This is a genomic window from Brevibacillus gelatini (genome assembly GCF_050920745.1).
In the GTDB taxonomy this organism is placed as follows: Bacteria; Bacillota; Bacilli; order Brevibacillales; family Brevibacillaceae; genus Brevibacillus; species Brevibacillus gelatini.
The window spans coordinates 3,754,569-3,985,254 of the sequence record NZ_CP154342.1 but is presented as its reverse complement, the minus strand read 5'-3'; the positions used below and the strand labels follow the sequence as shown (position 1 = coordinate 3,985,254).

Genomic DNA, 230,686 nt, shown 5'->3' with positions numbered 1-230,686 from the left:
TAAAATCTGCGTTCATCATGCACGACAAGGCTGCTTACGGTCAAGGTCTTGCAGAAGAAGTGAAAAAGCAGTTTGAAGCTGACGGCGTGCAAATCGTTGGCTTTGAAGGCGTAACCGCTGGCGAGAAGGATTACAGTGCGGTCATCAACCAGATCGTGTCGAAAAATCCGGACATGATCTACTTCGGCGGCTACTACTCCGACGCGGGTATCATCGTGAAGCAAGCGCGTGAAAAAGGCTTCAAAGGCATCTTCATGGGTGGTGACGGCTACGACTCCGCAGACCTGGTGAAAATCGCAGGTGTTGAAAATGCGAACAACGTCGTCTTCACTTCCACTGTTGGTGATGTAGGCGCTACAGAAGAAGGCAAAAAATGGATCGAAGACTTCGAAAAAGCAACTGGCAACAAAGTGGGTATCTTCACTTCCTTCGGATATGATTCCATGGGCGTAATGCTCAACGGTCTGGAAGAAGCGATCAAAGCAAACGGCGGCAAAAAGCCAACTCGTGAGCAAGTGCTGGAAGCTGTACACAAAACCAAAGACTACAAAGGCAAGTTCGTAAACGTAACCTTCAACGAAAAAGGCGACAACGAATTCGCATCCGTTTACGTGTACAAATACGAGGACGGTAAAAAAGTATACCTTGGCGAAGCGAAGTAATCAGTCGGTAGGAATGCGCCGTTTGGGACATACTACGTTTGGCACGAAGACCATCTAGGAGGAGGAATTCGCATGTCAAACCATCGCAATACGAAAAACGGCGGCAATCAGGGACACAGCAGCAAGACACAGGACACCCAGAAGCAAAAGTCCGAACGAGATCGCAACCTGAACAAACAAGATCCGCAATAGGCAAAAGCCCACCCAAGCGACGTGTTGTCTGCTTCGGGTGGGCTTTTGACGGTCTACCAGATCCCTTGCTTGCTCGGCAGTCGTTTTTCCGGGTGGCCGTAGCCTTGGTGCTTGCGGCTTCTGAGATTTTTTGCCTGTGACTCGTGAATTTTTGCGACAAACTCGCTTGTGCTCATCTTGGTAAAGTCCATAAGGCACCTCCATCTTCCACGCTGTTTGGCTTGACGCCTTTTGTAGGATGGCCATTTTGGGGCGTGAGCAATCGGGAACCTATTTATTACATTACAATCGCGCATGATTTGGAAAACGGTTGAAGGTTCAAAAACGCAGAAAAAATAGGCTATAATGTAGGGAGGAAAAACTGGCGGGGGTGTATGCATGAGCGCGGGATTTATTGCGGTACTTGTCATTACTTTTATCCTTATCATCTGGGTGACGATATGGGTTACGAATAAAGCCTATTCCCGAAAACCGGATCCGGTTGATCCGTTGCCTGGAAAAGACTTGGCGAGCAAAGAGCTGGATCAGTAGTACCGAAAAAATCAAGCCTGCGGCGAGCTGGTGCTTGCGCAGGCTTTTTTGGCGCGAAAACAGGTCGGGAAAAAGCAAAAAAGACTGGATGTTCTCCAGTCTTTTTCCAATGGTACGCCTGAAGGGAATCGAACCCCTGCACATGGTTCCGGAGACCATTGCTCTATCCACTGAGCTACAGGCGCATAATAAAAGTGCTGACACTAATTCATTATAAGTCATTCTCCGGAAAAAATGCAATGGAAAAACGCGATTTTGTGTGATTTTTTTTCATGAGTGTGAACAAGGTGCGATCCTCATTTTTTGTGTGCGCTCTTCAAAAATTGGCAGGAAAATTGCAAGGAAGAACGAATATAATGAAGATTAAAGAAACAACAGAAGAAGCGTGGGAAGGGGGGCGAGCTTCATGAACATGGGATTGGGCTTGTATCAAGAGCAGACGCTAAAACTTGTGATGACGCCCGAATTGCGTCAAGCCATTACGATATTGCAATACTCTGCCATTGATCTGATCTCCTTTTTGCAGGAGCAGGCTACCGAAAATCCTGTATTTGACCTGGAAGTGGCGGGAGAGGTGGCAACGGCAAAAGCGGAAAAGCCGGCACCAGAAATCGATTGGAAAGAAATCGTCGGAAATCGCGCGACAGGGGATTATTCTCCGGCAAAAAATGAAAGCACTTACAATCCGCTGGATTTTGTGCAGCAAAGCAACGAAAATTTGTATGAGCATCTGGAGCGGCAGCTTGGCTATGTGAAAGGCTTCACGCCTTTGCAAAAGAAAATCGCCCTGTTTTTGATCGGAAATCTGGATGAAAAAGGCTATCTGGAGATCACGCTGGAGGAAGCGAGCGAACGTCTCGGGGTAGAAGTGCTGGAGATCGAGGACGTGCTGTCGGTGCTGCAACATTTTGATCCGGTAGGCGTGGCCGCGCGCAGCCTGGAGGAATGTTTGCTCCTGCAGTTGGAGCACCTGGCGCTTGATGATGAAAAGATCGTCATGGTCGTGCGCAATCACCTGCAAGACCTCGCAGACAACCGCTACCAGCGGATTGCTGACAAAGTGGGCTGTACGCCGCAGGAAGTGCAGACGATGGCGGATCTGGTCCGCACGCTGAACCCAAGGCCGGGCGCACAGTTTTCCCAGGCGGAGACGAGATACGTCATCCCGGACGTGACGGTGGAAAAGGTCGGCAGCGACTACGTTGTGCTCGTCAACGACGTGGCCGCGCCGCGTTTGAAAATCAACAGCTTTTACGAGAAAATGCTTAGCCAGCAAAAAAGCCAGGACGAGGCGAAGCAGTTTATCCACGACAAGCTCAACGCTGCGATGTGGCTGGCGAAAAGCCTGGAACAGCGCCGTTTGACTCTCATGCGCGTCACCCAGGCGATTGTGGACATGCAGCGCGACTTTTTCGACCGGGGCATTCACTACTTGAAGCCGATGACGCAAAAGGAAATCGCGGAACGGGTCGGCTTGCACGAATCGACGATCAGCCGTGCGACCAGCAACAAATACGTACAGACGCCGCGGGGCATTTTTGAACTGAAATACTTCTTTACTTCCGCGCTGACTACTTCCAGCGGGTCTGCGACCTCCTCGGAGAGCGTCAAGCGCAGAATCAAGGCGTTGATTGAGCAGGAGGATCGCAAGTCGCCGCTGTCCGACCAGAAGCTGGCGGAGATGCTGCTTGCAGAAGGGATTGAAATCTCTCGCCGCACGGTAGCCAAGTACCGCGAAGAGATGCTGATTCCGTCCTCTGCGAAGCGAAAGAGGTTTTAACGACAATGAACAAGAAACAGCTTGAGGTTGTCCTGTACGGACGGCCAAAATGCCATTTGTGCGACGATGTGGAGCTGGCCATCCGCTGTTTGGCGGAGGAGTTTCCGTTGCAGTTGCACATGGTGGACATTGAGAGCGACGCACAGCTCCACGAAGAAATGATGCTGGTGATTCCGGTAGTCGCGATTGACGGAGAAGTGGTGTTTCGCTCGATCACCCATGTGGTAACGATGGAAGAGCTTCGGGAAGAGTTTCAGAAGCGCCAGTTGGGCAGATAAATGGAAGAAAAGCACCCCCTGCCAAGATTGGGCCATGGGGGTGCTTGCATGTTTTTCGCCGATATGCTACATTCAAGGTGTAGCAAGTGATCTTTTTTTTACACTAATCGGGACAAAAAATGTATACACAGGGACAAAAAACGTCCCGATCAATTTTACAGCCAAGGATGTAAGCACATGCGAAGATTACTGGAACTGCAGCAAAAGCTGGTGCCTGATCTGACTCAGGTCTTGCGCGAGAGGTACATGCTGCTCCGGTCGATCTACCACTTGCAGCCGATCGGGCGCAGAGGGCTTGCGCAAGCGATGAACACGACAGAGCGTATTTTGCGGGCCGAGGTCGAGCTGTTGAAGGAGACAGGGCTGTTGACAGTTACCGCTGCGGGGATGCACCTGAGCGGTGAAGGGCAGCAGGTGCTGGACGACATGGAGCCGCTCGTGGGCGAGCTGTTTGGCCTGACAGACTTGGCAGAAGGTCTGCAAAAAAAGCTCGGCATCCCGGAAGTAATCGTGGTGCAGGGCGACGCAGACCAGTCGCCGTGGGTCAAGGAAGAACTGGGCCGCGTGGGAGCGAGAGTGCTAAAGCAAGTCGTTCAGGAGGGAGATATTGTCGCCGTGACAGGCGGTACCTCCATCGCGAGCGTAGCCAAGCACCTGACCCCTTCCGCTTCGTTCAAAAATGTGCAGTTTGTGCCCGCACGCGGCGGCCTGGGCGAGAGAGTGGAGCTGCAAGCCAACTCGCTTGCCGCTGCCATGGCAGAAAAGACCGGAGCTACCTACCGGCTGCTTCACGTGCCGGATCGCTTGCATCCGGAAGCCTTGCAGACACTGCTCAAGGAGCCGCAGGTACAAGATGTGCTCTCGCTTTTGCGGGATACGCGTATCGTGCTGCACGGCATCGGCGACGCTCTTACGATGGCTCGCCGGCGCAATTATTCGGAGGAGGAGCTTGCTGAATTGGTAGAAGCAGGGGCTGTATCCGAGTCCTTTGGCTACTACTTTAATGAAGCGGGCGAAATCGTTCACCGGATGCCGACAATCGGGCTGCAGCTGGAGGAAGTGCACAAGGCTGAAACAGTGCTCTCCATAGCAGGGGGCGAAAGCAAGGCAAAAGCGATTCTTTCCTTTGCCAAACAATCGTGTCAGAATGTACTCATTACGGATGAGGGGGCCGCACGAGCCTTGTTGTCCACACGATTGTAACGGAAGGAAGCTGATCGTATGTCTATGGCGCAGGTCATGCCCATCCTGGCGATGATAGCAGGAATTGTGCTCAGTTTGTCACTTGGTTTTCCGATTGCGCTGGGGATTGTTTTTGCGATCCTGGTCACACTCTTTAGTGTGCGCAAACTGGGTTATTCCTGGAAGCAGCAGTCCGGATTTGGCTGGGAAGGCGTAAAGAAGACGAAGCCGGTTCTCATGATCCTCTTTTTGGTGGGCGTGCTGATTCCGCTTTTGATGATGGGGGGAACCATCCCCGCGATCATTTACTACGGGTTGTCCATCGTCAACGTCGACTATTTGTTTGTTCTCTCCTTTTTGCTGACAGGAGCGGTCAGCTATTTGCTCGGGACTTCTGTCGGCACGTTGAGTACCATCGGCCTATCGCTGATGGGGATTGCCCACGCGGCAGGCATTTCGCCAGCGATTGCGGGCGGAGCGCTGATCTCCGGGGCGATGGTGGGAGAACGATTTTCGCCGATTTCCAGCAGCAGGCTGCTCGTCCTCGCCAATGTCGGGATGACGGAAGCGCAGGACAGGCAAACAAGACGTCCTGCCCTGCTTGCGACAGCCATATGCGCCGCGCTTTTTCTCGGCATGGATCTGTTTCGCGTACAGACAGGTTCCAGCGAGATGATTGAGATGTATCAAGGGCTGTTAACCAGCCACTTTTCGATTAACTGGCTGCTCATGCTGCCGCTGCTCGTCCTGATCGGAGCTTTTGCGCTCAGGGTAAAGGCAGTGACCGCGCTTTTGTACGGCATTGTGGTCAGTGCCGGGATGGTCGCTGTGCACGGGCAGCTTGATGCCAAAACGTTTTTTTCGGCCATGCTGTACGGATACGAGCTGCACTCGGGCACACCGCTGGATCAGCTTGTGCACGGCGGCGGGATGGTTGCCATTTTGAACGTTCTGCTGCTGATTGTCCTGGCAGGCTTTTTGAACGGCATTTTGAATCAGGCCAATATACTTACGCCGATTGTGGACAAATTGATGGGCCATACAAAGAATCCGGTTGTACTGGTAGCAAAAGCGGTAGCGTTGTCCCTTTTGGTCGTCATTATCAGCTGCAACCAGACCATTCCGATTCTGGTGCTGGGCTCGACGCTGCTTGAGCGGTTCTCGCAATGGAGCGGCGGACGCGAGCTTCTGGGCAAAACGATGCTGGACTCCACCGTCGTCATGCCTGTGCTGATCCCGTGGAACGGCTTGGCGATGATGATGGCCTTGACGCTGGGCGTTTCTACGGTACAGACGTTGCCCTTTGTATTTTTCAGCCTGTTATTGCCGATTGTCACGATTTTCTCCACCCATGGCTTTTCGCCGGAAGGTGGGTTTATAGCCACAAAGAATAAAGCTAGCTAACGAGCAGGAGGTTATTTCTTATGGTAAAAGTAGGGATTAACGGTTTTGGACGAATTGGTCGCAACGTATTCCGCGCAGCACTCAACAACCCGAACGTGGAAATCGTAGCCGTAAACGACTTGACTGACGCGCAAACGCTCGCTCATCTGCTCAAGTACGACTCCGTACACGGTGTGCTGGACCTGCCGGTAGAAGCGGGCGAAAACACGCTGATCGTGGGCGGAAAAGAAATCAAGGTTCTCGCTGAGCGCGATCCTGCGCAACTGAAATGGGCCGATTACGGCGTAGAGATCGTCGTTGAGTCTACAGGCCGATTCACCAAGCGCGAAGATGCAGCGAAGCACCTGGAGGGCGGCGCGAAAAAAGTCATCATTTCCGCTCCGGCTACCAATGAAGACATTACCATCGTCATGGGCGTAAACGAGGATAAATACGATCCGGCGAAGCACACCGTCATCTCCAACGCGTCCTGCACAACCAACTGCCTGGCGCCGTTTGCCAAAGTGCTGAACGACAAGTTCGGAATTGTACGCGGTTTGATGACCACCGTGCATTCCTACACCAACGACCAGCAAATTCTCGACCTGCCGCACAAAGACCTGCGCCGTGCCCGCGCTGCTGCGGAAAACATTATTCCTACTTCCACAGGTGCAGCAAAAGCGGTAGCACTCGTACTGCCTGAGCTGAAAGGCAAGCTGAACGGCTTCGCCATGCGCGTACCAACTCCAAACGTGTCCGTTGTCGACCTGGTAGCGGAACTGAAAACCGATGTTACGGTAGAAGAAATCAACAACGCGCTGAAGGAAGCGGCCGAGGGTCCAATGAAAAACATCCTGGGCTACTCCGAAGCTCCGCTCGTATCCTCCGACTACAACGGCAACCCTGCATCCTCGACAATCGATGCGCTGTCTACAATGGTACTGGAAGGAAACATGGTGAAAGTCGTTTCCTGGTACGATAACGAGTGGGGTTACTCCAATCGTGTCGTAGACTTGTGTCATTATGTTGCACAGCGCGGCTTGTAACACGTAAAATAGAACTGTTGTGAAAAAGGGAGAGCAATCTCCCTTTTCCCATATGTTTTTTCCGAATAAAAAGCCAATGATTTGGGAGGATCGTTCATGAACAAGAAATCTATCCGCGATGTTGAGCTGGCAGGCAAGCGCGTATTTTGCCGTGTCGATTTTAACGTGCCGATGCAGGACGGGACAATCACCGATGATACTCGCATTCGCGCTGCTGTGCCAACTATCCGTTTCCTGATGGAAAAAGGGGCCAAAGTAATTCTGGCAAGCCATTTTGGCCGTCCGAAGGGGCAAGTAGTGGAAGAGATGCGTCTTACTCCTGTCGCTTCCCACCTGTCTGCGCTTTTGGACAAGGAAGTACGCAAGCTGGATGATTCCATAGGGGCAGAGGTAGAAGCAGCAGTTGAAAGCATGGAAAACGGAGACGTAATCCTGCTCGAAAACGTGCGCTTCCATGCGGGAGAAGAAAAGAACGATCCGGAACTGGCAAAAAGCTTTGCGGCGCTGGCTGATCTGTTTGTCAATGACGCTTTTGGAGCAGCACACCGGGCACACGCTTCCACAGCGGGAATCGCCCAATACATACCGGCTGTAGCGGGGCTGTTGATGGAAAAGGAAATTCGCTTCCTGGGCGGAGCCTTGTCCAGGCCAGAGCGTCCATTTACAGCAATCGTCGGTGGCGCGAAGGTAAAAGATAAAATTGCGGTAATTGAAAACTTGTTGACCAAGGTTGACCACTTGATTATCGGCGGCGGCATGGCCAATACATTCCTCAAGGCACAAGGCTACGGCATTGGCGCATCGCTGTGCGAGGATGACAAGCTCGATCTGGCCCGCACCTTGATGGAGCAGGCAAAAGAGCGCGGCGTCGAGCTGTTGATGCCAGTTGACGTCGTCGTGGCAGACCGTTTTGCGGCTGACGCAGAGAAAAAAGTCGTTTCCATTGATGCGATTCCGGAAGGCTGGATGGCGCTCGATATTGGGCCAAAAACAGTGGAGCAATACCGTAGCGTGATTGTCGATTCCAAAACAGTCGTCTGGAACGGACCGATGGGCGTGTTTGAAATGGACGCTTTTGCAGAAGGCACAATCGGCGTTGCCAAAGCGATGGCAGCGTGCGCGGGTACGACCATCATCGGTGGCGGAGACTCCGTGGCGGCTGTGGAAAAAGCGGGCGTAGCCGAGCAGATGACCCACATTTCTACAGGCGGCGGGGCGTCCCTGGAATTTATGGAAGGCAAGGAGCTGCCGGGCGTAGCCGTGCTGGCAGATCACGAATAAGAGCAAAGCGGGGGAGTTTGCATGCGGACACCAATTATCGCGGGGAACTGGAAGATGTTCAAGACGATTGCCGAGGCGAAGGCGTTTGCGGAAGAAGCCAAGGCAGGCAACAGCACTTCCGGGGTACAAAAAGTCATTTGCGCACCATTTACAGCGCTGGCTGCCTTGAAAGAGGCGTTTTCCGGCACAGATATTGCCGTTGGCGCGCAAAACATGCATTTTGCCGAGCAGGGGGCATACACCGGGGAAATCAGCGCGGCGATGCTGAAAGAAATCGGCGTGGAGTACGTGATTCTCGGCCATTCCGAGCGTCGCCAATACTTCAATGAAACAGATGAGACTGTGAATCAAAAAGTCGTCGCTGCGCTTGCAGCAGGTCTGGTGCCGATCGTGTGTGTCGGCGAAAGCCTGGAGCAGCGGGAAGCGGGCGAAACCGCTCAGGTTGTGCGCACGCAGACAGAAGGAGCCTTTGCCGGCCTGACAGCCGAGCAGGTGGCGAACTGCATCATCGCCTATGAACCGATTTGGGCGATTGGCACAGGCAAGTCCTCGACTGCCGAAGATGCCAACGAGACGATTGCCGTGATCCGCAGCGTCGTAGCAGAGCGCTTCGGCCAGGCGACGGCAGAAGCTGTGCGCATTCAGTACGGCGGCAGCGTCAAGCCGGAAAACATCGCCAGCTACATGGCGCAGCCGGACATCGACGGTGCGCTGGTCGGCGGAGCGAGCCTGGCAGCAGACAGCTACTTGCAGCTCGTGGCAGGTGCGGTGCAGCGATAGGAGGAGGAAAAACAGATGGCACAAAGACCAAAGCCGGTAGCGCTGCTGATTCTGGATGGCTTTGCCCTGCGCAGCGAAACGTACGGCAACGCGGTAGCACAAGCGAACAAACCGAACTTTGACCGTTTCTGGAACGAATACCCCCATGCGACGCTGGAAGCGAGCGGACTGGCTGTCGGATTGCCGGAAGGGCAAATGGGGAACTCCGAGGTAGGACATCTGAACATCGGGGCTGGCCGTGTCGTTTATCAAGATTTGACACGCATCACCAAGTCGATTCGCGAAGGCGAATTTTTTGAAAACGAAACATTGGTAGCGGCCTTCGAGCATGCGAAGCAAAACGGCAAGCAGCTCCACCTGTTCGGGCTGTTGTCCGACGGCGGCGTGCACAGCCATATCGAGCATTTGTACGCGCTTTTGGAGCTGGCCAAACGCCAAAGCTTTGACCGCGTCTACATTCACGGCTTCCTCGACGGCCGCGACGTATCGCCGGACAGCGCCGTTGGCTACATTGAGCAATTGCAAGCAAAGATTGCGGAAATCGGCGTAGGGAAAATCGCAACCGTGCAGGGTCGTTACTACGCGATGGACCGGGACAAACGTTGGGAGCGCATCGAAAAAGCGTACCGCGCCATGGTGTACGCGGATGCTCCTGCTTACCGCGATCCGGTCCAGGCAGTCAAAGAGTCCTACGAAAAGTCGATCATGGACGAGTTCGTCATGCCGACCGTGATCGTCGGCGAGGACGACAAGCCAGTGGCGAAGATCGAAAGCGGCGACGCGATCATTTTCTACAACTTCCGTCCTGACCGGGCGATCCAGATTTCGCAAGCCTTTACGAATGAGGACTTCCGCGGCTTTGACCGCGGCGAGGGACGGCCGCGCGATCTGCACTTCGTCTGCCTGACCCATTTTTCCGAGACGGTGAACGGGTACGTGGCCTACAAGCCGTCCAACCTGGACAACACGTTGGGAGAAGTGCTTTCGCAGCAAGGGTTGAAGCAGCTGCGCATCGCCGAGACGGAGAAATACCCGCACGTGACGTTCTTCTTTAGCGGCGGTCGCGAGCAGGAGTTCCCAGGCGAGAAGCGCATCCTGATTCCTTCGCCAAAAGTGGCAACCTACGACCTGCAGCCGGAGATGAGTGCTCCTGAGGTGACAGATGCGGTTGTCGCAGAGATTGAAGCGGAAAACTTCGACGCGATCATTCTCAACTTTGCCAACTGCGACATGGTCGGTCACTCCGGGAAAATGGAGCCGACGATCAAGGCTGTCGAAACGGTTGACGCTTGCCTGGGCCGCGTGGTTGACGCGATTCTCGCCAAAGGCGGCATGGCTGTCATCACAGCAGACCACGGCAATGCCGATCTGATGCTGGATGAGGAAGGACGTCCGATCACCTCGCACAGCACGTATCCTGTTCCTGTGATTGTGACCAAGGCAGGAGTGAAGCTGCGGGAAGACGGTATATTGGCCGATCTGGCCCCGACGGTGCTCGACCTTTTGGGAGCCGAGCAGCCAGCGGAAATGACAGGCAAATCGTTACTTGCAAAATAGCCCACTCTGGGACACACTGATAGATGACCAGATGCTATCAAATACTTGCGGGGCACCTCGCATACCAAAAGGAGATGGATCGAGAAATGGCAATCATTACTGACGTTTATGCACGCGAAATCATGGATTCCCGCGGCAATCCGACCGTGGAAGTGGAAGTATATCTCGAAGACGGTTCGATGGGCCGCGCAGCCGTTCCATCCGGGGCGTCTACAGGTGCTTATGAGGCAGTAGAGCTTCGCGACGGCGACAAATCCCGTTACCTGGGCAAAGGCGTTCTGAAAGCCGTAGAAAACGTCAATGAAATCATCGCGCCTGAGCTGATCGGCATGGATGCTCTGGATCAGGTAGGCATCGACATGGCGATGATCCAGCTCGACGGCACGCCTAACAAAGGCAAGCTGGGCGCAAACGCGATCCTTGGCGTCTCCATGGCAGTAGCACGCGCGGCTGCCGACTCTCTCGGAGTGCCTCTCTACAACTACCTGGGCGGTTTCAACGCAAGAACGCTGCCAGTACCGATGATGAACATCCTCAACGGCGGAAAGCACGCAGACAACACCGTAGACATCCAGGAATTCATGGTAATGCCAGTCGGCGCAGAGTCCTTCAAGGAAGCGCTGCGCATGGGTGCGGAAATTTTCCACTCCCTGAAAAAAGTGTTGCATGACAAAGGCCTGAGCACAGCAGTAGGTGACGAGGGCGGCTTTGCGCCAAACCTGAAGTCCAACGAAGAAGCAATTACAACGATTCTGGATGCGATCAAGGCTGCTGGCTATGAGCCAGGCAAAGATGTGTTCCTCGCGCTGGACGTTGCCGCAACCGAAATGTTCAAAGACGGCAAATACCACTTCGAAGGCGAAGGTGTTGTGAAAACAACGGAAGAAATGATCGCCTTCTACGAAGACCTGGTAAGCAAATACCCAATCATCTCCATCGAAGACGGCTTGTCCGAAGACGACTGGGATGGCTGGAAAGCGCTGACTGAAAAGCTGGGCAGCAAAGTACAGCTCGTGGGCGACGACCTGTTCGTGACCAACACCGAGCGTCTGGCGCGCGGTATCGAGTCTTCCACAGGTAACTCCATCCTGGTGAAAGTAAACCAGATCGGTACCCTGACAGAGACTTTTGAAGCGATTGAAATGGCGAAGCGTGCGGGCTACACAGCCGTTATTTCCCACCGCTCCGGCGAAACTGAAGACTCCACCATCTCCGATATTGCTGTAGCGACCAACGCGGGACAAATCAAGACAGGTGCGCCTTCCCGTACCGACCGCGTAGCGAAGTACAACCAATTGCTGCGCATCGAGGACGAACTGGCTGACACTGCCCGTTTTGGCGGACGCGCTGCATTCTACAACCTGAAAAAATAAGGCCACAGGCCAGCAAAAAGAAGCGGTACCTGCGCAGATGATGCGTAGGGCCGCTTTTTTCATGTGCAAAGAACCTATGCTGGCTCCCTTCCTTATGCATGGTGATGCGGGCAATAGGCATTTGCGGAAGTTTTGCTTTTTGCCATAAAAAAGGACGGAACCTGTGCGAGAGGTTCCGTCCTTGTGGAGCGGTTGTCGGTTTACGACATCGCGACTACTTTTTCTTTTGTCTTCACACTGCGTGTACCAATCTGGCACTTGCTGTACGGAATGCACATCGGTGTTCCGTACAGCGGGTCCAGTGTGATCTGGCAATCCATATCAAACACGGTGCGCACGAGGTCGGTAGTCAGGACTTCTTCCGGTGCGCCCTCAGCCACGACAGTCTGGTTGTGCACGGCAACGATATGGTGCGCGTAGCGGCAAGCCAGATTCAGGTCGTGGAGGACCATGATGATCGTGCGCTGTTCCGTTTGATTCAGCTCATACAACAGGTCCAAGATTTCAATCTGGTGCGACATGTCCAGATACGTAGTCGGTTCATCGAGCAGAATCGTTTCGGTCCCCTGGGCCAGTGTCATGGCGATCCAGGCCCGCTGGCGCTGCCCGCCGGAGAGGCTGTCGACAGTGCGGTTAGCCAGCTCGGTAAGCTGGGTGGCGGCCAGTGCTTTTGCGACCATTTGCTCGTCTTCCTCAGACCATTGTTGCAACCAGTTTTGATAAGGATAGCGTCCTTGCTTGACCAGTTGCTGAATCGTCAAGCCTTCCGGGGCGGCCGGGCCTTGCGGAAGGATGGCCAGACGCTTTGCGACTTCCTTCGTAGACCGCTTGGCGATTGGTTCGCCCTCCAGCAATATGGCTCCTTCCTTTGGCTTCAGCAGGCGAGCCAGCGAACGCAGCAGTGTCGATTTGCCGCTGCCGTTGCTGCCGATGAAAACCGTAATTTTTCCACGCGGGATATTCAGGTTGAGTGCTTCGATGATGTTGCGTTCCCCGTAGGACAAGGTGAGGTTGCGGGTTTCCAAAGCTTGCATGAGGGCAGAACTCCTTTCGCTAGCGATTTCGGTTTTTGTACAGCAAATAGATGAAAAACGGAGCGCCAATCGCAGAGGTGAACACCCCGACGGGCACTTCGATGGGAGAAAAGGCCGTTCGCGCGATCAAGTCGGCAGCAAGCACGATGATGGCGCCGAGAAAGGCCGACAGCGGGAGCGCACCGCCAAAGGACGGGCCGATTAGCTGTTTGGCGATATGCGGAGCGAGCAAGGCGACGAAGCTGATGTCTCCCCCGACGGACACGGCCGTTCCGGTCAACGCGGCGCAGATCATGAGCAGCAGGAAACGATCCCATTGCAGCGCGCTTCCCAGGCTCGTCGCCACATCGTCACCGAGCTGCTGGATGTTGACTCTGCGGGCGAGGACGGCAGCGACTGCGATCAGGATGACCACCCACGGCAAGATCATGAACACATCGTTCCAGTCGACGCCGTAAATGCTGCCCGTCAGCCAGAGCAAAGCTTTGTTTTGCAGCAAAAACGGGCTGAACATAATCAGAATGGTGACGAGCGCACCCGCCGCAATCTTGATTCCGACACCGATCATGACGAGCCGCAGCGGCGTGACGCCTTTTTTCCACGACAGGGCATAAAGCAAAAACGTCGTCAGCATTGCTCCCAAAAAGGCAGTAGGAGGCAGCCATTTGATGCTCGCTGTTTCAAAGAGAAGCAAAAAGCCTACGGCGGCAACCGAAGCGCCTCCGGCTACGCCAAGCACGTCAGGCGAAGCGAGCGGGTTGCGAATAATCCCTTGCATGATCGCGCCCGCCGCTGCCAAAGCTGCTCCCACCAGGACGGCAATCAGGATGCGCGGAAGCCGGAATTGCTGGACAACCAACGCATTTTCTTCCGAACCGATTCCGAGCAGGACTTTGACGACATCCAGCGGCGCAATTTTCATCTCGCCCATTCCGAGACTGACGACTGCCACAGCCAGGGCAAGCAGCAGCGCGATGGTTGTATACAGCAGCGTTTTTTTATGTAGCTGAAAAGAAAACCGTTTGCCAAAGCGCAGAGGCAGGTATGGCTTCATTATTTATCCAGCCCCTTTCGTGCGACATAGATGAAGAACGGAACACCGATCAGGGCGGTCATGACGCCAATTGGCACTTCGGCAGGCATGGCGATAAAGCGTGCGCCGATATCGGCCAAAAGCAAAAGGATCGAACCGAGCAGTCCGCTGTACAACAGCACCCAATGCGTTTCGATTCCGACAAGATAACGGGCCAGATGCGGCGTGACCAGTCCGACGAAGCCGATCGGGCCAGCGACAGCTACTGCGCAGCCGGAGAGCAGGACGATCACGACACCGATTGAGAGCTTGACGAGCAAAGTGCGCTGGCCGAGACCTTTTGCCACATCGTCGCCCATGAGCAGCGTTTGAATGGGGCGGGCCAGCAGGAAAGCGGCGATCCAGGCGAAGATCATATATGGAAAGACTGTAGCCAAATACTCCAGCTTTCTTCCGCCGACAGAGCCAGCAAGCCAGAAAAGCACCTCGTCGGCAGCTTTTTCGTTGAGTACCATCATCGCGTGGCGGATGGAAGCAGCCAAGGCAGTAATCGCTGCCCCTGCAAGCACCAGCTTGACGGGAGTAAGGCCATCCCTGCCGAATGAGCCGAGCAGGTAGACGATGAACCCGGCTACGGCAGCTCCGAAAAAGGAGATCCACGTAAACTCCGTAAGCGAGCTGATTCCGACAAACGTAACGGCGAAAACGACAAAGAGAGAAGCGCCTGCGTTCAGTCCAAACAGCTCAACATCTGCCACAGGGTTTCTCGTCAGCGATTGCAGCAGGGTACCTGCAAGGCCGAGACAAAAGCCGACCGTCAGCGCATTCAGCACGCGCGGCACCCGAACTTCTTTAATGACAATATGTTCGTTTGTTCCGTTAAAATGGGTATAGGCGTCAATGGCTGTTTGCCAGCTCGTATCAATCACGCCAAACACAAGACTGGCATAGCTGAGGTAAACCAGCAGCAGAATGGCGATAGCCACTCCTAGAATTTTGCGAAAACGGCTTGCTAGTAAAGCATTCATGAGGGCTACATCCTTATCTATGCATGTTGTTCTGTAGGCATTTCGTACCCTGCCCTATAGTAAGTGTAGAGCCAGCCTGACTATGTGTCAATGATTTTGAGAGTCATTATCAATTTATACTTGACGATCACCCTCGCATGAAGGTAGGATAGTCAGTGTTATTGATTTACATTCTCAATTAGCCAAATAGGTAAGGGGGTCCTTGCACCATGTTTTCTCGTACATACCGTACGGCAGGCGGTAAAGTGTTCTTCGCCGTGCTGATGGCGCTTTTGCTGATTGTCACTGGTTGCGGCAATCAACAGGCGACTGAGCAAAAACCTGCAGAACAACAACAACCTGCTGAACAAGCTACAGGCAATTCCGCAGGTTCCGAGCAATCTTATACAGTCAAACACGCGATGGGCGAAACCATCATTAAAGGTACGCCACAGCGCGTAGTCATGCTGACCAACCAAGGGACAGAAACCTTGATGGCGCTTGGCGTGAAGCCAGTAGGTGCTGTTGGTGCCGCGCATGATCCGAGTCAATTTTACGATTTCACCAAGTCCTTCCTGGAAGGCACCAAGCTGGTTGGGACAGAAGGTCAGCCAAACCTGGAAGCAATCGCTGCTCTTAAGCCAGACCTGATTCTCGGGATGAAATTCCGTCACGAAAAAATTTACCAACAACTGTCTGCTATCGCTCCAACCGTCTTCGTAGAAGAGCCGCGCGGCGACTGGAAAGCAAACTTCAGCCTGTATGCAGAAGCGGTAAACAAAAAGGCGGAAGGCGAAAAAATCATCGCTGACTGGGAAAAACGTGTAGCCGAGTTCAAGGAAAAAGCAGGCGACAAGCTGAAAACGCAAGTATCTGTCGTGCGTTTCATGCCTGGAAAAGTCCGTATCTACTATAAAGACACCTTCACTGGCGCGATCTTCAAAGACCTGGGCCTGGCTCGTCCAGCATCCCAGGACAAAGAAGAGTTCGCGGCAGAAGTAACAAAAGAACGCATTCCAGAAATGGACGGCGACATCATGTTCTACTTCACTTACGAGACAGGAAAAGGCGAAGCGTCCAAGATCGAACAAGAATGGACGAACGATCCGCTGTGGAAAAACCTGAACGTCGTAAAAGCAGGCAAAGCGTTCAAAGTGGATGACACGATCTGGAACACGTCCGGCGGTGTTATCGCGGCAAACAAAGTGCTGGATGAGCTGGAAGGCTACATTATCGGCAAATAAGCAGGAAAAAAAGACAGGGGCGAGTTGCTCCTGTCTTTTTGCATGCCCTGCGGCTGTGCGGTTATCCCGCCATGAAGTTGATGGTGCCGCGCGGATAGTAAATGTTTACGTGGTCGATGTAGGGGCTCTCCGGTTTGCCTGCTGTTCCTGAGAAGATGATTTTCAGCTCGTAATCCGGCGTAACTTTGTACGTGTAGATGGTTTGGCCGGATACGGCAGTGATGCTTGTCGGCTTGCCCAATGCCTGCAAAACCTCTTCTTGCGTGATCGCTTGCAGGCGAGGGTCGTAGGAACGAATATCGACGACCTGCATGCCTTTGTTGAAGGCGAAGACCAGTCCGCGATCCTGGTACGTATTGTACGTGATTCCGTTGATGAAGGAGACCGTATCAGGCTTGCCGATTTGTTTTTCGATGTCGTCAAAGACGTCCTTTTCGACCCGATACATACTGCCGAGCATTTGCCCGTTTTTGGCCAGCTCGCGAAGGCCTTGCAGCAATTCCATGTTGCTTCCGTACTGCATCAAGTTTTTGTTGCCTTGCGGGTAGTAGACGTTGTAACGGACGAGAACGAGATTCGTGTTGTCTGCGCGCTTCAATCCCTGGAAGATGAACTTGACCTGGTATTTGCTTGTCACATCGTAAGTGTAGATTGTCTGATTACCGATTTCGCTCGTGCGGTTCGGTTTTCCCCACATCTTTTCCACATCGGACAGGTGGATTTGGCGCAGGCGGGGATCATTTGTGCGGATGTCGGCAAGCTGCATGCCTTTGTTGTAGCCGAACACAATGCCGTGCTTGGCATAGGTGGAGTAGTTGAGTCCGTTTGCTTGATCGGTATCGTCAGGCTTGCCCCAGTCCTTTTCGACTTGATCGAAGACGGTGTGTTCCACGGTGTAAGGTGCGGTAAACACTTTTCCTTTTTCTGCTTCCGTGCGGATGAGCGACAGCAACTGCTCGGATTGTGGCGCGGCAGGTGCGTGGTTTACGGCATTTCCTTTGCCAGCCTCCGGCGCTGGAGAAGCAGTGGTGGAGCCAGGCGTTTGAGGGGCTGGCAGTGCGCTTTGCTGATTGTTGCTGATGAGTGTTGCCCCCATCCAGATGGTTGCCGCAAGTACGGTGCCAATCGCCAGTCCTTTTCCCAGCCCGGAAAAACGGCGGGGCGAAGAATGCACATTCGCAGAACGGATTGTCGACAAAATTGCTTGTTTTTTTTCTTCGGCCATTTTCATCTCTGGCAGTCCTTTCATTTCATCTAAAAGCTGTTCATCTGTTTTAAATCGCATCGCCTACCATCCCCTTTCTTTCCTGTATAAGCTGCTCTTTTACCGCCTTCATGGCGCGATGCAAGGTGACGTTGACCTTGCTTTCCGACCACTCCAAAATTTCCGCAGTCTCCCTGGAGGATAGTCCCTTGATTCCGCGAAGGATCAGCACCTCGCGATAGGCGGGCTTCATTTGCCGCAGCGCATGGTACAGCGCTTGTTGTTCGGCGTGCAAATGCAAAATCTCTTCCGGTGTCTTTTCATCGGATTGGACCCCGGCGAGCCATTTGTCCGGCAGCCAGTTGCGAAAGCGTTGTTTTCGGGCGAAGTCGATTGCCGTATGTCTGGCAATGGTGAGCAGCCATGTTTTCGGTTGCGACCTGCCTTCAAACGTTTCCAGTGATCGCAGCGCCTTGAGGAAAACATCCTGAACGAGGTCTTCCACGTCTTTGTTTCCGGTATAGTAGACGAGAAATTTGTAGATGTCGTCGCTATAGCGCAGAAACCATTGCTCGATGATGCTGTTTTTGTCCATAGCTGAACCACCTTTTTGCTTTCTACGTGTAATTTGACGGCCAAGCTACGCTTTCATTACAGGAAACGAAAAAAACTGCCGGAACGATCACCGACAGTTTTTGGTAGCAGTTATTTTGTCAGGGGTGGAGCATCGCATCGCGCGTAAACCACAGCCGGTAGCTCAGCGTGCTGATGAGGACAGCAGAGACAGCGGTAGCGGAACTGAAACTAAGCATGATGAGAATTTGATAGCGGACGGCTTCAATCGGGCTTGCGCCAGCGATAATCATGCCGGTCATCGTTCCGGGAAGCTGTACAAGCCCCATTGTTTTCATGGTGTCAAAGGTAGGAATCATGCTTGCTTTGACGGCGCGCTTCCGTACAGCTTGAACGGCCTGGCGGGTGGTTGCTCCCAGGCACAGCAGCGTCTCGATTTCGCCACGGGAGGTTTCCACTTCGCGGTTCATATGGGAGAGAAACAGGCTGCAAACGATCATCGAGCTGCCGATAATCATCCCGCTCATTGGAATCAGGTATTGGGGCGTAGGCGAAACGAGCCCGAGTGCCACCAACAGTCCCATTGTGAGCAGTTCTGTCATCGCAAGCGAAAGCGCAATTCGCCAAAAAATGCCCCGCAGCTTTTTCCCTTTGCTGGCAGCGTTCCAGGAGGCGACCGCAATCATCATGGCGATCATCAGCAAAATAAACAGCAGGCTGTCCGTGTGAAACACAAACTGCAGCACATAACCAATTGCCAAAAGCTGTAAGGTGCAGCGAACCGCGCCGATGGCGATTTCTTTTTCCAGCCCAATCTTTTGCCACAGGGAGAGTAGAAGGGCAATCAATACAAAGGCAAAAGCGATCCAGATGGATGTATACGTCATGAGTGCACCTCTCTCGCTGTTTGTGCATGAGCGCTTTGCAAAAAGTCGCGGGCCTGGATGGTGGGCGGCGACTGGAAAAAGGAGTGGCTGGGCAAGTCAGCCTGAAGCTGGTGATCGGCCATGAACCAGATGCGCTGGCAGTTGCTGCGGGCCTCCTCCAGATCGTGCGTAACCCAGAGGATGGTCGTGCCTGTCCGGGTGTGCAAATCGACGAGCAACTGCTGCGTGGCCTGTTTACTGGCCGTATCCAGCGAGGCGGTCACTTCGTCCAGCAACAGGACGTCCGGCTGCAATAACAAGGTACGGATCAGGGCAAGCCGTTGTTTTTCGCCGCCGGAAAGCTGTTCGGCCGGCTTGGACCAGTCGACCTGCTCCAAATGAAGCTGCTCGCACAGAGCGCGGGCGAGCTTTTGATCGAACGGCCGCTGATGCAAAACGCTGACGGTACGCAAATTGTCTTCCACTGTGCCTGGCAGCATGATCGCCTGCTGGGCGACGTAGCTCACTTTCATTCGCCATGCGCAGCTATCCCACTGGGTCATTTCTTTTTTGTCCAGGCGGATCGTACCGCTGTCTGGTGGCAAAAGCCGCCCGAGAATGCGCAGCAGCGTGCTTTTTCCCTGACCAGATTTTCCGAGTATTCCAATCATGGCCGGCTCCGATATGATCGTGTTCAGGTCGTGGAATAGCCAGGTGCTTGTGGCAGAGAGGACTTTTTTGCCCAATGATTCAATCTCCATGACGGTACGCATGCAAAAATCCTCCCATCAACAGGAAAACACCGAAGAGGACGAGTCTCCGGTGTTTCTCCATACAGGCTATCTATGTACTTATTTGTGCTCCGACAGCCATTGTGCAACCGCTTGAATTTCCGGTTGTTTTTTCAGCATTCCTGGAGGCATGCCGCCTTTACCTTCCTTGATAATTTTGGCGATGTCTTCAGCGCTGAGAGTTGCCCCGATTTTCGTCAGGTTAGGACCTGCAATCCCCTCCAGGTTTTGACCATGACAGGAAGCACAGTTTTGCTTGAAAACAGCTTCAGCATCGATGTTGGCAGTTGGTGCTCCGCCACCTTGTGCTTCTTCCCCATGTGTTGGCGGGAAAATAATCGATCCTACGAGTGCAAGGAGGAAAACTAGAAACAAGATACCAAACGAAGTGAAAAAGGCCTTCGCGGAATCAATTACGTCGTTTTGATTCATGTCTTTTTTGTTGGACCCAGCCATTGACAAAGACCTCCCGATGCAAATAATAAACGTTCACCTGCAATTTTACGGCAAAATCTTGACAGTTGCAAGGCGACGGTTAAACAGACAAAGAAAGTACACAATTTGCCAATATTGTGTAAACAATCTTTTCTAGTATGGTCGCCTATAGTGTGCCTATAACCTGCAAATATTATTTTGCGGGGATTCGGTTTATATATTATGGAAGGGATAGCGGGTTGCTGTTACCTGACAAGTATGATAAAGTGTTTGTATTGGTTTTTTACCGCCTTGGAAATCCGTTTTGAGGTGAATGAAGATGGCATTGGCTGCGAAAATTTTACTTGTGATCGCAAGTATTGGCTTAATTATCGTCGTGTTGCTGCAATCTGGAAAAAGTGCCGGCCTTTCGGGAGCGATTGGTGGCGGTGCAGAGCAACTGATGGGCAAGCAAAAAGCCCGCGGGATTGACGCACTTTTGGGGAAACTGACCGTTGTATTTGCGGTCGCTTTCATGATTTTTGCGATTTTGCTCGGATATTTCCTGAAAACAGGAGCGTAATAGACGTATGGCCGAAAGACAGCGAGTTCGACTTGCTGTCTTTTTCGCTATTCCGATTGCGATCTGGTTGAACGGTGAATACTACATAGTAATGGATAAATGGAGGAGCGCGGTAGAGCCACGCGAAAAAAGGAGGTTTGTGAATGACAGATCACGAAAAGATACTCGCGTTCATGCGGGAGCAAGCTTATCACCCGATGACGGTGAGGGAGCTGGAGGAAGCGTTTGAAATCAAGGATTCGGCTTCCTTCAAGGAGCTGGTGAAAACGCTGAACGCACTGGAAGCAAGCGGCGAGGTAATTCGCACGCGTGCGAACAGATACGGCGTACCGGAAAAAATGAATCTGGTGCGCGGGCGTCTGCAAAGCCATCCAAAAGGCTTCGGGTTTGTTATCCCGGAAACGCCTGACATGGAAGATATATACGTCCACGCCAACGACATGAACGGAGCGCTCCACGGGGATACGGTGCTGGTTCGTGTCGAGAAGGAAGCCGGCGGCAATCGGCTGGAAGGGCGGATTGTGCGCGTCGTCGAACGGGGCATGACCCAGGTAGTGGGCACGTTCAAGGACGAGACGTACTACGCGTTTGTAATCCCGGATGAGAAGCGGATCGGCAAGGATATTTTTATCCCCAAAAATGCGTACAACGGAGCGGTGGACGGCCACAAGGTAGTCGTCAACATCGTCCGCTACCCGGAAGGGCGCGTCAATCCCGAGGGCGAAGTCATTGAGATTCTCGGGCATAAAAACGATCCGGGAGTGGACATTTTGTCCATCATCCGCAAGTACAACCTGCCGGAAGCGTTCCCGGAGGATGTATTGGCTGAAGCAGAAGCGGTGCCGGATGAAATATCGGAAGAGGAAATCAAGGGACGCCGCGATCTGCGCGACCGGATGATGGTAACTATCGACGGAGCAGACGCCAAGGACCTGGACGACGCCGTTTCGCTTGAAGTGCTGGAAAACGGCAACGTCAGGCTTGGTGTGCATATTGCCGATGTCAGCTATTACGTTCGCGAAAAGTCGGCGCTGGATAACGAAGCGTATCGCCGGGGCACGAGCGTTTATTTGGTCGACCGCGTCATCCCGATGCTGCCGCACCGTTTGTCCAACGGGATATGCAGTCTGAATCCGAAGGTAGACCGCCTGACGATCACCTGCGACATGGAGATGGACCAGAACGCACGGGTCGTGACGTACGATATTTACCTCAGCGTCATTCGCACGAACGAACGCATGACCTACGCTGATGTGCGCAGCATTCTGGAAGACAAGGACGAAGCCTTGATCGAGAAGTACAGCGAGCTCGTCCCGATGTTCCAGGAGATGGAGAAACTGGCGCGGAAACTGCGTGCCAAACGGATGCAGCGCGGCGCAATCGACTTCGATTTCCGCGAAGCGAAAATTTATGTCAACGAAGAGGGCACCCCGACAGAAATCGGGTTCCGCACACGCTCCATCGCGGAGCAGATTATTGAAGAATTTATGCTGGCTGCCAACGAAACAGTGGCTGAGCATTTTCACTGGATGAAGCAGCCGTTTATGTACCGGGTTCACGAAGACCCGAACGCCGAAAAGCTGATGGCCTTCATGGAGTTCATCACCAACTTTGGCTACTCTATTCGCGGTAAAGGCAACTCTGTCCATCCGCGCGCCCTGCAGCAGCTTCTGGAAGAGGTAAAAGGCACGCCGGAGGAAATCATCATCAGCACCGTCATGCTGCGTTCCATGAAGCAAGCGCGCTACGACGCGGAAAGTCTCGGGCACTACGGCTTGTCCACCGAATTTTACACGCACTTTACGTCGCCAATCCGCCGCTACCCCGACCTGATCGTCCACCGCCGCATCCGGGAGTGGATCGAGCAGGGCAACAACCTGTCGGAAAAGCGTCTGGCGTACTGGGCCGAGCATATGCCGATGATCGCCGAGCACGCCTCCCAGCGCGAGCGTCTGGCGGTAGATGCAGAGCGTGAGACGGACGATCTGAAAAAAGCGGAGTTCATGAAGGAACGCGTCGGAGAGGAATTCGAGGGCGTCATTTCCAGCGTGACCTCGTTCGGGCTGTTCGTTGAGTTGCCCAACACGATTGAGGGCCTGGTGCACATCAGCTTCCTGACCGACGACTACTATCATTACCACGAAAAAATGTACGCGCTGGTCGGCGAGCGGACGGGCAAGCAGTACCGGATCGGGGATGTTGTGCAGGTCCGCGTGGCGAACGTCAATGTGGACGAGCGCACAATCGACTTCGAAATCGTCGGCATGACCAAGGCCGCCGGATTCCGCGGCAGCAGCCAGCGTACACCGCGCGTCATCGACGGCCGAGGCACAGGCCGCAAGCCGACTCGCGGCAAGCAAGATCGCTCGCGTGGTGGTCGCCCAGAGCGTCCAAATCGCCAAAAGGACAAAAAGCACCCGGCGGAGATCCGCCAACTGTACAAGGACCGCCGCAAAGGGGAAGGGAAGAAAGCTTCTGCCCGTCCGCTCGCGCAAGGCGAGGACGTCCTGCCGCTTGGAACAGGCGGAGAAGAAGCGCAAGGGGAGCGTCAGAAGGGCTTCTGGGAAGATTTTGTCCGCTCCAAGAAAAAGAACCGGAAAAATGTAGTCCGCCAGGCGAAACGGAAGCGGCGTTAAACGGTTGTGTAAAGGGCTTTTTGGTACAAGAGAGGCCCCGGAAAGCAGGAGGGGACGAGCTGGAAGCGGGAGATGCCCTCGTTTTTCCCGGTTTTTTCGGGAAAGCAAGCGCGGCAAACGCGGCAGTTACCCGGCAAATGTCTTGCCACTGCGGGCAAAATTTGCTAGACTAACTGTTACGAAACGCAGTACGTACAAGTGAGGTGATCTCCATGTCAAAAGACAAAGCCGGAACCAAGACAGTCGCCCAAAACCGAAAAGCGCGCCACGATTACCATATCGAGCAAGTATTCGAAGCAGGGATTGCTCTGACCGGTACGGAGATCAAGTCCGTGCGTGCCGCGCGCGTCCAGCTCAAGGACAGCTTCGCCCGCGTGCAAAACGGCGAATTGCTCCTGTACAACGTACACATCAGCCCGTACGAGCAGGGCAACCGTTTCAACCACGAGCCGGAGAGGACCCGCAAGCTGCTGATGAAACGGCTGGAAATCCTCAAGCTGAACGGCCTGATTCGCGAAAGAGGCTACTCGCTGGTCCCGCTGAGCATTTATTTGAAAGGCGGCTGGGCCAAGGTCGAGCTCGCACTCGTCAAAGGGAAAAAGAACTACGACAAGCGCGAAGACCTCAAGAAAAAGGACGCTGCCCGCGAAGTCGAGCGCGCCCTGCGCGAACGCCAAAAGGCCTGATCGCTGGCCAGCTGGTTTGCCTTGGCAGGTCTGGCAGCAATCAACGTTGAGTTTTGCCTGCCGCTTGTGCTATATTAAGTAGGCAGCAAGCAATACACGACTTTGTACACAACAGTCTAGGTGCGGATCGATCAATGGCTCTTCACCTAGACTTTTTCTCACCTTCTACCATGGGGGCGTTCTGGATTCGACGGGGATGGTAGAGCATGAGAAGCGAGCCGGGGGGTTGCGGACCTCGTCATCAACGCAAACGCCATTAACTGGCAACAAACAACTTTCTCTCGCTGCCTAATAACCAGTGAGGCTCTACCGCTGTATCGGCCCGTGTGCCGCGGCTAGGGCTCAACTTTAACGGGCTACGCCGGAGGCTTCCGCCTGGAGCCAAAGGAAGAAGACCAATCAGGCTAGGCTTTCGACTGGCGTGTCGTTTCGCAGGTCGTTTGCCGAAACATTATAAAGCGACTGCGCTCGGAGATGCTCATGTATCGCTGTTTTCGGACGGGGGTTCGAATCCCCCCGCCTCCACCATACATATGCGAGGATACCACCTGATGAGGGTGGTTTTTTTAATTTTATGGTCAAGTTGCGCTCTAAAATATTCGAAAGCATCTTGGAAGATCGGAGGTCCCTTTTTAACTGCGCCCACCTTAGTAACTGCACAAGCAATGGCGGCGATTGCACGAACTTTGTTTTTCAGGTATTGCATGAAGGAAGGTGTTGGGATTCCTGTGGTACTTTTGGGTATAATAGGAATCTGAAGGGTGGTATTATTACGGTCCACATGTTCCGAAAAATACGAATGATAAAAAACGCATACATCATCTCGGACTAGAGCCCATCAATTTCGGGAGCACTGTGCTGTAGTGAATGGCTCCGGAGGGAAATTCAAGCGATTGGCTCGATTATAGTGGTGCGCATGTTATTACGATAGAGATCAGAAAATAGCGGCAAATTGTTGCCGAATGGAGATGATTATATGCGCAGGGTGAACAAGAAGCATGTGCTATTTTTATCTGCTGCAGCCATTCTAGGGTTAGGCATCATGGGAGTTGACGCGTATGCCGATAAACCTTCCAAAGAAGAACGCTTAGCCCAGATGGAGAGGGAATTCAACAAACAAGAAGAAGCCTTGAACAAGAAGTATACCGACGAACAGGAACAAAAAGTAAAAGATTTATCGTGGGAAGTCGGTAAACTGAAAAAAGAGTTGCATCCTGAAGACCCGGAAGAGGTATTAAAAAGGAAACTGAGCGCCTTTAAACAAATGACGCTCATTCATGAAAACGCCTCTAAAGGCGAAAATGCTGAAGACGTGGATTTCGATGATCCAAAAGTGATCGAGGTTTTGGAAGCGATTGCGAAAAGAAAACAGCTCATTGAGCGGATGGAAAATGAGCTTTCTGAGAATGGGAAGTTTGCATCGGGTAAGTCCGCACAAGAATTACTTGAAGAATTCGAGAGAGAAAAAATGGCATTAAGTGACGCAACCAAGGACACAAGAAATTAAAAGGGGTATCTTGATTACTTATCAATATACAATGAATGGGGCTGTCTCAAACTACCATGGCCTGACAGCCACCACATTGAATGAAAATGTACTTGGCCTGTGAACCTGCTGATTTCATAATAAAATTAGCAGGTCACAGGCCGATACTTTTTTGGTGGCAATAACCCCGAGTCTCAAACCGGCCGACTGCACCTACGAGCACCGCCGATTGTTACCATGAGTACGTGTATAAAAATACTTTGCTTCGGGTGCATGGCCTGCATCATTTTCTACAAAGGAAGTGATGGGAATGGATGCAATATTAGAACGATGTGCTGGACTCGATGTACACCAAGAGACGGTGGTAGCATGTGTTATGTATGGTCCTTTGGACAGAAAACCGAAACAAGAAACCAAGACTTTTTCTACCACTACCAAAGGACTCCTTGAACTTCACGATTGGCTCCATCAATACGAATGTACGCACATTGCAATGGAAAGCACAGGAGTATACTGGAAACCGGTATGGAACGTTCTTGAAGGGAGCTTTACATTGGTACTCGCCAACGCTAAGAGAATCAAGAATGTTCCAGGTCGAAAAACGGATGTAAAAGATGCAGCTTGGATTGCTCAATTACTCCGCTGTGGGCTGATCACTCCCAGCTTTGTTCCGCCCGAAAATATTCGAGATTTACGCGATTACACTCGTTATCGGAGAAAGCTGCTCGGTGATGCTACGGCGGAAAAAAACAGAATCCACAAGATTTTGCAGGATGCCAACATCAAGCTGACAACATATGTGAGTGATGTATTCGGTGTATCCGGAAGAGCCTTACTCGAATCGATTGTGAACGGTGAGGTGCTAAGTCCAGACCAAGTAAAAGATCTAGTCAAAACATCACTGAAAAGAAAAGTTCCGCAACTTATAGAGGCTTTGAATGGTCGAGTTCGAGCTCATCATCGAAAAATAATCGGGATGCACCTCGATCACTTGAGGTATCTCGAAGAACAAATTAGGGAAATCGAAAAAGAAATCGACAGGCTCCTCAGTCCTCATTTGGACATTGTTGAACAACTCATCACCGTTCCGGGGATTCAAAAGGATGCGGCGGCGGTCATCCTAGCAGAAATCGGATACGATATGTCTTGTTTTCCATCGGATGCCCATCTCTCATCATGGGGAGGTTTAAGTCCAGGGAACAACGAAAGTGCGGGCAAGAAAAAAAGCTCCCGAACCACGAAGGGAAACAGGAGCTTGAAAGCCGTACTTTGCCAGGCAGCTTGGGCCGCGAGTAAATCGAAAGGCACTCGGCTCGCTTCGTTTTTTTATCGCATCCAGAAACGAAGAGGCCAGAAAAAAGCTACGATGGCCACGGCTCACCTCATATTACGTATTATATATCACATGTTGAAAAATAACATAACGTATCAAGAGTTTGGATGGGATTACTTACAAGATCAGGATCGAGTTGTTGATTATTGGATCAAGAGAATTGAATCACAAGGGTTCAAGGTAATGATTGAACCAACTGAGGTCGTGTAAGTAAATACCATATTTTGGATATATCTAGCAACCAACTGTAGTCCGTCCCTTTTTTTGCTTTTTAGGGGGGGCATTTTCGTATAAAAAGTCGATTTTTCGATTTAGAGACGCCCCTTTTGTCTGTTAGAAAAGTTGATATAGCAATTTTTCCTGATTATGAAACGTTAGCGGAATTGCCCTTTTCGGACACGCTCCCTTCACGTCGGGACGCTGTGTGCCAATCGCGCCCGAACGGCACATACAGTAGTGAGAGAGGACGGGAGTTAGTCACTCCCACCTGCTCGATTGTGCGGATGCTCTTCAACCAACTGAAAATATTGGAAAAAACACTATTACCAGGAACTCACCATTACAACCCATCCTCCCCCACAACATGAAAACTAGAGCTAATCTCTTTCAACTCAGCTTCAAGATCATCAAACTTCCTGGCCTGCGTCACGCACATGATCTGGTAAAAATGCGTGGGTGTTTCTACGACGGTAACGAGATAGGCAACGTTTTCCCCCTCAACGGTTCCTTGCATGGTAAATTGCGCGGAGAGGTGACCGTCGACGGTGAGACGGACGAGGCTGCCGGCGGATGGTTCGGACAGTTTGTCGTAAAGGTTGGTCATTACCGCATCTGTGTATTGCTGCAAAGTGAACGGACTCTCCAGCTCGTTTTTTGCATCGGGGAACACGAACAGATGCTTGTCTGCAATGGGGTTCGAAATGGCGAGGGATGCATCCGGGGGCAGGCTGCTGGCTTTCCAGTCTGAGTAGGCATAGATTTGCAGTGTCTGGTCCGCGCTATAAAAGGTTTCCTTTTTTGGTGGGGTTTTGGCGAAATAAGATATTCCGAAAATGCCGATAAGAATAGAGAAGAGTGCCAGCGCTGCGAAAATAACCGCATACAAAGTGACCGATTTTTTGCTCTCGCCTTCCAAATCTTTTACTTTCACGACGAATGTATTGGCCGCCAAGTCGCCCAGCCGCTGTTTCTTCTTCGTGGCCAGCACACTGATCCCTGCCGGTAGTCCGCCCAACAGTAGCGGGTTGGTCTCCACGATCCGCAGCAAAGAGCGGAGAATGGACTTCCCGATTCCCGGCGGTCGCCCGTGTTCGTTGACGGCTTTGATGCGAAGGGCGAATTTTCCGATCGTATATCCCGTCAGACCTTCCAGCAGGATGTAGTAGCCAAGAATGCCGAATGTGAGGGCGAGAAGGAAAAAGAGAGTAGAGGAAGCTTTATCGGCTCGACCTATGAAGGCAAACATTCCGAACAGAAAGCTGAATAAAAGAATGTAATCAATGACGTGCGCGGCCCAGCGCTGGAAAAAAATCGAGGCCCCGTATGTTTGCGTGATGTCTCCCATCCGTTTTGGCTCTGCCGGAAGCGGACTGTCCGCTTGCGGCAGAGGGGGAGCGAGTGAGGAATCTGTCTGTGGTAATGGATGATTCTCCAAAAAATTCACACCTCCAACAAAAATGTAAACAAATAACATTGAATCACTGGAAAAATCCTTCTGTCAAGCTTTTCTATTTGTTGCGAGCAGAGCGGTAGCGCCGGGAGATTCTTGTTGGTTTTCAGGCAGCGATGTTAGCAAGGAAAAAGCTGGTTGTCCCAAAACAATCTGGTTGGCGGGCTTTTTTGCGTCTATATGCCATCTTTCCTGGTCAAATAGTCCAGTTTACTTGCATTGTTCTACATATTCAACATAATTACAATGTCTATATGTTTTGATTGAGATAATTGTCTGCTCTTTTGCGAGGCCATTTTCTTTTAGGCAGGGAGATGCGCATGAATCAAGCGATGTACAGTCCACTTATTGCAACGAAGCTTCATATACCTACATACAGCTCGGATCTGCTGCATCGGCATCAATTGGTGGAGGAAATTGATGAGGTCGGGATGGCCAAGGTGATCCTCATTTGTGCTCCGGCGGGGTTTGGCAAAACAACGGCTGTGAGTCAGTGGGTTTCGAGTACCGGCAAGCCCGCCGGGTGGCTTTCCCTGGATGAGTCAGACAATGATCCTGCCCGTTTTTGGCGTTATTTGGCAAAGGCGATAAGCACGGGGCAAAAGGGGGCGGGCCGAGAAGCTTCTGCGTTGCTTGATCTGTCGTATACGGCGTCAGCCGAGCATTTTCTCTCTGTCTTGCTGGAAGAAATCGCTGCTATCCATAGCGACTATTATCTGGTTTTGGATGATTACCATCTGATTAAAGAGCCTTCGATTCACGCAGGCATGCAAAACTTGCTCCAGTATGCGTCGCCATTTTTGCACGTCATTCTCATCACGCGTGAAGAGCCGCCGCTGCCACTTCATCGCTTGCGCGTCCGCAAACAGATTGGACAACTGGGGGCCGAGCAGCTTCGCTTCAAAGAAGAGGAGTGTCAGCGCCTGTTCAATGAACTGATGGGGCTGGATTTGTCGTACGAGGTGATTCAACTGCTCAGCGAGCGGACGGAGGGCTGGATTGCCGCTCTGCAGTTGGCCGCTTTGTCGCTGCGGGGCAAGACAGCGTCTGCTGTCGAGATGTACAACTTTTCTGGAAACGACAAATACGTCGAAGATTATTTGACCGAAGAAGTATTGAAGCGACTGCCGGAGTCCGTACAGCAGTTTTTGCTGAAAACGTCGATATTGCCGCGGCTGTCTGGGGAATTGTGCGCAGCGGTAGCCAAAGAGCCGGACGCGCACGTCATTTTGCAAATGCTTGCGAGCACCAACTCTTTTGTCGTGCCGCTCGACGGGGTGAATGAGTGGTATCGGTATCATCATTTGTTTGCGGATTTGCTGAATGCCCATTTGCGAAAAAAATACAGCGAGCAGTTGCCGGCCTTGCATGCTGCTGCCAGTCAATGGTTTGAAGCCCATGGCTGCCCGACAGAAGCTATCGAGCATGCTCTTTTGGGGCACGACCTGGTTGGCGCGACTCGGCTCATCGTCGAGCATGCCCCGTGGATACTGAAACAGCACGAAAACGTAACATTGCGCAGATGGATGAAGCATTTTGACACGGCCTGGCTCAAAGAGCATCCCGAGCTATGCATTGCCTTTGCCTGGATGCACGCGCTGTCGGACGAGCTGGAGCAGGCGGAAGGGCTTGTGCATCTGGCCGAGGACAACATGTACGCCAAAAGCGAGAGCCTCGACGATTGCCGGGTGGAAATTTGCGTGCTGCGCGGATACATACAGTTGATTTTGCGAAATACCGATCTTTCGCTCGCTTACCTGGAGGAGTCGGTCAAAATGAAACCGAAGTTCAGCCGCTATCTTCTCGTTGGGATCGAGCTGAACTGGGATGAGGCTTTCGTGCTGCGCAGCCGCGTGGCGTTGAGCGGCTATTTGTCCAAAGTGAACGAGTTTTACCCCAAGCTCAGAATGATCTGGAAGCACAGCGGACTGGGGATTCTGGCGTACGGCTCGATTGTGATGGCGGAGCTATATTATGAGAAGAACGAGTTCGAGCAATTGACCTACTTCGTCCAGCGAGCGCTGCAGCTTGGGATGAATACGATGAACCTGGGCGTATTGGTCCCGGCCTACCTGGTGCTGACGCGCTGGAGAAAGGCGGAGCGGCGTGAATCGGAGCTGTGGCTGCCAATTGAGGAAATTACAGAGCTGTGCCGCCAACGGAACGCTCCTCCGCATTGGCTTGCTTTTTTGGAAGCGTTTCGTGTTCGTCTCTGGATCGAGGAAAATCGGCGGGACGAAGTAGAACAATGGCTGGGGCAATTTGAAAAAAGGCGGAAGGACTTCGCGCATTCCCGCCATGAGTTTGAGCGGCTGACGCTGGCCCGTGCTTACCTCTATTTGAAAAGAGAGAACGAGGCTTGTGAATTGCTCACCCGCCTGAAGCATGAGACAGAGTCGAAGGATCGGCTGGGGAGCCGGATCGAGACGTTGATTTTGCTCAGCCAGGCGTATTACAACCTGAAAAAGCATCACGAGTCGGCCGAGTGCATCCGCATGGCTGTCATGCTGGCTGCTCCGGAAGGATATGTGCGCATCTTTTTGGACGAAGGGCCTGAGGTCGCCCGGATGCTTTATGCACTTTACAAGAGCAAGACGTGCTCCAAGCAAGAGCTGGCTTATATAGCGCGGCTGCTCAAGATGATGGAAAAAGAATTTCCCACCCTCGATATTCAAATCCGGGTATCGCCCGAGCTGGACAAGCTGACAGAACGGGAGGCCGAAGTGCTCGCGCTGATTGGCGAAGGGCTGTCGAACGCCGAGATTGCGAGCAGGCTGCATCTGACCATCGGGACGGTCAAGGTGTATGTCCACCAGATTTACGCCAAGCTGCAAGTACGCAATCGGGCGCAGGCGGTGGTCAAGCTCAGAGAAAGCGAACTGTAGGGATGGGGAAAAACGACAGGGATGAGAAGCCACCTGGAGAGCAGGCGGCTTTTTTTTTACGCGATGGTTAACAGCCGTTTTGGGGTGGAACGTCAGCTTGATGGTTCAAAAGCCATCCGACGTGTCGAAATTATTTTTGGAATATAGAGAAAATTTTTACAGGGAATCGCCCGCTTTCCTTGAAATGTAAAAGGGAATGAAACGAAAAGAGGTGTAAGGGAATGGGTGAGCTTTTTTCTGTTGCCGACCTGGAAGCGTTTATTGTACAAGCCAAGCGGCACTCGTATGTTGGGGGAGCCAAACGTCTGCTGCCGTATCGGCTCGGCTCCAAGGACATTCAATACGTGAGCGGGGATTGGGCCTATCACGACAGCTATTTCGGAGACAGCGATTTTATCGGGCAAGAGCTCGTTTACTTCCAGAAAAGCCCGGTGTGGGCGATGAATTATTTTGGCTACATTACCAAGCCGGATCAAATCGACGCGCATACTGTGGGACGGATGATTAAGGCAAGCTTGTCGAACATGTACCAAGAGGGCCGTTTTTTGGGGGCGTTCGAGCATGTGCAGGACGATTTGCGCTATGTGGATACGAATGAGGGCGATGTGACCTTTTTTCAGGGGAAGGAATTTATTTACCGCCGCGATGAGGTTGTGTATGAATTGCTGTATCATGGCGGGTTGTTGAAAAAGTAGGAACTGTGTAAGCGGTTGCGCTGCTTTTTTTGCCATGATCGTGAAGACGGAAAACGCCAAAGAGAGCCGGTATTGGGGAGCCATGTTGCCGGCAGTCTACCTGTTGTTTTTCGTGTGCGGCTACGCCAGCGGATTGCGCTAAAAAAAAGCCACGATGGTGTCGATCTGCTCTGTCTCCAGTGTCCGATTGAGCTGTCGATGTCCATTCTTGCCGGAAGGTGGAAAACGACGATCATTTGCCAGCTTTTGAAAGGGAAAAAACGGTACGGCGAGCTGAAGAAAGGCATCATCGGCGTGAATCACAAAATGCTCGCGGAACAGTTGCGGGAGCTGGAGGAGGCGGGATAGTACGGCGCCATGTGTACCCGGTCGTTCCGCCAAAGATGGAGTACGAACTGACAGAGCGGGGAGAAGCCCTGCGCCCTGCTATTGAATACTTGATTGCGTGGGGAGAGTAGTTTGGCACACCTGTGCCTGTGGCGAATGAAGACGATCCGGCAGCCAGCAGCTGCTGAGAGGAAGGAACGTCTGGGGCAGAAACTTGGCCAGAGAATGCCGTGTGAACCTACAGCGCGGCACAGGTGTAAGCGGTCCAGTCTGTGCGGTTTTGCCATGCCTCGCAATTGGTTCGATGGACACGTTAAAAGCAAAGCGCTGGTCATACCCGCGACATGCAGGTATGACCAGCGCTTTGGTAATTCGTAGGCAGTTTGCGGTTTCGTGACGGCTTGGGAAATGCAAAGTGGCGTCCCATATCCTGCAACTTGAAGCAACCGCCTAACGTATGCCGAAATGCTCCGACCGGGAACGAGTCCAAGGAGTACCAAGGTACGGGAGCGCCCAGCGGTCCAGACCGTACCAGCCCGCTACTTTCCAGGCGAGTACGAGCCAGGTGGCAAAAATGAACAGCAGAGGGTTGGTACTGATTGTTCCGGCGAACAGGAAGCTGACGTTCATCAGCCCGCCGAAGAAGGCGGCAATGCCCGTGAGCATACCAAGGATGAGGCCCAGGCCGACGAGCAGTTCTCCGTAGGCGACAAGGAAGCCGAACACCTTTGCGTTTGGCAGTACCATATTTTCCAGGAACCAGGCGTACCAGGAAGTGACGTCTTTTCCTTCCGCCGCTTTCGCGAGGGAGCCTTTGACGAAGCCCTCAATGGCTGTGCCTGCTTTGTCCCCTGTCCAGGTATCGGTATGGATTTTTTTCCAGCCAGCAGTAATCCAGGCGTATCCGACATACAAACGGATGAATAGCCAGATCCAGGCTGAACGGGTGCTGCTGAACAAAAAGTGTGATACGGGATTTTCAGGAATAATGATTTCGTTGTTGCTTGCTGGACGCATGTGGATGTGCCCTCCTTGGGAAAAAATAGACTGGATAACGCTGGTATGGATATTGATTCCAAGTGATTGTAACACAAGGACTGCCTGCCTGGTGCGGTTTTAGGCATAAGTTCATAGGTTGTTCTTTGACACTATTGGCACGGTGCTAACTGTAGTTCCAAAGTTCTACAACTAAATGAATGCAACTTTTCATGACATTCCGCGACTGGTTCACGCGCTGGCTGCACGGCGGTCGACCTCCCGGGCCGTCAGCCAGCGGGCGAGATGGGGCGAATTTTTTGACGGGAGCGGGGTTTTGACGATAAGTATCCTGTTGTGGAAACAGTTTGTGTCTCCATCAAGTTTTGGTAGAATGAAAGAGTTGAGGGGCGGGTTTTCCTCTCATGCGAGCAGGGGCCTTTTCCGATATAGAGATAGAGACGGTTTTGGGAGGATAGATAGAATGGCATACAAGGTGTACACACAAGCAGAGCGTCCTGATTTGAACGATCAAATGGCCGATGTGCTCGCCGCCAGCTGGTCTACATTCATGCTGCATGACGAAGTGGCCGAACAGCATTACGATCGGCTGGAAGAGTGGTTTGGCTCTTTTCAATATTTGCTTACGGATGAAAATGACACGGTAATGGCGGTTGGCAACTCCATTCCTTTTTACTGGGACGGTACCCTGGAAGGCATGCCAAAAGGCTGGGATGACGTCTTCCTGCGCGGAATTGAAGGCTATGCGCAAGGGCAGAAGCCAAATACACTGTCGGCTCTCTCGATTTCGATTGACCCGAAGCATCGCGGACTCGGCCTCAGCCGCCAGATGGTAACGGCGATGAAGGACATCGCGAAGCAAAACGGGCTGGAATACATGGTGGTGCCTGTGCGTCCATCTCTCAAGCACAAATATCCGCTGATCCCGATGGAAAACTACCTCGAATGGAAAACAGCGGACGGTGCTCCTTTTGACCCGTGGGTGCGCACGCACTGGAAGATGGGCGGGAAAATCATGAAAGTGGCTGCGGAATCCATGCTCATCAGAGGCAGCCTGGCCAAATGGGAAGAGTGGACAGGGATGAATTTCCCAGGGTCCGGCATGTACATAATTCCGGGGGCGCTCGTTCCGGTGCGCGTCGAAGCGGAAAAGGACGAGGCCGTATACGTGGAACCGAATGTTTGGATGCAGCATGTATTATAAAAAAATATGCGGGGAGCTTTTGCTTTCCCGGATGAGAAGGGCCGTCATTTGTGCGGCTCTTTTTTTCATTTGCGAAATGTCTGACCGAAGCTACACGCGCTTCGCCGGGAAACCAGCTCGCATAATTGATGCCAAAAGTTTTCATAGTAAAAGGAGGAAAGACTTGCGGGCAGGGGGAGTTTTTGTGGATTTGTTCAATGAGAGCTTGGTTGTAGTCGGGCGCGTATTTACGATTCTGCCGCTGCTATTGATCGTGACGCTGTTCATGGGAAAGCGCTCGATTGGCGAGCTGCCTGTCTTTGATTTTATGATTATCCTTACGTTGGGTTCTGTGACCGGGGCCGATATTGCCGAGCCGAATGTCCACCATCTTCCCATCGCGGTGGCGATTGTGGCCCTCGGCGTGCTGCAGCGCCTCGTGTCGCAGTGGTCGATTGTGTCCAGGCGCTTTGGGAAAATGGTCACGTTTGAACCGACGGTCGTTTTTTACAACGGCAAGTTTCTCGTCCATCAGTTGAAAAAGATACGCTATTCGCTCGATAATGTGCTGCAAATGCTGCGGGAAAAAGACATTTTTGATCTGGCAGAAATTGAAATGGCCATCATCGAGGCCAATGGCCGTTTGACCGTATTGAAAAAATCGGCGCAGCAGCCAGTGACGAGACAGGACTTGCAAGTCCAGACTGCTTCGACGGGCATCTCCCTGCCTGTCATTGTCGAGGGGAAAATATATCCGGATGCGCTGAAGTACCGCGAACGTGACGAAGAGTGGCTGTTGCAGGAGCTGAAAAAGAGAGGCGTCGCGGTCGAGGACGTATTTCTCGCCACGCTGAATCGGCAAAACGAGTTGCTGTTATTTGAAAAGCAGCCGAACAATCTGCAGCAGATTCCGCCCGTTCAGCATTGAAGGGAAGGCAACTGTTTTCGGGTGAAGCAAGACCGGGACCGGCAGTCTGGGAGGCGATGGTCAGGAGCGCTTGTGCTTCATCACCTCCCCGTCCATTTGTCCGTCGCAAGCGAAATGATCCCGCTCTCAGGGGGCGTACCTTTCCACGAGGGCTGAGCATGTTTTCATGGCCAGGCTTTTTCACCTGACCGCTACTGCGACCTGGCCGCTACTGCGGCTGATGATACGGAAACGTAATCGTGAACTTCGTACCGACCTTTGGCTTGCTCGACACGCTCACCGAGCCGCCAAACGCGCGGATGACGTGATAGGAATAAGTCAGGCCGAGTCCGGTGCCGCTTGTTTTGGTCGAAAAATAAATCGTGCCCAGTCGCTTGATCTGTCCCTCGTCCATGCCGATGCCGTTGTCCTTGATGATGAGGAGCGCGTTGTTTTTTTCAATCAACAGCGACAGAACGACTTTCCCGTTGGCCGTCTCCGCGCATGCTTCGATGGCATTTTTTACAAAGTTTACCAGCACCTGCTTGAACTCGTCGGGATTGGCCATGATCGTGACGGGCTTTTCATATGCTTGCAACTCCAGCTCGATGTTGTGCATGTTGGCAAAAGGCAGCATGACCTCGCGGACGACATAGAGCTGCTCGCACACGTTGATAAGCTCGTTGCGCTCCTTGAGCGGCTTGGACAGCGCGAGGTACTCCGTCAAAATCGCTTCCGTGCGCTGGATCTCGTCCAGGCTGATGCGGATGTACTGCTCGGCTTTCGCAATGTTTCCCGCGTCTTCCTGCATCAAGCGCAAAAAGCCTTTGACGGCTGTGAGCGGGTTTCTCACCTCGTGCGCCAGTGAAGCCGCGACGTGGCTCATCGTCTCGATCTTTTCGTTTTGTGCGTGGCGAATGAACAATTCCTTGTCTGATACGCATTTGCTAAATAACGACATCAACAGCCAGATGCCGACGATATTTTGAACGGGGATCACGAACACATGATAGGCAAGCTGATGGGATACATGGGTGGGAAAGTTAAGATAGGTCAATCCCAATTCTATCAGGGAAAAGAGAGCACCCGTCAAAAGAGTATACAGTGTTTTTCGATAACTGGCTTTGTAGCGTTGATAGATCAGGAGGGAGATCGCGAATGCGGTGGCTATCATGAGCATGGCGACCCACGTGTCTTCACCGCCCAGATAGTAGCGGTACAGCACTGATTCGATCAGCACGACCGAGGCGATTCGTACCCCGCCGTAGATCAAGGCGAAGAATACAAAAATAAATCCCTCAACGGCGCTCGACGCGAAGGTCATCGCCAGAAACACGCAGACAGAACTGGTGACGAGAATAAAGGAACGACTGTAGTTACACATTCGGTCGCGGTAATAGATATTAAACAAAACAAACGGCGTCAGGGCAAAAAACATTTGCAAGATTACTTCTTTTAATAGACTCATCGGACATCTCCATCGCAAATTTGCATGGCTTTGGCTTTAATCTACCATATGTCGACAAGACTTTACAAAAATTCCTCCAAAATTTAGACATAAAGTTGGGACTACTTGGAGGACAAAAGTTTGAAAAACCTAGTTGACAGATGGGTAAAACAAGGATTATAGTCTGTATATATTCCGAAAACGTTGTGAAAATAAAAACTACTCTTATCCAGAGAAGGCTGAGGGAATGGCCCTATGATGCCCGGCAACCTAGCTGGCAGGATGATCTGACTTGCGAGCCAAGGTGCTAACTCCAACAGGTAGCGATACCTGACAGATAAGAGGCGCGAATCTTGTCGATCAAGCCTCTTTCATCTGTTGAAAGAGGCTTTTCCTATTGGAAGGTTGGAAGGTCGTCGCCTCCCCAGCTTGAAGCTCAGCAGGAAAGAAAAAGGGGGAATTTTCATGAAAAAGAAACTGGGTCTTGTCACATCAATTGTACTGGCTGCGTCGCTGGCCTTGACCGCTTGCGGCGGAGGAGCGGACACCCAAAATCAGGCGGGAAGCGGCGCTTCCGGCGGCGAGAAACCGAAGCGCATCGCCCTGATTATGCGCCAAAACGTCGGCACATTTTCTGCCCAATACATTAACGGCGTGAAGCAGGAAGTCGAGAAAAACGGCGGCGAGCTGACCGTATTCAACGCGGATACCGATTTGTCGAAAATGGCTTCCAACCTCGACGCTGCGGTGAACCAAAATTTTGACGGCATCCTGATTGACCACGGTACGGCAGAAGCGCTGCAGCAGGGCACGCAAAAAGCAGTCGACAAAAAGATTCCGGTCGTGCTGTTCGACACCGATATTAAGCTGCCAGGCGTACCTGTCGTTGAGCAGGATGACAACAAGCTGGCCGAGCTGAGCCTGGAGAAGCTGGCTGCCGATACGGGCGGCAAAGGCAACATCGTGAAAATTTGGGTAGCAGGCTTCGCACCGATGGAAAAACGCCAGGTAACGTATGAAGCCTTCCTGAAAAAATACCCGGATATTAAGGAAATCGCCGCATTTGGCTCGGCAACGAACAACACCGCGCTCGATACGCAAGCACAGATGGAAGCGATTTTGAAAAAGTATCCGAACAAAGGCGATATTACAGCCGTATGGGCATCGTGGGATGAATTCGCCAAAGGGGCAACCCGTGCGATCCAGCAAGCAGGCCGCACCGAGATCAAGGTATACGGCATCGACCTGAGCGACGAAGACCTGCAGCTGATCCAGGAGCCGAACTCTCCTTGGGCCGCGACGGCAGCGGTAGATCCGTCGAACATCGGTCGCATTCATGCGCAAACCGTTTTCCAAAAAATCAAAGGTGAGCAGGTGCCAGACAGCGTGAAGCTGAACCCGGTGCTGGTCAAACAGGAAGACTTGCCAAAGGATAAAAAAGTAACGATGGGCGACCTGTCCCAATACGTGCCAGAGTGGGGCAAGTAAGCAAATAGAGCTGGTTGATTTGGCTATTCCCGTTGCTTCTGTCAACGGGAATCTTGTTTATTTGGGGGTGCGAAAAGTGTCCAGCTTGCAGATGAAAGGGATTGTGAAGCAGTTTTCCGGCGTACCCGCGCTGCGCTCCGTCGATTTTGAAGTCAAGGCCGGCGAGGTGCACGCACTGCTCGGGGCGAACGGAACGGGAAAAAGCACCCTGATGAAAATTCTCACGGGTGCGTATCAGGCGGATGGCGGAAGCATCGTGATTGACGGCAAGGAAGTCTCCATCCAGTCGCCGCAGGATGCGAAAGCGCTGGGCATCCAGTGTGTCTACCAGGAAGTCGACACGGCGCTGATCCCGTATTTGAGCGTGACGGAAAACATTTTGCTCGACCAGATCGTGTCCAAAAGCAGCAAGGGACTCATGAACTGGCAGAGGCTGCACAAGGAAGCGGAAAGCATTTTGCAAGGCTTCGGCTTTTCCATCCCGGTGCGCATGCTCGTCGAGGAATGTTCGCTGTCGGAAAAGCAGTTGATCCTGATTGCCCGCGCGACCGTGCAAAAAGCGAAATACGTCATTTTTGACGAACCGACAGCTCCTTTGAGCACGAAGGAGAGCGAGCGGCTGTTTCTCATCATCGACCAATTGAAAAAAGCCGGGGTCGGGATCATCTATATTTCCCATCGGCTGCCGGAAATCTTTGAAATCTGCGACCGGATCACCGTCATGCGCGACGGCCAGTTGATTGCAACAAGCGAGACAGCCGCTACCACGATGGATGAAGTCATCGGGAACATGCTGGGCAAAAGCTTCGATGAAGAGTTTCCGAAGGTGGAGGTACCGATTGGCGAGCTGATCCTGGAAGCGGACGGGGTGGCTGGCGGCAAGGTTCGCGGTGTTGATCTGAGCGTTCGCGAGGGCGAAATCGTAGGTGTCGTAGGACTGGTCGGAGCAGGGAAGACGGAACTGGCCCGTTTGTTGTTTGGAGCCGATGCGGCCGAGGCTGGCCGGGTCAGGCTGAAAGGCAAGGAGGTACGTCTGCGCTCGCCAAAGGACGCCGTTGATGCAGGAATCGTCCTCGTCCCGGAGGAGCGGCGAAAAGAGGGCATTTTTGTCGAGGAATCGGTGAAAAACAACCTGTCTGTCTCCACCTTGTGGAAATGGTCGCATCTCGGGTTTATCCGCAGGGGAGCCGAGGCTGGGCAAGCGCGAGAGCTGGTGCAGCGACTGGGCGTGAAGACGGCGGACATCGGGCAGTTGGTCGGCTATCTGAGCGGGGGAAACCAGCAGAAGGTGGCGATTGGAAAATGGCTCGACACGGACGCGCAAGTTTTCATGTTTGACGAACCGACCAAAGGTGTCGATATTGGCGCAAAAAGCGATATTTATCGCCTGATCGGAAAGCTGGCGGAGCAGCGCAAGGGCGTTTTGTACTTTTCCTGCGAATTTGCGGAGGTGCTGGGCATCGCGGACCGGATTCTCGTCATGTTCGAAGGGAAAATCGTCCGCGAGCTGAGCCGGGCGGAAGCAACCCAGGAGCGGATTATGTATTATGCAAGCGGAGGTGAGTAACGTGGAGGGCAAAAAATTCAGCTTGTTTGATTTTATTTACAAATACGGTACTGTGGCAGTCATTGTGATCGTCATGCTGTTATTCAGTCTGACCAACCCGTATTTCTTTACCTATGACAATATCACGGACATTTTGCGTTCGATCTCGATCGTGACGTTTGTCGCCATCGGCGTTACGTTTTCCTTGATTGTCGGGGGCTTTGACCTGTCTGTCGGCTCGACGGTATCGCTGACCACCGTCGTTTCGGCTTCGATGATGGTCTGGTACGAGCAGGGCGTGTTCGCCACACTGGTCGTCCCGATTGTGCTCAGCCTGATCGTCGGGCTGGTCAACGCGTTTCTGGTCGTCAAAATCCGGATTCCCGACCTGTTGGCGACGCTGGCGATGCTCTATATCGTCAACGGGCTGCACATGACGTATTCGAAAGGCTACTCGATCTACGCCAACATGCCGATGGAAGACGGATCGATGGCTCCGGGGAAATTCCAGGAGTGGTTTTTGTGGCTGGGACAAGGCAAAATTTTCTCACTGCCCGTGCCAGTTATCCTGACCTTTTTGCTGGTCGCGATTACCCACGTCTATTTGACCTACACCCGCCAAGGGCGGATGCTGTACATGACGGGCGGCAATCTGGAAGCGGCACGATTGTCCGGGATTCCGGTCAATCGCTACCGGACGCTTGCCTACGTGCTGTCCGCGCTGTTTGCCGGATTGGGCGGGATGCTCTTGGCGGCGCGGATCGGAACAGGCCAGGTGAGCAGCGGCAGCTCGATGCTGATGGATGCAGTGGCGGCGGCGTTTGTCGGTTTTTCCGTATTCGGCGCGGGCAAGCCGAATGTGTTTGGAACGTTCGTCGGCGCAATCCTGATCGGGGTGCTGCTCAACGGTATGACGATGCTCAACCTGCCTTACTTCGCCTACGATATTATCAAAGGGACAGTATTGGCGCTGGCGTTGGCTGTGACGTACTATCAGCTTCGCCGGAAAAGAAAAGCATAAAGAGGCATGCAGCCGGGAGCGTAAAAAGCAGGGCGTCAGGGAGAAGCTGGCGGCCTGCTTTTTTTTGCAAGCGGAATCTGCCTGTCTTGCCGAATGCGCGTGCAGGCTTTGTATTTGCGATTTTTGCGGGAAAATGCTCCAATAAAAGGGGGCATCATTTTCAATGAAGGAGGATACGGCATGTCGATTCAAAATGAACAAGATTTGCTCGCTTTGCAGCGGATTGGGAAAGTTGTCGCCGAAGCCAGGGAAGCGATGCTGAAAGCCGTTCGGCCGGGGATCACGACAAAAGAGCTGGATCGTATCGGCGGCGATATTTTGGCGAAGTACGGGGCGCGATCAGCTCCCCAGGTGACGTACGACTTTCCCGGCCAGACGTGCATCAGTGTGAATCACGTTGTGGCGCACGGGATTCCCGATGGGACCGTGTTGAAGGAAGGAGATATTGTCAACATTGATGTCTCCGCAGAGTTGGACGGTTATTTTGCCGATACTGGCGCTTCGGTTGTCGTGGGACAGGGAGAGCCAGTGAAGCAGGCACTGTGCAAATGCGCAGAGGAATCGCTGTACAAGGCGCTTGATGCGGCAAAGGCTGGCTCCAGGATGAGTCAGATTGGGCGCATCGTCCATAATGAAGCGAAGGCAAAAGGCTTTACGGTCGTCAAAAATTTGACAGGCCACGGCATCGGCAAAAGCTTGCACGAGGAGCCGGCGCACATCCTGAATTACTATGACAAATGGGACAAACGGCTGCTGACAGACGGGCTTGTGCTCGCTGTCGAAACGTTTATTTCCACAGGAGCCGAGTATGTAAAGGATGGCAAGGACGGCTGGGCTTTGGTGACTCCGGACAGAAGCTACGTCGCCCAGTACGAGCATACCGTCGTCATCACGCGCGGCAAGCCGATTATTTTGACAGCCTGATCGTTTTTTCGCACCATGAGCGGGGAGCTTCCCGCGCAGTGATTTTTTCATCGGAAAAAGTAAGGAGGCCCTATCGCACCAGAGCTGATGGGGTTTTTTTGTTGGGAAAAAATCGCTTGGATGGAACAAGAATATCTTGAAAAACTGGCAAAGATTATTTATGATTTGAATAGGAATATATGTTCGTGTTTTCCGGGAGGTCTTTTCCAATGAATCGATGTGGCTGGGTGAATCAGGATCCGTTGTATCAGAATTATCACGACAAGGAGTGGGGCGTGCCTGTCTACGATGACCGGCTGCTCTTTGAATATTTGAATCTGGAGGGCGCGCAGGCGGGATTGAGCTGGTATACGATCCTGAAAAAGCGGGAGAACTACCGTCGGGCGTTTGACAACTTCGAAGCGGAAAAAATCGTGCAGTACGACGAAGAAAAGATTCAGCAGCTTTTGCAGGACAAGGGCATCGTGCGGAACAAGCTGAAAATCAGGGGCGTCGTCAAAAACGCTCACGCCTATCTCAAAGTCGTGGAGGAATTCGGCTCCTTTTCCAGCTACATCTGGTCGTTTGTCGGCGGCAAGCCGATCCATAACCATTTTCAGGAGTTGAAGGACGTACCTGCCTCAACGGAAATCAGCGACAAGATGAGCAAGGATTTGAAAAAGCGCGGCTTCACGTTTGTCGGTTCGACGATCTGCTACGCGTTCATGCAGGCAGTAGGCATGGTGAACGACCACGTGGCGACGTGCGACCTGTATCAAAAAGACTAGGCAGGCGTCAAGCGGCCCAATATTTGGGACTGATGCATCCATGCGGAAATTCACGAAGAGCCAGACCTTTGACCAGATTGGAGAGGGCTGGCTCTTGCTGTTTTATGCCCGTGCATTTTGCTTGGGCGGACGGCAGATAAAAAGTTAGAAAAGTATGAGATTGGTGTACTTGTTGAAACGGCAGGGACAATTTTTCTGAACCTGGCAGGGCTATCGGCAAGCGTGATTCTGTGCAAACAGATCGCGCTTTTTTTGTGTGTTCAGCATAGCGAGACGTCGGGCGAAGCAGTCACAAAGCCTTGTGTCATTTGGCTGGAAAGACTGCGCTGACCGTTTGTCACAGCCTGGTTTTCTGCTGCGAACCTATCTGTTTTGGCGGGATCAATCCGTTGGAAAAACGCTGAAAAAAAGAATGGAAATAACTTGAACTTCCAGGTAAAGTATGAGATACTTGTACTAGAAAGAGAACAAACGTTCCTGTCTAACTTGTTGGGGAAGCGAAGCAATCCTGAGTGAATCACGGAATCAGAGAAGGAGTGAGGATATGCAAAAGCAACCAGCCCGGTTTACAGGCCGCAAAAACAAACCGACTGGCATCGCGCTGCCAAAGGCGCTGCGCGGAAGACGCCAGGATGCACTCACTGTCCTTGGCTTTTGGCTCCCCGCCAAGGAGAGTCTCGCCTTTGTTGGCAGCAGACCTGGAGCGAAAAGCATTCGAGGCAAGAAAGCAGTGCCGAAAAAAACTCAGCATGGGGCGAGCAACCGATGATGTCGATGGACTATGTACAGGTACTCGCTGCCGTTGTCTGTTTTCTCGTTTTGGTCGTCGCCTTCAAGCACGTCGATTTGCAAATTCGCATCAACAACATATTGGATCTGCAACTGAAGGCGAACAAGGAAAAAGAGGCAGAGTCGATTGAGAAAAAAAGCGATCCGCCTGCCGCTGACGAAAAGCCGTGCGAATAAGAGAAAACATGGGGGAAGGGGATTTTTTCGCAAATGATAAACGTAGCATTGATTGGAGCCGCTGCCCTGTTGATCGGGGTTATTATCGGGCAGATCATTTTATCGGATAAACTGCGCAAGTGGTGAGTAGATACAAATCTTTTTGAGGTGTTCGGGGATGGAAAAGAGCGAGAACTTGCTGAATCAATGGCTGCAACAAGTGAGAAGAATTGCCTGGCGATTGCAGTACAAAGAGAAAAAGAAGTGGAAACATGAAGGCTTGCTGCATGAGGAAGTGGTGGGGAAAGACCCCTTTTCCGCGGTCATTTCTGATTTGCATGTGGAACAGCTTCTCCAGCAATTGCCTGCGCGACCGGAGTACATTATTCGCAAGATAGTTATCGAAGGCAGGACAGAACAAGAGGTAGCCAATCAGTTGAACATGTCGCGACAAGGGGTGTCAAAATGCAAGCGAAAGTACCTGCGCATCATTGCAGCCAACATGAATCTTTCGATGTGATTTTTGAGCGGGCGAGGTCCGGTGATAATGGGGCCATGCTGCAGGTTCTGGACTTGCTTCAACCAGAGATGGAGCGAATGGCCTGCTTTATCAAAATGCCGCGTGAGGAATCGATTCAGGAAATCAAAAGTCAGCTGATCGAACTGATTCGCAAAAACTAGGCCGGGTGCGCCAGAACTTGCTGAGGGTGATCGTCTCACTTTATATAAAGAAACCAGGGGGAGAGAAAATGACGGCAACGACGATGATGGATAAATCCATGTTGATGGAAGCGGTTTGCGAGGGGTGCCCGGCGACGTGCTGGGGCAAGCGGACGCACTGCCAGGTTCACGACCTGCACATTGGCAAAGTCGAAGCGTGCCCGGAATGGGACAGATATTTGCTCCAGCAGCAAAACCAACCACGGCTGTCAGTCCAAAAAGAGCCAGGCAAGAAACGGGAAATCCTCTCCGACTGGAATGAGCTGGCGCCAGCCCTCTCAATTGTGCAAAAGACAGAGGAGGAAATTCGCGATTACAGCTACATGCAAATCGAGATCGCGCGCATCCAGCGCTATTTGCGGGAAGCGGGCGAAGGCATGGTCAGCCAGTACGGATTGGACTCCGCGCTGCCAAAAGGCCAAGGTGTCCACAGCGACAAAACACACGCCGAGGCCGTCCGCCGGGAGCGGAAGCAAAAACGCCTAAAAAGCTTGCAGGACAAAATTGAGCGCATCAACCGGGCGGTAGAGACGATCCGCAGCGAGCAGGAGCGGTTGATCGTCGAAGCGCTGCTGGATGGCGAGAAAAACAACGGCATCGCCAAGACGCTCGGGGTATCGCGTCAACGCTATTACGAGATCAAGCGGAGCGCCGTCATGAAAATGGCCTGGGCGATGTACGGGGATGAGATGCAGCAGACGGGATGAGTTCATAAAGACTCGACTTTGGTGAGAAACAGCGCCAGGGTCGAGTCTTTTTTTGCCGTTGTTTGTCGCTGATATTTTGTAAAAGGAGGGAATGTCCCCCATAGAAAAATTTTGAAGTGTCACGTTTTCCAGCTCATGTTTCGTTATTCATAGTGAAAGGGGGGAATTCAATGGAACATGAAACTCCAGAGCATATTGTCCGATCAATTCTGGATGGGGAGATTGAAAAATTTGAACTTCTTGTGAGGAGATTTCAGACTCCCATCTTTCGTTATTGTTATCACATGCTTGGCCACCGGGAAGAAGCCGAAGATACTTCCCAGGAAGTATTTTGGAAAGCCTATTGTCATCTCTCCAAATACAAGCAGGAAGTGCCTTTTACGGCATGGCTTTATAAGATTGCTTACCACAGCTGCCTTGATGTCCTGCGGAAAAGAAAGAGATCCAAACTGCTGCCATTTCTTTTCCAAAATGAGAAGCAAGCATCCAATGTCGAGCAGCATATAGAAGACGTCTACTTCAGTGAGTCTGTATACCTTGCCTTGAGCAGGCTTTCACTGGAAGAACGAACACTGCTCATATTACGTGGGGTGGAAGAGAAGACGTTTGAAGAAATCAGCATCATCGTCAATAAAAAATCAGCGAGCTTACGAAAAAAGTACGAACGTACCGTGGCAAAATTTCGGCTGAATTACGCCAAAGTGGAAGGGAGGGAAGAGAAGGATGCTAAGGAAAAATGCAGACCGAAGTTTGAAAGAACTATTTGAGGACGAGCGAATTCCGGAAGTAGACCTTGTAAAAAGCGTAATGGATAGAATTTATTTGGATAAAAACAGAAAAGAAGGATTTTTTATGAAATATAAAGTCAGTATCGCGATTGGTTTAGGGATTGTTTTGATGGGAACAACTGGGCTTGCCGCAATGAACGCCTACCAATTGTATAACGAGGAAGGCAAGGTCATTTATCAGGAAAAAGATATTGCGGAATCGCAAGCACCCATAAAAAACCCGGATGAAGAAATGCAGGCATTTATGGGCAAGATGGCGGAAATCGAAGATAGTTTACCAGCCGGTACTGCGGCTGCTCTCTATATAAAAGATCACAATCCGAAAAAACGGGTTGTCACTCTTTCAAAGCCCTTTGTTTTTCAGGATCACGCAGCTCTCCAACAAAAATTGGGGACATTAGTCAAGGTACAGCCTGAATTGCCGGGGGGATACAAATTTAGTACAGCCTCCGTTGATTACTTGGTGAACCGGGATTACAAAAAGGATGAGTTGTATGCGCTGGCAAACATGACGGATGAAGAGTACGTGTTAAAGCCGCTATCTTTTACAGATACCATCTCGTCGATAGAGATCACGTACAAGAATGGGAACGATGCGTTGATTCTGAAAGTGACGCCATTTGAGGACGCGGTGGACAATACGGTGTACCAAGCTGACCTGGATCAAACAAAGAAAGAAAAAATTATCTTCAAGCAAACGGAAGCCCTTTTTTCTGAACACCCAAATCAGGATGGGACAGAAAAGGAATTACGTTGGGTGCAAAAGGTAAATCGTACCCCATTCTTGTTCATCGTTCAGACGAGTGCAAAAAATTTGAGCAAGGACAGCATCATCAAAGTGATGGAATCTTTCCTGTGATTGGGCGACAGACCCACGGCTGACACAACTTGACACTCCCTGACACTCCCGTAAAAAATCCACTTCTGCACGCGCTTCGCGTTATAATGGATTCAAGCGAATCAGGCAAGAACCAAACGAGCCATCTGGTGACGAAACCGGGTGGCTTTTTCTGTTCGCTAATTTGTCAGAAGGGAGTTGGCACGTGGCGAAGGACGAGAACAAAGGGAGGTGGGAAAATGGAGGATCGCGAGCTCGCCGTCTTGACCGAGCTGATCGAAGAAGCGTATCCGCAACTGGCAACGGTTGTGAATGTGGATGACTGGATGGCCCAGCGTTTTTCCCTGCCAGCGGCGTTTCTGATGACACGGGGAATCGGTGAAACAGGCCGGAGTCACACTTCCTATCAGGTGGAGGTTGAGGCGGTCATTGTGCTCCATTATCCCAAAGTAGAAGGTGTGTATCAGAGGCTGTCGGCCGAGCCGCTGCGCCAGCTTTTGCGCCAGTCGCAGTACAGCTATCGGGGCAAAGCGTCCGGGCTGTCCATCGAAATCGACAGCTCCACGCTGCGCATCTGGCGGGATCGACGGGACCGCACCGAGATTGCGTTTCGGTTCACGTACATTGTGACGGTTCCGCGAGAGGATGCAGCAAAAATCAACGAATTTGAGATCGAGGAGGGACATTCCTAGTGGCCAAAAAAGAACAGCAGCCTGATGTTGTGAAAACCAAGCAGGAGTGGATTGAGAGCGCCGCTTACCTGGAAGCCGAAAGGTTCGAGGTAGCAGGCGCTCTTTTTCTGGCAAAAGATCACGAACGGTTGCCGGAAAGCCAAGTGAAAAATCGATTGAACAAATACAAAGGCGGGGTGTAATCATGACCATTCAACGTGAACGGCCGGGGGTAACGGTCGAACTGATCGCAAAAGCAAAAGAACGCGTCGTGCCAAAGAGCGGCGTTGTGTTGGTTCCGTACCAGGCAGAGTGGGGAGCGCCGGACGAGCTGGTGAAGCTGGGCAGCTACGAGGAGCGCATGACGGAAACATTCGGCAAGGTCGATACAGTGGAACTGGCGGCGGAGGGGGGCGCGACGATTTTGGCCTACCGCATGACAAACGGCAGCGCCAGCAAAGCTGCTTACGAACAGGCTGACGCAATCCGAATCGAGGCGCTTTATCCGGGCCTTTTGGGCAACGATTTGCGGGTTGTCATCAGCGCGTCCACCTCTGAGCCAGGCAAAAAGGAGTTGCAAGTAAAAGGGCCGCTGCAAACGGAGAAGTTTTCCTTTGCCAATGCGGATGAGCTGGTGGAAAAGACTGGCCAATCCGTTTACGTGCGTGTGCAAAAGTTGGGAGAGGCGGCGATTGCGACAGCAGCCGAGACAAATCTGACAGGCGGGACAAGCGGGACGGTCGCGCTTGCTGCGGCTGATGCGACCAAGCTGTTTATGGCTGTTTCCGGCGCTGATTTTGACGCGATGTATTTGCCATTCGATGATCCGGCTGTACAGGCCGCGGCCAAGCAGTTTATGAGCGATCGCCGGACGCTTGGCAAAAAGCTGAGCACACTGGTCATCGGCGGCAAAGCAGTGGAAGACGAGAACATGGAGAAGCACGTGGAGCGCTCTGTCGCACAAAACGCGCGCTTTGTCGTCAACTGCGCCATTGCAGGCCAGCACAACAACGGAAACACCTACGGAAGCCTGGAGTGGGCTGCGTGGGTAGCGGGCATGATCGCGGCGACGCCTGCCCATGAGTCCTTGACGGCGGTTGTCGTCCCGCTGAAAAAGGCACGGAAGGATTGGGGCCACAGCGATATTTTGCGTGCGCTCGGCTCCGGTACGCTGGTGGCGACGCGCGATGGCGATGTGTACATCATCGAGAGTGCGGTCAACACGCTGTCTGTGCTGGGCAACCATGAACGCGAAGACTACGGCAAAATCCGCGTCAGCATGACGCTCGATCAGATCGTCAACGACATCAATGCCGTGGGCAAAAAGTACAAAGGCAAGCTCGGCAACAACGACCTTGGCGGCGCGGTGTTCGTCTCTGCGGTCAACGCCTATATGACCGTTCGCGAGCAGCAGGGCGCGATTGAACCAGGCTGGACGTTTACCGACAAAAAGAACGGCAGCGGAGATCGCCGCGGCTTCCAACTGTCGGCCAAGCCGCTCGATGCCATCGAATACTTTGACATTGACTGGGAGGTGCTGTAATTGGCTATTGCACGCGATATTAAACTGAAAAATTGCCAGGTTTACGATGAAAATGGAGATCCGATCTACGGGACATTGGAAGGGAAAATGGTCCTCAAGGTCGAGTACGGCGACACGAACCGTCTGCAAAAAGGAAAAATCCAGACGGTCAACGACTGGCATGTCGAGGTGACGCTGAAAATTACCGCCACCAACGCTGCCCTGAAATACTATGTCGTCGAGCAACTGACGCAGGGCAAGACACCCGTTCTGCCGTTTTTGATCGGCGAGACGCTGGACAAGGAAGCGGGCAATTCCGAGCGCGTCCGCATTTCCAACATTGTGCTCAATCCGGAAGAGATCACGCTGTGGGAAGCGAAGGCAGACGGCAACGACCACGCTACCTACGACCTGAAAGGCATGTCCATCGACAAGCCGGACTACCTGGATGAATTGCCAACCTACGTGGAATAGGAGGAAAAAAGAATGAACAAGCTGCAAAAATATTTGGCAAAAGCGAATGAACAGGCCCCGCGCAAAGAAGTGACTGTCGTCATTGACGGCGACGAATGGAAAGTACGCCAACTGAACCTGACTGAGCTGCGCGAATGCGAACGCATGGCGGACAAAGGAGAGCGAACAGACTGGTTCCTGTACAACGATGCCCGGATTGTGAAGGCGACCGAGCACGATTTTCCATGGAACCAGGAAGAACTGAAAAAGGCGTACAAAGTCGGAACGAAGTACGAGCTGGTGGAAAAGATTTTCCGCGACAATCCGGAAGGCTACAGCAAGCTGCTGCAAGCGGTGCGAGAAGTAAACGCGGGCCAGTCGGAGGAAGCGGCCATTGAAGAAGCAAAAAACTGATCCGATCTGACGGCGAGGCCTGGCATATGTGCCGCGCCTTTTTAAAGGGCAGGGGCCGTCCGTCAGATCTCCTGGAGTACGAAGTGGATGCGTACAAGCAAAAGCTGTTTGTGATAGCTTGTCAGATGATCGAGCTGGAGGATGAGGAAAAGGCTGGGTGATGGTACTCGGCCTTTTTCCATTTGGCTCGCGCTTCGTTTCAGATCGAGCGACAGGAGGTGAAAGGATTGGCAACAGATGTTGCGAGACTGAAAGAAATGCGCAAGGAAATGAACAGACTGGTGAAGGAAGCAGGCGGGCTGGCAAAGGAAGTAGACCGGACCAGCCGGGGACTACAGCGCATGACCCGGCAATTTTCTGCGGGAATGGAGCAGATGAAAGAGGACATGCAAAACATCCGAAACAGCCTGAACGAACTGAACCAGGTGAAAGTAAAGCCGAAAGTGGAGTTAGGGGAAGTCACCAGCAAGCTGAACGACTTGAAAACAGAGTTGGCGGCTGCCGGCGGGCTTTTGACCGGACTTGCGATTGGCACGACGCTTGATGGAGCCAAGACCGAAGCGCAGGCGGCGGCACGGGAGCGGGCACTTTATGCGGCCAGAGGGAAAACAGAGGAAGAAATGCGGCGTTTTGACGAGCTGGCCAAAAAGATGACGACGCTCAATCCGCACATGAAAGCTTCCCAGGCGATGGCCCTCATCGCCAAAAGCGAGAACTACCACCCGAACTTCGCGCTGGAAGCAGCCAAGCTTGGCGTCACGACGCGGTTTGCTCCGGAAGACAGCGTGAAAATGATGGCGGCTATTGGCGGCACGACTGACACGGACAGCGCCGTGCGACTGGCAAATGCGCTCCAGTACATGAACAACACGGGAGAAGGCAATCTCAGCGTCAAGCTGGTCGAGTCCATCTCGCAATTCAACACGCAAAATGGCAAGCTGCTGAATACGCCGGAAAAGCTGGCCGCCGTGGTGGGGGAAATCGGCAAGATGTCCAGGGAGGAAAAGTCGTTTGGCAGCCTGCTGAAAAAGACACAGGAGTTTAGCGGAAGCGGAGAGCTGGCTCGTCTCCTGCAGTCCCGGTACGAAGCACAAGGCCAAAGCGCCGCAGAGGCCAGGAAGCGGGCGGAGGATGAGGCGAAGAAGATCAGCCAGGGACTGGCCTCAGCCGATAAAGACGAGCAGCAAATCGCGCTCGGAAAAACATTGATGTCGATTGCGGCCATGACGGACAAGGCCGCCCAGCAACAGGCGATGGCGAGCCTGGGAGGAAGTGCCGGGTCGGCTGTCGAGAAAACGGTCAAAATCGCCGGGGGCGAGATAAGCCCGCAAGTCGGCAACGAAGCCGACAAGTCTTACGCCGCAGCGACCAAGGCAGATCCGTTTTTTGCCTCCATGCAGGCGCAGACTGCGGCGAAGAACGAGGCCATGGAGGCCATCGGCAAAATTGCCAAGGACCTGTCAGGTGTTTCTTCGCTGATTTCCAATACAGCGGCATCATTGACCGGGTGGTTCAACAGTTGGTCAGACTCGGTCAGACAGTCTGCCGTGTATATCATCGGGACCTTGGCTGTAGGAACCACAATGGCTATCCAGCTGGCAAGCATGTGGGGAAAAGCAAAAGCCTTCGCTGCCTCGGCGCGCGAATGGTGGGGCAGCAGAGGAAAAAAAGGAGCAGCGGAAATGACGGCAGGCGGAAAAGGCGATTGCTGTTGCTGCTGCGCAGGCTCTGGTGCAGGGCCCGACATGGGCAAGAAACCGAACGGTGCTTCCGGGCCGAAGAAAGAACAGTCGAAACATGCAGCGCCGTCTGCCGGAAACAAGCCTGCTGCAGATACTGCCGGAAAGAACGCAGCTCCATCCGCCGGAAATAAGGCTCCCCATGACGCTGCCGGAAAAAACGCAGCCCCACCTGCTGCCCCTGCCCAAAACAGGCTTGAGCCAGACAGCGGCGGCCCGGCTGGAGCGGAAAAAGCAGGTACAAAAGGCTCCTGGAAAAATATTGCCAAAGCGGGTCTGAGGAAGTTGCCGCTCGTTGGAGGGCTGCTCAGTCTGACGACGATTGCCGGATCGGAAAACAAGGTGGAGACAGCAGCAAAAGTAGGTACAGAAGCGCTTGGCGGCTGGGGTGGCGCTGCCGCCGGAGCCGCGCTGGGCGCTACAGTCGGTTCTGTTATCCCAGGAATTGGAACCGCAATTGGGGGAGCGATTGGCGGCATTGTTGGCGGTTTCGGCGGCTCTATGCTAGGCAGCATGGTCTTCGACAAGGCCAAGGAGTGGTGGCAGGGCAGCGAACGGCCATCCCCATCCCCGCCATCGGCTGCATTGCCGAAACAGCCTGCCCCTCATTATTCTCCAGCGGCAAACGCCCAGTCCGGGCCGCAGAGCGTCTCCCTGACGCTGCCGCAAGTGACGGTTTCCTTGCATGCAGCAGGCGTGCTGCAAGACATCCCGACGATGCTGAAAATGCTCAACGATCCATCTGTCGGCCAGCGAATCCGCGCCATTATCGAGAAAGCGCTGCTGGATGCATTGGAGACGAGAGGAGGAGTGACCACATGATCCGGATGCAAGGCAAATATACGTTGACATTCCCGGTCACGCCTGCTGAAATCCAGTTTCGCGGATACGGCAACGATGTAGAAGCGACCACGTCCATCACGCTGCTGGCCGGAAACCGCATCTCGGCCAGACGGCCAAAAGCGATCAGCTTCGATTTCTTTTTGCCCGGTGACATTTCAGCTCCGTACATCGAGGTAAAAGGTTATCAGGGGCCAAGGGCGTGGCTTGCCGGACTGGACCGTCTGACGGGCTCAGAGGTGCTTTTGACCATCGACGAGCTGGATCTTGCGTGGAATGTGCTCATCGGGCCGTGCGACGGCAAGTTTCAGGGAAAAAACGTCGACTTTCACGGCTCAATTGAGCTGCCGCTGTTTGTCAAGGACGAGTTCATCACCTGGAGCAACCAGACGCAATTGCTCTCGCCGGGTGCCGTCATCTCGCGGCAGCAGCCCGCCCGCCCGAATACAAGCGGCAAGGTAGCGAAAAAAACGCAGAAGCAAAGAGCGCTGGCGCAAACAACCGACAGCAAAAAATCGGAGGACATGCGCATGCGCATCCAAAAAAAGCTGGAAGACGCACGCGGCTTTTAACGGAGATGATGAGATGAAAGTCATATACGGCAAGGAGCAGACCCGCTACGACCTTTCTTTGGCTGTCACGGAGCTGTCCTGGTCTTCGTCCCGCGGCCAGATTGCCCAACAGGCAGAGTTGAAAATCAAGGAGGCCCCGCCGCTGCAAACGGCGGGCTTTCTCATGCTCTTTTCAGGCGAGCAGCTAAAGGAAGCGCAGCAATTTTTCCACGGCCCGCTTGTCCGCCTGGAGCGCGACGACCGGACAGGAGACTTGTCCGCAACCGCATACGAGCTGGGCTGGTACCTGCAAAAAAACGAAATCTCGCGGATCAAGCTGAACGGCGATGCCGGAACCGAACTTTCGCGCATCATCAAGGCGGCGGGAGTCAACTTCAGTTGCCCGCCCTTTGGTTTTACGGTCAAAGAGCGCGTTTTCCCGCAATCGTATACGTCGTTGTTCACCTCGCTGACAGAACAAGCCTACGAGAAGACGGGCATCCGCTATTTCGTGCAGTACCAGCGCGACAAGCTGACCGTTTTGCCGGAGGGAAAAAACAGCATCGTGCCCATGTTCAAGGCAAGCATGCTTGCAAGCAGCTCGACGGGAGAGAGCATCGAGGATGTCTACACGGTTGTCACCGTAGAACGCTATCGGGGCGATCAGGTGGCGAGCAGCGCGACGAAGGCAAACGAGAGCCTCGTCAAGCAGATTGGCCGCATGCAAAAGGTCATCGACGCGGGCGAGGACAAAAATGTAGCCGCTCTGGCCGCAAAACAGCTTGCCGAGCTGTCCAAAATCCCCCGGACGCGCTCGATTACCGTTCGGCATGAGGACGAGCAAGCGGCGCGGCTTCGCGCGGGCTGGCTGGTCAAGATCATGGAAAAGAACAACCAAACGATTACCGACTGGATCGTCACCAGCTGCCAGGCGCACTGGAAAGGCGGCCAATACACGATGGATCTCCAGTTGGAAAGGAGGACGTAACGATGCAATCAGTTATTGCAAAGCTGAAAGGATACACCCGCGACGGCCTGAATAACACGCAGGGCGAGCTGGGACGGCTTTTGTCGCTGTCCCCGCTGTCTGTCAAGCTCGATGAAGACCCGACGCCATTGGAGCCAGACGAGATTGTCGTCCTGCGCTCTGCCCAATTGCGCCAGGAGGATGTAGGCAAAAAGGTCGCCGTGCTTCATTGCACAAACGATCAGTACCTTCTGCTCGGGGTGGTGGAGTGATGTTTCCACAGTTGCAAGGCACGGAAGAGAGCCTGCTCCCGTCCAAGGCGGATGTGCCGATTCCCTGGACGTATCGGTTCGATTGGGAAACCAAGCAGTTGATGCAAGGCCCGGATGGCAGGTATGTGCGCACGAAGACATACGAGGAATACTTGCAGGAAGCGGTGCAAAAAATTCTCCGCACCCGCCGTTTCCGCTACGCGATCTACTCGGAGCGGTACGGCGTCGATTTTTTGGCCGAAAAAGGCAGAATGCGCTCGGGCTTGTCGCTGTCTGTCATCAAAGCGCAAGCCGAGGAAGCGCTGGAAGCCCACAGCGAAATTGAGCGGGCGCAGGTGCAGGACATTCGCTTTCAGGGAGACAGGGTCGTCATGCATTTGGAGATTGAAGGAGTTCGCGGCACAACCCGAATGGAGGTGGATGCATGGAAACGTTAATAAAGCCGGAGATGCCGATTCTCCGCGAAACGCCGGAGCAAATCTACCAGCGGATGGCAAACCGGATGGCGGCGCTCGCCCAGAAGCGCGGGGAGACGCCGCCGGCTACAGATGAGGGGGAAATCCATTACGATTTGGCTTACCCGATTGCAGAAGAGCTGAGCGAGCAGCAGCAGCTTTTGGAATACGGCTTTTTGCAAGGCTTTCTTCCCTGGGCGGACGGCGAGTTTTTGGATGCGGCAGGCGTCTTTTTCGGTCTGACTCGCAATGAGGAAGAGACAGACGACGCCTATCGCCAGCGACTCATCGACCGGGCGCGCAGCGATGAAGGCGACGGACGCCGCCAGGACTACGAGCGTTGGGCGCGGAACGTGGACGGCGTAGGCGGAGCCGTTGCGATTGAAAAGGCGCGGCACGATCTTTCCATCGACGTGTTTATCACGGACCTGGAAGGACAGCCCGCCACTTCTGAATTGGCCGCGCAGGTTCGCAGCAAGCTGGAAGACAAGCGGCGTGCGCTGCACGACCTGCAGGTGCTTCCGGCGAATATTTTCCCGGTAACAGTCGCCGTGAAGGTCATTTTGCGACCGGAAGCCGAACTGGCCCAAGTCGAAGAACAAATCGCCTCGCAAGTGAAAACGTACCTGAAAGGGCGCTCCCAGATCGTGTATCAGCAGATCGGGGCGCTTTTTTTCGTGGACGGCGTAGAGGATTTTACCGATTACACGCTGAACGGCGGCGAAGCCAACCTGACCGTGCCTGCTGATTGTGTCGCCACTCTGCAACTGGTGGTGACGGCATGATCCCTGAACGGTACAGGCAGATGCTGCCGCCTTACTGGTATGAGAATGAGGTTGCGGAGTATCATTTTGAGGGCGCGGCGTCGGCGGTAGATGCGTTTAACACGCAGCGGGAAGACCTGCTGCGGCAGTTCAGTCCGTTGTCGGCTACGTGGGGATTGGATATTTGGGACTGGATTTACTTCGGGAAAAAGCAGCTTTTGAGTGTAGAGGAGCGGCGCAAGAACATCCAGCAGAAGCATTGGGCGTACCTTGGGTTTACGCCGAGCGTGCTGCGGGCGATCGGTTACAGTTCGTCGGACACTAAACGAGTACGGATGATCGAGGATTTTGATAATAAAGTAATCCGGTATGTTTACCTGGTGGAGGATCTTTTCGATACCAAAAACGCTGTACAGGCTGTCGAGAAAATCCGGCCTGTTCATTGCAATGGGGTTGCTTTTGAGCCTGTGTCAGCGGAGCGCATCGAGCTGCGGGACGTGCTGGTCGTTGGAGTGAAGGAGTATCACAAGGTAAGGGAATTTCGCGTGGGGATGACCCCGATTAAACGATACGAGGAGGTCGTCAGATGATTGCACAGAGCTACTTGCAGACTGTACGGGACGATCTGCTGGCGCGGGTGACAGGCGGGGATATTTTGCTGAACGATACCGTTTCTGTTCCTGTTCGGGCTGTAGCGATCTCGTCGCATCCGGTTGCTGGTATGCAGGATGTGATTGCGCTGCAGGTTTCCGCGCAGTACGTTGCCAGTGTTCCGGTGATTACGAGCGCTAAGTTGCGGACCAGCACGGGTGCGGTCGTTGCGGAAAAGGCGGTCGGCATCGAAATGGACGGGGCGCAGTTTGTGGATCTGACGTTTGTTTTTGAAGTGAAAGGAGGGGCATAGGGTGACGTACATTGCAAAGACGGACTGGAAGCAGGATGATCCGGTAACGGAAGTGGATATTAATCGGTGGGAGCAAGGGATTGCAGACGCACATGGACAGATTGCTGTTCTCGCAGCCGACGTCTCGAACCTGAAAACGCGCGTGAACGTGATGGAGAGTACGTTGCCGGAGAATTTTTTGTATAACCATTTCAAGGATGACTTGTCTACGATTGAGGGAATTAAGGTGATTCGAGGCTACTATAACGAAGCGCAGAGTCGGTTGGAGGTGTAGGAAAAATGAGTAATCCTGCCGATAACGGTTTCCATTTTGAGACGGGAGGGGGAGGAACATGGCGAGAATCACAACACCGGTAACGGTTGTCAACCAGCCGTATGACACGTCCGGCAACGGCGGGCGAAAATTAGTTCGATTGAGCAATGGGTGGTTTGTTGCGGCGATAAGAAATACATCCGACTTGAAAGTTTACTTTTTCAAGTCTTTAGATAATGGGCAGACATGGCAGCGGATTGGGTGGACTTATGCAGGAGTAACGGATGTAGGTAACTTTGCAATTGCATGTAAAGATACTATAGTGTATCTAGTTCAATTTAGCGGAACTGCGGGTGACTTTTACAAATTTGATGCTGCGACACAAACGGACTCCGAGATTTCCAGGGTCGCTTTTATCGAATCAGGTCAAAACGATATTGGCCCCGGGGTCTCCCTCGCCATCAACGAAGCAGGAACTGAACTCCACGCAGCATGGGCATCAAAAAACAGCAATTACCCTAACTCGTTCAACATCCGTTACGCAAAGGGAATTGTTGATGAGAATGGAAATGTGACGTGGGGTAGTGTGACGCAGGTTACAGCCAATGGCGGAACTAATATACACGCCCAGAATCCATGCATTGTTGTTCGAAATGATAAGCCTTTCATTTTCTGTGAAAATTCTGCTAGTAGTAGGCGAATTATGGTTTTCACAACTACTTTTACGACACAAGAGCTTACTGGTAGTGCTTTCCCTGTAAATGGATTTGGCAACAAAACAGTTTACGTAGTTACTACTTACCCTCAATCCAGCCCCTGTGCTGTCGTAGATAATGATGGTGTGATCCATGTGGTGTGGCATGGGAAGGATTCTACTCAAAATATAGAAAACATCCGTTACAGTAAATCAATAGATGGTGGCGTAACATGGGCGACTATGGAAAAACTAACTAGCGAAAGCACGTTTGCCCAATATGGAGCTACTATTACAGTAGATTCAAAAAATAGACTCTATGTCTTTTTTGCAGGTGGAACAACATCTGGACTTCCTGAAAATATCAGAAGGATTATTTACGATGGTTCATGGGGTTCAATTGAAAAAATTACGAATAATACTACGGCTGGCGCACATGCGCATTATCCATCTGTAATGGAAAAAGAACATAATAGTCTTATAGGTTGGATTTATCGAGATACACAAGCATCTGCCGTTAAATTCGACTCAATTATACTGAATCAATCTCCAACCATTACACTTACAAACCCTTCGGATAATCAAACATTAGCGGAAGTCCACCCCCTCCAGCTCGAAGGCTCCGCAACCGATTCAGACAACGGCAATGTAGTGACCATCAAGTACAAGATCAACAACAGCACGCCAAGGGCGTTGCAATCCGGAGTATCCAACGGAAGCACGCCTATTTCTTTTGCCAAGAGCCTTACCTACAGCAACAAGCGTCTGTGGGACGGCTCCACGGACGTTACGGGCGTCGACCTGGCGGAGAACACCGACCACACGCTAACAGTATGGGCCGAGGACGACAAGGGTGGCAAAAGTGTCGAGGTCGCCCGAAAATTCCGAGTGATCTGGAACCGCCCGCCTACGATCAGCGGCGAAAATGGCAATCTTGGAACGATCACGGAGCGACCGACAATCACCTACTCAGCCACCGATCCAGAAGGCAACACCTTCACCTTTACAGAGTACCTCAACGGCCAGCAAGTCAGGTCTTTCACAGGCGAAGCAGGCCAGGAATACACCTTCCAGTTGACACACGATGCATGGATCAGGCTTGATCTGGACGTGCCGCACCAGGCGAAAATCGTCGCTACGGATAGCGCGGGCATGTCGTCAGAGCGCGTGTACACTTTTACGCGTACCGAAACACACATCGAGTTCATGCTGGACTATGACAATCCAGATGTACAAGCCTTTTTCACCGTCGACGGCATGCCCAATCGAATCCTTGTCACGCTGGAGCGATACTTGCCGCCTGGCTCCTCGATTGAGAGCGTACGGGTCACAAACAACTATCTCGATGCACAGCCAACGTGGGAGGATGCTACCGGGGCTGTCATCGGCGGACGTGGTTATTTGTTCACCAACACGACCAAGACGGCTGACGACTGGGCTGTTTGCGTATGGGTGACGATTGCCAAAGGCTCTGCCGATCAGCGGGTACATGTCTACGGATACGGAGGTGCGTTCGATTGATGAAGTTCAGCAATCAAGAGTCCATTACAGAAATCCGGAAAAAGCAGCAGGAAACGCCGGAACAGAAGATCGTCAGGCTGGAAGCGGAGCTGGCAGCCGAAAAAGAAGACAAGCTTACGATCATGGAGGCCACTGCTCAACTGTATGAGGAGTTGCTTCATCTGAAAGAACAGCTGATGGGAGAAACATCGTAGTAGCCGCAAGCTACGATCGTGCGGTCAAGACAGAAAGGCGGGAATTAAGTCAGGCCCAACCCGTCTGCGAGAGGAAGTACAGTTGATGCTGGATGCTGAAATCAGCGCTGGTTAACCTTGGCATCTGGCACGTTCCACTGAAGGGAGGTGAGAAACCCGTGGTAGCAATCTACGTAGCCCTGATCGTCGCCGGCCGCCGCACATACGACAGCGTGCCAACACCCCTGAAACCAGCAGTAAAAGAAGAACTGGAAGCTCTAGGTCTGAGTACCGACGGAGCACCGTTGGCATAGCGCCTTTTCCAAAGCGGAGAGGGCGTTTTTTCATGACACCAATACAGAAAGCAAGCCTCGCGCCAAGCGGGGCTACTTTTTTACCCCAAGGGGGTGAGGAGGCGATCGGACTGTGGACGAAATCAAAGACTTGCAAAAAGGAATTACCGAAATACTAGTCGCCATCGGCAAAATCGAAACCGAGATCAAACAACTGTCCAGCATGTCCGGCAAGCTGGAGCAGACGGAGAAGCTGGCAATTGAAGCGCTGCAGAGCACGAAGGCGGCGCATAAGCGGCTGGACGAGCTGAGCGAACAGTTGGCTGAGCTGGCGAAAAAATGGGACGAAGACAAACGACAAACCAAAGACGACAAGAAGTGGATCGTCGGCACGCTGTTTGGTGCCGTTGCCCTCATCTGGAATCTGATTAAAGGGGGGATAGAAAAATGAACCAGTCAGAGCTTCTTGCGTTAGCGCAGCAATACATGGCAGACAAGGCGTTGATCGTGGTCGTCGTGCTTCTGGTGCTGGGGTACTTCTTGAAGCGGACGCCGCGTGTGCAGGACTGGATCATTCCGTGGCTGCTCATGCTGGCGGGTATCGCGCTGGCATGCGGTATTTTGCAGGCGGTCACGGTCGAGAGCGTTGTGCAAGGCATTTTGGCTGCGGGTGTGGCCAGCCTTACCCATCAGCTATGGAAACAGACGACCGAGAAAAGGGAGAGTGAGCAGTAGTGCAGATCACCGAAATGCTTATCACCAACAAAACAGCCAGGCCAGGCATCCCGATCACTCCGAAAGGGCTGGTCATCCACTGGACCGCCAACGAGAAAAAAGGCGCCGACGCTGTCGCCAACCGGAACTACTTCAACAAGCCGACGACGGAGGCCAGCGCCCATTACATTGTCGACGACCGGCAGATTATCCGTTGTTTGCCGGAAAACGAAATGGGCTACCACGTCGGGGCGAAATCGTACAAGCCGGAAGCTGTCGCCATGCTGAGCAAATACCCGAACGACTGCACAATCGGCATCGAGATGTGCGTCAATGCGGACGGCAGCTTCGCCAAAACGTATCAGCTAACGGTCCAATTGGCAGCAGATATTTTAAAACGTTACGGGTGGACTGTGGATAAACTCTGGCGTCATTACGACATCACAGGGAAAAACTGTCCCGCCTTTTTCGTTGATGACCGCACGGCCCAAGCTTATTTGGGCAAAACGGCGCTGGCGGCATGGAATCTTTTTAAACAGGATGTCCACAGGTTGCTAACAGGTTTTCCACAAAAACCACAGGTGGCTGTTGATAACTCTGCCATCGCAGTCGAGCTGACGCTGGCGACGACAGGCAAGCTGATCTCTGGCGTTTCCTACGTCCCGGTGCGGGCGCTCGCTGAGGCGGCCGGGGGAAAGGTCGATTGGGAGCCGCACACCAGGACTGTTACGGTGAATGGGCAAAAGCTGGCCTGCCTGTTCGACAACGGCACAGCTTTTGCCCCCGCAAGAGAGCTGGCTGCCTTGCTGGGACTGAAAGTAGAGTGGGATGGAACGCGAAAAACGGTTGGGCTTCGGCGAGAGATTTGAGCGCTCTCGCCGCTCACTCTTTCCACGGCACCAGGTTTGGCTTTTCATCGAGAATCGACTCGTACTGTTCTTTCCATCCGTACAAGGCGGACGGGTCCAAACGTTTGTAGCGTGCGTACTTTTCCATGCGGATTTTTTCCGAGGACCAGCCCAGATGCTTGACGCGGTAATGGCTGAGAAACGACGGCAGCTCGAAAATATTGCTGGGAAAGCGCCCGCAGTGCAGTGGCTGCTCTTTCCACTGATAACGGTGATTCGGGCGGTAGCGGATGATGAACGGACGGTACACATGATGGGCCCGCCAGTACGGGTCCTCGCGGTAGTGCGAGTCTGACCACATGTCATACAAACGGAAGCAGCAAACATCGCCGTGCTTTCTGGAGAGCAGCGCATGGACGCCGAGTGCGAAGCGGTCCTCAAAAACTTCGTCGGCATCCATGTTGACGATCCATTCGGGATTGCGCGAGACGGTTTCCATCCACTGCTGCTTGCGCAAGGCGACCTCATTGGTGAAGCGCGGAGTCGGGTTGGAGACGAGATGAAGCGGAATCCCTTTTAGCAGCTCATGGCAAATCTCGACGCTGTCATCTGTGCTGCCATCGTCGATGATGACGGCTTCGTCAATGTATTCCCGGTGCTTTTTGAGCACATGGGCGAGGTGTTTGTCTGCTTCGTTGTGGATGACCATGGACAACGTAATTTTGGGGCGGGAGATGGGTGCGCTGATCGCGTGAGTTGTTTTGACGCGGACAGGCGCAGAGCCGTAGATTTGCTTCATCCAGACCATCGCTTCCGGAAAGTCGCTTTCCCGGTACAGATGAAACGCGGGATAGTGCGTATCGACGAACAAGGAAAAGCCGAGCGCGACCGCCCGGATGCAAAAATGGCGGTCCTCTCCCCAAAACGTGACATTGTGGATGCGTGAATAATGGACGCCGGCCAAAAGCGCTTTGCGGCGGATCAAGGTGCAGGCACCGAGGCCGCCTACCTCATACAGGCCGGGAACGCGCAGCTTTTCGTAAAAAGCGTATGTGCGCAGGTACTGTTCCTTGGCGGTGAGTGTTTCCCGCGGCTTCAGCTCGTATTGCGTGTACTGGTCCGTGAGCCACACCTGCGGCTCAGGGAGGCTGCCTGGCGTCCAACTCGTCCAGAAAATTTCGGAGACGATGTCTTTGTCTGCGGCGAGCAACGTCTCCAGGGTGGCGGGTTGAAGCAGCAAATCCGAATCCAGCAGAAACAGCCCGTCGTAGCCGCCCTCTTTGGCGCGGGCGATTAGCTGGTTTTTGAATCCGGCCACCCGCCAGACCAGCTCATCTGTCCAGACATGGGTTGATTCGTTGCAGGTGTAAGTAGACGGAGGCTCCTGGCTGCGGATGATCTCTACCTGGCCAGGATGCTTTTCGGCAAAGCAGCGGAGCAGCTTGCTGGAAGCCGGGTCGGTATTGTCGTCGATAAACAAATACTGAATGGCAAGCGCCGAGGTAGAGAGCTTTTCCAGCGAAAACAAAAACATGCGCAGCACATCCGGTTTTTGGCAAACCGGGCTGCCAATGAGAATGCGCGGTTTTGTCGTCATTTCAATCACCCCCTGGTCGTTGGCGTGTTGGCGTATGCGTATGTACGCAGCAGATTGGCAGAGGTCTGGTCGTATACGTGCGCCTCCTGCTTTTTGCCAAGGCGCTCCATGCAGCGTCCGAGATAGTGCAGGGCGTGAAAGCTGCCCATGCCAAACTGGCTGAGATGCTCCCACTGCTCTTCCCCGATCTCCAGGCAGCGCTCGAACGACTTGATTGCTTCGGCGTACAGCCCGTGCTCCATCAGGAAAACGCCTTTGTAAAAGTGCAGGTCCGTATAGTCCGAATAGAGCCGGATGGCGCATTCAATGCCTGGCCATGCGCCCCGCATGCTGCCGTGCCTGAACAAGATTTCGTACTTCAATTTGTAAAAAAGTGAGGGCGGGAGCTGCTGTTTGGCGAGAAAGCCTTCCAAAGCCTGATTGACGAGCGTGAAGGCGTGCTCCCATTTTTGCAGGCGGTAAAATTCACTGGCCAGATGGTAGTCGCACCACGGGTCGCGCTCTGGATTTTCCCTTTCCCGCAGCAGCAGCTTCAGGTTGCGCAGCGCCTTGTTTTTTCGCGTGACGGCTTCCTCGATGTAGCCAAAATGGTAAATGCGCACGGGCAACAGCGGGATCGGGCGGTTTTGCGGGAGCGAAGCGGGCCACTGCAGCACTTCGTGAATATCCCGGACAAACCGGAAGCCCTTTTTGTTGCGAAAAAGGCGGATTTGCCTGCAGCGGCTGGCCAGATGCAGGGAGGCGGTTGCTTTTTGTCGGCCCTGATAATGAATGAGCTTGAGAAACAGCGCGTCGGCCTCGCTTGAGATCGCTGCCCGGCGCAGAGCTTCCCGATCCTCTTTTTCCAGCTGTTCATCCGCGTCCAGCCATAAAATCCACTTGCCCTGGGCATTGTTCAGGCCGATGTTGCGCGCTTTGGAAAAGCTGTCTTCCCACGGCACTTCTATGACTGTTGCCCCGTATTTGCGACAAAGCTCTTGGGTGCCGTCCGTTGAGCCTGTGTCGACGACGATCATCTCATCTACGACAGATTGCACGCTTTCCAGACACGCTTCGATCTGGTCGGCCTCGTCCTTGACAATCATGCAAAGTGACAGGAGCGGAGTTGTCATCGGCGCTATCACCTTCCTTGCGTTGTGCTCGGAACCTTTTGATACACCATATTCTCGCGCTCTTGCGGTTATGTGAGGCGCCATACATATTCAGCTTGGCCTGGAAATACGATGGTAGAAAGATTTTGCCAAAGGAGGGCCATCTGCATGTTCACGGTCAGCTTGTGCATGATCGTTCGCAATGAAGAGCAGACGCTCGGTCGATGCTTGTCGACCGTGCACGACCTGGTGGATGAGATCATCGTCGTCGACACCGGCTCAGACGATCGGACAAAAGAAATCGCCCGGTCATTCGGGGCCAAGCTGTTTGATTTTCCCTGGATCGACGACTTTGCGGCAGCGCGCAATTTTTCTTTCAGCAAAGCGAGCAAGGACTACATTTTTTGGCTCGACGCCGACGATGTGCTCGAAGAGGCGGACCGGGAGCGTTTTCAGACCTTGCGCAGCATGGAGCCGTTCGACTACGACTACGTTTCCATGCCGTATCACCTGGCGTTTGACGATAGAGGAATGCCTGTCAAATATTTGCGGAGAAACCGTCTGGTCAAAAGACAGCGGCAGTTCGTCTGGCAAGGCGTCGTCCACGAATATATGGAGGTCGCGGGAAAAGCTTTGCACAGCGACATTGCAGTGACGCACCGCAAAGAAAAGCCGTACACGGATCGCAACCTGCAAATTTACCTGAAGCGCAAGGAGAGACAGGAGCCGTTTTCGCCGAGGGATCAGTATTATTTTGCCAACGAGCTGTACGACCACGGTCGGTTGGAGGAGGCAGCAAAGCAGTATCAGCTCTTTCTGGATGGCGGGCTGGGCTGGGTGGAGGACCAGATCATGGCGTGCTACAAGCAGGCAGATTGTTACGCCCGGCTAAAGCAGCCCGAGAAGCAAATTCAGGCGTTGGTGAGAACATTGGCCTTTGACGCGCCGCGGGCTGAGTTTTGCTGCAAGCTGGGGGCCTTTTTCCTGGAGAAAAAAGATTTTCCCAAGGCCATTTACTGGTTTCGGCAGGCGACATTGCTGGAGCGCCCGCAGAACATGATGGGGTTGGTAGATGAAGCGGCCTGGTCGTGGCTGCCGCATCTGCAGCTGTGCTACTGCTACGACCAGATTGGGGAGTACAGGCGGGCCAAAATTCACCATGAGATGTCAAAGCTGTATCATCCGACACATCCGAGCGTGCTGCACAACGAAAGGTACTTTGCCAGCCGGGAAGAAGCGCAGTCCCTGGAGGGATAAAAGTGGCTTTACATACCTGGAAACGGAGGTTGTGAGACATGTCAATGCCGAATGTGCCTGACATCACCCCGCGCATTACGTTGACGCGCGAGGAAGTGTTTCATCTGCTGCTTACCTCTGTCGCCATGGAAGAAATCAGCCTGTCTCATATTATGAATGCGGAAGGGGAAAAAATTCAGCGTCTGCTGCAAAAAGAAAACGTTTGTCTGGAGGATATGCTTCGCATTAACAGGAGCGTGGAAAGAATGCTGCGCAGTATCATCAGCAAGCAAATCTTACTGCAATTCAAGCTCGACAACATATTGGAAATGGAGAGAAAGACGTGCGATCCGAGCGAGAATAGCGGGGATTGTCATGAAGAATAGATTGCTTGACCGGGTAGTGGAAGGTGTGGTGGATTGGAAAAATCGTCAGGGAGACATCGCGAGAGCAGATGGGCCAATGCGTTTGTTGGCTGCTGCTGTTGCCATGGAAAAAGAAATAGCTACCCTTGTCGCAGGCCAGTCTTGCCACACCAAAGCCTTTTTGCTTGCCGCCAAAATGCGTCCAAAAGAAGAAGCGATCCCCCTTTTATTCCATGCGCTGCAATCTTCGAATCTTTGGCTGGAAGCGATGATGATGTTACACTGGATAACTTTTAGCCGGATAAAGGGGATGGCTTCTTTTTTTGAATGGGAGAATTGCCTGAGAGAAAAGTCGGAGCAGGCTGTTCTGGCCGTCGAGGCATGTCGGCTTTCCTGGACGGCGACATACTCGGTGGCACTCGCTTTCCTTGGCTTGGCGGAGCAGATCATGCCAGAACTGGCAAATCCCCGCCACCCACCGCACGAACAGCGTCTGGCCGAACAACGAATCGTCCAAATGCTCGAACAGTTGGAAGACTTTTTCCGCATTCTTTTGCGAAAATCGGATTTTTTGCAGACGCTTTTTGCCGAACAGGAATTTGAGGTGGAGACATCTGTGCAGGAGTTACGCAGCGCGCTTCATGCGTCTTTGAAAAATCTGGAAGTATACTATTCTCCTTCCGTGACGTTTTCTGCTTCGTTTCAACAAAGACTGAAAGACTCGGTACTCCCCTTGAAAAAGTACGGCAAACCCAAGGAGTCTGTTCGTCACGTTGTTCAGACCCCCGCCAGTTATCCAGCTCCTTGGCTGAATCGAGGGGTTTTTCCAGGGAAGACAAAGAGCCACAAGGCCGTGGAGCCAGCGAAAAAGCGGAAGAAGGAACGGTAAAGTGTGGGGCGGGCGGTCTGGCGCTGGCTGGACTACGGATGAAGGGAAGGTTACGTTTTTCACGGGAAGGAGGGGAGTTATGTCGTTTCCGAAAATCCCAAATATCAGTCCGACTATGACGATCACGCGCGAGGACGCGATCAACCTGCTTTTGACTTCCATCGCGATGGAGGAGTTGGGACTAAGCCATATATTGAACGCGGAAGGTGAAAAAATTCAGTACGTGCTCGGCACGCTGCCTGGTGTGAGCGGAGTGTCGGGAGCCACCATTCATGATTTGCTGGTGATCGACCAAAGTGTAAGGGAAATGGTCGATGTAACGATCAAGCAGGAGATGCTGCTGCAGGCCAAGCTGCAAGCTGTGTTAAACGCTTCTACCGTGCAAGGGCCTACAGGTCCGACTGGGGCTACGGGGGCGGGGAGGGGAGCAACTGGAGCCACGGGAGCAACTGGAGCCACGGGGGTAACGGGAGAGACGGGAGCCACCGGAGCGACGGGAGTAACCGGAGCCACGGGAGTAACCGGAACCACGGGAGTAACCGGAACCACGGGAGTAACCGGAGAGACGGGAGCCACTGGAGCGACAGGAGCCACTGGAGCCACTGGAGCAACAGGAGTTACGGGAGCAACAGGAGCCACGGGAGTAACTGGAGAGACGGGAGTCACCGGAGAGACGGGGGTAACCGGAGCCACCGGAGCGACAGGAGCGACAGGAGCGACAGGAGCAACAGGATCGACAGGAGCAACAGGATCGACGGGAGCAACTGGAGCCACGGGAGCAACTGGAGCCACGGGAGTAACCGGAGCCACGGGAGTAACCGGAGCCACGGGAGTAACCGGAGCGACGGGAGTAACTGGAGAGACGGGAGAAACTGGAGAGACGGGAGCCACAGGAGCCACGGGAGTAACCGGAGCGACGGGAGTAACCGGAGCCACGGGAGTAACCGGAGCGACGGGAGTAACTGGAGCGACGGGAGAAACTGGAGAGACGGGAGCAACCGGAGCCACGGGAGAAACTGGAGCGACGGGAGAAACTGGAGTCACGGGAGTAACCGGAGCCACGGGGGAAACAGGGGCGACAGGAGTAACTGGAGCGACGGGAGTAACTGGAGAGACGGGAGCAACTGGATCGACGGGAGCAACTGGAGCCACGGGAGTAACCGGAGCCACGGGAGTAACCGGATCGACGGGAGTAACCGGATCGACGGGAGCAACTGGAGCCACGGGAGTAACCGGAGCCACGGGAGTAACTGGAGCGACGGGAGTAACTGGATCGACGGGAGAAACTGGAGAGACGGGAGCCACAGGAGCCACCGGAGCGACAGGAGCCACAGGAGAGACGGGAGCAACTGGAGCCACGGGCGAAACTGGAGCCACGGGGGAAACAGGGGCGACGGGAGTAACTGGATCGACGGGAGTAACTGGAGAGACGGGAGCAACTGGAGCCACGGGAGCAACTGGAGCCACTGGAGCAACAGGAGTTACGGGAGCAACAGGAGCCACGGGAGTAACTGGATCGACGGGAGTAACCGGAGAGACGGGGGCAACCGGAGCCACCGGAGCGACAGGAGCAACAGGATCGACAGGAGCCACCGGATCGACGGGAGCAACTGGAGCCACGGGAGCAACTGGAGCCACGGGAGTAACCGGAGCCACGGGGGCAACCGGATCGACGGGAGCCACTGGAGTCACGGGAGCCACTGGAGCCACGGGAGCAACTGGAGCGACGGGAGAAACTGGAGTCACGGGAGTAACCGGAGCCACGGGGGAAACAGGGGCGACGGGAGTAACTGGAGCCACGGGAGTAACAGGAGCCACGGGGGCAACCGGATCGACGGGAGCAACAGGAGCCACGGGAGCAACCGGAGAGACGGGAGTAACTGGAGCGACGGGAGCAACTGGAGAGACGGGAGCAACTGGAGTCACGGGAGTAACCGGAGCCACGGGGGAAACAGGGGCGACGGGAGTAATTGGAGCGACGGGAGTAACTGGAGCGACGGGAGCAACAGGAGAGACGGGAGCCACTGGAGCCACGGGAGCAACTGGAGCCACGGGAGCAACAGGAGTTACGGGAGCAACAGGAGCCACGGGAGTAACTGGATCGACGGGAGTAACCGGAGAGACGGGGGTAACCGGAGCCACCGGAGCCACGGGAGCAACTGGAGCCACGGGAGCAACAGGAGTTACGGGAGCAACAGGAGCCACGGGAGTAACTGGATCGACGGGAGTCACCGGAGAGACGGGGGTAACCGGAGCCACCGGAGCCACCGGGGCCACAGGAGCAACCGGAGAGACGGGAGCAACAGGAGCCACGGGAGTAACCGGAGCCACGGGAGTAACCGGAGCCACGGGAGTAACCGGATCGACGGGAGCAACAGGAGCCACGGGAGTAACCGGAGCCACGGGAGTAACCGGAGAGACGGGAGCCACCGGAGCCACCGGAGCGACAGGAGCAACCGGAGAGACGGGAGCAACTGGAGCCACGGGAGCAACTGGAGCCACGGGAGTAACCGGAGCCACGGGAGTAACCGGAGCCACGGGAGTAACCGGATCGACGGGAGCCACAGGAGCCACGGGAGCCACTGGATCGACGGGAGCAACTGGAGTCACGGGAGTAACCGGAGCCACGGGGGAAACAGGGGCGACGGGAGTAACTGGATCGACGGGAGTAACTGGATCGACGGGAGTAACTGGAGAGACGGGAGCAACAGGAGAGACGGGAGTAACTGGATCGACGGGAGCAACTGGAGCTACGGGAATAACCGGAGCCACGGGAGTAACCGGAGCCACGGGAGTAACCGGAGCCACGGGAGTAACCGGAGCCACGGGAGTAACTGGAGCGACGGGAGAAACTGGAGAGACGGGAGCAACTGGAGCCACGGGAGCAACTGGATCGACGGGCGAAACTGGAGTCACGGGAGCAACTGGAGCGACGGGGGAAACAGGAACTACGGGAGCAACTGGAGCGACGGGGGAAACAGGAACTACGGGAGCCACGGGTTCGACGGGGGTAACCGGATCGACGGGAGCCACTGGAGCCACGGGGGCAACCGGATCGACGGGAGCCACCGGATCGACGGGAGCCACCGGATCGACGGGAGCCACCGGATCGACGGGAGCCACCGGATCGACGGGAGTAACCGGATCGACGGGAGCCACTGGAGCCACGGGAGAAACTGGAGCGACGGGAGAAACTGGAGTCACGGGAGTAACCGGAGCCACGGGGGAAACAGGGGCGACAGGAGTAACTGGAGCGACGGGAGTAACTGGAGAGACGGGAGCAACTGGAGAGACGGGAGCCACTGGAGCCACGGGAGCAACTGGAGCCACTGGAGCAACAGGAGTTACGGGAGCAACAGGAGCGACGGGAGTAACCGGAGCCACGGGAGCCACTGGAGCCACGGGAGTAACCGGAGCTACGGGAGTAACCGGAGCCACGGGAGTAACCGGAGCCACGGGAGTAACTGGAGCGACGGGAGTAACCGGAGCCACGGGAGCCACTGGAGCCACGGGAGTAACCGGAGCCACGGGAGTAACCGGAGCCACGGGAGTAACCGGAGCCACGGGAGTAACCGGAGCGACGGGAGTAACTGGATCGACGGGAGAAACTGGAGAGACGGGAGCCACTGGAGCCACGGGAGCAACTGGAGCCACTGGAGCAACAGGAGTTACGGGAGCAACAGGAGCCACAGGAGTAACTGGATCGACGGGGGTAACCGGATCGACGGGAGAAACTGGAGCCACGGGAGTAACCGGAGCCACGGGAGTAACTGGATCGACGGGAGTAACTGGATCGACGGGAGAAACTGGAGAGACGGGAGCAACTGGAGCCACGGGAGCAACTGGAGCCACTGGAGCAACAGGAGTTACGGGAGCCACAGGAGCCACGGGAGTAACTGGATCGACGGGAGTCACCGGAGAGACGGGGGTAACCGGAGCCACCGGAGCAACCGGGGCCACAGGAGCAACCGGAGAGACGGGAGCAACTGGAGCCACGGGAGTAACAGGAGCCACGGGAGTAACCGGATCGACGGGAGTCACCGGATCGACGGGAGAAACTGGAGCCACGGGAGTAACCGGAGCCACGGGAGTAACTGGAGCGACGGGAGTAACTGGAGCGACGGGAGTAACTGGAGAGACGGGAGCCACAGGAGCCACCGGAGCGACAGGAGAGACGGGAGCAACTGGAGCCACGGGCGAAACTGGAGCCACGGGAGTAACAGGAGCCACGGGAGTAACCGGAGCCACGGGAGTAACTGGAGAGACGGGAGTAACTGGAGAGACGGGAGTAACTGGAGAGACGGGAGCCACAGGAGCCACCGGAGCGACAGGAGCCACCGGAGAGACGGGAGCAACTGGAGCCACGGGCGAAACTGGAGCCACGGGGGAAACAGGGGCGACGGGAGTAACTGGATCGACGGGAGAAACTGGAGCCACGGGAGTAACCGGAGCCACGGGAGTAACTGGAGCGACGGGAGTAACTGGATCGACGGGAGTAACTGGATCGACGGGAGTAACTGGAGAGACAGGAGCCACAGGAGAGACGGGAGCAACTGGAGCCACGGGCGAAACTGGAGCCACGGGAGTAACAGGAGCCACGGGAGTAACCGGAGCCACGGGAGCCACCGGATCTACGGGAGTAACCGGATCGACGGGAGCCACCGGAGCCACGGGAGCCACTGGATCGACGGGAGAAACTGGAGTCACGGGAGTAACCGGAGCCACGGGGGAAACAGGGGCGACGGGAGTAACTGGATCGACGGGAGTAACTGGAGAGACGGGAGCCACAGGAGCCACGGGAGTAACTGGAGAGACGGGAGCCACCGGAGCCACCGGAGCCACCGGATCGACGGGAGTAACCGGAGCCACGGGAGTAACCGGATCGACGGGAGAAACTGGAGCGACGGGAGTAACTGGATCGACGGGAGCCACCGGAGCCACGGGGGCAACCGGATCGACGGGAGCCACCGGATCGACGGGGGAAACAGGATCGACGGGAGAAACTGGAGCCACGGGAGCAACTGGAGCCACGGGAGAAACAGGATCGACGGGAGCAACTGGAGTCACGGGAGTAACCGGAGCCACGGGGGAAACAGGGGCGACGGGAGAAACAGGATCGACGGGAGTAACTGGAGAGACGGGAGCAACAGGAGCAACAGGAGCAACAGGAGCAACAGGAGCAACAGGAGCCACCGGAGCCACGGGAGAAACTGGATCGACGGGAGAAACTGGAGTCACGGGAGTAACCGGAGCCACGGGGGAAACAGGGGCGACGGGAGAAACTGGAGAGACGGGAGCAACTGGAGCCACGGGAGCCACGGGAGCCACTGGAGAGACGGGAGCCACTGGAGCCACGGGAGAAACTGGAGCCACGGGAGTAACCGGAGCCACGGGGGAAACAGGGGCGACGGGAGTAACTGGATCGACGGGAGTAACTGGAGAGACGGGAGCCACCGGATCGACGGGAGCCACCGGAGCGACAGGAGCCACTGGATCGACGGGAGCCACCGGATCGACGGGAGCCACCGGATCGACGGGAGTAACTGGATCGACGGGAGCCACCGGATCGACGGGAGCCACTGGATCGACGGGAGTAACTGGAGCGACAGGAGCCACCGGATCGACGGGAGCCACCGGATCGACGGGAGCCACCGGAGCGACAGGAGCCACTGGAGCAACAGGAGCCACCGGAGCAACAGGAGCCACAGGCCCCACCGGAACTGTCTTCACAAACATCAACGCCTTCGCCGCCAACACGGGAGGTGCCTTGATTGCAGTTGTTTTGGGAGGAACCAACGTCCCTCTGCCCAACAACCAGGTGCTCAACGGCATTACCGTCGGAGGGGGCAACACAACCTTTACCGTCCCATCCGCAGGCAACTACCTGATCTCGTACTCCGTCAACACGACGGCTGCTCTGGCTATCAGCACGCGGCTGATGATTAACGGCACCGCGTTTGCTCCATCTGTCGTTTCACCAGTGCTATCTCTGTCCTCCTTCCACAACACCGTAATCGCTCCGCTAAGCGCCGGGTCGACCATCACCCTGCAACTTTTCGGCCTGCTAGGAGCAGCTACCTTGCTGACAGGCGCCGGGGCGACGCTGACAATTGTAAAGCTGAACTAAAACAGGATGCACAGGCAAAGGGCAGCGAACGTGCTGTCCCTTTGCCCATTTTACAAAGGACATGTAAATGTCATTCACGCACCAACGGGTGTGATAGTATAATATTAGTTGGAATATTATTATCGGAAAAATTATGCTAATCATTCGGAGTGGGGACAGGTGGCATTGGACGAATTGGCACTTTTTTTGGACGAGCACGAGGAAGCGGTGGTAGAAGAGTTCAGGAAACGGAGCATGGTGTCTGAGCACGACCAGTTCAACGGGATGATTCATCTGAACGGACAAGCCATGTACCGCATGGTGGCCGACTATCTCCGTTCGAAGATTACGCATGAGGATATTAAACTGTTCGCTTCTAAAGTAGCGAATGAGCGGAATCAAGCGCAGAGCAACATCGGTGATTTCATATTTAATGTGTGCCTGGGCCGCGAGTTGGTGCTCCAAGTGCTGCAAAAAGGTTCATTTCCGGCAGAACTTTTCTTGGAAGCCATGATAAAAATCAACGAGTGCTTCGACGTTTTTCTCGTGCATACCGTTTCCAGGTACACGGAGCTAAAAGACAGCGACCTGGAGGAAAAAAAGCTGTATATAGAGCGGTCGCACAAGGACAGGCTGACGATCCTGGGGCAAATGGCTTCGAGCTTTGTACACGAATTCCGCAATCCGCTGACCGCCGTCTTGGGATTTTCCCGTTTGCTAAAAGAAGACTATCCGGACTTGCCGTACGTGGATATTATCGAGAATGAGCTGAATCAGCTCAATTACCGTGTGTCCCAGTTTTTGCTGGTTTCCAAAAAAGGAGCCGTACATAAGAACAAAGAAGTATTTAGCATAGCTTTACTATTTGAAGAAATACTTTCCTTTCTCTATCCGAACATCGTGGACGTAAATGCGCAGATTACATGCACAATTGACCCGCGACTCCTTCTGGATGGCTACCGGGACGAGATGCGGCAAGTGTTCATCAACATTATTTCCAATGCGCTCGACGTCCTGCAACGCAAAAACGGCGACAAGGAAATTACGATCAACGGACATCGCATCGACGATATGACAGCGATCACGATCTCCAACAATGGCCCGCAGATTCCGCCAGATTTGCTGTCAGTCATTTTCGAACCGTTTTTTACTACAAAAGAACTGGGAACGGGAATCGGGCTGTACGTCTGCAAGGAAATTATCGAGAGGCACGGCGGAGTGATTACGTGCGAGTCATCTGACCGGAAAACCGTATTTTCCATGTACTTCAAAGATTCCTAGCAGAGGGAAGCAGAATCATTCCGGAAACCTGCCGGAAAACGCAAGAACGACCAGTGCTTTCGCAACGAAAGTCAACGGGTCGTTCTCTGTGTTGGCGTCTCGCCGTTTTATTGCAGCCGTTCCCGCCGTCCTTTCCTGCCCATTTCCCCCAACTGCTCCAACCCTTTCACCAGAAAGACCAATAGCAGCGCCAAAAGGTAACTACATCCGACGATCAAGCCCAGGTACAGAAGCGAGTACCAGGTGTTTTGAAAGACCCAGGCGACGTCCCCGTATTGCTCAAACAAAAAATCTTTGAACATGATCAAAAAGGCGGAGTGAAACAGGAAAATGAAATAGGTCAAGCCTTTGCGGAACTTGAGGCGAAGATGATCCACCAGTTCCAGAAAAAAGACCATGAGCACGAGAAAGGACAGCAGTGTTGCAAAAACGAAGCTCAGATGCACCGCCACATACAGCTTGCTCGAGACGACAAAAAACATGGCGGCAGCAGTCGCAATGCCCGTCGAGAGCATCAGGACGGAGCGGTTGTTGCGCAAAAAAGACAGAATGGCTTCCCGGTACCAGTACAACAGATGGCCCATATACAGCGTGAAAATCCAGCTAGGCAGCATGTGGCGGGTGGACAGGCCAAGCCATCCTTTGTGCAGGTAGTTGATGTAGACGTACTGAACGCCAAGCAAAAGCCAGATGACGTACAGGATGTTCTGCTTCGTAATCCACTTGCGAAAAATATAGGCAAACACGTAATATTGGCAAATCATGAACACAAAATAGAGGTGATCGCCCGTTTTCCCCAAGAAAATGTTGGCGAAATCCTCAAACGTATGGGGCATGGCCTTTTTTAGCAAATAGTGATACAGAATGCCCGACACCAGGTAAGGCAGAACAATGTACATGACCTTGCCCGCAAAAAAATCGCGGGGCAGCGGCTTTTTGACTTCAAAGGAATAGGCGGTCAAATAGCCGGTTGCGATTGTCAGCAGCACAGTGCCGTAACGACTGATCTGATTGAGGGCGACAACCCAGAAAGGATCGTTGAAATAAAGCACCGATGCCGTAAAATGCCCGACCACAACCAATAAGCTTGAGAACAGCTGGATGTAAAACAGCGACTTCAATATCTTTGAATCGGTATACATAGGCATTCCCCTTTACTTGTTCATCGGCTTGCGAGGCGGTCAAAGAGCGGATAAGCCAAGACAATATAAAAGCGAATTGCCCCTATCGTAAAAAATGAATTTTTGAATTAGATTTGATAAGAAAAAAAGCCACACAACAATGTGCAGCTTTTGGCATTATTTTTTTGCCTTGTTCCTCTCCGCAATCGCCTGGCTGACCACGAAGGCCAAATCGTCGTTGCCAAACAGCGACAGCACGCCAAGGATGGTGGCGTCAGGAATTTCCTCTGCTTCCTCTTTGGGAACCGTATTTTCCAGCATTTGAGCCAGCAGATGGTTTTCTCCCTGGGCGGGATAGGCTCGGCGGTACAGCTCGCGCGCATCCAGACCGTTGTTGACGCACCACTGGGCAAAGACGAGAATCATCATGCCTTCATCGCGCTGATAAGCCTGGATGACTTGTTCTTCCATCTCTTTTCGGTTCATGGGCATCTCCTCTACCAATCGTTCGTGTCATGTGCTTAATTGTAGAGAAGAGGACAAATCCCCGCAAGAAAAAAGAAAGAGCGAATCATGAATGGCGCTTGCTGTGATTGGCCAGAACGGGAAGCACCCGCGTCTCCTTAACCATTTTCGAATGGCAAAAAGGGCAGCTCGGCCTCTCGTCAAAGGAAAAGTTATCTCTCATCCAGCACGAACATCCATCATTGCTGCACGTCCACACATCTGTTTCCTCTTCTTCGACCGGAACAACTGCTTTCTTCGAGAAATACACATGAACTCCTCCTTTGCGGGGCATCGTGCTTTTCAGCCACCTCTATTAATGTGTGAAAGACGGCCCGTGAATATGCCAAGATTTTCTGCCAAAGCAAAAAAACCTCCTGACATGGCATCAGGAGGGGGCACCCGTGAAAGGATCGTATTTGGAGGAAGGAAAATCCAGCTACTTGCGCAAGGAAAAGCCTTCTTCTTTCAGGTAATTTTCCGCTTCTACATATGACTCAAAAGAAGCTTCCAGATTCATGCCGTGGTAGACGTTCCACAGCGAGTCCTCCTGTTGCAGCAGCAGCGTGGAATTTTCCTTGTCGACCCAGGTTTGCACGACTGGCTCGTTGGCTTCCGTCTTTGGCTGCGGCTCGCGCTTGACAGAGAGAGACTGGATGGAAGCTTCGATGATCGCGCGCAATTCCTCTGCGGAGAAGTCGCGAATGTTGACGTAGCCTTTTTCGTCTTTGGGATAGCCTTTCAAAAAGCCTGCAAATACGAAGCCGTTGCCATTCGGATGCAGATGGTAAACGACTGTCTTTTTGTCGTGCAGACTTGCCTCGTAGTGAAAATTGACCCGCTTGAGCGAGACATTGTGCCGAGTCAGTTGCGGAAATGATTCAATAATCGCCAGTTTTTCTTCAAAAGTAAGCATGAATTCCTCCGATGAGAAAGGTTTTGTTTGTCGATTATATCATAGGTGGGACAAAGAAACGGGATGCACCTGTATGGGCGCTCCCGTTTTTTGTTGCAGCGAGTCAAGGAATGCTTTCTAATTGCTCTCTTTTTTGGGGACAAACTGAAAAATATCGTGGGATTCAAAGGTGTCAATCAGACGCGACAGCCACGAGTAATACTCCAGCCCGTTTTCAATCCGGCTGATGCTCAGCTCGACGCGCGCTCTCAGCTCATCGGACAGATCCTCAGACTGCTGGAGGGTGCGCAGCTCTTGCAGCGACTTTTTCAGGCTGTGCACGTTTTGCTCGCTGGCATGGCGCCACTTCACGGAGAACAGATCAATGAAGTTTTGGTACCAGTCGAGATTGACCTCGTAATGGTCTTTGCGCGTCCCTTTTTTCCATATCTTTTCTACCATATTTAAGTCCATCAAGGTGCGAACGCCGGTGCTCATGCTGGTCTTGCTCATTCCCAGCGCTTCTCCCATCTCATCCAGCGTCATCGACTTGTCCTGAAACAGCAGCGTGCCGTACAAAAGCCCGGTAGACATCGTGATGCCGTACAAATCCATGTTGCGGGCCAACGTTTCGATCACTCGTTCCTGAGCTTTTTCGAGGATTTTTTCCTGATTCGTTTCCATTTTGAAAAAAGCAGCTCCTCTAGTCATTTTACCTGACTAGAATTGTACGTTTCCGCAAGCAAAAAGTAAATGGATACATCAAACAGTATGTACGTGATATACTGCGAATACGGAAAGAAAAGTATGTAAAGTTTTTTCTGAACGCTGAAAATGCCCGATTATCGCGGCTCACCCAGTTTGAGGCAAAAAACAGGGGTCGTTACAATTGTAAGGGTAAAGAACAGTCCGGATACGGGCGTAACAGTTGGAGGTGACCACATGCCCAAGATCAAAGTGGAAAATTTGACCAAAATCTTCGGACGACAGCCCCAACGCGCACTGCCCTACGTGAAACAAGGGAAGACCAAGCAGGAAATATTGAAGGAAACGGGTCTTACTCTTGGGGTGAATCAAGCGAGTTTTGAGGTGCATGCCGGCGAAATTTTCGTCATCATGGGGCTTTCGGGTAGCGGGAAGTCGACGCTCGTTCGACTCTTGAATCGGCTGATTGAGCCGACAGAAGGCAGAATCCTGATTGACGGTACGGATATTGTCAGCATGAACACAGAGCAGTTGCAGCAGGTCAGAAGAAAGAAGCTCGGGATGGTGTTTCAAAAGTTTGCCCTGTTTCCGCACAGGACCGTCCTGGAAAATGCGGCGTATGGCCTGGAAATCCAGGGCATTCCCAAAGCCGAGCGCGAAGCCAAGGCGAAAGCGTCGCTTGCGCTGGTCGGTCTGGCAGGCTGGGAAGCAAGCTATCCCGAGCAACTCAGCGGAGGAATGCAGCAGCGCGTCGGTCTGGCGCGTGCACTTGCCAATGAGCCGGATGTGCTGTTGATGGACGAGGCATTCAGCGCACTGGACCCGCTTATTCGCAAGGACATGCAGGATGAGCTGCTGGAATTGCAGAGCACGATGCAAAAAACGATTATTTTCATTACGCACGACCTCGATGAAGCGCTGAAGATCGGGGACCGGATCGCCTTGATGAAGGACGGTGCCATCGTGCAGATCGGCACCCCGGAAGAAATCATGACCAATCCGGCCAACGAATACGTGGAGCGCTTCGTGGAAGACGTCGACCGCTCCAAGGTGCTGTCAGCGGAGAACGTCATGAAGCGGGCAGAGACGATTACCCTGGACAAAGGGCCGCGTGTCGCCCTGCAGATGATGCGGGACCGCGGCGTATCGAGCCTGTACGTGGTCGACAAAAAGAAAACACTGTTGGGCGTGCTGACCGCAGACGCCGTCAGCGAAGCGAAGGAACAAGGAAAATCGCTGGAAAGTGTCCTGCGCACAGAAGTGCCAAAAGTCGGCCCGCAGACGCTGCTCAATGAACTGTTTGACCTGGTTGCCTTTTCCGATATTCCGGTAGCGGTGACAGGGGAGCAGGATCGTCTGTTGGGCGTGATTGTAAAAGGTGCCGTACTGGGTGGTTTGGCCGGAAAAGTGAACCAGGAATCGTCGCTTGCAGCAAGTGAAGAAAGGCAGGTGGATGCATGATGGACCAACTTTTTCCGAAGCTGCCCCTCGATAGCTGGGTAGAAACCATCGTAGACGGACTGGATGAGCATTTGGGTTTTTTGTTCGATTTTATTTCGACGTGCATTGGCGGAATGGTCGATTTCTTTCAGCTGATTTTGACCGGACTGCCGTTCTGGGTGATTATCATTTTGCTGACGCTGCTGGCGTACCGCGCCGGAAAGCTGTCTATCGCTCTTTTTACTTTCATTGGACTTCTTCTGATTCAGAATCTGGGTTATTGGGAGCATTCAATGGAAACACTTGCGCTGGTACTGACCGCCGGACTCATCTCGATCATCATCGGGATTCCCGTGGGAATCTGGTGCGCGAAGAGTGATTCCGTCCAAAAGGTCGTGACGCCTCTGCTTGATTTCATGCAGACGATGCCTGCGTTTGTGTACTTGATTCCCGCGATCTTTTTCTTCGGACTGGGAAAAGTGCCGGGTGTCATCGCTTCCGTCATTTTCGCGATGCCGCCGACCATCCGCCTGACCAACCTGGGGATTCGCCAGGTGCCAGCGGACTTGATCGAGGCGACAGAGGCGTTTGGTTCGACCTATTGGCAAAAGCTGACCAAGGTACAGCTGCCAATCGCGAAAACGACGATCATGGCCGGAATCAACCAAAGCATCATGCTGGCGCTGTCCATGGTCGTGATCGCTTCGATGATTGGGGCAAAAGGCCTTGGCGCGGACGTTTATCGCGCTGTGACGCAGATCAAGATCGGAGAAGGCTTCGAGGCGGGACTGGCCATCGTCATTATGGCGATTTTGCTGGACCGCATCACGCAAGGAGTAGGAAAGAGAAAAAAAGCGTAGGAGGGGTTTTCATGAAAAAAGCAACCTGGAAAGGATTGGCCGTCGCACTGGGACTCGGCATGGTGATGGCAGGCTGCTCAAGCGCTGGAACTCCGCAAGGCAATGAACCGTCTGGCGGCAACACCGGCTCGGCAGCATCCGGCAGCGTAGGTGCGGCTGTCGACCATAAAATTATCGGAATTGATCCGGGTGCCGGACTGATGAAGGCGACGGAAAAAGTTCTCAGCGAATACGGGCTGAAAGACTGGGAGCTGGTGGAAGGCTCCAGTGCCGCGATGACAGCCGCCCTGACGCAGGCGTACAAGGACAAAAAGCCGATTATCGTCACAGGCTGGACCCCGCACTGGATGTTCTCCAAGTTCGAGATGAAGTACCTGGAAGACCCGAAAGGCATCTACGGAAAAGAAGAGCAAATTCACACCGTCGTGCGCAAAGGCTTGAAGGAAGAGCAGCCGAGCGCCTACGCTTTCCTCGACAAGTTCGCCTGGACGCCTGCTGACATGGAAAAAGTCATGCTGGACATCGAAAGCGGCAAAAAGCCGGAGGAAGCGGCAGCCGAGTGGGTGAAAAACAATGAAGAAACGGTAAACAAATGGATCGAGGGCATCCAGCCTGCCACCGGCCAAAAGCTGACGCTTGCCTACGTGGCCTGGGATTCCGAGATCGCCAGCACGAACGTGGTAAAGACCGTCCTGGAGGAAAAGCTGAACTATCAAGTGGAGCTGAGCCAGGTCGAAGCAGGCCCGATGTGGATCGGGGTAGCAAACGGCGACGTGGACGGCATGGTTGCCGCATGGCTGCCGACGACACATGCGGACTACATGGAGAAGCTTGGCAAGGACGTAGAGGACCTTGGACCAAATCTGGAAGGAACCAAGCTGGGCCTGGCCGTTCCGACCTACATGGACATTACGTCGATTGAAGATTTGCAGAAGTAAACAAACGGTAAAATGATGGACGCAACAACGAAGAAAGCCAGCAGCGCAGGGGTCAATCCTGCAAACGCTGGCTTTTTTTGTGGTATATTTATCTAAAAAAAGGAAATTTTAAGAAAAAAGTTATTGAAGGAAATGAAGTTTTCAGGAAAGGAATCGGAAAACCATGTTTAGAAAATCATACGAATTTTTCATCGTATTCCTCAAGTCGATCATGGATGAAAAAGTTTCATTAGCCTGGTCGATCCTGCTGCCTGTACTGTTGTTTTTTTCGATCAATTACAGTTGGTTCGACGCCAAACCGGATGTTTCAAAAGCCGTTTACTACTATGCCAGTTTCTGGGCTTTCTCGACAGTGCTGGTAGTGTTTAATGGGATTGGGCTAAGATTAACCGATTTTCGAGAGTGGGGCATCTTGAAAAGCTTTGTCTTCATCTGCGGCTCAAAAGTTCCGATTATCGGGGGACTTTTACTCACTCAAATTGTTTTTGGGCTCGTCACGCTTGCTTTGTTTACGTTTGTGATTTCAGTCGTCTTTGCTTACCCTGTTTTTCTTCTGTTTCTTACTGCTGCGTGTACCTATTTGCTCGTCTTGCTCCCGCTTTTTATGCTGTCTCTCGCGATTGCCAGCTTGTCGGTAAGGGCTTCATCTGCCTATACGATTGTCAACATGATGATTTTCCCGGCGACGTATCTGGCTATTTATCGAGGCGAGTCTACGGATTTTTTTAGCACTATGCTTTACTATTTAAACCCGGTTGAATACGTATTCCGTTTCTCCGTGTTTACCTATGAGGTATTGACCAATAACCTTCAACCGAACAGTAATCACCTGTTTCTTTTCATCATTTCGCTGGTCTACATCATGATTGGAAGCATTGCCTGGCCGAAAATAAAAATCGCTTCAACAGTAAGAAGAACCTAATCGCCAAAAGGAAGGAAAGAGTGGAGAACCGATGATTGAATTAAAAAATATATCGTTTTCCTACCCCAAGAGTGAAAAGAAAGCGCTCCATCAACTGAATATGAAACTGGAAGCGAATAAGGTCAACGTAGTCATTGGTCTGAATGGAGCAGGGAAAACAACGCTTTTTGATTTACTGACGGGAGTGTTGGCGATTCAGGAAGGGGCGATTGACGGAATCCCACCAGCGAACGAAATCGTCTATCAAACGCAAAGCTTGTACTTTTCGCCCATTTTGAAGGGCAGGGATATTGCCCGACTTATTTTACATATAACGGATCGAGCCTTCGATAAAAATCCGGAGCTATGCTTGTCTCTATTGGATGACCGGGAAAGGGAACTGGTCAGGGAGCTTTGGAATCGGAAGTTTGGGCAAATGTCTGTCGGGGAAAGAAAATGGCTGCTTGTCACCTTGTTTGCCGAGATTGACAAACGCTTCTATTTGTTCGACGAGCCTACGAGTGGGGTTGACCCTACAGCGAGATTAAAAATATTGAGCAAGATCGCAGAGATAGCCAAAAAACCCGGGCACACCGTTTTGATGTCAACTCATCAATTGCAGGAGCTGGAATTTATCGATTGCCAAATTTTCATTCTCCATGCCGGGAATGTGAAGTATGCAGGCTCTTACCAAGACTTGCTGACGAAGTACGATACTCCTAATCCGGATCGGGCGTTTCAGCGTTGTGTGGAAAGCGAAGACCACTCACTGGGAATGGCCCAATCGTAAATTCATTCAGCCAGAAGGGGCTGTCTCAGAAAGTCGCTGTTTTGACTTCGAGACGCCCCTTTTTCACGTGTTGCCTTTTGCCGAGTCCTGTCTGTGCGCAATCCGTCCTACAAAAGCAGGTCTTAAGTAATGGAAAAACAAATAAACATCCAATTATACCCAGTAAAAACGATTCATTTTTCCCTTTATTTTCTATAAACCCTTTGAAATGGGTAAAAAATCCCGGTAAGATAAGGAAGTTCGTGAAATAAATAGATAAGAGGGGTTAGCATGAGAAGAAGTGTTTGGCAATCATTTTTATTTACTTGCATGTTCGCTTTTGCGGCCGTTCTACCGGCAAACGCAGCCGGGAACTACAATTTTGTGGAAAGCGGAACGAAGGTAGAGATGGAAGGAAAGTTTTCCTTCACCGTTCCGGAAAACATGGTCTTTCTCAACAAAGACGATACGATCAAAATGGAGAAAGAGTATGGGGACATTCCGAGCATGTACGAAATCGGAAGCGTCCATCCGACTGAAGACGGGCAAAACTGGACCTTGTTTATCGAATATGAGGACACAGGACATATCAGCGACGACGAGCAAAACGAAATCGATGCCGACGCGTTGCTGCAAAGCTACAAGGACGGCACAGAAGAGGCGAACAAGCAGCGAAAGCCGGAAGAGCAGATTCATGTAATCGGCTGGAACGTAAAGCCGTCCTACAATGCCGCCACCCACGAGCTGGAATACGCCATGCTGGTAGAGAACTCGAAAAAAGAGCAGTTTCTGAACTACAAGCTGCAGGTGTTGACGAGAACAGGCCATGTTTCCTTCATTCTGGTCACGGATGTGCCGTCGCTTATGAAGGACAAGCAGACCTTGCGGGAAAAGATCATGAAAAACTTCGTGGTTAAGGAAGGGCATCGTTACACCGATTTCAACGCTGAAACAGACAAGGTCGCAGAGTACGGCCTGACAGGCTTGATCCTCGGAGGACTGGGCTTGGCCGCCGCAAAGAAACTGGGACTGTTGGCCATGATTTTGGCGTTTGCGAAAAAAGGCTGGATTTTGATTGTAGTCGCATTGGGAGCGTTGGGCGGCCTCATGAAAAAGCTGTTTGGCAAAAAGAAAGACGAACAGCCGCCTGCCGATGCGGACGAGGAAAAGCCATCCGCTTGATGGGCCGGGTATAGTAGCATTGGCTCTATAATATAGAAAGAACAGACAGCCGAATCTCTCGCGGGTGAGCGAGCGGAAACAGGCTGTCTTTTTCTATGGGAAAAGCTGATAATCCGACTCGTGCCGCGCCAGGATGGGGTCGAGGCAAAAGCTGTTCGTCAGTGAGATGGGTATCCCCTCGATTCGCTGGCGAAGCACAGACAGGGACTGAAAAAAGCCTTTACAAACCGACGGTCGGTTTGTAGTATAAGATCATCAGCAAGCTATCATGATGTTATTCGTTCTACATTTATAAGTAGAAAAGGAGAGCTGTCCCGTGTTCATGACCTTGTTCTGGATTTTTGTTGACCTGATTCCTTTCTTCGTTGCCTTTCAGGTGCAGCCGCCTGCGCTTGGATTTGCCATCGGGTTTGCGCTCGCGCTGTTGATCTGTTTGTTTCAGAAAAAGAAGTTTGGCGAAGTAACGACGATCATTGCGATCAAGGTGTTTTACTTCTTTTGCGGCTTTTGGGTCGCTCTCTTGTTCCCAGCGTTTCACCTGCTGGATTTTACCCAACTGTTCATGTACGCCATCCTCGCTGTGGCAGCGACCTGGTCGTTGTGCATCAAAAAGCCGTTTACGCTGCAATATGCGAAAAAGGTAGTGCCCGCTGAGCTTGTCTCGCATCCGCTGTTTCTGGCCTCCAACTTTTGGCTGACATTGATTTGGGCAGTTGCGTTCGGGCTGTCGCTCATTTGCTCCGTGCTGTTTGCACTCGCAGTCATTTCCGGAGATACGGGCATCATGCTGGTCAACATCTGGAACATCCTTGGGCTTGCCGCGACGATTTTTGTCCGTCCTGTCATGAAGCATTTCTTTTTGAAAAAGCAAGGTTAACAAAAAAGGCAGCGCCATTGTGTGCGTGCCTTTTATTTTACCCAAATACAAACTGATGGTCGGTTTTGATAAGGGGCGCTGGCGGCTTTCTTTTACTGCTTTCGGAGAGCCAGACTGCTCTCGACGAGCTGGACAAAATCGCGCTGTTCCTCACCGGAGGCGTTTGCTTTTGCCAGTTCCAGTACGTCGTGCAGAGAACTGCGCTCCGACCACGGGCTTTCGCGGAGTATTTCGGCAAACTGCGCGACAGAAGCGAGAAACTTCAGTCCGGAAGACAATGTCTTTTGCACCTGAACGGGCTGACTGATTTCTTCTGTGCGATTGGTCGCAATGTCATGATAGCGGATGCGCACGGTGCCAAGTTTGTCGGTATCCGCTGCCTTTTTCAGCTTGATCTCGTAAAGCGCGGTGACGGTATGCCCGGCTCCCACTTCGCCCGCGTCTGTTTTGTCGTTGCGAAAATCTTCATCGCGGACGTCGCGGTTTTCATAGCCGAGCAGGCGGTACGAGTCGACTATGGCCGGATCGAACTCCACCTGGATTTTGACATCGCGGGCAATCGTTTGCAGCTTGCCGGTCAGCGCTTCCGTAAACACCCGTTTTGCTTCGGAAAAGGAATCGATGTAAGCGTAGTTGCCTTCCCCTTTGTCAGCGAGCTGCTCCATCAGCACATCGTTGTAATTGCCCATCCCGAAGCCAAAGGTGCTCAAATAAATCTCCTTGCGGGAAAAATCCTCGATGGAACGCAAGATTCCTTCCGGGCCCGTCTCGCCTACGTTGGCTACCCCGTCCGAGCAGAGGATGACGCGATTGATCGCATCTGGTTCAAAGGAGCGGGAGGCCATCTCGTAGCCCAGCATCAGCCCTTCCTCGGCGTTGGTGGAGCCTTCCGGTTCAAGCTCGGCAATCGCGGACAAGATCGTTGGCCGCTGCTTGACGGAAGTAGGCGGAAGCACGACTCGTCCGGTGGAGCCGTAGACGACGATGCCGACCGTATCGCTGGGCTGGAGCTGGTCGACCAGGACGTTCAAGCTTTTTTTCACCAGCTCCAGGCGGTTTTCACGCGCCATCGAGCCGGATACGTCGATGACGAAAACGAGCTGGGCTGGTTTGCGGTCGTCGCTTGCGATTTCCTTGCCTTTGATCCCAATGCGGACGAGCTGCTGACCGGGATGGAAAGGCGAGGGGCCGCCGTCAGCGACGATGGAAAACGTGCGGTCTTTGGGAGCAGGATAAGCGGCGGGGAAGTAGTTGATAAACTCCTCCACGCGAACCGCGTCCGGCGGCGGCAAAGTCCCTTCGTGGATGTAGCGGCGCATGACGGTGTAGGAGCCTGTGTCTACGTCTGCCGCAAACGTAGAGAGCCGGTCTTCTGCGGTGGAGACGAACTGGTTTGTCCCGTAATTTTGAAAATACATACCATCTGTGCGCGAATGAACTGGTGCTGAGAGTGCAGTGTCTTGCATACTATAGCTGCCCCCGTATGCCGCTCGTTGCGGGCTTCCCGCTGGCTGCTGATGGGACGCGCTTTTTTCTGCGGCCAGCTGCTCAGACGAACTGCAGCCGATCAGGGCCGCAACCAAAACGGTTATGCCACATGCCTTTCCGATGTTTTTCATCTGTCTAATCCCCCTTTTGCCTATGTGACGTGAAAAAAAAAAGGAACGTTACACCGCTGCAACCTTATTGCGCGAATCTTTTTGCGATTTTCTGGCTTACAGCTCTTTCAGCTAGTATGATGGGGAAAAGGGAGGCGATACGATGAACGCATACAGCTATTATTGCTCTACACGTATTGAAATGGGAAAAGGCAAAGCGGGGGAGCTGCCGAAGCTGCTGCATGATCTGCGAAAAGGCACGTCTGTCTTGCTGGTCAGCGATCCGGGGGTCATCAAGGCAGGGCTGGTCACGCCGATCCAGGAGGCGCTGACGGTAGCAGGTTTTCAGGTAACGCTGTTTGATCGGCTCAGCCAAAATCCGCGTGATACGGAATGCCTGGAAGGGGCAGCCCTGTTTCGCGACACAGCCGCCGACATGGTCGTAGCGATTGGCGGCGGCAGTGCGATGGATACGGGCAAAACGATTGCGCTGTGCGGGCCAAACGGCGGAACGCCTGCCGACTACGCAGACGGGCGACTGGCCTATGAAAACATCGCGCCGATCATCTGCGTCCCGACGACAGCGGGAACTGGCTCGGAAGTGACGCGCTCTGCCGTCATTACAGAGGCGGCCACGCACCGGAAAATGACGCTCAAGCACGCGGCGCTGCGGCCAGTTCTGGCTGTGCTCGACCCGGCTTTGACGTACAGCGTGCCTGCTGCTGTCACCGCTGCTACCGGAGTCGACGCGCTCGTTCACGCCATCGAAGGCTACACGTGCAAGGTGACGAATCCGATCTCGCAAGCGCTCGGGGCCAAAGCGATGCAGACGATTGTGTCCGCTCTGCCCGCAGCTTACGCAGACGGGCAAAACGAAGCGGCTCGGCACGCGATGCTCGAAGGCAGCCTGCTTGCGGGACTGTGCTTTGGCTCTGCGGATGTGGCGGCTGTTCACTGCCTGGCCGAAGCGTTGGGCGGGCTGTACGATACGCCGCATGGAGTGGCGAACGCCGTCTTCTTGCCGCACGTGCTGCGCTTCAATGCGGCGGAAAACAAGCCCATGCACGCTGATCTCGCCCGCTACATGGGCTTTGCCACAGATGCCGACAGCGAAGAAGTTGCCGTAGACAAGCTGATCGCAGGCATTGCCGAGTGGACAAGCAGCTTGCACATTCCCAAGTTGAAAGACCTGCCCGGCGTGCGCGAAGCAGACTTCCCGCGCATCGTGGAGCTGGCGATGCAAAACGGCTCGACGCCAAGCAACGTCCGCACGATTACGTCGGAGGATTACATGAGGATATTGGTCGAGGCTTATCGGGCGTAGTTTTTTCTTGCCTGTTGTTTGATTATCTTGCAAAATCGGGAAACCTTTTGTGGCGCGAGTGCAATTGTCAAGTTGATGTCCGGATTTTGCCGTCCCGCTCCATGTGTATGTATGGCCGAAAGCCTGGCTTTTAGGCAAAAAAAGAACAGCGCACCTGTGCCAGCGCGCATCAGGTTCGCTGTTTTTTTGCATCATCGTATCTGTACCACCTGGGCATTCACGGTATACCCGTCAAGAACTGACGCTTTTGCTCCGCTTGGGCCAGACAAAAAAACTGACAGTAATCAAGAAGTCAATCCCGACAATAACCGCCCATTGGGAAATGGTCCGCTCCAAAGCCCCGGTCCGCGAGGCATCCCCGACAAAAAAGATCATCGCAAACAGCAACCCCGCCCCGATGAGATAAGCGAAAACGTGCTTGAACCAGCCCTTGGCGTAGTAGCGGGCGTAAGCCATCCCGTACAGCTTGGGCTTTTTTGCCAGCGGCTGTTTTTTCACATAGTACAAAAACTTCTCGTCCGCCCAGTGAATCATGCCTTTGCCAAAAGCGATCGACACGCCGATGTAGACGGCAGCCAGCGCATGCGCCCTGGTTGCGGTTGCGCCCTGGTACAAGTCGACACTGGTCACGGCGAGCAAAACAAGGTCGACCAGGGGAGTCAGCGCCAGGATAAAAAGTCCAAGCCGCTCCTTTCCGAAGCCATACCGCACGGCCAACCCCAGGGCAATCACGACCCAAAAACCAATTTCACAGGCAACGATCATCCACGCGATCCAGTTCACGTTCACGCTCTCCTTTTTTAATACAAATGTATTGTAAAAAGATTTTATCACCTGCCTTTATTTAATACAAGTGTATTATTTAATTGCTCGTCCTGTCCGGGCTTGGTAAAATACAGGTATGCCAAAACAAATCGATCACGAAAAACGAAGAGAACAAATCGCCCAGGCCACCTGGCGGGTCATTAGCGAGCGGGGAATGGAGGGAGCGACGGTTCGCAATATCGCCGCAGAGGCAGGGCTGTCGCTGGGGGCGCTGCGGCACTATTTCAGCACACAGGACGAACTGCTGGCGTATTCGATGAAGCTCGTGAAAGAAAGAGTGACAGCCCGCATCCGCGAGATTCTTTCACTTGACCTGCCGCCGCGCGAGAAGTTTATCCGAACGATCCTGGAGCTTGTGCCGATGAATCGGGAAAACATGGTGGAAATGGAGGTCTGGTTTGCCTTTACGGCTTACTTCCGCCATAAGCCGGGCGGATTTGACATGCAGGATGACGGCGTCTACCTTGGCCTGCAAAAGCTCATGGATTACGCCGAGCAAAATGGCCTTTTGCCTGCAAGTATTGACAAAGAGCTGGAGACGGAGAAACTTTATGCACTGGTCGACGGGCTTGCGCTGCATGCCTATATGCAACCGCAGCGACTGGACGGGCCAAGGCTGGAGCGCGTGTTGATTCACCACCTGTCGGGGTTGATGGCAGCGGAAAAATAAAGCGACCCCCCCGGGAGAACAAGAGTGAAAAAAGCAGCTGATCGCCGAAGCTGAACCGATCCGGCGGGAAAGCGATTGCCAGGTAAATACCGTTTGCCAAAAAATCGGCTGCCAAGCTCGTTTGGCAGCTTTTTCTATTTGATTGCCGGAAAAAAAGGTGAAAAGCTCCTGTCCGCTCTGGCCTGCTTACCGCAAAAAAACCGCTCCCGGACAAAACGTCCGCAGGGGTTTACAACCCGAACGCCCATTCGTAGAATAAGGGCAAAGAAGGTGAGCCTGGTGAAGATGAAAAAAGACATGGCAACGATTTTGGAGCATTTGAAAACAGACGAGCGTTTTCGTGACAATATAACCCATTGGCGGGTCATTCCTGCCCGTGAGGCCAAAACGGTTCCGTTTCCACAGGAAATGGATGCGCGCATCCGGGAAGCGCTGACGCGAAGAGGAATTGCCGCTTTGTACACGCACCAGGAGACGGCTTTTCGCCATGTGCGCGAGGGCAGGCATATCGTCGCGGTCACGCCGACTGCGTCCGGGAAAAGCATGTGCTACCATCTGCCGATTCTCCAGACGCTGGCCAAGGACACGCAGGCGCGCGCGCTTTACCTGTTTCCGACCAAGGCGTTGGCGCAGGACCAGAAGGCAGAGCTGCACGAGCTGATTACCGAAATGGGGCTGTCGATCAAATCGGAAACGTACGATGGCGACACGCCGGCCAACATCCGGCAAATGGTGCGCAAGGCGGGCAATATCGTCATCACCAACCCGGACATGCTGCACTCCGCCATTTTGCCGCACCACACCAAATGGGTTTCGTTTTTCGAGCATTTGAAATACATCGTCATCGACGAGCTGCATACATACCGCGGCGTCTTTGGCAGCCACGTCGCCAATGTGATTCGCCGCCTCAAGCGGATTTGTGCCTTTTACGGCAGCGCGCCGCAGTTCATCTGCACGTCGGCGACGATCGCCAACCCGCGAGAGCTGGCGGAAGCGCTGACAGAGGAACAGGTCGAGCTGGTCGACAATAACGGAGCGCCGTCCGGCGTCAAGCATTTCATCTTTTACAACCCGCCTGTGGTCAACCGCCAGCTCAACATCCGGCGCAGCGCCACGCTGGAGGCGCGGGACATTACCGAGCAGTTTTTGACCAACGGCATCCAGACGATCCTGTTTGCGCGAAGCCGCGTCCGCGTGGAGATTTTGCTGACGTACTTGCAGGAGCTGATTAAGCGCAAGCTCGGCCCGAAAACGATTCAGGGGTATCGCGGCGGCTATTTGCCGAGCCAGCGCAGGGAGATTGAGCGCGGCTTGCGCAACGGCGACATCATGGGCGTAGTCAGCACGAACGCGCTGGAGCTTGGCGTAGACATCGGACAATTGCAGGCGTGCGTCATTACCGGGTACCCCGGCTCTGTTGCCAGCACATGGCAGCAGGCGGGTCGGGCAGGCCGTCGTCAGGGCGAGTCGGTCGTCGTCATGGTCGGCAGCTCGACGCCGCTGGATCAGTACGTGATCGCCCATCCCGAATACTTTTTTGACCGCAGTCCGGAGACGGCGCGGATCAATCCCGACAACCTCATCATTTTGGTCGACCATCTGAAATGCGCGGCGTACGAGCTGCCGTTTCGTGAAGGCGATACGTTTGGCCGGGCGGAAATTACGGAAGTCCTGGAATTTTTGACCGAGGAGCAAGTGCTGCACTATTCGCGCGGCAAATGGTTCTGGATGAACGATTCGTTCCCGGCGCACAACATCAGCTTGCGGTCGGCCTCGCAGGAAAACGTGGTCATCATCGACATCAGCGAGCGGGGCAACGAGCGGGTCATCGGGGAAATGGACCGCTTCAGCTCGCTGACGCTGCTGCACGAGGAAGCGATTTACTTGCACCAAGGGACGCAGTACCAGGTCGAGAAGCTCGACTACGAGGAAAAGAAAGCGTACGTCCGGGAAGTGCAGGTCGACTATTACACCGATGCGAATCTGGCGGTTCAACTCAAGGTGCTGGAGCAGGACCAGACGCGTCGCTACGGGCAGAGCGCTTTCGCTTACGGGGAAGTTTCCGTGCACGCGATGGCGACGATTTTCAAAAAGATCAAGTTCGAGACGCATGAAAATATCGGCTCCGGCCCGATTCATCTGCCGGAGGAGGAATTGCACACGAACGCGGCATGGATTGGCTTTTCCGATTCGCTTCTGGAGGAGATTGGCACAGAGGACGTGGAGCGGGGGCTGGTCGGTCTTGCGCATGTACTCCAGCACGTCGCTCCGCTGTTTGTCATGTGCGACCCGATGGATTTGCACGTCATTCCCCAGCGCAAGGCCGTCCACTCGCAGGAGCCGACGATTTTCCTGTACGACCGCTATCCGGGCGGCATCGGCCTGTCGGAGCAGGTGTACAAGGAAATGGAAACGATTCTCACCCAGGCAGAGCGGCTCATCAGCTCTTGCCCGTGCGCGTCAGGCTGTCCGTCGTGCGTCGGCGCGACCGACGACGGCAGCAAGGAGCTGGCCATGACCTTGCTGCGCGTCGCCCAAGGGGGAAGCGTTCATGTCTCTTAAATCCAGGCTGCAACGGATGAAGGGGCACATGTCACTGGACGCAGGCAAGGCGGCGAACGAGCCTGCCGCGGCAGGAGAGCAGGCCGAGCAGCCGGCAGGACATTCGGCAGGACAGCCGTCGGAACAGCCCGCGCCTATGCCGTCCGAACCCGAAAAACCGTCCATTCCCTTTACGGACAGATGGCAGTCCTTGCAGGCGGCCCCCTACTTTTGGGACGACGAGCACGTCATGATCCGCGAGGTGCGCTATCCCGTCAGCCAGCGGCACGGCGCCTACAGCTTTGCCCAGCTGCACGAGGCCATTGCCATCTGGGAGGCGTCCGGCAGGGAGCATCCCCTGTCGGCGGCGGGCAGGAAGGCAGAAGAGTTGCTGTTTTTTGACACGGAGACGACCGGGCTGTCCGGCGGAGCGGGCAACGCCGTTTTCCTGCTGGGCTACAGCCGCCTGGAGGGAGAAGAGGTTGTCGTGCGCCAGCATTTTTTGCCTGCCCCCCATGCGGAAGCGACCTTGTACCAGTCGTTTCTCGCGCAGGCGGAAAAATCGTCGCATCTGGTAACGTTCAACGGAAAGTCGTTCGACTGGCCGCAGGTGCGGACAAGGCATACGCTGGTGCGCGACCAGGTTCCGGCCTTGCCTGTCTTTGGTCACCTGGACCTGTTGCACGGTGCGCGCCGACTGTGGAAGACCGAACTGGAATCGTGCCGCCTTGGAATCATCGAGCAGGAAAAGCTGGACGTTTTCCGCGAGGACGATTTGCCCGGCTACCTCGCGCCTGTGCGCTACTTCGATTTTTTGCACTCGCAGGACCCTGACGTGATCGCAGGGGTGCTGCGGCATAACGAGACAGACGTCCTCTCACTCATTACGCTCTACATCCATATGACCCGGCTGCTGACGGATCAGCCCGACGTGGCCGCCTCCCCGGAGGAACGCTTTGAAATTGCCAGATGGTACGACGCGCTGGGCGACCAGGAAGCGGCGCTGGCAGGCTACCGCTTCGTCGCGGACAGCGGCCATGCCTGGAGCAATCGGGCTAGGCTTGCCATCGGCCACCTGTACAAAAAGCAGAAGGACTGGCGGCAGGCTTTGCATGTCTGGGAGTCGTGCATGGCATCGTCCGGCTATGTCCCCGAAGAGGTTTACATCGAGGCCGCCAAGCTGTGCGAGCACCAGCTCGGCGACGCGGAAAAGGCGCTCCGCTATACGCGGCAAGCCTACGAGCAGTGGAAAAAGCGGGGCACGCTCTTGCGCAACCGTTCCAAGGCCGAGGCGCAGGCGTATCAAAAGCGGATAGATCGGCTGGAAGCGAAGGTTATGGGAAATGCCGGGCAGGCGAGTTTGTTGTCCGGGTTTTTCGATTGGGCGGATGAGTAGGGCAAAAAAAGAAGGAGGCTGTCCAGCAGTCTGTTTACATTGACTTTGGACAGCCCCTTATGAAAGTTTATAAAGTGTTTGGTTTGTTAGTTCTATTGTACGATCTTGTTTGTTTACACAAAATATTTTACAAACACCTGTAAACATTTTGCGAGGAAACAATCCTAGTTCATCTGCATTTGATCGTAGTACTCTTTCAGCTTCGTTTTTGTATTCTTGAATTTCTGCTGTACCTCAGAACAAATCCTAGGGTAGCTCTGCTTCGTAGTTCATTTTTGTAGTAGAATTTTTTCAATTTAATTAGCAAACACAAGATAATGAAGTTAATAACAAACAGGTTAATGATGGCGTTCTGACCATAATCGACCTGTCAATGTAACGATAAAAAACAAATTACAGGAACCCTATTTCATATGGGAGTAAATATTGATCCCAATAACTGCCCTCTTCTATTGCTTTTGGTTCTATTTTAACGAATTTCTCTTTCATTCTTTCAACAGCTGCACTCATTTCATCTTCTTCATAAGCCTTCACTTTATAAAACTCAGAACGGCAAATTTGCTCAAAAATTATATAGTTGCGAATCGATGAATTAATATATACAAAATTTGATTTTTTAGTTGTGAAAACCTCTTCACTACCACACTTTATATAAATATAAATATCCACATCGGCAAATTTCCCGATAACAATATATTTCTCATTTTTAATTATTACTTCTTCAAAGTCACTTCCCTCATAAAAAGTATGGTAAACACCATTTCGTTTTAATATTTCTGCATCTGGTAAGCCTACCTCTAATAAAAAAGAAATGGTGCTTTCTGATAGATTAAATTTTTGTAGCTCCTTCTCATTGTATTTAATAAATTGATTTTCCCAAAAGTTCATTATATCCTCATTAGATATTAACAAATTTACCACCTCTTTTATTAATTATTACTGTATTTTTTAAATTGTTCCTTGATGTCCTTAAGTAGCTGTTTCTTACTTTCAATAGCCTGTTCTTTAGTAGAGAACGGATAAGAGTAGGATTTTTCAGCATTTGGATAATACTTGTTTACTAATTCAGAACAGTTATGACCAGCCAGATCACAAAAATCTCTTTCTGAATAAATTCTTTTAACTCGTGAAGGGTCAATTCCTTCGCTTTGAAGATAGTCGTGTATAACTTTTTCTGAATGGCGGCCTTCAATAAATTTTCCATCTACTACTTTTCCTTCACTACTTGCCGCCTTATAAGCTTTGTTGCCATTGTTGTCAATATATTCAAATATAGCATAATTCTTAGCACTCTTATCGCCTCTAGCTATTCTTTCCTCAATAATTTTCTTAGATAGGTCACTTTCTCCATATTTTACTTTTGTAACAACATTACCCGGTCCCTCAACCTTCGAACTCGCCCCCCGCTTCAGCGCCTCCTTAACCCTCTCAGCACCTTTCGCCAACCAGGACGTCCCTACGGAAAAAGCTCCTCCCAGCGCGGCCCCAACCGCAAACGATTCCAGCGCCTGGCCTCCATCCGGTGTCCGACCGTCCCACAGTTCCCGCAGCGAATAATCAATATATCCGGAGGTTCCGCCCATAAACATCGCCGAGCCAAGCCCTACAGTCGTTTGTCCGCCCGTCAGCGGAACGACCGCACCTCCGCCGATCCCTGCAACGGGGCCGAAAATCGCTCCGCATACCGCGCCGATCACGGCCCCTTGGGCAGCGCTTTTGATATACTCCGACGGACTGCTCGCCTCCCCGTTGATGAGATCGGACGAGGCGGTCATGACCACGCCGCCTATCGCTCCGAGAGCGGCCCCCACTGCTGCCGCTCCAATCACCGCACCAGCACCAAATGTCGCTACCGTCAATGCTACGGCCCCAACAATCGCCACAGCCCCGAGCACGCAAAAGGCCAGCTTTCCCCAATCAAACGGCGGTTCTGGCAGTGGGGGCGTTCCTTGCTTCGGCTCGTCGTCAAACGCGGGAAACGTCGTCCGGTCCCGTCCTTCCACGTGAACGGCAGTCCCCAGGAAGTGATACTCACTCTCCAGCGAAAATCCGCTTGGCGCATTCGTTTTCTTGGCGAGAATCTGGCTTTGCGCCTGAATGACAACTCGTTTTGGCGTATAGAGCGAGATTTCTTCCTTCGCGTTCAGGGTCAGCTTTTTATGGCTGGTCAGCGTAATCCCGACGTGATCGTCCAGCGTTATCTTCAACGGCTCCTTGCATCCGCTCACAATCGAAAGGGCGGTAGGGGAAAGCTCCAGCTCGCTTCCGTGCTCTGTCCCGAAATACCGGATGTTCGGGTTAGCTGTCTTCGCACAACTGTCGCCGTTTTTGCGGACGCAGCCAAGCACCACCGCCCGTTTTCCCGTCGCATCGGGGAAATACAGGCTGGCGTTTGTACCCACCTGCGGCATACAGTACATCACATTGCCTGTAGGCGGAGCAAATGGAAACCAATGCGCGGTCTCCTTGGGCTGCTGCTTGTCTATCTCCAGATGAAGCTTGACCTGCTCGCCCTGGACCGCAAGCACCTTGCCTTCCAGCGAGACACCGGAGAGCTTCGGGTTGTGGATCGGCTCCTGCCGTATGCCGTCTATCCGGGCCAAGCGGTATGTATAGACAAACAGCCCCCGCTCCATCCGTGCCCTCACTTCGCTGACGACCATCCGCTTGTTGCGAAACCAGATTTCATCTCCGAGTGTATACCGTTCACCGGACTCGATTTCGTAGGTGAAAAAATCGGTATCGTGCAAGCCTGCCGCATCGCCACCCGCTTTTTGGTACGCCAGCAAGTCCTTGCTCGCCGTATACGCGACATCGTCCGGCAGCGTATAGCTTTTCCCTTGCGGCAATCCAAACCAAAACCGCGGTGTTGCCTCCATAATATCACTGACGAGAACACCGTGAAAATGACTGGCCAGCCGCCTGAGCAGCTCCCAATCCGTCTCGTCGTACTGGATGATCGGCTCGCCGATCTGGACGCCTTCCCCGATGCTGACATTCACGTTGTAGCCGGGATACGTCTTGATGATTTCCTGTACCAGCTTAGGATAGGTCATGTCTGCCTGCTGAAAGGAGCGGCGTTTTTTCGTTACATCGAGCTGGAAGCTTCCGGACTGCCCCTCCAGTTCGATCTCGTAAACGCCTTGCCGATGGGCGATTTGAACAGAAGTCACGACTCCCTTGAAAATCGTGGTTTCGCTTTCGCCATCCGTGTCATACAGGCGGATTTCATCGTCGTAGACAGCTTGCAGCACGGCATTTACCGTTTCGCTGTCGTCCACGATGCCCCGCAGGTAGAGTCGGGCGTGCTCGTTCGGTTTCCACTCCATTCGTACGTCTTCGATTCGTTTGATCCGGTACGGCGCTGTTACCCGGATCCGTTCATACCCTGTCATCCCTCATTTGCCTCCGTTTGGATCTAGTGGCTTCCCCTAACTGGTCCGGCGTAAAAGTTTAGGGGAAAGCGCTCACTTTTTCCGATTCATTCCATAATGTCTGTCTTCTCACCCATGTGCTCATGGTTGATAACGGATTCATTACCTGACATTAATCCCTCATTAAAGGAATTTTGGAATAACATTCTAAACCTCTATTTGTATGTATCGGAACTTTCTCCCATCAATTCCACTTATATTTTTGGAAACGACATGAAAAGAGTCTAAAAAGAGCAATTCCGCTAACGTTTACTGCCAGACAAAAAGGGTTGTCTCGAAGTCAAAGAATCGACTTTGAGACAACCCCCATGCCTTGCCAATAATCATTTCCCATACTTCTCCCGATACTCACCAGCCAGCATCGACATCAGAATCGAATCATGATAACGATGATCGTAATAAAGCGCCTGCCGCTGCACTCCCTCCCGCTGGAAGCCGAGCTTTTCATAAGCGAGTATCGCACGTTCATTGTAAGCGAACACGTTCAGCTCGATGCGGTGCAGGTTGAGAATGCCGAAGCCGTAGTCGAGCATCAACAGCAGCGCTTCACTGCCGTACCCTTTGCTCTGATACGCAGGCTGATGGATGGCGATGCGGATGAAAGCGTTGCGATTGTACGTGTCGATGCCGCCGATCTGCACGTCGCCGATCAGCTGATCGTTTTCGCACAAGGCGATTGCCAACAGCACGCTGGACGAATCCTGTGCTTTGCTTGCCAGATATTGCGCGATTTGCTCGCGGGTGTAGTGCTTTTGCGTTCCTGTCAGTTTGCGCGTTTCCGGGTGGTAGAGCGATTGGTAGTAAAAGTCGACATCGTCCTGTCCGAGCGGGCGCAGATAGACGCGTTCTCCCTGCAAAAAACGGACGGGAGCATGGTGCTCTTGATGAGTAGACATCGTTTGTGTCCTCCCTGTCAGATTTCATTTTTCACCAGCATAGCGAACAAGTGTATACTTGAAAATGCACAGTTTTGCAAAAATCAAAAGGACAGATGACCGATGCTCTTGACGCCCAAATGGGACGAAAACGGAAACGAACCGCAATACGTGCAACTGTACACGTTCCTCAAAAACGAAATCATTGCAGGCAGGCTGGCAGAAAAAACGCGGCTGCCGTCCGTGCGCAAGCTGGCAGATGCTCTCGGTTTGAGCACGACGCCTGTGGAAATGGCGTACCAGCAGCTTTTGGCCGAAGGGTTCATCCGAAGCAGGCCGCGCAGCGGCTACTTCGTGGAGAAGCTGCCTGACCCCGAGCTTACGCCAAAAGGGCAAGGGGTGTCCGAACAGCCCGAATGGAGCAGACCGCTCCTGCGTGACAACCGCAAGTACCGATACGATTTTCACATGTCGCAAAACGATTTTTCGCTGTTTCCGCACACGCTCTGGCGGCGGCTGTACAATCAGGTGCTTGGCGGCGAGCGGCAGGAGGAGCTTTTTTACGGCGATCCGCAGGGCGAGCCGGGACTGCGCCAGCAAATTGCCGATTATGTGCGCAGGTACCGCGGCGTCGTCTGCACGCCGGACCAGATCGTCATTGGCGCGGACCAGTTTGGACTGCTCTCGCTGATTTGCCTGATGCTTAGGCAGCAGCTTAAGCGGATCGCGGTGGAAAATCCGGGCTATTTGCTGTATGCCAATACGTTTCGCCAGCATGGATATGAGGCAGTGCCGATCTCGCTTGACGAAGACGGAATCTGTGTAGACGAACTGTACGAATCAGGAGTGCGCCTTGCCGTCGTGTCCCCCTCGCACCAATATCCGCGCGGGATGATTATGCCCGTATCCAGGCGGCTTGCGCTTTTGGAATGGGCGCAAAGCGTCGACGGCTTTATCATCGAGGACGACTACGATGGCGAGTTTCGCTACCACGGCAGGCCAATTCCGGCGCTGCAAGGGCTTTTGCCGCAAACCAATGTCATCTACATGGGCGGCTTCGCACAGGTGATGGCTCCGGCGCTCGGCATCTGGTACATGGTGCTGCCGCAGTCGTTGCTGGATGCGTATTTTACCCTGCTGCACGACACGTTGCTGGAGCAATCCGCGTCGCGGCTGCACCAGCGGACGATGGAGATTTTTATGCAAAAAGGCCACCTGGAAAAACACGTCCGCAAAATGCGCAGCCTGTACCGGAAAAAGCACGATGCCTTGCTGGCAGCAATCCACAAGCATTTCGGCGAACGGGCGTCGGTGATCGGGGCGGATGCGGGCTTTCACGTCTTGCTGCGCGTGTACAGTGAGCGTTCGGAAGAAGAGTTGAGACGGCTGGCGATTCAGGCGGGGATTCGCGCATCGTCTGCGGCTTTTACGTGGCTTACGCCGCCAGCGGAAATGCCCAAGGAGTTTTTTCTCGGCTTTTCCGGCATTGCGCTCGACCAGATTGAGCCGGGAATTGCGGCGTTGCACGAAGCCTGGTTTGCGGGTAGTTGACATCCAGAACGCAGGTGGGTATGCTATTTGTAACGATAGGAAAATGTGGAAAACAAAATATTTTCCTTGTTTTACGAGTGGGAGGTTCATGCAAAAATGCAGGAGCGAATTTTGCAATGTGCCCAACAGGAGATCGAAACGCGAGGCATCCGTTTTACAATGGCGGATTTGGCTCGGCGGGCGGGGATCAGTACGAAAACGTTGTACGCCAGCTTCCCTTCCAAAGAGGAGCTCATCACGAGACTGATTGCCGACAGCATCGAGGAATTGAAGGCGAGCGAAGACCGGATTTTGCATGATCCGCACCTCGATTTGCCGGAAAAGATGCGCGAGTTGCTGGCATTGGTGCCGAGCGGCTTTGCCCGGACGGATTTGCGCGTCTGGTACGAGTTGAAGCGCTACTATCCCGCACAGTGGAAAATGGTGGAGGAAGTGTACCAGGAAGAGTGGGAGCATGTCCGCGTGCTGCTTGAGCAGGGCGTCGAAGCTGGCGTGTTTCGCCCGGTTCAGCTTCCGATTTTGATTTTGATGTACACGGGAGCGCTCGAGCAACTGATTGACCAGCAATTGTCCGGTCGGCATCAGATGACGATCGGGGAGGCGTTGGACGCGATGATTGATATTTTGCTCGGCGGTGTTTTGGCTGCGCCAGCAACGAGAGGGGAAACGGGAAAATGAGTTGGGTGTATTTGCTGCTGGCGATTTTGCTGGAGGTGGCGGGAACAACTTCGATGAAGCTGTCGGAAGGGCTGAGCAGGCCAATTCCGAGTGTGCTGATGTTTGTGTTTTACGTGCTGTGCTTTTCCTCGTTGAGCCTGGCGCTGAAAGAAATGGAAGTCGGCACCGCGTATGCGATCTGGTCCGGGCTGGGTACGGCGATGATCGCTGTGATCGGCGTCCTTTTTTTCAAGGATGTGCTTACCGTGAAAAAGGTGGTGGCGGTCGCGCTGATTATCGTGGGCTGTGTCCTGCTGAATCTCGGTGACGGCGCCCATGCCTAGCAATCTGCAAAGGAGCAGCAGAATGCTGGAGTGACGTCCAAATGAGCAGAACGGTACCAAGGCTGTTCGCGTTTTTCTGCCGGAGCTGGTTAGGACGGCAAGCAGCGGGAAAAAGGCTTCAAGCTGCAGGTGAAGCGGAAAGGCAGCCATGAGCAAAAGCGGTTTCCCGGCAAAAAAGAAAACGGATTCTTGACAGATTTTGCGTGGCCGCTATATAGTAGGACATAAGTTAATAGTGCTGTGGAGATTGGGAGATCAGCTAATATTTGCAAAAAGAGGGCGACGCCCTGCGTTTTTGCGAGTATTGGCTTTTTTGTTTTCTCCACAAAAAAACAAAAAGGAGTTGGGTGAAATGTAAGCGCTTTAGAAAACGGTTTCATTGCGATTTTTCGGCTGGTTTACATGGTCGTTTTTCAAAAAAAGGGGGTAAGGACATGTCTGCTTACGTAGGAGAATTGGTCGGGACAATGATCCTGATTATTTTGGGGGCAGGGGTATGCGCAGGCCAAAACCTGAAAAAAGCATACTCGCAAAATGGCGGCTGGATCGTCATTACACTCGGCTGGGGGCTTGCCGTAGCGTGCGGTGCATACGCAGTTGGCAGCATCAGCGGCGCGCATCTGAATCCTGCGCTCACGATTGCGCTGGCGAGCATCGGGCAGTTTGCGTGGGAGCAGGTGCCGGGCTACGTGTTGGCACAATTTGTCGGTGCATTTATGGGTGCGACGTTTGTCTGGATTTTTTACTATCCGCACTGGCGCGAGACAGACGACCCGGCAGCAAAATTGGGGGTATTCGCAACCGGACCAGCGATTCCACATACAGTTGCCAACTTGTTCAGTGAAATTTTAGGTACGTTTTTCCTGGTGCTTGGTATTCTGGCCATCGGTGCGAATAAATTTGCAGAAGGATTGAATCCGTTTGTCGTCGGCTTCCTGATTGTCGCCATCGGTTTGTCCCTCGGCGGAACGACGGGCTATGCGATCAACCCGGCGCGCGATCTCGGGCCGCGAATCGCCCACGCCCTCCTGCCGATTCACGGAAAAGGCCACTCCAACTGGGGCTACGCCTGGATTCCCGTCGTGGGGCCGATCATCGGTGCGGTGTGCGGTGCCTTTTTCTACAAGTGGACGTTTACCGACCACAGCCTGACCGGAGTGGTGGCCCTGGCCGTATTCATGGTCATCGCGATGGCAGTCGGGATGGCGAGCAAAAAGACAAATGCTGCCCAGGCGAGCGGCAAAAATCTGGCAGCAGATCGGGCGCATTCCCAATCGCATTCGTAAGCGGCGGCGAAAGCCCGATTCCGTCTCAAAAAAAAGAAGCAGGGAAAAGTCCCTGTCGCAAGTAAAAAGATCAGATCCAATGTTTCTATTATAAGGAGGAACAGCCGCTATGGACAACAAATACATGCTCTCGCTCGACCAGGGAACGACAAGCTCCCGTGCGATTTTATTCGATAAATCCGGCGCGATCATCGGGGTGGCCCAAAAAGAATTTACGCAAATTTACCCCAAGCCAGGCTGGGTAGAGCACAACGCCGAGGAAATTTGGGAGTCCCAACTGGAAGTGCTGAAAGCGGTTTTGCTGGAAAACCACGTGAAGCCGGAGCAAATCGCGGGTATTGGCATCACCAACCAGCGCGAGACGACCGTTGTCTGGGATCGCCACACCGGAAAGCCGATCTACAATGCAATCGTTTGGCAGAGCAGACAGACCATTGACATTTGCAACCAGTTGAAAGAGCAAGGCTATGAACAGACCGTCCGCGAGAAAACAGGTCTTTTGATCGACGCCTATTTTTCTGGGACGAAGGTCAAATGGATGCTCGACCACGTAGAAGGCGCACGGGAAAAAGCGGAGCGAGGCGACCTGCTGTTCGGAACGATTGACACGTGGCTGATCTGGAAGCTGACAAATGGCCGCGTCCATGTGACAGACTATTCCAATGCTTCGCGCACGTTGCTGTTCAACATCCACACGTTGGAGTGGGACGAGGAATTGTTGTCCATGCTGCAAGTTCCGAAAAGCATGCTGCCGCGCGTCTGCCCATCCAGCGAGCTGTACGGATATACGGACGAAAAATTGTTCCAGGTGCAAATTCCGATTGCCGGTATCGCCGGAGACCAGCAGGCGGCTTTGTTCGGTCAGGCGTGCTTCACAGAGGGTACGGCGAAGAACACGTACGGAACCGGATGCTTCATGCTGATGAACACAGGGGAAAAAGCAGTGGCCTCGAAAAACGGATTGCTGACCACGATTGCCTGGGGCGTAGACGGCAAGGTGGAGTACGCGCTGGAAGGCAGCATTTTCGTGGCAGGAGCGGCGATTCAATGGCTGCGCGACGGCTTGAAGCTGATTGAGAAGTCGTCCGATTCGGAAAAGCATGCGCTGGCTGTTGACAGCACAGACGGCGTTTACATGGTTCCGGCGTTTGTCGGGCTGGGCGCACCGTATTGGGACATGGAGGCGCGCGGCGCGATTTTCGGCCTGACTCGCGGCACGACAGAGGACCATCTGATTCGGGCGGCGCTGGAATCGCTCGCGTACCAGACGCGCGACGTGCTGGAGGCGATGGAGGCCGATTCCGGCATTAAGCTGCAAAAGCTGGCTGTAGACGGCGGAGCGGTAGCCAACAACTTCCTGATGCAGTTCCAGTCCGACATCCTGGCGACAGAGGTGGAGCGTCCGCGCGTCAATGAAACGACCGCGCTCGGAGCTGCCTACCTCGCAGGGCTTGCGGTCGGCTACTGGAACAGCAAGGAAGACATCGTCCACAACAAAGTGGTGGAGCGCTCGTTTGTGCCGAATATGCCGGAACAAAAACGCGAGGAGCTGTACGAAGGCTGGAAGCAGGCCGTACAGGCGACGATGGGTTACAAGATTAGGCATTGATTTTTGCGGCAAATAGGAATAGAGTAAAGATAAGTTAATAAATTGCTGTGGAGACCGTGGAGACAGCCAGTATCAAAAGGGCAATGGACAATTTTTCGTTGCTTCTTTTGGATATTGGCTGTTTTTTGTTTTTTCTTTAAAGAAAAGAAAGGATGAACACAACGATGAACGATCAACCAACATTGTCAGCAAGAAAACGTCAGGCATGTTTGGAAGAAATGGCGGGCAAGCGCTTCGATCTTTTGATTATCGGCGGCGGTGTGACAGGAGCGGGCATCGCGCTGGACGCTGCTTCGCGCGGTTTGAGCGTAGGGCTGGTGGAAAAGCAGGACTTCGCCGCAGGCACGAGCAGCCGCTCGACGAAGCTCGTCCACGGTGGCCTGCGCTATTTGAAGCAGGGCGACGTGCAGCTCGTGCGGGAAGTCGGCAGGGAGCGGGCGATTTTGTACCGCAACGCTCCGCATATTGTCATTCCGGAAAAAATGATTTTGCCGATTGTGGAAAAAGGCACGTACGGCAAGCTCGCTACCTCCATCGGGTTGTACATTTACGACGTGCTGGCCGGAGTCGAGCGCAAGGAACGCCGCATCATGCTGAACAAAAAGCAGACGATGGAGGCAGAGCCGCTATTGCGCACGGATATTTTGAAGGGGGGCGGCCTCTACTTCGAATACCGGACGGACGATGCACGCCTGACCATCGAAGTGATGAAGACAGCCCGCGCGCACGGCGCCTTGTGCGTGAACTACACCGAGGCGACGGAGTTTTTGTATGAAAACGGCAAAGTGACAGGGATTCGCGCGAAAGACTTGCTCACAGGCACCGAGTACGCCATGCACGCCAAAAAAATCGTCAACGCCGCAGGTCCTTGGGTCGATCAGCTCAGGGAAAAAGACAAGTCGCTGTACGGCAAAAGACTCCATTTGACAAAAGGCGTCCACCTGGTCGTTCCGTACAACCGCCTGCCGCTCAAGCAGTCTGTGTACTTCGACGTATCCGACGGGCGCATGCTGTTTGCGATTCCGCGAAATAACAGCACGTATATCGGCACGACCGACACGAACTACCACGGTGTGCTGGAGCGTCCGACCGTGACGCGCGAAGATATGGAATACGTGCTGCGGGCCGCCAACGAAATGTTCCCGACAGCAAAGCTGACCGAACAGGATGTCAGCTCAAGCTGGGCAGGACTCAGGCCGCTCATTCACGAGGACGGCAAATCCCCGTCCGAACTGTCGCGCAAGGATGAGATTTTTTACTCGAAAAGCGGACTGATTACGATTGCGGGCGGCAAACTGACAGGCTTCCGCAAGATGGCAGAGCGCATCGTCGACGTCGTGGTCAAACAACTGACAGAAGAAGAAGGCAGATCGTTTTCGCCTTGCCAGACAGACAAGATCGTGCTTGCCGGCGGCAACTTCGCCTCTGCGAGCATGATCCCTGCCTATGTGAAAAAGCAGGCGGAGCGGCTGAGCGCAGCGGGCATTTCCGAGGAACAAATTCGCGTGCTTGTAGGAAAGTTTGGCAGCAATAGCGAAAAGATAGTAACGATGTGTCTGGAATATATGGAGCAAGACCGGACGAAGACGGCGGCAGAGGCGCTGCTTTTGGCGGAGCTGCATTACACATTGGATGAAGAAATGGTCATGACCGCGAGCGACTTTTTGATTCGCCGCACCGGCAGACTGTTTTTTGAACGAGACTCGCTGGAAGCCGTGTATCCGCAGGTGATTAATGAGCTTGCCAAAGAGCTGCATTGGGATAATGAGCGCAAAGACCGTGAATGGAAAGCTTTTGCCGAGGAATACCATCTTGCCAAAACATTTCTATAGGGGTGAGTCCTGATTGGCCAACCAGATTAATCAGCCTATTCTTCCGGCTGCGCGAACACTGAAGGAATTTGATGAACTGATGGAGTCGTGCTACGAGCGCATTATTTTGCTGAATGCCCATATCGCCCAAGTGAAACCGCTGGGAAAACGAGCGCGGGCGTTTGGGAAAAAACTGCTGATTCACGCTGATCTCATCGACGGCTTGAAGTCGGATGAGTACGCGATGGAATTTCTCGCACAGGAAGTAAAGCCTGACGGAATCATCACGACGAGAAACAGTGTGATCTTGGCCGCGAAGAAAAAAGGGCTGATTTCCATCCAACGTCTTTTTCTCATCGATACGATGGCGCTGGACAGCAGCCTGACGCAACTGGAACGGACTAAACCGGACTACGTCGAGGTGCTGCCGGGTATTATTCCGCATCTGATCGAGGAGATTACCGAGCGGACGAAGATTCCGGTCATTGCGGGCGGCTTCATCCGTACGAAGGAAGACGTGGAGCGGGCTCTGCAGGCAGGTGCGACTTCTGTCACTACCTCGCGCAGGGAACTGTGGGCAAAATCATAGGGAAACCGGGACGAACAACAGCAAAAGCCGGACATTCCATGAAGGGATGCTCCGGCTTTCCGCTTTTTAACAGGCAGGAAACGATGGGTAGACACCTGATTTTCAGGCGGGCAAGATCATCGTCCATGCGGGGAAATACGCCCCTGCATATATACATAGAGTCATCAAAAATCAAGAGGAAAGAAGGCGACAGCATGTACTATCCAAGCTCAAACTGGACGTCATCGTACTCTTCTTCTGCCTATGGACACTCTTCCTATTATCCTTGGCAGCGGGACGGTCAACGCCCGCCAGGCAGGGATCGCGGCAGAGGGCAGGACTGGCGGCAAAGACGGAGATGCCCCGATCACTGTCGGCATTGTCCGCCGCAATGCTGTGGACGCCGTCATTGGTAATCTCTTGATCGTTTGATACAAAAAAAGAGGGCGTTTGCCGATGCCACCTCGCATAACGTGAGGTGGTTTCTTCATTTTGCTGTCTGTTGATCTGCACCGCGCCAATCCTTTTTTTCGAACAAACTGTAGCTTTTTGATTGTCAAAAACGTCTATAAGTGTATGAAAAAGTCGAATGAACTGCAAACGAATTGACTATGGAGGTATTGAGCGAATGAAAACGACGAAGTGCAAGCGATGGCTGCTATCCGCGTGTGCGTTCCTCCTGCTGCTGGTGTGGGGACAAGCGCACCCGGCAATCTCCCTGGCAGAAGGTGCGATCCAGCTGGCCGTAAGCGCAGGAATCGACGGAGTGTACCGGGAAGAGGGGCTGGTGCCAGTCGCGGTGACTGTCACAAACGGGGGCGCCGATGTGGAAGGCAACCTGATGGTGGCGACAGGAGTACGGGGGGCGAATCAGTTTTCTGTCGCCTATTACCAGCCTGTGTCGATAGCCAGGGGAACGACCAAGCAGGTGACGATTATGGTCCCAGGCTCGGAGATTACCGGCAGTACATACGTGGCACTCATGGAAAAAGACAATATCGTGGCGCAAGCCCCCTTGGGCGGCAAACCGTACAGCAACCACACGCTGATGATCGGGGTGCTCGCGCAAAACGCAGACACGGCCAATTTTTTGGGGACGCTGCCCAAGGATTCTTTTCCCGACGACGTCAAAACAGTGGCGATGAAGCCGGAGCATATCCCGACATCCGGTGTGCAACTGCAAATGCTCAACATGCTGGTGCTGAACAATTTCGCCCTGGATTCCCTGAATGAACAGCAGATTCAGGCGATACGCGACTGGACAAAAGCGGGCGGCAAACTCGTTCTGGCAGGCGGTGCCCATTACCGGAAAACAGCCGGGGCGCTGGCCGACCTGTCTCCAGTCGAAGTGAATCAGGTGACGAGCGTGAAGACGCTGGCCAGCATGAAGGCGGAGAAAACGAATCCGATCAGCTTGACGGCTCCGTTTACTGTCAGCAGCGGTACGGTAAAGGCAGGCAAAGTGCTGTACAGCGAAGGGGCGATTCCACTGTTTGCCGTCCACAGCGTCGGGGAAGGCAAGGTGCTGTACGTCGCCTACGACCTGGCAGAAGAGCCTGTCGCAAGCTGGGCGGGGAATGGCCGATTCTGGTCAGACCTTTTGCACAAAGCGTTCGGTTCCTCGCTTTTCGACTCCAAACGTTCAACGATTGATCGCATCTGGCCGCTGCAGGAAGCAGCTGCCATGAATCCTGCCCTGAAAATTCCCGATGTAAGCTGGTTTGTGCTGTTTTTTGTCGTGTACGCCCTGATCGCCGGACCGATCCTGTTTTTCATTTTGCGGGCATGGCGCAAGCAAAGCTACATGTGGGTCATCGTACCGTCACTGTCGATCATTACGGGAATCGGGATTTTTTCCTTTGGTGCCATGCAGCGCGGCGCAGGCGTGCTGGTTCATCAGACGAGCTTCGTCCAACTGCAAAATGACGGACAAGCAAAGGTAAACGGCGTGACCTCGTTTTTTGTCCCCAACAATGGCGATTACCGTCTGATCGTAAAAGGGCAAGGCCAAGCCCGGCCGCTGCGGGAGCAAGAGCGGGGGGACCAGATCCCGAAAATATGGGCCTCCATGCAAGCCGACCAAACCGAAGTGGAGTTTCGCGACGTAGAGTTCTGGTCGACGCGCAAGGTGGCGACAGAGCATACGATTTTTGACGCGGGCAGCTTCGAATCGAACCTGTCCTATACGGAAGGCGCGTTGAAAGGAACCGTTACGAACAAGACCAGGTTCGCCCTGCGCGATGTGACGATTTTCTCCGGAAGGCAGATGCAGGAAATTCCGGAGCTGGCTCCGGGTGCAACTGTAGAGGTCAATTTGCCCTTCCAGCCGTCCGCACAGGCAAGATACGGGAGTCGACAGTCGTATGCCATGCAGGCGCTGCCTGCGCATCTGCGCTCTCTCCAAGACGAGCAGGTGCGAGAGCAGATTATGATCGAAATGCTGGAAGTGACTGGACGCACAAGCAATCAGTCGGAAATCGTGCGGATCGTAGGCTGGACCGATCAGCCGGTTGTCGATGCCGCCGTGCAAAGTGAAGACGTCAAGACAAACAGTATCGCCCTGGTCACTTCGGGATTGAAGGTTCAGCCGTCCAAGGACGGGCATGTGTACTATCCGACCGGGACGTTTGATGTCACGATGGTGGGCAGCTCTGTTCCTGTAGATGAGGGGGGCGACGGCTACTTCTTGACGGCAGGAGACATCACGTTTGACATCAATCTGAGCCAGGAAGGCAAAAAACTGGAAATTGCCAATGTGTACCTGTACACCTGGTCCGATGACGGTACGTCGTTTGCCAAGGAAGTGTACAACTGGCAGACAAAGACGTATGAGCCGTATGAAAAAGCGTTCAACAACAATGTGATGACAGGCGACAAGGCCGCCCACTATGTATCGGCCGACGGCATGCTGCGGATCAAGTTTTCCCATCAACTGCCTGAGATGCGCCATATCGGGATTCCGAACGTCAGCGTGGAAGGGAAGGTGAGCCAACTGTGATTCAAATTCGCAATTTGTGCAAGAGCTACGGGAAAATGCAGGCGTTGAAGGGCCTGACGATGGATATTGAAAAAGGCACGGTGTTCGGCTTCGTCGGTCCGAACGGGGCGGGAAAATCGACAACGATGTCCATTTTGGCTACCTTGCTTGCCCCGACGAGCGGCAAAGCGTACGTAGGCGGCTACGAGGTGACGAGCCACCCGAAGGAAGTGCGCAAGCTGATCGGCTACATGCCGGACTTTTTTGGCGTCTACGACAATTTGACGGCAGAGGAGTACCTTGATTTTTACGGGGCGAACTACGATATTCCGTCCGCACAGCGAAAGCAGATCATTCCCCAGCTGCTCGATCTGGTCAATCTCAGCCACAAGCGGGATGCTTACGTCGATTCTTTGTCGCGGGGGATGAAGCAGCGGCTCGGACTCGCCCGGTCGCTTGTGCACAACCCGGAGGTGCTGATTTTGGATGAGCCTGCCTCCGGATTGGACCCGCGGGCGCGGATTGAGCTGCGGGAGATTTTGAAAGAACTGCGCGACATGGGCAAGACGATCATCATCAGCTCGCATATTTTGCCGGAGCTGGCCGAGATGTGCGACGTCATCGGAGTGATTGAGGAAGGCAACCTGGTGGCGTATGGCCGGGTGGATGAGATTTATGCCAAAATGCAGGAGCAGCGAGTGCTGCGCATCCGTCTGACCGGACGGATCGAGGAAGCGATGACCCGACTGCGCGAAATGCCTGTGATTACGAGTGTGACGCGGGAGGGCAGCTGGGTTGTCGCCAACTTTTCGGGACACGACGAGCAGCAGGTGGAGCTGTTGCGGGAGCTTGCGGTTGCAGGCTTTCCGGTAGCTGCCTTCAATGAGACGGTTGGCGATCTGGAAGACATCTTTTTGGAAATTACGAAAGGGGTAGGCTCATGAACGTTTTGCGACGATTGCGCAACCCTGTCCTGTTCAACGAGTGGAAAATGCGGATGCGGTCAAACCGCTCGCCGTGGCTCATTCTCTTTTACCTGCTGGTGATGGGAAGCATGACGCTGCTCGCGGTCTTTTTCATGACCAACGGCGGCAGCTACTACAACCCTGGCGAGACGCGGGAGCTGTTCATGCTGCTGTCGATGATGCAGCTTGGCATGATCGGCTTCGTCGTTCCGGGGCTGACGGCGGGTGTGATCTCGGGAGAGCGTGAGCGGCAGACGCTGAGCATCCTGTTGACGACAAATGTGAGCGCCACGCGGTTGATTTTGGGAAAATGGCTGGCCTCGCTCAGCTTCATGACCTTTCTTGTCTTTGCCACGATTCCGCTGTACGCCATCGTGTTTTTGTACGGGGGGGTTTCGCCGATTCAACTCATCAAGGTATTCGGCTTTTATGTGGTGACGATGTTTGCTGCGGGCAGCATCGGCGTGCTCATGTCGACGCTCATCAAGCGCACGGGAATTGCCACGGTCGTTACCTATGCGCTGGCGTTCGGAATTGCCATCGGGAGCAGTGTGCTGGCGGAAATCATTCGCGAGTTTATTCGCTATCAGAATCGGCTGAACCAGGTCGCTTCTTCGCCCATGCCGATCTGGCCTGATCTTTTGCACAGCCTCAATCCGGTGCTTGCCATGCTGAACATTTTTGGCGAGGGGCCATACGGGAGCTTGCGAGGCCTCGTCAACAGACAAAGCCTCTGGGCAAACATTGATCCGTTCTGGTTTTACTGCATCATCTACGGGGCGCTGACGGTCGTGTGCCTGCTGCTGGCGATTTACTTCATCCAGCCTGTGCGGGGCAGGCTGCGCAAAACGGCAGCAGAGGAGCAGTAAACCATGTTTACGCCAAAAGCAGACAACGAACTGAGGTCACTGCTTGAGCCTGTGCGCAGACAACTGCAAAAACAGGTGCTGCTTCAACAGCTAACACAGTACGGCTTGTGGGGAGCGGGGGGGAGCGCACTGCTTCTCCTCGCTGCCCGTTTGTGGCCGATCCCTTACTACTCCTGGCTTGCGGCCGCGCTGATTCCGTTGGCCCTACTTCTTGGCGGACTGGTTGCGCTCCGCAAAAAAGCGACGCTTTTGCAAAGTGCGCAGGTGGCGGATGGAAACGGCCTGGCCCAGCGGGTCGAGACGGCGTGGGAGCATCGTGACAGCACGTCGTCCGTCGCTGTCATGCAACGGGAAGACGCCCTGCGGCATTTGCGCCAAAACTTGCCGCGCATTATCGAGAGCATTCACATCTGGAGTGGTTTGCCAAAAAAGCTGTACGCTGCGGGTGGCTTGCTGTTGGTGAGCCTGCTCTTGATGATTTGGCCGAATCCGCAGGACGGGCGACTCGCCCAGATGGCGCTGGAAAAACAGGCGATTGCCCAGGCGGAAAAAGAAATCGAGGAAATCAAGCAGGAGACAAAAGCGACCAAAGGCTTGAGCGAAGCACAGAAGAAGCAGCTTGAGGAAATGCTGGAGCAGGCGAAAAAGGCTATGGCAAAAGCAACGGATCCCGCCGAGCGGCTCAATGCGCTGCGGGCAGCGGAAAAACAGCTGGAAAAGCTGCGGGCAGCCGCACAGAACAAAGCGGCGTCTTTGCACAGCTTGCAGCGCGCTCTGGGCAGCCAGCAATCGACCAAATCGCTTGCGGATGCACTGGCAAAAAGCGACCGCGAAGCGTTGACGGCGGCGCTTGCGCAGATGGCAAAAGCGATGGAGAAGATGCCGGAAAAGGAGCGGACTGAGCTTGCCCGTGAACTGGAAAAAGCGGCAGAGCAGTTAAAAAAAGATGCGGCAGCAGCAAACGCAGAGGAACTGAAAAAGGCCGCCGACCAATTGGCACAGGCTGCCCGGGAGATTGCCGCCGGACAAGATCCGCAAGCGCTGGCTGCACTGCAAGCGAGCATGCTGCAAGCATTGGCAGAAGCGCAGCAGTCACAGCAGGCGATGCTCGCGCTTGCCCAGGCGGCAGCCTCGCTCCATCAGTCGCAGATGACGCTGGCGAGTGCCGGAGCTTTCGGCAATAACGGAGCGGGGAGCACTACGCCTGGGGCAGGACAGGCCGTGCCTGCTGCCACGACACCTAGCGGCAGCCCGGCAGCGTCAGGTACGGGCACAACAGCAAACGCGAATCCGAATCCGGCGGGGAACCAGCAGACCCCGCCTGCAAACGGCAGCACAGGTGCCGGGCAAGGAAACGGCTCGACGAATGGCACAGGCAAAGGGACGAGCGGCACGGGAGGCGCCAACGGAGGCAATCAGGGCTCGGGCGCAGGACTCGCCGAAGGAAAACACGAGCTTGTCACTGTCCCGTCCGGTCGCATCGGCACAGACAACGGACCAGCCGAAACAGTAGGAGGCCCGCTCGGCGCGGGACCATCCCAGTCGCAGCAAAGCGGCAACACGCAAGTAACCGCGGGAGGAACGCTGCCGTACGAGGAAGTGTACGGCCAGTACGAGCAATTCGCCCGCGAAAGCATGGAAAAGGGAAGTATTCCGGGCGATTATCAGGATATCGTCAAAGACTATTTCAGCAAAATCGAGCCATAGGAAGGGGAGGACGCGGCTGTGGCACAGCAAACAATCGAGGATTGTCTGGAGCGGGTAGAGCTGGTCAGGCAGGAAATCGGAAAAGTATTGGTGGGACAAAAGGACGTCGTCGAGCAGCTATTGTGGGCGGTGTTCGCAGGCGGGCATGCGCTGTTGGAGGGCGTGCCCGGACTGGGGAAAACGCTGCTGGTGAAAACATTGTCCCAAGCCTTCGAGCTTTCGTTTCAGCGCATCCAGTTTACACCTGACCTGATGCCGACCGATATTACCGGGACGAACATTCTTTTGGTAGACGAGACAGGACAGCAGTCGTTCCAGTTCCAGCACGGGCCGATTTTCGCCCATGTCGTGCTCGCCGACGAGATCAACCGGGCCACGCCCAAGACGCAGAGCGCGCTGCTTGAGGCGATGCAGGAGCGCACTGTTTCGGCAGGGGGCGTCACCCGTCCGCTGCCTTCGCCGTTTTTTGTTTTGGCGACGCAAAACCCGCTGGAGCAGGAAGGTACCTATCCGCTGCCGGAAGCACAGATGGACCGCTTTTTGTTGAAAATCGACGTGCCGTACCCGACCGCAGATGAGCTGAAGGCCATCGTGACCCGGACGACGACCGGGCAGTCTGTGCAGGTGGAAAAAGTCGCTTCGGGCGAGCAGATCGCCTACATTCAGCAGGCCGCCCGCGAAGTTCTGGTGGCAGATGCGGTGCTCGATTACGCCGTCAAGCTGCTGCTGGCCACCCATCCGGGGGAGCAGGCCATCGCCTCGGTCAACCAGTACGTGAGAAACGGGGCAGGTCCGCGCGGCGTGCAGGCGATTGTCTCCTTGGCAAAAGTGCGCGCGCTTTTGGCGGGACGCTACAATCTCGCCTACGAAGACGTGGAGGCGGTAGCGCTGCCGGCTTTGCGCCATCGGATTTTTCTCAACTTTGAAGGCGAGGCGAGCGGCGTGCGGGCTGACCAGATCGTCCGCGACATTTTGAACGCGCTGGCGAGGGAAAAAGCATGAGTCAGCACTTGCTTGACCCGTCGTGGCTGGCCAGACTGGAGCGGCTGCAGCTCGCGACGCGAAAAGCTGTCAGCGGCCGCTACGCGGGGAAAAGACGGGCGAGACAACTTGGCAGCTCGATGGAATTTGCCGATTTTCGGGCGTACGTGCCGGGCGACGATTTGCGGCAACTGGATTGGAATGCGTATGCGCGTTCCGGGAAGCTGTTTTTGAAAAAGTACCTGGACGAAACCGAACTGCACGTGAGCCTGTATATCGATTGCAGCCGCTCGATGGGCTACGGACAGCCGAGCAAGCTGTCGCGCTCGCTCCAGATTGCCGCAGCCCTTGGCTACCTGTCGCTGTGCCAGCTCGATCACGTCTCTGTCTACGCATTCGACAGCCGCATTGTCGCGTCTTTGCGAGACTTGCAGGGAAAAGGCCAGGCGCACAGGCTGCTGCACTTTTTATCAACCGTCCCGGAAGGCGGGGCGGGTGATCTGCATGCCGCGCTTCGCCAACCCGGTGCCGTGCGGGGCAAAGCGGGCATTTCCATCGTGCTGTCGGACTTTTTGTTTCCCGCAGGCTATGCGGATGGGCTGGCCTATTTGCAGGCTGCGCGGCAGGAAGTGACGCTGGTGCAGGTGCTGTCCCAAGAAGAGCTGCAGCCGGATTACACGGGAGAGCTGCGTCTGATTGACGCGGAGACGAGCCAGGCAAAAGAAGTGTCGATGACGGGACTTATGCTCGCCGAGTACCAGAAAAGCTTGCAGCAGTATCGGCAGGAACTGGCCGCTTTTGCCTACGGAAGAGGAATCGCTTTTACCGGGATTGAGGCGGAGCAATCATTGGAATCCATCGTCTTTCACGTATTTCGACAGGCGGGCATGATTCGCTAGAGAGGAGGGAGAGGGACAACTATGCAATGGATGGGTTTGGGCAACTTGTGGTTTGCGCTGATAATCCCGGCCATCATCGTCCTCTACCTGCTCAAACGAAAAGTAGAGGATCGTGTCGTGCCGAGTACGCTGCTCTGGCAGCGCACCTTGCAAAACTGGGAAGCCGTGCGCCCTTGGGAAAAGCTGCGGCGCAACCTGCTTCTCATCTTGCAGCTTCTGGCGGCCTGCTTGCTGGTGCTGGCGCTGACCAGACCCGCGCTGCCGACAGAAGGGATTGCGGCCGATCATACGGTGCTCGTCATGGATACGTCCGCAAGCATGCTGGCAAAAGAGGGCGAAGCGACCAGGCTGGCGCGGGCTGTATCTGAGGCCAAGGCGCTGGTAGAAAAGCTCGGCAGCGGGCAGACCATGACCTTGATCGCTGCGGGCAGCGAGCCGAATGTGCTGGTGTCCAGAAGCGCTGACCATAAGGAGCTTTTGGCGGCGCTGGAGAAGCTGACAGCCCATCTGGGGGCGTCCGATCCGTTGTCTGCGCTTTCGCTGGCGGGAGCAATCGCCGCGAACGAGCCGGGAAGCGGGGTCATCTGGATCGGGGACGGACATGCGGAGCACAAGCTTGCTTTGCAGGCACTTCCCGCTTCGTCGGCGAACTTCCGCTTCATGCAGATGGGACGCTCACGGGAAAATGCGGGCATTGCAGCCTTCGTGACACAGCCCGGACAAGAGGGAGTAGAGGCGCTTTTGCGCGTTGACAACTACGGCAGCGCACCGTCGCGGGGAACCGTGACCGTTTTTGACGACCAAGGCAAGCTTTTGGACACCGATTCTTTTGCAATCGAAGCGTCCGGCTCCCAGACTTTTTCGTTCAGGAAGCTGCCGAAGTCGCCAGCCTATCGCGCCGTGATCGAGCCAGAGCAGGATAGTCTGCTGGAAGACAATACGATCTGGAGCGTGCCTTTTTCGACAAGCAAAGGAAAAGCCGTTCTCTATTCCCCGGCGGGCAACCGCTTTTTGCATCAAGTCATGCAGACGGTTGGCAGCATGGAGGTGGAAACCATCCAGAAAGCTCCGGAACCGGACGCGGAAGCACGCGATCTGTGGGTGTTTGATGGCGAAGTGCCAGACAAGCTGCCGCCGGGAAACATTCTCGTCATTGCACCTGACCGGAAAACCGACTGGCTGCCGCTTTTGGGAGAAAAAGAGCTGGAACAGGGACCGCAGGCGGTGTCGGCAGATGATCCGCTGCTCAAGTACGTGGACTGGCACGAGGTGCATATTGCCAAAGCACAGGTGCTGGGCGAGATGCCGGGGATGCGCACAGTGGTTCGCGCAGGCGACGTGGAACTGGTCCGGACAGGCGTGGTTGACGGCAGACGGGTGGCGATCATTGCCTTCGATTTGCACGATTCTGATTTTCCGCTGCGGCCCGCTTTTCCCATTTTCATGCAAAATGTCGTGAACTGGCTCTCGCCTGCCCAGGCGACGCCAATCGCCGCAAGCCATCCCGGAGATGTATTGTCCATTCCGCTTACACCGGGCGCTTCCGAGCGGCGAGTGACCTACCCGGACGGACAGCAGCAGCCGATTACGGCAGAAGGTACGGTCTGGACGATGCAAGTGCCGGAGCAGCTTGGGCTGTACCGGATTGACGAGACGCTCGATACGGGGCAAGTGAGCCGGTATTTTTCCGTGCGAATCAGCGACGCCGAGTCGGATATTACGCCAAAAGCGCTCAGTGTCTCCGGCGTTTCGACCGGACAGAGCGAAGGAGACAAGCAAGCGGCAAGCGCGACAGGTACGCAGGAGCTGACGTACTGGCTGGCGGCGCTCGTCCTGCTTGTTTTGCTGGTGGAATGGAGGGTGTACCAGCGTGGGTATTAACTTTACACAGCCGTTGTTTCTGCTGCTTTTGCTGCCCGCGGCATACCTCGTGGCAAGCTGGTGGCGGAAGCAAAAGCAGATGCCTGCAAGCCGCAAAGCCGTCATTTCCACGATCCGCCTTGTCCTGTTTGCGCTGCTCGTTCTCGCTTTGGCAGGAACACAGCTGCTCACGCCTGTTCAGGCGAAAACGGTTGTATTTGTCGTGGACCGTTCCGCCTCGATGAAGGACGATCCGCGCGTCCTCTCCTTTTTGCGTGAGGCCATCGCGCAAAAGCGCCCGGAGGACAAGTACGCCATCGTGGCCGTCGGAGCGGAAGCGGCGGTCGATCAGCCGCTGACGACGCGCGCGGAGCTTGCCTCGCTCGGCGTCGAAGTAAACCGCCAGGCGACCAATCTGGCGGAAGGGATTCGGCTCGCTGCGGCCATGATTGAAAGCAACGCCCGCGGCAAAGTCGTGCTGCTCACAGATGGCATCGCGACGAGCGGAGACGCTGCCAGACAAACGAAACTGGCTGCAGAGCGGGGAATCGGCGTGGAGGCTGTTTCTTTGCAACAGCCGCAAGGAGACGAGGTCGTGCTGTCCTCCGTGCAGGTTCCGCAGCGGCTGTACGCTGGCGAGGAATACGCGATCACGGTCGATGTGGACAGCACACTCGCCACCGAAGCTACGCTCAGGTTGTACGAAGGCAATCGCCAGGCAGGCGAGCAAACCGTTCAGATTGATAAAGGGCACAATCGCTTCGTCTTTTCGCAAAAGGCGATGGAGCAAGGCTTTCACCGCTACCGCGTCGAAATCGAGCCGCGTCACGATACCGTCCAGGCGAACAACCAGGCGACTGCTTACACGCAGGTGGCAGGCGCTCCGGTCGTCCTCGTCGTGGAGGGACATCCGGGGGCAGCGACCAATCTCGTCCAGGCGCTGCAGGCCGGAAACATGCGGGTGGAGCTGCGAGAGCTAGCCATGCTGCCGAAGGAGCTGGAAGGCTACAAGCAGTACGCGACGATTGTTTTGGCTGATTTGCCTGCCACAGAGGTAAGCGATGCCGACATGGAGCGAATCCGGACGGCTGTGCGCGATCTGGGCATTGGCCTTATCATGACAGGGGGCAGCGACAGCTTCGGGATGGGCGGCTGGTTCCAGACGCCGATTGAGGAGGCGCTGCCCGTGCACATGGATTTGCGCGGCAAAGAACAGCTGCCTTCGCTTGGGCTGGAGCTTTTGATCGACAAATCGGGCAGCATGAGCGTCGACGCGAAGGGTGCCGACAAAATGGAGCTGGCGAAGGAAGCGGCGATCCGCGCCACGACGATGATGAATCCGCAAGACTACATCGGGGTGATCGCCTTTGACGGCAGCCCGTGGGAAGTGGTTGCGCCCCAGGCCGTCACGAAGCAGGAGACGATCCATCAGCAGATCGGCAGCATCAGTGCCGATGGCGGAACAGATATTTACCCGGCGCTGCAGTTGGCGTACGAACGGGTAAAAACGATGAACACGCAGCGAAAGCACGTCATTTTGCTGACAGATGGACAGTCTGGCATGCAGGATGACTACCAGGGGCTTTTGCAGCAAATGACAGCCGAGAATATTACGGTTTCCACGGTCGCGGTCGGCGATGATGCCGACACACAGCTGCTGGAAATGATTGCGCAAGCCGGAAATGGCCGCTACTACTTCGCCAATGACGCGGAGTCGATTCCGAAAATTTTCAGCAAGGAAACCGCGCTGGCCAGCCGCACGTTTATTGTGGAAAAGCCGCAAATACCCGAGAAGACGGGATCCGGGATGTGGCCAAGCCTGCAAACCGCGCTGCCGCCGCTGCGGGCGTACGTCGCGACAACCGCCAAACAGACGGCGGAGACATCGCTTGTGAGCGCGGATGACGATCCGATTTTGACCCGCTGGCAATACGGGCTGGGCCGTTCCGTCGCCTGGACGAGCGATCTCGAAGGCAAATGGGCGCCGGACTGGATCGGCAACGGAAGGCTCTGGAACGAAGTGGTCGCCTGGACGTTTCCGCAGGTTGCCGAAGGAAAGTGGAAGACGCAAACAAGCATGGACGGAGCGGTGGGCACTGTCAAAGTGACGATGCCTGCCGGGGAAAGCCTGCCGCAAGAGTTGGAGGCGGTTGTGCTCAATCAAAACATGCAGCGCGAAGTCGTCAAGCTGAAGCCGGTTGCGCCCGGTGTCCTGGAAGGCCAGTTTGAGACGGCAGAGCCGGGCACGTACATGATCCAGATTTCGGAAAAGGCCCAAGGACGGGTACTGGCGAGCCAAACGACGGGGCTGACCGTCTCGTACTCGCCTGAATACGGCATGACGCCGGACGGGGAAAAAGAGCTGCGCACATGGCTGCTCGCGGGTGGCGGCAAGCAGATTGCCGAGCCGGAGGAAGTGTTTGGCGGCGAGCTTCCCGCGAAGTGGGATACGCAGCCGATCAGCGAATGGCTGATGATGCTTGCGGCCTTGCTGTTGCCGGTAGACGTGGCGGTGCGCCGTTTGCAGCTGCCGGATCAATGGTGGGCCAGGCTTTCGAGTCTGTGGCGCAGGCAGTCTGCCCCAGCATCGGCGAATGGACAGCAAGCCGTACTTGACAGGCTTTCCGACAGACGCGCTGGGCTGACGCGCTCTCGGCCGGATGCCGCTTTGCAGGAGCAGGAGGGCAAGGCCAAGCCTGCCTCCCATGTACGGACAGCTATGCAGGAGCCGGCAAACAAGCCGGAAGCGTCGGCGCGAAAACAGCAGCAAGCTCGTGCAGAGAGTAAGGACGCAGACGACACGCTGAACAGGCTCCTTGCTGCCAAGAAGCGGCGAAGCAAGCCGTAAGCACATTGTATCCTGCAAAATATGGAAAAGGGGCTGTCCAGAAAGTCAGTGTAACCTGACTGCTGGACGCCCCGTTTTTATTAATGTGAAAATTAGGCACAAAAAAATCGCCACATCCTGTAGAATGGAAGTTACCACACTACCAACTCAGAAAGGGCGATTTTTTTGCGTAATCGAACGACTACTACTGAACAGTATATCACGGAACTTTCACTTCCTCTAGGGGATATAGAAAAGAATAGGATTGCCAAACGAAAACTTGCTCCTACATTCAAATCTTACGACAACAAGCAAATCCAAATGATTCTGGATTTGGAATTGTATATCCCGCCCCATCATGTGGCACGTGTCATTGATGAGATGATCGAGGCCATTCCAGACAAGCAGTTGTTCGCGCATTATACAGGGGGCGGTCGCAGCTCCTATCATCCGAAAATGCTGCTGAAAGTCATTCTTTACGGATACTCGCAGAAAGTCTATTCCTGCCGTGGAATCGAAAAGCTGTTGCAAGAGAACATCCCTGCCATGTGGCTGGCTGCGATGCAACAGCCCGACTTTCGGACCATAAACGAGTTCCGTGGTGTACGCATGAAAGCTCTCATAGACGAGTTGTTTGAAACCATGATTCAAAAGCTGATTGCGGACAATTACATCACGATGGAAAACTACTTTCTCGATGGCACGAAGATCGAAGCCAATGCAAACAAGTATTCCTTTGTATGGAAAAAGTCCGTACTTCGCTTTGAAGAGAAGCTGAAGGAAAAGATCCAGGAGACCCTTGCCCATATTCATAGCCTTACCCGACAAGAGGCTGGAGAGTATGTCGCTGTCCATTCAGAGGAACTCCCTGCCAAGCTCGAAGAAGCCGCCGCCGCATTGGAGGAAAAAGTCGAAGAATTGACGGAACAAATCGCTAACACAAGTGAGAGTGCCGAACGGAAAATCTTGCGCCAAGAGCGTAGTGCCCTGAAGCAACCCCTAAAACAAATCCGTGAGGATTTTCTTCCCCGCCTGACGAAGTATGAACAGCAAAAGGTCATCTTCGGTGAGCGCAACAGTTATTCCAAAACAGACCCGGATGCCACGTTTATGCGAATGAAGGAAGACCACATGAAAAATGGGCAGTTAAAGCCGGGATACAACGTGCAAATAGCCACGGAAAACCAGTTTATTTTGTCTTACAGCCTTCATCAACGTCCAACGGATACGCGATGCTTCATTCCACATATGGAACGACTGGCTGCGTCTTCTTTACCGATGCCAAAAACGGTCATTGCCGATGCGGGCTATGGCAGTGAGGAAAACTATTTGTATGCAGTTGGAGAAGAAAAAGAGCCGCGTTTTGATTTTCTCATTCCCTATAGCAACTACATGAAAGAGAAAACGAGAAGTTACCAAAAAGATATACGACATGCATCGAATTGGACGTACGAAGAGTTGGATGATCGATTCATTTGCCCTAACGGCCGAAATGTTCCATTTAAGAAATATCAAACGAAAAAAACACATTCTGGTCTGGAACAGAGCTTCAAGATTTATGAATGTGAGGATTGCAGGGATTGCCCACTCAAGTCAGCCTGTACGAAAGCAAAAGGAAACCGCCAGGTACACTGGAATACGATCTGGGAAGAGTTGAAAGCAAAAGCCAAAGGAGCCCTTGAGGATGACGAGAAGTCCGCTATCTATTTTCGGCGTAAAGTCGAAGTCGAAAGCGTGTTCGGTCACATCAAGGGCAATCGGTCGTTCCGCCGATTTTCCTTGCGAGGGTTGGATAAGGTTCATACAGAGTTTGGGATTGTGGCTTTAGCCCACAATCTACTGAAGGTGGCGAGCATCCGCCTGACTGCCTTCATCAATAAAGAAACGAAGGAACTAAAAAAATGGACGGGAACCTTTCGGTTTTCCGCCCATTTTTTATTTTGGGGACTTATTGGACAGCCCCTTTTCCTACGCTTATTCCAGATGATTGCGGGTTGCATGACCGAATTCGTAAGGAGAGGTTACTCCTTCATACAGAAGGTGCATGCTCATGCCTAGCGAGGCGTGATCCTGGTTGTGGCAATGATCCATCCACAGACCAGGATTGTCTGCGCGAAACGCCACTTCATACGTTTCGCCCGGCGCTACATTGAGGGTGTCCGTCCACCATGGACTGCCTGTTACGGGCTTGCCGTTGCGCGTGAGCACCAGCATATGATGGCCGTGCAGGTGCATGGGATGATCCATAAAGCTGCGGTTGACGAAGGTTACTTTCACCAGATCGCCTTCTGCGACCATCATCATCGGCGTATCGGGAAACACCTTGCCGTTGATGGTCCACAGGCCCTCAAAGCGGCCATCGAACATCCCGAAGGCGACGTCAAACAGCATCTCGTATTCGCGATCAAAAGGCGTGCGCAAATCAAAGGGCAGCGTCATCGGTGCGCCGTAACGGGCGGGATCGAAAAGCGGCACCCCTTCCTGCAGGGCGGGTACCTCTCCGCTGCCGTCCGGGCTGAGCAGCAGCCCTTTTTCCGCCGTTTTCCCCTTCCCGGCCGAAGCGAACAACACAGGACGGTCCGGCATGGTAAAGTACAGGTCGTATCTGCCGCCAGCCCCCAACTGCAACGCCTGATTGGCGATCAGATTCGGCTCGTTGACATCGTTCCCGTCAATGGCGACAACCTGAAACGGGGTCCCGCAAAGCTGGTAGGTGATCGGCATATTTTCGGCGTTGATAAAGCGAAGTCTTACAGGTGTGCCAGGCGAAACGGTTTGCATCAAAAGCGTGTCAGCTCCGTTGATCGTCGCTCCTTCGCCTTTTGGCTTATGGTGAATGACGGTGAGATCGCGAATGCTGGACTCCGCGCCTTCTGTGCTTGCCGCAGGCTCGACGACCAGCGTGCCAAACAGTCCTTTTCGCACCTGGACGGACGCTTGCTGGTGCGAATGATACCAAAACGTTCCGGCTTGGTTGGCATAAAACCGATAGACGTGCGTTTCGCCGGGGAGCACGGCGTCCTGTGTCGCTCCTGCCACGCCGTCTTCGGCATTGGGGACGTTCAGCCCGTGCCAGTGGATGGTGACGCCATCGGCAATATCTTTGTTTTCCAGCACGACTTCAACCAGTTCGCCTTGCTTGATGCGCAGCTCCGGACCCGGATATTGCCCGTTAAAGGTCCACGCCTCCATCGTTTTGCCGGAGGACAGCCGCACGGTGGCTTTTTGGGCTGTCAGCGTAAATTGCCGATCCGCCTCACCTTCGCGCGGTCCGGTCAACTCTGCTACACTCACCGCCTGGATGGCGGAAGCAGCGCGGTCGTGCCCGGCTTGGGCCGATTGCGCGCGGGCAAACAGCCCCGTGCCGTGTCCGGTGTCGATGTTCGTATGATCGGTCATTTTGAACTGCGCAGGCAATTTGCTGGCGAGAAGCGCCTGATTGCCCCAGAAAAAGCTTCCTGTTGCCAGGAGCAACAGAACAGCCGTCCCGCGCAAAAACCGAAAAAGAGGCGCAGGCGGCTTCCATTCTGAAGAGCGGGAGCAGCGCTGTTGCTGCCAGGATTGCATGATCCAAAGCGCAGAGGTGCCTGCTACAAGTACGCCCCAGGCGAACAGGAGAATGGATGGCTCCAGAGTAACGGCGGGAAAGAAAAGTTGCAGGAAGCAGGCCGTCACGCTCCCCAGGACCGTCGCTTGCAGCGGGACGATCAGCTCAGGAGCCGACGCGCTCTTTCGCAAATCCACATCGACCAGCTCAGACTCAGTCGGCTGTGCGTTGTCTTGTTCCAGCAGCCCTGCGATTTCCAAGGTAGCGGCGTTCTCCGAAAGCAGGGACAGATCGGGATTATCCACGATGTACGACGGCTTCTCCTGGGACTTGCCCGGCTTTGCTCCCAGCTGCCACAAGCGGGGCAGCGAAATGCAGACAACCGTGAGCAATGGGACGACGATCAGGGGCAGAAAGCCGATCGCTTTATCCTTTAGGAAAAGCCAACCGAACGATTGAAAATACCCCCAGGTGACAAACAGGTGCCCGGCGAAGGCCAGTATGAACAGCCAGACAAAAAACTGCGTCCAGCGTGCCTTGTTTGCCAGCGCCCGTCTGGTTGGCTGATAGATGAGCGCCTTGGCTTTCAGCCCAGGAATGAGTGCAGTGAACACCAAAATGAGAAAAAAACCTTGATGAATTCCGGCAAGTATTGCAAAATCTGCCATAGAATAATTCCTCCCCTAATCCTTTCCATCATTCATGATAGAGAGGTTCGCAAGCCAGCCAAACGTACCAGGGCAGTATTTTCCCTCCGACTCAGGGCGGATAACCAAAAGGAAAGGGGAACAGACAGCATGTCTTTTGATTTTGTGGAAACATAACAACGCTCTTTTCGCTGCCGTTCTCCGATTTCAGTGGGGAGCAATACGCAGAAGCGCTACTCGACCTGCAAAAGCGAATGGAGCCGCTCGGTTATGTCGACATTCCCAACTATCGCTTCCTGATCGTGGCCGCGCCCGAAGGAAAATCTGTTTACAAATAGGCTGCCATTTGTCGATAAAGATACAGGGAGTTTTGGCAAAAGCGCCCTTTGGGAGAGCACTGCAAAAGTGCTCTCTCGGTTTTTAATAATGGGTTCATGTCAATAATTGATGCCGACGGCATCAAAAAGAATGCAGCCTTACTTCTTACGAAGCTGGCTGCATTTGCTTTATTAGCTTTACCATTCGCTTTACGTTTACAACGAATGCCGTTAAGTATGCTTGTATCCGCATACCAAATAAACCACGGTATTTTGCCCTGGTCAATCCATGAAATCTTTTTAATTCAGCATTTTTGTGCTCAATGATCCGGCGACGCTTCGATCGCTCTTTGAAGGTGGTGCTTGCCTCAAACCTCATGTGCTCTTGATAGTGCTCCGCCACCATACGAATGGAATAAGTCTTTGCTTTGGCACCAGGCTTGTAGCATCCTTCGCGAAGTGGACATGTCTTGCACTTCTCCACATCAAAGTAAAAGACAAGAGAACGGCTGCGCCCGGATTTTTTCTTCCCTTGTACCGCTTTTCGTATACTGTGCTCTCCGGTTGGGCAAATGACAAAGTCGGCGTCTTTGTTGTATGTAAAGCCTTCCTGTTTCATTCCTCCGGAATGGACAATTGGGTTTAAGGGGACTATCGGTTGAATGTCTTTTGAGGCAAGGAGATTTAAATTGTCTTTTCCAGAGTAAGCAGTGTCTCCGATGACTTCCTCAATCTTCATACCTGTCTTTTCTGTTTGCTCTAATAGCTTTGGCAGTTGTTTGCCATCATCTTCACTTCCACCCGTAACTTCAATCGCAGTGATGATCTCTTCTTCTGTCATCGCTACATGCTCTTTGTAGCCAAAAAAGGAGAGGGTATTGCTTTTCCAGCCAAAACGCGCGTCTGGGTCAATCGCAGACATGATGCCTTTGTTTGCTAGTAACCGTTCATCTTCCACGATTTGCTTTGCGTGCTTGAGTTTTTCGGAGATGGCCCCTTCATGATCAGGAAGGAGATTTTCTACCGTTTCTCCCAGTTCAGCGAGGTAATGTAGCATCACTTTTGCCGCATCGACATCGCCTTGCATACACTTCGGAGGACGAGGAAGTTTCTTCTCCAGCTTTGGATGCTTTTTAAGTACGGCTCGTACGAGCCGTTTGGCGGCTTCCTGCAACACGTCCAAAGGCCGTTTCTTTTGAGTGGAAGCAACAGTATGTGTTGCATCGACAATGAGTGTTTTTGACTTAATCAAGCCTTCTTCTACGCACTGTTTTACAAGCACTTGTAAGATTTCGTTAATCTGGCTTGCACCTAAGCGATGATTCCGAAATCGGGATAATTGTGACGGATCGGGCAAAGTATCCTCAGGATTCAACCCCAAGAACCATTTATACGCGAGGTTTACTTGTGCTTCTTGAATCATTCGCTCATCGGATAAGCCATAAAGATACTGCAGAAATAAAAGACGAAACAGAAGTTCCGGTTCATTCGCTGGTCTTCCGTAATATTCACAATAAGATGGACGAACTAACTCGTAAATGAACGAAAAGTCCACAGCTTCGTTGATTTTTCGAAGAAGATGGTCTTCGGGAATTAAATTGTAAAGTTCTGAATGAAATGAGGCTTTCAATTGTCTGTCAGCAGATAGCATGGCAACATGTCCTTTGAACATTTTCTTAATATTGATTATAGCGAAAAACCAGCACCGCGAGGTGCTGGCAATCATTCAAAGCCAAAAAGCTGATGGAGTTTGGAATAGGAGGCGTTTTATTTGCGGAGCGCCTTTGCCAGCCTTCCAGCGTAGAGACGTGGACACGGGGATGAAGGGGGCGTTAGTCTCACTTCATTGTGAAACCCAGATGTTGAGCCCCCGCCCCGTGAAACGTCTCGGAACGGACAGATAAGCCCCATAGTGGGCTGGCAACGAAGCGAAGCAAAGAAACGCCTTCACTTTCCATATAAAGGAAGTGTTTTGCAGTGCTCTCCTTTGGGGGTGCTTTTTGTTTGAAAAAGTGTCTTACAGGGAATTATCTATCAAATTTCAGGTAAGGTGAAGGAGAGATGAGCAAGGATGAGCAAGAGCCTAGCCAGTCGTGTAGTTGTGCTCGTGGCCGTAATTGTCGTAGTAATGATGGCGGCCAATCTTTTCATGCTGAAATCAAACAGCGCAACTACCGTTGAACGTACGCTTTCACACTCAAGCATTGACCTGGCGATGCATATTGCTGCGGGCGTAGATGCTGAAACGCTGGCGAGATTTTTGGCCCAGCCAAAGCCGGAAAAAAACGATGATTACCAGTCCCTTCTGGCTACGTTGAAAGACTATTTGGAGAAGACGGGGGCGCTCTATGTATACATCGTCCTGGCCGATGGCGAAAAGGTCAAGATAATGGTGGACGGATCGGATGGATCGGGGGTTGACTTCGAGATTGGCCAGCCTACGAGCGCGACCACATTCGCTGACATTTCGCCTGCGCTGCAGGGAGGAACCAACAGTACGCCAATCGTGCAGGACCCGGTGTACGGAGCGTACCTCAGCGCGTTTGCACCGATTCAGGACAAATCCGGAAAAGTCATCGCGGTGCTCGGTGTCGACACAGCCGCGGAAAAGGTTGAGCAAATAAACGGGCAGGTCCTGGCTGAGACGATGCCGGGCATGATTGCCTCCATGGTTGTCGTCACAGTGATTGCGCTTGTGTGCGTATACATTGTGGTGAAACGGATGCTGCGTCCTTTGGGGGTCGTACAGGAGGCGTCCACGCGCATTGCTGGCGGAGACCTGACGGATACGCAAATCGCGGTTACGAACAGAAATGATGAGATTGGCCGCATTGTTGTCGCTTTTCGCGAGATGACGACCCAGTTGCGGCAAATCATCGGCGGTGTCAAGGAGACGACGGTAAGCATTGACAATATGGCGGCTTCCATCTGCGAAGGCGCAGCGTCTGTCCGCGAGCAGAACCAGAACATTGCCATCACGAGCCAGGAAATTGCTTCCGGCAACGAGCAAACCGCAACCGCGATGGAAACCGCCGTGCAAACCGTACAGGAGTTTTTAAGCGAGCTGGCCGAGTTGAACCGCGCGATCGAAGCGATGGACGCCGTGTCCAACCAGGTAGCTGACATTGGACAGAGCAGCTATAAGGTACTGCAAGAGTTTCTCGCGGATGGAACGGAAACGAACAAGCAGTTCCATGACGTGCAACATACGATGACGATTCTGGAAGAAAAATCGGCCCGGATCAACGATGTGATTGAAACGATCCAGCAAATCGCCGCACAGACCAACCTGCTTGCCTTGAACGCCGCCATCGAGAGCGCACGCGCTGGAGAGGCGGGGCGCGGTTTTGCCGTAGTCGCAGACGAGGTGCGCAAACTGGCCGAGCAGACGGGAACGGCGACACTGGTCATTCAGGAGAGCATCAGGGACATCCAGGATCAGGTGAAGCAGGCGACAGAAAAAACAAATGTGACATTGAACCGTTACAATGCCGGGACGAAGCGTCTCGATTCAGTGGCCAAAGAAATCACAGAGCTGTCCAACATGACGAACACGCTCAACGTCATGTCCACCGTGGAAACGATGAAGCACGAACAAAACAAGGTGAACGAATCGATAATGACGGTTACGGCCATTTCCGAGCAGACAGCAGCCGCCACGGAAGAAGTATCGGCAACCATCCAGGAAGTCAGCAGCAACGTGGACCGGTTTGTCGTCGAGATTCAGGATGTCACAGAAAGCATCCAGGAGCTGCGCAGAAAAGTGGATACGTTCCACCTGTAAGCCCTGCTCGCCACCCTAACTGGCATGCATGAAAAAACAGCCCTTCGAACAGGCTCCAAGTCCTGGTTCGAAGGGCTGTTTTCGCTACCATATGCCTGCGGCGATGTGCACAGCTGCTTGCAGCAGCAGCAAAACCGAGCGCATCCAGACAAATGCACGCCTTTGCGCAGGTGCAGGAACCGGGAAGAGCAGCTCGTTATTTCGCTTGCTCTGCTGCCGCCACATGCCGTTCAGTTGGCTTGCTGTCATCAGCAGCAAGAGCCCGGCTGCAATCGCCTTCGCCAGCAGGCTTGGCAACAGCAGCACGAGAACGGCACCGATTACGACCAGCCGCCCGTAGATCCCGGCCAGCTCGCCGGAGCGGAGGAACGTTTTGACGTACAAATGCCTTGCTGTATTTGCCTGACCGTACGGCAAAAGCTGTGTCAGGCCAGTCAGCCAAAAGCGCGGCTTTACCTGGCGTTGCAAAGCAGGAACATCCTGCACGTTGTTCATGAATTGATAAAAGCGGTGCCGCAAGCGATTTTCCATCGCAAGCAGGCGGTACCATTGCAGCGGCAGTCCGGCGCGTACCTTGCGCATCTGTACGTGAAGCCAGACGATGAGAACCGCGCCGATCACGCCGCCAAAAGGCACGTGCCCGAAGCTGAGAAACTGCCCCGCGCTGAGCACCCATGCCAGTACGAGATACGACAGGCCGAACCGGGCGAGCGTGTACAGCCGCTCCGTTTTTTTCGCGGACAGCCGCAAAAATATCCAGCTGCTGTGTACATTCCAGCCCTTCAGCAGAAAAGGTACCAGCCAGTACAGCCACAGTTGCAGTCCGGTTGCCCCGATTACGCCCGTGTACAGGGGCGAGAGCAAAAGCAGCAGCACGAACAGGCCGACGCTCTGTACGGCAAAGTTGTAGACTTGCGCTTTGCGAAAATAGCCGTCAAGCCGCGTCTCGTGCGGAGTGAGAAAGAGCAGGTCCGCTTCCAGCAAAAAGGTGCGATGAGGGCTGCGCGTGACGAAAAGGGCAAGGACCAGCGCCAGGCCATGCGTCAACGGAAACCAGGCCGGAATCATCGCGATGATGTTGCGGTAATAAAAGGAAAGCAATCCGGTCAGAAATACAGCAATAAAAAGTACGCCGCCATTGGCCATATACTGTGCATACCTGATGAATTCCATGGAAAAGGCATGCAGTCTTTTTCGAAACAATTGATCCGCATCAAACTTCACTGTTATTCATCCTCTACGATCCGCAAATAGATGTCATCCAGGGAGTGGCCGGACAGCCCTGTGAACTGCCGAAGCTCGTCCAGCGTGCCTTGCGCTTTGATTTCCCCTTTGTGCAAAATGATGAAACGGTCGCAATACTTTTCGGCAGTGGCCAAAATATGCGTCGACATCAGGATGCCTGCGCCCTGTTCCTTGCAGCGCTGCAGCCAGGTCAGCAAAGAGCGAATCCCGAGCGGGTCCAGGCCGAGAATCGGCTCGTCCACGATATAGAGCGGCGGCTGTACGAGCAGCGCCATCATAATCATCAGCTTTTGCCGCATTCCTTTGGAAAACTGCTGAGGAAAACGGTTTTTCATCTCTTCCATGCGAAATTCCCTGAGCAGAAGCTCGGCCCGTTTGGACAGTTCTTCTTTCGTCAAGCCGTGACTCATCGCCATCAGCTCGATGTGCTCCCACAGCGTCAGCTCCTCGTAGTAAATGGGAGACTCGGGAATGTAGCCGTAAGAGAGTCGATAGCTGTCCGGAGCGGATTGAAACGATTGACCCGCAATCTTGATCGCGCCGTCCAGCGGCTGCAAAAGGCCGAGAATATGCTTGATCGTCGTACTTTTCCCCGCGCCGTTCAGTCCGATCAATGCGACGATTTCGCGGGGGTGAACGGCAAACGAAATATTTTTGATGACAGCGTGGCTCGGGGAGTAACCCCCTGTCACGTTGTTTACTTCCAGCAAGGCTGCCATGGTTTCCTCCTTCACACCATAACGAATGGCAATCGGTCATCCTCCTATTGTAGCGCATTAGCAAAGATTTGGAAAAACGCAGCGTGCAGCCTTTTTTGCGCGTCGGGGCAAAGGAAGGGATAACCGTACAAGCAATGGCTCTGTGCCTGACATAAACAAGGTATTACAAGGGACGGAGGAGGTGTGACCTATGTCGCCGGGAAAACAGGACAATCAAAGAGACACCGACATACAGATGCAGCGGCTCTATCAGAAACCGGGCAAATTCGAAGAAAGAATCGACCAGCTTGAGGGACAAGTGACAGTCGTAACAAAGTGGTTGGAACGAATCGAACACAGATTGGAACGTATGGAAGACGTACGCATTGATGTGTTGCAAGCGATTGCGAAGCTAGAGACGGAACTGAAATTGAGAGAAGAAAAAGCGAGCAAAGAGAAAGATATCATCATGCAGCTATTGGACAACGACAATCGGGACAAGGAAAATCTGACACAGATCATCGAAGGGGACAAAAGCAGGAGACAGGAGCGATTTTTGCAAATATGGGCGGTTTTGGGTCCCGTCCTTGCCTCCGTCCTCACTTCTTTTTTTGCCCGATTTTTTATGTAGCCGCAAAGACTGGCACATAATGATATACGAATGTGGAAAAGTTGTGTAATCCTCATTCCATTTTTCTACCGTATCTCCTGACTATACTGGGTGGGCAGATAACAGAAAGTGAGGATATCCAAGTGAAGAAGTTCGACGTTTCTATTCTTTCGGTTGCCGTTTTGCTGACCGGACTGGCTGTGCTCGGTGTCTACCAGGCAAATGAGGCAGACAGGGACCCGGTTCTGGTCAAGGCTGGTGATACCTCAATTACACAATATCAACTGTACGATGAAATGAAATCGATGTACGGCAAGCAGATGATCCATGAACTGGTCGCACAGTCGCTGATTTCACAGGAAGCCAAGGTGCAAAACGTCACAGTAACCAAGGAAGAAATGGATAAGGAGATCGCCTCGATGAAAGAGCAGGCCGGCTCGGAGGAAGCGTTCCAAAACTACCTCAAGAGCATGGGCATGACCGAACAAAAGCTGCGTGAGAAGCTGACTGTTCTGATGACGCGGGACAAGCTGCTCGACAAGGCTTTTCCGGTGACAGATGAACAGATCAAAAAGTATTACGAGGAAAACAAGCAGCACATGGGATCGCCGGCACCGGAATTGGAAAAGGTGCGGGAGCAGATTAAAACGTTTTTGACCGATCAAAACCGCAGCGAAAACTACAACGATTGGCTCAATCAGATTCAGCAAACGCACAAGGTGGAATGGTACGACCCTTCCTTAGACGATCCGGCCCAGCCCGTTGCGGGGTAAGCCGCAGCATCCTCTCTGCATCAGTAAAGACTTTCCTGCTCGGAAGCGACGAGTGGGGAAGTCTTTTTTTGACTGCGCTTTTGCCAGCTCCTGCTGGCTGCGCGGACAAGTGGGACATGGCGGGGATTGTCGGCCAAAAGAGGGGCATACTGAGAAGAACCCGGTCAAAGGAGTGGGAACACACGTGGACGGTCTTTGGATGAAGCTGCTTGTAACTCCGGTTTTGGTTGTTTTGGCCGACGCTCTCTTTCCCGAGGTGAATTTTGCCAACCTGTACCAGTCTGTCGGAGTGGGATTTGTGCTCGCTCTCGCAGGTTTTTTCCTGGACAGGGCAATACTTGCGCCCGGCAGTCTCTGGCTTTCGACCGCAATGGATTTGACTGTTGGCTTTCTCATCGTCTACGGAAGTGTCGTCTTTTTGCCAGACGCCCAAATTTCCCCGATGGGAGCAGGATTCGTCGCGATTTTCTACGGGGTGGCCGAATACTTGCAGCATACGTGGCTGCTTCGCGCCATCCGGTCGGGAAAGGCATAGAGCCTCGCATGATGCAGGACAGGTTCAACGTCTTTTGGAAGACGGGAAGCTGTCCTTTTTGCTTGCTGTTGGCATGATTGCGATTTTGTCAAGGGGGTCTCTTTTTCCCGACCGCGCCTGAAAGCGATTGCGTAAAATCCGGCCTTGACGAATGCCAGGAAAGCGGACGCTTCAAATCCGCCAGAATCATCCAGAAAACAGAAAAACTGGACTTGCTTTCAAGCAAACCCACTCATTTTTACCTAAATTGGATAAAATTTTCAGGAAAGTTCACAAATTTGTTCATAAATTTGTTAACAAAATGATAACAAATAGCCTGTAGATCAAGGAAAATTTATGTATACTTGAATAGTTACCACGCATTGGTAGAAGACTGCTTTCTTGCCTGTGCTCCTTTGTTTGTATGAGGAATGATTGCTAATACTTTTCCAGATTGGGTATGATAGTTGGGGAAGTATAACTAGCTATTCTTGCGCAAATGAAAGAGTATGGGAGCTTCTAGTTGTAAGCGTGGCTAGAACGTTACCAACACGAAGAAAGAGGGGTTCATAGGTATGAAGGGTTGGCAACAGTTTTGGCGTCAGCTTTCTCTTTTTGGTCTGCTGGCGCTGGTGTTAACCGGGTGTGGCAAAGATGAGCTCTCAGCGCTCAAACCTTCCGGCCCGGTGGCTGCGATGCAGTATGACCTGATGAAGCTGTCCTCCGCTATCATGATCGGCGTCTTTATTGTCGTAATGCTGATCTTTACGTACGTCCTTATTCGATATCGTAAGCGTCCAGGACAGCAAGGCATTCCAAAGCAGGTCGAAGGCAACCATGCACTGGAGATTCTTTGGACGGTTATTCCTTTCCTGCTCCTGATTGTCATGGCGGTTCCAACCGTTACGACCGGTTTCGCTCTGCATGAGGAATATCCGAAAGAGGAAGCGCTTCAAGTGAAGGTGACTGCTCACCAGTTCTGGTGGGAATTCGAGTATCCGGATCTGGGAGTAGCAACAGCACAAGACCTGGTTTTGCCAGTTGGCAAAAAGGTTCAGTTCCACCTGACCTCTGCTGACGTTATGCACGCATTCTGGATTCCGGCGTTGGGCGGCAAGATCGACACCAACCCAGGCCAGGAAAACAAAATGTGGCTGCAAGCAGACAAAACAGGCATTTTCTACGGCAAGTGCGCGGAGCTCTGTGGAGCGTCCCATGCCTTGATGGACTTCAAGGTTGAAGTAATGGACCAAGCGGCATTTGACAAATGGATAGACGGCATGAAGGGCGTTCAGTCCAAAGATCCGGCCGTTGCTACATCTCCAGGTGCTGCACAAGGTCAAGAAATCTTCAACAAAAGCTGTCTCGGCTGTCATGCCGTTGCCGGCAAAGGCGGCAAACTGGGTCCAAACCTGACCAACTTCGCGGATCGCGAGCGCGTAGCAGGTATTCTCGAACATACGCCTGAAAATGTAGCGAAGTGGCTGAAAGATCCGCAAAAGGAAAAACCAGGCAACAACATGCCTAACCTCAACCTTGACGATGCACAAGTGAAAGCGCTTGTAGAGTACATGTCTACACTCAGCGTGAAGTAATTACCGTAATGAAATGACAGGATGTCATAGGAAGTTACGCTTAAAAAGGAGGTAAACCTGTGTCTGCACATGCTTCTCACGCACCCGCACCAAAACGTTCAGGGCTGTGGGATTGGCTCACGACGGTGGATCACAAGAAGATTGCGATCCTGTACCTGATTGCCGGCGGTATTTTCTTCCTGGCTGGCGGTTTTGAAGCCCTGCTGATCCGTTTGCAGTTGATGTATCCAGAATCTCAAGTAGTTGGTGCCGGGCTATTTAACGAACTGATTACCATGCACGGCACGACGATGATCTTCCTGGCAGTCATGCCGGTCATCTTCGCGCTGATGAACGCAGTCGTTCCGCTGCAAATCGGCGCACGCGACGTAGCGTTCCCGTTTGTTAACGCTCTCGGTTTCTGGCTCTTCTTCTTCGGAGGACTGCTCCTGAACACCAGCTGGTTCCTTGGCGGAGCGCCAGATGCCGGATGGACATCTTATACAACTTTGGCTTTGAACCAATACAGCGGCCGCGGGGTAGACTTCTACGTTCTCGGTCTGCAAATTGCCGGTCTTGGTACGCTGATCGGTGGTATCAACTTCCTGGTTACCATCATCAACATGCGTGCTCCAGGTATGACATTCATGCGTATGCCAATGTTCACCTGGGCGTCTTTTGTAACATCCGGTCTGATTCTGTTCGCGTTCCCTGCGATTACAGTCGGCCTGGTTCTCTTGATGTTTGACCGTCTGTTTGGCGGTAACTTTTTCAACCCGGATGCCGGCGGTAACGTCATCATTTGGGAGCACTTGTTCTGGATCTTCGGTCACCCCGAAGTATACATCCTGATTCTCCCAGCATTCGGTATCATTTCCGAAGTCGTATCCACATTCTCGAAAAAGCGTCTGTTCGGTTACAGCTCCATGGTATTCGCAACAGCGCTTATCGGCTTCCTTGGCTTCATGGTGTGGGCTCACCACATGTTTACAACCGGTTTGGGCGCGATTGCCAATACGCTGTTCGGTCTGGCCACGATGCTGATTGCGGTGCCAACTGGTATCAAAATCTTCAACTGGCTGCTGACCATGTGGGGCGGACAAATCACCTTCCCTACAGCAAATCTGTGGGCAGTAGGTTTCATCCCGACCTTTACAATCGGTGGTATGACAGGGGTTATGCTTGCGGTTCCGCCAGCTGACTACCAATACCATGACAGCTACTTCGTAGTAGCGCACTTCCACTACGTTATCGTAGGGGGTCTCGTGTCTGGTCTGTTCGCAGGTCTGTACTACTGGTGGCCGAAAATGTTCGGCAAAATGCTCAATGAAAAGCTCGGTAAATGGAACTTCTGGACGTTCTTCATCGGGTTCCACCTTACCTTCTTCCCGCAGCACTTCCTTGGTCTGATGGGGATGCCACGCCGCGTCTACACGTTCCTGAAAGGCCAGGATCTCGACGTAGGGAACTTTATCAGTACCATCGGTGTATTCGGTATGACAATCGGTACGATCCTGTTCCTGGTTAACGTCGTTGTTTCTGCAAAAGGCAAACGCGCTGTAGCAGATCCGTGGGACGGTCGTACACTGGAGTGGACGATTCCGTCGCCGCCACCTGAGTACAACTTTGCGCAAACACCGCTGGTTCGCGGTCTGGATGCATTCTGGATCGAGAAAATGGCTGGCAACAAAGGCATGACACCGGCTGAACCGCTTGGTGACATCCACATGCCGTCGCCATCGTTCCTGCCATTCCTGATGTCTGTAGGCCTGTTCATTGCGGGCTATGGCTTCATGTACCACAACTACGTGGTCGTGGTGATCGGCTTGCTCGTGACATTCGGATGCATGTTCGCTCGTTCTGTCAAGGACGATCCTGGTTATCATATTCATGAGGACGAAATCGAAGAGAAAGGGGTTAAGGCTTAATGGCTACACATCATGCAAATGCAGTATTACCTGATGAACCGGAAAAAGCCACCCTTGAAGGCAAGAACAAGATTCTTGGCTTCTGGCTCTTCCTTGGTGGGGAGACCGTTCTTTTCGGTTCCTTGTTCGCAACATTCATCGCGCTGCGCGATCAGGTAAACGGCGGTCCTACATCCCAGCAGCTGTTCGACATGCCGCTGGTTGCAGCAGCAACGCTCATCCTGCTTACCAGCTCGATGACAAGTGTTATGGCTACACTCGCTTTGCACAAGAAAAACCTGAAAATGATTCAGGTGTGGCTGACCATCACTGTATTGCTCGGTATCGGCTTCCTTGCGCTGGAGATTTACGAGTTTGTGCATTACGTGCATGAAGGACACAAAATTTCCACGAGTGCCTTCGGTTCTGCGTTCTATACGCTGGTTGGCTTCCACGGAGGTCACGTAGCGTTCGGGATTTTGTGGATCATCCTGCTGCAGTTGTCCGCAGTGAAAAAAGGTCTGACCGTAGTAACTGCTCCGAAGTTTTACCTGGCCAGCTTGTACTGGCACTTTATCGACGTAGTGTGGGTGTTCATCTTTACCGTGGTATATCTCATGGGTATGATCGGTGGAAAGGTGGGGTAATCTATGGGAGCACATGCTCACAATGAAGAGGTACGCAAGCCGAAAGTAAAACACGACAGTCCTAAACGACACGTAGTGGCTTTCATCGGATCTCTCGTGTTGACCGCTCTGGCATTTATTGCCGTAGCGTATGAAGTGATTCCGGCAGGGTTCACCGTACCGTTCATCGTCATACTGGCCTTCGTTCAGGCGTTCTTCCAACTGTTTGTTTGGATGCACATGGACCAAAAAGGCCATGAATATGCACGCATCAGCATTTTCGCCGGGCTGTTCTTCATCCTGGCGGCGATTATCGTCTTCATTTTCTGGGTGTGGGTCTAGGACACCGGAATGTGAAAAAAGAGGGCAGACGCAATGTCTGTCCTCTTTTTTTAGGCTGTCAGAAGTCATTTCTGACAGCCATTTTTTGTACTAATGTAGAAAATCAAAGATAAGCATGAGAGGGGAGGAATGGTTTTTCCAGCGGATTACTTCGACAGAGTTTTCTTGCTTTTTGAAAAATACTTGCACCTGTCCGGAAGGCTTTATATAATAAAAATACAAATATGCGTTAAAATAACGTCATATTATTATCTCGTCACATGTTTTGTGAAATAAACGGATGAAAGCAGGGATCGTAATGGTGAAATTGGTGGCAATTTATCGCAAGCCTGAAAATATCGAGGCTTTTGACAAGCACTATTTCGAGGTACACGCTGCACTTGCAGAAAAAATGCCTGGCCTGGTCAAAATGGAAGTGAGCAAAGTGTACGGCACGCCAATGGGCGAATCCGACCTGCACCTGATCGCAGAGATGTATTTTGAAACCAAAGAGGCTCTTTTGGAAGCGTTGTCATCCCCAGAGGGCCGTGCTGCAGGAAAAGACTTGCGCGGATTTGCCGGTCAAGTGGTATCCATGCATTTTGCAGAAGTGGTCTGATCGATGAGCGGAAAAAAGTATATCGACGAGCGAGAATTGCATCGCAAACACTACGACGAAATTTGCGAAAAGCTGAAGCAAGATCAGTTTGCCCAATTTTTGGGCGTCAAGCTGATTGAGCTTGGGGAGGGGACGGCAACAGCGGAAGTGACCGTGGCTGAACACATGCTGAACGCGCACGGGACAGCGCATGGCGCGATCATTTTCTCCCTGGCTGACTTTGTTTTCGCAGCAGCCTGTAATTCCTACGGCAAAACATCCGTGGCTTTGTCCATGAACATCGGATTTTTGGCCGCAGCCATGAAGGGAAGCCGCCTGGTCGCAACTGCAACCGAGGAGAAGAAAAACAACCGCACCGCCTGGTACCGCATCCGTGTAGAAACCGAGCATGGTCTGGTCGCAACACTGGACGCACTGGCGTATCGGAAAAATGAATACTTCATTGCAATCGACGAACCAACATAACCAAATGCGAAAATCCGACAGGGAAAGGAAGCCGAATGCCATACACGCACAAGGCTCCTTTCACTGTTTCATGAGGATACCATACACGGGGGCGAGAAAATGACAGTGGAAATTCGCAATCGATTTAACCACTACCTGGGCATTGAAGTCGTACATCGAGATGAACAGGGCTGCAAGGTAGCGCTGAAAGTTCGCCCTGAACTGTTCAATAGCATCGATGGCGTCGTGCATGGGGGGGTAACGGCGACACTGGCCGACGTGGCAATGGGACATGGAGCCGCTCCTCATGTAGACGGTGTGCAGCAATGTGTCACGGTAGAGAGCAAAATTCAATACTTGTATCCTGCCCGCGGAGAGCTGCTGGAAGCCGAGTCACGCGTTTTGAAGCAGGGGAAAAGCCTGATTATTATGGAAGCGCGCGTGACCTGTGACGGAAAGCTGGTTGCTTTTGCGACAGGAACGTATGCACGAGTCAATCCGAATCGCTAGCGGCAAATGAGGAAATGGCTGCACAAGGAGGACAAAAGAGCATGGAAGAAACCGTTCGCTTTGAACGTGACGGTCACGTGGCCATCATCACGCTGAACCGTCCGGATGAGCTGAATGCCTTGAACTACGATACGCTGCAGCGCCTGGGTGATCTGATCGAGCAGGTACGGCTGGAGTCAAAAGACATTCGCGTCCTGTTGATAAAAGGCGAAGGCCGGGCGTTTTGCGCAGGGGCGGATTTGAAAGAACGCCGCACGTTGAATGAGCAGCAAGTACGCCGCAACGTCCGCAAAATTCGCGATGTTTTCACCGCGCTGGAACGGCTGCCGCAGCCGACAATCGCCATGATTAACGGCTTTGCTTTTGGCGGAGGGTTTGAACTCGCGCTAGCCTGTGATTTCCGCTATGCGGTAGAGGAAGCGAAGATGGGGCTGACTGAGGTGAGTCTCGGGATCATTCCGGGGGCAGGAGGCACACAGCGCTTGTCCCGACTGATCGGCCCTTCCAAGGCGAAAGAGCTGATCTTGACGGCTCGCCGCATTCAGGCGACAGAAGCCAGCCGCTTAGGCATCGTGAATGGAATCGCCGGCAATGGGGAAGAATTGCATGAGTTGGCAATGGGACTGGCCAACGAAATTCTCGCCAATGCGCCGCTCGCCGTCTATCAGGCAAAAGCGGCGATCGACCGCGGCAGCAGCGTCGATTTGCAAACAGGGCTCGATGTGGAAACTATGTGCTACGAGGTTATTATTCCAACAAAAGACCGTCTGGAGGCGCTGGAAGCGTTCCGCGAGAAGCGCAAACCCGTATTCAAGGGAGAGTAGGCAGCAAGCATCTGAAGACATAACGATACGGAATGGGGGAAGCGGCATGATCTTTAATACGGAAATCGAAACGATGTCGAGAGAAAAAATGACTCAGCTCCAGCTGGAGCGCTTGAAGGAAACAGTCGCGCGCGTGTATGAACGAGTGCCGTTTCACAAAAAAGCGTTTGACGAAGCAGGGGTAAAACCGGAGGACATTCAGTCCATCGAGGACATCCGGAAGCTGCCGTTCATGAAAAAAACAGACTTGCGGGAAAATTACCCGTTCAAGCTGTTTGCAGTAGATATGAAGGAAGTCGCCCGTATTCACGGCTCGTCGGGGACAAAAGGCAAACCGACGATTGTCGGCTACACGAAAAAGGACCTGGAAAACTGGGCGGAAATCGTGGCCCGCGCGATCTGCTGTGCTGGCGGCCAGCCGGGAGACATTTTCCACAATGCTTACGGCTACGGCCTGTTCACGGGAGGACTGGGCCTGCATAACGGAATCGAGTATCTCGGCGCAGTAGCGGTTCCTGTGTCCGGCGGCAATACTCCCCGCCAGATCACGCTGATCCAGGACTTCCAGCCGCGCGGGATCGCAGCGACTCCTTCCTACGTGCTCAACATCGTCGAGGAAATGAAAAAGCAAGGGATCAATCCGCGGGAAACGAGCGTCAAATACGGAATTTTCGGGGCAGAACCGTGGTCCGAGGAAATGCGCGTCCAGCTTGAAGAAGCGCTCGATATTAAAGCAGTGGACATTTACGGCTTGAGCGAAGTCATGGGTCCAGGCGTGTCCATCGAATGCCATGAAGCGCAGGATGGCCTGCATATCGCAGAAGACCATTTCTACGCCGAAATTATCGATCCGAAAACAGGCGAAGTGCTGCCGTACGGACAGGAAGGCGAGCTTGTCTTCACCTCTTTGACCAAAGAAGCGTTTCCTGTAATCCGCTATCGCACAGGAGACATTGCTTCGCTCAATCCGGAGCCTTGCAAGTGTGGCCGTACGACCATGCGCATGTCCCGGATCAAAGGTCGCGTAGACGATATGCTGATTATTCGCGGCGTCAATGTGTTCCCGACAGAGATCGAGTCTGTTTTGCTCACCTTCCATCAACTGGCACCGCACTATCAGGTTGTGATTGAACGCGACGGTGCGCTTGATCGGTTCGAGGTGCACTGCGAGCTGACACCAGAGTACGCGAGCGAGATCAGCGGAAACGAAAGCACTGCTTTGTCCCATCTCGTCAAAGAGATTGGCCATATGATTAAAAATACGTTGGGCGTATCCGTTGTGCTGCGCATCCAACCGCCAAATTCCCTGACGCGCAGCGAAGGAAAAGCAATCCGCATCGTAGACAATCGGGGCAAGGCGCAAGCGGCAATTTAACTTGCGAATAGCGGATCGACTACCTGCGAAAAAGGGTGTGAAAACGCATGGCTTATGAATACATCCTGACAGCCAGCGAGGATGGCATCGGAATTATTACGCTAAATCGACCGAAGATTCTTAATGCGCTGAATTTACAATTAGTGGATGAGCTGGTGGCCGAACTGGAGCGGATGGATCGGGACCCGGACATTCGCGTGATCATTTTGACAGGCAATGACAAGGCATTTGCCGCCGGAGCCGACATCAACGAGATGGCCGAGGCGTCCGCAATCGAGATCATGAAGCGGGACCAATTCGCCGTCTGGGACCGGATGTCGCTCATTTCCAAGCCGATTATCGGCGCAGTCAGCGGCTTCGTGCTTGGCGGCGGCTGCGAGCTGATGATGAACTGCGACATCGTCATCGCTTCGGAGACAGCCGTAATCGGCCAGCCGGAGATCAAGCTGGGCGTCATGCCGGGAGCAGGCGGCACACAGCGGCTGACCCGTGCAGTCGGCTTGCGCAAGGCGATGGAAATGCTACTTACAGGAGAGCCAATCTCGGCGAAAGAAGCGCTGCGATACGGGCTGGTCAATCGGGTCGTGCCTGTAGAGGCGTACTTTCAGGAGGCGCGCAAGCTGGCGAAGCAGATTGCCGCGCAGCCGCCGCTCGCCGTGCAGGTGATTAAAAAGGCGGTGCACAAGGCAGACGATTTGCCGCTCGGAGAAGGCATGGATTACGAGCGCAACGGCTTTTATCTGTTGCTTGCAAGCGAGGATCGCAAGGAAGGCATGCAAGCTTTCCTAGAAAAGCGCAAACCCCGGTTTACGGGTAATTAGGAGGCGGCCATGTACGAGACCATTCTTTACGAAGTATCGGAAGGCGTAGCAGTCGTGACCTTGAACCGGCCGGACAAGTTCAACGCCTTTACCGAGCTGATGCACAAGGAAATCATTGCGGCGCTCAAAGACGCGCAAAAGGATGACGCTGTGCGCTGCATTCTCCTGACGGGAGCGGGTCGGGCATTCAATGCCGGACAAGACCTTGGCGAAGTGTCTGGCGGCGAGGTGGACTTTGGCGGATTTTTGCGCAAGCGCTACAATCCGATGATCCTCCAGTTGCAAAAGACGGAGAAGCCGATTGTCGCCGCGGTAAACGGCGTGGCGGCAGGAGCAGGCATGAGCCTGGCGCTCGCCTGCGACATTCGCCTGGCGTCGGAAAAGGCGTCTTTTGTCAACGCATTTGTCAGCATCGGGCTTGTCCCCGACTCGGGCGGCTGCTACTTCCTGCCGCGTATCGTCGGCATCGGCAAGGCGCTGGAGCTGGCGATGACGGGAGAAAAAGTATCGGCAGAGGAAGCGCTGCGCATCGGACTCGTGAACAAGGTGTATCCGGCGGAGAGCTTCATGGAAGAAGCACTGGCCTATGCGCGCAAGCTCGCTGCCCTGCCGACGCGCGGGATTGGCCTCATCAAGCGCACGATGTACAAAGGGCTGGAAATGGGACTGGAAGAGACATTGGAGTACGAGGCCTATGCACAGGAGGTCGCAGGCAGCACAGCGGACCACAAGGAAGGGGTTGCGGCCTTCATGGAAAAGCGCGTTCCCCGATTTATCGGCCGTTAGGAGCGAAGGGAGGCACAAGCCTAGTGAATACGAAAACAGTGGGCGTCATCGGTGCGGGAACGATGGGAGCGGGCATCGCTCTCGTCTGTATCCGCAAAGGACATCAGGTAGTGCTGTTGGACGCCAATCAGGCGGTTTTGGACAAAGCGCTCGCCTATTTGCAATCCATTTTGGGCAAAGACGTGGAAAAAGGCAAAATCAGCGAGCAGGAACGGGCAGAGACACTGGAACGAGCAAAGCTGGTATCGGATATGGAGCAGTTGGCGCAGTGTGATATTGTCATCGAAGCCGTGCCGGAGCGCCTCGACCTGAAAAAAACCATTTTCAGCGAGCTTAGCCGGATTTGCCGGGCGGATGCGCTATTACTCACCAATACTTCCTCCATTTCGATTACGCAAATTGCTGGAGGGCTTCCTCATCCCGAGCGCATTCTCGGGTTTCATTTTTTCAACCCTGCGCCTGTCATGCCGCTGGTAGAAGTCATTCGCGGCAAAAAATCGAGCGAGGAAAATGTGCAGGCAGCCTATCGCTTCGCAACGGAGCTGGGCAAGGTGCCTGTGCTGGTGACAGACACGCCCGGCTTTATCGTCAATCGCATCGCGCGTCCTTACTATAATGAAGCGTTGCGCATTCTGGGCGACCACGTCGCAGAGGTAGAGCAGATCGACCGGATCATGAAGCGCGCGGGCGGGTTCAAAATGGGACCGTTTGAGCTGCAGGACATGATCGGCATCGACATCAATTTTGCCACAACCGAATCGGTGTATATCGACTTCTTCCATGAAGGACGATTCAAGCCCAGCCGGATTCAGCAGCGGATGGTTCAAGCCGGCAGTCTGGGCAGAAAGACGGGGGAAGGCTTCTATGAATATGACAAATAAGGCGGTCGTGCTCGCGGGCACAAGCCCGCTTTTTGCAGAGCTTCACCAGCTTTTTACAGAAAAAGGATACCAGGTGCTCTCTGTAGCGGACGCTGTGGCAGACCCTGCGGCGGTTTCGCTTGCGGTTGAGGTCAATAGCCTCGATTTGCAGCAAAAGGGAGAGCAGGTTCGCGCGCTGGACAGCCTGCTTGCCCCGTCAGTGCCGATCATTACGACCACGCTTGCCATTACAGCAACAGAGGTGGCTTCCTGGACGCAGCATCCCGAGCGGGTGTGCGGGTTCGGGACACTCGTGCCGCTGGTGGAGCGGGAGCTGATCGAGATCGCGCCTGCCCTGCAAACAGCGCCAGAGACGCTTCAATCGACAGAAGTCTTTTTCCAGTCGCTCGGCAAAGAGACGGAAACTGTTACGGACGAAGTAGGGTTGGTTTTCCCGCGCATTCTCTCCCTGATTATTAACGAGGCGGCGTTCACGCTGATGGAAAAAGCGGCGACAGCCAGCGATATCGACATCGCGATGAAAAAAGGCACCAACTACCCGTATGGACCGCTGGAATGGGCGGACCGCATCGGGCTGGACGAAATTTTTGCCATTATTCGAGGCTTGCAGCGCGACCTGGGAGAGGAGCGTTACCGCCCGGCGCCGCTGCTCCGAAAGCTGGTGCTGGCAGGACGTCTCGGCGTGCGTAGCGGGCAAGGCTTTTACACCTATGAGGAAAAGGCAGGTGTGAAGGCATGACGATGAAAAAAAACGACGTATACGTGACGGCTGCCGTGCGTACGCCAATCGGCAAGCTGGGAGGCAGTCTGAAAAATACCCCCATTGATGACCTGACAGCGATTGTGCTGAACGGCGCATTGGCGCAGGCAGGACAAAGCGGCGATGCCGTTGACGGCGTCATTATGGGCAATGTCATCTCGGCGGGACCGTTTATCAATATTGCCCGTGTAGGTCTGCTCAAGGCAGGGCTGCCCGAGACAGTGCCAGGGCTGACGGTGAACCGGGTGTGCGCGTCCGGGCTGGAAGCGGTCAATCTCGCTGCCCAGTCCATCCAGGCAGGACACAGCCAGGTTATGCTCGCAGGCGGGGTAGAAAATTTGACCCGTTCCCCGTACATCATGGAAAAATTCGAGCAGCCGTACCAGCGCGGCAACCAGACGCTGATGGAATCGTTTGGCGGGCCGCGCTCTGCGCCTGTGTCGCTTTACGGCGATCTGACCATGGGCGATACCGCAGAAAATGTGGCGGAGCAGTTTGGCATCAGCCGCGAGGAACAGGACCTGTTTGCAGCCGAAAGCCAGCGCCGCGCGATAGCGGCCATAGACGCCGGACTGTTCAAGGACGAGATCATTCCCGTACTTTTGCGCGGGAAAAAAGGGGAAGAAACGCTGTTTGACACGGATGAGTTTCCGCGCCGCGACTCCACGATTGAGTCGCTGGCCAAGCTGCGTCCTGCCTTCCGCAAAAACGGCAGCGTGACCGCAGGCAACTCCTCGGGGATCAACGATGGCGCGGCGGCTCTTTTGCTCATGAACGAAGAAATGGTAAAGCGGACAGGAGTCACTCCGCTCGGGCGAATCGTGCATTTTGCCTGTGCCGGAGTCGATCCGCGCATCATGGGCATAGGACCAGTCGCCGCCATCCGCAAGCTGCTTTCCGAAGTCAGCATGACGGTAGACGACATCGACCTGTTCGAGCTGAACGAAGCGTTTGCCTCCCAGTCGATCGCCTGCATGCGCGAGCTGGGGCTTGATCCAAAAAAGACGAATGTAAACGGCGGAGCAATCGCTTTGGGCCATCCGCTCGGCATGAGCGGCGCACGGCTGGCAGGCACGATTCTGTACGAGCTGCGCCGCCGTCAGAAAAAATACGGTATCGTCTCGCTGTGCATCGGCGGCGGCCAAGGGCTGGCCACGCTCGTAGAGGCGTTGTAGCGTAAAGACAAGTCCTACTGCATTGGAGGAGTGGAAGATGAAAAACGCTGTCATTATCGATGCTGTGCGGACGCCAATCGGACGGATTGGCGGTGCGTTGAAAGAGGTGCGCCCGGATGATCTGGGGGCATTGGTCATTCAAAAGCTGCTGGAACGAAACGACATAGACCCCAAGACGATAGATGACGTCATCATGGGCTGCGCCAACCAGGCAGGCGAAGACAACCGCAATGTGGCGCGCATGTCTTTGCTGCTGGCGGGCGTGCCTGTCGAAGTGCCGGGCGTGACGGTCAACCGCTTGTGCGGCTCCGGTCTGGAAGCTGTCAATCAGAGTGCCAATGCGATCAAGGCCGGCGCAGGTCAGGTGTACATCGCAGGCGGGCTGGAGAGCATGACGCGCGCTCCGCTTGTGATGATGAAGCCAGGGAACGCTTTTCAGCGCGGCAACCAGCAACTGGTCGACACAACGCTCGGCTGGCGGCTGGTCAACGATAAAATGAAAGAGCTGTACCCGCCGATCAGCCTTGGGGAGACGGCGGAGAAGGTCGCGGAGCAGTACGGCATCAGCCGCGAAGCACAGGATGAGTTCGCGCTGCGCAGCCAGCAAAACTACGCCCGCGCCCTCGCAGAAGGAAAATGGGCGCAGGAGATCGTTCCGGTCGAACTGAAAGGACGCAAAGGGGATGTGACGTTGTTTGACCGCGACGAACATCCGCGTCCGGAGACGACGATGGAACAACTGCAAAAGCTGAAGCCCGCTTTTCAGGCAAATGGCACGGTTACTGCCGGCAATTCCAGCGGCTTGAATGACGGGGCAAGCGCTCTGCTCGTCATGGAGCAGGAGGCAGCTTTGGCAGCCGGGTTGAAGCCGCGTGCGCGCATCGTCGCGTCCGCAGTGGCAGGGGTCGATCCGTCCGTCATGGGCATTGGCCCTGTTCCCGCAACTCGCAAGGCGCTGAAACAGGCGGGCCTGACACTAGAACAAATCGAACTGTTCGAATTCAACGAAGCGTTTGCCGCCCAGGCAGTAGCCTGCGTGCGCGAGCTGGGCGTCAACCCGGACCTGGTCAACGTCAACGGCGGAGCGATTGCGCTGGGCCATCCGCTCGGGGCAAGCGGCGCGCGTATCCTCACGACGCTGCTGTACGAGATGGAGCGCCGTGAAGCCCGTTACGGCCTGGCTGCGATGTGCATCGGGGTGGGCCAGGGAATTGCCACCATTATTGAGCGCGTATAGGCTTTTGCGGGAGACGGGAGGCGAACGTGCGTGAAGGAAGGATTGCAACCGGGGACGACTGCCGAGTTTACGGTGGTCGTCACCGAAGACATGCTGCCCAGGTTTGAAGGCGAGGTCGTGCATCCGGTCATGTCGACTGTCAGCATGATCTACTACATGGAGTGGGCAGGACGCCAGGTGATTTTGCCTTATTTGGAAGAGGACGAGGAAGGCTCCGGCTTCGCTGTGGACATCCGTCATGTCGGACCCGCAGTAGTCGGCCAGACAGTGACGTTCAGGGCTGTTTGCCAGGAAGTGACAAAAAAACGGGTGGTGTGCGAGGTGACAGCGGACACCGCTCGCAATCGCGTCGGGGTCGGAACGTTTACCCAGGCGATCTTCAACAAGCACGAAATCAGACGGCGGTTTGAGGCGTTGCAAGCGGAGATTGGCGCGGAAAATAAATAGTACAGAATAAATTGACTATTTCAAAATGTTCTAATATAATTACGTTACCAAAACGTAATATAATTTTACCGTCATACTCTCGATCGGTTCACGCACTTGCTAGAGAATATGGTACAATTTCACAGCGAATAGGTATGAATCGATCTGGGGGTTGAAGAAAACGTGAAGCCACAATCCATGCTTTTTACGATCTACGGAGAATATGTCCGACATTACGGAAGCGAAATCTGGATCGGTAGTCTGACACGGCTCATGGGAGAGTTCGGACTGTCCGAGCCTGCTGTTCGCGCAGCGATCTCCCGGATGCTTCGCCAGGGCTGGCTGGAGTCGAGAAAAGTAGGCAACAAGAGCTATTACTCGGTATCGGAGCGTGGGAAAAAACGGCTGGAGGAAGCAGCGGCCCGCATTTATAAAGTCGAGACAGATGTTTGGGACGGCAAGTGGTGCATTGCCAGCTACAACATACCGGAGGAGCGCCGCGCTCTGCGGGACCAACTGCGCAAGGAACTGGGCTGGATGGGCTTCGGGATGCTGACGACGAGCACGTGGATCAGCCCCAACAACCTGGCAGACCGGGTGAAAGAGCTGACCGAGGCGCACGGGATCACGGAGCACGTGGAAATTTTCAGCGCAGAGCATCTGGGCTGGAGCGATCCCAAGCAACTGGTGCAAAAATGCTGGAACATTGATGAGATCAACGCGAAGTACAAGGAATTCATCGACACGTACCGCGAGCAGTTCGAGCAGCTGTCGGCGAAGATTCATAGCGGCGAGGGAGTTGCGGACAGCCATTGCTTTGTGGAAAAGACCAAGCTTGTCCACGAGTACCGCAAATTTTTGTTTATCGACCCGGACCTGCCGCAAGAACTGCTGCCAGCGCTGTGGCTAGGCAAAGAAGCCGATCAATTGTTCCAAAACTACTATAAACTTTTGAATCCAGGGGCAGTTCGATTCTTCGAGACGGTGTATGAAGCTGCACCCGTCCTTTAAGCGATTGCTACGAAGAAAGCGCCCTAGTGACCTGCTAGGGCATTTCTTCTGCAATATGTTTTCCAATTAGTAAAATGTAAGCGTTTTAGATGGTAGGTAGGGTTGGACGCGAAACAAAGGGGGTACAGCACGAATATGACGGAACTGTTACAGTATGTCGCAAACGGCCTGGTCAGTGGCGGTATTTATGCGATTGTCGCGGTCGGATTCATCACGATTTACAACGTGAGCAAGGTCATCAATCTCGCACAGGGAGAATTTTTGATGCTGGGCGGCATGGTGACAGTTGCCTTGATCGGGATGAATCTGCCGTACGGACTTGCAGCGCTGCTCGCCATCTTGGCAGTGACAGTAATCGGTATCATCATGCAGAAGTATATTATCGCGTATGTGAAAAAAGCTAATCCAATTAGTTTGATAATTTTGACAATTGGCATTTCCACCTTGATACGAGGTATCGCCAGCTTTATTTGGGGAAAGGACGCTTTTTCGCTCGCACCGATCACAACAAACGAGCCAATCTCATTCGGTGGTGTGACGATCGCGACGCAAAGCGTGTGGATTTTGGCTGCTGTCCTTATCGTTTTGTTGCTTCTCTGGTACTTGATGGAAAAGACGATTCTAGGGAAAAAAATCAACGCCTGTTCGATCAATCCGATGGCGGCGCGCCTGATGGGGATTTCTCCCACGAAGATGAGCATGCTCGCCTTTGCCATCAGCGGGGCCACCGGAGCGATTGCAGGGATCGTGATTGCGCCGCTTAACGTGACCTCCTACGACATCGGTGTGCTGCTCGGAATCAAAGGATTTTCCGCAGCCATTCTGGGCGGTCTGGGCAATCCGCTCGGCGCAGCGGTTGCCGCCTTTTTGCTCGGGATCGTCGAGTCGCTCGGAGCAGGATACGTCAGCTCCGGCATGAAGGACGCAATTGCGTTTCTCGTCTTGATTGGCATGCTGCTGGTGAAGCCATCCGGCCTCTTTGGAGAACGCAGTGTAGGAAAAGGAGGGCTGTAGATGAAGCAGTTGTTGGAGAAATGGGGAAAAGGCATCGGCATTTATCTCGCCTTGATGATTGTGTTCCCGTTCGTGATGCCGGATGAGTATTACCGCTCGGTCGGGATTATTATCGGGCTGCATGCCATCGTGACCATCGGGCTGTGCCTGTTGATGGGGCTTGCCGGACAGATTTCGCTCGGACAAGCAGCCTTCTGGGGACTCGGCGCCTACACGTCCGCTGTCCTGACGACGAAGTACGGGCTGTCGCCGTTCGTCGGCCTCGTCGCCTCGGCAATCGTTCCCGGCCTGTTCGCTTTCCTGCTCGGCAGGGCAATCGCCGGACTGCAAGGCTACTATCTCGCCATGGCGACCTTGGCCTTCGGCTACATCGTCCAGATTGGCATTACCGAATGGGAGCCGGTTACTGGCGGGGCAAGCGGGATGATTAGCATTCCGCAGGTGCCGTTCTTCGGCGACAGCGAGCTGTCCATGTACTATCTGATCTGGGCGCTCGTCACCTGTGTGCTGCTGTTTTCACTCAACCTCATGCATTCGCGGGTCGGCAGAGCTTTTCGGGCAATTCACAAAAGCGAGATTGCCGCTACCTCGATGGGCGTTGACGTGCGCAAGTTCAAGCTGAACGCCTTCGTGGTCAGCGGGATGTTCGCCGGAATTTCCGGAGGCCTGTACGCCCACTACATGGGGATTCTCGATCCGCAGCCTTTTGGACTGCACGAATCAATCAAGTTTCTCACGATGGTCGTCATCGGGGGGATGACGAGCATTTGGGGCGCGTTGATCGGGACTGTACTGATCGGTTTTATCAGCGAAGGATTGATTCTGCTCAGCGAAGTCATTCCAGGCTTGCAAGGCGACGTCGATACGATTGTCTTCGGCGGCATCCTCGTTTTGATCGTCATGTTTATGCCGGAGGGGCTTGTGCCGCGTATCCGTTCCGCCTATGAAAAAGCGCAGGCCAAAAAGGCAAAAGAAACAGCCGCGAAGACGCAGTCTGGCGAGCGGGTAGAAAGGAAGGCGGCAACATGACTACTTTGCTGGAAGTGCAAGAGCTGTCCCGCGACTTTGGCGGAGTACGAGCAGTCAACCAGGTGAATTTTCAGGTGCAGGAAGGCGAGATTCTGGCGCTGATCGGCCCGAACGGCGCGGGGAAAAGCACCGTGCTGAACATGGTGTCGGGTGTCATTCCGCCCTCCGAAGGCGAGATTCGCTTCCAGGGCAGGCCGATGGCGCGGGTACCCGGCTACGAATATGCCGGATTGGGAATTACCCGTACCTTTCAAAACCTCCAGACGTTTGACGATATGACCGTACTGGAAAACGTCATGGTGGGGATGCATACGAAGACGCGCGCAAGCCTGTTCGCGTGCGGCATGAGCCTGGGCAGCGCGAAAAGAGAAGAAAAAATGATGGAACAAAAAGCGCACGCCTGGCTCGGACTTGTCGGGCTGGCGGCGGAATCCCGGCAGCTCGCGGGAAGCCTGCCGTACGGAAAGCTGAGGCTGATGGAGATTGCGAGAGCGATGGTCGCGGAGCCGAAGCTGCTTTTGCTCGACGAGCCGGCAGCAGGCTTGAACCATACAGAGACAGCGGAGATGAGCCGGATGTTTTGCGATATTCGCGACAGCGGCACGGCGATTTTGCTGGTAGAGCATGACATGGACATGATTATGACGATTGCAGACCGCATCGTCGTCCTCGATCAGGGGACGAAAATTGCGGAAGGAACCCCGCGCGAAATCCAGGAGAACCCGCGCGTCATTGCGGCCTATTTGGGAACGGAAGAAGAGTAGGGGGAAGACAGATGGAGAAAGCGATTTTGAAAGTGGACAACATCACGGCTCGCTACGGTCCCGTAGAAGTGCTGCACGGCATTACGATGCAGGTCAACGAAGGGGAGATCGTCTCGCTGCTCGGCGCAAACGGCGCAGGCAAAACGACGCTGCTGAACTGCATCTGCGGGCTGCACAGCGCGAAGCAAGGAAAAATCTGGTTCCGCGACACAGACATTACGGGGATTCCGGCTGAGCTTGTGGTGTCGCGCGGGATGGCGCACGTGCCGGAGCGCAGGCAAATTTTTTCCACGCTGACCGTAGAGGACAACTTGTGGCTCGGCGCTTCTCACCGCATGCCGAAGACGAGCAAAAAAGAAATCGCCAAAGAAATGCAGACTGTTTACGAGCGCTTTCCGATTCTGGCGGAGCGGAAGTGGCAACTGGGGGGAACGCTTTCAGGAGGGCAGCAGCAAATGCTCGCAATCGGCCGGGCGCTTTTGTCCAGACCGCAACTGTTGCTGCTGGACGAGCCGTCGCTTGGCCTCGCTCCGCTGATTGCCAAGGAAATTTTGACGATTGTGCAGGAGATTCGCTCCCAATGGGGCACGACGGTGTTGCTGGTCGAGCAAAACGCTCGCGCTGCGCTGGCCATCTCCGACAGGGCCTACGTCCTGAGTACGGGAGAGGTCATGCTGGAAGGGACCGCCGAAGAGATCAGCAACGATCCGCGAGTGCAATCCGCTTATTTGGGTCATTCCCACAAAGCGGTTTGACATTATAAAGAAGACAGAAAATCGAAGGGGGCTTTACGATGAAAAAACGAATCGTCAGCAAGTGGCTGTATCCGGTTGCGATTGCTTCTCTTGTCATGCTCAGTGCCTGTGGCGGCGGCGGGCAGCAAGCGCAGCCATCCGGCGGCGAGCAGCCTGCAGCGACAGGGGCAGAGAGCAAAGAACCGATCAAGGTAGGGGCGATTTTCTCCCTCACTGGCCCGAACAGCCCGCTCGGTGTACCGGAAAAGCAGGCGGTTGAGCTGCTGGTCAAGGAAATCAACGGATCCGGCGGTGTGGATGGTCGTCCGCTGGAAGTGGTGTTCGAAGACGACAAGTCGGATAACACCGAAGCGGTCAAAGCGATCAAAAAGCTTGTTTCCAAAGAAAAAGTAGTCGCTGTGCTCGGTTCGTCGGGCACCGGTCCTTCCCTGGGGATGGCGGAGTTTGCCGCAGCCGAGAAGCTGCCGATGATCTCGATGGCAGCAGCCGACCAGATTACCAACCCTGTGCGTGCGGGCATTTTCAAAACACCGCATACCGATGTGCATGGCACAAAGCGCGTGTTTAAATATCTGAAAGAAAAAGGCATTACGAAAATCGCCATGCTCAACGACAGCAACCCTTACGGAAGCGGCTGGACAACCCAACTGAAAAAGTATGCGCCGGAGTACGGCATTACAGTTGTGGCCGAAGAGAAGTACGGCACGAAGGACCCGTCCATGAGCTCCCAGTTGACCAAGATCAAGGGCACGGATGCACAGGTGCTGATCGTGGCAGGTACCAACCCTGGACCGGCGACGATTGTAAAAGAAGCGAAGCAGTTGAACCTTGGCATTCCGATCATCAGCAGCCACGGCTCGGCGAACAGCAAGTTTCTTGAGCTGGTTGGCGATGCGGGCGAAGGCGTCCTGATGGTAGCGGGCAAGCTGCTGGTGCCAGATCAGATCGACGCGAACGATCCGCAAGCGGCTATCATCAAAAAATTCTCGGAAGGCTACAAGGCGGCGTACAACGAGCTGCCGGACGGCTTTGCCGGATACGGCTACGACGGCTTGAACCTGCTCGTGGAAGGCTTGAAGCAGGCGGGCGGCGATGCTTCCAAGCTCGGTGAAGTTTTGGAAAAAGTGAACTACGTGGGTGTTACAGGGGAGTTTACCTTCTCTGCTGACGATCACAACGGCTTGACGGAAGACAGCATGATTATGGTCGAAGTGAAAGATGGCAAGTTCCAGATTTTGAAATAACAAAATTGATGAAACAGTAGGCGACGATGGCTGTTCTTTCCGCAGATGTGACAGTTGCGGGGGGAATAGCCGTTTTCGTCCCCGGCGAGGAGGGATAGACGATGTCTCAGCTCTTAAACAGCTTGCTTGCGGTCGCGCCCATTTTGCAAAAAGCGTTTTTGTTTGATTGCATGGTCGGGGTTACGGACCGGGAAAAGTTTCTCGCCTACTATCCGGCAAAGGGGCTGAATCTGGGGATCAAAATAGGCGACCCGCTGCGCCCCGGCAGCATCAATGCGACAGCCATCGCCGAAAACAAGCGGGTCGTGAAAAAAATCTCCAAAGAAATTTACGGCATTCCCTATATAGCAGTCGGCTATCCGATTGTCGAAAACGGACAAGTGGTGGGCTGCCTGGCAACAGGGGTGACTACCGACCAGGAAGACCGTTTGCGCAGCCTGGCGGAAAATTTGACGGAAGCGCTGGAAAACATTGCGGCACATACGGAAAGCCTGGCCAAAGACGCAGACCATCTGGCGCAGGCCAGCCACACCTTAAGCGACGCAGCCAGCCAGATGGGTGTGAAAATCGCAGAGACGACGCAAATCAACAAGCTGATTCGCAACATTTCCACCCGTTCCAACGTGCTCGGCCTGAATGCCGTGCTGGAAGCTGCGCGGGCCGGAGCGGCAGGGCGCGGATTTTCCGTCGTGGCAGAAGAGATTCGCCAGCTTTCGCAGACGACCTCATCATCGGCAAAGGATATTTTTCGCATTTTGGATGAGATGAACGCTCTGGTCGGTACGGTGTCTGTCGAGATGGAAAAGACGCTGAATCACAGCCTGCATCAGTCGACGCGCATACAGGAGCTGGATGCGGTCATGCAGGAGCTGCGGCATATGGCAGAGCAGCTGAAGAAGGCAGCCGTGCTATCCGGGCGGCAGGAATAAGCGGGTTCGGGCCGGAAGCGTATTGCAAAAACGTATGACGTTATGTTATTATTACGTTATAAAAACGTAGTATGATTTTATCATAATGGACAACAAGTTAAAGGAGGTTTTCTCCATGCAAACACAGTTGGAACGTTCGAATCTGACGGAAAACGAAAAAATGGAAGCGTTTTTAGCGAGAATCGATCGTGGGGAAAAGATCGAAGCGGACGACTGGATGCCGGACGATTACCGGAACCAACTGATTAAGCTGATTTCGATGCACGGGATCAGTGAGATCATGGGCGCTTTGCCGGAAAAGGAATGGGTTCCAAAGGCACCGACATTGCGCCGCAAGCTGGCGATCATGGCCAAGGTGCAGGACGAGATGGGGCACGGACAGCTTTTGCTGCGCGTAGCAGAAGATTTGCTTGCACCGCTCGGCAAGACGCGCGAAGACTTGATGCAAGATTTGTTTGCGAAAAGACTGAAATTTCACAATGTATTTCACATGGAAGCGCCGACATGGGCAGATGCCGGGGTGATCGGCTGGCTGGTCGACGGAGCCGCGATCATTACGCAATCCATGTCGCTCGATACATCGTATGCGCCGTATGCGCGGGCTTTGCACCGCATCTGTGCCGAGGAAAAATTCCATGCGCAGCATGGCGAGAGCATCGTTCTGGAGCTGGCAGAAGGTACGGAGGAACAGCGTAAGATGCTGCAGGAAGCGATTACGCGCTGGTGGCCATCGCTGCTGATGTTTTTCGGACCGCCGGAGAACGGCACGATCACGAGCAACCAATCGACCAACATGCGCTACAAGATTCGCACGCAGACCAACGAAGAGCTGCGGCAGGCATTTTTGAAAAAGTATTTGCCGCGCATTTTCCACCTGGGCTTCACCGTTCCGGACGATACGATCTACTTCGACGAAGCAAAAGATCAGTGGGTGTACCAGCAGCCTGACTGGGAAGCGTTCAAAGAGATCGTCAAAGGCAACGGCCCTCGCTCTGCTCATCGTCTGAACCTTCGGGAAACATCGTATACAGAAACAAAATGGGTGCGCGACGCGATCATGGCGTACGGCCGCCACGTAGGGTAGGTGAATGGATATGAACAAAGAGACAGAAGCCAATAACAACTTTTTCATCTATGAGGTATTCAGCCAAAAAAGCGTAAACGCTTCGTTTGTCCACCAGTTCAGCCTCCTGGCTCCGAACAAGGAAGTGGCCCTGGCGATGGCGCGAGAGAACTTCCTGCGCCGAGAGAGTTGTTTTAATATCTGGGTGGTCAAGCGGGATGACATTTACAGCTTGTCGCCGGAGGAACGCCCGTTTCTGGAGCGGATCGACAACAAGAGCTACCGGGAGACGAAAGGCTACGGGGATTTGCAGGCGAGATGGCGCTATCATCGGGAGCAGTACGAAGCAAAACAAAAGCAAGCAGAAAGTGGCAGCTAAGCAGGGGGGATACAATCATGGGCGACTTTTCACGGGTAGAAACAGTAGAAGCGGCAAAGCAAAACCACGAATACACGCAAGCCTTGACTGACCTGTTGTTCCAACTGGCTGACGACGATTTCATTCTCGCCTACCGGGGCTCGGAATGGCTCGGGCTTGCCCCGCATATCGAAGAGGACGTCGCGTTTTCTTCCATGTCGCAGGATATGATGGGCCATGCCGTGATGTTTTACGAAATGCTGGAGCAGCTTGGCGTGGGCAAGGCAGACGACCTCGCGCAGCTTCGCGCCGCAGATGCGTTCCGCAATGCGATTCTGGTCGAGCGCAAAAACGGGGAAGGCGACTACAACAACGATCCTCACTACGACTGGGCGTATGCAATCGTTCGCAGCTACGTGTACGGCTTGCACAAGCAAGTGCGCCTGGAGGCTTTGCTCCAATCCTCCTACGTGCCGCTTACACTGGTCAGCCGCAAAATGCTGACGGAGCATCGCTACCATCTGATGCACTGGCAAGTATGGCTGAAACAGCTTGCGAACAGCACGCCTGAAGCGCGGCAAAGGCTGGAAGTGGCGATTGAAAAAGTTTGGAAGGATGCGGGAGAGCTTAGCCAGCTTGGCCCGAACGCCGACAGCATCGCCCGCTACGGCTTGATTGCTGCCGAGGACGAGCTGAAACAGAAGTGGCTCACACTTGCGCAGGAAAATTTCGAAAAAGTGGGACTTGTCTGGCCGGGAGAGCCTGGAGTACCAGCGGAGCGCGGCCGTCATGGCCAGCATACGGCTGAGCTTGTACAGGCTCTGGCTACCTTGTCGGAAGTGTATCGCATCGACCCGGCTGCGAGCTGGTAAAAGGGGTGATCTGCATGGCGCAGGAAGGAATGCACGTACACGATGGACTGGAAGCGACATGCTGGGAACTGCTGCAACAGGTGACTGATCCGGAGATTCCGGTCATAAGCATGGTAGAGATGGGGATGATCCACCAGGTGCGGGTAGAGGATGGTGTCGCGCATGTCGACGTGCTCCCTACCTTCGTCGGCTGTCCCGCGCTTGAGATCATGAAAAAGAACATCGCTGAAAAGCTGACAGAGGTGGAGGGCATCAGCAAAGTCGAGGTTCAGTTTGTCTACGACCCTGCCTGGACGTCTGATCGCATCGCGCCAGAGGCGAGAGGCAAGCTGAAAAGCTTTGGCATTGCCCCGCCGCCAATCGATTTCAAACCGGGAGATGTCTGGGAGGTAGCCTGTCCTTACTGCGATTCCCCGTATACACAGATTGACAACTTGTTTGGCCCCGCTGCATGCCGCAGCATTTTGTACTGCCGGCATTGCAAAAATCCGTTTGAGGCCTTAAAGCCAATCTATTGAAAAGAGATTGAGAGGAGCGATAGTCTTGGGAGAGTACAAACAAATGTATATCAATGGAGAATGGGTTTCCGCCGAGAGCGGGGAAACGATTCAGATCGTCAATCCGGCTACTGGCGAAGTCGTGGGCAGCGCCGCTTTTGGGGATGACCGCGATGCCAAAAAAGCGATTGAAGCTGCGCATGAAGCGTTCGGGAGCTGGTCCCGCCTGACTGCCCGCGAGCGCTCCAAATACTTGTACACCTTGTCCGAACTGGTTAAAAAGAGCCGCGACGAGCTGGCTGGCATCATTTCTGCCGAGATGGGCAAGCCGCTGGGCGAGGCAAAAGGCGAAGTGCTGGGAGCAGCGGACAATTTCGTCTGGTACGCGGAAGAAGCGAAGCGTGTCTACGGGGAGACGATTCCTTCGTCCGTGCCAAACAAGCGGATCATGGTGCTCCGTCAGCCGGTAGGCGTGGTCGGGGCGATTACGCCATGGAACTTCCCGGTGAACATGGTCGCCCGCAAAATCGCTCCTGCACTGGCAGCAGGCTGCACAGTCGTGCTGAAGCCGGCAGAGGCAACCCCGCTGTCTGCAATTCGGCTGTTTGAGCTGATCGAGCAAGCCGGCTTCCCGAAAGGCGTCGTCAACCTCGTCATCGGCAAGCCGGAATTGATCGGCCAGGAATTTATCGAAAATCCAAAGCTGAGCAAAATCGGCTTTACAGGCTCCACTCGCGTCGGCAAGCTGCTGATGGAGGGCGCAGCGAAGCAGGTGAAGCGCGTCAGCATGGAGCTGGGCGGACATGCGCCGTTCATCGTGTTCCCGGACGCGGACCTGGATGCGGCGGTAAAAGGGCTGTTTGAGAGCAAGTTCCGCAACTCCGGGCAAATGTGCATTTGTACCAACCGTCTGTACGTCCACGAGGATGTGGCAGATGCCTTTACCGAAAAGCTGGTCGAGCGCCTGAAACGGGCAAAAGTAGGGGACGGACGCCTCAAAGAGACGGAAATCGGTCCGCTGGTGAACGAGCGCGCGCTGAACAAAGTGCTGGAGCATATTGCAGACGCCAAGGAAAAAGGCGGACAGGTCGTCTACGGCGGCAGCCGCCTGACCGAGGGCGAATACGCGAACGGCTTCTATTGCGAACCGACAGTCATCACAGGCGTGACAGAAGCGATGAAGATTTCGCAGGAAGAAACGTTTGGACCTGTCGTTCCGCTCGTTCGCTTCACAGACGAAGCAGAAGTGGTGCGCCAAGCGAACAACACGCGCTACGGTCTGGCTGCCTACGTGTACACACGTGACAACCAGCGCTGCTTCCGGATGGCAGAGCAGCTGGAGTACGGGATTGTCGGCATCAATGACGGCGCACCGACCCAGACGCAAGCGCCGTTTGGCGGATTCAAGGAAAGCGGCATCGGCCGCGAAGGCGGCCGCTACGGCATGGATGAGTATCTGGAAACGAAATTTGTTTCTTTCGGAATATAGGCCAAACGAGCTTTTTCAAAGGGACCAGAGAGAATCTGGTCTCTTTTTTTGCCAGCGCATTTGTCAATACTTTGTTCATTTTTATTATCAAAGAGAAGAGAATCAACGGTATAATGGAAATTGTATAGAGGGCACCCTTAATAGAGCGATGTCCCGCAACGACTGACGTAGCGAAGCCCCAGGCTTTACTATTAGGAAGGGAGGATTTGAATGGGTCAGCATCAACACGAGCTGTCAGCCATGAACGGGACGGCATCCTTTTCAGATTTGTGGAGTCCCGATGTGATGCTATTCACTCTGCTTATCGCTACGGTATATTTCCTGGTGACAGGTCCCATGCATAAACGTTTTGAAAATGCCACGATGGCAACCACGAGGCAAAAGCTGCTGTTTGTTTTTGCCCTGCTGCTGTTTTACGCAGCACAAGGGAGCCCGATCAGCTATTACGGCCATCATTACTTGTTCAGCTTGCACATGCTGCAGCAATCGATCCTATATTTTGCCCTGCCTCCCATCGTACTTTTGGCGATGCCTGAGTGGCTTTTGGAAAAAATCTTTCAGCCAAGACCGCTCAAGGCAATGCTGCGATTCTTTACTCATCCGTTGGTGGCAGCGCTTGTGTTCAATACGCTGTTTTCGTTTTACCACATCCCGTTTATTTTTGACGCGGCGGCCCTTCATCATCAATGGATGACGGCCTACCATGTTGTTTTGATCCTGGCTGCCTTTGCCATGTGGTGGCCGATTGTCAGCCCGCTGTCCGACAGCAAGAGACAGCTTGCCGGATTGAAAAAGCTGGCGTACATCTTCATCAACGGCGTGCTGATTACGCCTGCCTGTGCGCTGATTATTTTTGCGTCCGATCCGTTGTATGCGACGTACATTTCGGCTCCGCAGCTGTTCCCGAGCCTCAGCACCTTCAGCGACCAGCGGCTTGGCGGAATCATCATGAAGCTGATGCAGGAGCTTGTGTACGGCTCTGTACTCGCCTATGTCTTCTACCACTGGTATAAGCAGGAGAAACAGGACGACCTGCCGATGGATGAGCAGCCGGCCAGTCTGCTGATGAAATCGCCGCCAACGGAAGAAGGCAGGGCATAGAAAATAGATAGATTATTTGAATGAGGTGTAGAAATGTCCATCTTGCTGCCTACGATAAGCACATCGTTTATCGTCATCAGCGGTATTCTTGTCGCTTGTGGCTGGTATGCGGTCGCGAAGAAACAAATTGACAAACATATGAAGATCATGAAGTGGGCTGCCATCTGTGCAACGATCTTCTTCATCACGTATGTATCCAGAACGGCTTTTGTCGGAAACACGCATTTTGGCGGGCCTGACAGCTTGAAGCCGATCTACCAGACGTTTTTGGTCTTTCACATCGTGCTGGCTACAGTTGGGGGAGTAATGGGGCTGGTGACGCTCAGACACGCCTACAAGAACAACATTGCCGCCCATCGAAAAATCGGGCCGTGGACGTCGATCGTCTGGTTTGTTACTGCCATTACAGGAGTTACGGTGTATACCTTGCTCTACATCATTTATCCAGGCGGCGAAACAGCCGGAGTTCTGGACGTAATTTTTGGCAAGTAGGGTGTGCGCTTTTCAAGTTGACTAGCTTCTTTTGCTTTCGATACAATGAAAGTTAGTTCTTTCAATTGAAATTCACACGTTCAGATAGATTCAGACAGGAGGTACAAAACGTGGACCAGCAAGTGACAATGCAGGAATCGCTTGATAGTGAGACGCCCCTGCAGGCACAACCGGGAGAACCGGCAACTTTTCGGGACTACGTAGAACTGACAAAGCCTGGAATTACCATGTCCAACCTGATGACCACCTTCGCTGCTTTATGGCTGGCATCTTACGGTTATCCAGACTGGAAACTGGCGATTTTTACCATGCTCGGTACTGCTTTGGTGATTATGTCGGGTGCGACGTTAAACAACTACTATGACCGCGATCTGGACAAAAAAATGAAGCGGACCAGAGGACGCGCGCTCGCAGCCGGGCGGATCTCTCCACGCGTTGCGATTGTTCTGGGAATTGGCTTGCTGCTCGCAGGTTTGGCCGTGCTGGCGGTATTCGCGAATCCGCTGGCTGCTGTCTGGGGACTGATTGGTCATATTTTCTACGTATTGATTTACACGCCGCTCAAGCGTGTGACCACCTTGAACACCGTCGTAGGCGGAATCTCCGGTGCGGCTCCGCCAGTCATCGGCTGGGTAGCCGTAACGAACAGCATGGACCCGGCGGCATGGCTGCTGTTCCTGATTTTGTTCCTGTGGCAGCCGCCGCACTTCCTCGCGCTGGCGATGCTGAAAACAGAAGAATACCGCGCTGGCAATCTGCCGATGCTGCCAGTCGTGAAAGGTTTTGCCGAAACGAAGCGGCAGATGGTGTTGTGGGGCTCTGTCCTGTTCCCGGCTTCGCTTTTGCTCTTTATCCATGGCAGTGTAGGCTACGTCTACCTGATTGTCATGGGCTTGATGGGCATCGTGTACATGGTGCTGCTGTTCCAGGGCTTCAAGGCCAAAGACGATCTCGCCTGGGCACGCAAGCTGTTCGGCTATTCGATTCTGTATTTGACCATCTTTTGTGCCGTCATCGTTATCAGCACAATGGTGAACCATTATTGACACGAAACACTCACCAAATGTTCACGGAACATCCCTTGCTTGGCAGGGGATGTTTCATTAATGTTAGAGAGGGCAACAGTTAAGAGGCTGCTTTACCGAGAGTCTCAAACATCACAGGAAACAGGGTGTATTCACTATGGAAAAATGGCTGAAACCTCTAGCCGTTCTTGCTACTCTCGTCATGTTTATCGTCATGTTCGCCGGGTCGCTTGTGACCAAAACAGATTCCGGTCTGGGCTGTGGAAACGACTGGCCGCTCTGTAATGGCAAATGGGTCCCGGAGTATACCTTGGCTTCAATTATTGAGTACATGCACCGCCTGATTACAGGCGTAGCCGGCATCGTCGTGGTTCTTTTCTCCGTGCTGTGCTGGCGCCACTATCGGGGTAACCGGGAAGTGCGCAATCTCGCCCTGTTCGGTCTGTTTTTTATCATTCTGGAGTCCATCCTTGGTGCTTCTGCGGTCATCTGGCCGCAATCGTCTTCCGTGCTGGCTCTGCACTTCGGCTTCTCCCTGCTGGCTTTTACCGGTGTGTTTCTGTTGACCGGGTTCGTGCTGCAGCGGGACAAGATGGCGAGCATGGTCCAGGATACGGCTTCGCGGGGCTTTCGCAATTGGATCTGGCTCGTGGCGGCGTATACTTACGGGGTGGTCTATCTCGGAGCGTACGTCCGGCATACCGGATCGAGCATGGGGTGCAGCGACTGGCCGTTGTGCCAGGGGCAGCTGATTCCGCAGCTCTCCGGTCAGACAGGCATTCATTTTGCCCACAGGCTGGGCGCGTTGGTTCTGGTATTTTTGCTGCTCGGCACGATGATTTACGCGATGCGCCACTTCAAGGAAAAGCGCCGCGATCTGTACAGCGCAAGCATTCTCGCTTTCGTGCTCGTCATCCTGCAGGTGTTCAGCGGCGGATTCGTGGTTTTATTCAAGCTTCACCTGTATGCTACGCTGCTGCACTCGATGATTATTACCATTCTTTTTGGCGTTATCAGCTACATGTGCTTGCAGGCGCACAAGTCGCCGCAGGCTGGCAAGTTGAGAAAATAGAAAACAGAGATAGAGACAGTGATTCGCGCTTGAAAAGGCCGCACTCCCGCTTTTGTGCAGGGGGTGCGGCTTTGTGCATGTTGCGCTTACAGTAATAGCTGACTGAGAGTTCACAGTTTTAATCGTTGGATGAAAAACTCTCATCTAACTACTAGCTGGGGTCTTTGACAATTACTTCTGACCCGTACTGATTCATTATAGCTAATTGGTTAGTCGCAGAAGTTGTTTACATATTTAGGTTTTTATAGTAATATATTACACAGAAAATAATTGAATGTCGAAGATTGAGGGTTGGTTCAATTGATAATTAAATTTTTGGGTACAAGTGATGCACAAGGTGTACCTCGGATCAACTGTAACTGTCAAGTTTGTACCGTCGATGATGGATATAATTGGAGAAGACGCCCGAGTGTTCTTATTTCATATGACAATAAAACAGCTTTACTTGATGTTTCACCCGACTTTAAACAACAATACATAATGCATCATAATCATGGACTAATCCCAGATACGGTGCTGTTCACTCATGCACATAATGACCATATTGCAGGATTGGGAGATTATGCAGATCTATGCTTCTGGAATAAGGTGAATTCTAGAATTGTGGGCTCCCCCGAAGTTATCAGCCAACTCGTTCAGCGTTATCCATATTTGGCTAATAGAGACTCAATAAAGTTTTTTGGATGTAAAGAGTTCACATTAGGAGAGTGGTACATTCAATTTGTAAAAGTAAACCATGGGCATAATGGATATTCTTACGGCTTGGTCTTTTCTAAAAAGGACTATAGATGGGCATATGTGTCGGATTCATTTAATATGACTGAAGAACAACTTAGTTATTTTCTGAACCTTGACACATTGATACTTGGTACATCTTATTGGGAGGAAAAGACCCAAAAGGATAAACGCTCAGTTTATAGTGTAACGGAAGCTTTTGAAATTAAAGAAATTTTAAAACCTACAAAAATGGTTTTGACACATCTATCGCATGACATTAATGCCGACATTATGAGTAAACAATTGCCGGAGAATGTTTTTTTTGCATTTGATGGTATGGAGCTTCAATTTTAATATCGAGAGTTAATGAGTAGGAGATAAAATGCATGAAAATACTTTTCATCCTTACAGGCTATCAACTATATCTACCTGAAGATTCATTGGATGAAGATATTGCTATTGCAGACCAGATTTTTTTATAACCATTTCTTAGAGCTGCTTGTTTTACTGCCGGGACGTGTATTGGAAGTCTTAATCCGAATGGAGACTGGCTCCCTGCACGTCTCTTTCCTTGTGCAGTTTTTCTACGGTGTACATAACCAATGGGAGAATACCACACTCTCATTGTCGAAAAGAACCTATTTCGCTGACCGCTAGTGTTGCATTAATTAATCTTCATCATATTTACCCCCGCATGTGCTTAGCAGCCCCTTTACCTCTCCTAAAATTGTCCCATCCGTATACAGTACCTCTTGTTTTAGCAGATTCTTTATTTTCTCCGCAATCAGCGTAAGCCACTTTAATTGTTGGGGTCAACCAGAGCGCAAAAGTTACCGACAAGTACCGTAAATTTCAACCACGCACCGCTCTGTCTTTTGTTACAATAAAAAGCAAACACATGATCGTGGAGAGGATGGGAGTCATGCGCATTTTACATACGGCCGACTGGCATTTCGGGCGGCAGCTCGAAGGCCGCGACCGCCGGGCGGAGCAGACGGCATTTGTGGACGAGCTCTGCCGGATCGCGGAGGAGCGGGAAGTGGATTTGGTGCTGGTGGCAGGAGATGTGTACGATTCTGTAAACCCGCCGGCGTGGGCGGAGGAACTTTTTTACGAGGCGCTGGAACGCTTGTCTGCGGAAGGGCGGCGGGGGGTTATCGTGATTGCGGGCAACCACGACCAGCCGGAGCGGGTCAGGGCAGCATCGCCGCTTGCGGCCAAGCACGGAATTGTGTTGCTCGGCTTGCCGAAGGAAGCGCCGTTGATCGCACAGACGCCGTCCCCGGACAGGGTACAGGTCGTCCAGGGAGGGCCCTCCTGGCTGGAAATGAAAGTGCCGGGCTGCGAGCACCATGCGGTGGTGCTCGCCTTGCCGTACCCTTCCGAATCGCGGCTGAAGGAGCTGCTCAGCGAGAGTTTTACGCAGGAGGAAATGCAGCTCGCCTTTTCGGAGCGGATCGCGCGGCTGTTGGCAGATTTGTCCGTTCATTTTCGCGAGGACACCGTGAACCTGATTACGAGCCATCTGTTTGTGATGGGGGGCATGGAGACGGATTCGGAACGGCCGATTCAGATTGGCGGCGCTTTGACGGTATCTCCGCAGGCTTTTCCGAAAAACGCCGACTACGTGGCGCTCGGCCACCTGCATCGTCTGCAAAAGCTCAGCGACAAGCCGCTCGTGCGCTACAGCGGCTCGCCGCTCTCGTACAGCTTTTCCGAAGCGGGGCAGAGCAAGGCGGTCGTGCTGGTCGAAGTGGAGCCGGGGCATGACGTGCGGGAGGAGATTATTTATTTGACGAGCGGCCGTCCGTTGGCGCGCTGGAAGGCGACAGAAGGAATCGCCCAGGTTGAGCGCTGGCTTGCGGAAGGGCGGGACGCAGGCTCCTGGATCGATCTGGAGCTGCATGTGACGGATGTGATCGACCCGGCAGAGTTTCAGCGTGTGCGCAAGCTGTCGGACGACTTTGTGAAAATCCAGCGCGTCGTCATTCGCGAAGAGCGCGACGAGGAAGAAGCGCAGCGGGTGGAATTGACCGAGTTGACATCGGATCAGTTGTTTCGCAGATTTTATGAGCGCAAAAAGGGAGCGGCGCCGGATGAGCGGCTCGTTGCCCTGTTTCAGCGGCTGCTGGCGGAAACCGGGGGAGAGGGGGAGGAAGCGTGAGACCGATTCGCTTGAAGCTGGCAGGGATGCACAGCTATCGGGAAATGCAAGAGGTTGACTTTGAAATGTTGTGCCAGGCAGGACTGTTTGGCATTTTCGGACCGACAGGCAGCGGGAAATCGACCATACTGGATGCGATCACACTGGCGCTGTACGGACAGGTCGTCCGGCTCGGCGGCGGGAACCATCCCAAGGAAGTGCTGAATCAGCTGGAGCAGCGCGTCTTCGTCTCCTTTACGTTCGAGCTGGGCACAGGCGATGAGCGCAAGCGGTATACGATTGAGCGGGAATTTGGTCTGGATAAAAAAGGAAACAAACGCCAGCCGGAGGTGCGACTGATCCAGTCCGGCGCGTTGACCGGAGAGCCGGATGTCGTGCTGGAATCGAAGGCGACGGCCGCTACTGCGGCGATTGAGAAACTGATTGGTCTGACCTTGCAGGATTTTACCCGCGCAGTTGTTTTGCCGCAGGGGCAGTTTTCCCGCTTTTTGACACTTCGCGGCAGCGAGCGCAACGAGATGTTGCAGCGGATGTTCCGGCTACATATTTATGGGGAAAAGCTGAGCGAACGGGTGCGGCACGCTCTCGACCAGACAAAGGAGCAGATGCACCGTTTGCAATTGGAGACGGCGGCACTGGGAGAGGCGGGACCGGAAGCGCTGGAGCTGGCGCGCCAGACTTTTCAGGAAGCGGCGCAAATGGAGCAGGCACTCACCCGGCAAAAGCAGGAGTTGGCTGAAAAGCTCAAGGAGCTGGAGCAGCTTGCCCAGTGGCAGCAGGAGCTGGCGCAAGTTCAGCAGCAGTTGCAAGAGCAGACAGCGAAGGAGGAAGAAATCGCCCGGCTCACCAGCAGCATCCGCGAGTGGGAAGCGAGCATTCGCCTGTGGCCGCTGGTGCAGCAATACGAGCGGCTCGATCAGGAATGGACAGTGACCGGACAGGCACTGGAGCAAAGCAGGAGTCAGCAGGAGGCAGCACGGCTTGCCCTGGAAGCAGCAGAAGCGGAGTACGCGCGGGCACAGGCAGAGCTGACGGCGCAGGAGCCGCAGTTGATCCAGCAAAAAGGACGACTCGTCCAGGCGGAGGAATGGGAAGCGGAGCTGAAAGCGATTCGCGAAGAGCAGTCTGTGCTTGCGCGCGAATGGCAGGAAGTATCGCTTGGGCTGGTGCAGACAGAGGCGCAGCTTGAGCGGGACGAAAGAGCCTTGCAAACGTGGGAGCAGGAGTGGAACAGGCTTGCGGAAGAGAGCAGGCAGGCGATGGTGACTCCGGAGTGGCGAGATCGCGTCGCGCGGGCGCGGGAAGCGAAGCAGCAGTGGGAGCGGGAAAAAAAGAAGCTGCACGAGCTGGAAGCGGAGCAGGCAGAGGCTGTAACTCGTCTGCAAGCGGCGACGGAGAGAGCCAGTGTGGACAAGCGCGAGTGGGAACAGTCCGCAAATCGGTTGGCCGAGCAGAAAGAACGGCTGGCAAAAGCGTTGGAGAAACCACTCATGAGCGACGAGGAATGGGAGCGGTCGCGCCATGTGCTGGCGGAAATGAAACAGGTGGGCCGCAAGTGGCGCGAAGGCTTGACGGCGATTGCTAGCTGGCAGGAAAAGCGGCAGCAGATCGAACAGGAGCAAAAGCAAGCGGCGAAGCGTTACCAGGAGCTAACCGAGGCGGTTCAGGCGTGCGAAGCCGAGGCTCTTGCACAGCTGGCCGACCGCGAAGGGCTGCGTCAGGAGTGGGAGCGCTGGCAGCAGGAAAACATGGCTCGCTACTTGCGCGAGCGGCTGGAAGAAGGCAAGGAATGCCCGGTGTGCGGCTCGCTGCATCATCCGCTGGACGGTCAAGCTCATCCGGCAGACGGAGAAGCAAAAGCGGCGGGCGACGACCTGCGCGCCCGGATCAAAGCGTGCGAAGAAGCCGTGAAGGCAGCCGAACAAAAGACAGCGCAGGCGAAAGAAGCGTGGGTGACGGCCAAAGGGACGCTGGCTGCTGCCGAAGAGAGAGCAGCCGCAGCGAAGGCCGAGTACAGAGAGCTGGAAGCGCGGCTCGCCGCCGTCAAGGCAGAGTGTCACGGATATGGACAGCCTTGGACGGTAGAGACGTTTGAAGAGCTGATCGCTGTCTACCAGCGCGAGGAAAAGGAGCTGGCGGAAAGGCACGCCGAGCGCGAGCAGGCCAGGGAAGAACGGGAGCTTTTGCAAAAACAGTTGGAAGTGCTGCGCGAGGAAGAAGTCGAGAAGAAGCGGATGATGGAAAAAAGCGCCCTGCTGCTCGAACATGCGCAGAAGGTGTTGGATGAGAGCATCGCCCGCGTTGCTGTTGCTGTAGCAGCGGCGAAGCAGGCAGGCGAAGAGCTGGATGCGGTACGCCAGGAGATGGCGATCGAGGAAATCGAACAGCGCTACGAGGAAATCGGTCGTCTGGACAGAAAGCTGGCAGAGCTGGAGCACGTGCGCGCCGAGCAGGAAGCTTTGCGCAGCCAGCTAGTGATCCAAGTAGAAGCTGCCAAATCCAGAAAAGCCGATTGGAAATCGCGAGAATCCGCGCTCGGTGAAAAGATGGCCGACCGAAAACGGATGTGGGAGCAAAAGCATGCCCAGTGGCTGGAGCGGACTGGCGGCATTCCTGCACAGGAAGGGCTGGCTAAGATCGAGCAGACGCTAAACTCACTGCGCCAGTCGCTGACAGAGGCAGAGGCGAAGCGCAAGGCAGCCGCAGAGGCAAGGCAGGCCCTCCAAAACGATTTGGTCAAGCATTCGGAGACGTTGGCCGTTTTGACCAGACAGCGCACAGAGGCGCATGAGGCTTTGTATCAGGGGCTGCAGGAGACGGGCTTTGCCACATTGGAGCAAGTGCGTGAAACGTACGCGGAGCGCGACCGATTGCCCCAGGCCAAGGAGCAAGTCGAGGCTTACACACGCGCCTTGGGACAGCTTCGCTACGAGGAAGACAGGCTGCTGCAAGCCATCGCGGGCCGCACGATCTCGCACGAGGAACTTTTGAGCGCCAAAGAAGCGTGGGAGACGTGGGAGCAGTCTTTTGCAGAGGCGCAGAAGCAGGTCGCCGTCGCCAAAGAGCACGTCGAGCGCATGGAGAAAAACCATAGCAGGTGGCAAGAGCTGCACCAGCAAATCGTCGAGCTGCAGGACGAACAAAGCCGTCTGGAAGAGCTGAAAAAGTTGTTTGAAGCAAAGGCGTTCGTCCAGTTCATCGCCGAGGAAAAGCTGGTTTCCATCGCTCGGGATGCTTCCTATCACTTGAAGCGGATGACTGCGAACCGCTACGGACTGGAAATCGGCGACGAAGGCGAATTTGTCCTGCGTGATGAAGGTGCGGGCGGAATGCGCCGTCCGGTCAGCACCTTGTCCGGCGGCGAAACGTTCTTGACCTCGCTTGCGCTTGCACTCGCCTTGTCGATGGAGATACAGATGCGCGGCGGCCGACTGGAGTTTTTCTTTTTGGACGAAGGCTTTGGAACGCTTGATCCGGAGCTTTTGGAGGTCGTCATGGACGCGCTGGAGCGGCTGCGAATGGACGATTTTACGATTGGCGTCATCAGTCACGTCCCGGAAATACGCGTGCGCATGCCGCGCCGTCTCGTCGTGACCCCGGCAGAGCCGATGGGCAAAGGCAGCACGCTGCAACTGGAGATGGAGTAGGGAAGGGGAAAAAACATGGCAGTCCAATTCATACTGGGACGGGCAGGCACGGGAAAAACAGAGGCGATTCACCAGCAGATCCAACAGCGGCTGCGCGATACACCGCTCGGCTCCCCGATGATTTTGCTCGTACCCGAGCAGGCCAGCTTTCAGGAGGAATACGCCCTCGCCAACCTGCCCGGGCTGGGCGGCGTAATCGGAACCCAGGTGCTCAGTTTCGGCCGCCTGGCTCATCGGCTGCTGCAGGAACTGGGCGATCTGACCACAATTGCTGTCGACGATCTCGGGAAGCACATGGTACTGCGCATGCTTCTGGAGCGGCACAAGGAGGAACTGCAAGTATTTGGCCGTTCCGCGACACAGCCGGGATTTGCCGCTCAGCTTGGGCGTCTGATTAGCGAGTGCAAGTCGTACGGCGTCTCTTTTGCCGATTCGGAAAACGTGGACTGGGGCGGAGCCAGCCTCAATCAAAAGATCAGCGACTTGCGCCTGATTATGAACGCCTATGAGGGGTACATGGCAGAAGGCTACTGCGATGCCGACGATATTTTGAACCGGGTCGCTGTCATGGTAAAGGACTCTTTTTACATCCGGCAGGCGGAAATTTTCATCGACGGCTTTACGGGCTTTACGAATCAGGAGCTGCGGCTGATCGAGCAGTTGATGCTGCACGCCAAACAGGTGACGATTGCGCTCACCCTGGACCCGGACGAACGCGACGCGTCTGTCGATGAGCTTGGGTTGTTCCACCCGACTTTGCGCACGTACCAGACTTTGTTGCAGATCGCGCGGGAATCGGGCGTATCCGTTGCCAAGCCGATGCTATTGACCGAGACGCGCCGTTTTGCCGACAGCCCGTGGCTGCGCCAGCTCGAACAGGGTTATTTTCAATGGGGGACGCCGCCTGCAGTCGGAGACCCTCGCCGCCACGATGAGGTTGCCTTGCTCTCTGCGGTAAACAGACGGGCTGAGGTAGAGGCCGTCGCGCTGAAAATTCTCGCCCTGGCCCGCGAGGAAGGCTACCGCTGGCGGGACATGGCGATCTTGCTGCGGGAAATTGGCACCTATGCCGATGAGATTTCCGCTGTTTTTACCGATTACGGTATTCCGCACTTCCTGGACCAGAAGCGGACCGTGATGAACCATCCGTTGGTGGAGCTGGTTCGCTCGGCGTTGGAGGTCATCGTCACCAGATGGCGGTATGACGCTGTATTTCGCTGTTTGAAGACAGACCTGCTCACGCCAGACCTCGCCCAGGAGCGCACGTCCCGCCAGGAGATCGACCGCCTGGAAAACTACGTGCTGGCTCACGGCGTTTTCGGCTACCAGTGGGCGGAGGAAGCGGCCTGGCGTTTTCGCGGGCCGTCCGGGGCCGCCGAGGATGCGGAAGCAGACGAGCTGAGACGCAAATACGCGGCTCCCTTGCTCGCTTTTGAAAAAGAGATGAAGCAGGCGGCAGGCAAAAACGTGCGGGAAATGACCGTGGCACTGTACAATCTGCTGATTGCCCTGGACGTGCCGGGCAAGCTGGAACATTGGCAGCGCAAGGCAGAGCAGGAGGGCGACCTCGATGCAGCGCAGGTGCACGGCCAGGTGTGGACGGGGCTGGTCGAGCTGATGGACCAGGTCGTGGAGGTTATGGGCGACGAGAGCATGGAGCTCGCTACGTTTGCCCGCGTGCTCGACAGCGGTCTGGAAACGATTGAGCTTGGGCTTGTCCCTCCGGCGCTCGATCAGGTGCTGGTCGGGGCGATGGAGCGCTCGCGCCAGCCTGATGTCAAGGCTCTGTTTATCCTCGGGGTAAACGAGGGCATCATCCCTCTGCGCCCGAAGGAAGAAGGCATTTTGGACGAGGCGGAGCGCGAGCGGCTGGCGGAGATGGGGCAGGTGCTCGCGCCAAGCGCCAAGCAGAAGCTGATGGCCGAGCCGTACCTGTTGTACCAGGCGATGACGCGGCCGTCCGAGCGGCTATTTTTGAGCTGTGCCCTGGCCGATGAGGAAGGCAAGGCACTGCTTCCTTCCCCGGTGTTTTCGCGCATCAGGGAGGTGCTTCCGGACATTTCTCACCAGATGTTTTACAACGAGCCGACGGGCGAGGCGGACACGGATGCCTTTTTGCTCGGGCAGCCAAGAAGGGTGTTTCGCCACTTGCTGACCTTGTTGCGCGCGATGAAAAAGACAGGCGAGCTGCCGGTGTTCTGGTGGGAGGTCTACGACTGGTACGTCCGTTTTTCCCCGGAAGCATTGCGGGAAAAATGGCTGCTGTCCGGCTTGCGCTACCGGAATCTCCCGGACGGGCTGGACAGGCAGACGAGCGCGACTTTGTACGGCAAGCAGTTGAAAATGAGCGTGTCGCGTCTGGAGCGTTTCCAGTCGTGCCCGTTCTCGCATTTTTCCTCGCATGGTTTGAGGCTGTCCGAGCGAGCGATGTACAAGCTGGAACGATTCGATGTGGGTGAGCTGTTCCACGCCTCGCTCAAACGCGCAGTCGAAAAAATGAACGAGGAACATTTGGAATGGAGCAAGCTGACGGAAGACCACAGCATGCAGCTGGCGAGCGAGGTAGTGTCCGAGCTGGTGCCGCAGACGAGAAGCAGTATCCTCACGCGAACAGCGCGCTATCGCTATTTGGCGGGCAAGCTGATGCGGGCGGTTGGCCGTGCGATCTACGTGCTGGGCGAGCATGCCAAGCGCAGCCGCTTTGCTCCGGTTGGGCTGGAGGTTTCCTTTGGTCCGAACGCCGACTTGCCGGGCCTCGTGCTCACTCTCGACAACGGCGTGGAGCTGCAATTGATCGGACGCATCGACCGGGTTGACCAGTCGCTGGACAGCGAGGTGCCGTATTTGCGCGTGATCGACTACAAATCAAGTCCGAAGCAACTGTCGCTGTCAGACGTGTGGAACGGCCTGAATTTGCAACTGCTCGTCTATCTGGACGTCGTCGTGGCAAACGCAGAGGAATGGCTGGGCAAAAAAGCCGAGATGGGCGGCGTCTTTTACTACCAGGTGGCCGACCCGTTTGTGACGGCGAAGCGGCTGCTCACGTCCGAAGAAGCGGCCAAGGAGCGGGCCAAGCGATTGCGGATGAAAGGCTTGATGCTCGCCGATCCCGAACTGGCGAAAATGATGGACGCGTATGTGGAGCAGGGGCCGTCCGAATTGGTTCCGTTTGAGCTGAAAAGGGACGGGACGCTCTCTTCGCGCTCTTCTGTCGCTACAGCCGAGCAGTTCCAGGCGCTGACCGCGTATGTGCGCGACACGGTGAAGCAAATCAGCACGCGCATGACCAATGGAGAAATCGGGATCAAGCCGTATTCCAACGGGACGATGACGGCTTGCGACTATTGCTCGTACAAGCCTGTGTGCCAGTTTGACGGGGAGACAGGCGGCAACGAGCACAGACAGCTTTCCAAATGGAACAGCAAACAAATCTGGAGCATGCTGGCCGAGCAGCAGCTGGCAAGAGAGGGAGGTGCTACCGATGGCGGAGCAACAAGTGCAGGCCAAGCCTGAGCAATGGACGGACGAACAATGGCAAGCGATTATTCAGCGCGGGAGCAACTTGCTGGTAGCGGCTGCGGCAGGCTCGGGGAAAACGTCGGTGCTCGTCGAGCGGATCATCCGGCGCATTATGGATGAGAGCGAGCCTGTCGGCGTCGATCAGCTTCTGGTCGTAACCTTTACGAATGCAGCGGCAGCAGAGATGCGGCACAGAATTGGCGATGCGCTGAGCAAAGCGCTGAAAGAAAATCCGTATTCTGCCCATTTGCGGCGGCAACTCGCCCTGCTCCAGCGAGCGACCATTACGACGCTGCACTCGTTTTGTCTTGGCCTTTTGCGCCAGTATTACTACCTGATCGACCTCGACCCGGAGTTTCGCATTGCCGACCAGATGGAGGGCGAACTGCTGCGGCAGGACGTGCTGGAGGAGCAGTTGGAGGGCTGGTACGAAAGCGACCCGGACTTCCAGGCGTTGGCAGACATCATGCTGGACGGACAGGACGATCAGGCGCTGGCGACTTTGCTGTTGCGGCTGTACGAGTTTTCCCGCAGCCATCCGTCGCCTGAGCGCTGGCTGGCGGAAGCAGCCGAGATGTTTGACATTCGCGCAGGAGCCGGATTGGACGGACTCGTCTGGGCCAAAAGTGTGCTGCGGTCTGTGGAGCTGTCGCTTGTCGGCATGGCTGGCAAGCTGCAGAGGGCGGCCGAGCTGGCCGCTTCCCCGGAAGGCCCGGCGGCTTATTTGCCGCTGTTGGAAGCGGAAGCCGCGGCTCTTCGGCAGGCGGCTCTCGCCTGCAAGGAAGGCTGGGAGGCAGCGAGCCAGGCTATTCGCAGCGTTGCTTTTGCCAAGCTGCCGCCAGTCAAAGGAACCGATCCCGAGATCAAAGAGCAGGTTCAGGCGCTCAGAAACGGCGTGAAAAAAGAGCTGGCGGAGCAGATCGAGCAGTATTTTTCCATGACGCCCGAGCAATATGCCGCTGATTTGCAGCGACTGGCCCCGCATATGAAGACGCTGGCCCGACTCGTTACCGAGTTTTCCGAGGCGTTCCAGTTGGAAAAGCGGGCGCGCGGAATCGTCGACTTTGGCGACCTGGAGCATCTGGCCTTGCGCATTTTGACGGCAACGGACGAGGCGGGCGAGGCGATTCCTTCGCCTATATCGGAGCAGTTGCGCGAACAGTTCGCGGAGGTGCTGGTCGACGAGTACCAGGATATTAACCTGGTGCAGGAGACGATTTTGCGCATGGTTTCCCGCGACGGGACGAACGGAGTCTCCCCCAACCGTTTTATGGTGGGCGACGTGAAGCAGAGTATTTACCGTTTCCGTCTGGCGGAGCCGAAGCTGTTTCTGGAAAAATATTTGACCTATCAAAAAAGTTCGGTAGGCGGGCAGGATGCGGACACTGACGCTCCGGGGCGGCGGATCGACCTTGCCGCCAACTTCCGCAGCAGACGCGAGGTCGTGGATGCGGTCAACTTTTTGTTTCGGCAAATCATGTCGCCGGGCGTGGGCGAGATCGACTACGATCCGTCGGCCGAGCTGATTAACCGCGCCTCTTATCCCGCGGCAGAGCCGGGGAGGCTGCAGGCAGAGGTGCACCTGATTAACCGCAACGTGGAGCAAGAAGCGGGGCAGGCAGTGTCTGCAGAGGCAACGGAAGAGGCCGAGCTGGCAGGAATCCCCGAGGCGACAGGCGACTCGAGCGAGGAAGCGAGCGTCGCGCAACTGGAAGCGCGCCTGATTGCCAGCCGGATTCGCCGCTGGATGGAGCCGGGCGAAGGCGAGTCGTCGCTGCTCGTGTTCGATAAAAAGGCAGGGGGAATGCGCCCGCTCGCTTACCGGGATATCGTCATTTTGCTGCGGGCCACGTCCGGCTGGGGGCAGACGATGCAGGAAGAGCTGCATGCGGCGGGAATCCCCGTGTACGCCGAGCAGACGGCAGGCTATTTTGCGGCGACAGAAGTTGAGACGATGCTCTCGCTGTTGCGGGTGATCGACAATCCGTTGCAGGACATTCCGCTTGCTGCGGTGCTGCGCTCGCCTATTGTCGGCCTGCGCGAGGAGCAGCTTGCCCACATTCGCATCCAGTATCCGACGGGCCCTTTTCATCTCGCTGTCATCCAGTACGTGAAGGAGCGCACGCCGCAGGAGTCGTGGGAAAAACGGCTGAGCCAGTTTTTTGCGAAGCTGGAAGGCTGGCGGACGCATGCCCGCAGGGGAGCGCTGTCTGAGCTGCTTTCCGTGCTGTACCGCGAGACGGGCTACCTTGACTATGTCGCAGCCCTGGAAAACGGACAGCAGCGACAGGCCAATCTGCGTGCCTTGTACGACCGGGCCAGACAGTATGAGGCAGGCTCCTATCGCGGGCTGTTCCGCTTCCTGCGCTTCGTCGACAGGCTGCAGGAGGCGGGCAATGACATGGGCGAAGCGCGCACGATTGGCGAAAACGAGGATGTCGTGCGGATCATGACGATCCACAAGAGTAAGGGTCTGGAGTTTCCGGTCGTTTTCGTCGCGGGCATGGGCAAGCAGTTCAACACGATGGATTTGAAAAGCTCATTTTTGCTGCACAAGGACCTGGGCTTCGGCCCGATGGCCGTGGAGCCGTCCATTCAATTGCGCTACCCGAGCATCGCGGCGCTGGGCATTCGGCAGCAGCTTCGCCGGGATATGCTGGCAGAGGAAATGCGCGTACTGTACGTCGCCTTGACCCGTGCGCGCGAGAAGCTGATTCTCGTCGGTTCAGCCAAAGACTTGGCGAAAAGCGTCATGGACTGGGGCAGACAAGGTGATGGCGAGCGGCTCAGCGACGAGGATCTGATCCAGGCCAAAGGCTATTTTGACTGGGTAGGCCGCGCCTTGCTGCGACATCCGGCAGCAGGCGAACTGCGCGCGTATCCTGCGAAGCAAGGCGCAGGCGAAGAAGTGCGAGTCAGAACCGTTCCCGATGACTCCGTCTGGTCGTTTCATTTTCATCAGGCGGACGAGCTGAAGGCGCAGCAGGAGGCCATGAGCGATGACATGGCACTGTGGGAGCGCGCGACCAGGCGGGAGGAGATTGCAGAACGGCCAGGCGACGAAGCGCTGCGCAAGCTGGTAGAAGCGAGACTGGGCTGGACCGACCCGCACCCGGTTGCCTCGCGCGTGGCGGCCAAATGGAGCGTCAGCGAGCTGAAGCGGCATGCCAAGGTCAGCAAAAGCGGGCAGGCGCTCACACTGCCTTCGATTACGGAAAAGCCGAAGTTTTTGGCGGAACAAAAATCGCACCGCCTGACAGCAGCCGAGAAAGGCACGATCACGCACCTGGTCTTCCAGCATCTCGATTTGCAGCGTCCGCTGGATGAGGCCGACATACGCGAGCAGGTGGCAGAGCTTGCGGCGCGCCGCTTTTTGACAGAGGAGCAGGTGCAGGCGGTGGATGCCGGACAAATTGCCACGTTTTTTGCCGACCCTCTGGGGCAGCGGATGAAAAGGGCCAAGGCGGTTCACCGCGAGCTGCCGTTTACGCTGGTGCTGCCCGCGCATGAAGTGGAGCCGGAGCTGGGCGAAGCAACTTCGGAGCGGATTATCGTCCAGGGTGTGATTGACTGTTTGCTGGAGGAAGACGACAATCGGCTGGTCTTGATTGATTTCAAGACTGACTGGATGGCCAAGGAAGCCTCAGCCGAAGCAATCGAAGAGATGGAGCGCAGGTACAGCGGCCAGATCAGCTTGTACGTTCGGGCGATCAGGCAGATCATCAAGCCGTCTCAGGAAGTGGAGAGCTATCTGTATTTGCTTTCCGGCGGCTTCTCCATCCGGTTTACGTAAAGGCAGACAAGACTGCCGAGCATAAGAGCGCCGTTTTTGAAGCGAATCGAAAACGGCGCTCTTTGTCATGTGCGAAAACACGCTAACGCTCCCTCTGCAAAGTCGGGGGAACGGATGAAGTTGTGGGAGAGCGGGTGAAGTTCGGGAGAGCGGGGGAAGTTCAGGACAACAGATAACAAAAGCGGCAAGCAGGCTGGATAATGGCGAACGTACGTGTTAATGTATAGAAAATATTTACATTTCAGTCTATGGGAGGATTCAGGGTGAAAAAGCTGTTTGCGTACAACTGGATGGTGCGGGATGAATGGTTTGCTTGGTGTGCAAAGCTGCCGGAAGAAGAACTGCTGAAAACGAGAGTGGGAGGCGCCGGGACGATTTTGTACACGCTGTTTCATATTGCAGATGTGGAGTACAGTTGGCTGCGGGGCGTACAGGGGAAGCCGGATGTGCAAGTGCCTTACGAGGAACACCAGTCGCTTGCGCAAGTAAAGGCGCTGGCGGCTCAATGGCGGGAAGAGCTGCGCGATTTTATCGAGGCTTGGACAGACGACTGGGAGCGGGAGCCTGTGCGCGTGGCATGGAGCGACAAGGAGTACGCCAAAGGGGAGATCATGCGGCATGTGATCGCGCACGAGATTCACCATATGGGGCAACTGTCGATCTGGGCCAGGGAGCTTGGCTATACGCCAGTCTCCGCCAATTTTATTGGCAGGAGCTTGGTGTAAGGCAGCGAGTTTTGCGCGAACAGGGCGCATCACCCAGGGACTGCTTCGTTGTAATTTTGCGCCGGAATGCAGGCACTGCAAAAAGGAACCGCCACGCCAGCGTCAGTTTGTAACAAGGCAACGCGATTCGCGTCTTCGCGGGTGTGCACCAAAGCAACACATGCCCCTGCCAGTGCCAGTCCGCAACAAAGGCCACGCCGTCCACACCTTCGCGCGACTGCAACCATCCAACTTGATCCCCCATGCATAATTGTCCTCTTGCCTGCCCATACTCCAACTGTTTCGATTGAAGCTGCTGGAGTTGGAATGTCCGGGCGGGAGGTACGCACAATATGTCGTTAAAAGAACAGTTGTTGAGAAAAAAATCGGTTGCCAGCTTGATGGCACAGGTTGAGAGCAGGCAGCTCAAAAAAACGTTGGGCGCTTTTGATTTGACCATGCTTGGCATCGGCGCGATTGTCGGGACGGGCATCTTCGTTCTCACTGGAGTCGCTGCGGCCGAGCATGCGGGGCCTGCGCTGGTGCTGTCGTTTGTCCTGTCGGGGCTCGCTTGCGTATTTGCGGCGCTGTGCTATGCAGAGTTTGCTTCCACCGTCCCCGTGTCCGGAAGTGCGTACACATACAGCTACACCGCGTTTGGCGAACTGGTGGCGTGGATGATCGGCTGGGACCTGATCCTGGAGTACGGGGTGGCTTCCGCAGCGGTGGCGAGCGGCTGGTCGGGCTATGCGCAAGGCTTGCTTGCAGGCTTCGGCATTCATCTGCCTGTCGCTTTGACGAATGCGTTCGACGCTTCTAAAGGAACGATCATTGACTTGCCTGCTGTTGTCATCATTTTTGTTATTACGCTTCTGCTCATGAAAGGGACAAGGGAGTCGGCCCGCTTCAACACGCTGATGGTCATTATCAAGGTCGCGGTGATCCTTTTGTTTCTCATCGTCGGGATCGGCTATGTGAAGCCGGAAAACTGGAGTCCCTTCATGCCGTTTGGCTTTGCCGGGGTCGCGACGGGCGCTGCGACAGTCTTTTTTGCTTTTATCGGATTTGACGCGGTTTCCACGGCCGCAGAAGAAGTGCGCAATCCGCAGCGCGACATGCCGATTGGCATCATCACATCGCTGCTGGTGTGCACGCTGCTCTACATCGCCGTCTCCTTGACGCTGACCGGGATCGTTCCGTACGACATGCTCAATGTCAAAAATCCGGTTGCCTTTGCGCTCAACTACGTGAAACAAGATTGGGTAGCGGGATTCATTTCCCTCGGGGCCATCGTGGGCATCACCACTGTATTGCTCGTGATGATGTACGGACAGACGCGGCTGTTTTTCGCGATGAGCCGCGATGGTCTGTTGCCCGCCGTTTTTTCGCAGGTGCATCCGACCACGCAGGTGCCGCGAAAAAGTACGCTCATCGTCGGCATTTTGGTTGCGATCTTCAGCGGATTGCTGCCGTTGAACAAGCTGGCTGAGCTGACGAATATCGGGACGCTGTTTGCGTTTATTCTCGTCTCCATTGGCGTCGTCGTACTGCGCCGGACGAATCCGGAATTGCGCCGTGCGTTTCGCACGCCGTTCGTTCCACTCGTCCCGATTCTCGCCGTGCTTTTCTGCGGATACCTGGTCTACAGCTTGCCTGCTGTCACGAAGATCGGGTTTCTCGGCTGGCTGGCTGCAGGCGCTGTCGTCTACTTCCTGTACGGACGCAGGCACAGCCATTTGCGGGATGGCGAATACGGCAAATAGCAAAAAAACGAGGCATGTTCTCCTGGGGACATGTCTTTGTTTGCATCTGACAAAACCATCCAATTCGTGGTAGAGTAAAAGGAACCAAACTGACGAGGAGAACAGGCCATGAAGCGAAAACGAGCAGACCGACCTGGGTGGAGACGTGTCAAGCGAATGGGCTATCAGGAAAAGTGGGTAGAGGCTTTGTCTTTTTCCGGGTACGCTGTCCGTTTGACCCTGGACGAAGTAACCGAGCCCGCCTACATGCCTGTTGGTGAAAAACTGTTGTGCGTAGGCGACAGAGGGTATGTGTACCTGCAATACTTTCCGGATCAGAAGCCTTATGCCGTCACGAAAATGATGGACGAGCTTGGCAACACCGTGCAGTGGTACATTGATATTTGCAAGGCGCATGGCAAGGATGAGAACGGACATATCTGGTATGACGATCTCTACCTCGACATTGTGGTGCTGCCGCAGGGCGAGGTGTATTTGCTCGATCAGGACGAACTGGACGAAGCGCTGCAAACAGGTGTCATCGACAGCGACGAGCACAGCTTCGCGACGGAGGTGGCCGATCAGCTCTTGCGGGATATTTTGGCAGGCAAGCGGGATGCCTTTGACTTTCCGAATTTCTTTGCATAAAGTGGGTGCTTTGCATAAAATGAGGAAGAGTTTGGAATGAATCCACATGCAGGAGGGGAAGCGGGATGCAAAAAAAGAGGATGCCAGCCGATTTCCCCTGTTTTTTCAAGAACGAAGGCAACTGCTGCCCTCGTTCTTTTTTTGGTAGAGGGAACCAAAGATTTCGAAAACGTAAAAGACAACGATCGAGGAGGAGGCGCCATGAAGTATAAGCGGGTGTTGGTCAAATTGAGCGGCGGGGCTGTCGCGCAGGAGAACGGGTTTGGATTTGACCCGGGACAACTGGAGCATATCGCGGGGGAGATTCTTTCCTTGCTCGACATGGGCGTCGAGGTAGCGATTGTCATTGGCGGGGGAAACATTTTTCGCGGCAACATGGCGGACCAGTGGGGGATCGAGCGGGTTGAGGCAGACAACATCGGGACGCTGGCGACTGTCATCAACAGCCTGATGCTGCGAGGCGTGCTGAAGGCGCGCGTCAACCGGGAAGTCAGAGTGATGACAGCCGTGCCGATCAATGCCGTCGCGGAGCCGTACATTCGCCTGCGCGCCGTGCACCATCTGGAAAAGGGCTACGTCGTCATTTTCGCGGGCGGAAACGGGCAGCCGTATGTGACGACAGACTATCCGGCTGTGCAACGGGCGCTGGAGGTGGAGGCCGACGCGCTTTTGGTCGCGAAACACGGGGTAGATGGCGTCTACACGGCCGACCCGCGCAAGGACGCATCGGCGCGGCAATACGTGGAGGTGTCCTTTGACGAGGTGGTCAGAAAAGACTTGCGCGTCATGGACCAGTCCGCGATGATTTTGGCGCGCGACCACGGCTTGCCGCTGCACGTGTTCAACTTCGACCAGCCCGGAGCGATGGCGCAAATTTGCCGGGGGGAGCAGGCAGGGACTTTTATCAGCCGGGAGCTGGAACCTGTCTTCAAATAAAAGCGGATGAGTTTGGCCCAACCGCTTACTGGGGCGCGGCGCAGAGCCGCTCTTCTTTTTGCCCGAAAGCGACAGCGGGTCACAGCCGCCACCATTGCCAAATGCTGCAAAAGATTTGGCGTAACCCGCGTTCTCATCTACAATGGATGAGAACACATAGCAGGAATGTGAAGCAGATGTAAGGTGGTGTCACTGATGAGCAAAACGCTTGTGCTGGCGGAAAAGCCATCCGTCGGCCGCGATATTGCAAAAGTATTGCAGTGTCAGAAAAAAGGGAACGGCTTTTTCGAAGGAGATAAATACATTGTGACGTGGGCCTTGGGGCATCTTGTGACCTTGGCCGATCCCGAGGTGTACGGGCAGCAGTACAGTTCGTGGCGAATCGAGGATTTGCCGATTATGCCGTCCTCGTTGAAGCTTGTCGTCATCCGCGAGAGCAACAAACAGTTTCAGATTGTGAAACAGCAAATGCGGCGCAGCGATGTCAGCCAGATTGTGATCGCGACAGATGCCGGGCGCGAAGGCGAGCTGGTTGCCCGCTGGATCATCGAGATGGCGCATGTGCAAAAGCCGATCAAGCGGCTGTGGATTTCGTCAGTCACCGACAAGGCGATTCGCGACGGCTTCCGCAACCTGAAGGACGGCAAGCAGTACGAAAACTTGTACGCTTCTGCGGCCGCCCGCGCCGAGGCCGACTGGCTCGTCGGAATCAATGCCACCCGCGCCTTGACGTGCAAGCACAACGCCCAGCTTTCGTGCGGGCGCGTCCAGACTCCGACGCTCGCCATCGTCGCGGCGAGAGAAGAAGAGATTCGCCGTTTTACGCCCAAGCCATTTTTCGGCCTGCGCGCCGTGGCGGAGAAGTCGGTATCGCTGCAATGGCAGGACCAGAAGACGAAGGACGTCAAAACGTTTTCCAAAGAGCGGGCGGATCAGCTTTTCGCTGCCTTGAAGCAGGAAAAAAGTGCCGAGGTTGTAGAAGTGACCCGCACGCACAAAAAGACGTACGCCCCGCAGCTTTACGATCTCACCGAGCTGCAGCGGGACGCGAACCGGATGTTTGGCTATTCGCCGAAAGAGACGCTGTCGATCATGCAAAGCCTTTACGAGCACCACAAGGCGGTGACGTATCCGCGGACCGATTCCCGCTACCTCTCGTCCGACATCGTCGAGACGCTGCCAGACAGGATCAAGGCTGTGCAGATGAAGCCGTATGCGCCGCTTGCGGCGAGAATTTTGCGCTCGCCGATCAAGGCGGCGAAGTCGTTTGTAGACGACAGCAAGGTTTCTGACCACCACGCGATCATTCCGACCGAGCAAGCGGTGTTTCTCGGCGATTTGAGCGACAAGGAGCGGAAAATTTTCGACCTGATCGTGAAACGCTTCCTGGCTGTTCTCTTGCCTCCGTTTGAATACGAGCAGACGACGATCCAGGCGAAAATCGGCGGCGAGCTGTTCCTGGCCAGAGGCAAGACTGTGCTCGCCCAAGGCTGGCGCGAAGCCTACGACCACGATGTCGAAGACGAGGAAGGACAGGACGGACTGACGGAGCAGTGGCTGCCGAAGATCGAAAAAGGCGATCGGCTCGCCATCCAGAGCATCACGCAGACAAAGGGAGAGACGAAGCCGCCGGAGCCGTTCACAGAGGCCAGCCTGTTGTCCGCGATGGAAAATCCGGCGAAATACATGGCAAACGAGAGCAAGGAGCTCATCAAAACGATTGGCGAGACAGGCGGACTCGGTACCGTGGCGACGCGTGCCGACATCATCGAAAAGCTGTTTAACAGCTTCCTTTTGGAGAAGCGCGGCAAACATATTTTCGTCACGGCAAAAGGCAAGCAGCTTCTGGAGCTTGTTCCCGACGAGATGCAATCACCGACGTTGACCGCCCAATGGGAGCAAAAGCTCGCCGCCATCGCCAAAGGAAGCCTGAGCAAGCGCGCCTTCATCGAAGAGATGAGAACGTACGCGCGAGAGGTCGTCCAGGAGATCAAAAACAGCGACAAAACATTCCGCCACGACAACCTGACGCGAAGCAAATGCCCGGAGTGCGGCAAGCTTCTTTTGGAGGTAAACGGAAAACGCGGCAAGATGCTCGTCTGCCAAGACCGGGAGTGCGGTTATCGCAAAAGCATTGCCAAGCAGACGAACGCCCGCTGCCCGAAATGCCACAAGCGGCTGGAATTGCGCGGCGAGGGTGAAGGACAAATGTTCGTTTGCGCTTGCGGGCACAGGGAAAAGCTCTCGACGTTCAAGGAGCGCCGGGAAAAGGAAAAGAACAGCAAGGTGTCCAAGAAGGAAATCGCCAAGTATTTGAAATCCCAGGAGAAGGGAAGCGAGGAAGGCATCAATACCGCATTGAAAGACGCGCTCTCCAAGCTCAAGTTCGAGTAGGGAGGTTGGTCTTGGCCCGTCTCTTGCGCTTGCGGACAGCAACAAGACGATTGTTTGGGTAAAAAGCTTCCCTGCCTGGGGAAGCTTTTTGCAACTGAATGACCCTATCATTTCCTGCGTCGATACCGCTACAACAAGGAGTACAGGTTGCATGTTGAACTGGGATAAAATGGAACAAAAATACGAAATGGATCGCCACTTCCATGTTACATACTGTGAGGACGGGTACGATATTGAAGGAAGCGCCTGGAAAAAGAAAAACGGTCAGGGATGGGCTGTATTATTTGCGGATCACTTTCATGATCTGGGGCCATCAGATACAGCCGAAGATATTGTGATCTTTCATTATGAAAAAGATGAACTGGACGTAGAAGAGATGAACAAGCTGTTTGCCAAATGGGTCAATGAGGTCCTGCTACCTCGTGCCAAGGATAAGTCGCTATATCAATATCAGGAAGTGTAGAATAGAAGGGAGGATGCACGCACACAACCAACAGCTCGCGAAAGAAAAGAGGATCGACATGGGGCTATTTGGCAGTCGCAAAGAAGAAACAGACGCAAAAGCAACAGCAAGCGTCCTGTTGACTATCCATGACAACGAACGAACCATCCGGCAGGAAACCGCCGCGATGGCGGCATTTCTGGACACGCTCATCCAGCAGGCGAGCCGGGAACAAAGAGAGGTCGTCTTTTTGTGCATCGGGTCGGATCGCTCGATTGGCGATGCGCTCGGGCCATTGGTTGGAACGATGCTGCTGGAGGCGGGTGTCACCCACCGCGTTTACGGAACGCTGGAAGAGCCGATTCACGCCTTTAACCTGGAGCCGACCTTGAAGGCGATCAAGCGGCAGTTTCGACAGCCGCTCATCATTGGCATTGACGCCGGGCTGGGGGAAAAGGAGCAGGTGGGCGCGGTCATTTTGAAGGAAGGCCCGCTGCTTCCGGGACGGGCGCTGCAAAAAATGCTGCCGCCTGTGGGGGACTACCATTTGACGGGGGTAGTCAACTATCTCGACCCATTGCCAGCTACGCAGTTTTTAAATGATACCCGCCTGTATACGGTGAGGAAGCTGGCGAAAACGATAGTCGACATGATCGCAGGCGCTGGCTGAGCACGGTCATGGCACTGCGTCGCAGCCGTTGCTGGCACATGCTTTAGCGGGTAAGGCAACAGACAAAAGGACGGAAAGCGAAATTCCGTCCTTTTTCACTGTTAAAAAATCGCGCCTGTCAAAACCCCTACCAAAATGATGAACAAGGAACAGAGAATCGCCCATTTGATTGCGTAGCGCTGAAACTCGCCCAGGTCTGTTTTGACCATCCCGACCAGAAGCAGCGTAGAGGCGACCAGCGGGCTCAAGAAATGGACAGGCTGCCCGAGAACAGAGGCGCGTGCGACCTGGACCGGATCAATGCCGTAAGCGGCAGCGGCTTCGGCCAGGATCGGCAGAACACCGAAGTAATAGGCATCGTTGGACAAGACAAAGGTGAACGGCATGCTCGTGAGCGCAACTACGAGCGGGAAAAAGGAGCCGAGAGATTCGGGGATAATGGCGACGAGCGAATTGGCAATCGCATTGACCATTTTTGTCCCTTCAAAAATCCCTGTGAAAATTCCGGCCGCAAACACGAGTGTGACGACGGTGAGCGCGTTTCCGGCATGGGCGAGCATCCGCTCCTTTTGCTGCTCCAGATTGGGATAGTTCACCATCGAGGCGAGGACAAACCCGATCAGAAACAGCACCGGAACCGGGAGAGTGCCGAGAACGAGGAGGACCATGACCGCCATGACGAGCAAAAAGTTAAACCAGATCAGGCGCGGACGTTTGATGTCCTCCTGGACAGCGGAGGCCGCAGCAGCTTCGGAGAGCGGGGCATCCTCCTGCCCGGTTTGCAGCGTATCAATTACCCCGATGCGCTCCCGTTCCTTTTTGCCGAGCAAATAGGCAATCACGAGCACACAGACGATACCGCCCAGCATGGTCGGCAACAGCGGGATAAAAAAGTGGCTCGCATCCAGCCGCAACGAAGTAATCGCTCTCGTCGCCGGCCCGCCCCAAGGCGTCATGCCGCTCATGATGCTGAGTGAAAGCAAGGAGATCGTCGCCAGCACAAGCGGCTTCATCCCCAGGCGCTTGTAGAGCGGCAGCATGGCTGAAATCGTAATCATATGCGTCGTGGTACCGTCTCCATCGAGTGCGACGGTCAGGGCCAGTACGGCTGTCCCGATGGCGATTTTGACGGGATCACCTTTCACAATATTCAGTATCTTGCGGATAAGCGGATCGAACAGCCCGGCATCGATCAAAACCCCGAAAAACAAAATCGCAAACAGGAGCAGGGCGGCGGATGGTGCAACCGTTTTCAATCCGTTGAGCATCATTTCTCCAAGCTCAGAACCAAAGCCACCCAGCAGGGCAAAGACAATCGGTACAACCGTGAGCGCGGCAACCGGGGTTAACCGCTTTGTCATGATAAGGTACGTAAAGATGATGACCATAGCCAATCCGAGAAAAGTTAACACAAGAGTCCCTCCTTCAAAGAAGCAATCGCTTTCATATTGGGGTATGGTGAATGGTTACTCGTAGCTTAGAGCAAATGGCGAGATAAAGGAAATACATATTTTTTTGCTGATTTCGAAAAAAAAACTTATAAACGAACAACGCAAGAGCGAATCTTGCGTTGTATCAAGGTTAGAGGCTCGCTGTCTTGTTCAGGAAGTCGATAAAATGTTTCACGGTAGACAGCCGCAACACATCCTGATTGTACATGAGCCAGGTATTGCGCAGTACAGGCTCGCCGTTTTTGTAGGAAAGCCCGTAAGTATGCAAATTGTCCGATGGCTGCAGGCAAATTTCCGGCAGGATGGAGACGCCGAGACCTTGCTTCACCATTTCCTTGCATGTTTCCTGCCGATCGTTTTCCATCGTGACCAGCGGCGGGTCAGAGAAGCGGTCGCGCCACCAGCCGTTTATCAAGTTTTTCAGCGAGCTGTCGGTTTTGTAGTTGATAAACGGCAGCGAAGGCAGGTCGTCCAAGTCGACCTCGTCCTTGGAAATCAGGCAGAGCCGTTCTTTGTGCAAAAGCGTTTTCAGGCCGTACCATTCGTAATTGCCGCGCAAAATGCCAAGCTGGACGCTCGCAGAGTTCAACAGATGCATAATATCGGTGCTCCATCCTGTATGGACGCTGAACTGCACGTGGGGAAACTGTGCGGAAAACTTTTTCAAAATCTTCGGGAGCTTGTACTGGGCGAAGTTGCTGGAGACGCCGAGCCGCAGCGTGCCGCGCACTTCGTTTTGCATGTTGAGAATGTAGTCCTTTGTTTTTTGCAGCTTCCTAATCATTTCCTCCGCGTAATCCGCCAGGTAAATGCCTTCCGACGTAAATTCGATCCCGTTTTTGACCTTGTAAAACAGGCTCGTGCCAAACTCCTTCTCCAGATTTTTCAGCCGATAGGTCAGGGCCGGCTGGGAAACATACAGGCGCTCTGCAGCGCGGCTGATGTTTTTTTCCTCATATAGAACGCGGATGGCCAGCCAATCTTTTTCATCCAATCGCATTCGCCTCCAAAACAGACTATAAAATTTTTTTATCAAAATCAGAAAAAAACATGTATTTCACTTATGATTTAGCTTATCATACGATACTTTCATTGAACAAGAAAAGGTGGTTGTGGCGATGAAAGTACCTGTCGTAATCATGAGGGGCGGTACAAGCAAAGGAGTTTTTTTGAATCACGCGCATATGCCAAAAAACGAGTCGCTCTGGGAACCGTTTCTGCTCGATGTGATGGGCAGCCCCGATCAGCGCCAGATTGACGGACTGGGCGGGGCCAATTCATTGACGAGCAAGGCGGCGATTATCAAAAAAGCCGATTCGCCGGACTTTGACGTGGAATATACGTTTGCCCAGGTGAGTATTGACCAGCAAATGGTCGATTTCAAAGGGAATTGCGGGAACATCTCGGCAGCGGTAGGCCCGTATGCCATCGAGCAGGGGCTGGTGCAGCCGCAGGAGCCAATCACGACCGTGCGCATCTGGAACACGAACACGAGAAAGCTGATCGTCGCCGAAGTCGAGGTGGAAAACGGACGGGTAAAGGTAGAGGGGCAGTGCGCGATTCCAGGCGTACCAGGCACAGGCTCGCCGATCTACCTGTCGTTTACGCAAGCGGAGGGAGCAGTGACCGGAAAGCTTTTTCCGACCGGCAATCCGATCGACATGATAAAAGCAAACGGGCGGCTGATTCCCGTGTCGATTGTGGACGTCGCCAATCCACTTGTCTTCGTCCGGGCCAAAGACATCGGGCTTACCGGAACCGAGCTGCCTGCCGACTTCACGGCCAGCAAGTTGCAGGAGCTGGAGGAAATTCGTTCGATTGCCGCCGAGATGTGCAAATTCGCTGACCGCAAAGAAGCGACGCTCAAGTCACCGGCTGTACCGAAGCTGACAATCGTTGCGGCTCCGACGGACTACACCGACCTGACTGGCACTTATCGCAAAGCGGCGGACATGGATCTTTCCATTCGCATGATGTCGATGCAAAAGCCGCACCAGGCGCTGGCGATCACGGGAGCGATCTGCACCACGGCGGCCGCTTTTCTGCCTGACACCGTCCTCTCCGAGCTGATCGACATCAAGCGGGAGGTGCTGCGGCTCGCGCATCCCGGCGGCATCATCGAAACGAAGGCGGAATTTGTCGCGGGCCACATCAGCGCGATCAAAGTCGTGCGCACGGCACGGATGATTTTGGAAGGGTATGTGTACACGAAAAGCCATTACACGCTCGCTTCCCAACTGGCGTAATCGGGAAGCCCGGTCGCAAAACGCCGCCGACGGATGCTCTGGTCGAGCGGCATCCCGTGTCCCGTCCCTGTAGCAACAAAGACGGCTCCACTACCCAATAGCCTCCGCCAGCCAATAGCGCTCCGGTCGGACTGGGGATGAATCCCTTGTTCTGGCCGGAGCGTTTTTCGCTGTTGACACGTGTTTGCAAAATAAAAATTGCAAGTTGGGCGCAGGGAGCATATACTCAAAGTAAGAAGTGAGTAATCACTCGCTTTCATGAAATTCATCCGACGACTTGCATCACGATCTGCACAAAGAGGGCAACATGCCCGTTTTTTGACCGCAATAATAAAAGTGATTACTCACTCACTTGGGATGGGAGAGATTCTGCATGAAACGTGTCTTGCGTGCAGTAAGTATCGGCAGTCTTGTTCTGGCTCTGTCAGGCTGCGGCCTTTTCGGGGAAAAGCAGCAGCCGCTGTCAGGGACAATCGAGGCGGATGAATGGCCGGTCGTGGCCGAAGTAGGCGGGCTGGTGACGAAGGTGATCGCCAAGGAAGGAAGCGAGGTGAAAAAAGGAGAGCTGCTGGCGGAAATCGACCCGCGCAGCTACGAGATCAGCGTGGCGGAGGCCAGGGCGGCATGGGAGCAGGCGAGGGCAAGGCTGGAGGAAGCGAAGGCAGGCTCGCGCGACCAGACGATTCAAAAGGGGGTAGCCGCCGTGCAGCAGGCGAATGCCAGCATCCGTTTGGCGCAGGCGAGAAAAAGCCAGACAGAGGCGGGAATCGCCAAGGCACAGGAGCAGCTCGCGCGGGCCGAAGCACAGCGCGCAGGAGCGGAAGAGACGCTGCGCTACCAGCAAAAACGGCTGCAAGAGGCGACGGCCTTGTATGAAAAAGGCGCGATCTCGCAAAAAGACCTGGATACGCAAAAAGAGGCGGTCAGCCAGGCGACCACCCAGTTGAATCAGTGGACGGCACAGGTGGCCGAAGCCAAGGCGGCGTACCGTTCCGCTCAGGAGGATGTGGCAGCAGCGGCTGCCCAGGTCGGCACAGCCGAAGCACAGCAGCAAGCGGCGCAAGCAGAGCTTGATCTGGTGCGGGCAGGCAGTACAGACTACGCGATCCGGGCACTGCTGGCAGCAGAGGAACAGGCGCAGGCGAGGCTCGATCAGGCGATGCTGCAACTGGAAAAGACGCGGATTGTCGCCGCAGAAGACGGTGTTTTGCTGCGCACTTCCATCGAGCAGGGAGAGGTCGCCAAAGCAGGGGCTACTTTGTTTACGATGATGAAAGCAGACAAACTCAAGCTCGTGGTGTACATCCCGGAAGCGCAGTTGAACCGTGTGCAAAAAGGGCAGGAGGTCGGCATCAAGGTGGATGCATACCCGGATGAGACGTTTACAGGCACGATCAGACGAATCGCGGACAAAGCGGAGTTTACGCCAAGAAATGTGCAGACACAAGATGAGCGGACCAAGCTTGTGTTTGCCGTCACGATTGACGTTACCAAAGGCCAGGAAAAACTCAAGCCGGGCATGCCTGCCGATGTGCTGCTGCCGGACGAGGAGGGAGGCCGATGAGCGCCGCCGCCATTACATGTCAGCAACTGACCAAGCGCTTCGGGGAGCGGGTCGCCGTCAACAGCTTGACCTTGACAGTGCCAAAAGGCTCGATTTACGGCTTCCTCGGCCCGAACGGTTCGGGAAAATCAACGACGATTCGCATGCTGTGCGGGCTGATGACGCCGACGACGGGCAGCGGAACTGTGCTCGGCTATGACGTCATGACCCAGAGTGAAGAGATCAAGCAGCGCATCGGCTACATGTCGCAAAAGTTCAGCCTGTATGAAGATTTGACAGTGGAAGAAAACCTCGATTTTTACGCAGGTGTCTACCAACTAGGTGCAGCGGAGCGGCGGAAAAGAAAGGCGGAGCTGATCGAAATGGCCGGGCTGGCAGGCCGGGAAAAGCAGCTGGCAGGCTCGCTGTCCGGCGGCTGGAAGCAGCGTCTCGCCTTGTCCTGCGCCCTTTTGCACAAGCCGGAACTGCTGATTCTCGACGAACCGACGGCCGGAGTCGATCCGGTGTCGCGGCGCATTTTCTGGGAAGTGATTCACGAACTGGCCGAGCAAGGAATTACCGTGCTGGTGACGACACACTACATGGATGAGGCCCAGACGTGCGACTGGATCGGGTTCATTTTTTTCGGCAACCTGCTTGCGGAAGGAACCCCGCAGGAATTGATTGGGCAGATGGGCGCGAACAATCTGGAGGACGTGTTCATCGAGCTGGTGCGGCGTGAAGAAGCGCGGCAGGCGGCGGAGGGGGGAGCGCGATGAGACGGTTTGTCTGGGGGCGCTACTGGTCTGTCGTCAAAAAGGAAGTGATCCAGATCAAACGCGATCGGCCCAGCCTGGCGATTGCGCTGGTCATGCCGCTGATGCTGCTGTTTTTGTTCGGGTACGCGGTCAATACGGATGTGAACGACATCCGCATGGCCGTCTGGAACCAAAGCCCGTCAGCCGCAAGCCGGGAGCTGATCGACCAGTTCGTCCATACGAAAATTTTTCAGGCGACAGCGAGCGTCGGCGGCTACCGGGAGCTGGAGGCGATGCTGGACGACGGAACGGCAGATGTCGGGCTGGTGATCGGGCCGGACTATACGCGCCAAAAAGACCGCGGCGAACCGGCACACATTCAGATGCTCGTCAACGGCTCCGATCCGAATATCGCGCGAACGGCTGTGTCCAACGCCCAACTGATCGTGCAGCACCAGGCGATCAGCTTGCAGGAAAAGAAGCTGGAAAAGCAGGGAATGGGCGAGCTGACGATGCCGCTTGAGCTGGAGACGCGCGTGCTGTTCAATCCGAATATGGAGAGCATCGTCTTCAATATTCCTGGACTGATCGGGCTGATTATGCAAAACGTCACGATGATTTTGACCGCCTTTTCGCTCGTTCGGGAAAAAGAACGGGGCACGATGGAGCAGCTCGTCGTGACGCCGATTCGCCCCCTTGAGCTGATGCTTGGCAAAATTACGCCGTATGTCGGCGTAGGGCTGTTCTCGTTTTGCCTCGTGCTTTTCGTCGGGACGGCCTGGTTCGGGGTTCCGGTCAAAGGGAGCATCGGTCTGTTGGTCGCCTTGTCCGTCCTGTTTCTCGTGACTACGCTGCTGCTGGGGATTTTTATCTCGACTGTAGCGAAGACGCAGCTACAGGCGATGCAGATGGCCTTTGCGCTCATCCTGCCCAGCGTGCTGTTGTCCGGCTTCATGTTCCCGCGCGATTCGATGCCGGTCGTGATACAATGGTTAGGCGGGCTTGTCCCGTTGACCTATTTTCTGGAAATCTTGCGGGGCATCTTCTTGAAAGGCGTGGGCGCCGAGGCGCTCTGGGAAGAGATTGTCGGGATGGGCGCATTCAGCCTGGTCATTTTGGCTGTCGCCATCGGCCGATTCCGCAAGAAGATTGAATAGAGGAGCGTAAAAGACGTATGAACAAGCCGCCGTCGTTTGCAGAGGGCCTGTTGCAATATGTGGAAGAGCTGAAGGACGAAAGCGAGATGACGGAAAAGCAGCGCAATATTTTGCGGGCCTCCGTCAAGCTGTTCGCGGAAAAAGGCTTCCACGCCAGCTCTACCTCCGAGATCGCCAAAGAGGCGGGAGTGGCTGAAGGAACGATTTTCCGCCATTACAAATCGAAAAAAGACATTTTGCTCGCTGTCGTGGCACCTGTGCTGGTGAAATTTGCAGCGCCGTTCATTCTGAAAGATGTGCGCGAGATTTTCAAGGAGCGGGCGCAAAAGCCGTTTGGCGAAATCGTCACGGAGCTGTACCGGAATCGCCTGAATCTGGTGATCGCCAATGAAAAGCACATCCGCATCTTGCTCCAGGAAGCGTTTTTTCATGACGAGATTCGCGAAGCGCTGATTTCGACCGTATTTGAGGATGCGAAGGTGATGGCGCAAAAGCTGATCGAGGCCAAGGTGGATGCGGGCGAGCTGCGTCCGCTGCCGAGCCAGGCTGTCTTTCGCGCCGTCCTGTCTGCGATGATCGGTCTGGTGCTGTTTCGCCAGGTACTGGACAAGGACGATTATGCAGCCTACAGCGATGAAGAGCAGATTGCCATGACCGTCGATATATTGCTGAACGGAATAGCAAAATGATTTTTATCGATAAGCAAGCGTTTTCTCTCAAGTTTCCTCTGGAAAATCGGCGGAGGAATGGTATAATTGCAAACAACTTTTTGCTGTTTGCTTTTGGAGGAGAAAAACCATGAATTTGTTATCAGAGAGAGAATGGCTTGCGTATCGGGAAAAAAACAAAGACCGTGCGCGGATGTTGATTTCCTGCCCGGACCGGGCGGGGATCGTTGCGGCGGTCTCGAACTTTTTGTTTCAGCAGGGTGCAAACATCGTCCAGTCTGACCAGTACACGACTGACCCGGAGACGGGCCGCTTTTTCATGCGGATTGAATTTGATCTGGTCAACCTCAAGGAGCGCTTTGAGGCGATCAAGGCGGAGTTTGCGCAGGTAGCCGACAGCTTCGGCATGGACTGGTCGCTGGTGGAAGCGAACAAGCGCAAAAAGGTTGCGCTGTTTGTGTCCAAAGAAGACCACTGTCTGCTGGAGCTGTTGTGGCGCTGGAAGTCCGGCGAGCTGCACGCAGATATTTCCGTTGTCGTCAGCAACCATCCGGACATGCAGGAGACGGTAGAGTCGTTTGGCATTCCGTACCGCTGCATTCCGGTGACGAAGGAAAACAAGCCGCAGGCGGAACAAGCGCAACTGGAAGCGGCAGCGGGCGTCGATCTGATCGTCCTGGCGCGCTACATGCAGATTTTGTCCCCGCGTTTTCTTGCCGATTACCATATGCGGATCATCAATATCCACCACTCGTTCCTCCCTGCCTTCGTGGGGGCCAAGCCTTACGAGCAGGCGTATCGCCGCGGCGTGAAGCTGATCGGGGCGACCGCGCACTACGTCACCGAGGAACTGGACGCAGGTCCGATCATCGAGCAGGACGTACAGCGCGTCACGCACCAGGAGGACGTCGAAGCGCTGAAGCAGCTCGGACGCCAGGTAGAGCGCACCGTGCTGGCGCGCGCCGTCCGCTGGCATCTGGAAGACCGTGTGCTGGTGTACGGCAACAAGACGATTGTGTTTCCGTAAATACGATATGGGCAAAGCCGCTTCTAATATGTGGTGTTGCCAAGCAGGAAAAAGCTTCCCGCAGTGGAGAGCCCTGCAAAAGTCCACCTAATATCTGTAAACCGTAACCCTAGTGCCCTTAGGTACTGGGGTTTCAATTATCGAGAATGTAGCTGTAGTGGGGAGAAGCATGTTTCCGATCTGCGCTCCGGTCTACGTCCTGCAAGGATGTGAAACTGTCCGCTCCACAGCGATCCCGGGGGAAGCGCAAAACGGCGCGCAGCTCCGAAGGTTACTCATGGATTGCGCTTCTGTCTCCCCGGGCTTCGCTGTTCCGCTCGGCTGGACTCCGCTAGTCGCTCCGCCTGGAAACATGCTTCTCCTCCGAAACAGTAGGTTTTCAACAGGCTGAAACCCAGTGCCGCTTCGACACCGGGTTTTGATGTACAATAAAAAGAAAACGAAAGAGTTGGAACCATTGCTACAGCCCTCTAAACAAATCACGGCATCCTTCCATGCCGAATTATATAAACTGATTCCCGTGGATCACCCATTATGTAAAATCAATGAAATCGTCGATTTCACGTTCATTCATGAATTGGTTCGTTCTTCTTATTGTGAGCATTACGGAAGACCAGCTAACGAGCCGGAGCTCCTGTTTCGCTTGCTGTTTTTACAGGTTCTCTACAATCTTTCGGATGAACGCATCATTCAGGAAACGCAGGTAAACCTCGCTTATAAGTGGTTTTTAGGTTTAAATCCAGAAGATACCCTTCCTGACCCCTCTCAGTTATCCCGCTTTCGTAATCATCGGTTAGGAGCCGGAGCCGTAGACGAGGTACTCAAATCGGTTGTACGTCAGTGCATCGAAAAAGGACTTGTGAAATCAAAGACGATCATCGTGGATTCCACTTATACACTGGCAGCTTCGCCAAAACAAAAGCCTCTTGAAGTACTGCGAGATGCGGCGAAGCGCTTATTCCGTATTGTGGTGAAAAAGCATCCAAAACTTGAAAAGAAACTCCCGAGGTTACCGGAGTTGAAGAAGGATCAAGAGGGTGCCGAGAAGATCATGCTTCACTACTTGGCGGAACTTGGAGAGACAGTCGAGACTTTGTTACCCGATCATGAGGGTTCCATCTCGGAGAAGATCAAGGTCGCCAAGGCCATCGTGGAAGATGAGCGTCTGCTGGCCAATAAAGGCATTATGTCGGCCATTGATCCAGATGCCCGCTTTGGATGGAAGAGCAATACGAAATCCTTTTTTGGCTACAAAGAGCATATTGCCATGACGGATGAAGAAATCATTACGGCTGTGGAGGTCACCGGAGGAAGTACGGATGACGGAAAACAATTCAAAGAACTTTTGAACCAATCGCTTGACGTGGGAATAGAAGTACAAGAAGTGATTGCTGACACCGCATATTCGGGTAAAGATAACTTGGCCGAGATGAAATCCAAGGGGATTAAACCTGTCGTCCCGCTAAACCCCGTCGTACATAATGGGGGACTGAAGCAAGAGGGCTTTGAGTACAACAAGGATGCAGACTTTGTTATTTGTCCGGCAGGACAACATAGTATCCGAAAGGCTGTCCAAGGAAGCAAGCAGAGTGGCAAAAGTCGTTCTCTCGTTTTTTACTTCGATACGGAGAAATGTAAGACATGCCCACTTAGGGAAGGCTGTTTCAAACCAGGAGCAAAGAGCAAGACCTACTCCATCCGGATCGTGGCGGAACCCTACAAGGCGCAAATCGAGTTTGAAAACAGCGATACGTTCAAAGAACGTATTTGTCGCAGACCGATTATTGAGCACAAAAATGCTGAATTAAAAAGGTATCATGGGATGACCAAGGCCAAGTACCGTGGTCTCTTTCGTATGCGAATACAGGCAATACTTACGGCTTTCGTCGTAAATGTAAAACGGATGATAAAATTGGCAGAAAAAATGCAGCCCGTCTCTTAAAGGAGAATGGACTGCATTTTTCGTTAAAGTCCTTTTTTGTAAAAAAAAATACTGTGCGTTACCCGATCCGCAAACCTCAACAGAGGTATTTTGCAGGACTCTCGCAGTGGGAGAGCACTGCAAAAGTGCTCTCTCGGTTTTTAATAATGGGTTCATGTCAATAATTGATGCCGACGGCATCAAAAAGAATGCAGCCTTACTTCTTACGAAGCTGGCTGCATTTGCTTTATTAGCTTTACCATTCGCTTTACGTTTACAACGAATGCCGTTAAGTATGCTTGTATCCGCATACCAAATAAACCACGGTATTTTGCCCTGGTCAATCCATGAAATCTTTTTAATTCAGCATTTTTGTGCTCAATGATCCGGCGACGCTTCGATCGCTCTTTGAAGGTGGTGCTTGCCTCAAACCTCATGTGCTCTTGATAGTGCTCCGCCACCATACGAATGGAATAAGTCTTTGCTTTGGCACCAGGCTTGTAGCATCCTTCGCGAAGTGGACATGTCTTGCACTTCTCCACATCAAAGTAAAAGACAAGAGAACGGCTGCGCCCGGATTTTTTCTTCCCTTGTACCGCTTTTCGTATACTGTGCTCTCCGGTTGGGCAAATGACAAAGTCGGCGTCTTTGTTGTATGTAAAGCCTTCCTGTTTCATTCCTCCGGAATGGACAATTGGGTTTAAGGGGACTATCGGTTGAATGTCTTTTGAGGCAAGGAGATTTAAATTGTCTTTTCCAGAGTAAGCAGTGTCTCCGATGACTTCCTCAATCTTCATACCTGTCTTTTCTGTTTGCTCTAATAGCTTTGGCAGTTGTTTGCCATCATCTTCACTTCCACCCGTAACTTCAATCGCAGTGATGATCTCTTCTTCTGTCATCGCTACATGCTCTTTGTAGCCAAAAAAGGAGAGGGTATTGCTTTTCCAGCCAAAACGCGCGTCTGGGTCAATCGCAGACATGATGCCTTTGTTTGCTAGTAACCGTTCATCTTCCACGATTTGCTTTGCGTGCTTGAGTTTTTCGGAGATGGCCCCTTCATGATCAGGAAGGAGATTTTCTACCGTTTCTCCCAGTTCAGCGAGGTAATGTAGCATCACTTTTGCCGCATCGACATCGCCTTGCATACACTTCGGAGGACGAGGAAGTTTCTTCTCCAGCTTTGGATGCTTTTTAAGTACGGCTCGTACGAGCCGTTTGGCGGCTTCCTGCAACACGTCCAAAGGCCGTTTCTTTTGAGTGGAAGCAACAGTATGTGTTGCATCGACAATGAGTGTTTTTGACTTAATCAAGCCTTCTTCTACGCACTGTTTTACAAGCACTTGTAAGATTTCGTTAATCTGGCTTGCACCTAAGCGATGATTCCGAAATCGGGATAATTGTGACGGATCGGGCAAAGTATCCTCAGGATTCAACCCCAAGAACCATTTATACGCGAGGTTTACTTGTGCTTCTTGAATCATTCGCTCATCGGATAAGCCATAAAGATACTGCAGAAATAAAAGACGAAACAGAAGTTCCGGTTCATTCGCTGGTCTTCCGTAATATTCACAATAAGATGGACGAACTAACTCGTAAATGAACGAAAAGTCCACAGCTTCGTTGATTTTTCGAAGAAGATGGTCTTCGGGAATTAAATTGTAAAGTTCTGAATGAAATGAGGCTTTCAATTGTCTGTCAGCAGATAGCATGGCAACATGTCCTTTGAACATTTTCTTAATATTGATTATAGCGAAAAACCAGCACCGCGAGGTGCTGGCAATCATTCAAAGCCAAAAAGCTGATGGAGTTTGGAATAGGAGGCGTTTTATTTGCGGAGCGCCTTTGCCAGCCTTCCAGCGTAGAGACGTGGACACGGGGATGAAGGGGGCGTTAGTCTCACTTCATTGTGAAACCCAGATGTTGAGCCCCCGCCCCGTGAAACGTCTCGGAACGGACAGATAAGCCCCATAGTGGGCTGGCAACGAAGCGAAGCAAAGAAACGCCTTCACTTTCCATATAAAGGAAGTGTTTTGCAGTGCTCTCCAGTGGGAGGCTTTTTTTGTAGCGTCTAACGCTTCACGAATGCCTGAAGCGATTTTTCCCCCAAAACCATCTCCAAAAACCGCTCCACTACCGGGCGATAGCTGGTTTCTTCCTCGCGCGTGCAGATGTAGACAGGGCGCCGGATCTCCACGCCGGGGACGGTCACGCGTCCGATTTCGTTGCGCTCGATCATTTCCTTGACAGCCAGGGCAGGGGCCAGCATCGTTCCGTACCCTGCGCGGACAGATTGGATCGACTCGACCAGCCCGTGATATTGCAGCCCGACGCGCGGGCGCTTGACGCCATGCTCGCGGCAGAGGGAAAACAGCCATTCCCGCGTCGAACTGCCTTGTTCCCGCAGCAAAAATGGCTCCTGCACAAGCTGCTCCATGCTGATCTCTTTTCCCGCGTACGGGTGATCGGCGGGCAGGATGAACCAGTAAGGCACATCTGTCATGTGTACGCGCCGGACTGGCAGCTCGTCCCATGATTCCTTGATGACGATGGCGAGATCGACCTGACTGCTCAATAACAGTTCAATCGATTGCGCGGAATTGCGGGTGCGGACTTCCACATCGACCTGCTCGTACTGCCGCTTGAACGCGGCGAGCCACCTGGGCACGAGATAGTGGGAGGGCAAATAGGTGGCGGCGATGCGCAGTTTGCCCTTTTTGCCCTGCTTCATTTCTGCAAGCTGCCATTCGATCTCGCGCTCCCAGTCGTAGATGCGGCGAGCTTTTTCCAACAAAAAACGTCCTTCGTCGGTCAGGGTGATTCCCCGGCCATGAGGGGCGACGAGTGCAACGCCCAGCTCGTTTTCCAGCTTGCGGATTTGCGCGCTGACCGCAGGCTGGCTGATCGAGAGGGCATCTGCGGCTTCGGTCACGCTTTGGCGCGAGGCTACTTCCACAAAAATGCGCAAGGCGTGCAGGTTCATTTTGCTCCCTCCATTCATAACCAAAAATGATGATTTGCGCACGAATATGTATTAGATCAAATGAATGATTCCTTGTATGGTAATCCATAGAATGCCGGGAAGTAAAGGAGCAAAAAAGAGATGAGAGAAACCAGCGGGAAAACGCAGGTCGTCGCGGTTGCCTTGGTGACGGCGCTGTGCATGCTCGGGGATTCGATGCTGTATGTGGTGCTGCCGCTCTATTGGCGGGAGGCCGGGCTCGGTTCGCTGTGGGAGGTGGGTGTGCTGCTGTCAGTCAACCGCTTCATTCGGGTTCCGTTCGGGCCGCTCGTCGGGAAGTGGTACGAGCGGACAGGTGGGCGCGCCGGGCTAGTCCTCGCAGTCGTGCTCGCTTTTGTGACGACGTTGTCGTACGGTTTCCAGGGCTTTTGGCTGTGGCTTGTGATGCGCAGCCTGTGGGGCTTCGCCTGGACGTTTTTGCGGCTGGGGGCGTATTCGTTGATTGTGTCTGTGGCAGACGGACATAACCGTGGGCAGATGATGGGGCTGTACAACGGTTTGTACCGTCTCGGCAGCCTGGGGGGAATGCTCGCAGGAGCGCTGTTTGCCTCCTGGTACGGCTTGCAGCCGGCTTCGCTTCTGCTCGCCTGCTGCTCGCTGTTTGCGCTGTTGCTCGTCTTTTTCTACATTCGTCCTGGCTATTCCAGCCGGACCGCGTCAACTGTAGAGGAAGGCGGGGAGTCGCGCAGGCTGGGGCTGTGGCGGCAGGCGGCCATGCAAAAAACCATGCTGACCGCGCTTTTCGTCACCATGGTTTATCAAGGCATGTTTGCTTCCACGCTGAGCAGGCTGGTAGAGCAGCGGGCTCCGTTTCTCGTGCTCGGAGCTGCCGTGCTCGCAAGCGTGGTGCAAGGACTGCGCTGGTGCTGGGAGCCGTGGGCCGCGCCTGTAGTCGGCAGGCTGGCGGATCGGTACGGCAGAAGGAAGATGTTTGCCGCGACGCTTTTTACAGGCTCTCTCCTGTTCGCGCTCAGTCAGGCGGGGGTGCCGCTTGGCGCGTGGTTTGCGGTGCTCTTCGGCATCCAGTTGACCGCGACGATTCTCACGACAGTGATGGACACGCTCGCGGCAGATGAAGCAGCCAGGCACGCCAACAGCACAGCAGTCATGACGTTTTATTCCGTCATCACGGACCTGGGTGCGGCCTTGGGACCGCTGTTCGCCTTTTGGCTTGATGAGCATGCCGGGCTATCCGCCATGTACATGGGGCTTGCCGCAGCGCTTTTGCTCATCGCCGCATCATGGAGTGTCAGACAGAGACGGGAGAGTCTGGAAAACGCTCCTTGAGCGCAGCCAAAATATGGGCGATCGCCGCTTCCTTGTCCGGGCCGTGCAGCAGCATGTGATTGGAATGCTCGTACCAGGTGATTTGCGGCGACGCGGATTTGTCTACACTGGTTGCCAGAAGCTGGGCGCTGATGGCATGCACCGTGTCGTCCCGCTTTGCCTGCAGCAAGAGGTACGGTGTCTTGATCTGCCCCAGGAGAGGCTTCGTTTCCGACAAAAGCCGGCGAAACTCCAGCATGCTGCTGATCGGGATTCTGCCGATGCTTCTTATGTAGCGGCGCGAATGGGTAGGGAAGTCCTCGCGCAAGTAGTTCATCGCTTCCTTTACGTCCCAGTATTTGTACGGCGTATTGATCGTAATCAGCAGCTCGACAGGGTAGCGGGTCGTAAGGTGAAAGGCGAGCAGACCGCCCATGGAAAACCCGATGATGACGATCTTGTCTGAGCGCATGGAGAGGCGTTTGTAGCCTTCCTCCGCAGAGCGCAGCCAGTCTTTGCGAGTGCTGCGGGCCATCTCGCGGCGAGTCGTCCCGTGCCCTTCCAGCGTGGGACACTCGACCTGGTAGCCAACCTCGCGCAGCGCTTTGGCGAGGGGCAAAACGTCGTTGATGTCTCCGGCGAATCCGTGGATGAGAAGACAACCGACTGTTCCTGACATCGTGATCTCTTCCTCTCAAATGTTGGCAATTTGCTTTGTGTACGTATTATATACCGAATACGGACGGGAAGCGACTGCGCGGATGCAGCTTGCTTGCGAAAACGAAAAGGCCCCATCCCGGCAGGATGAGGCCGATTTTGTAAAAGCTGGTCAAAAGGTTACAGTTCAATCGTTTTCAGCTCTGGCGAAATGAGCAGTTTCGGCTCTGTGCACGCCTGGATGTCCTCTGCCGTATAGCCTTCCGCGACTTCGACCAACAGCAGGCCGTCCGGTGTCACGTCGAGAACGGCTCTGTCCGTGATGATCCGATTGACCACTTTTTTGCCAGTGAGCGGCAGAGCGCACTTGTTCAAAATTTTCGGCTCGCCATGCTTGTTGACGTGGTCCATGATGACGACGATTTTTTTCGCGCCGTGCACGAGGTCCATCGCTCCGCCCATTCCTTTGACCATCTTGCCGGGAATCATCCAGTTCGCCAGATCGCCCTCGGCAGAAACCTCCATCGCGCCGAGAATGGCGAGGTCGATGTGCCCGCCGCGAATCATGGCAAACGACTCGGCGCTGGAGAAGTAAGCCGCGCCGGGAATCGCTGTGACGGTTTCTTTTCCGGCGTTAATCAGATCGGGATCGAGTTCGTCCTCGGTCGGGTAGGGGCCGATTCCGAGCAGGCCGTTTTCCGATTGCAGCACGACGGTTTTTCCTTCCGGGATGTAGTTGGCAACCAGCGTAGGCATCCCGATTCCGAGATTCACGTAAAAGCCATCCTCGATTTCCTTGGCAGCACGAATGGCAATTTGCTCACGAGTAAGCGACATATCTGTTTCCTCCCTTGAATGACCTTTGTCTGTGATCGTGTCTTCGGTTAGGAGCGGACCGTGCGCCGCTCAATCCGCTTTTCAAACGACGGAGCCTGAATCAGCCGCTGGACGTACACGCTTGGCGTGTGGATGTGATCCGGGTCCAGCTCGCCTGTTTCCACGATTTCTTCTACCTCGACAATCGTGATTTTTCCGGCGGCGGCCATCATCGGATTGAAGTTTTGCGCGGTCTTGCGGAAGACGAGATTGCCCATCTTGTCGGCTTTCCACGCCTTGATGAGCGCGAAGTCGCCCGTGATCGCATTCTCCAGCAAATACTCCTTGCCGTTGAAGACGCGCGTCTCGCGGCCTTCTGCAATCGGGGTGCCGACGCCCGCAGGCGTGTAGAAGGCAGGGATGCCAGCGCCGCCAGCGCGGATTCTTTCGGCCAGCGTGCCTTGCGGTGTCAGCTCGACTTCCAGCTCGCCCGAGAGGAATTGACGCTCGAATTCCTTGTTTTCCCCGACGTAGGAAGAAACCATTTTTTTGATTTGCTTTTCGCGCAGCAACAGGCCGAGTCCCCAGTCATCCACGCCGCAGTTGTTGGAGACGACAGTGAGGTTTTTCACTGCTTTGTCGCGCAGGGCGATAATGAGATTTTCCGGAATGCCGACCAGTCCGAAGCCGCCGACGAGCAGTGTAGCCCCATCGTGAATATCTGCTACGATCTCCGCATAAGAAGAGTAAATTTTTGCCATGACGATCACTCCCACCATGAAAAAATGTCGTTGTACGCGAGTAAAGACTTTTTGTAAGCGCTAACAAGAGAGCAGACAGTTGCTTGAATATTTCCGCCTTTTCATCATACAGCATACGAGTTACAAACAAGTGACGAGAATTTGTTCGATAATAAAAAAATATAAAAAGTGACAGAAAAGTGGTACAACTATTTTTGTTTTCTGTAAAATATATTTTGTCAATTATTATTCTTCTTTGATTCGGGTCTGATGACTTGCTGCTGTTCAGCGAAGCATTCGCTGCGTGGACGGGCGGATTATGGAAGGTTGCAGGAGTGAAAGTATGAAAAAATGGATCAGTCTCACGATTGTTGCCCTGCTTTTGACAGGTTGCGAAAAGCTGGACGAAAGAGTCGGGCAGCTCAAGCGACTGGATGAAGAAATCGTGGTGAAGGTGAAAACGGTAAATGCTTATACGGTAGAGGATAACCAGGACGTTCGTACGCTGGAGGTGACAGGCGTGCTGACGCCTCGCCAGGAGTTGGGGCTGTCGTTTGGCACTTCCGGCAAAATCGCGAGCATTCTCGTGCAGAAGGGGGCGAGTGTGAAAGCGGGCCAGACGCTGGCGACGCTGGACCAGTCCGGATTGCAGGCGGAGATTCAGGCGGCGTCCGGGCAGGTAGCGAGTGCTGCGCTCAGGCAAAGCAAGGCGCTGGCCGGGCCGGAGAGCCACGAAGTGCAGACGCAAAAGCTGCAGGTGGAAAAAGCGAAGGAGCTTGCTTCGAAGGCCGAGCGGGAATATTCGCAAGCCAGCATTCTTTTTGCCAACGGGGCCATCTCCAAAGATGAGCTGGACAGGCTGGCTTTGGCGCAAAAGCAGGCCAGGCTCAGTCTGCAGGAAGAAGAGATCGCCTACAACAAGCTGATGCAAGGCGCGGATCGGCTGGATGTCGAAGAGGCCAAGGTTGGAGTGAGCCAGGCCAACGTCCAGCTCAGCCGTGCGAAGCAAGAGGCGGCCGAAGCCGTGCTGAAGGCGCCTTTTTCCGGTGTAGTGGCAGAGATTTCGCAGGTGGCTTCCCAACAGACTGGTCCTGGCAGTGAAGTCATTCGTCTGGTGGATACGAGTGCCTGGATCGTCAAGCTGCAGGTGGGAAGTGAGCAGATCAGCAGCTGGCAGAAGGGGGCGACAGTGCAGGTAAAAGCGGCGGATGGCAGCGAGGCAGAAGGCAAAGTGACGTTTGTCTCGCCGATCATGGATCAACATGTGGGGGCTTATCCGGTTGAAGTGACGGTTGACGGCAGCGCCGTGAACTGGAAAGGCGGCATGACGGTCACGTGCCACTACCCGCTGGCGGCGAAAAAGGGCCCGCTTGTGCCTGTCGCAAGCATCGGCGTTGCGGAAGAGGAATACTACGTCATGAAAATCAACGAAAACATAGTGGAAAAGACGCCTGTAAAACTGGGTGCGCTGCACGGCACATTTTACGAGGTCCTGGAAGGGCTTGAGCCGGGCGATCTGATTGTCGGGTCGGGTCTTTCCTACGTGGTGGACGGCGAGGCGGTGAAGGTGGCAGATGAATAACAAAGCGCTTCTGACAATCGTTCCTGCCCTTGCCCGTCTGAAAGCAGTGCTTCTTTGCCTGCTTGCGATTGCCGCTTTGTTCAGGCTGGATGTGCAGACATTTTCCGAGCGGGGATTGCCGGAGTACAGCATAAACCTCGTTGCATCAGGGCTGACAGCAGACCAGGTCGATGCGACGGTCACGCGAAAAGTCGAGGAAGCAGTCCGCGCAATGGGCAGTGCCGTGATGATTTCTTCCGATTCCCGCCCCGGTGCGGGCACCATTACCGTAAAAACAGCGGAAAATCTCGGCTCTGATTACAAAAAGCGTCTGGAACAAAAGCTGGCGGAGGTCGTGAAGACACTGCCTGTCAAGGAGTACAGCATCAGTCAGGAGAAGCTGGGAGACAGTCTGGTCGGGTATTACCTGCTCCATGGCAGCGATGTGCAGACACTTGCCAATGTTGCCCGTTATACCGTCTATGAAAAACTGATCCAGACGCCGGGCATTGCCCGAGTGGAAGTGGACGGCCAGCCTGTTCGCGAGCAGATCGAGGTAGTGTTTCGCCCCTCTATGCTGCTTGCGTACGGCTTGACTCCGGGAGATGTACTGGATCAGCTTCAAAGTGATGTGGTCGGGGAAGAGATCGGCACAGTCGGAAAGGCGGCAGATCGCACCGCTTTTACGTGGACGAGCCAAACAGAAGGGCCACAAGGGCTCGGCAAGCAATTGATTGCGACCGACAAAGGATACGTGCCGCTCTCGATGCTGGCCGATATACGCGACACAAGAGGCAGCAAAGGCGAGGCGGTAAGTGTCTATCGCGGTTCTCCGGCGGTGGGCATCTCGGTCTACGCTGCGGAAGTGGGGCAAATCCCTTCCATCCGCAAAGAGACGGCTCAAAAAATTGCCGAGCTGAACGAAGAGGCGGCTGGCAAGTATGAGCTGGCTCTGTTTGAAGATTACGCCCTGCCCATCTCGGCGGCGACCGGGCAGCTGGCTTTGCTTGCTGCTTTGGCAGCGGTGCTTTGCGCTCTTTTTCTCGGCGTAACCTTGAAGCGGGCAGGTCCTGCCTTGCTGTCGCTGCTCGCTGTGTTCATGGCGGCAGGGGCCGTTTTGGGCGGCATGTGGCTGTCCGGGTTGAAGCTGACCTTTTCCACACTGGGGCCGCTTCTCGTATTTGTGCTAGTTTACCTGGTTGCGGGCGCTGCTTTCTTTTCCCGTCTGGACAGGCTTGGCGCCTATTCACTCACGGGAAGTCTGAAAACCGCATGGGCGGTGATGAAGCCGCTGCTGCTGGCGCTTGTCGTCATGACAGCCGCCTGGTTCACTGTCGTCATGACGGATATGCTCAAGCCAGAAGACAAAGTCGTCCTGTTCGATGCCTGGCCCGTGCTCGTTTTGGGCGTGGCAAGCCTTGTGCTCGTGTACGGCTGGATTGTTCCGGTGCTGGCCGGGACGTGGCTGCAAGCAAAAGAGACGCCAGCCGACGAAGGCAGCCTGCGCTTACCAGGACGGTTGACGCGCGCGCTCGTCGCCCGCTGGGAGCGGCTGGTGCAGCAAGGCTACCTGCCGTTTGGCCTCACGCTCGCAGCGTCTGTCGTCCTTGTTGTGCTGCTGGAAGCGTTTGTGCTGGTGGAGCCGTTTCGCGACGTGACGCCACACAGCAAGACGTTGACGCTGCCGATGGTTCAGGAAAGCAGCGTAGACGATGCGATCAAGGCGGCGCAGACGGCTGAGGAACGGCTGCGCGGCTTGGCAGAGGTGGCTGACCTGTACACTGTCGCCTCGCGCGAGCGGTTGACGATCCATTTGAAGCTGACGAACAAGGCGGATTGGACCCGCTCCGTACTCGATCTGGAAAAAGAGCTGGACAAAAAGCTGCGCGACATCCCGCAAACCGACCCGTTCGCGCTTGTCGTCAACGAAGAGCAGAAAACGCGCCTGGAATTTACGGTCAAGGGGCCTTCGCAGGAAACGACGAACCAGATTGCCAAGGAAATTCTTCGCTACCTGCAGGAAATGAGATGGCGCGACAAAGACGACCGGGAAATCGTCACCGATGAACGGATCGGGCCGAAGCCGCAAACCGCGTTGATCGATATTCGCCCGAGGGCGGAGATGCTGGCGCGCTATCGTCTGAGCGAAGCAGAGATCAAGCGCCAACTGGAAAGCTATCTGGGCGAAAAGCAGGCGGGAAGCATCTACGTAAACGAGCGCAATGTTTCCGTAGTCGCCCGCTTCCCGGACAAGTGGATGGATCACCCCGAGCAGGTGAAGCAGATTCTCATCCGCACTCCGCAAGGGCCTGTTCGCCTGGCCGATCTGGTCGACTGGTCCATTGGCGGGGAGCCGCAAGTGTATGAGCGCCAGGACGGCATGTACATGGTCAAGGTCAGCAGCGCCATTGCTGACCCGAGATGGATTGACGGCCTCGCGTACACCCTGCCGCTGTCCATGCAAGAAAAGATCAACGTTCCGGAAGGCTATACGATTCTCAACGAGGATGAACTGGAAAAGTTGAGTGAGGAACTGTCCGACAAAAAAGACTGGAGCGGCCGGATGATCGTCATGATCGCGATGGCAGCTGTCGTCCTGATAGCGAGCCTGCTCTTGCGGCGAAGAAAGCGGGACGGCTGGTTCGCCCTGCTCCTTTTGCCAGTCACGTCAGGAGGGGTCACGCTGGGCCTGCTCTGGCTGAATCACCCGATGAATGTCATGGGCTTCTACGGCATCGCGGCAGCGGCTGCCGTGCTCGTCTCGCAGGCATTGCTTGTTCTCGACGAAATGGTAAGAGCAGGCGACGAGCAGCCTGACATATGGGAGGGAGTGCGAGTCGGCATGAAGCGCGCATGGGCTGCCAAGACAGGAGTGAGTGCCGCGATTGTCATTGCCTGCCTGCCGATTGCAGGCGGCTGGATGGCGGGCAGCAGTTCGTTTGCCTCTTTTGCCACCACCGTGTTGTTCGGAACGTTGCTCGCCTGCTTTGTCACCCTCGTGCTCGTGCCCGGCATGCAGCACGCAGCCCAATGGAGCGAGGCCGTCCAGTCGGATTTGTCGCTTGCCCTTCTCATCCGTCGCCTTCGCGACTGGCGGGAAAATGAGCGGATTCGCCGCCGGGACCTGCGGGAATTGAAACGCAGGCAAAAGCAACTCGCAAGCGAACTGCGCGAGGAACAACGGGAACGCTCCGTCCGTCCGAAAAAGGATTTGTCGCAGGAGGACTTTTTGCCGCTTTCAACAGGGACAGAGGACGCCAGGTCGTAACGGCTGGCGTCTTTTTTTATTTGTTCACAGGCTCGGCAAGGACTTTTTTGGCAATCTCGGGTAAGATGAGAGAAGAACGGAGTAGGGGAGGGAACCCGCGCGTGCGCCGCTATAAAAGACTCCTGGATTATCTGCTGTTGGCTGCCATTTTGCTGGGCCTGTTTTTGTCGTCCTCCCAGCCATACTACAAACAGGATTTGCGGGGAACGATATCCAGGATTGTGGATGAAAAAAGCTGGACGGAGCGGATGGAAGGGATTACGATTCCGTATGCGGGCCGCGAAATCAGCGTCGAGAACAAGGGAGCCGCGGGCTTTATCGAGTTTTTCCTTCGCAAAGGAACGCATTTTGCGGTGTTTGCCTTGTTGGCGTTCAGCTTTTATCGCGTGTTTTCCCAGCGCCTTTCGTTTGCAGTAGCACTGCCCTGGAGTGCTTTTTGCAGCCTGCTGGTAGCGGTCCTGGACGAGTGGCATCAGACTTTTACCCCGGATCGGACAGGAATGGTCAATGACGTTTTGTTAGATTTGTCCGGTTCTGTCACGATGTTGTTGATAATTCTTCTCAATTATCTATATTCACGAAGAGCATATCGGTATAAAATGAAGTGAGCAACTGCCAATCTGACCGTGGCAGTTGCTTTGATTGAGAGATTAGGGAGTGGATGAGATTCGTGTCAGAGAAAAAGAATGTACTTGTACTGAACTGCGGCAGTTCCTCGGTGAAGTACAAACTGTATGAAATGCCGGGCAAAACGTTGCTTGCCCAAGATTACTTGCAACAAATTCAACGCGACGAATACGAGGATACCATTCGCGGCGTGTTTGAAACATTGAAGCAGTATCGCATTGATATTATCTCCCACCGGGTCGTTCACGGTGGCGAAGCATTTAAACATTCCGTCATCATCGACGATCAGGTAAAAGCGGAGATTCGCAGCCTGTCCCGCTTCGCACCGCTGCACAACCCGATCAACCTGAAAGGGATTGAAATCGCGCAGAGCATCTATCCTGAGTTGAAGCACGTGGCTGTTTTTGACACCGCGTTTCACCAAACGATGCCGCCGTCCTCCTATTTGTACGCGCTGCCGTACGAGTATTACGAGCATTACGGCATCCGTAAGTACGGCTTCCACGGCACGTCCCACCGCTATGTGATGGGCCGGGCGGAGGAAATGTTGAACCGGCCGAAAGAACAGCTCAGACTCATCAGCTGCCACATCGGCAGCGGTGTCAGCATCACGGCGATTCGCTACGGAGAATCGTTTGATACGTCGATGGGGATGACTCCGCTGGCGGGACTGTCGATGGGAACGCGCAGCGGCAACATCGATCCTGGTATCATTCCATACATTGAAGAGATCGAGAAGACGGACACAGCGGGCGCCATTACCATTTTGAACAACAAGAGCGGACTGATGGGGGTCTCCGGCGTCTCCAACGACTTGCGCGACGTCATGGAAAAGGCGGAAGAGGGACATTACCGCAGCCAACTGGCCCTGGAATTGTTCACAACGATCCTACATAAACATATCGGGCTGTATTTGGCGAGACTGAATGGAGTCGACGGAATTATTTTTACGGCCGGTGTTGGAGAAAATAGTGCTAAAGTCCGCGAAATGGTTTGCACCGGGCTGGAATTCGCCGGGGTCAACCTGGACCGCGAAGCAAACCGGGCAAGCAAAGGCGAGGCGTTTATCAGTACCGAATTCTCTCCGGTAAAAGTTATGGTAATTCCTACCAATGAAGAGCTTGTCATGGCTACAGACGCCTACGAGCTATCTTTTCAATAGCGGGAAGTGCGTCCTTTTAGAAAGAATAGGCTTTTCAGTATTGGAATTTCTCTGCTATACTAAGAGAATGAGGCTTCTGGTTTGAGGTTCTCACCATTTTTCTGAAATAATAAAAGGAGTGCAAACTGGATGGCAGTACAAGTGGGAAGCATCATCGAAGGAAAGGTGACAGCGATTAAACCGTTTGGGATGTTCGTCGCAGTCAGCGAAACCGAGCAGGGGCTGGTTCACATTTCCCAAGTAGCAAACGGTTTTGTAAAGGATATCAACGATCACTTTACCGTGGGGGAACAAGTAAAGGTAAAAGTTCTCTCCATTGATGATGCAGGTAAAATCTCGCTTTCGGTTCGCGCCGCACTCCCAGCGCCTGAGCGTCCGGAGCGCGAAGAGCGCCGTGGTGGTGGTTATCGTGGAGGCGACCGCGGAGGAAATACAAAACGCGATAGCGCTGCTTCCTTCGAGGACAAATTGAAAAAATGGTTGAAGCACAGCGAAGAGAACCTTGCGACGATCAACAAAAAGAACGCAAAACGTGGCTATTAAAGCCTTGTGATAACGAAAAAAAGACGGGATACCCCGTCTTTTTTTACGTTTGAAAGCTTGATAAGCCTTGCTGGAAGGAGCCAGGATTATTCCAAATAATAAAATAGCCCCGATTCTTGGTCGATCATCAGTGTGACAACACCTTTATCAGTGTTAATGGTTTGGTTTGGATTTCTTGTTGCGCCAAGGTAGATGGGAAAAGTTTTGTTTGATCGTGTTGTTACATCTGTTTTCACGACAGGGGCGGGTTCTTGATTGCTGTTTTGGACAAGAACGGGATTATTCGTTCGGTACCAGGCAAACTGACCGTCTGCTTTTGCCAGGCTGGCGATTCCAAGCCCCGTGCCATCAGGCAGTGTCATTTTGTAGACAATGAGTGTCTCCCCATCTGTGTCGATTTCATCAAGCACGTCACTTTGGGTTTAAGCCCTCAAGCGCAAGACCGTCTTGAATGGCGGCTTCAGGACGGTCAAACCAGCGCAGTTCCGGATCATCCGCGGATGAGCAGGCCGTTATCATCAGGGGGAAAAGCAGCATGGAAAGAAACCATTTTCGCATGGACGTTGCCTCCTTTTGAGCCAGGCACGCTCTGTCTCGTCATAACAAACTTTTCAGGAATCGAAAGTCAGACAGTACGCTGTCTGGCTTATTTGATTTGCAGCACGAAATATTCCACTGGATCATCTTTGGAACGAAAAGAAAGTTTTAACAGATAATCACTTTCAGAATACTCCAGAATGAAAGTATCATCCCCTGTATCATCTAGCAACTCACGGGAAGGCACTCCGAGACTCTCCTTTATTTCATCAGGTGTTCCGGTAAGCCCAACCGTTTTTGGACTGGCATGGATAAGGACAACCTTGCTATTCTCATTGAGTTCAGCAAGGGAAGCGGCATAATCCTCAAATTCCAGACTGAAACCATCGTAATATACGCAAAACCCATACTCATCATTTCCCGTGCGAATCGGTTCTCCAAGCTTCTCTGTCACTTCCTGTTTCGTTGCCCCGATTTCGATTGATACACCAGCCAATTGTCCCATTTTCACCTTTTCGAGAAAATCAGATGCTGTTTTGCTGCTTGTGGAACATCCCAATAACATAAGGAAACACAGCATCCCCATTAAAAAAATAGTGCCATACATTCTAGGCAATACGATCACCCTCCCTATCAAATAGATTTTACCATTTTATGGATCGCTTTTACTCTTGAAACCAACATCATTTTTCAGTGATTGGCGCCAGATAATAAGCGTAACAAAACCAACTGCGCAAATTGGGTTGCTGTTATCCAGATGGTAAAATGATGTAGTGATGCCTTAGCCACTTCAAAAACCGTGCCATCAGGCAGCGTCATTTTGTGGACAGTGAGCATTTTCCCATGCTCAAGCCATACGTCAAAAAGAGCAAACAGAGAGGAATCGTGAGCAGGATGCAGGTTGATTTATCGCCATTTGTTGCTGTAACTCCCGAAGCGGCGGCAGTGCCAAACGTTGCGCTTTACACGGTCAGCTACTACAGCGACGATTTGCTGGTCAAGGCGGCACTTGCTGTGCCGGAGAGCTTTCTTGCGGACGAAGCGAAGCTCCCGGCTTTGCTTTATTGTCGCGGCGGGATTAGAGGAATCGGCCGGGTCAGGCCGGAGCGGATCAGCCAGATGGCTGCCTTTGGCTATGTCGTGCTCGCCCCGCACTATCGGGGAAATGAAGGGGGAGAAGGGCGCGACGAGTTTGGCGGAGCCGATCGGCAGGATGTGTTCGCGGCCTATGAGCTGCTTCGTCAATTGAATATTGTCGACCCCCGGCGGATCAGCGCGTATGGCTTTTCCAGGGGAGGGGTCATGGCCCTGTTTGCGGCGATGGAGTGCAAAGGCCTGCTGGCAACTGTCGTCTGGGGCGGCGTCAGCGACATGGCGTTGACGTACGAGGAGCGGGTGGACATGCGGAGAATGATGCGCAGGCTGATCGGGCACCCGCGCAAGCAGGAGGAAGCTTACCGCTACCGAACCCCGCTGTATCGTGTGGCAGAGATTGCCTGTCCTGTGCTGATCATTCACGGGACAGAGGATGAGAACGTGAGCGTAGAGCACGCCCACAAACTGGCGGAGGCGCTGCGCCAGTCTGGTGTCCCCCACGAAAAATGGCTGGCGGAAGGGGCCAGCCATCTGTTTGTAGGAGACGAAATCGAGTTGTACACGCGCAAAATGTTTGCCTGGCTGGATGAACGCGGCCGGGAACGGGTCGCTGCCACTCAGGCGCTAACCTAATCGACTTTCGGGGTAAGCGGCAGTGTAATCGTAATTTCCGTTCCTTGTCCGGGGGTGCTTTTCACTTGCAGCTCGCCGCCGTGGTTTTCGACCATGCGGCGCGAGATCGGCAAGCCCAGTCCGGTTCCGTCTTCTTTCAGGGAGAAGAACGGCTCGAAAATCCGCACGAGATACTCCGGAGGAATCCCTTCTCCCGTATCCTTCACTTTTATATGTACCGCTTTTTCGTCCAGGTGGCTTTCGATGACAAGAAGGCCGCCTTCTTTCATGGCCTCGATACTGTTTTTCATCAGGTTGAGCAAAATTTGCTTGAGCTGCTCGACATCGGCATGCAGGCGAATATGGGGCGCACAGCGATCCACGATCTCGATGCCGTGCAGCATCGCTTCGGCATTCATCAACGGGAGAATCGAGTGGATGACGCCCGCGAGATTGACCTCGCGATAGTCCGGCTTGGACGGCTTGGAGAGCATCAACAGCTCGGTGACGATCCGGTTGACGCGCTCGATTTCCTCCAAGATGAGCGGGAGATAGTGGCGATCCCGTTCCTGATCGGACAGGCGCTGTTCCAGCAGTTGGATAAAGCCGTAGATGACGGTCAGCGGATTGCGGATTTCATGTGCCGCTCCGGCTGCCAACTGTCCGACCATGGCGAGTTTTTCCGACTGGTTCAAGTATTCTTGAATCTGTTCCTGTTCGGTAATATCGAGAAAAGCGACCATCCAGCCCGACTCCTGATCGTGCTGGTGATTGTGCAGCGGCACGTACGAGACAAGCGCGATAAAAGGCGTATCATCTTTCTTGTACAGCGTCATTTTGCGATTGACGAACCAGGGAGAGTCCTGACTGTCGGTTGAGCCGGCAAAGGAAGCATCCTTGCACATCGGGTAGCCGGCCTCATCGACCTTGACCAGATCGTTTGCCAGTTTGTTGACGTGAATACCAGCCCCGGCGTGCGGATGGGTAATGATCCCGACGGGCAACGAGTTGAGGATTTGCTCCCGAATATTTTTTTCGTCCGTCAAAATTTGCCGTTGCATTGCGTCCTGGGCAAACAGATCGGCTATGTTGCTCGACATCTTGTTGAATTCCTGGGCAAGCTCGCGGAATTCATCCTGGTGCGTGTACACAATTTGCTGCCCGAACGTCCCTTTGGACACTTCGCGAGCCTGCCGCATCAACGACTCGATGGGGCGAAGCAGTTCGTTGCGGAAGTAGAACGTGCAAAAAAAGCCGAACAAAATCGCTGCTACCGATACGGTGTAGGTGAGGATGAGCGATACGCGAATGCTTTCGTTCGTGTGCTGAAACTCTTTGTTCGTCTTGTACTCCAACTGGTTGAGCGAAAAGGACAAATCCCGCTCCAGCTGATCGATCAAGGGCTGGACCTCTTGGCTGAGCACGTAGCTGACAGCCGGCACGTTGTTTGCCTTGAGCAGCGGATTGATTTTGTTCAAAAAGAGAAAATCCAGCTTGGAAATCGATTCGACGATGGTGAACAGGCCGCTGTTTTCTTCTGTTTTTGTCAGCGAATCAAACTTGGAAGTGTCTATCAGATTCGTGTAGTACTGATCGAGATAGGATTCGTCGCGGGTCAAGGTGTACATGTTCAGGGCGTAGGTCTTGGTGTAGATTTGATTTTTGACGTCCAGCAGAGCGCTTGTTTGCGGCAAGACGTCTTGCGTCAGGTGTACTTCGTCGGAGGTTACTTTTGTCATCTGGTAGCTGAATAGGCTGGTGACACATCCGATCAGAAGCATCATGACGAGATAGCTGAGCATGATTTTTTTCTGGAATCCAAGATTTCTGAACAGGGACATGCAAATTAACCTCCAAATGAACCACGGGAAGAAGTGAGACGCTGCATTTCCCGTTCAATATCTTCACGAACTTCCGGGGGCACCATCGGGCCGAACGGGCTGAATTTGTTCACACCTTCGGCCAGACCGTACAAGACTTTGCCGCTCGGAAGCTGACCTGCCATGTACTGCTCGAAAATCGTCCGGTAGCACTGGCGGACGTCCTGTACCAGCGAAGCGAGAACGTAGTCGGGTGCAATGTAGCGTTGGTCCGCGATATAGCCGATCGTGTACACCTTGGACCGCTGTGCTTCGGTAATGACGGCAAGATTGAAGCTGTCGCCGGTTGTGTAGATAACATCGACGCCGCTGGCGATCATCTCGCGTGTTTTTTTCACCGCATTTTCAATGTCATTAAAATCTGATACCTTGCCGATGAAAACCTTCGTTTTCGGGGAAGCCTTTTTTACCCCTTCCTGAAAGCCCTCGGCCTGGGCAAGCTCCGGCGGCTTGTCCACCAAAATATAGCCGACCTTGCCGGTACGGGACATTTTCGCTGCGAGCATGCCGACGAGCTGGCCGGCGGGCTTCATGTCGTAGCGAATCGTCGTCTGGTTGGGATGCGGCGCTTCTCCGTTGAAGGAAACAAAGCGTGTATGCGGATATTGCAGCGCCACGCGGGTAAACGGTTCGGAAAAAATGCCCCCATGCCCCAAAATGAGGTCGTAGTCATTTTCCGCGTATTTTTGCGCCACGTTCATAATTTGCTCCGGCTTTAGATTGTTCGCAATTTCCAGGGTAAAGCCGAATCTTTTTTGCATTTCCGTGATGCTCTCCAGCGCGCTGCTGTTCCAGCCCTGGTCGTACGTAGGACCTTCCAGCAGCAAGGCAACACGCAATATTTCAGAAGAAGGTCCGCGTCTATTCATGACTGTTTCCAAATGCTTCATACTGGTGATGAATTGGCTGGTAATGAGCAGAAGCAACCCGACAACCAAAGCGGTGTACAGGGCCAAGAAAGGCTTCAGCTTGAGCATGGATGAGTTCTCCTCCAAAGGATACAGGCCTAGATTTAAGTAATCGGCAAAGAAGTGCACTCCTATTATATCGAAAAAAGTGTCGAGTTGAAAAAAGAGGAAATAATGGGGCCGGATGGGGGTGCATGGAAAAAACGGATCAGGACACGCTAAGGAGGAAAACTGCTTCAGCAAAAGCCAGAGAAAGGGAGGCGCCTGTCATGGAAAAAGACATCGTGGAAATCCCGCAAACCGATATACCGGATGAAGTGAGACAGGTCGATTTGCCGGAAATAGGCGTGACGACACCGCACCCGAAGCCGGAGAGTCCGCTGGCTTCGGATGGGGGCGAGCAGGTTGCTGGTGAGCGCGTTACAGGCGATACTGCGGGGCCAATCGGCTTTCTTCCATAGGGAATGTGCTGCAAGTGTTTGTTTCGACAAAAGAAGTCATTTTCTCTCGTGGACAAGGCTTGCGATTTCTGCAAAAGTAGTAGGTAGAAAGCGCAAGATGTGAGGGGATAGGACAGCATGGCCCGATTGCTGATTGTAGATGACGCAGCCTTCACGAGAAGGATGTTGACGGATATGTTAGGCGAGCAGCACGAGATTTGCGGAGAGGCGAGCAATGGCTTGGAGGCGATTGAAAAATACAAGGAATTGAAGCCGGACATTGTGACGATGGACATTACGATGCCGCACATGCACGGGATTGAAGCCATGCGCAAAATACTGGATTACGATCGGAATGCCAAGGTGTTGATCTGCTCCGCAGTCGGCCATCGGCAAAAGGTGCTGGAGGCGATGAAGACTGGGGCGAGCGATTTTGTCATCAAGCCTTTTCAAAAAGAGCAAATTCTCGATGCGATTTCACGGTTGGTGTAAGAAAACGGGAACAGCCGCCAAGGCGATGTAGTCTGGCGGCTGTTTGTGTGCGGTTTTGGTCGCGTTTCGCGTTAGAAGGAACCTTCGTGCCGATTTTCCAGACAACAGACGGCGGCCATACCTGGCAGATCATCCACCCGCAACTCGTCCGCAGCAAGTAGGAGCGCGTTGCGCGGGGATCGGATCAAAAGGAGCAGTCATGCGCTGCTCTTTTTGCATGAACGGCGGAAAAAGTGCGTCCCTCTCCTGCTTTCCTGTATAATAAAAACACACGTATGAAAGCGCGGTAAAGAGGTGGAAATGTGTCCGTAGAGCCTAACTACTTTCAACAGTATCAGCATGCCGACATAGACGAACTTGCCGATGCGATTGGCGAACTTTTGCAAAACCCGATTACAGTGGAAGACGCCGATCACAAGCTGATTGCCTACAGCTCTCACGGGGACAGCACGGATCAGGCGCGCTGGTCGACGATCATGGGCCGCAGGGTGCCGGAAAAGGTGCTGACGCGGCTGTGGAAGGACGGCGTGTTTCAGGAGCTGTTGACGCAGGATGATCCGGTGCACATCCCGGCCAAGGATGAAGTCGGTCTGGGCAAGCGGGTGGCGATTGCCATTCGCCGGGGCAGTGATGTGCTCGGGTATATTTGGGCGCAGGAAGTGAATCGGCCGATTACACGCGAGGACGACGAAATTTTGCGCCAGGCGGCACGGGTTGCAGTTCCCCGGCTCATGCAGCGGCAGGGCAAACGCAAGGCCGAGGAGCAGCGGCGCAAGGAGTTTTTATGGGAGCTTTTGCTCGGCAACCACAAAAGCGAGAGCGCGATCCGGCAAAAAGCGGACAGCCTGCAAATGCAGCTTCCGACCTCTTATTTGATTTGCGTGATCGAAGCGGCCGGAGCGCGGCTCGACCAGTATTTGTACCCCCTGCTCATGCGCGACAAGCTGCTGTGGGTCGTAGACGGCTCGCAAATCATTTTGCTGATCGGGCTGAACGAGGACGGCAAAAAAGATGTACGGGAAGTGCTGATTCGCAAAGTCGAGCAGTTTTTGGCCGATTCCCTGGGCAAGCTGGAAGCCCACGTCACAGAGGGGCGGCAGGTGATTGCAGGCTACGGGCTTGGCTACAGCACGTATTTGGAAATTGTGAAAAGCTACAGGGAGGCGCTGCATGCGCTCAAGATCAAGAAGCTGTTTCCCAAGGAGAACGAAGGCATTTACGGCTATCACGAGCTGGGCATTTACCGCTACCTTTTGCAGTTGAAACAGTGGGAAGAGGAACAAGGCTACAAAAATGAACGGCTGGAAAAGCTCAGACAGTACGACCGCGACAACCAGACGGCGCTCATGGAGACGCTGGAGACGTTTCTCGATGCGGCAGGCAAGGTAAACGTAACGGCGCAGCGCTTGCACATCCACATCAATACATTGAGCTACCGGCTGCGGCGGATCGAGGAAATCATGCGGGTCGATCTGGAGAACATGAACCAGCGGGCGGCACTTTATCTGGAGCTGAAAATGGCGAAGCTCGATCAGGAACAATAGTCTGTTTGTGAATTTTCACAAAAAGAAGGACACCAAAATTAAAGGAATCCCCAAGGAAGCGCTGCCATTTGTCGCTGTACAATGGTAGTAATCCCATTAAATCGGCGTTTCCAAGGAGGACTACCCATCATGATCGTTGGAATTCCTAAAGAAATTAAAAATAACGAAAACCGCGTTGCCATTACGCCAGCAGGCGTAGCCGCTCTGGTGCAAAACGGACACACAGTTCGCGTGGAAACAGGAGCTGGCCAAGGCAGCGGCTTTACCAACGAAGACTACACTGCAGTAGGCGCTGAGATTGTCGCGACCGCAGCAGATGCGTGGGCCGCTGACATGGTTATGAAAGTAAAAGAACCGCTTCCTGCCGAGTACGGCTACTTCCGTGAAGGTTTGATCCTGTTCACGTACTTGCACCTCGCTCCAGAGCCTGAGCTGACTCGTGAACTGGTTGAGAAAAAAGTAATCGCGATCGCTTACGAAACCATCCAGCTCGACAACGGCGCTCTGCCGCTGCTCATGCCGATGTCCGAAGTAGCGGGCCGCATGTCTGTACAAATCGGGGCGCAATTCCTGGAAAAACAATACGGCGGAAAAGGCGTGCTGCTCGGCGGCGTACCTGGCGTGCCAAAAGGCGAGGTAGTGGTAATCGGCGGCGGTATCGTGGGTACAAACGCTGCGAAAATGGCGGTCGGTCTCGGCGCAAACGTAACGATCATCGACGTGAACGCAGACCGTCTGCGCCAACTGGATGACCTGTTCCAAGGCCGCGTGCAAACGCTGATGTCCAACTCCTTCAACATCGCAAACGCGGTGAAAAAAGCAGACCTGCTCGTAGGCGCTGTCCTGATCCCTGGCGCACGCGCACCTCGTCTCGTAACCGAAGACATGGTAAAAACAATGACGCCTGGCTCCGTCATCGTAGACGTGGCGATCGACCAAGGCGGTTCTATCGAAACAATCGACCGCATTACGACGCACGACAACCCAACCTATGAAAAACACGGCGTGATCCACTACGCGGTAGCGAACATGCCTGGTGCAGTCGCTCGCACTTCCACGCTGGCTCTGACCAACGTGACGGTTCCATACGCTGTGCAACTGGCGAACAAAGGCTACGCCCAAGCGATCCGCGACAACCGCGCGCTGGCAAAAGGCGTAAACGTCATCAACGGACACGTAACGTACAAAGCCGTAGCCGATGCGCACAACCTGCCATACACTTCTGTGGAAGAAGTTTTGCTGGTGAAAAACTAATCCTGATTGCAGAAACGAAACTGCTTGCCGCTGATCGTCGGCAAGCAGTTTTTTTTTGCCGGTTGGAAAGATGTATCTCGTATAAAGGTTAGCCCACGATAAATAAAGTGTGGTATTCTACAATGAGGTAAAAATGGAGTAAGGAGTGCAACCGGGATGTATAAGCTCATTAGAAAATATCTGTTCCAGATGGATACGGAAGAGATTCATGAAAAAACGGTTGGTGCCCTGAAGCTGGTGGAAGATTCTGCGCCGGGAAAAAGCTTGCTGCGGATGCTGTTCCAGGTGAAGGACGAGCGTCTTGCCACGAAGCTGTGGGGAATGACGTTTCCCAATCCGGTAGGACTCGCCGCCGGGTTCGACAAAAATGCCGAGGTGTACCATGCACTGGGTGCGCTTGGCTTTGGTTTTGTGGAAGTCGGGACGCTGACGCCGCAAGCACAGCCGGGCAATCCGCGGCCGCGCCTGTTTCGGTTGCCGGAGCACGAGGCGATCATCAACCGGATGGGCTTCAATAACCACGGTGCTTATTTGGCTTCGCAGCACCTGGTCGATTACGCTTATTCCGATGTGCCAATTGGGATCAATATTGGCAAAAACAAAGTCACTCCCAATGAGGAAGCGGCTTCTGACTATATCAAATGCCTGGACATGCTCTATTCATACGGCCATTATTTCGTCATCAATATCAGCTCTCCGAATACTCCCAACCTGCGCGACCTGCAGGAAACGGAGAGCATGCGGCTTCTGGTGCGGGCGGTGCGCGAAAAAGCGGCCGAAATGGAAGCGCGCGGCATCCGGAAAAAGCCGATTTTGCTCAAAGTAGCGCCTGACATGTCCGATGAGCACATGCACGATGTCGTGCATGGAGCGGTGGAAGAGGGCATTTCCGGCATTATTGCCACCAATACGACCTTGTCGCGTGAAGCTGTTCAGGGACATCGCCATGCCGAGGAAGCGGGAGGACTGAGCGGAAAGCCGCTGACAGAGCGCTCCACAGCCTGGGTCAAGGAAATTTACCAGGAAGTGGGCGACAAGGTGCCGATCATTGGCGTTGGCGGCATTTTCACCGGAGAAGATGCCTACGCGAAAATCCGGGCGGGCGCAAGTCTCGTCCAGGTGTACACCGGGATGATTTATCAAGGCCCTGGCATCTGCAGGCAAATCAACAAAAAGCTCTTGCAGCTCTTGAAGCGCGACGGCTTTTCCCACATCAGCGAAGCGGTCGGCGTGGACGCCAAGGCGTAAGGCAGGAAGAAAGCACATGCAACCGATGATTTTTCCAAGCGACAGTCATCGGTTTTTCTTTTGCTTGCCAATCGGCATTATCATATATTCTTCCGCTTTTTCCCTTGATTCTGTATAATAATGTGGGACAGGCAAAACTGTCTGACAATTGCATATTGCCGGCAATAGGTGCCTTTATGTGCAAACCGCATAAAGGGTAACAGGGAATCGGGTGAAAGTCCCGAGCGGTCCCGCCACTGTAAGCAGGGAGTTCTCTTTGAGAAATAGCCACTCATTTTCATGGGGAAGGCCAAAGAGCGCGATGATCTGTAAGCCAGGAGACCTACCTACTTGCCACACCCACAATACCTTCGCGGAAAGGAGCGGTGAATACGAAGCAATGTGACTGTGCCAACGGTCTATTGTTTTTGTGCGCATACCTCGTCTGCCAACGGATGAGGTTTTTTTGTTGGTGAAAAAAGAAAGAACAGCAAAGGAGGAGGAAATGCTTGAATCGTTCCCGTCTTGTTTCGACTGGTCTCTTGATTGCAGGCTTTGTCCTTTATTTTCTCGTAAATGAACCACAGACGTCCTACGCGATGCACATCATGGAAGGGTATTTGCCGCTTGGCTGGGCACTGTTTTGGTGGGCTGTGTTTCTTCCGTTTTTTATTCTCGGCATTCGTTCCTTGAACAAAATCGTCAAGGAGCATCCGCAAATGAAGCTTCTGATCGGCGTATCCGGCGCTTTTGCCTTTGTGCTGTCCGCGCTGAAAATTCCTTCGGTCACGGGCAGCAGTTCCCACCCGACGGGAACCGGGCTTGGCGCGATCATGTTTGGTCCGTGGGTCATGTCTGTGCTCGGCAGCCTGGTGCTGCTGTTCCAGGCGCTGCTTTTGGCGCATGGAGGGCTGACGACGCTGGGAGCCAATGCGGTGTCCATGGCAGTAGCAGGGCCGCTGGTGGCATACGGCGTCTATCGCCTGATCGCGCGCGGAAACGGCGGACAGCGTTTGGCCGTATTCGCTGCTGCTGCGCTCGCAGACCTCGCGACTTACATCGTGACCTCCTTGCAACTGGCTTTGGCCTTCCCGGCTGAATCCGGCGGGGTTATGGCGTCGTTTGCAAAATTCGCCGGAATTTTTGCCGTCACACAAGTTCCGTTGGCGATCAGCGAGGGGCTTTTGACCGTACTCGTCTGGAACTGGCTGCAAGCATACAACGCAAATGAGCTGGCGCAACTTCGCCTGCTGAAACGGGAGGAATCGCTGTGAAAAATGGGATGAACTGGCTGCTGCTCCTGGGCGTGGTCGTGCTGGCGGTTGTGCCGTTAATGTTGGTGCAGGATTCGGAGTTCGGGGGAGCAGATGGAGCGGCCGAGGAAGCAATCAAGGAAATCGCCCCTGCCTACGAGCCCTGGTTCCAGCCATTGCTTGAACCGCCAGGGGGCGAGACAGAGGGCTTGCTGTTCGCCGTGCAGGCAGCGCTCGGGGCAGGCATTGTCGGCTATGCCATGGGCTTGTACAAGGGTCGGCTGGATAAGCATAAAAAATGATTGGACAACAGCTTGATTCGCTTTCCTATCAAAACCGGCTGCGCTTTTTGCCGCCCGAGCACAAGCTTCTGTTGGCGGGCGTGCTGATCGTGCTGGTGCTGACAGGACATGAATGGTTGCAGATGGCCATTTGTGTATGGATGGGAGTATGGGTGATGGTTTACGCCCGTATTCCCGTCCGTATCTATTGCGGATTTTTCATCCTGTCCCTGTCTTTTTTCGTCCTGGGTCTTCCGGCGCTGTTGCTGGAAGCTGTGCGAGCGGATGCGGCAACGGTCGTCCAGGCGGTTGCGGCTTGGAAGGTCGGGCCGTATCTGGTCTACATTCCGGCAAGCGCGGTCGACAAGGTGTGGGTGCTTTTCTGGCGGACGATGGCCAGCCTCGCCTGTTTTGCCTTCGTCTTGTTTACCGTGCCGTTTGCCGAGATTTTGCAGGTGCTGCGCAAGCTCAAACTTCCGGTCATCGTCACCGATTTGCTGATGATTATGTACCGCTTTATTTTCGTGTTGCTCGGCCTCTCGCATCAGTTGTGGATTGCCCAGCGCGCGCGTGGCGGCCATCGCGGGTTCCGGGGGATGTTGCGGGACGCGAGCGGACTGGCCGCGCAGTTGTTCGTCAGGGCCATGCGCAAATACGATGCGCTGTCCAAAGGGGTGGCTGCGAGAGGTTTCGGGGAAAGCCTGCAGGTGCTTTCCTTGCACACGCATTCTCGCTCTCGCCGATATGAAGCGGAGTCAATCGCAGGCTGTCTTTTGCTGATTTTGCTGGAGTGGTGGACAGGAGGGTAATGCTTTGACATCATGGCTGTTGGAATTTGTTGATTTGCACTACGCCTATCCAGGCGGCCGCGGTCCTGTCCTGAAAGGGTTATCCCTGGGCATTCCGGAGGGGAAAAAATGCGCCCTGCTCGGGCGAAACGGCTGCGGCAAGTCCACGCTGTTTTTGCACGGAAACGGCATCATCCAGCCGCAGCAGGGGCAGGTGCTGTGGCGAGGAACGCCCCTCAGCTACAAACGCGCTGCCTTGCAGGAAATGACGCAAAAAGTCGGGCTGGTTTTCCAGGACCCGGAGCACCAACTGATCGCCGGCACGGTCGCGGAGGATATTTCTTACGGGCTGTGCAACCGCAACTTGCCCGCCGACGTGATCCGCGAGAAAGTGCGGGCTGTCCTGGACGCGTTTGGCATGACAGAGCTGGCGGACGTTCCGATTCACCACCTGAGTCTGGGGCAAAAGCGGCGTCTCGCCCTTGCCGGGGTCATGGTGCTTGCGCCGGAGCTGCTGTTGCTGGATGAGCCTACTGCCTATCTCGACCGCTACCAGACCAAAAATCTGCTGCGCGAGTTGGACGCCATTCACCAAAACGGCACAACCGTATTGATGGCCACCCACGATATGGACATCGCCTTCGAGTGGGCCGAATGGCTTTGCGTCATGGATGAAGGCCGACTGATTTTTGCCGGAGAGCCCCAGGAGGCGCTGGCGCGAAAAGAGATGCTGGAAAGCCTGCATTTGGGCCTGCCGCTCATCGCTGAGTTGTGGGAAGCGCTGCCGCCTGAATGGAGACGGGAAGCAGGCGAGCGGATTCCGTGTTCGCTGGAGGAATTAAAAACACGGCTGGCCGTACATGCAGCGGCCAGGTAGATCAGGTACAGGCAAGCGGTCGTCGTTTCGGCGGCCGCTTTTTGCACGTCAAATGTCGCGCTGATGAGTGGCGAAAGTATGCTTGTATGGATGGTTTTCGGGAACCGTGCATGTTTGCTGTTTGTATGGGGTATCTTAACCGTAAAATTTCTCTGGAGGTATCCCGATGGTTTACGATTCCTTGATGAGCTCAGGGCTTGCTGGCGATGAGCAAAATGAAATCCCCGGCAAAGTGAAAAGCCAACTCATGTTCAATGTGCTGGAAAAAGAAATGGCGAAGGAAGAAAAGGAAAAAAAGGTAAAGGACGAGTATTTGACAGGAAAGTCGTAACCTGCGCCAAAGAGCCCTTCTCGGTTTGCACAAAGACGAGAAGGGCTTTTCCTGCAGCGAAAAGGTGTGGAGACATGCTGCCTGCCCGCTCAGTTGTCCTTCTTCTCTGCTTTTTCCTGCCGTTCTTTCAGGATTGATAAAAAGGCCAAAAAATCGCCCAACAGGACCACTACGGCCGCCAGCAGCGCCAGATCTTCCGCAGATAAACCATTGTTCTGCTTCATGTTCCAGCCTCATTTCCGTATGGATATCCGCCCTTTTTATCTTATGCGGTGGTTTAGGATTGGCAACAAGGCTATGTATAATGGCGGCCACATTACCAACTCAATCGAAAACCACAACTTGATGGAAAGCCTGTGTTTCGCCTGCTGCGAGAGCAAGGGTGACGATATGGTGTTGAAATATTCGCATATCAAGCACGCCATTACGGCGAGACGTATCGGGATTTGATGGAGCAATGGAAACAAAGATTTGCCTGATGTGGCGGGAGGCATTTGTGGCCATTGTTGCCGCTCGCGCTGGATTTGCGGAACCTTCTGATTGCGCCGTCGGCTTCCATGGCAAAAGCGCCTCCCTGCAACCATGCCACTAATGAACTTGTGCATGGCGGATTAACGTTTCAATCAAGTGTACCAAACAAAATTCAAGACCCTTATGAGGAACTGGAGGCACAAAGAACCAGCAGCAACATATAAAGCGGTTCGCCCGACGCTTTTGTATTGCGGGTTTTGGTTAAATACGGTAATAATCCATACAATCAATCCGACAGGGAAAAAGATAAAGCTGAACAAATAGATTATTCCTTTTTCAAGGTTGTTCATTCGGTTTGTACATCCAAAAAATCCCTTTTTTGATACGATTAATTAACTGATCTGGTTTCGGATGGCAGGAGGAAGCGATCCAAGCAGCAAATTTATGCCAATGCGACTATCCTAAAGTATGTGATGACGTTGACAAAAAGGAAAAGCCCCCTTAAAAGTGGGCACATCAAGGCGTACCTCGAGCTACTTTCCGAGTACACATCCACCAACCATGCGATGCCGGATGGCCTGCAACACAATTTCATCGAAAATGTCCTGAAGAATGCTCGTGTTCTTAAAGCGGACACGTCGATTAAGAATGATTGTGCTGTGATCTGGTACACGATCCGTTAAACCAAGACCAAGAAAGCTGGACGACCATAATCCTCACAGTAAGAACGTAAAAAACAAGGCTGCCGACTTCATCGACAGCCCGAGGTTTCAATTATTTTCTTTGTTTAAATGTCTTGACAATAGAGGAATTTACAAGTATTAACTTTGAGGGCATTCTGAAATAGTGGATCGGTGTTTCGTGAAATAAGCATTTTCATGCGAATAAAAACCGCAAAAATTGCACAATATTTACATTTTTGTTAACGTTAATTACTTTATGTAACATATTGTAAGTGATTTGGTATACTTACAATGTAGCAAGTTCAATTAATGAAGAAATTAAAAACATCAATCTTGGCTCTCTGCTTGTTAAGTGTGTTCGGAACTTCTGCTTACGCAGCAAATATCACTTTTGAAATAGCACAGGTGGAAATATTACTAAGTGACAAAGGCAAATGGGAGAGTAGGGCAACAACTAAAGGATCTTATGGTACGACACATGCAAGAAGTTATACTGAGATCTGGGCTGGCGGGAAAAAACAAGATTATAAAGAAAGTCCTAAACAAGCTGGAGTAGGTCCTGTTATTGCATCAGCATACGCCCCAATCGGCTTATCTGATACATACTCGACATCTGGTCATAGAATTTGGTGGGGATCTACCGATAAAGAGTCGATAAGCACAACAGACAGAACTTCTATTTAGAAAAGAATTCAGAATAATGTATAGAATAATAAAGGTATGAATTAATTTAAATGAGGTGAATATTAATGAATAAAAGAATGTTACTTGTGTCGTTTTCTGTTGCAATATTATGTGGTGTTGGATTTGGAACCGTTTTAAATATTGAAGGTGTAAGTGCCAAAAAAGAGAAAATCCGACCGGAAGCTAAAATGAGGGACTATAGATCAGCAGAAACAAATGAGAAATTAGATGAATCGTGGAAAAAATCAATTGGAAAATTTGGTTTAAATAGTTCACTGCAATTAACAAAAGGAATTAATTCCATTAATGCAAATTTGGAAAAATCAATTACCGGCAGTGAATATACTTTTGTAGATTACGCAGATCATCAACATATCTGGGGTAATTTTGAAAATCATATTGAACAGAACAGTTTTTTAGATGCGCTTCGGGCTGCTATGACCAATCATAACATTGGGGATTATGAACCCATTTTGTTAGTTAATCAGGACGTGACACAAACGATTATGCTGTTTGAACGTGAAAATGGAAAGTCAGTAAAAATAGTGCTGTCCTCCAAAATTGGGAATGAAGGAAAAGAATGGTTTATAGATGGGCCAGTTGAGGAGAAATAAGATAATACATGGGTAAGAAAAGACGCCCTCAATGAGAGCGTCTTTTTTCATGTACGCCTAGCATGGGCGTCATCTCTAGGGCGAAGTCCCGAACAGGGGCTGGCGAACGCCTGTTAGCCAACAGCAAGGGTGTCCTAGGGTATCCCAACCATTATGGTTGCTTAATTCAGCAAGCCTTCATGCAAGCAATGACGCAATTTTTGATCCGCATTTTCCCCGAACAGTATCGGATTCCGTCCAAACAAACGTGCACACGACGCAGTAAAGAAGCGCAATCCTACATACAAGGAGGGGCGTTAAGTCCACTCCTCGCCAACATTCTTCTGGATAATTTGGACAAAGAGGTTACAGCACGCGGACTGTGCTTTGTCCGCTATGCAAGCGACTGTAACATCTTCGTCCGGAGCAAAAAGTAGTCATCTTCTATTTATTCCAATTCGTTTATTTTAAAGTATTAGGAAATAAAACCCCCAGAAGGGGCATATTACGCGCTACCTCGAGCTACTTCGAATGCGATAACGCAGCATCAAAGGCATCCAGTATTTCGAGGAAATGGGAGGCTTCTCTAAAGACGTGGTCGGCAAGCAACGGAGGGATAATGCTTTTGATTCGGCATGCTTCGATCAGATCGCGTGCCGTTTTCTTGAAGTCGCGCAATTGGCGGACGGAAACACGGTTTTGATCGACAAACTGCGAGAGGAGAGGCTGTGTCTGGGATTGGGGACGCATAGAGTCAAGATCCTGGGCCTGGAATAAAAGCTGGTCAAAATCATGACTGAATTCTCTGGCCTGTTCCACTAATTTTCTCTCGGATGGATCAAGCAAATGGTTAATGAATTTGGCATGGTCAGCCATGATGCGCAGGAAGAAGACATTTTCATTAATAACCGCATCAGGCAGTGGGTCCAGGCAGCCGGTATTCAGCTGTTCCAAGCGATTCCGGAAATATGCGGCTTCCCTGCTGACGTGATCGACCAACAGGGGGAAGTTGTTTCCGCCGATCTTGCAATGGATGATTAACCCGAGTACGTGTCGTTTGAATGCCCAAATATGAGAAGCAGCGCTGTACACAACCTGGTTAAAATCGTAAATCCTTTGCGGATCGACGTCTGGAGTAAAAGCGTGAGCGCGGTTCTCAATGTCTTCAAAGATGTTGTAAAAACGGTCGGCTTCGTTAATTAATTTGGTGTCGTCACAGTTAAACCCTAATTTCAAAAAGAGGGAATGTTCCTTCATAATGCGGGACCAAAAGCGAATTTCTGCTAATGACCTGTCAACAAATTCATTTGCCATGTTGTACCTCCAAGTGAGTGTGTTCGCATGCAGCACAAATGAAACATGATTTATACCTATGCAACTGCCCATTACTCCGAATGGGCGCTGGCCTAAAAAGCACTTGGAGCGGCCAAGCCTAATTTTTGTGTAAAAAACGCAAAGAACCCCAAAGCAAGGGGTTCATTGAAAGAAAAGTCTGATTGGGCTTATTCTTTTTCATTTGCATCGATTGCGCTAAACCATATACCTAAATCTTCGGATGTCGTGATTTTGTATCTGATTCCATTTCTGACGGTGGATTTATTTAAATCCATAATATCACCACCATCAATTACACCAAGCTCCCTGAGAACATTCCCTCTTTCAATATCTGACAAATCAGGATTGGTTGCAGTGATAAGAATACCCATACCAATCAGAATATCTGCACCTGACTTTACCGTTCCGTCTCCAGCACCCATTAGCAGCACTTCTCGGACACTGCCGTCTTTTTTGTTGACCGTTCCAATAATTCCTAAGTTTTTTGTAAACATATATTGAAATGTATTTTGGGCGACACCCTCTGTAATCGTGATATTGTTAATGATTAAGTCAGACTGGTATTCGGCCGCCACTTTATTGAAAGCTGTCTTGAATTGCTCAGGGGTCATGCCGATCGTACCAGGTATTTGTTCAGCCTTTTTCTTGGTTTCTGTCTGAGCTTTGGCCCTCGCTTCAGTCTCAGCTTTAGCTGTTGCTTCCTGTTCGCCATTGGCTTTTGCTTCGGCTTCAGCTATTGCTTCAGACTCAACTTCATCCTTCGTTTTTGATTCAACTTCATCCTTTGTTGTTTGCTCGGAAGTTGCATTTTGTGATTGAGTTACCGAGGTTGTTACTGGTTTACGATCAACAAAGGCAGCAACTAAAAAGACAATCACGCATATAACCGCAATCGTCAGATGCTTTTTTGTTTGACCATTTTTTCGAAATAATGAAACAATCGTCATAACTAAAAAAAGGAATGAGCCAAAAAATCCGAGTAATCCCAAAGTCATCCACATGATAAATGCCCCCCCATGTTCTATCTGGTTAAAATCATAAAGGTTAGATTCTGTACGGAAAATGATGCAATCAAAAAAAGCGGTTTCCTGCATCAATGCTTCTTGGTGTTTTCCTCGTCAGCCTTGTTCTTTTCCGAGAGAAAACATTTGGAATTGGGGCAGGCTTATCCTTCTTGAAAGCAGGGGAAGGAGCGTTGGTGCGTCCCAACAGGTAATCTTCGGACACCGAAGTAGTCAGCCGTTTAGGCTCTTTTTATCCTTCCGGGAAACTTGTTCCATTTTCCCTCTTTCAAAGAAATCATATCATATGTTCGGTAAAAAAAACGGTGTGTTTTACGCATGGAAAATTCGAAAAGTATCTTTCTTCGTCTGTTTTGTGCGATCACCAGTCGCAGCTCGTTCTTTTTACTTGTCTTGCAAGCAACAACTTTGTTGTTGAACAGATCGCAAATAACAGATCCTGTCCGCGGCTATTTGCTTCTTCATTAACCAAAGATGTTGCCAGCGGCCATTTCCCATCTGCGTATTCCATTTTTACGGTCACAGGATCGGAAGGGTCAGCCAGCACCGTTTTGTCAAACTCGATTTCGAAAACATGATCTTTTTGACTTTTGATCCTGGCGGTATCGAGCAGGAATTCTGTGGCCCAACCATGGCCTCCATTATTTGCTATTTAGTTTCTGCCTTCGGGATAAGTTGTTTGCGAATGTCTTTTGCTTCCTCTTCCGTAAGTTTGGCAGAAGGGCTTTCCTTTGTGTTCGTTTTTGCAACTTCCGTTTGATTCCCATTGTAGCTTTGACAACCAGCAAGTAACACCAAAATAGCGAAAAACAAAAAAGCATACTTGTTAACCTCTTCATAAAAATCTCCTTTCGGTCAGGATGGTAACGTATCTGTCGCCTTTCTCGTTTTCATCTCCTTATCAATGACGAATAACTCATTCGGAGAAATGCTCACTAAAATAAATCTCAACTATGACAAATATTGTAAGTAAAAAAGCGGTAAAAGTCGTTCCTCTATGAGACGCATTATCGGGTGAATGTAGAAGGCATAAAAAATACTGATATTTGAGCAATGGAAAGAGGGGCTGTCCAGAGAGTCAGTGCAAACTGACTGCTGGACGTGCCGTTTTTATTGAATGTGAAAAATTGGTACAAAAAAATCGCCATATCCGTGGATGGAAGTTACCAAACCACCAACTCAGAAAGGGCGATTTCTTTGCGTAATTGAACGACTACTGCTGAACAGCATATCTTGCAACCGTCACTTCCTCCCAACTTGATTGAAGGGGAAGGTGAGCGTGTGTAAGTTTACATATGTTTACAAAAGTTTACACTTGAGGAATAAACCGAGTGAAGGCTGAGTTATTTAGTAAAATGGATAGTGGGGATCGGGACATGCCAGTGAGAATATGGCATGTTTATTTTTTGTTTGAAAAACGAACGTATGATCCTGTTTTTCGTTTGGGGTTGTGAAATTCAACTAATTTAAAAAGTAGGTGATTGTTTGACGAAAGAGGAATGCAGAACCATTTTGCGACGTATTGCCTGGAACCTGAATTATCGAGAAAGAAAAAGGATTCGTAATGAATGCCCGATTCTGGACGACTTTGGCAGGCAGTTGGGAACGGTTAATTACGACGGAAGCCTTTATGTTGAAGAGTTGTTACGGCAACTATCCAATGAAAAAGAAAGGTACGTTATCCGAAAGATCGTTTTGGAAGGCTTCACGGCAAAAGAGGTTGGCGAAAGCTTACGCATGGGCGAAAGAGGTGTGAATCAATGCAAAAGTCGAAGCCTGAAGAAACTGCACAATTATCTGATTACGCATTCACTTTGATGGTTGAGCGAGCAAAAAATGGGGACAACGAGGCACTATTGATGGTCTTGGAAGAAATGGAACCTGAAATTAACAACTTGGCGAGCTTTCTTAAACTTCCAAGGGAAGAGGGGATTCAAGAGATTACGACGCGGTTTATCGAGAAAATCAGGGGTTAAAAAATTTTTTTCGATTTTTTAAGTAAAGCTGTTCCGTTTTGCTCCTGTTTTTTTCCTAGATAGGTGAGAACGACGTTGACCGGTCAACAAAGTCGTTTGAAAGAACAATTACTGGAGGGAAAAAATTATGGGCATGAAATCAAGAGAGTATTCAAAGAACCTTACTGTCACTTTGGCGGAACTCAAAAAAATTAAAAAAGCGCAACGGGCAATGTATAAAAACGGTTTGGTTAAATTGGAAGGAAACACATTAGAGTCCATCCTGGGAACTGTTTCTACCATTTTGGGGCTTGTTTTTGTAACATCTACACCAACAGGTATTGTGGCTGCAATTACATCTCTTGTAGCAAGTCTTGGAGTAAGTGCAAAGGATGCACTCAAAGATATGGTATACACAGGATATTTCTCAATGGACGAATTGATAGAATTTCTGGAGGAAAATCCCAAGTATTCTAAGATCCAAGTCGAATTTCCGTTTATCGAATATTATGTAGATGGTAGAACCATTCGCTTTGTTTCTGGTGAAGGGCTCGTTAAGAAAGTTTATAAAGAGAACCAAGGATGGTTCCCTGTAGAATAAATATGAAAACGAGGCTGAAGGGATAAATCCTGACAGCCTCGTTTTATGTCGGGAATCAAGTGGAATTATTGTCCTGGAATAGTCCAATCCAGGTGTTGCTCTTCGATTATTTTAAATAAATCAACTTGATTACTTACCTTATAGACGCCCCCTTTTTGTTCATTTATCCAAACGTAATTTTTGTTAGTCAACATTTCCATTCCAAGTTTATTTACCCCGTTGACATATACTCGTATTGCATAATCACCGGACGGCCAAGTCATGTTTTCTTTTTTTAGTTCCACAGATGAGAGGCTCTTTAACAACTTTTCTACCTTATCTTTATCTGTTAGAGATACCTTTGCATCGTCAGAATACCTCTTAATATCAATACGAACTTCATCATTTTTCGTGATCTGATTTAAGGCTTTTTCATGAAGAGATGTATAATTCATTCTATTTACAGCATAAAAGCAACCAGCAATCGCTGCTAAGATAATGAGTAAAAAAGCTATTTTCTTTTTCAAAACAGACTCTCCTCCCGGAAGTAAGTACGTATTTACTTCGTGCATAAACTTTGCTAGTGGAAGACGATTAATGTCTACCGAACTAGTTAATGCGATTTATATATCATAAAACAATTGGAACTAATTGTAAATGATTCTGTAGGTGATTTTGCTGCAACGACTTTGCTGCAGGGTTTCCCCAGACACGAAAGGATCATTTCATGGCCAATGCAAAGAGCCCCTCCTGAACGGAAGGGGCTAATTTGTTGATGGGTAAAACCTGCGTAATTACTGGTCAGTTTTGTACGAATAAATTTTACAGATCATAATACAACTCAAACTCTTTCGGATTCACCGTACGCTCCACTTGCTGAATATCCGCACGTTTCAAGGCGATCCAGCTTTCGATGACTTCCTTGTTGAAGACGTCGCCTTCGAGCAGGAAAGCGTGGTCTTGTTCGAGGGCAGTCAGGGCTTCCTCCAGGGAGCCTGGAGCGCGCTTGATTTCATGCTTTTCCGCGTCGGACAAATCGTAGATGTTGCGGTCCAGCGGGCCGTAGCCGAGTTCGCGCGGGTCGAGTTTGCGCTTGATGCCGTCCAGGCCAGCCATCAGCATGGCAGCGAAGGCCAGGTATGGGTTGGCAGTGGAGTCTGGCGTGCGGAATTCGATCCGGGACGCTTTTGGCGTTACAGCAGCGACTGGAATCCGAACAGCGGCAGAGCGGTTTCCTTTGGAGAATACCAGATTGACAGGTGCTTCGTAGCCTGGGACCAGACGCTTGAACGAGTTGGTGCTCGGGTTGGTCAGCGCGATCAGGGCTGGAGCGTGGTGCAAAATGCCGCCGATGTAGTAGAGTGCTGTCTCGCTCAGGTTTGCGTAGCCGCCTTGCTCATAGAACAGCGGAGTGTCGCCGTTGAACAAGCTTTGGTGGACGTGCATGCCGGAACCGTTGTCGCCGACGATTGGCTTTGGCATGAAGGTCGCGGTTTTGCCGTGCTTCGCAGCGACGTTGCGCACGATGTATTTGAACAAAAGCAGGTTGTCAGCTGTACGAGTCAACGTGTCAAAGCGGAAGTTGATCTCGCCTTGACCGGCAGTTGCCACCTCGTGGTGATGGCGCTCTACATGCAGGCCGGCTTTGGTCATCAGGGTGCACATTTCGTTGCGGATGTCCATTTGCGAGTCAGTTGGCTGTACAGGGAAGTAGCCGCCTTTGTTGCGCACTTTGTAGCCCAGGTTTTGCCCCTCTTTTCCGGTGTTCCAGAACGCTTCCTCCGAGTCGATGTGGAAGAACGAACCGGATGGGCCGGAGTCGTAGCGCACGCTGTCGAACAGGAAAAATTCCGATTCCGGACCGAAGTAGGCTGCGGTAGCCAGCCCGGTTTGTTGCAGATACGCTTCTGCCTTGAGGGCAATGCCGCGCGGATCGCGGGTGTATGGAGTGTTGTCCGGATTGACAATGTTGCAGACGATGTTCAGCGTTTTGGCTTCCACAAACGGATCGAGAAAAGCGGTGGAAGGATCAGGCATCGCGACCATGTCGCTCTCTTCGATGGATTTATAGCCAGTGAGGCTGGAGCCGTCGAAGGCAACGCCGTTTTTGAAGGTGCCTTCATCTACAGCGTAGGCAGGAACGGTAACATGGTGCTGGCGGCCAAGCAAATCGACAATACGGAAGTCTACATATTCCACTTTCTCTGCATCAATGATGGACAAAACCGTTTTCATATCCAAAACAACCCACTCCATTCGCGAAATATTTTTGTATCTGAACAATTATTGTTCGTGTTTTCTTGAAAATCTATATTTCGAATTATAGCTACAACAGACAATGTTCGTCAAGAGGTTTTCTTACTCCAAATGTTAGTTTTTCTAACATCGTATTGCGGGGTTCAGAATTTGGTTCCGTTTTTGTAGAATATAGACGAACTATTATGAATAAATGCGGAGGCGATTTTGATGAAGGTACTGGTACTGGGGGCAGGTGGCATCGGAGGGTATTTTGGCGGCAGACTGGCAGAGTCGGGTGTGGATGTAACGTTTCTGGTGCGCGAACGAAGATACAAGCAATTGCAGGAGCGAGGCTTGCGGGTGCAGAGCATCCACGGCGATCTGCACCTGGAGCGTCCGCAGCTGATTCAGGCGGGCGAAGCGGCAGGGCCGTTCGACGTCGTCCTGCTGTCCAACAAAGCGTACACGCTCGCAGAGAGCATCGATGCGATTGCCCCTTACGTCGGGGACGACACGATCGTGATTCCGCTGCTGAACGGGATTGCCCACATGGAGCCGCTATGGGAGCGCTTTGGGCGTGAGCGGGTGCTTGGCGGGCTTTGCTTCATTGAAACAACGCTGAACGCAGAAGGCGACGTCGTGCAGACGAGCCCGATTCACGAGGCGGTGTTTGGCGAGTGGGAAGGCGGAAAAAGCGAGCGCGTAGAGCGATTGGAGCAGGCCTTTTCCAAGATCAATGGCACGATGCGGGCGAGCAACAACATCCAGCGCGAGGTTTGGCACAAATATTTGTTTATCGCGATGTTCTCCGGTATTACGACGCTGATGAACTCGGCTGTTGGTCCGATTCGCGAGTCCGCCTACGGCGTGGAGCTGACCAGACAGCTCGCGGAGGAGATCGTGTCTGTCATGAAGGCACTGGAAGCGCCGATCAAGCCGGATATTGTGGAAAAGCAAATGGAAATCTTCCAAAACCAGCGCCCGCAAACGAAATCGTCCATGCTGCGCGACATGGAAAAAGGGCTTCCGGTCGAGGCCGATCATCTGCAAGGCTACCTGTTGAAGCGCGCTGAACAAAAAGGCTTGTCCACGCCGCTGCTAAAAGTTGTCTACAATAATCTGAAGGTTTACGAACAGAAGCGGGATGCAGGCAAATAAGGTATAATAGTGGGCGAACGTCATTAGAATTTTAGGAGGGGTTCAGATGGAAGTCATCAAGATTTCCCCCCGCGGATATTGCTACGGTGTTGTCGATGCCATGGTGTTGGCACTGCGTACAGCGCAAAACTTCGACTTTCCCCGCCCGATTCACATTTTGGGCATGATCGTCCACAATGCCCACGTCGTCGAGGCGTTTGAAAAGCAAGGCATTAAAACATTGGATGGAGAAGACCGGCTGGCGCTTTTGGACCAGGTGAACGAAGGAACGGTCATCTTCACCGCCCACGGCGTCTCTCCGGAGGTGCGCAAAAAGGCGCGGGAAAAAGGCTTGACCGTCGTTGATGCGACTTGCCCGGATGTCACGAAGACGCACGATTTGATCCGCGAAAAAATTGCGGATGGCTACCATGTCATCTACATCGGGAAAAAGGGGCATCCCGAGCCGGAAGGAGCTGTCGGCATCGCACCGGACCGCGTGCATCTCGTGCAAAAGCTGGAGGAGCTGGACGCGCTCGACATCCCGACAGACAAGCTGATCGTCACCAACCAGACCACGATGAGCCAGTGGGATGTCAAGCATTTGATGGATGCCATTCTGCAGCGTTTCCCTGGGGTAGAGGTGCACAACGAAATTTGCCTGGCTACCCAGGTGCGGCAGGAAGCGGTCGCGACACAGGCGGGCGAGGCAGATTTGTGTATTGTCGTGGGCGATCCGCGCAGCAACAACTCCAACCGTCTGGCGCAGGTGTCGGAAGAGATCGCCAATGTGCCGTCGTATCGGATCGCGGACTTGTCCGAGCTTGACATCGAGTGGCTGCGCGGCAAAAAAAGCGTCGCGGTTACGTCCGGCGCGTCTACGCCAACCCCGTTGACCAAGGAAGTCATTGCTTTCCTGGAGCAATTCGACGAGTTTAATCCGGCGACATGGGAGAAGAAACGAACCGTCGAGATGGATAAAATATTGCCACGGGTAAAATAGGAGAACGATATGCCAGGAACACATTCCGGTATTGGACTTTCGGGCGCATTCGGGAGATACTTCAGTCTTTGCGCCCTTTATCTTTTTTTCTACTACGGGTTGGGTGCTTTCTCGCCACTGATTACGCAATATTACAAATCCATTTCGCTCACAGGCACCCAGATCGGCCTGATTAGCGCAGTCGCTCCTGTTGTCTCGATTGTCGCCCAGCCGATGTGGGGGTTGCTTTGTGACCGTTTTCAGATTCGCAAGGCCATTCTGATTCTGACGCTTGTCGCTTCGGGGCTGGCCGGGCTTTTCTTCGTCGGGGTGTCTACCTTCGCCTTAGTCTTTCTGTTCTATTTGATCCTCTCGTTTTTCCAGAGCGCGATTATTCCAATATCAGACAGTATCACTTTGGGCTACGCGAAAAAATACGGTCTGCAATTCGGCGACATCCGGCTATGGGGAGCGGTTGGCTTTGCGCTCGCCGCCTTTGTGACAGGACTGTTGGTCGAGCGGTGGGGGGCATCCATGCTGTTTTACTCGTATTGCCTCGCGCTCTTGATCGCCATGCTGTTTTTGCTGCGGGTGCCGGATGAATCGGAGGAGACGCCGCGCTTTCGCGTCGGCATGCTGGCTGGCATGCGGGATCTATTGCGAATACCGCGCTACCTATTGTTTTTGCTCGCCTCCTTTTGCGTGCTTGGCGCGGTGAACGCGAACAACATCTGGTTTTCCCTGTTTTATCAGGAGATTGGCGGCACAGTGGCGGGTGTGGGGCTGGCTTTTCTCTTGTTTGCAGGCAGTGAAGCCCCGTTCATGAAGCTGGCAGGTGTCTTTGTACGCAAGTGGGGCCTGGAGCTGACGCTGCTGATCGCTGCTGTAAGCGGGGCGGCTCGCTGGCTCTGGTACAGCTCTGCCCCCGGTACGACGCTGGTTATCGCCTTGTTTTTCATTCAAGGCATCTCGGTAGGCTTTTATCTGGCGACGGCAGCCCAGTTCGTGCGCGAAAATACGCCCGCCTCCCTGCAAGTGACGGCGCTGGCCATCTTCTTTTCGGTGGGAGGCGGGCTGGGGACGATGCTGTGTAATCTCGTGGCTGGCTGGATCAAAGATGCTTTTTCGACGCTGGGCATCTATTTGTTTTTTGGAATCATTACGGTAATCGGGATCATCCCGCTGGTCTTGATTACGTATGGGCCGTGGAAGCAGAAAGCTCCCGACGAAAAAGCCGAAGCTACTCAATGACAAGCATGCCTTGATAGCCGCTTTCCGGATAACCGGGGGCGTCGGAGACAAAGAAAAACCGCCCTTTTTTATCGGCAGAAAACTGCAGGATCGTAGACTGCGTCGGCTTCAGCTCGGTCGAGGACAG

213 protein-coding genes, 1 tRNA gene, 1 other RNA gene, 2 pseudogenes and 2 riboswitches (2 of these 219 only partly in view) are annotated in these 230,686 nt (G+C 53.6%); of the genes and pseudogenes, 168 read left to right on the top strand and 49 right to left on the bottom strand.

Translation table 11 applies throughout. The features are described 5' to 3' along the window. Positions 1-662, top strand: partial view of a branched-chain amino acid ABC transporter substrate-binding protein gene (locus tag AAFJ72_RS19220; RefSeq protein WP_432775316.1) — the 3' portion only. 559 nt of this gene lie to the left of the window's left edge; only the last 662 of its 1,221 coding nucleotides appear in the window; the start codon falls outside the window, past its left edge; its stop codon occupies positions 660-662. Between the two features lie 245 nt (positions 663-907). On the opposite strand, the gene AAFJ72_RS19215 is transcribed toward AAFJ72_RS19220, so the two are convergent. Further along, positions 908-1,045 (bottom strand): DUF4023 domain-containing protein, encoded by a 138-nt coding sequence (locus AAFJ72_RS19215; protein WP_083955789.1) that lies wholly within the window; start codon positions 1,043-1,045, stop codon positions 908-910. 187 nt (positions 1,046-1,232) lie between these two features. Here AAFJ72_RS19215 and AAFJ72_RS19210 point away from each other — a divergent pair, with 187 nt between their 5' ends. Further along, positions 1,233-1,385: a hypothetical protein gene (locus tag AAFJ72_RS19210; protein WP_170163459.1), complete on the top strand. Its 153-nt coding sequence runs from the start codon at positions 1,233-1,235 to the stop codon at positions 1,383-1,385. 110 nt (positions 1,386-1,495) lie between these two features. Here AAFJ72_RS19210 and AAFJ72_RS19205 read toward each other — a convergent pair. Further along, a tRNA-Arg gene (locus AAFJ72_RS19205) sits at positions 1,496-1,570 on the bottom strand. A gap of 221 nt (positions 1,571-1,791) precedes the next feature. Between AAFJ72_RS19205 and rpoN the strand changes: the two genes are divergently transcribed. The 9 genes from rpoN to eno all read left to right on the top strand — a co-directional run bounded on the left by rpoN (position 1,792) and on the right by eno (position 12,045). Next, the gene (gene rpoN, locus AAFJ72_RS19200) at positions 1,792-3,165 is read left to right on the top strand and encodes an RNA polymerase factor sigma-54 (protein WP_122905695.1); all 1,374 of its coding nucleotides are present in this window, start codon (positions 1,792-1,794) and stop codon (positions 3,163-3,165) included. A 5-nt stretch (positions 3,166-3,170) separates the two neighbouring features. After that, the gene (locus tag AAFJ72_RS19195) at positions 3,171-3,443 is read left to right on the top strand and encodes a glutaredoxin family protein (protein WP_432775314.1); all 273 of its coding nucleotides are present in this window, start codon (positions 3,171-3,173) and stop codon (positions 3,441-3,443) included. A 177-nt stretch (positions 3,444-3,620) separates the two neighbouring features. After that, positions 3,621-4,646 carry a sugar-binding transcriptional regulator gene (locus AAFJ72_RS19190; RefSeq protein ID WP_122905693.1) on the top strand — a complete coding sequence of 342 codons (1,026 nt, stop codon included), beginning with the start codon at positions 3,621-3,623 and terminating at the stop codon, positions 4,644-4,646. Positions 4,647-4,664: 18 nt separating this feature from the next. Beyond that, positions 4,665-6,029, top strand: coding sequence for a Na+/H+ antiporter NhaC family protein (locus tag AAFJ72_RS19185; protein ID WP_432775312.1), 1,365 nt, complete (start codon positions 4,665-4,667; stop codon positions 6,027-6,029). Positions 6,030-6,049: 20 nt separating this feature from the next. Then, positions 6,050-7,054, top strand: coding sequence for a type I glyceraldehyde-3-phosphate dehydrogenase (gene gap, locus AAFJ72_RS19180; RefSeq protein ID WP_122905691.1), 1,005 nt, complete (start codon positions 6,050-6,052; stop codon positions 7,052-7,054). 96 nt (positions 7,055-7,150) lie between these two features. Beyond that, positions 7,151-8,335, top strand: a complete 1,185-nt coding sequence (locus AAFJ72_RS19175; RefSeq protein ID WP_122905690.1) for a phosphoglycerate kinase — start codon at positions 7,151-7,153, stop codon at positions 8,333-8,335. Between the two features lie 21 nt (positions 8,336-8,356). Next, positions 8,357-9,115, top strand: a complete 759-nt coding sequence (gene tpiA / locus AAFJ72_RS19170) for a triose-phosphate isomerase (protein ID WP_122905689.1) — start codon at positions 8,357-8,359, stop codon at positions 9,113-9,115. 15 nt (positions 9,116-9,130) lie between these two features. Continuing rightward, the gene (gpmI, locus tag AAFJ72_RS19165; RefSeq protein ID WP_432775311.1) at positions 9,131-10,672 is read left to right on the top strand and encodes a 2,3-bisphosphoglycerate-independent phosphoglycerate mutase; all 1,542 of its coding nucleotides are present in this window, start codon (positions 9,131-9,133) and stop codon (positions 10,670-10,672) included. Between the two features lie 86 nt (positions 10,673-10,758). Beyond that, the gene (gene eno, locus AAFJ72_RS19160; RefSeq protein ID WP_432775310.1) at positions 10,759-12,045 is read left to right on the top strand and encodes a phosphopyruvate hydratase; all 1,287 of its coding nucleotides are present in this window, start codon (positions 10,759-10,761) and stop codon (positions 12,043-12,045) included. Between the two features lie 200 nt (positions 12,046-12,245). Here eno and AAFJ72_RS19155 read toward each other — a convergent pair whose 3' ends face one another. The 3 genes from AAFJ72_RS19155 to AAFJ72_RS19145 are packed head-to-tail and all read right to left on the bottom strand — an operon-like array spanning position 12,246 to position 15,140. Beyond that, positions 12,246-13,079, bottom strand: coding sequence for an ABC transporter ATP-binding protein (locus AAFJ72_RS19155; RefSeq protein WP_122905686.1), 834 nt, complete (start codon positions 13,077-13,079; stop codon positions 12,246-12,248). A gap of 19 nt (positions 13,080-13,098) precedes the next feature. Beyond that, positions 13,099-14,133 carry a FecCD family ABC transporter permease gene (locus AAFJ72_RS19150; RefSeq protein ID WP_005826945.1) on the bottom strand — a complete coding sequence of 345 codons (1,035 nt, stop codon included), beginning with the start codon at positions 14,131-14,133 and terminating at the stop codon, positions 13,099-13,101. Further along, positions 14,133-15,140, bottom strand: coding sequence for a FecCD family ABC transporter permease (locus AAFJ72_RS19145; RefSeq protein ID WP_005826946.1), 1,008 nt, complete (start codon positions 15,138-15,140; stop codon positions 14,133-14,135). Before AAFJ72_RS19145 ends, AAFJ72_RS19150 begins: the two co-directional genes overlap by 1 nt. Before the next feature lie 209 nt (positions 15,141-15,349). Between AAFJ72_RS19145 and AAFJ72_RS19140 the strand changes: the two genes are divergently transcribed. After that, complete coding sequence (locus tag AAFJ72_RS19140) at positions 15,350-16,363, top strand: ABC transporter substrate-binding protein (protein ID WP_432775308.1); 1,014 nt, start codon at positions 15,350-15,352, stop codon at positions 16,361-16,363. Between the two features lie 61 nt (positions 16,364-16,424). Here the strand turns inward: AAFJ72_RS19140 and AAFJ72_RS19135 are convergent, their stop codons facing one another. The 5 genes from AAFJ72_RS19135 to AAFJ72_RS19115 form a co-directional block, all read right to left on the bottom strand. Next, positions 16,425-17,648, bottom strand: a complete 1,224-nt coding sequence (locus tag AAFJ72_RS19135; RefSeq protein ID WP_432775306.1) for a YjgB family protein — start codon at positions 17,646-17,648, stop codon at positions 16,425-16,427. After that, on the bottom strand, positions 17,638-18,162 hold the full coding sequence (locus AAFJ72_RS19130) for an RNA polymerase sigma factor (RefSeq protein ID WP_432775305.1): 525 nt from the start codon (positions 18,160-18,162) through the stop codon (positions 17,638-17,640). Before AAFJ72_RS19130 ends, AAFJ72_RS19135 begins: the two co-directional genes overlap by 11 nt. 118 nt (positions 18,163-18,280) lie before the next feature. After that, positions 18,281-19,027 (bottom strand): ABC transporter permease, encoded by a 747-nt coding sequence (locus AAFJ72_RS19125; protein ID WP_432775304.1) that lies wholly within the window; start codon positions 19,025-19,027, stop codon positions 18,281-18,283. Then, positions 19,024-19,779 carry an ABC transporter ATP-binding protein gene (locus tag AAFJ72_RS19120; protein ID WP_432775302.1) on the bottom strand — a complete coding sequence of 252 codons (756 nt, stop codon included), beginning with the start codon at positions 19,777-19,779 and terminating at the stop codon, positions 19,024-19,026. Before AAFJ72_RS19120 ends, AAFJ72_RS19125 begins: the two co-directional genes overlap by 4 nt. Positions 19,780-19,857: 78 nt before the next feature. Beyond that, the gene (locus tag AAFJ72_RS19115) at positions 19,858-20,253 is read right to left on the bottom strand and encodes a c-type cytochrome (protein WP_432775301.1); all 396 of its coding nucleotides are present in this window, start codon (positions 20,251-20,253) and stop codon (positions 19,858-19,860) included. Between the two features lie 298 nt (positions 20,254-20,551). On the opposite strand from AAFJ72_RS19115, the gene secG reads away from it, so the two are divergent. The 6 genes from secG (at position 20,552) to AAFJ72_RS19085 (ending at position 27,145) form a co-directional block, all read left to right on the top strand. After that, positions 20,552-20,794, top strand: coding sequence for a preprotein translocase subunit SecG (gene secG, locus AAFJ72_RS19110; RefSeq protein ID WP_003843341.1), 243 nt, complete (start codon positions 20,552-20,554; stop codon positions 20,792-20,794). A gap of 143 nt (positions 20,795-20,937) precedes the next feature. After that, positions 20,938-23,430, top strand: a complete 2,493-nt coding sequence (rnr, locus tag AAFJ72_RS19105; protein WP_432775300.1) for a ribonuclease R — start codon at positions 20,938-20,940, stop codon at positions 23,428-23,430. 212 nt (positions 23,431-23,642) lie between these two features. Then, positions 23,643-24,116, top strand: coding sequence for an SsrA-binding protein SmpB (gene smpB / locus AAFJ72_RS19100; RefSeq protein ID WP_432775299.1), 474 nt, complete (start codon positions 23,643-23,645; stop codon positions 24,114-24,116). 172 nt (positions 24,117-24,288) lie between these two features. Further along, positions 24,289-24,644: a transfer-messenger RNA gene (ssrA, locus tag AAFJ72_RS19095) on the top strand. A gap of 448 nt (positions 24,645-25,092) precedes the next feature. Further along, positions 25,093-25,623, top strand: coding sequence for a hypothetical protein (locus tag AAFJ72_RS19090; RefSeq protein ID WP_432775298.1), 531 nt, complete (start codon positions 25,093-25,095; stop codon positions 25,621-25,623). A gap of 289 nt (positions 25,624-25,912) precedes the next feature. Further along, positions 25,913-27,145: an IS110 family transposase gene (locus AAFJ72_RS19085; protein WP_005833250.1), complete on the top strand. Its 1,233-nt coding sequence runs from the start codon at positions 25,913-25,915 to the stop codon at positions 27,143-27,145. Between the two features lie 349 nt (positions 27,146-27,494). Here the strand turns inward: AAFJ72_RS19085 and AAFJ72_RS19080 are convergent, their stop codons facing one another. Next, positions 27,495-28,589, bottom strand: a complete 1,095-nt coding sequence (locus AAFJ72_RS19080; protein ID WP_432775297.1) for an RDD family protein — start codon at positions 28,587-28,589, stop codon at positions 27,495-27,497. 335 nt (positions 28,590-28,924) lie between these two features. On the opposite strand from AAFJ72_RS19080, the gene AAFJ72_RS19075 reads away from it, so the two are divergent. The 3 genes and pseudogenes from AAFJ72_RS19075 (at position 28,925) to AAFJ72_RS19065 (ending at position 32,642) form a co-directional block, all read left to right on the top strand. Continuing rightward, positions 28,925-31,489, top strand: a complete 2,565-nt coding sequence (locus AAFJ72_RS19075) for a LuxR C-terminal-related transcriptional regulator (protein WP_432775296.1) — start codon at positions 28,925-28,927, stop codon at positions 31,487-31,489. 221 nt (positions 31,490-31,710) lie between these two features. Beyond that, positions 31,711-32,184 (top strand): DUF5680 domain-containing protein, encoded by a 474-nt coding sequence (locus AAFJ72_RS19070; RefSeq protein WP_122903718.1) that lies wholly within the window; start codon positions 31,711-31,713, stop codon positions 32,182-32,184. A gap of 198 nt (positions 32,185-32,382) precedes the next feature. Then, positions 32,383-32,642 (top strand): annotated as a pseudogene (locus tag AAFJ72_RS19065) (winged helix-turn-helix transcriptional regulator). A gap of 319 nt (positions 32,643-32,961) precedes the next feature. Here the strand turns inward: AAFJ72_RS19065 and AAFJ72_RS19060 are convergent. Beyond that, on the bottom strand, positions 32,962-33,528 hold the full coding sequence (locus AAFJ72_RS19060; protein WP_122903720.1) for a DoxX family membrane protein: 567 nt from the start codon (positions 33,526-33,528) through the stop codon (positions 32,962-32,964). A gap of 442 nt (positions 33,529-33,970) precedes the next feature. On the opposite strand from AAFJ72_RS19060, the gene AAFJ72_RS19055 reads away from it, so the two are divergent. Then, positions 33,971-34,711 (top strand): GNAT family N-acetyltransferase, encoded by a 741-nt coding sequence (locus AAFJ72_RS19055; RefSeq protein ID WP_432775295.1) that lies wholly within the window; start codon positions 33,971-33,973, stop codon positions 34,709-34,711. A 184-nt stretch (positions 34,712-34,895) separates the two neighbouring features. Then, complete coding sequence (locus tag AAFJ72_RS19050; protein ID WP_432775294.1) at positions 34,896-35,618, top strand: DUF421 domain-containing protein; 723 nt, start codon at positions 34,896-34,898, stop codon at positions 35,616-35,618. A 208-nt stretch (positions 35,619-35,826) separates the two neighbouring features. Here AAFJ72_RS19050 and AAFJ72_RS19045 read toward each other — a convergent pair whose 3' ends face one another. Then, entirely contained in the window at positions 35,827-37,065 is a 1,239-nt protein-coding gene (locus AAFJ72_RS19045) for an ATP-binding protein (RefSeq protein WP_432775292.1), read from the bottom strand. A 201-nt stretch (positions 37,066-37,266) separates the two neighbouring features. Continuing rightward, positions 37,267-37,388: riboswitch (SAM riboswitch) on the top strand. A 121-nt stretch (positions 37,389-37,509) separates the two neighbouring features. On the opposite strand from AAFJ72_RS19045, the gene AAFJ72_RS19040 reads away from it, so the two are divergent. The 32 genes from AAFJ72_RS19040 to AAFJ72_RS18885 all read left to right on the top strand — a co-directional run bounded on the left by AAFJ72_RS19040 (position 37,510) and on the right by AAFJ72_RS18885 (position 60,857). Then, the gene (locus AAFJ72_RS19040) at positions 37,510-38,532 is read left to right on the top strand and encodes a sugar ABC transporter substrate-binding protein (protein WP_122903723.1); all 1,023 of its coding nucleotides are present in this window, start codon (positions 37,510-37,512) and stop codon (positions 38,530-38,532) included. 76 nt (positions 38,533-38,608) lie between these two features. Beyond that, positions 38,609-40,099 carry a sugar ABC transporter ATP-binding protein gene (locus AAFJ72_RS19035; RefSeq protein ID WP_432775291.1) on the top strand — a complete coding sequence of 497 codons (1,491 nt, stop codon included), beginning with the start codon at positions 38,609-38,611 and terminating at the stop codon, positions 40,097-40,099. 1 nt (position 40,100) lies between these two features. Then, the gene (locus AAFJ72_RS19030; protein ID WP_122903725.1) at positions 40,101-41,099 is read left to right on the top strand and encodes an ABC transporter permease; all 999 of its coding nucleotides are present in this window, start codon (positions 40,101-40,103) and stop codon (positions 41,097-41,099) included. Positions 41,100-41,279: 180 nt separating this feature from the next. Continuing rightward, positions 41,280-42,023, top strand: a complete 744-nt coding sequence (map, locus tag AAFJ72_RS19025) for a type I methionyl aminopeptidase (RefSeq protein ID WP_122903726.1) — start codon at positions 41,280-41,282, stop codon at positions 42,021-42,023. 209 nt (positions 42,024-42,232) lie between these two features. Further along, entirely contained in the window at positions 42,233-42,790 is a 558-nt protein-coding gene (locus AAFJ72_RS19020) for a DNA-3-methyladenine glycosylase I (protein ID WP_432775290.1), read from the top strand. Between the two features lie 544 nt (positions 42,791-43,334). After that, the gene (locus AAFJ72_RS19015; protein WP_432775288.1) at positions 43,335-43,559 is read left to right on the top strand and encodes a hypothetical protein; all 225 of its coding nucleotides are present in this window, start codon (positions 43,335-43,337) and stop codon (positions 43,557-43,559) included. Then, positions 43,556-43,756, top strand: coding sequence for a hypothetical protein (locus tag AAFJ72_RS19010; protein WP_432775286.1), 201 nt, complete (start codon positions 43,556-43,558; stop codon positions 43,754-43,756). Before AAFJ72_RS19015 ends, AAFJ72_RS19010 begins: the two co-directional genes overlap by 4 nt. A gap of 157 nt (positions 43,757-43,913) precedes the next feature. Then, positions 43,914-44,255, top strand: coding sequence for a sigma-70 family RNA polymerase sigma factor (locus tag AAFJ72_RS19005; RefSeq protein WP_432775285.1), 342 nt, complete (start codon positions 43,914-43,916; stop codon positions 44,253-44,255). 35 nt (positions 44,256-44,290) lie between these two features. Further along, positions 44,291-44,416, top strand: a complete 126-nt coding sequence (locus tag AAFJ72_RS19000; RefSeq protein ID WP_268871431.1) for a hypothetical protein — start codon at positions 44,291-44,293, stop codon at positions 44,414-44,416. A gap of 68 nt (positions 44,417-44,484) precedes the next feature. Next, positions 44,485-45,162, top strand: a complete 678-nt coding sequence (locus AAFJ72_RS18995; RefSeq protein ID WP_432775284.1) for a hypothetical protein — start codon at positions 44,485-44,487, stop codon at positions 45,160-45,162. Positions 45,163-45,332: 170 nt separating this feature from the next. Then, on the top strand, positions 45,333-45,929 hold the full coding sequence (locus AAFJ72_RS18990) for an RNA polymerase sigma factor (RefSeq protein ID WP_122903732.1): 597 nt from the start codon (positions 45,333-45,335) through the stop codon (positions 45,927-45,929). Beyond that, positions 45,886-46,809, top strand: a complete 924-nt coding sequence (locus AAFJ72_RS18985; protein WP_432775283.1) for a hypothetical protein — start codon at positions 45,886-45,888, stop codon at positions 46,807-46,809. The genes AAFJ72_RS18990 and AAFJ72_RS18985 overlap by 44 nt, the downstream gene beginning before the upstream one ends. 218 nt (positions 46,810-47,027) lie before the next feature. Continuing rightward, on the top strand, positions 47,028-47,480 hold the full coding sequence (locus tag AAFJ72_RS18980; RefSeq protein ID WP_432775282.1) for a hypothetical protein: 453 nt from the start codon (positions 47,028-47,030) through the stop codon (positions 47,478-47,480). Continuing rightward, positions 47,480-47,662 (top strand): hypothetical protein, encoded by a 183-nt coding sequence (locus tag AAFJ72_RS18975; RefSeq protein WP_432775281.1) that lies wholly within the window; start codon positions 47,480-47,482, stop codon positions 47,660-47,662. Before AAFJ72_RS18980 ends, AAFJ72_RS18975 begins: the two co-directional genes overlap by 1 nt. A 2-nt stretch (positions 47,663-47,664) precedes the next feature. Then, positions 47,665-49,002, top strand: coding sequence for a phage tail sheath subtilisin-like domain-containing protein (locus AAFJ72_RS18970; protein ID WP_432775280.1), 1,338 nt, complete (start codon positions 47,665-47,667; stop codon positions 49,000-49,002). Beyond that, on the top strand, positions 49,003-49,455 hold the full coding sequence (locus AAFJ72_RS18965; protein WP_122903737.1) for a hypothetical protein: 453 nt from the start codon (positions 49,003-49,005) through the stop codon (positions 49,453-49,455). A 12-nt stretch (positions 49,456-49,467) separates the two neighbouring features. After that, positions 49,468-49,848, top strand: a complete 381-nt coding sequence (locus tag AAFJ72_RS18960) for a phage tail assembly chaperone (RefSeq protein ID WP_122903738.1) — start codon at positions 49,468-49,470, stop codon at positions 49,846-49,848. Positions 49,849-50,075: 227 nt separating this feature from the next. After that, the gene (locus AAFJ72_RS18955; protein WP_432775278.1) at positions 50,076-52,409 is read left to right on the top strand and encodes a hypothetical protein; all 2,334 of its coding nucleotides are present in this window, start codon (positions 50,076-50,078) and stop codon (positions 52,407-52,409) included. Further along, positions 52,406-52,999: a hypothetical protein gene (locus AAFJ72_RS18950; protein ID WP_122903740.1), complete on the top strand. Its 594-nt coding sequence runs from the start codon at positions 52,406-52,408 to the stop codon at positions 52,997-52,999. The genes AAFJ72_RS18955 and AAFJ72_RS18950 overlap by 4 nt, the downstream gene beginning before the upstream one ends. Before the next feature lie 13 nt (positions 53,000-53,012). Then, complete coding sequence (locus AAFJ72_RS18945; protein ID WP_432775277.1) at positions 53,013-53,966, top strand: XkdQ/YqbQ family protein; 954 nt, start codon at positions 53,013-53,015, stop codon at positions 53,964-53,966. Positions 53,967-53,968: 2 nt separating this feature from the next. Then, on the top strand, positions 53,969-54,217 hold the full coding sequence (locus AAFJ72_RS18940) for a hypothetical protein (protein ID WP_432775276.1): 249 nt from the start codon (positions 53,969-53,971) through the stop codon (positions 54,215-54,217). Further along, positions 54,217-54,654, top strand: a complete 438-nt coding sequence (locus AAFJ72_RS18935; protein WP_432775275.1) for a DUF2634 domain-containing protein — start codon at positions 54,217-54,219, stop codon at positions 54,652-54,654. The genes AAFJ72_RS18940 and AAFJ72_RS18935 overlap by 1 nt, the downstream gene beginning before the upstream one ends. Further along, the gene (locus AAFJ72_RS18930; protein ID WP_432775274.1) at positions 54,642-55,457 is read left to right on the top strand and encodes a baseplate J/gp47 family protein; all 816 of its coding nucleotides are present in this window, start codon (positions 54,642-54,644) and stop codon (positions 55,455-55,457) included. The genes AAFJ72_RS18935 and AAFJ72_RS18930 overlap by 13 nt, the downstream gene beginning before the upstream one ends. Further along, on the top strand, positions 55,454-56,026 hold the full coding sequence (locus AAFJ72_RS18925) for a hypothetical protein (protein WP_432775273.1): 573 nt from the start codon (positions 55,454-55,456) through the stop codon (positions 56,024-56,026). The genes AAFJ72_RS18930 and AAFJ72_RS18925 overlap by 4 nt, the downstream gene beginning before the upstream one ends. Beyond that, positions 56,023-56,340 (top strand): hypothetical protein, encoded by a 318-nt coding sequence (locus AAFJ72_RS18920; protein WP_432775271.1) that lies wholly within the window; start codon positions 56,023-56,025, stop codon positions 56,338-56,340. The genes AAFJ72_RS18925 and AAFJ72_RS18920 overlap by 4 nt, the downstream gene beginning before the upstream one ends. 1 nt (position 56,341) lies before the next feature. Continuing rightward, positions 56,342-56,614 carry a hypothetical protein gene (locus AAFJ72_RS18915; protein WP_432775270.1) on the top strand — a complete coding sequence of 91 codons (273 nt, stop codon included), beginning with the start codon at positions 56,342-56,344 and terminating at the stop codon, positions 56,612-56,614. Between the two features lie 58 nt (positions 56,615-56,672). After that, positions 56,673-58,808, top strand: a complete 2,136-nt coding sequence (locus tag AAFJ72_RS18910; RefSeq protein ID WP_432775269.1) for an Ig-like domain-containing protein — start codon at positions 56,673-56,675, stop codon at positions 58,806-58,808. Next, entirely contained in the window at positions 58,805-59,002 is a 198-nt protein-coding gene (locus AAFJ72_RS18905) for a hypothetical protein (protein ID WP_432775268.1), read from the top strand. The genes AAFJ72_RS18910 and AAFJ72_RS18905 overlap by 4 nt, the downstream gene beginning before the upstream one ends. Before the next feature lie 92 nt (positions 59,003-59,094). Beyond that, positions 59,095-59,295 (top strand): CD1375 family protein, encoded by a 201-nt coding sequence (locus AAFJ72_RS18900; RefSeq protein ID WP_432775267.1) that lies wholly within the window; start codon positions 59,095-59,097, stop codon positions 59,293-59,295. A gap of 112 nt (positions 59,296-59,407) precedes the next feature. Further along, positions 59,408-59,725, top strand: a complete 318-nt coding sequence (locus AAFJ72_RS18895; RefSeq protein ID WP_122903750.1) for a DUF932 domain-containing protein — start codon at positions 59,408-59,410, stop codon at positions 59,723-59,725. Further along, positions 59,722-60,009, top strand: a complete 288-nt coding sequence (locus AAFJ72_RS18890; RefSeq protein ID WP_122903751.1) for a phage holin family protein — start codon at positions 59,722-59,724, stop codon at positions 60,007-60,009. The genes AAFJ72_RS18895 and AAFJ72_RS18890 overlap by 4 nt, the downstream gene beginning before the upstream one ends. Further along, on the top strand, positions 60,009-60,857 hold the full coding sequence (locus tag AAFJ72_RS18885) for an N-acetylmuramoyl-L-alanine amidase (protein ID WP_432775266.1): 849 nt from the start codon (positions 60,009-60,011) through the stop codon (positions 60,855-60,857). The genes AAFJ72_RS18890 and AAFJ72_RS18885 overlap by 1 nt, the downstream gene beginning before the upstream one ends. Before the next feature lie 13 nt (positions 60,858-60,870). Here AAFJ72_RS18885 and AAFJ72_RS18880 read toward each other — a convergent pair whose 3' ends face one another. Continuing rightward, complete coding sequence (locus tag AAFJ72_RS18880) at positions 60,871-62,433, bottom strand: glycosyltransferase (protein ID WP_432775265.1); 1,563 nt, start codon at positions 62,431-62,433, stop codon at positions 60,871-60,873. A 5-nt stretch (positions 62,434-62,438) separates the two neighbouring features. Then, a complete protein-coding gene (locus AAFJ72_RS18875; protein ID WP_432775264.1) occupies positions 62,439-63,545 on the bottom strand; it encodes a glycosyltransferase in 1,107 nt (368 codons plus the stop codon). Between the two features lie 147 nt (positions 63,546-63,692). Here AAFJ72_RS18875 and AAFJ72_RS18870 point away from each other — a divergent pair, with 147 nt between their 5' ends. From AAFJ72_RS18870 to AAFJ72_RS18850, 5 genes are all read left to right on the top strand, one after another. Beyond that, complete coding sequence (locus AAFJ72_RS18870) at positions 63,693-64,781, top strand: glycosyltransferase (RefSeq protein WP_432775263.1); 1,089 nt, start codon at positions 63,693-63,695, stop codon at positions 64,779-64,781. 38 nt (positions 64,782-64,819) lie between these two features. Continuing rightward, the gene (locus AAFJ72_RS18865) at positions 64,820-65,146 is read left to right on the top strand and encodes a hypothetical protein (RefSeq protein ID WP_432775262.1); all 327 of its coding nucleotides are present in this window, start codon (positions 64,820-64,822) and stop codon (positions 65,144-65,146) included. Next, complete coding sequence (locus AAFJ72_RS18860; RefSeq protein ID WP_432775261.1) at positions 65,136-66,014, top strand: hypothetical protein; 879 nt, start codon at positions 65,136-65,138, stop codon at positions 66,012-66,014. The genes AAFJ72_RS18865 and AAFJ72_RS18860 overlap by 11 nt, the downstream gene beginning before the upstream one ends. Before the next feature lie 79 nt (positions 66,015-66,093). Continuing rightward, a complete protein-coding gene (locus AAFJ72_RS18855) occupies positions 66,094-72,141 on the top strand; it encodes a hypothetical protein (protein WP_432775259.1) in 6,048 nt (2,015 codons plus the stop codon). Positions 72,142-72,300: 159 nt separating this feature from the next. Beyond that, the gene (locus AAFJ72_RS18850; RefSeq protein ID WP_432775258.1) at positions 72,301-73,401 is read left to right on the top strand and encodes a histidine kinase N-terminal domain-containing protein; all 1,101 of its coding nucleotides are present in this window, start codon (positions 72,301-72,303) and stop codon (positions 73,399-73,401) included. 107 nt (positions 73,402-73,508) lie between these two features. Here the strand turns inward: AAFJ72_RS18850 and AAFJ72_RS18845 are convergent, their stop codons facing one another. The 5 genes from AAFJ72_RS18845 to AAFJ72_RS18825 all read right to left on the bottom strand — a co-directional run bounded on the left by AAFJ72_RS18845 (position 73,509) and on the right by AAFJ72_RS18825 (position 76,605). Then, entirely contained in the window at positions 73,509-74,543 is a 1,035-nt protein-coding gene (locus tag AAFJ72_RS18845; RefSeq protein WP_432775256.1) for an acyltransferase family protein, read from the bottom strand. Positions 74,544-74,699: 156 nt separating this feature from the next. After that, on the bottom strand, positions 74,700-75,008 hold the full coding sequence (locus tag AAFJ72_RS18840; protein WP_432775254.1) for a hypothetical protein: 309 nt from the start codon (positions 75,006-75,008) through the stop codon (positions 74,700-74,702). A gap of 85 nt (positions 75,009-75,093) precedes the next feature. After that, the gene (locus AAFJ72_RS18835; RefSeq protein WP_122903041.1) at positions 75,094-75,297 is read right to left on the bottom strand and encodes a cold-shock protein; all 204 of its coding nucleotides are present in this window, start codon (positions 75,295-75,297) and stop codon (positions 75,094-75,096) included. A 168-nt stretch (positions 75,298-75,465) separates the two neighbouring features. Further along, the gene (locus AAFJ72_RS18830; protein WP_432775252.1) at positions 75,466-75,942 is read right to left on the bottom strand and encodes a hypothetical protein; all 477 of its coding nucleotides are present in this window, start codon (positions 75,940-75,942) and stop codon (positions 75,466-75,468) included. A gap of 117 nt (positions 75,943-76,059) precedes the next feature. Then, positions 76,060-76,605 (bottom strand): GbsR/MarR family transcriptional regulator, encoded by a 546-nt coding sequence (locus tag AAFJ72_RS18825; RefSeq protein ID WP_432775250.1) that lies wholly within the window; start codon positions 76,603-76,605, stop codon positions 76,060-76,062. A gap of 258 nt (positions 76,606-76,863) precedes the next feature. Here AAFJ72_RS18825 and proV point away from each other — a divergent pair, with 258 nt between their 5' ends. The 7 genes from proV to AAFJ72_RS18790 all read left to right on the top strand — a co-directional run bounded on the left by proV (position 76,864) and on the right by AAFJ72_RS18790 (position 83,593). Further along, entirely contained in the window at positions 76,864-78,087 is a 1,224-nt protein-coding gene (gene proV, locus AAFJ72_RS18820) for a glycine betaine/L-proline ABC transporter ATP-binding protein ProV (RefSeq protein WP_122903038.1), read from the top strand. Next, the gene (locus tag AAFJ72_RS18815) at positions 78,087-78,926 is read left to right on the top strand and encodes an ABC transporter permease (RefSeq protein WP_122903037.1); all 840 of its coding nucleotides are present in this window, start codon (positions 78,087-78,089) and stop codon (positions 78,924-78,926) included. The genes proV and AAFJ72_RS18815 overlap by 1 nt, the downstream gene beginning before the upstream one ends. Positions 78,927-78,937: 11 nt before the next feature. Beyond that, positions 78,938-79,864 carry a glycine betaine ABC transporter substrate-binding protein gene (locus AAFJ72_RS18810; protein WP_432775248.1) on the top strand — a complete coding sequence of 309 codons (927 nt, stop codon included), beginning with the start codon at positions 78,938-78,940 and terminating at the stop codon, positions 79,862-79,864. A 211-nt stretch (positions 79,865-80,075) separates the two neighbouring features. Next, the gene (locus AAFJ72_RS18805) at positions 80,076-80,786 is read left to right on the top strand and encodes an ABC transporter (protein WP_432775246.1); all 711 of its coding nucleotides are present in this window, start codon (positions 80,076-80,078) and stop codon (positions 80,784-80,786) included. A gap of 31 nt (positions 80,787-80,817) precedes the next feature. Continuing rightward, positions 80,818-81,555 carry an AAA family ATPase gene (locus AAFJ72_RS18800; RefSeq protein WP_432775245.1) on the top strand — a complete coding sequence of 246 codons (738 nt, stop codon included), beginning with the start codon at positions 80,818-80,820 and terminating at the stop codon, positions 81,553-81,555. Positions 81,556-81,825: 270 nt separating this feature from the next. Further along, positions 81,826-82,716, top strand: coding sequence for a DUF2167 domain-containing protein (locus AAFJ72_RS18795; protein ID WP_432775244.1), 891 nt, complete (start codon positions 81,826-81,828; stop codon positions 82,714-82,716). A gap of 322 nt (positions 82,717-83,038) precedes the next feature. Then, positions 83,039-83,593, top strand: coding sequence for an amine oxidase (locus AAFJ72_RS18790; protein ID WP_432777223.1), 555 nt, complete (start codon positions 83,039-83,041; stop codon positions 83,591-83,593). 92 nt (positions 83,594-83,685) lie between these two features. On the opposite strand, the gene AAFJ72_RS18785 is transcribed toward AAFJ72_RS18790, so the two are convergent. Continuing rightward, positions 83,686-85,212 carry a vWA domain-containing protein gene (locus AAFJ72_RS18785; RefSeq protein WP_432775243.1) on the bottom strand — a complete coding sequence of 509 codons (1,527 nt, stop codon included), beginning with the start codon at positions 85,210-85,212 and terminating at the stop codon, positions 83,686-83,688. A gap of 142 nt (positions 85,213-85,354) precedes the next feature. On the opposite strand from AAFJ72_RS18785, the gene AAFJ72_RS18780 reads away from it, so the two are divergent. After that, positions 85,355-86,515, top strand: a complete 1,161-nt coding sequence (locus AAFJ72_RS18780) for an iron-containing alcohol dehydrogenase (RefSeq protein WP_432775242.1) — start codon at positions 85,355-85,357, stop codon at positions 86,513-86,515. 231 nt (positions 86,516-86,746) lie between these two features. On the opposite strand, the gene AAFJ72_RS18775 is transcribed toward AAFJ72_RS18780, so the two are convergent. Further along, positions 86,747-87,298, bottom strand: coding sequence for a hypothetical protein (locus AAFJ72_RS18775; protein WP_432775240.1), 552 nt, complete (start codon positions 87,296-87,298; stop codon positions 86,747-86,749). A 118-nt stretch (positions 87,299-87,416) separates the two neighbouring features. On the opposite strand from AAFJ72_RS18775, the gene AAFJ72_RS18770 reads away from it, so the two are divergent. From AAFJ72_RS18770 to AAFJ72_RS18760, 3 genes are all read left to right on the top strand, one after another. Then, positions 87,417-88,010 (top strand): TetR/AcrR family transcriptional regulator, encoded by a 594-nt coding sequence (locus tag AAFJ72_RS18770; protein WP_432775239.1) that lies wholly within the window; start codon positions 87,417-87,419, stop codon positions 88,008-88,010. 279 nt (positions 88,011-88,289) lie between these two features. Beyond that, the gene (locus tag AAFJ72_RS18765; protein ID WP_432775237.1) at positions 88,290-90,572 is read left to right on the top strand and encodes a DEAD/DEAH box helicase; all 2,283 of its coding nucleotides are present in this window, start codon (positions 88,290-88,292) and stop codon (positions 90,570-90,572) included. Next, complete coding sequence (locus AAFJ72_RS18760) at positions 90,562-91,947, top strand: ribonuclease H-like domain-containing protein (RefSeq protein ID WP_432775235.1); 1,386 nt, start codon at positions 90,562-90,564, stop codon at positions 91,945-91,947. The genes AAFJ72_RS18765 and AAFJ72_RS18760 overlap by 11 nt, the downstream gene beginning before the upstream one ends. 393 nt (positions 91,948-92,340) lie before the next feature. Here AAFJ72_RS18760 and AAFJ72_RS18755 read toward each other — a convergent pair whose 3' ends face one another. The 3 genes from AAFJ72_RS18755 to AAFJ72_RS18745 all read right to left on the bottom strand — a co-directional run bounded on the left by AAFJ72_RS18755 (position 92,341) and on the right by AAFJ72_RS18745 (position 96,277). Further along, the gene (locus AAFJ72_RS18755; RefSeq protein WP_432775234.1) at positions 92,341-92,835 is read right to left on the bottom strand and encodes an SUKH-4 family immunity protein; all 495 of its coding nucleotides are present in this window, start codon (positions 92,833-92,835) and stop codon (positions 92,341-92,343) included. A gap of 41 nt (positions 92,836-92,876) precedes the next feature. Next, the gene (locus AAFJ72_RS18750; RefSeq protein WP_432775232.1) at positions 92,877-95,342 is read right to left on the bottom strand and encodes a nucleic acid/nucleotide deaminase domain-containing protein; all 2,466 of its coding nucleotides are present in this window, start codon (positions 95,340-95,342) and stop codon (positions 92,877-92,879) included. A 362-nt stretch (positions 95,343-95,704) separates the two neighbouring features. After that, positions 95,705-96,277 carry a GNAT family N-acetyltransferase gene (locus AAFJ72_RS18745; RefSeq protein WP_432775230.1) on the bottom strand — a complete coding sequence of 191 codons (573 nt, stop codon included), beginning with the start codon at positions 96,275-96,277 and terminating at the stop codon, positions 95,705-95,707. 102 nt (positions 96,278-96,379) lie between these two features. Here AAFJ72_RS18745 and AAFJ72_RS18740 point away from each other — a divergent pair, with 102 nt between their 5' ends. From AAFJ72_RS18740 to AAFJ72_RS18660, 17 genes are all read left to right on the top strand, one after another. Continuing rightward, positions 96,380-97,807, top strand: coding sequence for a PLP-dependent aminotransferase family protein (locus tag AAFJ72_RS18740; RefSeq protein WP_432775228.1), 1,428 nt, complete (start codon positions 96,380-96,382; stop codon positions 97,805-97,807). 96 nt (positions 97,808-97,903) lie between these two features. Further along, entirely contained in the window at positions 97,904-98,485 is a 582-nt protein-coding gene (locus AAFJ72_RS18735) for a TetR/AcrR family transcriptional regulator (protein WP_432775227.1), read from the top strand. Further along, positions 98,482-98,808: a DMT family transporter gene (locus AAFJ72_RS18730; RefSeq protein ID WP_432775225.1), complete on the top strand. Its 327-nt coding sequence runs from the start codon at positions 98,482-98,484 to the stop codon at positions 98,806-98,808. The genes AAFJ72_RS18735 and AAFJ72_RS18730 overlap by 4 nt, the downstream gene beginning before the upstream one ends. Before the next feature lie 434 nt (positions 98,809-99,242). Next, on the top strand, positions 99,243-100,094 hold the full coding sequence (locus AAFJ72_RS18725; protein ID WP_122905668.1) for an MIP/aquaporin family protein: 852 nt from the start codon (positions 99,243-99,245) through the stop codon (positions 100,092-100,094). A gap of 109 nt (positions 100,095-100,203) precedes the next feature. Continuing rightward, positions 100,204-101,703: a glycerol kinase GlpK gene (gene glpK / locus AAFJ72_RS18720; protein WP_122905667.1), complete on the top strand. Its 1,500-nt coding sequence runs from the start codon at positions 100,204-100,206 to the stop codon at positions 101,701-101,703. 164 nt (positions 101,704-101,867) lie between these two features. Continuing rightward, on the top strand, positions 101,868-103,535 hold the full coding sequence (locus AAFJ72_RS18715; protein WP_432775224.1) for an FAD-dependent oxidoreductase: 1,668 nt from the start codon (positions 101,868-101,870) through the stop codon (positions 103,533-103,535). Positions 103,536-103,548: 13 nt separating this feature from the next. Then, on the top strand, positions 103,549-104,103 hold the full coding sequence (locus AAFJ72_RS18710) for a glycerol-3-phosphate responsive antiterminator (RefSeq protein ID WP_432775222.1): 555 nt from the start codon (positions 103,549-103,551) through the stop codon (positions 104,101-104,103). A gap of 243 nt (positions 104,104-104,346) precedes the next feature. Then, on the top strand, positions 104,347-104,514 hold the full coding sequence (locus AAFJ72_RS18705; RefSeq protein ID WP_429776776.1) for a hypothetical protein: 168 nt from the start codon (positions 104,347-104,349) through the stop codon (positions 104,512-104,514). A gap of 196 nt (positions 104,515-104,710) precedes the next feature. Beyond that, the gene (locus AAFJ72_RS18700; protein WP_432775219.1) at positions 104,711-107,080 is read left to right on the top strand and encodes a DUF7408 domain-containing protein; all 2,370 of its coding nucleotides are present in this window, start codon (positions 104,711-104,713) and stop codon (positions 107,078-107,080) included. Beyond that, on the top strand, positions 107,077-108,003 hold the full coding sequence (locus tag AAFJ72_RS18695; protein WP_432775217.1) for an ATP-binding cassette domain-containing protein: 927 nt from the start codon (positions 107,077-107,079) through the stop codon (positions 108,001-108,003). Before AAFJ72_RS18700 ends, AAFJ72_RS18695 begins: the two co-directional genes overlap by 4 nt. After that, positions 108,000-108,893 (top strand): ABC transporter permease, encoded by an 894-nt coding sequence (locus AAFJ72_RS18690; RefSeq protein WP_432775215.1) that lies wholly within the window; start codon positions 108,000-108,002, stop codon positions 108,891-108,893. Before AAFJ72_RS18695 ends, AAFJ72_RS18690 begins: the two co-directional genes overlap by 4 nt. Positions 108,894-108,896: 3 nt before the next feature. Continuing rightward, positions 108,897-110,600 (top strand): hypothetical protein, encoded by a 1,704-nt coding sequence (locus AAFJ72_RS18685; protein ID WP_432775213.1) that lies wholly within the window; start codon positions 108,897-108,899, stop codon positions 110,598-110,600. Positions 110,601-110,618: 18 nt separating this feature from the next. Beyond that, complete coding sequence (locus AAFJ72_RS18680) at positions 110,619-111,602, top strand: AAA family ATPase (RefSeq protein WP_432775212.1); 984 nt, start codon at positions 110,619-110,621, stop codon at positions 111,600-111,602. Beyond that, positions 111,599-112,480 carry a DUF58 domain-containing protein gene (locus tag AAFJ72_RS18675; RefSeq protein ID WP_432775210.1) on the top strand — a complete coding sequence of 294 codons (882 nt, stop codon included), beginning with the start codon at positions 111,599-111,601 and terminating at the stop codon, positions 112,478-112,480. Before AAFJ72_RS18680 ends, AAFJ72_RS18675 begins: the two co-directional genes overlap by 4 nt. A 21-nt stretch (positions 112,481-112,501) precedes the next feature. After that, positions 112,502-114,361, top strand: a complete 1,860-nt coding sequence (locus AAFJ72_RS18670; RefSeq protein WP_432775209.1) for a vWA domain-containing protein — start codon at positions 112,502-112,504, stop codon at positions 114,359-114,361. Then, complete coding sequence (locus AAFJ72_RS18665) at positions 114,351-117,188, top strand: VWA domain-containing protein (protein ID WP_432775208.1); 2,838 nt, start codon at positions 114,351-114,353, stop codon at positions 117,186-117,188. The genes AAFJ72_RS18670 and AAFJ72_RS18665 overlap by 11 nt, the downstream gene beginning before the upstream one ends. A gap of 165 nt (positions 117,189-117,353) precedes the next feature. After that, positions 117,354-119,225, top strand: coding sequence for an IS1182 family transposase (locus AAFJ72_RS18660; RefSeq protein ID WP_432775207.1), 1,872 nt, complete (start codon positions 117,354-117,356; stop codon positions 119,223-119,225). On the opposite strand, the gene AAFJ72_RS18655 is transcribed toward AAFJ72_RS18660, so the two are convergent. Further along, positions 119,142-121,382, bottom strand: a complete 2,241-nt coding sequence (locus AAFJ72_RS18655) for a multicopper oxidase family protein (protein ID WP_432775206.1) — start codon at positions 121,380-121,382, stop codon at positions 119,142-119,144. The genes AAFJ72_RS18660 and AAFJ72_RS18655 overlap by 84 nt on opposite strands. A gap of 462 nt (positions 121,383-121,844) precedes the next feature. Further along, entirely contained in the window at positions 121,845-123,329 is a 1,485-nt protein-coding gene (locus AAFJ72_RS18650) for an IS1182 family transposase (protein WP_432774196.1), read from the bottom strand. A 420-nt stretch (positions 123,330-123,749) separates the two neighbouring features. Here AAFJ72_RS18650 and AAFJ72_RS18645 point away from each other — a divergent pair, with 420 nt between their 5' ends. Further along, positions 123,750-125,462 carry a methyl-accepting chemotaxis protein gene (locus AAFJ72_RS18645; protein ID WP_432775204.1) on the top strand — a complete coding sequence of 571 codons (1,713 nt, stop codon included), beginning with the start codon at positions 123,750-123,752 and terminating at the stop codon, positions 125,460-125,462. A gap of 84 nt (positions 125,463-125,546) precedes the next feature. Here the strand turns inward: AAFJ72_RS18645 and AAFJ72_RS18640 are convergent, their stop codons facing one another. Then, complete coding sequence (locus AAFJ72_RS18640; RefSeq protein WP_432775202.1) at positions 125,547-126,686, bottom strand: ABC transporter permease; 1,140 nt, start codon at positions 126,684-126,686, stop codon at positions 125,547-125,549. Between the two features lie 2 nt (positions 126,687-126,688). Then, positions 126,689-127,426 (bottom strand): ABC transporter ATP-binding protein, encoded by a 738-nt coding sequence (locus tag AAFJ72_RS18635; protein ID WP_432775200.1) that lies wholly within the window; start codon positions 127,424-127,426, stop codon positions 126,689-126,691. Positions 127,427-127,616: 190 nt separating this feature from the next. Here AAFJ72_RS18635 and AAFJ72_RS18630 point away from each other — a divergent pair, with 190 nt between their 5' ends. From AAFJ72_RS18630 to yyaC, 47 genes are all read left to right on the top strand, one after another. Further along, positions 127,617-128,036: a hypothetical protein gene (locus AAFJ72_RS18630; RefSeq protein ID WP_211338255.1), complete on the top strand. Its 420-nt coding sequence runs from the start codon at positions 127,617-127,619 to the stop codon at positions 128,034-128,036. Positions 128,037-128,158: 122 nt separating this feature from the next. Further along, positions 128,159-128,788 carry a SurA N-terminal domain-containing protein gene (locus AAFJ72_RS18625; protein ID WP_432775198.1) on the top strand — a complete coding sequence of 210 codons (630 nt, stop codon included), beginning with the start codon at positions 128,159-128,161 and terminating at the stop codon, positions 128,786-128,788. A 52-nt stretch (positions 128,789-128,840) separates the two neighbouring features. Continuing rightward, positions 128,841-129,323 carry a DUF2512 family protein gene (locus AAFJ72_RS18620; protein WP_432775196.1) on the top strand — a complete coding sequence of 161 codons (483 nt, stop codon included), beginning with the start codon at positions 128,841-128,843 and terminating at the stop codon, positions 129,321-129,323. A 554-nt stretch (positions 129,324-129,877) separates the two neighbouring features. Beyond that, positions 129,878-130,897, top strand: coding sequence for a cytochrome c oxidase subunit II (coxB, locus tag AAFJ72_RS18615; RefSeq protein WP_432775194.1), 1,020 nt, complete (start codon positions 129,878-129,880; stop codon positions 130,895-130,897). Positions 130,898-130,956: 59 nt separating this feature from the next. Then, positions 130,957-132,804: a cytochrome c oxidase subunit I gene (gene ctaD, locus AAFJ72_RS18610; RefSeq protein ID WP_122905650.1), complete on the top strand. Its 1,848-nt coding sequence runs from the start codon at positions 130,957-130,959 to the stop codon at positions 132,802-132,804. Then, positions 132,804-133,430, top strand: a complete 627-nt coding sequence (locus tag AAFJ72_RS18605; RefSeq protein ID WP_122905649.1) for a cytochrome (ubi)quinol oxidase subunit III — start codon at positions 132,804-132,806, stop codon at positions 133,428-133,430. The genes ctaD and AAFJ72_RS18605 overlap by 1 nt, the downstream gene beginning before the upstream one ends. Positions 133,431-133,433: 3 nt before the next feature. Continuing rightward, positions 133,434-133,751, top strand: a complete 318-nt coding sequence (locus AAFJ72_RS18600) for a cytochrome C oxidase subunit IV family protein (protein WP_122905648.1) — start codon at positions 133,434-133,436, stop codon at positions 133,749-133,751. Positions 133,752-134,049: 298 nt separating this feature from the next. Beyond that, positions 134,050-134,349 (top strand): EthD family reductase, encoded by a 300-nt coding sequence (locus tag AAFJ72_RS18595; protein WP_122905647.1) that lies wholly within the window; start codon positions 134,050-134,052, stop codon positions 134,347-134,349. 3 nt (positions 134,350-134,352) lie between these two features. Next, a complete protein-coding gene (locus tag AAFJ72_RS18590) occupies positions 134,353-134,814 on the top strand; it encodes a hotdog fold thioesterase (RefSeq protein ID WP_432775192.1) in 462 nt (153 codons plus the stop codon). A gap of 99 nt (positions 134,815-134,913) precedes the next feature. Next, a complete protein-coding gene (locus AAFJ72_RS18585) occupies positions 134,914-135,303 on the top strand; it encodes a PaaI family thioesterase (RefSeq protein WP_122905645.1) in 390 nt (129 codons plus the stop codon). Between the two features lie 41 nt (positions 135,304-135,344). Next, the gene (locus AAFJ72_RS18580; protein WP_432775191.1) at positions 135,345-136,127 is read left to right on the top strand and encodes an enoyl-CoA hydratase-related protein; all 783 of its coding nucleotides are present in this window, start codon (positions 135,345-135,347) and stop codon (positions 136,125-136,127) included. 46 nt (positions 136,128-136,173) lie between these two features. Next, positions 136,174-137,502: a phenylacetate--CoA ligase PaaK gene (gene paaK / locus AAFJ72_RS18575; RefSeq protein ID WP_432775189.1), complete on the top strand. Its 1,329-nt coding sequence runs from the start codon at positions 136,174-136,176 to the stop codon at positions 137,500-137,502. 47 nt (positions 137,503-137,549) lie between these two features. After that, on the top strand, positions 137,550-138,323 hold the full coding sequence (locus AAFJ72_RS18570) for an enoyl-CoA hydratase-related protein (protein WP_122905643.1): 774 nt from the start codon (positions 137,550-137,552) through the stop codon (positions 138,321-138,323). A gap of 9 nt (positions 138,324-138,332) precedes the next feature. After that, a complete protein-coding gene (locus AAFJ72_RS18565; protein WP_432775187.1) occupies positions 138,333-139,109 on the top strand; it encodes an enoyl-CoA hydratase-related protein in 777 nt (258 codons plus the stop codon). A 23-nt stretch (positions 139,110-139,132) separates the two neighbouring features. Then, complete coding sequence (locus AAFJ72_RS18560) at positions 139,133-139,990, top strand: 3-hydroxyacyl-CoA dehydrogenase family protein (RefSeq protein ID WP_432775186.1); 858 nt, start codon at positions 139,133-139,135, stop codon at positions 139,988-139,990. Continuing rightward, entirely contained in the window at positions 139,974-140,729 is a 756-nt protein-coding gene (locus tag AAFJ72_RS18555; protein ID WP_432775185.1) for a 3-hydroxyacyl-CoA dehydrogenase family protein, read from the top strand. Before AAFJ72_RS18560 ends, AAFJ72_RS18555 begins: the two co-directional genes overlap by 17 nt. Next, positions 140,726-141,925: a thiolase family protein gene (locus tag AAFJ72_RS18550; RefSeq protein ID WP_122905639.1), complete on the top strand. Its 1,200-nt coding sequence runs from the start codon at positions 140,726-140,728 to the stop codon at positions 141,923-141,925. The genes AAFJ72_RS18555 and AAFJ72_RS18550 overlap by 4 nt, the downstream gene beginning before the upstream one ends. 37 nt (positions 141,926-141,962) lie before the next feature. Continuing rightward, positions 141,963-143,162, top strand: a complete 1,200-nt coding sequence (locus AAFJ72_RS18545; protein ID WP_432775183.1) for a thiolase family protein — start codon at positions 141,963-141,965, stop codon at positions 143,160-143,162. A 30-nt stretch (positions 143,163-143,192) separates the two neighbouring features. Beyond that, positions 143,193-143,609, top strand: coding sequence for a thioesterase family protein (locus AAFJ72_RS18540; RefSeq protein WP_122905637.1), 417 nt, complete (start codon positions 143,193-143,195; stop codon positions 143,607-143,609). Between the two features lie 162 nt (positions 143,610-143,771). Next, on the top strand, positions 143,772-144,599 hold the full coding sequence (gene paaX / locus AAFJ72_RS18535) for a phenylacetic acid degradation operon negative regulatory protein PaaX (protein ID WP_122905636.1): 828 nt from the start codon (positions 143,772-143,774) through the stop codon (positions 144,597-144,599). A gap of 135 nt (positions 144,600-144,734) precedes the next feature. Beyond that, complete coding sequence (locus tag AAFJ72_RS18530; RefSeq protein WP_122905635.1) at positions 144,735-145,613, top strand: branched-chain amino acid ABC transporter permease; 879 nt, start codon at positions 144,735-144,737, stop codon at positions 145,611-145,613. Then, a complete protein-coding gene (locus AAFJ72_RS18525) occupies positions 145,614-146,642 on the top strand; it encodes a branched-chain amino acid ABC transporter permease (protein WP_432775182.1) in 1,029 nt (342 codons plus the stop codon). Continuing rightward, positions 146,639-147,406, top strand: a complete 768-nt coding sequence (locus AAFJ72_RS18520) for an ABC transporter ATP-binding protein (RefSeq protein ID WP_432775180.1) — start codon at positions 146,639-146,641, stop codon at positions 147,404-147,406. The genes AAFJ72_RS18525 and AAFJ72_RS18520 overlap by 4 nt, the downstream gene beginning before the upstream one ends. Before the next feature lie 11 nt (positions 147,407-147,417). Next, positions 147,418-148,161 (top strand): ABC transporter ATP-binding protein, encoded by a 744-nt coding sequence (locus AAFJ72_RS18515; protein WP_432775179.1) that lies wholly within the window; start codon positions 147,418-147,420, stop codon positions 148,159-148,161. A gap of 38 nt (positions 148,162-148,199) precedes the next feature. Further along, positions 148,200-149,405 (top strand): ABC transporter substrate-binding protein, encoded by a 1,206-nt coding sequence (locus tag AAFJ72_RS18510; RefSeq protein WP_432775177.1) that lies wholly within the window; start codon positions 148,200-148,202, stop codon positions 149,403-149,405. Between the two features lie 101 nt (positions 149,406-149,506). Next, positions 149,507-150,334, top strand: a complete 828-nt coding sequence (locus AAFJ72_RS18505) for a methyl-accepting chemotaxis protein (RefSeq protein ID WP_432775176.1) — start codon at positions 149,507-149,509, stop codon at positions 150,332-150,334. Positions 150,335-150,449: 115 nt separating this feature from the next. Then, positions 150,450-151,418 (top strand): 1,2-phenylacetyl-CoA epoxidase subunit PaaA, encoded by a 969-nt coding sequence (gene paaA / locus AAFJ72_RS18500; protein WP_122905629.1) that lies wholly within the window; start codon positions 150,450-150,452, stop codon positions 151,416-151,418. Between the two features lie 10 nt (positions 151,419-151,428). Beyond that, complete coding sequence (gene paaB / locus AAFJ72_RS18495; protein ID WP_122905628.1) at positions 151,429-151,776, top strand: 1,2-phenylacetyl-CoA epoxidase subunit PaaB; 348 nt, start codon at positions 151,429-151,431, stop codon at positions 151,774-151,776. A 17-nt stretch (positions 151,777-151,793) separates the two neighbouring features. Continuing rightward, positions 151,794-152,627, top strand: a complete 834-nt coding sequence (gene paaC / locus AAFJ72_RS18490) for a 1,2-phenylacetyl-CoA epoxidase subunit PaaC (RefSeq protein ID WP_432775174.1) — start codon at positions 151,794-151,796, stop codon at positions 152,625-152,627. Between the two features lie 14 nt (positions 152,628-152,641). Then, entirely contained in the window at positions 152,642-153,145 is a 504-nt protein-coding gene (gene paaD, locus AAFJ72_RS18485; protein ID WP_432775173.1) for a 1,2-phenylacetyl-CoA epoxidase subunit PaaD, read from the top strand. Positions 153,146-153,170: 25 nt separating this feature from the next. Further along, the gene (locus AAFJ72_RS18480) at positions 153,171-154,613 is read left to right on the top strand and encodes an NAD-dependent succinate-semialdehyde dehydrogenase (RefSeq protein ID WP_122905625.1); all 1,443 of its coding nucleotides are present in this window, start codon (positions 153,171-153,173) and stop codon (positions 154,611-154,613) included. A 210-nt stretch (positions 154,614-154,823) separates the two neighbouring features. Further along, positions 154,824-155,714 (top strand): cytochrome c oxidase assembly protein, encoded by an 891-nt coding sequence (locus tag AAFJ72_RS18475; protein WP_122905624.1) that lies wholly within the window; start codon positions 154,824-154,826, stop codon positions 155,712-155,714. Positions 155,715-155,747: 33 nt separating this feature from the next. Beyond that, on the top strand, positions 155,748-156,206 hold the full coding sequence (locus AAFJ72_RS18470; RefSeq protein WP_122905623.1) for a DUF420 domain-containing protein: 459 nt from the start codon (positions 155,748-155,750) through the stop codon (positions 156,204-156,206). 110 nt (positions 156,207-156,316) lie between these two features. Then, a complete protein-coding gene (gene cyoE / locus AAFJ72_RS18465) occupies positions 156,317-157,252 on the top strand; it encodes a heme o synthase (protein WP_122905622.1) in 936 nt (311 codons plus the stop codon). Between the two features lie 136 nt (positions 157,253-157,388). Further along, positions 157,389-158,303: a COX15/CtaA family protein gene (locus tag AAFJ72_RS18460; RefSeq protein ID WP_432775172.1), complete on the top strand. Its 915-nt coding sequence runs from the start codon at positions 157,389-157,391 to the stop codon at positions 158,301-158,303. A gap of 300 nt (positions 158,304-158,603) precedes the next feature. After that, positions 158,604-159,374 (top strand): MBL fold metallo-hydrolase, encoded by a 771-nt coding sequence (locus tag AAFJ72_RS18455; protein ID WP_122905620.1) that lies wholly within the window; start codon positions 158,604-158,606, stop codon positions 159,372-159,374. 568 nt (positions 159,375-159,942) lie between these two features. Next, positions 159,943-161,184, top strand: a complete 1,242-nt coding sequence (locus tag AAFJ72_RS18450) for an exonuclease SbcCD subunit D (RefSeq protein WP_122905619.1) — start codon at positions 159,943-159,945, stop codon at positions 161,182-161,184. Then, a complete protein-coding gene (locus AAFJ72_RS18445; RefSeq protein ID WP_432775171.1) occupies positions 161,181-164,831 on the top strand; it encodes an AAA family ATPase in 3,651 nt (1,216 codons plus the stop codon). The genes AAFJ72_RS18450 and AAFJ72_RS18445 overlap by 4 nt, the downstream gene beginning before the upstream one ends. A gap of 15 nt (positions 164,832-164,846) precedes the next feature. Further along, positions 164,847-168,344 carry a helicase-exonuclease AddAB subunit AddB gene (gene addB, locus AAFJ72_RS18440; RefSeq protein WP_432775170.1) on the top strand — a complete coding sequence of 1,166 codons (3,498 nt, stop codon included), beginning with the start codon at positions 164,847-164,849 and terminating at the stop codon, positions 168,342-168,344. Then, positions 168,313-172,143, top strand: a complete 3,831-nt coding sequence (gene addA, locus AAFJ72_RS18435; RefSeq protein WP_432775169.1) for a helicase-exonuclease AddAB subunit AddA — start codon at positions 168,313-168,315, stop codon at positions 172,141-172,143. Before addB ends, addA begins: the two co-directional genes overlap by 32 nt. A gap of 263 nt (positions 172,144-172,406) precedes the next feature. Next, a complete protein-coding gene (locus AAFJ72_RS18430; protein WP_122905615.1) occupies positions 172,407-172,868 on the top strand; it encodes a DinB family protein in 462 nt (153 codons plus the stop codon). Between the two features lie 332 nt (positions 172,869-173,200). After that, positions 173,201-174,610: an amino acid permease gene (locus AAFJ72_RS18425; protein WP_122905614.1), complete on the top strand. Its 1,410-nt coding sequence runs from the start codon at positions 173,201-173,203 to the stop codon at positions 174,608-174,610. Between the two features lie 108 nt (positions 174,611-174,718). Then, entirely contained in the window at positions 174,719-175,237 is a 519-nt protein-coding gene (locus AAFJ72_RS18420) for a DUF402 domain-containing protein (RefSeq protein WP_432775168.1), read from the top strand. Positions 175,238-175,438: 201 nt separating this feature from the next. After that, a complete protein-coding gene (gene pyrH / locus AAFJ72_RS18415; RefSeq protein WP_025848348.1) occupies positions 175,439-176,173 on the top strand; it encodes a UMP kinase in 735 nt (244 codons plus the stop codon). A 195-nt stretch (positions 176,174-176,368) separates the two neighbouring features. Continuing rightward, positions 176,369-178,567: a DNA topoisomerase III gene (locus AAFJ72_RS18410; protein ID WP_432775167.1), complete on the top strand. Its 2,199-nt coding sequence runs from the start codon at positions 176,369-176,371 to the stop codon at positions 178,565-178,567. A 151-nt stretch (positions 178,568-178,718) separates the two neighbouring features. Then, a complete protein-coding gene (locus AAFJ72_RS18405) occupies positions 178,719-179,030 on the top strand; it encodes a DUF3986 family protein (protein ID WP_432775165.1) in 312 nt (103 codons plus the stop codon). Between the two features lie 13 nt (positions 179,031-179,043). Next, complete coding sequence (gene yyaC / locus AAFJ72_RS18400; protein ID WP_432775164.1) at positions 179,044-179,679, top strand: spore protease YyaC; 636 nt, start codon at positions 179,044-179,046, stop codon at positions 179,677-179,679. 101 nt (positions 179,680-179,780) lie between these two features. Here the strand turns inward: yyaC and AAFJ72_RS18395 are convergent, their stop codons facing one another. Next, the gene (locus AAFJ72_RS18395) at positions 179,781-181,091 is read right to left on the bottom strand and encodes a CitMHS family transporter (RefSeq protein ID WP_432775163.1); all 1,311 of its coding nucleotides are present in this window, start codon (positions 181,089-181,091) and stop codon (positions 179,781-179,783) included. A 169-nt stretch (positions 181,092-181,260) separates the two neighbouring features. Beyond that, positions 181,261-182,124 carry a LysR family transcriptional regulator gene (locus AAFJ72_RS18390; protein WP_122905606.1) on the bottom strand — a complete coding sequence of 288 codons (864 nt, stop codon included), beginning with the start codon at positions 182,122-182,124 and terminating at the stop codon, positions 181,261-181,263. A gap of 124 nt (positions 182,125-182,248) precedes the next feature. Here AAFJ72_RS18390 and AAFJ72_RS18385 point away from each other — a divergent pair, with 124 nt between their 5' ends. The 7 genes from AAFJ72_RS18385 (at position 182,249) to AAFJ72_RS18355 (ending at position 190,471) form a co-directional block, all read left to right on the top strand. Beyond that, positions 182,249-183,376: a 2-methylaconitate cis-trans isomerase PrpF family protein gene (locus tag AAFJ72_RS18385; protein WP_432775161.1), complete on the top strand. Its 1,128-nt coding sequence runs from the start codon at positions 182,249-182,251 to the stop codon at positions 183,374-183,376. A 373-nt stretch (positions 183,377-183,749) separates the two neighbouring features. Then, positions 183,750-184,940: an HlyD family secretion protein gene (locus AAFJ72_RS18380; RefSeq protein ID WP_432775160.1), complete on the top strand. Its 1,191-nt coding sequence runs from the start codon at positions 183,750-183,752 to the stop codon at positions 184,938-184,940. Further along, positions 184,937-185,698, top strand: a complete 762-nt coding sequence (locus AAFJ72_RS18375) for an ABC transporter ATP-binding protein (protein WP_122905603.1) — start codon at positions 184,937-184,939, stop codon at positions 185,696-185,698. Before AAFJ72_RS18380 ends, AAFJ72_RS18375 begins: the two co-directional genes overlap by 4 nt. Then, positions 185,695-186,834: an ABC transporter permease gene (locus AAFJ72_RS18370; RefSeq protein ID WP_432775159.1), complete on the top strand. Its 1,140-nt coding sequence runs from the start codon at positions 185,695-185,697 to the stop codon at positions 186,832-186,834. Before AAFJ72_RS18375 ends, AAFJ72_RS18370 begins: the two co-directional genes overlap by 4 nt. A 17-nt stretch (positions 186,835-186,851) precedes the next feature. Continuing rightward, a complete protein-coding gene (locus tag AAFJ72_RS18365) occupies positions 186,852-187,523 on the top strand; it encodes a TetR/AcrR family transcriptional regulator (RefSeq protein ID WP_432775158.1) in 672 nt (223 codons plus the stop codon). Positions 187,524-187,632: 109 nt separating this feature from the next. Next, positions 187,633-188,529, top strand: coding sequence for a formyltetrahydrofolate deformylase (gene purU, locus AAFJ72_RS18360; protein WP_432775157.1), 897 nt, complete (start codon positions 187,633-187,635; stop codon positions 188,527-188,529). Positions 188,530-188,986: 457 nt separating this feature from the next. Next, positions 188,987-190,471, top strand: coding sequence for an IS1182 family transposase (locus AAFJ72_RS18355; protein WP_432777215.1), 1,485 nt, complete (start codon positions 188,987-188,989; stop codon positions 190,469-190,471). A 203-nt stretch (positions 190,472-190,674) separates the two neighbouring features. Here AAFJ72_RS18355 and AAFJ72_RS18350 read toward each other — a convergent pair whose 3' ends face one another. Beyond that, on the bottom strand, positions 190,675-192,159 hold the full coding sequence (locus tag AAFJ72_RS18350) for an IS1182 family transposase (protein WP_432774196.1): 1,485 nt from the start codon (positions 192,157-192,159) through the stop codon (positions 190,675-190,677). Between the two features lie 359 nt (positions 192,160-192,518). Beyond that, positions 192,519-193,430: a LysR family transcriptional regulator gene (locus tag AAFJ72_RS18345; RefSeq protein ID WP_432775156.1), complete on the bottom strand. Its 912-nt coding sequence runs from the start codon at positions 193,428-193,430 to the stop codon at positions 192,519-192,521. Between the two features lie 120 nt (positions 193,431-193,550). Here AAFJ72_RS18345 and AAFJ72_RS18340 point away from each other — a divergent pair, with 120 nt between their 5' ends. Then, a complete protein-coding gene (locus AAFJ72_RS18340) occupies positions 193,551-194,756 on the top strand; it encodes an MFS transporter (protein ID WP_432775155.1) in 1,206 nt (401 codons plus the stop codon). Here the strand turns inward: AAFJ72_RS18340 and AAFJ72_RS18335 are convergent. The 3 genes from AAFJ72_RS18335 to AAFJ72_RS18325 form a co-directional block, all read right to left on the bottom strand. Further along, on the bottom strand, positions 194,719-195,414 hold the full coding sequence (locus AAFJ72_RS18335; RefSeq protein WP_432775154.1) for an alpha/beta hydrolase: 696 nt from the start codon (positions 195,412-195,414) through the stop codon (positions 194,719-194,721). The two genes, AAFJ72_RS18340 and AAFJ72_RS18335, sit on opposite strands and share 38 nt — an antisense overlap. 158 nt (positions 195,415-195,572) lie before the next feature. Continuing rightward, positions 195,573-196,229: a CoA transferase subunit B gene (locus AAFJ72_RS18330; RefSeq protein WP_122905596.1), complete on the bottom strand. Its 657-nt coding sequence runs from the start codon at positions 196,227-196,229 to the stop codon at positions 195,573-195,575. A gap of 47 nt (positions 196,230-196,276) precedes the next feature. Beyond that, a complete protein-coding gene (locus AAFJ72_RS18325; protein ID WP_432775152.1) occupies positions 196,277-196,969 on the bottom strand; it encodes a CoA transferase subunit A in 693 nt (230 codons plus the stop codon). Between the two features lie 322 nt (positions 196,970-197,291). Between AAFJ72_RS18325 and AAFJ72_RS18320 the strand changes: the two genes are divergently transcribed. The 5 genes from AAFJ72_RS18320 to AAFJ72_RS18300 all read left to right on the top strand — a co-directional run bounded on the left by AAFJ72_RS18320 (position 197,292) and on the right by AAFJ72_RS18300 (position 204,109). Then, positions 197,292-198,530: an efflux RND transporter periplasmic adaptor subunit gene (locus tag AAFJ72_RS18320; RefSeq protein ID WP_122905595.1), complete on the top strand. Its 1,239-nt coding sequence runs from the start codon at positions 197,292-197,294 to the stop codon at positions 198,528-198,530. Then, positions 198,523-201,777 carry an efflux RND transporter permease subunit gene (locus AAFJ72_RS18315; protein ID WP_432775151.1) on the top strand — a complete coding sequence of 1,085 codons (3,255 nt, stop codon included), beginning with the start codon at positions 198,523-198,525 and terminating at the stop codon, positions 201,775-201,777. Before AAFJ72_RS18320 ends, AAFJ72_RS18315 begins: the two co-directional genes overlap by 8 nt. Before the next feature lie 101 nt (positions 201,778-201,878). Further along, entirely contained in the window at positions 201,879-202,385 is a 507-nt protein-coding gene (locus AAFJ72_RS18310; protein ID WP_432775150.1) for a VanZ family protein, read from the top strand. A 62-nt stretch (positions 202,386-202,447) separates the two neighbouring features. Continuing rightward, positions 202,448-203,566 carry an acetate/propionate family kinase gene (locus tag AAFJ72_RS18305; protein ID WP_122905593.1) on the top strand — a complete coding sequence of 373 codons (1,119 nt, stop codon included), beginning with the start codon at positions 202,448-202,450 and terminating at the stop codon, positions 203,564-203,566. Positions 203,567-203,695: 129 nt separating this feature from the next. After that, positions 203,696-204,109, top strand: a complete 414-nt coding sequence (locus AAFJ72_RS18300; RefSeq protein ID WP_122905592.1) for a S1 RNA-binding domain-containing protein — start codon at positions 203,696-203,698, stop codon at positions 204,107-204,109. A gap of 86 nt (positions 204,110-204,195) precedes the next feature. Here the strand turns inward: AAFJ72_RS18300 and AAFJ72_RS18295 are convergent, their stop codons facing one another. The 3 genes from AAFJ72_RS18295 to AAFJ72_RS18285 form a co-directional block, all read right to left on the bottom strand. Next, on the bottom strand, positions 204,196-204,519 hold the full coding sequence (locus AAFJ72_RS18295; protein WP_432775149.1) for a hypothetical protein: 324 nt from the start codon (positions 204,517-204,519) through the stop codon (positions 204,196-204,198). Position 204,520: 1 nt separating this feature from the next. Beyond that, on the bottom strand, positions 204,521-204,667 hold the full coding sequence (locus AAFJ72_RS18290; RefSeq protein ID WP_432775148.1) for a hypothetical protein: 147 nt from the start codon (positions 204,665-204,667) through the stop codon (positions 204,521-204,523). A gap of 88 nt (positions 204,668-204,755) precedes the next feature. Beyond that, positions 204,756-205,253 carry a DUF4309 domain-containing protein gene (locus AAFJ72_RS18285; protein WP_432777222.1) on the bottom strand — a complete coding sequence of 166 codons (498 nt, stop codon included), beginning with the start codon at positions 205,251-205,253 and terminating at the stop codon, positions 204,756-204,758. Positions 205,254-205,540: 287 nt separating this feature from the next. Here AAFJ72_RS18285 and AAFJ72_RS18280 point away from each other — a divergent pair, with 287 nt between their 5' ends. Continuing rightward, entirely contained in the window at positions 205,541-206,374 is an 834-nt protein-coding gene (locus AAFJ72_RS18280; RefSeq protein ID WP_432775147.1) for an alpha/beta hydrolase family protein, read from the top strand. On the opposite strand, the gene AAFJ72_RS18275 is transcribed toward AAFJ72_RS18280, so the two are convergent. Beyond that, positions 206,371-208,194, bottom strand: coding sequence for an ATP-binding protein (locus AAFJ72_RS18275; protein ID WP_432775146.1), 1,824 nt, complete (start codon positions 208,192-208,194; stop codon positions 206,371-206,373). The genes AAFJ72_RS18280 and AAFJ72_RS18275 overlap by 4 nt on opposite strands. A 5-nt stretch (positions 208,195-208,199) precedes the next feature. Then, complete coding sequence (locus AAFJ72_RS18270) at positions 208,200-209,210, bottom strand: BMP family ABC transporter substrate-binding protein (RefSeq protein ID WP_432775145.1); 1,011 nt, start codon at positions 209,208-209,210, stop codon at positions 208,200-208,202. 200 nt (positions 209,211-209,410) lie between these two features. On the opposite strand from AAFJ72_RS18270, the gene AAFJ72_RS18265 reads away from it, so the two are divergent. The 10 genes from AAFJ72_RS18265 (at position 209,411) to AAFJ72_RS18220 (ending at position 217,628) form a co-directional block, all read left to right on the top strand. Then, a complete protein-coding gene (locus tag AAFJ72_RS18265) occupies positions 209,411-209,602 on the top strand; it encodes a hypothetical protein (RefSeq protein WP_432775144.1) in 192 nt (63 codons plus the stop codon). 117 nt (positions 209,603-209,719) lie between these two features. Beyond that, positions 209,720-210,073 carry a response regulator gene (locus tag AAFJ72_RS18260; protein WP_432775143.1) on the top strand — a complete coding sequence of 118 codons (354 nt, stop codon included), beginning with the start codon at positions 209,720-209,722 and terminating at the stop codon, positions 210,071-210,073. 302 nt (positions 210,074-210,375) lie between these two features. Next, positions 210,376-211,617 (top strand): PucR family transcriptional regulator, encoded by a 1,242-nt coding sequence (locus AAFJ72_RS18255; protein WP_122905585.1) that lies wholly within the window; start codon positions 210,376-210,378, stop codon positions 211,615-211,617. A gap of 129 nt (positions 211,618-211,746) precedes the next feature. Next, positions 211,747-212,871: an alanine dehydrogenase gene (gene ald, locus AAFJ72_RS18250; protein WP_122905584.1), complete on the top strand. Its 1,125-nt coding sequence runs from the start codon at positions 211,747-211,749 to the stop codon at positions 212,869-212,871. A 156-nt stretch (positions 212,872-213,027) separates the two neighbouring features. Beyond that, positions 213,028-214,119: a quinone-dependent dihydroorotate dehydrogenase gene (locus AAFJ72_RS18245; RefSeq protein WP_122905583.1), complete on the top strand. Its 1,092-nt coding sequence runs from the start codon at positions 213,028-213,030 to the stop codon at positions 214,117-214,119. Positions 214,120-214,268: 149 nt separating this feature from the next. Beyond that, a riboswitch (cobalamin riboswitch) is annotated at positions 214,269-214,463 on the top strand. A gap of 144 nt (positions 214,464-214,607) precedes the next feature. After that, positions 214,608-215,372 (top strand): energy-coupling factor ABC transporter permease, encoded by a 765-nt coding sequence (locus AAFJ72_RS18240; protein WP_432775141.1) that lies wholly within the window; start codon positions 214,608-214,610, stop codon positions 215,370-215,372. Beyond that, positions 215,369-215,653, top strand: coding sequence for an energy-coupling factor ABC transporter substrate-binding protein (locus AAFJ72_RS18235; protein ID WP_432775140.1), 285 nt, complete (start codon positions 215,369-215,371; stop codon positions 215,651-215,653). The genes AAFJ72_RS18240 and AAFJ72_RS18235 overlap by 4 nt, the downstream gene beginning before the upstream one ends. Continuing rightward, positions 215,650-216,441 carry a cobalt ECF transporter T component CbiQ gene (cbiQ, locus tag AAFJ72_RS18230; protein ID WP_432775139.1) on the top strand — a complete coding sequence of 264 codons (792 nt, stop codon included), beginning with the start codon at positions 215,650-215,652 and terminating at the stop codon, positions 216,439-216,441. Before AAFJ72_RS18235 ends, cbiQ begins: the two co-directional genes overlap by 4 nt. Positions 216,442-216,445: 4 nt before the next feature. Next, positions 216,446-217,297: an energy-coupling factor ABC transporter ATP-binding protein gene (locus tag AAFJ72_RS18225; RefSeq protein WP_122905579.1), complete on the top strand. Its 852-nt coding sequence runs from the start codon at positions 216,446-216,448 to the stop codon at positions 217,295-217,297. 166 nt (positions 217,298-217,463) lie between these two features. Next, positions 217,464-217,628, top strand: a complete 165-nt coding sequence (locus AAFJ72_RS18220) for a hypothetical protein (RefSeq protein ID WP_170163456.1) — start codon at positions 217,464-217,466, stop codon at positions 217,626-217,628. Between the two features lie 89 nt (positions 217,629-217,717). Here the strand turns inward: AAFJ72_RS18220 and AAFJ72_RS18215 are convergent, their stop codons facing one another. The 3 genes and pseudogenes from AAFJ72_RS18215 to AAFJ72_RS18205 all read right to left on the bottom strand — a co-directional run. Then, on the bottom strand, positions 217,718-217,852 hold the full coding sequence (locus tag AAFJ72_RS18215) for a hypothetical protein (protein WP_281274242.1): 135 nt from the start codon (positions 217,850-217,852) through the stop codon (positions 217,718-217,720). A 100-nt stretch (positions 217,853-217,952) separates the two neighbouring features. Beyond that, positions 217,953-218,192: a hypothetical protein gene (locus AAFJ72_RS18210; protein ID WP_432775138.1), complete on the bottom strand. Its 240-nt coding sequence runs from the start codon at positions 218,190-218,192 to the stop codon at positions 217,953-217,955. Positions 218,193-218,641: 449 nt separating this feature from the next. Beyond that, positions 218,642-218,797 (bottom strand): annotated as a pseudogene (locus tag AAFJ72_RS18205) (transposase); the annotation flags it as partial. Between the two features lie 294 nt (positions 218,798-219,091). Here AAFJ72_RS18205 and AAFJ72_RS18200 point away from each other — a divergent pair. The 3 genes from AAFJ72_RS18200 (at position 219,092) to AAFJ72_RS18190 (ending at position 220,496) form a co-directional block, all read left to right on the top strand. Further along, positions 219,092-219,466 (top strand): hypothetical protein, encoded by a 375-nt coding sequence (locus AAFJ72_RS18200; RefSeq protein WP_432775137.1) that lies wholly within the window; start codon positions 219,092-219,094, stop codon positions 219,464-219,466. Between the two features lie 65 nt (positions 219,467-219,531). After that, positions 219,532-220,080, top strand: coding sequence for a hypothetical protein (locus AAFJ72_RS18195; protein ID WP_432775136.1), 549 nt, complete (start codon positions 219,532-219,534; stop codon positions 220,078-220,080). Between the two features lie 62 nt (positions 220,081-220,142). Further along, positions 220,143-220,496 carry a reverse transcriptase domain-containing protein gene (locus AAFJ72_RS18190; RefSeq protein ID WP_432775135.1) on the top strand — a complete coding sequence of 118 codons (354 nt, stop codon included), beginning with the start codon at positions 220,143-220,145 and terminating at the stop codon, positions 220,494-220,496. Positions 220,497-220,581: 85 nt separating this feature from the next. Here AAFJ72_RS18190 and AAFJ72_RS18185 read toward each other — a convergent pair whose 3' ends face one another. Both AAFJ72_RS18185 and AAFJ72_RS18180 read right to left on the bottom strand, forming a co-directional pair. Further along, on the bottom strand, positions 220,582-221,373 hold the full coding sequence (locus tag AAFJ72_RS18185) for a DUF2935 domain-containing protein (RefSeq protein WP_122905576.1): 792 nt from the start codon (positions 221,371-221,373) through the stop codon (positions 220,582-220,584). A gap of 188 nt (positions 221,374-221,561) precedes the next feature. Then, positions 221,562-222,395 (bottom strand): hypothetical protein, encoded by an 834-nt coding sequence (locus AAFJ72_RS18180; RefSeq protein ID WP_432775134.1) that lies wholly within the window; start codon positions 222,393-222,395, stop codon positions 221,562-221,564. A gap of 1,781 nt (positions 222,396-224,176) precedes the next feature. Here AAFJ72_RS18180 and AAFJ72_RS18175 point away from each other — a divergent pair. Then, complete coding sequence (locus AAFJ72_RS18175) at positions 224,177-224,392, top strand: helix-turn-helix domain-containing protein (RefSeq protein WP_432775132.1); 216 nt, start codon at positions 224,177-224,179, stop codon at positions 224,390-224,392. Between the two features lie 127 nt (positions 224,393-224,519). After that, complete coding sequence (locus tag AAFJ72_RS18170; RefSeq protein ID WP_432775130.1) at positions 224,520-224,972, top strand: hypothetical protein; 453 nt, start codon at positions 224,520-224,522, stop codon at positions 224,970-224,972. 65 nt (positions 224,973-225,037) lie between these two features. Here AAFJ72_RS18170 and AAFJ72_RS18165 read toward each other — a convergent pair whose 3' ends face one another. Next, positions 225,038-225,478: a hypothetical protein gene (locus AAFJ72_RS18165; RefSeq protein WP_432775128.1), complete on the bottom strand. Its 441-nt coding sequence runs from the start codon at positions 225,476-225,478 to the stop codon at positions 225,038-225,040. Positions 225,479-225,773: 295 nt separating this feature from the next. Further along, positions 225,774-227,192: a type I glutamate--ammonia ligase gene (gene glnA / locus AAFJ72_RS18160; RefSeq protein WP_432775126.1), complete on the bottom strand. Its 1,419-nt coding sequence runs from the start codon at positions 227,190-227,192 to the stop codon at positions 225,774-225,776. Between the two features lie 225 nt (positions 227,193-227,417). Here glnA and panE point away from each other — a divergent pair, with 225 nt between their 5' ends. Genes panE through AAFJ72_RS18145 form a run of 3 tightly spaced genes read left to right on the top strand, consistent with a single transcriptional unit; the run spans position 227,418 to position 230,559 of the window. Continuing rightward, positions 227,418-228,347, top strand: coding sequence for a 2-dehydropantoate 2-reductase (gene panE / locus AAFJ72_RS18155; protein WP_432775124.1), 930 nt, complete (start codon positions 227,418-227,420; stop codon positions 228,345-228,347). A 46-nt stretch (positions 228,348-228,393) separates the two neighbouring features. Then, positions 228,394-229,329, top strand: coding sequence for a 4-hydroxy-3-methylbut-2-enyl diphosphate reductase (locus AAFJ72_RS18150; protein ID WP_432775122.1), 936 nt, complete (start codon positions 228,394-228,396; stop codon positions 229,327-229,329). Between the two features lie 9 nt (positions 229,330-229,338). Then, positions 229,339-230,559, top strand: coding sequence for an MFS transporter (locus tag AAFJ72_RS18145; protein WP_432775120.1), 1,221 nt, complete (start codon positions 229,339-229,341; stop codon positions 230,557-230,559). Here AAFJ72_RS18145 and AAFJ72_RS18140 read toward each other — a convergent pair. Beyond that, positions 230,549-230,686: the end of a cupredoxin domain-containing protein gene (locus AAFJ72_RS18140; protein WP_122906477.1), read on the bottom strand. 252 nt of this gene lie beyond the right edge of the window; the window shows 138 of its 390 coding nt (coding positions 253-390); the start codon falls outside the window, past its right edge; it ends in the stop codon at positions 230,549-230,551. The two genes, AAFJ72_RS18145 and AAFJ72_RS18140, sit on opposite strands and share 11 nt — an antisense overlap.

Bases quoted from the DNA above. Each gene is read 5' to 3' on its own strand.
- AAFJ72_RS19215 (WP_083955789.1), bottom strand. From the start codon at position 1,045: ATGGACTTTACCAAGATGAGCACAAGCGAGTTTGTCGCAAAAATTCAC.
- AAFJ72_RS19210 (WP_170163459.1), top strand. From the start codon at position 1,233: ATGAGCGCGGGATTTATTGCGGTACTTGTCATTACTTTTATCCTTATC.
- rpoN (WP_122905695.1), top strand. From the start codon at position 1,792: ATGAACATGGGATTGGGCTTGTATCAAGAGCAGACGCTAAAACTTGTG.
- AAFJ72_RS19195 (WP_432775314.1), top strand. From the start codon at position 3,171: ATGAACAAGAAACAGCTTGAGGTTGTCCTGTACGGACGGCCAAAATGC.
- AAFJ72_RS19190 (WP_122905693.1), top strand. From the start codon at position 3,621: ATGCGAAGATTACTGGAACTGCAGCAAAAGCTGGTGCCTGATCTGACT.
- AAFJ72_RS19185 (WP_432775312.1), top strand. From the start codon at position 4,665: ATGTCTATGGCGCAGGTCATGCCCATCCTGGCGATGATAGCAGGAATT.
- gap (WP_122905691.1), top strand. From the start codon at position 6,050: ATGGTAAAAGTAGGGATTAACGGTTTTGGACGAATTGGTCGCAACGTA.
- AAFJ72_RS19175 (WP_122905690.1), top strand. From the start codon at position 7,151: ATGAACAAGAAATCTATCCGCGATGTTGAGCTGGCAGGCAAGCGCGTA.
- tpiA (WP_122905689.1), top strand. From the start codon at position 8,357: ATGCGGACACCAATTATCGCGGGGAACTGGAAGATGTTCAAGACGATT.
- gpmI (WP_432775311.1), top strand. From the start codon at position 9,131: ATGGCACAAAGACCAAAGCCGGTAGCGCTGCTGATTCTGGATGGCTTT.
- eno (WP_432775310.1), top strand. From the start codon at position 10,759: ATGGCAATCATTACTGACGTTTATGCACGCGAAATCATGGATTCCCGC.
- AAFJ72_RS19155 (WP_122905686.1), bottom strand. From the start codon at position 13,079: ATGCAAGCTTTGGAAACCCGCAACCTCACCTTGTCCTACGGGGAACGC.
- AAFJ72_RS19150 (WP_005826945.1), bottom strand. From the start codon at position 14,133: ATGAAGCCATACCTGCCTCTGCGCTTTGGCAAACGGTTTTCTTTTCAG.
- AAFJ72_RS19145 (WP_005826946.1), bottom strand. From the start codon at position 15,140: ATGAATGCTTTACTAGCAAGCCGTTTTCGCAAAATTCTAGGAGTGGCT.
- AAFJ72_RS19140 (WP_432775308.1), top strand. From the start codon at position 15,350: ATGTTTTCTCGTACATACCGTACGGCAGGCGGTAAAGTGTTCTTCGCC.
- AAFJ72_RS19135 (WP_432775306.1), bottom strand. From the start codon at position 17,648: ATGCGATTTAAAACAGATGAACAGCTTTTAGATGAAATGAAAGGACTG.
- AAFJ72_RS19130 (WP_432775305.1), bottom strand. From the start codon at position 18,162: ATGGACAAAAACAGCATCATCGAGCAATGGTTTCTGCGCTATAGCGAC.
- AAFJ72_RS19125 (WP_432775304.1), bottom strand. From the start codon at position 19,027: ATGACGTATACATCCATCTGGATCGCTTTTGCCTTTGTATTGATTGCC.
- AAFJ72_RS19120 (WP_432775302.1), bottom strand. From the start codon at position 19,779: ATGCGTACCGTCATGGAGATTGAATCATTGGGCAAAAAAGTCCTCTCT.
- AAFJ72_RS19115 (WP_432775301.1), bottom strand. From the start codon at position 20,253: ATGGCTGGGTCCAACAAAAAAGACATGAATCAAAACGACGTAATTGAT.
- secG (WP_003843341.1), top strand. From the start codon at position 20,552: ATGGCATTGGCTGCGAAAATTTTACTTGTGATCGCAAGTATTGGCTTA.
- rnr (WP_432775300.1), top strand. From the start codon at position 20,938: ATGACAGATCACGAAAAGATACTCGCGTTCATGCGGGAGCAAGCTTAT.
- smpB (WP_432775299.1), top strand. From the start codon at position 23,643: ATGTCAAAAGACAAAGCCGGAACCAAGACAGTCGCCCAAAACCGAAAA.
- AAFJ72_RS19090 (WP_432775298.1), top strand. From the start codon at position 25,093: ATGCGCAGGGTGAACAAGAAGCATGTGCTATTTTTATCTGCTGCAGCC.
- AAFJ72_RS19085 (WP_005833250.1), top strand. From the start codon at position 25,913: ATGGATGCAATATTAGAACGATGTGCTGGACTCGATGTACACCAAGAG.
- AAFJ72_RS19075 (WP_432775296.1), top strand. From the start codon at position 28,925: ATGAATCAAGCGATGTACAGTCCACTTATTGCAACGAAGCTTCATATA.
- AAFJ72_RS19070 (WP_122903718.1), top strand. From the start codon at position 31,711: ATGGGTGAGCTTTTTTCTGTTGCCGACCTGGAAGCGTTTATTGTACAA.
- AAFJ72_RS19060 (WP_122903720.1), bottom strand. From the start codon at position 33,528: ATGCGTCCAGCAAGCAACAACGAAATCATTATTCCTGAAAATCCCGTA.
- AAFJ72_RS19055 (WP_432775295.1), top strand. From the start codon at position 33,971: ATGGCATACAAGGTGTACACACAAGCAGAGCGTCCTGATTTGAACGAT.
- AAFJ72_RS19045 (WP_432775292.1), bottom strand. From the start codon at position 37,065: ATGAGTCTATTAAAAGAAGTAATCTTGCAAATGTTTTTTGCCCTGACG.
- AAFJ72_RS19040 (WP_122903723.1), top strand. From the start codon at position 37,510: ATGAAAAAGAAACTGGGTCTTGTCACATCAATTGTACTGGCTGCGTCG.
- map (WP_122903726.1), top strand. From the start codon at position 41,280: ATGTCGATTCAAAATGAACAAGATTTGCTCGCTTTGCAGCGGATTGGG.
- AAFJ72_RS19020 (WP_432775290.1), top strand. From the start codon at position 42,233: ATGAATCGATGTGGCTGGGTGAATCAGGATCCGTTGTATCAGAATTAT.
- AAFJ72_RS19015 (WP_432775288.1), top strand. From the start codon at position 43,335: ATGCAAAAGCAACCAGCCCGGTTTACAGGCCGCAAAAACAAACCGACT.
- AAFJ72_RS19010 (WP_432775286.1), top strand. From the start codon at position 43,556: ATGATGTCGATGGACTATGTACAGGTACTCGCTGCCGTTGTCTGTTTT.
- AAFJ72_RS19005 (WP_432775285.1), top strand. From the start codon at position 43,914: ATGGAAAAGAGCGAGAACTTGCTGAATCAATGGCTGCAACAAGTGAGA.
- AAFJ72_RS19000 (WP_268871431.1), top strand. From the start codon at position 44,291: ATGCTGCAGGTTCTGGACTTGCTTCAACCAGAGATGGAGCGAATGGCC.
- AAFJ72_RS18995 (WP_432775284.1), top strand. From the start codon at position 44,485: ATGACGGCAACGACGATGATGGATAAATCCATGTTGATGGAAGCGGTT.
- AAFJ72_RS18990 (WP_122903732.1), top strand. From the start codon at position 45,333: ATGGAACATGAAACTCCAGAGCATATTGTCCGATCAATTCTGGATGGG.
- AAFJ72_RS18985 (WP_432775283.1), top strand. From the start codon at position 45,886: ATGCTAAGGAAAAATGCAGACCGAAGTTTGAAAGAACTATTTGAGGAC.
- AAFJ72_RS18980 (WP_432775282.1), top strand. From the start codon at position 47,028: ATGGAGGATCGCGAGCTCGCCGTCTTGACCGAGCTGATCGAAGAAGCG.
- AAFJ72_RS18970 (WP_432775280.1), top strand. From the start codon at position 47,665: ATGACCATTCAACGTGAACGGCCGGGGGTAACGGTCGAACTGATCGCA.
- AAFJ72_RS18960 (WP_122903738.1), top strand. From the start codon at position 49,468: ATGAACAAGCTGCAAAAATATTTGGCAAAAGCGAATGAACAGGCCCCG.
- AAFJ72_RS18950 (WP_122903740.1), top strand. From the start codon at position 52,406: ATGATCCGGATGCAAGGCAAATATACGTTGACATTCCCGGTCACGCCT.
- AAFJ72_RS18945 (WP_432775277.1), top strand. From the start codon at position 53,013: ATGAAAGTCATATACGGCAAGGAGCAGACCCGCTACGACCTTTCTTTG.
- AAFJ72_RS18940 (WP_432775276.1), top strand. From the start codon at position 53,969: ATGCAATCAGTTATTGCAAAGCTGAAAGGATACACCCGCGACGGCCTG.
- AAFJ72_RS18935 (WP_432775275.1), top strand. From the start codon at position 54,217: ATGTTTCCACAGTTGCAAGGCACGGAAGAGAGCCTGCTCCCGTCCAAG.
- AAFJ72_RS18930 (WP_432775274.1), top strand. From the start codon at position 54,642: ATGGAAACGTTAATAAAGCCGGAGATGCCGATTCTCCGCGAAACGCCG.
- AAFJ72_RS18925 (WP_432775273.1), top strand. From the start codon at position 55,454: ATGATCCCTGAACGGTACAGGCAGATGCTGCCGCCTTACTGGTATGAG.
- AAFJ72_RS18920 (WP_432775271.1), top strand. From the start codon at position 56,023: ATGATTGCACAGAGCTACTTGCAGACTGTACGGGACGATCTGCTGGCG.
- AAFJ72_RS18910 (WP_432775269.1), top strand. From the start codon at position 56,673: ATGGCGAGAATCACAACACCGGTAACGGTTGTCAACCAGCCGTATGAC.
- AAFJ72_RS18900 (WP_432775267.1), top strand. From the start codon at position 59,095: ATGCTGAAATCAGCGCTGGTTAACCTTGGCATCTGGCACGTTCCACTG.
- AAFJ72_RS18890 (WP_122903751.1), top strand. From the start codon at position 59,722: ATGAACCAGTCAGAGCTTCTTGCGTTAGCGCAGCAATACATGGCAGAC.
- AAFJ72_RS18880 (WP_432775265.1), bottom strand. From the start codon at position 62,433: ATGACGACAAAACCGCGCATTCTCATTGGCAGCCCGGTTTGCCAAAAA.
- AAFJ72_RS18875 (WP_432775264.1), bottom strand. From the start codon at position 63,545: ATGACAACTCCGCTCCTGTCACTTTGCATGATTGTCAAGGACGAGGCC.
- AAFJ72_RS18870 (WP_432775263.1), top strand. From the start codon at position 63,693: ATGTTCACGGTCAGCTTGTGCATGATCGTTCGCAATGAAGAGCAGACG.
- AAFJ72_RS18865 (WP_432775262.1), top strand. From the start codon at position 64,820: ATGTCAATGCCGAATGTGCCTGACATCACCCCGCGCATTACGTTGACG.
- AAFJ72_RS18860 (WP_432775261.1), top strand. From the start codon at position 65,136: ATGAAGAATAGATTGCTTGACCGGGTAGTGGAAGGTGTGGTGGATTGG.
- AAFJ72_RS18855 (WP_432775259.1), top strand. From the start codon at position 66,094: ATGTCGTTTCCGAAAATCCCAAATATCAGTCCGACTATGACGATCACG.
- AAFJ72_RS18845 (WP_432775256.1), bottom strand. From the start codon at position 74,543: ATGTATACCGATTCAAAGATATTGAAGTCGCTGTTTTACATCCAGCTG.
- AAFJ72_RS18840 (WP_432775254.1), bottom strand. From the start codon at position 75,008: ATGAACCGAAAAGAGATGGAAGAACAAGTCATCCAGGCTTATCAGCGC.
- AAFJ72_RS18830 (WP_432775252.1), bottom strand. From the start codon at position 75,942: ATGCTTACTTTTGAAGAAAAACTGGCGATTATTGAATCATTTCCGCAA.
- AAFJ72_RS18825 (WP_432775250.1), bottom strand. From the start codon at position 76,605: ATGGAAACGAATCAGGAAAAAATCCTCGAAAAAGCTCAGGAACGAGTG.
- proV (WP_122903038.1), top strand. From the start codon at position 76,864: ATGCCCAAGATCAAAGTGGAAAATTTGACCAAAATCTTCGGACGACAG.
- AAFJ72_RS18815 (WP_122903037.1), top strand. From the start codon at position 78,087: ATGGACCAACTTTTTCCGAAGCTGCCCCTCGATAGCTGGGTAGAAACC.
- AAFJ72_RS18810 (WP_432775248.1), top strand. From the start codon at position 78,938: ATGAAAAAAGCAACCTGGAAAGGATTGGCCGTCGCACTGGGACTCGGC.
- AAFJ72_RS18805 (WP_432775246.1), top strand. From the start codon at position 80,076: ATGGATGAAAAAGTTTCATTAGCCTGGTCGATCCTGCTGCCTGTACTG.
- AAFJ72_RS18800 (WP_432775245.1), top strand. From the start codon at position 80,818: ATGATTGAATTAAAAAATATATCGTTTTCCTACCCCAAGAGTGAAAAG.
- AAFJ72_RS18795 (WP_432775244.1), top strand. From the start codon at position 81,826: ATGAGAAGAAGTGTTTGGCAATCATTTTTATTTACTTGCATGTTCGCT.
- AAFJ72_RS18790 (WP_432777223.1), top strand. From the start codon at position 83,039: ATGACCTTGTTCTGGATTTTTGTTGACCTGATTCCTTTCTTCGTTGCC.
- AAFJ72_RS18785 (WP_432775243.1), bottom strand. From the start codon at position 85,212: ATGAAAAACATCGGAAAGGCATGTGGCATAACCGTTTTGGTTGCGGCC.
- AAFJ72_RS18780 (WP_432775242.1), top strand. From the start codon at position 85,355: ATGAACGCATACAGCTATTATTGCTCTACACGTATTGAAATGGGAAAA.
- AAFJ72_RS18770 (WP_432775239.1), top strand. From the start codon at position 87,417: ATGCCAAAACAAATCGATCACGAAAAACGAAGAGAACAAATCGCCCAG.
- AAFJ72_RS18760 (WP_432775235.1), top strand. From the start codon at position 90,562: ATGTCTCTTAAATCCAGGCTGCAACGGATGAAGGGGCACATGTCACTG.
- AAFJ72_RS18755 (WP_432775234.1), bottom strand. From the start codon at position 92,835: ATGAACTTTTGGGAAAATCAATTTATTAAATACAATGAGAAGGAGCTA.
- AAFJ72_RS18750 (WP_432775232.1), bottom strand. From the start codon at position 95,342: ATGACAGGGTATGAACGGATCCGGGTAACAGCGCCGTACCGGATCAAA.
- AAFJ72_RS18745 (WP_432775230.1), bottom strand. From the start codon at position 96,277: ATGTCTACTCATCAAGAGCACCATGCTCCCGTCCGTTTTTTGCAGGGA.
- AAFJ72_RS18740 (WP_432775228.1), top strand. From the start codon at position 96,380: ATGCTCTTGACGCCCAAATGGGACGAAAACGGAAACGAACCGCAATAC.
- AAFJ72_RS18735 (WP_432775227.1), top strand. From the start codon at position 97,904: ATGCAGGAGCGAATTTTGCAATGTGCCCAACAGGAGATCGAAACGCGA.
- AAFJ72_RS18730 (WP_432775225.1), top strand. From the start codon at position 98,482: ATGAGTTGGGTGTATTTGCTGCTGGCGATTTTGCTGGAGGTGGCGGGA.
- AAFJ72_RS18725 (WP_122905668.1), top strand. From the start codon at position 99,243: ATGTCTGCTTACGTAGGAGAATTGGTCGGGACAATGATCCTGATTATT.
- glpK (WP_122905667.1), top strand. From the start codon at position 100,204: ATGGACAACAAATACATGCTCTCGCTCGACCAGGGAACGACAAGCTCC.
- AAFJ72_RS18715 (WP_432775224.1), top strand. From the start codon at position 101,868: ATGAACGATCAACCAACATTGTCAGCAAGAAAACGTCAGGCATGTTTG.
- AAFJ72_RS18705 (WP_429776776.1), top strand. From the start codon at position 104,347: ATGGACACTCTTCCTATTATCCTTGGCAGCGGGACGGTCAACGCCCGC.
- AAFJ72_RS18700 (WP_432775219.1), top strand. From the start codon at position 104,711: ATGAAAACGACGAAGTGCAAGCGATGGCTGCTATCCGCGTGTGCGTTC.
- AAFJ72_RS18690 (WP_432775215.1), top strand. From the start codon at position 108,000: ATGAACGTTTTGCGACGATTGCGCAACCCTGTCCTGTTCAACGAGTGG.
- AAFJ72_RS18685 (WP_432775213.1), top strand. From the start codon at position 108,897: ATGTTTACGCCAAAAGCAGACAACGAACTGAGGTCACTGCTTGAGCCT.
- AAFJ72_RS18675 (WP_432775210.1), top strand. From the start codon at position 111,599: ATGAGTCAGCACTTGCTTGACCCGTCGTGGCTGGCCAGACTGGAGCGG.
- AAFJ72_RS18670 (WP_432775209.1), top strand. From the start codon at position 112,502: ATGCAATGGATGGGTTTGGGCAACTTGTGGTTTGCGCTGATAATCCCG.
- AAFJ72_RS18655 (WP_432775206.1), bottom strand. From the start codon at position 121,382: ATGGCAGATTTTGCAATACTTGCCGGAATTCATCAAGGTTTTTTTCTC.
- AAFJ72_RS18650 (WP_432774196.1), bottom strand. From the start codon at position 123,329: ATGCTATCTGCTGACAGACAATTGAAAGCCTCATTTCATTCAGAACTT.
- AAFJ72_RS18645 (WP_432775204.1), top strand. From the start codon at position 123,750: ATGAGCAAGAGCCTAGCCAGTCGTGTAGTTGTGCTCGTGGCCGTAATT.
- AAFJ72_RS18635 (WP_432775200.1), bottom strand. From the start codon at position 127,426: ATGGCAGCCTTGCTGGAAGTAAACAACGTGACAGGGGGTTACTCCCCG.
- AAFJ72_RS18630 (WP_211338255.1), top strand. From the start codon at position 127,617: ATGTCGCCGGGAAAACAGGACAATCAAAGAGACACCGACATACAGATG.
- coxB (WP_432775194.1), top strand. From the start codon at position 129,878: ATGAAGGGTTGGCAACAGTTTTGGCGTCAGCTTTCTCTTTTTGGTCTG.
- AAFJ72_RS18605 (WP_122905649.1), top strand. From the start codon at position 132,804: ATGGCTACACATCATGCAAATGCAGTATTACCTGATGAACCGGAAAAA.
- AAFJ72_RS18600 (WP_122905648.1), top strand. From the start codon at position 133,434: ATGGGAGCACATGCTCACAATGAAGAGGTACGCAAGCCGAAAGTAAAA.
- AAFJ72_RS18595 (WP_122905647.1), top strand. From the start codon at position 134,050: ATGGTGAAATTGGTGGCAATTTATCGCAAGCCTGAAAATATCGAGGCT.
- AAFJ72_RS18590 (WP_432775192.1), top strand. From the start codon at position 134,353: ATGAGCGGAAAAAAGTATATCGACGAGCGAGAATTGCATCGCAAACAC.
- AAFJ72_RS18585 (WP_122905645.1), top strand. From the start codon at position 134,914: ATGACAGTGGAAATTCGCAATCGATTTAACCACTACCTGGGCATTGAA.
- AAFJ72_RS18580 (WP_432775191.1), top strand. From the start codon at position 135,345: ATGGAAGAAACCGTTCGCTTTGAACGTGACGGTCACGTGGCCATCATC.
- paaK (WP_432775189.1), top strand. From the start codon at position 136,174: ATGATCTTTAATACGGAAATCGAAACGATGTCGAGAGAAAAAATGACT.
- AAFJ72_RS18570 (WP_122905643.1), top strand. From the start codon at position 137,550: ATGGCTTATGAATACATCCTGACAGCCAGCGAGGATGGCATCGGAATT.
- AAFJ72_RS18565 (WP_432775187.1), top strand. From the start codon at position 138,333: ATGTACGAGACCATTCTTTACGAAGTATCGGAAGGCGTAGCAGTCGTG.
- AAFJ72_RS18555 (WP_432775185.1), top strand. From the start codon at position 139,974: ATGAATATGACAAATAAGGCGGTCGTGCTCGCGGGCACAAGCCCGCTT.
- AAFJ72_RS18550 (WP_122905639.1), top strand. From the start codon at position 140,726: ATGACGATGAAAAAAAACGACGTATACGTGACGGCTGCCGTGCGTACG.
- AAFJ72_RS18545 (WP_432775183.1), top strand. From the start codon at position 141,963: ATGAAAAACGCTGTCATTATCGATGCTGTGCGGACGCCAATCGGACGG.
- AAFJ72_RS18530 (WP_122905635.1), top strand. From the start codon at position 144,735: ATGACGGAACTGTTACAGTATGTCGCAAACGGCCTGGTCAGTGGCGGT.
- AAFJ72_RS18525 (WP_432775182.1), top strand. From the start codon at position 145,614: ATGAAGCAGTTGTTGGAGAAATGGGGAAAAGGCATCGGCATTTATCTC.
- AAFJ72_RS18520 (WP_432775180.1), top strand. From the start codon at position 146,639: ATGACTACTTTGCTGGAAGTGCAAGAGCTGTCCCGCGACTTTGGCGGA.
- AAFJ72_RS18515 (WP_432775179.1), top strand. From the start codon at position 147,418: ATGGAGAAAGCGATTTTGAAAGTGGACAACATCACGGCTCGCTACGGT.
- AAFJ72_RS18510 (WP_432775177.1), top strand. From the start codon at position 148,200: ATGAAAAAACGAATCGTCAGCAAGTGGCTGTATCCGGTTGCGATTGCT.
- AAFJ72_RS18505 (WP_432775176.1), top strand. From the start codon at position 149,507: ATGTCTCAGCTCTTAAACAGCTTGCTTGCGGTCGCGCCCATTTTGCAA.
- paaA (WP_122905629.1), top strand. From the start codon at position 150,450: ATGCAAACACAGTTGGAACGTTCGAATCTGACGGAAAACGAAAAAATG.
- paaB (WP_122905628.1), top strand. From the start codon at position 151,429: ATGAACAAAGAGACAGAAGCCAATAACAACTTTTTCATCTATGAGGTA.
- paaC (WP_432775174.1), top strand. From the start codon at position 151,794: ATGGGCGACTTTTCACGGGTAGAAACAGTAGAAGCGGCAAAGCAAAAC.
- paaD (WP_432775173.1), top strand. From the start codon at position 152,642: ATGGCGCAGGAAGGAATGCACGTACACGATGGACTGGAAGCGACATGC.
- AAFJ72_RS18475 (WP_122905624.1), top strand. From the start codon at position 154,824: ATGGGTCAGCATCAACACGAGCTGTCAGCCATGAACGGGACGGCATCC.
- AAFJ72_RS18470 (WP_122905623.1), top strand. From the start codon at position 155,748: ATGTCCATCTTGCTGCCTACGATAAGCACATCGTTTATCGTCATCAGC.
- AAFJ72_RS18460 (WP_432775172.1), top strand. From the start codon at position 157,389: ATGGAAAAATGGCTGAAACCTCTAGCCGTTCTTGCTACTCTCGTCATG.
- AAFJ72_RS18450 (WP_122905619.1), top strand. From the start codon at position 159,943: ATGCGCATTTTACATACGGCCGACTGGCATTTCGGGCGGCAGCTCGAA.
- addB (WP_432775170.1), top strand. From the start codon at position 164,847: ATGGCAGTCCAATTCATACTGGGACGGGCAGGCACGGGAAAAACAGAG.
- addA (WP_432775169.1), top strand. From the start codon at position 168,313: ATGGCGGAGCAACAAGTGCAGGCCAAGCCTGAGCAATGGACGGACGAA.
- AAFJ72_RS18425 (WP_122905614.1), top strand. From the start codon at position 173,201: ATGTCGTTAAAAGAACAGTTGTTGAGAAAAAAATCGGTTGCCAGCTTG.
- AAFJ72_RS18420 (WP_432775168.1), top strand. From the start codon at position 174,719: ATGAAGCGAAAACGAGCAGACCGACCTGGGTGGAGACGTGTCAAGCGA.
- pyrH (WP_025848348.1), top strand. From the start codon at position 175,439: ATGAAGTATAAGCGGGTGTTGGTCAAATTGAGCGGCGGGGCTGTCGCG.
- AAFJ72_RS18410 (WP_432775167.1), top strand. From the start codon at position 176,369: ATGAGCAAAACGCTTGTGCTGGCGGAAAAGCCATCCGTCGGCCGCGAT.
- AAFJ72_RS18405 (WP_432775165.1), top strand. From the start codon at position 178,719: ATGTTGAACTGGGATAAAATGGAACAAAAATACGAAATGGATCGCCAC.
- yyaC (WP_432775164.1), top strand. From the start codon at position 179,044: ATGCACGCACACAACCAACAGCTCGCGAAAGAAAAGAGGATCGACATG.
- AAFJ72_RS18385 (WP_432775161.1), top strand. From the start codon at position 182,249: ATGAAAGTACCTGTCGTAATCATGAGGGGCGGTACAAGCAAAGGAGTT.
- AAFJ72_RS18380 (WP_432775160.1), top strand. From the start codon at position 183,750: ATGAAACGTGTCTTGCGTGCAGTAAGTATCGGCAGTCTTGTTCTGGCT.
- AAFJ72_RS18375 (WP_122905603.1), top strand. From the start codon at position 184,937: ATGAGCGCCGCCGCCATTACATGTCAGCAACTGACCAAGCGCTTCGGG.
- AAFJ72_RS18370 (WP_432775159.1), top strand. From the start codon at position 185,695: ATGAGACGGTTTGTCTGGGGGCGCTACTGGTCTGTCGTCAAAAAGGAA.
- AAFJ72_RS18365 (WP_432775158.1), top strand. From the start codon at position 186,852: ATGAACAAGCCGCCGTCGTTTGCAGAGGGCCTGTTGCAATATGTGGAA.
- purU (WP_432775157.1), top strand. From the start codon at position 187,633: ATGAATTTGTTATCAGAGAGAGAATGGCTTGCGTATCGGGAAAAAAAC.
- AAFJ72_RS18350 (WP_432774196.1), bottom strand. From the start codon at position 192,159: ATGCTATCTGCTGACAGACAATTGAAAGCCTCATTTCATTCAGAACTT.
- AAFJ72_RS18345 (WP_432775156.1), bottom strand. From the start codon at position 193,430: ATGAACCTGCACGCCTTGCGCATTTTTGTGGAAGTAGCCTCGCGCCAA.
- AAFJ72_RS18340 (WP_432775155.1), top strand. From the start codon at position 193,551: ATGAGAGAAACCAGCGGGAAAACGCAGGTCGTCGCGGTTGCCTTGGTG.
- AAFJ72_RS18335 (WP_432775154.1), bottom strand. From the start codon at position 195,414: ATGTCAGGAACAGTCGGTTGTCTTCTCATCCACGGATTCGCCGGAGAC.
- AAFJ72_RS18330 (WP_122905596.1), bottom strand. From the start codon at position 196,229: ATGTCGCTTACTCGTGAGCAAATTGCCATTCGTGCTGCCAAGGAAATC.
- AAFJ72_RS18325 (WP_432775152.1), bottom strand. From the start codon at position 196,969: ATGGCAAAAATTTACTCTTCTTATGCGGAGATCGTAGCAGATATTCAC.
- AAFJ72_RS18320 (WP_122905595.1), top strand. From the start codon at position 197,292: ATGAAAAAATGGATCAGTCTCACGATTGTTGCCCTGCTTTTGACAGGT.
- AAFJ72_RS18315 (WP_432775151.1), top strand. From the start codon at position 198,523: ATGAATAACAAAGCGCTTCTGACAATCGTTCCTGCCCTTGCCCGTCTG.
- AAFJ72_RS18300 (WP_122905592.1), top strand. From the start codon at position 203,696: ATGGCAGTACAAGTGGGAAGCATCATCGAAGGAAAGGTGACAGCGATT.
- AAFJ72_RS18290 (WP_432775148.1), bottom strand. From the start codon at position 204,667: ATGCGAAAATGGTTTCTTTCCATGCTGCTTTTCCCCCTGATGATAACG.
- AAFJ72_RS18285 (WP_432777222.1), bottom strand. From the start codon at position 205,253: ATGTATGGCACTATTTTTTTAATGGGGATGCTGTGTTTCCTTATGTTA.
- AAFJ72_RS18280 (WP_432775147.1), top strand. From the start codon at position 205,541: ATGCAGGTTGATTTATCGCCATTTGTTGCTGTAACTCCCGAAGCGGCG.
- AAFJ72_RS18275 (WP_432775146.1), bottom strand. From the start codon at position 208,194: ATGTCCCTGTTCAGAAATCTTGGATTCCAGAAAAAAATCATGCTCAGC.
- AAFJ72_RS18270 (WP_432775145.1), bottom strand. From the start codon at position 209,210: ATGCTCAAGCTGAAGCCTTTCTTGGCCCTGTACACCGCTTTGGTTGTC.
- AAFJ72_RS18265 (WP_432775144.1), top strand. From the start codon at position 209,411: ATGGAAAAAGACATCGTGGAAATCCCGCAAACCGATATACCGGATGAA.
- AAFJ72_RS18260 (WP_432775143.1), top strand. From the start codon at position 209,720: ATGGCCCGATTGCTGATTGTAGATGACGCAGCCTTCACGAGAAGGATG.
- ald (WP_122905584.1), top strand. From the start codon at position 211,747: ATGATCGTTGGAATTCCTAAAGAAATTAAAAATAACGAAAACCGCGTT.
- AAFJ72_RS18245 (WP_122905583.1), top strand. From the start codon at position 213,028: ATGTATAAGCTCATTAGAAAATATCTGTTCCAGATGGATACGGAAGAG.
- cbiQ (WP_432775139.1), top strand. From the start codon at position 215,650: ATGATTGGACAACAGCTTGATTCGCTTTCCTATCAAAACCGGCTGCGC.
- AAFJ72_RS18220 (WP_170163456.1), top strand. From the start codon at position 217,464: ATGGTTTACGATTCCTTGATGAGCTCAGGGCTTGCTGGCGATGAGCAA.
- AAFJ72_RS18215 (WP_281274242.1), bottom strand. From the start codon at position 217,852: ATGAAGCAGAACAATGGTTTATCTGCGGAAGATCTGGCGCTGCTGGCG.
- AAFJ72_RS18200 (WP_432775137.1), top strand. From the start codon at position 219,092: ATGAAGAAATTAAAAACATCAATCTTGGCTCTCTGCTTGTTAAGTGTG.
- AAFJ72_RS18195 (WP_432775136.1), top strand. From the start codon at position 219,532: ATGAATAAAAGAATGTTACTTGTGTCGTTTTCTGTTGCAATATTATGT.
- AAFJ72_RS18190 (WP_432775135.1), top strand. From the start codon at position 220,143: ATGGGCGTCATCTCTAGGGCGAAGTCCCGAACAGGGGCTGGCGAACGC.
- AAFJ72_RS18185 (WP_122905576.1), bottom strand. From the start codon at position 221,373: ATGGCAAATGAATTTGTTGACAGGTCATTAGCAGAAATTCGCTTTTGG.
- AAFJ72_RS18180 (WP_432775134.1), bottom strand. From the start codon at position 222,395: ATGTGGATGACTTTGGGATTACTCGGATTTTTTGGCTCATTCCTTTTT.
- AAFJ72_RS18175 (WP_432775132.1), top strand. From the start codon at position 224,177: ATGCAAAAGTCGAAGCCTGAAGAAACTGCACAATTATCTGATTACGCA.
- AAFJ72_RS18170 (WP_432775130.1), top strand. From the start codon at position 224,520: ATGGGCATGAAATCAAGAGAGTATTCAAAGAACCTTACTGTCACTTTG.
- panE (WP_432775124.1), top strand. From the start codon at position 227,418: ATGAAGGTACTGGTACTGGGGGCAGGTGGCATCGGAGGGTATTTTGGC.
- AAFJ72_RS18150 (WP_432775122.1), top strand. From the start codon at position 228,394: ATGGAAGTCATCAAGATTTCCCCCCGCGGATATTGCTACGGTGTTGTC.
- AAFJ72_RS18145 (WP_432775120.1), top strand. From the start codon at position 229,339: ATGCCAGGAACACATTCCGGTATTGGACTTTCGGGCGCATTCGGGAGA.